At 67.3% G+C, this 230,686-nt stretch carries 182 protein-coding genes, 1 tRNA gene and 1 riboswitch (2 of these 184 only partly in view); of the genes, 104 read left to right on the top strand and 79 right to left on the bottom strand.

From position 1 onward, the window contains the following. The 6 genes from gltA to ABFD52_11040 form a co-directional block, all read right to left on the bottom strand. Nucleotides 1-1,164, bottom strand: partial view of an NADPH-dependent glutamate synthase gene (gene gltA, locus ABFD52_11065; protein MEN6561305.1) — the 5' portion only. Its footprint begins 210 nt before the window's first position; only the first 1,164 of its 1,374 coding nucleotides appear in the window; its start codon is at nucleotides 1,162-1,164; its stop codon lies beyond the left edge, outside the window. A gap of 125 nt (nucleotides 1,165-1,289) precedes the next feature. Next, complete coding sequence (locus ABFD52_11060) at nucleotides 1,290-2,120, bottom strand: sulfide/dihydroorotate dehydrogenase-like FAD/NAD-binding protein (protein MEN6561304.1); 831 nt, start codon at nucleotides 2,118-2,120, stop codon at nucleotides 1,290-1,292. Next, nucleotides 2,120-4,408, bottom strand: a complete 2,289-nt coding sequence (locus tag ABFD52_11055) for a molybdopterin-dependent oxidoreductase (protein MEN6561303.1) — start codon at nucleotides 4,406-4,408, stop codon at nucleotides 2,120-2,122. The genes ABFD52_11060 and ABFD52_11055 overlap by 1 nt, the downstream gene beginning before the upstream one ends. Further along, nucleotides 4,405-6,282, bottom strand: a complete 1,878-nt coding sequence (locus ABFD52_11050) for an NADH-quinone oxidoreductase subunit NuoF (GenBank protein MEN6561302.1) — start codon at nucleotides 6,280-6,282, stop codon at nucleotides 4,405-4,407. Before ABFD52_11050 ends, ABFD52_11055 begins: the two co-directional genes overlap by 4 nt. Continuing rightward, nucleotides 6,279-6,752, bottom strand: a complete 474-nt coding sequence (gene nuoE, locus ABFD52_11045) for an NADH-quinone oxidoreductase subunit NuoE (protein ID MEN6561301.1) — start codon at nucleotides 6,750-6,752, stop codon at nucleotides 6,279-6,281. The genes ABFD52_11050 and nuoE overlap by 4 nt, the downstream gene beginning before the upstream one ends. Nucleotides 6,753-6,803: 51 nt before the next feature. Next, a complete protein-coding gene (locus ABFD52_11040; protein MEN6561300.1) occupies nucleotides 6,804-8,216 on the bottom strand; it encodes a glutamine synthetase family protein in 1,413 nt (470 codons plus the stop codon). Nucleotides 8,217-8,370: 154 nt separating this feature from the next. Between ABFD52_11040 and ABFD52_11035 the strand changes: the two genes are divergently transcribed. The 4 genes from ABFD52_11035 (at nucleotide 8,371) to ABFD52_11020 (ending at nucleotide 12,429) form a co-directional block, all read left to right on the top strand. Then, on the top strand, nucleotides 8,371-8,814 hold the full coding sequence (locus ABFD52_11035; GenBank protein MEN6561299.1) for an Lrp/AsnC family transcriptional regulator: 444 nt from the start codon (nucleotides 8,371-8,373) through the stop codon (nucleotides 8,812-8,814). Nucleotides 8,815-8,895: 81 nt separating this feature from the next. Continuing rightward, a complete protein-coding gene (gene speD, locus ABFD52_11030) occupies nucleotides 8,896-9,351 on the top strand; it encodes an adenosylmethionine decarboxylase (protein ID MEN6561298.1) in 456 nt (151 codons plus the stop codon). A gap of 10 nt (nucleotides 9,352-9,361) precedes the next feature. Continuing rightward, nucleotides 9,362-9,667: an MTH1187 family thiamine-binding protein gene (locus tag ABFD52_11025; GenBank protein ID MEN6561297.1), complete on the top strand. Its 306-nt coding sequence runs from the start codon at nucleotides 9,362-9,364 to the stop codon at nucleotides 9,665-9,667. A gap of 167 nt (nucleotides 9,668-9,834) precedes the next feature. Then, nucleotides 9,835-12,429 carry a M1 family aminopeptidase gene (locus ABFD52_11020; GenBank protein ID MEN6561296.1) on the top strand — a complete coding sequence of 865 codons (2,595 nt, stop codon included), beginning with the start codon at nucleotides 9,835-9,837 and terminating at the stop codon, nucleotides 12,427-12,429. On the opposite strand, the gene ABFD52_11015 is transcribed toward ABFD52_11020, so the two are convergent. From ABFD52_11015 to ABFD52_11005, 3 genes are read right to left on the bottom strand one after another with little or no spacing between them, the layout of a single operon-like run. Then, entirely contained in the window at nucleotides 12,426-13,817 is a 1,392-nt protein-coding gene (locus ABFD52_11015) for a sigma-54 dependent transcriptional regulator (protein ID MEN6561295.1), read from the bottom strand. The genes ABFD52_11020 and ABFD52_11015 overlap by 4 nt on opposite strands. Further along, nucleotides 13,814-16,660 carry an ATP-binding protein gene (locus ABFD52_11010; protein ID MEN6561294.1) on the bottom strand — a complete coding sequence of 949 codons (2,847 nt, stop codon included), beginning with the start codon at nucleotides 16,658-16,660 and terminating at the stop codon, nucleotides 13,814-13,816. The genes ABFD52_11015 and ABFD52_11010 overlap by 4 nt, the downstream gene beginning before the upstream one ends. Nucleotides 16,661-16,701: 41 nt before the next feature. After that, a complete protein-coding gene (locus ABFD52_11005) occupies nucleotides 16,702-16,980 on the bottom strand; it encodes a hypothetical protein (GenBank protein MEN6561293.1) in 279 nt (92 codons plus the stop codon). 165 nt (nucleotides 16,981-17,145) lie between these two features. Here ABFD52_11005 and ABFD52_11000 point away from each other — a divergent pair, with 165 nt between their 5' ends. The 25 genes from ABFD52_11000 (at nucleotide 17,146) to tilS (ending at nucleotide 42,431) form a co-directional block, all read left to right on the top strand. After that, a complete protein-coding gene (locus ABFD52_11000; GenBank protein ID MEN6561292.1) occupies nucleotides 17,146-18,351 on the top strand; it encodes a type II secretion system F family protein in 1,206 nt (401 codons plus the stop codon). Between the two features lie 20 nt (nucleotides 18,352-18,371). Continuing rightward, nucleotides 18,372-19,973 carry a GspE/PulE family protein gene (locus tag ABFD52_10995; GenBank protein MEN6561291.1) on the top strand — a complete coding sequence of 534 codons (1,602 nt, stop codon included), beginning with the start codon at nucleotides 18,372-18,374 and terminating at the stop codon, nucleotides 19,971-19,973. A gap of 4 nt (nucleotides 19,974-19,977) precedes the next feature. Beyond that, nucleotides 19,978-20,907, top strand: a complete 930-nt coding sequence (locus tag ABFD52_10990) for a hypothetical protein (protein ID MEN6561290.1) — start codon at nucleotides 19,978-19,980, stop codon at nucleotides 20,905-20,907. Beyond that, nucleotides 20,904-21,470, top strand: coding sequence for a hypothetical protein (locus ABFD52_10985; protein ID MEN6561289.1), 567 nt, complete (start codon nucleotides 20,904-20,906; stop codon nucleotides 21,468-21,470). Before ABFD52_10990 ends, ABFD52_10985 begins: the two co-directional genes overlap by 4 nt. Then, a complete protein-coding gene (locus ABFD52_10980; GenBank protein ID MEN6561288.1) occupies nucleotides 21,454-22,014 on the top strand; it encodes a GspMb/PilO family protein in 561 nt (186 codons plus the stop codon). Before ABFD52_10985 ends, ABFD52_10980 begins: the two co-directional genes overlap by 17 nt. Next, on the top strand, nucleotides 22,004-22,471 hold the full coding sequence (locus tag ABFD52_10975) for a hypothetical protein (protein ID MEN6561287.1): 468 nt from the start codon (nucleotides 22,004-22,006) through the stop codon (nucleotides 22,469-22,471). Before ABFD52_10980 ends, ABFD52_10975 begins: the two co-directional genes overlap by 11 nt. After that, nucleotides 22,468-24,612 (top strand): secretin N-terminal domain-containing protein, encoded by a 2,145-nt coding sequence (locus tag ABFD52_10970; GenBank protein MEN6561286.1) that lies wholly within the window; start codon nucleotides 22,468-22,470, stop codon nucleotides 24,610-24,612. The genes ABFD52_10975 and ABFD52_10970 overlap by 4 nt, the downstream gene beginning before the upstream one ends. Before the next feature lie 46 nt (nucleotides 24,613-24,658). Beyond that, complete coding sequence (locus tag ABFD52_10965; GenBank protein ID MEN6561285.1) at nucleotides 24,659-25,183, top strand: nucleoside-triphosphatase; 525 nt, start codon at nucleotides 24,659-24,661, stop codon at nucleotides 25,181-25,183. Continuing rightward, nucleotides 25,180-25,449, top strand: coding sequence for a MoaD/ThiS family protein (locus ABFD52_10960; GenBank protein ID MEN6561284.1), 270 nt, complete (start codon nucleotides 25,180-25,182; stop codon nucleotides 25,447-25,449). Before ABFD52_10965 ends, ABFD52_10960 begins: the two co-directional genes overlap by 4 nt. 107 nt (nucleotides 25,450-25,556) lie before the next feature. Next, entirely contained in the window at nucleotides 25,557-27,413 is a 1,857-nt protein-coding gene (locus ABFD52_10955) for an aldehyde ferredoxin oxidoreductase family protein (protein MEN6561283.1), read from the top strand. Further along, a complete protein-coding gene (locus tag ABFD52_10950; protein ID MEN6561282.1) occupies nucleotides 27,410-28,732 on the top strand; it encodes a class II aldolase/adducin family protein in 1,323 nt (440 codons plus the stop codon). Before ABFD52_10955 ends, ABFD52_10950 begins: the two co-directional genes overlap by 4 nt. 168 nt (nucleotides 28,733-28,900) lie before the next feature. Continuing rightward, nucleotides 28,901-30,073 carry an HD domain-containing phosphohydrolase gene (locus tag ABFD52_10945; protein MEN6561281.1) on the top strand — a complete coding sequence of 391 codons (1,173 nt, stop codon included), beginning with the start codon at nucleotides 28,901-28,903 and terminating at the stop codon, nucleotides 30,071-30,073. A gap of 368 nt (nucleotides 30,074-30,441) precedes the next feature. Further along, nucleotides 30,442-31,341: a hypothetical protein gene (locus ABFD52_10940; protein ID MEN6561280.1), complete on the top strand. Its 900-nt coding sequence runs from the start codon at nucleotides 30,442-30,444 to the stop codon at nucleotides 31,339-31,341. A gap of 8 nt (nucleotides 31,342-31,349) precedes the next feature. Continuing rightward, nucleotides 31,350-32,126 carry a hypothetical protein gene (locus ABFD52_10935; protein ID MEN6561279.1) on the top strand — a complete coding sequence of 259 codons (777 nt, stop codon included), beginning with the start codon at nucleotides 31,350-31,352 and terminating at the stop codon, nucleotides 32,124-32,126. A 172-nt stretch (nucleotides 32,127-32,298) separates the two neighbouring features. Continuing rightward, complete coding sequence (locus ABFD52_10930; GenBank protein MEN6561278.1) at nucleotides 32,299-32,760, top strand: hypothetical protein; 462 nt, start codon at nucleotides 32,299-32,301, stop codon at nucleotides 32,758-32,760. A 482-nt stretch (nucleotides 32,761-33,242) separates the two neighbouring features. Beyond that, on the top strand, nucleotides 33,243-33,797 hold the full coding sequence (locus ABFD52_10925) for a hypothetical protein (protein ID MEN6561277.1): 555 nt from the start codon (nucleotides 33,243-33,245) through the stop codon (nucleotides 33,795-33,797). Continuing rightward, nucleotides 33,794-34,036: a hypothetical protein gene (locus ABFD52_10920; GenBank protein MEN6561276.1), complete on the top strand. Its 243-nt coding sequence runs from the start codon at nucleotides 33,794-33,796 to the stop codon at nucleotides 34,034-34,036. Before ABFD52_10925 ends, ABFD52_10920 begins: the two co-directional genes overlap by 4 nt. Nucleotides 34,037-34,051: 15 nt before the next feature. Continuing rightward, complete coding sequence (locus ABFD52_10915) at nucleotides 34,052-34,507, top strand: hypothetical protein (protein ID MEN6561275.1); 456 nt, start codon at nucleotides 34,052-34,054, stop codon at nucleotides 34,505-34,507. Between the two features lie 218 nt (nucleotides 34,508-34,725). Continuing rightward, the gene (locus tag ABFD52_10910) at nucleotides 34,726-35,427 is read left to right on the top strand and encodes a hypothetical protein (GenBank protein ID MEN6561274.1); all 702 of its coding nucleotides are present in this window, start codon (nucleotides 34,726-34,728) and stop codon (nucleotides 35,425-35,427) included. A gap of 220 nt (nucleotides 35,428-35,647) precedes the next feature. Further along, the gene (locus ABFD52_10905; protein ID MEN6561273.1) at nucleotides 35,648-35,788 is read left to right on the top strand and encodes a hypothetical protein; all 141 of its coding nucleotides are present in this window, start codon (nucleotides 35,648-35,650) and stop codon (nucleotides 35,786-35,788) included. A 109-nt stretch (nucleotides 35,789-35,897) separates the two neighbouring features. Then, nucleotides 35,898-36,518 (top strand): hypothetical protein, encoded by a 621-nt coding sequence (locus ABFD52_10900; GenBank protein ID MEN6561272.1) that lies wholly within the window; start codon nucleotides 35,898-35,900, stop codon nucleotides 36,516-36,518. Between the two features lie 51 nt (nucleotides 36,519-36,569). Continuing rightward, nucleotides 36,570-39,074 (top strand): M1 family aminopeptidase, encoded by a 2,505-nt coding sequence (locus tag ABFD52_10895; GenBank protein ID MEN6561271.1) that lies wholly within the window; start codon nucleotides 36,570-36,572, stop codon nucleotides 39,072-39,074. A gap of 117 nt (nucleotides 39,075-39,191) precedes the next feature. Further along, the gene (locus tag ABFD52_10890; GenBank protein MEN6561270.1) at nucleotides 39,192-40,022 is read left to right on the top strand and encodes an RHS repeat-associated core domain-containing protein; all 831 of its coding nucleotides are present in this window, start codon (nucleotides 39,192-39,194) and stop codon (nucleotides 40,020-40,022) included. Between the two features lie 788 nt (nucleotides 40,023-40,810). Beyond that, nucleotides 40,811-40,884 (top strand) — tRNA-Met (locus ABFD52_10885). 38 nt (nucleotides 40,885-40,922) lie between these two features. Further along, nucleotides 40,923-42,431: a tRNA lysidine(34) synthetase TilS gene (gene tilS / locus ABFD52_10880; GenBank protein ID MEN6561269.1), complete on the top strand. Its 1,509-nt coding sequence runs from the start codon at nucleotides 40,923-40,925 to the stop codon at nucleotides 42,429-42,431. Here tilS and ABFD52_10875 read toward each other — a convergent pair. Genes ABFD52_10875 through ABFD52_10860 form a run of 4 tightly spaced genes read right to left on the bottom strand, consistent with a single transcriptional unit; the run spans nucleotide 42,352 to nucleotide 45,733 of the window. Then, nucleotides 42,352-43,131 (bottom strand): A24 family peptidase, encoded by a 780-nt coding sequence (locus ABFD52_10875; protein ID MEN6561268.1) that lies wholly within the window; start codon nucleotides 43,129-43,131, stop codon nucleotides 42,352-42,354. The genes tilS and ABFD52_10875 overlap by 80 nt on opposite strands. Then, nucleotides 43,119-44,048 (bottom strand): hypothetical protein, encoded by a 930-nt coding sequence (locus tag ABFD52_10870; protein ID MEN6561267.1) that lies wholly within the window; start codon nucleotides 44,046-44,048, stop codon nucleotides 43,119-43,121. The genes ABFD52_10875 and ABFD52_10870 overlap by 13 nt, the downstream gene beginning before the upstream one ends. Before the next feature lie 6 nt (nucleotides 44,049-44,054). Further along, nucleotides 44,055-44,819 (bottom strand): ABC transporter permease, encoded by a 765-nt coding sequence (locus ABFD52_10865; protein MEN6561266.1) that lies wholly within the window; start codon nucleotides 44,817-44,819, stop codon nucleotides 44,055-44,057. Continuing rightward, nucleotides 44,816-45,733 carry an ABC transporter ATP-binding protein gene (locus ABFD52_10860; GenBank protein ID MEN6561265.1) on the bottom strand — a complete coding sequence of 306 codons (918 nt, stop codon included), beginning with the start codon at nucleotides 45,731-45,733 and terminating at the stop codon, nucleotides 44,816-44,818. Before ABFD52_10860 ends, ABFD52_10865 begins: the two co-directional genes overlap by 4 nt. A 424-nt stretch (nucleotides 45,734-46,157) precedes the next feature. Between ABFD52_10860 and speB the strand changes: the two genes are divergently transcribed. From speB to ABFD52_10815, 9 genes are all read left to right on the top strand, one after another. Continuing rightward, nucleotides 46,158-47,006, top strand: coding sequence for an agmatinase (gene speB / locus ABFD52_10855; GenBank protein MEN6561264.1), 849 nt, complete (start codon nucleotides 46,158-46,160; stop codon nucleotides 47,004-47,006). Nucleotides 47,007-47,017: 11 nt separating this feature from the next. After that, the gene (locus ABFD52_10850; protein MEN6561263.1) at nucleotides 47,018-48,490 is read left to right on the top strand and encodes a M64 family metallopeptidase; all 1,473 of its coding nucleotides are present in this window, start codon (nucleotides 47,018-47,020) and stop codon (nucleotides 48,488-48,490) included. 284 nt (nucleotides 48,491-48,774) lie between these two features. Beyond that, nucleotides 48,775-49,068: a DUF3467 domain-containing protein gene (locus tag ABFD52_10845; protein ID MEN6561262.1), complete on the top strand. Its 294-nt coding sequence runs from the start codon at nucleotides 48,775-48,777 to the stop codon at nucleotides 49,066-49,068. Nucleotides 49,069-49,211: 143 nt separating this feature from the next. Next, entirely contained in the window at nucleotides 49,212-49,409 is a 198-nt protein-coding gene (locus ABFD52_10840) for a hypothetical protein (protein ID MEN6561261.1), read from the top strand. A gap of 150 nt (nucleotides 49,410-49,559) precedes the next feature. Beyond that, nucleotides 49,560-50,561 (top strand): substrate-binding domain-containing protein, encoded by a 1,002-nt coding sequence (locus tag ABFD52_10835; protein MEN6561260.1) that lies wholly within the window; start codon nucleotides 49,560-49,562, stop codon nucleotides 50,559-50,561. Further along, a complete protein-coding gene (locus ABFD52_10830) occupies nucleotides 50,561-52,105 on the top strand; it encodes a sugar ABC transporter ATP-binding protein (GenBank protein MEN6561259.1) in 1,545 nt (514 codons plus the stop codon). Before ABFD52_10835 ends, ABFD52_10830 begins: the two co-directional genes overlap by 1 nt. Continuing rightward, entirely contained in the window at nucleotides 52,102-53,073 is a 972-nt protein-coding gene (locus tag ABFD52_10825) for an ABC transporter permease (GenBank protein MEN6561258.1), read from the top strand. Before ABFD52_10830 ends, ABFD52_10825 begins: the two co-directional genes overlap by 4 nt. A 243-nt stretch (nucleotides 53,074-53,316) precedes the next feature. Continuing rightward, a complete protein-coding gene (locus ABFD52_10820) occupies nucleotides 53,317-55,377 on the top strand; it encodes a DUF6600 domain-containing protein (protein MEN6561257.1) in 2,061 nt (686 codons plus the stop codon). Nucleotides 55,378-55,530: 153 nt separating this feature from the next. Further along, the gene (locus ABFD52_10815) at nucleotides 55,531-56,220 is read left to right on the top strand and encodes a hypothetical protein (GenBank protein ID MEN6561256.1); all 690 of its coding nucleotides are present in this window, start codon (nucleotides 55,531-55,533) and stop codon (nucleotides 56,218-56,220) included. A gap of 89 nt (nucleotides 56,221-56,309) precedes the next feature. Here the strand turns inward: ABFD52_10815 and ABFD52_10810 are convergent, their stop codons facing one another. Further along, complete coding sequence (locus ABFD52_10810) at nucleotides 56,310-58,007, bottom strand: glucose-6-phosphate isomerase (GenBank protein MEN6561255.1); 1,698 nt, start codon at nucleotides 58,005-58,007, stop codon at nucleotides 56,310-56,312. Nucleotides 58,008-58,140: 133 nt separating this feature from the next. Between ABFD52_10810 and ABFD52_10805 the strand changes: the two genes are divergently transcribed. Continuing rightward, nucleotides 58,141-59,475, top strand: coding sequence for an MFS transporter (locus ABFD52_10805; protein MEN6561254.1), 1,335 nt, complete (start codon nucleotides 58,141-58,143; stop codon nucleotides 59,473-59,475). A 112-nt stretch (nucleotides 59,476-59,587) separates the two neighbouring features. Here the strand turns inward: ABFD52_10805 and ABFD52_10800 are convergent, their stop codons facing one another. Next, nucleotides 59,588-59,752 carry a hypothetical protein gene (locus ABFD52_10800; GenBank protein ID MEN6561253.1) on the bottom strand — a complete coding sequence of 55 codons (165 nt, stop codon included), beginning with the start codon at nucleotides 59,750-59,752 and terminating at the stop codon, nucleotides 59,588-59,590. 184 nt (nucleotides 59,753-59,936) lie between these two features. On the opposite strand from ABFD52_10800, the gene ABFD52_10795 reads away from it, so the two are divergent. Further along, entirely contained in the window at nucleotides 59,937-60,545 is a 609-nt protein-coding gene (locus ABFD52_10795) for an HAD family phosphatase (GenBank protein MEN6561252.1), read from the top strand. On the opposite strand, the gene ABFD52_10790 is transcribed toward ABFD52_10795, so the two are convergent. Then, nucleotides 60,542-60,934 carry a secondary thiamine-phosphate synthase enzyme YjbQ gene (locus tag ABFD52_10790; protein MEN6561251.1) on the bottom strand — a complete coding sequence of 131 codons (393 nt, stop codon included), beginning with the start codon at nucleotides 60,932-60,934 and terminating at the stop codon, nucleotides 60,542-60,544. The genes ABFD52_10795 and ABFD52_10790 overlap by 4 nt on opposite strands. A 259-nt stretch (nucleotides 60,935-61,193) precedes the next feature. Between ABFD52_10790 and ABFD52_10785 the strand changes: the two genes are divergently transcribed. From ABFD52_10785 to ABFD52_10755, 7 genes are all read left to right on the top strand, one after another. Then, nucleotides 61,194-63,266 (top strand): ribonucleoside triphosphate reductase, encoded by a 2,073-nt coding sequence (locus tag ABFD52_10785; protein MEN6561250.1) that lies wholly within the window; start codon nucleotides 61,194-61,196, stop codon nucleotides 63,264-63,266. Nucleotides 63,267-63,298: 32 nt separating this feature from the next. Beyond that, nucleotides 63,299-63,565, top strand: a complete 267-nt coding sequence (locus tag ABFD52_10780) for a hypothetical protein (GenBank protein ID MEN6561249.1) — start codon at nucleotides 63,299-63,301, stop codon at nucleotides 63,563-63,565. Then, complete coding sequence (locus tag ABFD52_10775; GenBank protein MEN6561248.1) at nucleotides 63,544-64,242, top strand: anaerobic ribonucleoside-triphosphate reductase activating protein; 699 nt, start codon at nucleotides 63,544-63,546, stop codon at nucleotides 64,240-64,242. The genes ABFD52_10780 and ABFD52_10775 overlap by 22 nt, the downstream gene beginning before the upstream one ends. A gap of 10 nt (nucleotides 64,243-64,252) precedes the next feature. Beyond that, nucleotides 64,253-64,675, top strand: a complete 423-nt coding sequence (gene dut / locus ABFD52_10770) for a dUTP diphosphatase (protein MEN6561247.1) — start codon at nucleotides 64,253-64,255, stop codon at nucleotides 64,673-64,675. A gap of 100 nt (nucleotides 64,676-64,775) precedes the next feature. Beyond that, nucleotides 64,776-66,245, top strand: a complete 1,470-nt coding sequence (locus tag ABFD52_10765; protein ID MEN6561246.1) for an NAD(P)/FAD-dependent oxidoreductase — start codon at nucleotides 64,776-64,778, stop codon at nucleotides 66,243-66,245. A gap of 1 nt (nucleotide 66,246) precedes the next feature. Next, nucleotides 66,247-67,494 carry an FAD-dependent oxidoreductase gene (locus tag ABFD52_10760; GenBank protein MEN6561245.1) on the top strand — a complete coding sequence of 416 codons (1,248 nt, stop codon included), beginning with the start codon at nucleotides 66,247-66,249 and terminating at the stop codon, nucleotides 67,492-67,494. Continuing rightward, nucleotides 67,487-67,858, top strand: a complete 372-nt coding sequence (locus ABFD52_10755) for a DUF1667 domain-containing protein (protein ID MEN6561244.1) — start codon at nucleotides 67,487-67,489, stop codon at nucleotides 67,856-67,858. Before ABFD52_10760 ends, ABFD52_10755 begins: the two co-directional genes overlap by 8 nt. A 10-nt stretch (nucleotides 67,859-67,868) precedes the next feature. Here ABFD52_10755 and ABFD52_10750 read toward each other — a convergent pair whose 3' ends face one another. Then, a complete protein-coding gene (locus ABFD52_10750) occupies nucleotides 67,869-69,446 on the bottom strand; it encodes a twin-arginine translocation signal domain-containing protein (GenBank protein MEN6561243.1) in 1,578 nt (525 codons plus the stop codon). A 59-nt stretch (nucleotides 69,447-69,505) separates the two neighbouring features. Further along, complete coding sequence (rlmD, locus tag ABFD52_10745) at nucleotides 69,506-71,425, bottom strand: 23S rRNA (uracil(1939)-C(5))-methyltransferase RlmD (GenBank protein MEN6561242.1); 1,920 nt, start codon at nucleotides 71,423-71,425, stop codon at nucleotides 69,506-69,508. A 92-nt stretch (nucleotides 71,426-71,517) separates the two neighbouring features. On the opposite strand from rlmD, the gene ABFD52_10740 reads away from it, so the two are divergent. After that, nucleotides 71,518-72,432, top strand: coding sequence for an ROK family protein (locus ABFD52_10740; protein ID MEN6561241.1), 915 nt, complete (start codon nucleotides 71,518-71,520; stop codon nucleotides 72,430-72,432). A gap of 15 nt (nucleotides 72,433-72,447) precedes the next feature. On the opposite strand, the gene ABFD52_10735 is transcribed toward ABFD52_10740, so the two are convergent. The 3 genes from ABFD52_10735 to ABFD52_10725 form a co-directional block, all read right to left on the bottom strand. After that, entirely contained in the window at nucleotides 72,448-72,885 is a 438-nt protein-coding gene (locus tag ABFD52_10735) for a CBS domain-containing protein (protein MEN6561240.1), read from the bottom strand. An 84-nt stretch (nucleotides 72,886-72,969) separates the two neighbouring features. Further along, complete coding sequence (locus ABFD52_10730) at nucleotides 72,970-74,316, bottom strand: malic enzyme-like NAD(P)-binding protein (protein ID MEN6561239.1); 1,347 nt, start codon at nucleotides 74,314-74,316, stop codon at nucleotides 72,970-72,972. A 21-nt stretch (nucleotides 74,317-74,337) separates the two neighbouring features. Then, the gene (locus ABFD52_10725; protein ID MEN6561238.1) at nucleotides 74,338-74,922 is read right to left on the bottom strand and encodes a DUF2284 domain-containing protein; all 585 of its coding nucleotides are present in this window, start codon (nucleotides 74,920-74,922) and stop codon (nucleotides 74,338-74,340) included. A gap of 142 nt (nucleotides 74,923-75,064) precedes the next feature. On the opposite strand from ABFD52_10725, the gene ABFD52_10720 reads away from it, so the two are divergent. Together ABFD52_10720 and ABFD52_10715 are read left to right on the top strand one after the other, a co-directional pair. Further along, the gene (locus ABFD52_10720; protein ID MEN6561237.1) at nucleotides 75,065-75,814 is read left to right on the top strand and encodes an RNA methyltransferase; all 750 of its coding nucleotides are present in this window, start codon (nucleotides 75,065-75,067) and stop codon (nucleotides 75,812-75,814) included. After that, nucleotides 75,811-76,212 (top strand): OsmC family protein, encoded by a 402-nt coding sequence (locus ABFD52_10715; protein MEN6561236.1) that lies wholly within the window; start codon nucleotides 75,811-75,813, stop codon nucleotides 76,210-76,212. The genes ABFD52_10720 and ABFD52_10715 overlap by 4 nt, the downstream gene beginning before the upstream one ends. A gap of 12 nt (nucleotides 76,213-76,224) precedes the next feature. On the opposite strand, the gene sppA is transcribed toward ABFD52_10715, so the two are convergent. Together sppA and ABFD52_10705 are read right to left on the bottom strand one after the other, a co-directional pair. Next, the gene (gene sppA / locus ABFD52_10710; GenBank protein ID MEN6561235.1) at nucleotides 76,225-77,193 is read right to left on the bottom strand and encodes a signal peptide peptidase SppA; all 969 of its coding nucleotides are present in this window, start codon (nucleotides 77,191-77,193) and stop codon (nucleotides 76,225-76,227) included. Between the two features lie 10 nt (nucleotides 77,194-77,203). Further along, nucleotides 77,204-78,154: a diacylglycerol kinase family protein gene (locus ABFD52_10705; GenBank protein MEN6561234.1), complete on the bottom strand. Its 951-nt coding sequence runs from the start codon at nucleotides 78,152-78,154 to the stop codon at nucleotides 77,204-77,206. Between the two features lie 136 nt (nucleotides 78,155-78,290). Here ABFD52_10705 and ABFD52_10700 point away from each other — a divergent pair, with 136 nt between their 5' ends. The 12 genes from ABFD52_10700 to ABFD52_10645 all read left to right on the top strand — a co-directional run bounded on the left by ABFD52_10700 (nucleotide 78,291) and on the right by ABFD52_10645 (nucleotide 92,021). After that, the gene (locus ABFD52_10700) at nucleotides 78,291-78,998 is read left to right on the top strand and encodes an ABC transporter ATP-binding protein (GenBank protein ID MEN6561233.1); all 708 of its coding nucleotides are present in this window, start codon (nucleotides 78,291-78,293) and stop codon (nucleotides 78,996-78,998) included. Continuing rightward, the gene (locus tag ABFD52_10695) at nucleotides 78,995-80,353 is read left to right on the top strand and encodes an ABC transporter permease (GenBank protein MEN6561232.1); all 1,359 of its coding nucleotides are present in this window, start codon (nucleotides 78,995-78,997) and stop codon (nucleotides 80,351-80,353) included. Before ABFD52_10700 ends, ABFD52_10695 begins: the two co-directional genes overlap by 4 nt. Before the next feature lie 158 nt (nucleotides 80,354-80,511). After that, nucleotides 80,512-81,747, top strand: a complete 1,236-nt coding sequence (locus tag ABFD52_10690) for a dipeptidase (protein MEN6561231.1) — start codon at nucleotides 80,512-80,514, stop codon at nucleotides 81,745-81,747. Nucleotides 81,748-81,933: 186 nt separating this feature from the next. Beyond that, a complete protein-coding gene (locus ABFD52_10685; protein ID MEN6561230.1) occupies nucleotides 81,934-83,553 on the top strand; it encodes an ABC transporter substrate-binding protein in 1,620 nt (539 codons plus the stop codon). Then, complete coding sequence (locus ABFD52_10680) at nucleotides 83,550-85,007, top strand: ATP-binding protein (protein MEN6561229.1); 1,458 nt, start codon at nucleotides 83,550-83,552, stop codon at nucleotides 85,005-85,007. The genes ABFD52_10685 and ABFD52_10680 overlap by 4 nt, the downstream gene beginning before the upstream one ends. Further along, a complete protein-coding gene (locus tag ABFD52_10675) occupies nucleotides 85,004-86,350 on the top strand; it encodes a sigma-54 dependent transcriptional regulator (GenBank protein MEN6561228.1) in 1,347 nt (448 codons plus the stop codon). Before ABFD52_10680 ends, ABFD52_10675 begins: the two co-directional genes overlap by 4 nt. A gap of 155 nt (nucleotides 86,351-86,505) precedes the next feature. Continuing rightward, a complete protein-coding gene (locus tag ABFD52_10670) occupies nucleotides 86,506-86,892 on the top strand; it encodes a response regulator (GenBank protein MEN6561227.1) in 387 nt (128 codons plus the stop codon). A 266-nt stretch (nucleotides 86,893-87,158) separates the two neighbouring features. Continuing rightward, nucleotides 87,159-88,136 (top strand): aspartate carbamoyltransferase, encoded by a 978-nt coding sequence (gene pyrB, locus ABFD52_10665; protein MEN6561226.1) that lies wholly within the window; start codon nucleotides 87,159-87,161, stop codon nucleotides 88,134-88,136. Nucleotides 88,137-88,177: 41 nt separating this feature from the next. Then, complete coding sequence (locus ABFD52_10660; GenBank protein ID MEN6561225.1) at nucleotides 88,178-89,527, top strand: aminopeptidase P N-terminal domain-containing protein; 1,350 nt, start codon at nucleotides 88,178-88,180, stop codon at nucleotides 89,525-89,527. A 149-nt stretch (nucleotides 89,528-89,676) separates the two neighbouring features. Beyond that, entirely contained in the window at nucleotides 89,677-90,660 is a 984-nt protein-coding gene (trpS, locus tag ABFD52_10655) for a tryptophan--tRNA ligase (protein MEN6561224.1), read from the top strand. A 60-nt stretch (nucleotides 90,661-90,720) separates the two neighbouring features. Next, nucleotides 90,721-91,533: a DUF4097 family beta strand repeat-containing protein gene (locus ABFD52_10650; GenBank protein MEN6561223.1), complete on the top strand. Its 813-nt coding sequence runs from the start codon at nucleotides 90,721-90,723 to the stop codon at nucleotides 91,531-91,533. Between the two features lie 101 nt (nucleotides 91,534-91,634). Continuing rightward, nucleotides 91,635-92,021, top strand: a complete 387-nt coding sequence (locus ABFD52_10645) for an MGMT family protein (protein MEN6561222.1) — start codon at nucleotides 91,635-91,637, stop codon at nucleotides 92,019-92,021. 14 nt (nucleotides 92,022-92,035) lie between these two features. On the opposite strand, the gene ABFD52_10640 is transcribed toward ABFD52_10645, so the two are convergent. Continuing rightward, nucleotides 92,036-92,428 carry a hypothetical protein gene (locus ABFD52_10640; protein ID MEN6561221.1) on the bottom strand — a complete coding sequence of 131 codons (393 nt, stop codon included), beginning with the start codon at nucleotides 92,426-92,428 and terminating at the stop codon, nucleotides 92,036-92,038. A gap of 242 nt (nucleotides 92,429-92,670) precedes the next feature. On the opposite strand from ABFD52_10640, the gene ABFD52_10635 reads away from it, so the two are divergent. Further along, a complete protein-coding gene (locus tag ABFD52_10635) occupies nucleotides 92,671-93,771 on the top strand; it encodes a family 20 glycosylhydrolase (protein MEN6561220.1) in 1,101 nt (366 codons plus the stop codon). A 28-nt stretch (nucleotides 93,772-93,799) separates the two neighbouring features. On the opposite strand, the gene ABFD52_10630 is transcribed toward ABFD52_10635, so the two are convergent. Genes ABFD52_10630 through ABFD52_10620 form a run of 3 tightly spaced genes read right to left on the bottom strand, consistent with a single transcriptional unit; the run spans nucleotide 93,800 to nucleotide 99,999 of the window. Beyond that, nucleotides 93,800-96,517 (bottom strand): hypothetical protein, encoded by a 2,718-nt coding sequence (locus tag ABFD52_10630; protein ID MEN6561219.1) that lies wholly within the window; start codon nucleotides 96,515-96,517, stop codon nucleotides 93,800-93,802. 50 nt (nucleotides 96,518-96,567) lie between these two features. Further along, a complete protein-coding gene (locus ABFD52_10625) occupies nucleotides 96,568-98,361 on the bottom strand; it encodes a long-chain fatty acid--CoA ligase (protein MEN6561218.1) in 1,794 nt (597 codons plus the stop codon). Between the two features lie 60 nt (nucleotides 98,362-98,421). Then, a complete protein-coding gene (locus tag ABFD52_10620; protein MEN6561217.1) occupies nucleotides 98,422-99,999 on the bottom strand; it encodes a hypothetical protein in 1,578 nt (525 codons plus the stop codon). A 224-nt stretch (nucleotides 100,000-100,223) separates the two neighbouring features. Here ABFD52_10620 and ABFD52_10615 point away from each other — a divergent pair, with 224 nt between their 5' ends. Continuing rightward, a complete protein-coding gene (locus ABFD52_10615) occupies nucleotides 100,224-102,527 on the top strand; it encodes a DUF5916 domain-containing protein (protein ID MEN6561216.1) in 2,304 nt (767 codons plus the stop codon). 13 nt (nucleotides 102,528-102,540) lie between these two features. Here the strand turns inward: ABFD52_10615 and ABFD52_10610 are convergent, their stop codons facing one another. From ABFD52_10610 to ABFD52_10595, 4 genes are read right to left on the bottom strand one after another with little or no spacing between them, the layout of a single operon-like run. Beyond that, complete coding sequence (locus ABFD52_10610) at nucleotides 102,541-103,872, bottom strand: YaiO family outer membrane beta-barrel protein (GenBank protein ID MEN6561215.1); 1,332 nt, start codon at nucleotides 103,870-103,872, stop codon at nucleotides 102,541-102,543. Then, complete coding sequence (locus ABFD52_10605) at nucleotides 103,869-105,293, bottom strand: glycosyltransferase (GenBank protein MEN6561214.1); 1,425 nt, start codon at nucleotides 105,291-105,293, stop codon at nucleotides 103,869-103,871. Before ABFD52_10605 ends, ABFD52_10610 begins: the two co-directional genes overlap by 4 nt. After that, complete coding sequence (locus tag ABFD52_10600; GenBank protein ID MEN6561213.1) at nucleotides 105,293-106,351, bottom strand: HEAT repeat domain-containing protein; 1,059 nt, start codon at nucleotides 106,349-106,351, stop codon at nucleotides 105,293-105,295. The genes ABFD52_10605 and ABFD52_10600 overlap by 1 nt, the downstream gene beginning before the upstream one ends. Then, nucleotides 106,326-106,967, bottom strand: a complete 642-nt coding sequence (locus ABFD52_10595; GenBank protein MEN6561212.1) for a response regulator transcription factor — start codon at nucleotides 106,965-106,967, stop codon at nucleotides 106,326-106,328. The genes ABFD52_10600 and ABFD52_10595 overlap by 26 nt, the downstream gene beginning before the upstream one ends. A gap of 313 nt (nucleotides 106,968-107,280) precedes the next feature. Here ABFD52_10595 and ABFD52_10590 point away from each other — a divergent pair, with 313 nt between their 5' ends. From ABFD52_10590 to ABFD52_10575, 4 genes are all read left to right on the top strand, one after another. Further along, on the top strand, nucleotides 107,281-107,685 hold the full coding sequence (locus ABFD52_10590; protein MEN6561211.1) for a hypothetical protein: 405 nt from the start codon (nucleotides 107,281-107,283) through the stop codon (nucleotides 107,683-107,685). A 90-nt stretch (nucleotides 107,686-107,775) separates the two neighbouring features. After that, nucleotides 107,776-109,029 carry a tyrosine--tRNA ligase gene (gene tyrS / locus ABFD52_10585; GenBank protein MEN6561210.1) on the top strand — a complete coding sequence of 418 codons (1,254 nt, stop codon included), beginning with the start codon at nucleotides 107,776-107,778 and terminating at the stop codon, nucleotides 109,027-109,029. Between the two features lie 91 nt (nucleotides 109,030-109,120). Then, complete coding sequence (locus ABFD52_10580; GenBank protein MEN6561209.1) at nucleotides 109,121-110,149, top strand: peptidylprolyl isomerase; 1,029 nt, start codon at nucleotides 109,121-109,123, stop codon at nucleotides 110,147-110,149. A gap of 169 nt (nucleotides 110,150-110,318) precedes the next feature. Next, nucleotides 110,319-110,936: a porin family protein gene (locus tag ABFD52_10575; protein ID MEN6561208.1), complete on the top strand. Its 618-nt coding sequence runs from the start codon at nucleotides 110,319-110,321 to the stop codon at nucleotides 110,934-110,936. Nucleotides 110,937-110,975: 39 nt separating this feature from the next. On the opposite strand, the gene ABFD52_10570 is transcribed toward ABFD52_10575, so the two are convergent. Together ABFD52_10570 and ABFD52_10565 are read right to left on the bottom strand one after the other, a co-directional pair. Next, complete coding sequence (locus ABFD52_10570; protein MEN6561207.1) at nucleotides 110,976-111,842, bottom strand: class I SAM-dependent methyltransferase; 867 nt, start codon at nucleotides 111,840-111,842, stop codon at nucleotides 110,976-110,978. A gap of 8 nt (nucleotides 111,843-111,850) precedes the next feature. Continuing rightward, nucleotides 111,851-114,295: a sulfatase-like hydrolase/transferase gene (locus ABFD52_10565; GenBank protein MEN6561206.1), complete on the bottom strand. Its 2,445-nt coding sequence runs from the start codon at nucleotides 114,293-114,295 to the stop codon at nucleotides 111,851-111,853. Nucleotides 114,296-114,399: 104 nt separating this feature from the next. Here ABFD52_10565 and ABFD52_10560 point away from each other — a divergent pair, with 104 nt between their 5' ends. Together ABFD52_10560 and ABFD52_10555 are read left to right on the top strand one after the other, a co-directional pair. Continuing rightward, entirely contained in the window at nucleotides 114,400-116,601 is a 2,202-nt protein-coding gene (locus tag ABFD52_10560) for a carbohydrate binding family 9 domain-containing protein (protein MEN6561205.1), read from the top strand. Between the two features lie 124 nt (nucleotides 116,602-116,725). Further along, a complete protein-coding gene (locus ABFD52_10555) occupies nucleotides 116,726-117,691 on the top strand; it encodes a tetratricopeptide repeat protein (GenBank protein ID MEN6561204.1) in 966 nt (321 codons plus the stop codon). 384 nt (nucleotides 117,692-118,075) lie between these two features. Here ABFD52_10555 and ABFD52_10550 read toward each other — a convergent pair whose 3' ends face one another. Beyond that, nucleotides 118,076-121,261, bottom strand: coding sequence for a TonB-dependent receptor (locus ABFD52_10550; protein ID MEN6561203.1), 3,186 nt, complete (start codon nucleotides 121,259-121,261; stop codon nucleotides 118,076-118,078). 497 nt (nucleotides 121,262-121,758) lie between these two features. On the opposite strand from ABFD52_10550, the gene ABFD52_10545 reads away from it, so the two are divergent. The 5 genes from ABFD52_10545 (at nucleotide 121,759) to ABFD52_10525 (ending at nucleotide 125,906) form a co-directional block, all read left to right on the top strand. Next, nucleotides 121,759-122,409: a GWxTD domain-containing protein gene (locus tag ABFD52_10545; GenBank protein ID MEN6561202.1), complete on the top strand. Its 651-nt coding sequence runs from the start codon at nucleotides 121,759-121,761 to the stop codon at nucleotides 122,407-122,409. A gap of 124 nt (nucleotides 122,410-122,533) precedes the next feature. Continuing rightward, on the top strand, nucleotides 122,534-123,643 hold the full coding sequence (locus tag ABFD52_10540) for a Mur ligase family protein (protein ID MEN6561201.1): 1,110 nt from the start codon (nucleotides 122,534-122,536) through the stop codon (nucleotides 123,641-123,643). After that, the gene (gene pgsC / locus ABFD52_10535; GenBank protein MEN6561200.1) at nucleotides 123,633-124,067 is read left to right on the top strand and encodes a poly-gamma-glutamate biosynthesis protein PgsC; all 435 of its coding nucleotides are present in this window, start codon (nucleotides 123,633-123,635) and stop codon (nucleotides 124,065-124,067) included. The genes ABFD52_10540 and pgsC overlap by 11 nt, the downstream gene beginning before the upstream one ends. Beyond that, on the top strand, nucleotides 124,064-125,152 hold the full coding sequence (pgsW, locus tag ABFD52_10530) for a poly-gamma-glutamate system protein (protein ID MEN6561199.1): 1,089 nt from the start codon (nucleotides 124,064-124,066) through the stop codon (nucleotides 125,150-125,152). Before pgsC ends, pgsW begins: the two co-directional genes overlap by 4 nt. A 97-nt stretch (nucleotides 125,153-125,249) precedes the next feature. Further along, nucleotides 125,250-125,906: a hypothetical protein gene (locus ABFD52_10525; protein MEN6561198.1), complete on the top strand. Its 657-nt coding sequence runs from the start codon at nucleotides 125,250-125,252 to the stop codon at nucleotides 125,904-125,906. 21 nt (nucleotides 125,907-125,927) lie between these two features. On the opposite strand, the gene ABFD52_10520 is transcribed toward ABFD52_10525, so the two are convergent. From ABFD52_10520 to ABFD52_10505, 4 genes are read right to left on the bottom strand one after another with little or no spacing between them, the layout of a single operon-like run. Further along, nucleotides 125,928-127,079: a succinylglutamate desuccinylase gene (locus tag ABFD52_10520; GenBank protein MEN6561197.1), complete on the bottom strand. Its 1,152-nt coding sequence runs from the start codon at nucleotides 127,077-127,079 to the stop codon at nucleotides 125,928-125,930. Further along, the gene (locus ABFD52_10515; GenBank protein ID MEN6561196.1) at nucleotides 127,076-127,237 is read right to left on the bottom strand and encodes a hypothetical protein; all 162 of its coding nucleotides are present in this window, start codon (nucleotides 127,235-127,237) and stop codon (nucleotides 127,076-127,078) included. The genes ABFD52_10520 and ABFD52_10515 overlap by 4 nt, the downstream gene beginning before the upstream one ends. A 1-nt stretch (nucleotide 127,238) precedes the next feature. Further along, complete coding sequence (locus ABFD52_10510) at nucleotides 127,239-128,531, bottom strand: C4-dicarboxylate ABC transporter (protein ID MEN6561195.1); 1,293 nt, start codon at nucleotides 128,529-128,531, stop codon at nucleotides 127,239-127,241. Continuing rightward, nucleotides 128,528-129,100, bottom strand: a complete 573-nt coding sequence (locus tag ABFD52_10505) for a hypothetical protein (GenBank protein MEN6561194.1) — start codon at nucleotides 129,098-129,100, stop codon at nucleotides 128,528-128,530. Before ABFD52_10505 ends, ABFD52_10510 begins: the two co-directional genes overlap by 4 nt. A gap of 194 nt (nucleotides 129,101-129,294) precedes the next feature. Here ABFD52_10505 and ABFD52_10500 point away from each other — a divergent pair, with 194 nt between their 5' ends. Further along, nucleotides 129,295-131,382: a M28 family peptidase gene (locus tag ABFD52_10500; GenBank protein MEN6561193.1), complete on the top strand. Its 2,088-nt coding sequence runs from the start codon at nucleotides 129,295-129,297 to the stop codon at nucleotides 131,380-131,382. A gap of 165 nt (nucleotides 131,383-131,547) precedes the next feature. Here the strand turns inward: ABFD52_10500 and ABFD52_10495 are convergent, their stop codons facing one another. Next, nucleotides 131,548-132,147: a DUF6305 family protein gene (locus ABFD52_10495; GenBank protein MEN6561192.1), complete on the bottom strand. Its 600-nt coding sequence runs from the start codon at nucleotides 132,145-132,147 to the stop codon at nucleotides 131,548-131,550. 133 nt (nucleotides 132,148-132,280) lie between these two features. Here ABFD52_10495 and ABFD52_10490 point away from each other — a divergent pair, with 133 nt between their 5' ends. Together ABFD52_10490 and ABFD52_10485 are read left to right on the top strand one after the other, a co-directional pair. Further along, nucleotides 132,281-133,915 (top strand): M28 family peptidase, encoded by a 1,635-nt coding sequence (locus ABFD52_10490; GenBank protein MEN6561191.1) that lies wholly within the window; start codon nucleotides 132,281-132,283, stop codon nucleotides 133,913-133,915. A 55-nt stretch (nucleotides 133,916-133,970) separates the two neighbouring features. After that, complete coding sequence (locus ABFD52_10485) at nucleotides 133,971-134,789, top strand: PTS sugar transporter subunit IIA (GenBank protein ID MEN6561190.1); 819 nt, start codon at nucleotides 133,971-133,973, stop codon at nucleotides 134,787-134,789. Nucleotides 134,790-134,809: 20 nt separating this feature from the next. Here ABFD52_10485 and ABFD52_10480 read toward each other — a convergent pair whose 3' ends face one another. Then, nucleotides 134,810-136,594, bottom strand: coding sequence for a M14 family metallopeptidase (locus ABFD52_10480; protein ID MEN6561189.1), 1,785 nt, complete (start codon nucleotides 136,592-136,594; stop codon nucleotides 134,810-134,812). 115 nt (nucleotides 136,595-136,709) lie between these two features. On the opposite strand from ABFD52_10480, the gene ABFD52_10475 reads away from it, so the two are divergent. Further along, nucleotides 136,710-137,132, top strand: a complete 423-nt coding sequence (locus ABFD52_10475) for a peptide chain release factor-like protein (protein ID MEN6561188.1) — start codon at nucleotides 136,710-136,712, stop codon at nucleotides 137,130-137,132. A gap of 52 nt (nucleotides 137,133-137,184) precedes the next feature. Here ABFD52_10475 and ABFD52_10470 read toward each other — a convergent pair whose 3' ends face one another. From ABFD52_10470 to ABFD52_10425, 10 genes are all read right to left on the bottom strand, one after another. Then, nucleotides 137,185-137,679, bottom strand: coding sequence for a MogA/MoaB family molybdenum cofactor biosynthesis protein (locus tag ABFD52_10470; protein ID MEN6561187.1), 495 nt, complete (start codon nucleotides 137,677-137,679; stop codon nucleotides 137,185-137,187). Nucleotides 137,680-137,681: 2 nt separating this feature from the next. Further along, on the bottom strand, nucleotides 137,682-138,662 hold the full coding sequence (moaA, locus tag ABFD52_10465; protein MEN6561186.1) for a GTP 3',8-cyclase MoaA: 981 nt from the start codon (nucleotides 138,660-138,662) through the stop codon (nucleotides 137,682-137,684). Further along, the gene (locus ABFD52_10460; protein ID MEN6561185.1) at nucleotides 138,649-139,128 is read right to left on the bottom strand and encodes an MOSC domain-containing protein; all 480 of its coding nucleotides are present in this window, start codon (nucleotides 139,126-139,128) and stop codon (nucleotides 138,649-138,651) included. The genes moaA and ABFD52_10460 overlap by 14 nt, the downstream gene beginning before the upstream one ends. Next, complete coding sequence (moaC, locus tag ABFD52_10455; protein MEN6561184.1) at nucleotides 139,125-139,598, bottom strand: cyclic pyranopterin monophosphate synthase MoaC; 474 nt, start codon at nucleotides 139,596-139,598, stop codon at nucleotides 139,125-139,127. Before moaC ends, ABFD52_10460 begins: the two co-directional genes overlap by 4 nt. A gap of 2 nt (nucleotides 139,599-139,600) precedes the next feature. After that, the gene (gene glp, locus ABFD52_10450; protein MEN6561183.1) at nucleotides 139,601-140,830 is read right to left on the bottom strand and encodes a gephyrin-like molybdotransferase Glp; all 1,230 of its coding nucleotides are present in this window, start codon (nucleotides 140,828-140,830) and stop codon (nucleotides 139,601-139,603) included. Beyond that, nucleotides 140,827-141,894: an ATP-binding cassette domain-containing protein gene (locus ABFD52_10445; protein MEN6561182.1), complete on the bottom strand. Its 1,068-nt coding sequence runs from the start codon at nucleotides 141,892-141,894 to the stop codon at nucleotides 140,827-140,829. The genes glp and ABFD52_10445 overlap by 4 nt, the downstream gene beginning before the upstream one ends. A gap of 1 nt (nucleotide 141,895) precedes the next feature. Further along, nucleotides 141,896-142,549, bottom strand: a complete 654-nt coding sequence (locus tag ABFD52_10440; GenBank protein ID MEN6561181.1) for an ABC transporter permease — start codon at nucleotides 142,547-142,549, stop codon at nucleotides 141,896-141,898. Further along, nucleotides 142,546-143,460: a substrate-binding domain-containing protein gene (locus tag ABFD52_10435; GenBank protein MEN6561180.1), complete on the bottom strand. Its 915-nt coding sequence runs from the start codon at nucleotides 143,458-143,460 to the stop codon at nucleotides 142,546-142,548. Before ABFD52_10435 ends, ABFD52_10440 begins: the two co-directional genes overlap by 4 nt. Next, a riboswitch (molybdenum cofactor riboswitch) is annotated at nucleotides 143,450-143,571 on the bottom strand. (Overlaps the previous gene by 11 nt.) Before the next feature lie 40 nt (nucleotides 143,572-143,611). Beyond that, the gene (locus ABFD52_10430) at nucleotides 143,612-144,592 is read right to left on the bottom strand and encodes a tRNA-dihydrouridine synthase (GenBank protein ID MEN6561179.1); all 981 of its coding nucleotides are present in this window, start codon (nucleotides 144,590-144,592) and stop codon (nucleotides 143,612-143,614) included. Continuing rightward, complete coding sequence (locus ABFD52_10425) at nucleotides 144,593-145,435, bottom strand: hypothetical protein (GenBank protein ID MEN6561178.1); 843 nt, start codon at nucleotides 145,433-145,435, stop codon at nucleotides 144,593-144,595. A gap of 142 nt (nucleotides 145,436-145,577) precedes the next feature. Between ABFD52_10425 and ABFD52_10420 the strand changes: the two genes are divergently transcribed. Next, entirely contained in the window at nucleotides 145,578-146,759 is a 1,182-nt protein-coding gene (locus ABFD52_10420; protein MEN6561177.1) for a GEGP motif-containing diheme protein, read from the top strand. Here ABFD52_10420 and ABFD52_10415 read toward each other — a convergent pair. The 9 genes from ABFD52_10415 to ABFD52_10375 all read right to left on the bottom strand — a co-directional run bounded on the left by ABFD52_10415 (nucleotide 146,756) and on the right by ABFD52_10375 (nucleotide 155,438). Next, nucleotides 146,756-146,995: a M28 family peptidase gene (locus ABFD52_10415; GenBank protein MEN6561176.1), complete on the bottom strand. Its 240-nt coding sequence runs from the start codon at nucleotides 146,993-146,995 to the stop codon at nucleotides 146,756-146,758. The two genes, ABFD52_10420 and ABFD52_10415, sit on opposite strands and share 4 nt — an antisense overlap. Nucleotides 146,996-147,005: 10 nt before the next feature. Continuing rightward, nucleotides 147,006-148,232 carry a Zn-dependent hydrolase gene (locus tag ABFD52_10410; GenBank protein MEN6561175.1) on the bottom strand — a complete coding sequence of 409 codons (1,227 nt, stop codon included), beginning with the start codon at nucleotides 148,230-148,232 and terminating at the stop codon, nucleotides 147,006-147,008. 175 nt (nucleotides 148,233-148,407) lie between these two features. Continuing rightward, the gene (locus ABFD52_10405; GenBank protein MEN6561174.1) at nucleotides 148,408-149,118 is read right to left on the bottom strand and encodes a pyridoxine 5'-phosphate synthase; all 711 of its coding nucleotides are present in this window, start codon (nucleotides 149,116-149,118) and stop codon (nucleotides 148,408-148,410) included. Between the two features lies 1 nt (nucleotide 149,119). Then, nucleotides 149,120-150,469 (bottom strand): phosphoglucosamine mutase, encoded by a 1,350-nt coding sequence (glmM, locus tag ABFD52_10400; GenBank protein MEN6561173.1) that lies wholly within the window; start codon nucleotides 150,467-150,469, stop codon nucleotides 149,120-149,122. 4 nt (nucleotides 150,470-150,473) lie between these two features. Beyond that, nucleotides 150,474-151,181: a CdaR family protein gene (locus ABFD52_10395; GenBank protein MEN6561172.1), complete on the bottom strand. Its 708-nt coding sequence runs from the start codon at nucleotides 151,179-151,181 to the stop codon at nucleotides 150,474-150,476. Next, nucleotides 151,181-151,951, bottom strand: coding sequence for a diadenylate cyclase CdaA (cdaA, locus tag ABFD52_10390; GenBank protein MEN6561171.1), 771 nt, complete (start codon nucleotides 151,949-151,951; stop codon nucleotides 151,181-151,183). Before cdaA ends, ABFD52_10395 begins: the two co-directional genes overlap by 1 nt. Further along, nucleotides 151,941-152,852 carry a dihydropteroate synthase gene (gene folP, locus ABFD52_10385; GenBank protein ID MEN6561170.1) on the bottom strand — a complete coding sequence of 304 codons (912 nt, stop codon included), beginning with the start codon at nucleotides 152,850-152,852 and terminating at the stop codon, nucleotides 151,941-151,943. Before folP ends, cdaA begins: the two co-directional genes overlap by 11 nt. A gap of 19 nt (nucleotides 152,853-152,871) precedes the next feature. Next, entirely contained in the window at nucleotides 152,872-154,764 is a 1,893-nt protein-coding gene (gene ftsH / locus ABFD52_10380) for an ATP-dependent zinc metalloprotease FtsH (GenBank protein ID MEN6561169.1), read from the bottom strand. Nucleotides 154,765-154,898: 134 nt separating this feature from the next. Continuing rightward, nucleotides 154,899-155,438, bottom strand: coding sequence for a D-lyxose/D-mannose family sugar isomerase (locus tag ABFD52_10375; protein MEN6561168.1), 540 nt, complete (start codon nucleotides 155,436-155,438; stop codon nucleotides 154,899-154,901). A gap of 193 nt (nucleotides 155,439-155,631) precedes the next feature. Here ABFD52_10375 and ABFD52_10370 point away from each other — a divergent pair, with 193 nt between their 5' ends. Genes ABFD52_10370 through ABFD52_10360 form a run of 3 tightly spaced genes read left to right on the top strand, consistent with a single transcriptional unit; the run spans nucleotide 155,632 to nucleotide 160,123 of the window. After that, entirely contained in the window at nucleotides 155,632-157,719 is a 2,088-nt protein-coding gene (locus ABFD52_10370; protein MEN6561167.1) for a GWxTD domain-containing protein, read from the top strand. 18 nt (nucleotides 157,720-157,737) lie between these two features. Beyond that, on the top strand, nucleotides 157,738-158,733 hold the full coding sequence (locus ABFD52_10365; GenBank protein MEN6561166.1) for a tetratricopeptide repeat protein: 996 nt from the start codon (nucleotides 157,738-157,740) through the stop codon (nucleotides 158,731-158,733). A gap of 1 nt (nucleotide 158,734) precedes the next feature. Next, the gene (locus ABFD52_10360) at nucleotides 158,735-160,123 is read left to right on the top strand and encodes an aminopeptidase P family protein (protein ID MEN6561165.1); all 1,389 of its coding nucleotides are present in this window, start codon (nucleotides 158,735-158,737) and stop codon (nucleotides 160,121-160,123) included. Nucleotides 160,124-160,164: 41 nt separating this feature from the next. On the opposite strand, the gene ABFD52_10355 is transcribed toward ABFD52_10360, so the two are convergent. The 5 genes from ABFD52_10355 to ABFD52_10335 all read right to left on the bottom strand — a co-directional run bounded on the left by ABFD52_10355 (nucleotide 160,165) and on the right by ABFD52_10335 (nucleotide 166,550). Continuing rightward, nucleotides 160,165-162,222, bottom strand: coding sequence for a LamG domain-containing protein (locus tag ABFD52_10355; GenBank protein ID MEN6561164.1), 2,058 nt, complete (start codon nucleotides 162,220-162,222; stop codon nucleotides 160,165-160,167). 207 nt (nucleotides 162,223-162,429) lie between these two features. Beyond that, complete coding sequence (locus tag ABFD52_10350) at nucleotides 162,430-163,302, bottom strand: sulfite exporter TauE/SafE family protein (protein MEN6561163.1); 873 nt, start codon at nucleotides 163,300-163,302, stop codon at nucleotides 162,430-162,432. A gap of 47 nt (nucleotides 163,303-163,349) precedes the next feature. After that, on the bottom strand, nucleotides 163,350-163,766 hold the full coding sequence (gene rbsD, locus ABFD52_10345) for a D-ribose pyranase (protein MEN6561162.1): 417 nt from the start codon (nucleotides 163,764-163,766) through the stop codon (nucleotides 163,350-163,352). A 270-nt stretch (nucleotides 163,767-164,036) separates the two neighbouring features. Further along, nucleotides 164,037-165,593, bottom strand: a complete 1,557-nt coding sequence (locus tag ABFD52_10340) for an L-serine ammonia-lyase, iron-sulfur-dependent, subunit alpha (protein ID MEN6561161.1) — start codon at nucleotides 165,591-165,593, stop codon at nucleotides 164,037-164,039. 9 nt (nucleotides 165,594-165,602) lie between these two features. After that, nucleotides 165,603-166,550, bottom strand: a complete 948-nt coding sequence (locus ABFD52_10335) for a hypothetical protein (protein ID MEN6561160.1) — start codon at nucleotides 166,548-166,550, stop codon at nucleotides 165,603-165,605. Between the two features lie 185 nt (nucleotides 166,551-166,735). Between ABFD52_10335 and ABFD52_10330 the strand changes: the two genes are divergently transcribed. The 9 genes from ABFD52_10330 to ABFD52_10290 all read left to right on the top strand — a co-directional run bounded on the left by ABFD52_10330 (nucleotide 166,736) and on the right by ABFD52_10290 (nucleotide 184,646). Beyond that, nucleotides 166,736-168,007, top strand: a complete 1,272-nt coding sequence (locus tag ABFD52_10330) for an ROK family transcriptional regulator (GenBank protein ID MEN6561159.1) — start codon at nucleotides 166,736-166,738, stop codon at nucleotides 168,005-168,007. A gap of 220 nt (nucleotides 168,008-168,227) precedes the next feature. After that, entirely contained in the window at nucleotides 168,228-171,257 is a 3,030-nt protein-coding gene (locus ABFD52_10325) for a carboxypeptidase regulatory-like domain-containing protein (protein ID MEN6561158.1), read from the top strand. A 134-nt stretch (nucleotides 171,258-171,391) separates the two neighbouring features. Continuing rightward, nucleotides 171,392-173,017 carry a sodium:solute symporter gene (locus ABFD52_10320; protein MEN6561157.1) on the top strand — a complete coding sequence of 542 codons (1,626 nt, stop codon included), beginning with the start codon at nucleotides 171,392-171,394 and terminating at the stop codon, nucleotides 173,015-173,017. A 30-nt stretch (nucleotides 173,018-173,047) separates the two neighbouring features. Beyond that, complete coding sequence (locus tag ABFD52_10315; protein MEN6561156.1) at nucleotides 173,048-174,091, top strand: alcohol dehydrogenase catalytic domain-containing protein; 1,044 nt, start codon at nucleotides 173,048-173,050, stop codon at nucleotides 174,089-174,091. Continuing rightward, nucleotides 174,088-175,248, top strand: coding sequence for an iron-containing alcohol dehydrogenase (locus tag ABFD52_10310; protein ID MEN6561155.1), 1,161 nt, complete (start codon nucleotides 174,088-174,090; stop codon nucleotides 175,246-175,248). The genes ABFD52_10315 and ABFD52_10310 overlap by 4 nt, the downstream gene beginning before the upstream one ends. A gap of 32 nt (nucleotides 175,249-175,280) precedes the next feature. After that, nucleotides 175,281-177,764, top strand: a complete 2,484-nt coding sequence (locus tag ABFD52_10305) for a glycoside hydrolase N-terminal domain-containing protein (GenBank protein MEN6561154.1) — start codon at nucleotides 175,281-175,283, stop codon at nucleotides 177,762-177,764. Between the two features lie 272 nt (nucleotides 177,765-178,036). Further along, the gene (locus tag ABFD52_10300) at nucleotides 178,037-180,499 is read left to right on the top strand and encodes a glycoside hydrolase family 95 protein (GenBank protein ID MEN6561153.1); all 2,463 of its coding nucleotides are present in this window, start codon (nucleotides 178,037-178,039) and stop codon (nucleotides 180,497-180,499) included. A 16-nt stretch (nucleotides 180,500-180,515) separates the two neighbouring features. Next, nucleotides 180,516-182,285: a hypothetical protein gene (locus ABFD52_10295; protein ID MEN6561152.1), complete on the top strand. Its 1,770-nt coding sequence runs from the start codon at nucleotides 180,516-180,518 to the stop codon at nucleotides 182,283-182,285. An 84-nt stretch (nucleotides 182,286-182,369) separates the two neighbouring features. Next, on the top strand, nucleotides 182,370-184,646 hold the full coding sequence (locus ABFD52_10290; protein ID MEN6561151.1) for a S9 family peptidase: 2,277 nt from the start codon (nucleotides 182,370-182,372) through the stop codon (nucleotides 184,644-184,646). A gap of 112 nt (nucleotides 184,647-184,758) precedes the next feature. On the opposite strand, the gene ABFD52_10285 is transcribed toward ABFD52_10290, so the two are convergent. The 5 genes from ABFD52_10285 to ABFD52_10265 form a co-directional block, all read right to left on the bottom strand. After that, the gene (locus ABFD52_10285) at nucleotides 184,759-186,330 is read right to left on the bottom strand and encodes an arylsulfatase (GenBank protein MEN6561150.1); all 1,572 of its coding nucleotides are present in this window, start codon (nucleotides 186,328-186,330) and stop codon (nucleotides 184,759-184,761) included. Next, the gene (locus tag ABFD52_10280; GenBank protein ID MEN6561149.1) at nucleotides 186,320-187,534 is read right to left on the bottom strand and encodes a uroporphyrinogen decarboxylase family protein; all 1,215 of its coding nucleotides are present in this window, start codon (nucleotides 187,532-187,534) and stop codon (nucleotides 186,320-186,322) included. The genes ABFD52_10285 and ABFD52_10280 overlap by 11 nt, the downstream gene beginning before the upstream one ends. Nucleotides 187,535-187,645: 111 nt before the next feature. After that, a complete protein-coding gene (locus tag ABFD52_10275) occupies nucleotides 187,646-189,094 on the bottom strand; it encodes a sulfatase (GenBank protein MEN6561148.1) in 1,449 nt (482 codons plus the stop codon). 63 nt (nucleotides 189,095-189,157) lie between these two features. Continuing rightward, nucleotides 189,158-192,178, bottom strand: coding sequence for a glycosyl hydrolase (locus ABFD52_10270; GenBank protein MEN6561147.1), 3,021 nt, complete (start codon nucleotides 192,176-192,178; stop codon nucleotides 189,158-189,160). A 20-nt stretch (nucleotides 192,179-192,198) separates the two neighbouring features. Next, a complete protein-coding gene (locus tag ABFD52_10265; GenBank protein MEN6561146.1) occupies nucleotides 192,199-193,092 on the bottom strand; it encodes a carbohydrate kinase in 894 nt (297 codons plus the stop codon). A 66-nt stretch (nucleotides 193,093-193,158) separates the two neighbouring features. Here ABFD52_10265 and ABFD52_10260 point away from each other — a divergent pair, with 66 nt between their 5' ends. From ABFD52_10260 to ABFD52_10240, 5 genes are read left to right on the top strand one after another with little or no spacing between them, the layout of a single operon-like run. Then, nucleotides 193,159-196,458 (top strand): hypothetical protein, encoded by a 3,300-nt coding sequence (locus ABFD52_10260; GenBank protein MEN6561145.1) that lies wholly within the window; start codon nucleotides 193,159-193,161, stop codon nucleotides 196,456-196,458. Beyond that, entirely contained in the window at nucleotides 196,455-198,005 is a 1,551-nt protein-coding gene (locus ABFD52_10255; protein ID MEN6561144.1) for a sulfatase, read from the top strand. The genes ABFD52_10260 and ABFD52_10255 overlap by 4 nt, the downstream gene beginning before the upstream one ends. Before the next feature lie 23 nt (nucleotides 198,006-198,028). Continuing rightward, nucleotides 198,029-199,288: an anaerobic sulfatase maturase gene (locus ABFD52_10250; protein ID MEN6561143.1), complete on the top strand. Its 1,260-nt coding sequence runs from the start codon at nucleotides 198,029-198,031 to the stop codon at nucleotides 199,286-199,288. Nucleotides 199,289-199,336: 48 nt separating this feature from the next. Beyond that, nucleotides 199,337-202,177 (top strand): glycosyl hydrolase, encoded by a 2,841-nt coding sequence (locus ABFD52_10245; protein ID MEN6561142.1) that lies wholly within the window; start codon nucleotides 199,337-199,339, stop codon nucleotides 202,175-202,177. After that, nucleotides 202,174-204,462, top strand: a complete 2,289-nt coding sequence (locus ABFD52_10240; protein MEN6561141.1) for an alpha-N-acetylglucosaminidase — start codon at nucleotides 202,174-202,176, stop codon at nucleotides 204,460-204,462. Before ABFD52_10245 ends, ABFD52_10240 begins: the two co-directional genes overlap by 4 nt. Before the next feature lie 139 nt (nucleotides 204,463-204,601). Here ABFD52_10240 and ABFD52_10235 read toward each other — a convergent pair whose 3' ends face one another. The 4 genes from ABFD52_10235 to ABFD52_10220 form a co-directional block, all read right to left on the bottom strand. Beyond that, nucleotides 204,602-206,413, bottom strand: a complete 1,812-nt coding sequence (locus tag ABFD52_10235) for a trehalase family glycosidase (GenBank protein ID MEN6561140.1) — start codon at nucleotides 206,411-206,413, stop codon at nucleotides 204,602-204,604. A 169-nt stretch (nucleotides 206,414-206,582) separates the two neighbouring features. Continuing rightward, the gene (locus tag ABFD52_10230) at nucleotides 206,583-208,712 is read right to left on the bottom strand and encodes a M1 family metallopeptidase (GenBank protein ID MEN6561139.1); all 2,130 of its coding nucleotides are present in this window, start codon (nucleotides 208,710-208,712) and stop codon (nucleotides 206,583-206,585) included. Between the two features lie 13 nt (nucleotides 208,713-208,725). Continuing rightward, nucleotides 208,726-210,123: a Xaa-Pro peptidase family protein gene (locus tag ABFD52_10225; protein ID MEN6561138.1), complete on the bottom strand. Its 1,398-nt coding sequence runs from the start codon at nucleotides 210,121-210,123 to the stop codon at nucleotides 208,726-208,728. Beyond that, a complete protein-coding gene (locus ABFD52_10220) occupies nucleotides 210,120-212,276 on the bottom strand; it encodes a LamG domain-containing protein (protein ID MEN6561137.1) in 2,157 nt (718 codons plus the stop codon). Before ABFD52_10220 ends, ABFD52_10225 begins: the two co-directional genes overlap by 4 nt. Nucleotides 212,277-212,494: 218 nt before the next feature. On the opposite strand from ABFD52_10220, the gene ABFD52_10215 reads away from it, so the two are divergent. The 7 genes from ABFD52_10215 to ABFD52_10185 all read left to right on the top strand — a co-directional run bounded on the left by ABFD52_10215 (nucleotide 212,495) and on the right by ABFD52_10185 (nucleotide 224,337). Beyond that, nucleotides 212,495-214,150 (top strand): hypothetical protein, encoded by a 1,656-nt coding sequence (locus tag ABFD52_10215; protein ID MEN6561136.1) that lies wholly within the window; start codon nucleotides 212,495-212,497, stop codon nucleotides 214,148-214,150. A gap of 142 nt (nucleotides 214,151-214,292) precedes the next feature. Continuing rightward, nucleotides 214,293-215,519, top strand: a complete 1,227-nt coding sequence (locus ABFD52_10210) for a hypothetical protein (protein MEN6561135.1) — start codon at nucleotides 214,293-214,295, stop codon at nucleotides 215,517-215,519. A gap of 280 nt (nucleotides 215,520-215,799) precedes the next feature. Next, a complete protein-coding gene (locus ABFD52_10205) occupies nucleotides 215,800-216,288 on the top strand; it encodes a carboxypeptidase-like regulatory domain-containing protein (protein ID MEN6561134.1) in 489 nt (162 codons plus the stop codon). Between the two features lie 156 nt (nucleotides 216,289-216,444). Beyond that, on the top strand, nucleotides 216,445-218,967 hold the full coding sequence (locus tag ABFD52_10200) for a hypothetical protein (protein ID MEN6561133.1): 2,523 nt from the start codon (nucleotides 216,445-216,447) through the stop codon (nucleotides 218,965-218,967). 116 nt (nucleotides 218,968-219,083) lie between these two features. Beyond that, nucleotides 219,084-221,204, top strand: coding sequence for a sulfatase-like hydrolase/transferase (locus ABFD52_10195; GenBank protein MEN6561132.1), 2,121 nt, complete (start codon nucleotides 219,084-219,086; stop codon nucleotides 221,202-221,204). A gap of 57 nt (nucleotides 221,205-221,261) precedes the next feature. Beyond that, nucleotides 221,262-222,176, top strand: coding sequence for a tetratricopeptide repeat protein (locus ABFD52_10190; protein MEN6561131.1), 915 nt, complete (start codon nucleotides 221,262-221,264; stop codon nucleotides 222,174-222,176). A 13-nt stretch (nucleotides 222,177-222,189) separates the two neighbouring features. Beyond that, a complete protein-coding gene (locus ABFD52_10185; protein ID MEN6561130.1) occupies nucleotides 222,190-224,337 on the top strand; it encodes a GWxTD domain-containing protein in 2,148 nt (715 codons plus the stop codon). Between the two features lie 6 nt (nucleotides 224,338-224,343). On the opposite strand, the gene ABFD52_10180 is transcribed toward ABFD52_10185, so the two are convergent. The 6 genes from ABFD52_10180 to ABFD52_10155 form a co-directional block, all read right to left on the bottom strand. Then, nucleotides 224,344-225,387: an NAD-dependent epimerase/dehydratase family protein gene (locus ABFD52_10180; protein MEN6561129.1), complete on the bottom strand. Its 1,044-nt coding sequence runs from the start codon at nucleotides 225,385-225,387 to the stop codon at nucleotides 224,344-224,346. A gap of 131 nt (nucleotides 225,388-225,518) precedes the next feature. Next, nucleotides 225,519-226,406: a hypothetical protein gene (locus ABFD52_10175; protein ID MEN6561128.1), complete on the bottom strand. Its 888-nt coding sequence runs from the start codon at nucleotides 226,404-226,406 to the stop codon at nucleotides 225,519-225,521. 84 nt (nucleotides 226,407-226,490) lie between these two features. Then, the gene (locus ABFD52_10170; protein ID MEN6561127.1) at nucleotides 226,491-227,360 is read right to left on the bottom strand and encodes a hypothetical protein; all 870 of its coding nucleotides are present in this window, start codon (nucleotides 227,358-227,360) and stop codon (nucleotides 226,491-226,493) included. 170 nt (nucleotides 227,361-227,530) lie between these two features. Further along, nucleotides 227,531-228,289, bottom strand: a complete 759-nt coding sequence (locus ABFD52_10165) for a MerR family transcriptional regulator (protein MEN6561126.1) — start codon at nucleotides 228,287-228,289, stop codon at nucleotides 227,531-227,533. 124 nt (nucleotides 228,290-228,413) lie between these two features. Beyond that, nucleotides 228,414-230,510 carry a M28 family peptidase gene (locus ABFD52_10160; protein MEN6561125.1) on the bottom strand — a complete coding sequence of 699 codons (2,097 nt, stop codon included), beginning with the start codon at nucleotides 230,508-230,510 and terminating at the stop codon, nucleotides 228,414-228,416. A gap of 119 nt (nucleotides 230,511-230,629) precedes the next feature. After that, a protein-coding gene (locus ABFD52_10155; protein MEN6561124.1) for a nitroreductase family protein crosses the window boundary here: on the bottom strand, nucleotides 230,630-230,686 show its 3' end. The gene runs 459 nt beyond the window's last position; 57 of the gene's 516 nt are visible here — the last part of the coding sequence; its start codon lies off the right edge, out of view; it ends in the stop codon at nucleotides 230,630-230,632.

Here is a 230,686-nt window from a genome sequence, read left to right as displayed (position 1 = left end):
CGGGCTCTGGCCGCAGGCCACGACGACCAGGTCGACCTCGGTCCTGAACTCCGAGCCGGCCACGGGCACGGGCCTCCGGCGGCCGGACGCGTCCGGTTCGCCGAGCTCCATGCGCAGGCACTCCATGGCCTTCAGCCGGCCGCGCTCGTCGCCGATATAGCGCGTCGGCGCGGTCAGGAAGTGGAACTCGACGCCCTCCTCCTCGGCGTGATGGACCTCCTCGACGCGGGCCGGCATCTCGGCCCTCGACCGGCGGTAGATGATCAGGGCCTGCTCGGCCCCGAGGCGCTTGGCCGTCCGGACCGAATCGAGGGCCACGTTGCCGCCGCCGATGACGGCGGCCCGGCGGCCGGGGGACACGGGGGTGTCGTAGCGCGGGAAATCGTAGGCCCGCATCAAGTTGACGCGGGTCAGGTACTCGTTGGCTGAATAGACGCCGACCAGGTTCTCGCCGGGGATGTTCATGAAGTTGGGGAGCCCCGCTCCGCTGCCGACGAAAAAGGCCTCGTAGCCTTCGGCCCGGAGGTCGTCGATCGTGGCGGTCAGGCCGACCACGAAGTTCAGGCGGAACTCGACCCCCAGCCTCTTGAGATAAGCGACCTCGGCGACCAGGATGCCCTTGGGCAGGCGGAACTCGGGAATGCCGTAGACGAGGACGCCGCCCGCCTCGTGGAGAGCCTCGAAAACGGTCACCCGGTGCCCGGCCCGGGCCAGCTCGCCGGCCACGGTCAGCCCGGCCGGCCCGGCCCCGACAACGGCGGCCTTGCGCCCGGTCGGCGGCCCCAGCGGCGGCAGGACCGCCCCGCCCGAGGTCCGCTCCTGGTCGGAGACGAAGCGTTCGAGGCCGCCGATGCCGACCGCCGCGCCCGAGGCCTTCCGGAGGAGGCATTTCTCCTCGCACTGGGTCTCCTGCGGGCAGACCCGGCCGCAGACTGCCGGCAGGCTGTTGGATTCCCTGATCTTGGCCGCCGCGGCGGCGAAATCGCCCTTCTCGACGAGCTTGACGAAGGTCGGTATGTCGATGCCCACGGGACAGCCGCTGACGCAGCCGGGCTTGGCGCAATCGAGGCAGCGGCGGGCCTCCAGCACGGCCTCCCCGGCGCTGAGGCCCAGGTTGACCTCGGCGAAATCCCTGTTCCGTTCCGCCGCCGGGCGCTGCGGCATGGCCCGGCGGGAGATCCTCACGCGCTCCAAGACCGGCATGGACCGGCGCAGCTCCTTGCGCCAGTCCTTCTCGAACTCGGCCCGGACCTGGGCCGCCAGGGAGGTCGGGGTCCTGTCCTGCCCGCTCACGGGAAGCGCTCCTCTTCCCAGGCGCAGAGCGACCGGACCTCGTCCTCGAAGTAGGACTTCCGCCGGGCGTAGAGCTCGGCCCAATCGACGAGGTGGCCGTCGAAGTCGGGGCCGTCGACGCAGGCGAACCTGGTCCGGCCGTCCACGGTCACCCGGCAGGCGCCGCACATGCCCGTGCCGTCGACCATGATCGGGTTGAGGCTGACCATGGTCCTGACCCCGGCCGGCCGGCTGGCCTCCGCCACGCTGGACATGAAATAGGTGCAGCCGACGGCGACGATGCGGTCGATCCTCTCGCGCGCCAGGATGCCGCGGACATGGCCGGGGACGAATTCCGTCCCGCCGTAAAGGCCGTCCCGCGACGAGACGACGAGCTCGTCGGAGACAGCCTCGAGCCGGTCCCTCCAGTACAGGAGGTAATCGGCCTTGACGTCGACGAGCGCGACGACCCGGTTGCCGGCCTCCTTGAAGGCCCGGGCCAGCGGGTGGATGGCGGCGATGCCGAAGCAGCCGCCGGCGCAGAGGACCGTCCCGACGGAAGCGATCTCCGAGGGCCGGCCCAGCGGCCCGGCGAAGATGGGCACCGTGTCCCCGGCCCCGAGCAGGGCCAGCTTGCGCGTCGTCGTGCCGACGGCCATGAACACCGACGTGACCGTGCCGCGCTCCCGGTCCCAGTCGGCGATCGTCAGCGGGATCCGCTCGCCGCGCGCGTCGGGCATGACGATGACGAACTGGCCCGGCCGGCACCTGCGGGCGATCTCCGGGGCCTCGATCTCGAGCAGGTGGATGTTGGGGACCAGGCGCTCGCGGCGCACGACGCGGGGCATCAGAGAGGCCTCCTTGTCCGGGCGTACGCGCGGCTCCCGGCCGCGAGGTCGAAGCCGCGCAGGCCCTCGGCCGCGGCCCCGGCCGGCGCGGCGGCCCGCCTCGAACGTCCGGGCCGTCGCCGCGTCGGGGCGGCCACGGCGACGAGCCCGGGCGTCCCGGCCGGCGCCCCGGCCGGGAACCGCACTTCGCCGGTCATGGAGGGCCGATACCCTCTCAGGTCGGGGACCCGCTCGCAGATCTCCCGGAGCGCTGCGGCCCGGTCGGCGCCGGGGAAGCCGGGGCGGCCGAGGCGTTCGGCCAGGCCGGCCAGGATGGCGCCGTCGGGCCGGGCTTCGCCGCGGACCGGCAGGGCCGGCGGATACGTCCGGACGCGTCCCTCGGTGCTCACCCAGGTGCCTCCGGACTCGGCGAAGGCGGCGGCGGGCAGGACGACATCGGCCCGTTCGGCGTTCCGGCTCCAGTGCGTGTCCTGGCAGACCAGGAAGGGCGGCTTGTTCCCGCCCAGGTCCGGGATCGGACCGGCGAGGTAGAGCGCCTCGTACTGCCGGGATCCCAGGCCGGCCAGGACCCTGCCCAGGCCTTCGTCCGGAGCGGGGCGGCCGAGGGCGCGCGCCAGCGCGTGGACGCCGCGTTCGTTCGCGCCGCGGGCCAGGGGGAAGAGACGGGCCCCGGCGAGGACGGCGAGGTTCCAGAGCCAGGCCAGCGTTTCGCCGCCAGGCGGCCCTTCGACGGCGTCCGCGTCGAACAGGATCGCCGCCGGCCGGCCGGACGCCAGGAGGCCGGCCGCTTCGTCGAACCGCCGCCGGGCCGGCCGCGACGCGGGGCCGGCTTCGGCGACGGCCCGGCGGAGATCGTCGAGCCCGGGACCGTTAGGAAAGGACGTTCCCGGGACGCCCAGGATGGCCGAGGCCAGGCCGGCCGCCACGGCCGGACCGCCGGGGCCGAGATCGAGCGTGACGGCCGCCCGGACGATCGGGCTCGCCGGGGCCGGGCCGGCGGCAACGAAGCTGGCGCCGCGGCGCACGGTCCGGACGACGCTCAGCCAGGCGATCGGATGATCGTGGGGCAGGTCGACATTCCAGGCCATGATGGCGCCGCAAGCTTCGAGTCCCGCCAGGCGCCTTTCCGCCGGCGGATCGAAGCCGAGGCGGACGGCCAGGGTTTCGAGGGCCGCGTCGATGTCCCCGGCCGGGGCCGGCGCCGTCGTCTTCGCCCCGGCGAGCTCGCGGCCGAACCTGAGGAAGGCGTAGGCGTCCTCGAGCGGCGCTTGCGCCGGATAGACGAGGGCCGTCCGCCCGGCCCCGGCCGCGCGGAGCCCGGCGGCGGCGCGGTCGAGCGCGGCTTCGAAGGTCGCCGGCTCCAGCTTCCCGTCCTTCCGGACGCGCGGCCCGAGGATCCGTCCCGTCCCGGCGACCGCCCCGCGGACGAGGAACCGGCCTTTGACGCAGGCCTGGCCCCGGTTGGGCTCAGTCGCGGCCGGGGCCGCGTCGATGATCTCTTTGCCCCGGAGCCGGAGCGACAGGACGCAGCCCTGGCCGCAGAACGGACAGACGATGCCCGCCGCGAGCTCCGGCGCGGGCCGCGGCCGGACCGCCCGCTCGACCAGCGCCCCGGTCGGGCAGGCGTCGACGCAGGCGCCGCAGAACCGGCAGCCGGACTCGAGCAGGGGCCGGCCCAGGGCCGTGCCCACCTCGGTCCGGCCGCCCCGGTGGACGAACGAGAGGACGGCGGCGCCGCGGACCTCCTCGCAGACGCGGATGCAGCGGCCGCAGAGGATGCACAGGTTGTGATCGCGGTCGAAGAAGGGGTCTTCCTTGTGGACATCCAGGTTCCGGTAGGAGGCGGGAAGGTCGACCCGGACCAGGCCGACCTCGGCGGCGACCCGCTGGAGCTGGCAGCCGCCGTTCTCCGGGCAGAGGACGCAGCCGGTGACCTCGCCGGTCTTGCGGATGGTCGCCTTGAGGTCGTCGCAGGCCGCCTTCTCCGGGCAGACCAGGCAGGCATAGGGATGCTGGGCCAGGATGAGCTCCAGGACCTTGCGGCGGAGGGCCGCGATCTCCGGCGTCCGCGTCCGCACGACCTGGCCCTCCTCGGCCGGCGTGGCGCAGGCCGGCGCGTAGTCCTTGCGGCCGGCGATCTCGACGAGGCAGATGCGGCACCCGGCGAAAGGCTCGAGGCCGGGGTGATCGCAGAGCGAGGGGATGGCGATGCCGGCGCCTCGGGCGGCCTCGAGCAGGGTCGCCCCGTCCCGGCAGGCGATCTCCCGGCCGTCGATCGTCAGCTTCATCGTTCCCCGTCCTTCGGCCCCGGCGGCGCGACCCTGGCCGCCGCCGGCGGCCCGGAGGCCGCGGACCGGGCCGGGGTCGTCTTGCGGACGGCCCGGAACCTGTCCGGGCAGACCGTCAGGCAGACGCCGCACTTGATGCAGGCGGCCGGATCGATCGCCTGGGCCTTCTTCGGCTCCCCGGAGATGGCCCCGGCCGGGCAGGCCTTCCTGCAGAGCAGGCAGCCGACGCACCTCTCCGGATCGATGGAGAAGGCGATGAGGGCCTTGCAGACGAGGGCCGGGCAGCGCTTGTCGAGGACGTGGGCCTCGTACTCGTCCCGGAAATAGCGCAGCGTCGTCAGGACCGGATTGGGCGCGGTCTGCCCGAGGCCGCAGAGGGAGGCCCGCTTGACCGTATCGGCCAGGTCCTCGAGGCGGGCCAGGTCGTCGGCCGTGCCCTTACCGGCCGTGATCCCGGCCAGCAGCCGGGCCATGGCCGCGGTCCCGGACCGGCAGGGGGCGCACTTGCCGCAGGACTCATCCTCGGCGAACCGCAGGAAGTAGAGGGCGACGTCCACCATGCAGGTGTCCTCGTCCATTACGATCATGCCGCCGGAGCCCATCATGCTCCCGGCGGCCTTGAGGCTCTCGTAGTCGACGGCGATGTCGAAGGCCGAGGCCGGGATGCAGCCGCCAGAGGGCCCGCCGATCTGGACGGCCTTGACGGCCCGGCCGCCCGGGACGCCGCCGCCGATCTCCTCGATGATCTCCCGCAGGGTTATGCCCATGGGCACTTCGACCAGCCCGGTGTTGGAGATCTTGCCGACGAGCGAGAAGACCTTGGTGCCCTTGCTCGCCGGCGTCCCCAGGCCGGCGAACCAGTCCGCGCCGCGGAGGACGATGGGCGGGACGTTGGCCCAGGTCTCGACGTTGTTGATGACCGTCGGCAGGCCCCAGAGCCCCCGCTCGGCCGGGTAGGGCGGGCGCTGGCGCGGGTAGGCCCGCCGGCCCTCGATCGAGGCCAGCAGGGCCGTCTCCTCGCCGGAGACGAAGGCGCCGGCGCCGCGGACGATCTCGAGGTCGAAGTCGAAGCCCGTGCCCAGGATGTTCGTCCCGAGGAGGCCGTATTCCCGGGCCTGCTCCAGGGCCTTGCCGGCGCGGGCCACGGCCAGCGGGTACTCGTTGCGGATATAGAGGAAGCCCCTGGCCGCGCCGATCGCCCGGGCCCCGATGATCAGGCCCTCGATGACGGAGTGCGGGTCGGCCTCGAGGACCGACCGGTCCATGAAGGCGCCGGGATCGCCCTCGTCGCCGTTGCAGACGATGTACTTCGGCGAGCGCGGCTGGGCGGCGCAGGCGGCCCATTTGCGGCCGGTCGGATAGCCGGCGCCGCCGCGGCCGCGCAGCCCCGAAGCCGTGATCGCGGCGACGATGGACTCCGGCGTCATCTCCGACAGGGCCCTGGCCGCGGCGGCATAGCCGTCGCAGGCGATATAGTCGTCGATCCTCTCCGGGTCGATCCGGCCGCGGTTGCGCAGGACGAGGAGCCGCTGGCGCTTGAAGAACCCGATGTCCTTCATCAGCGGCGCCGGCGCCCGCCCCCGGGGCGGCACGTACATGAGGCCGCGGACCGGCCGGCCCTTGATCAGGTGCTCCTCGACGAGACGAGGTACGTCGGCCGGCTTGAGGCGCTGGTAGAAGACGCCGTCCGGCCAGACAAGGAGGATCGGGCCGCGCTCGCAGAACCCGTGGCATTCCGTGGCCGCGACCAGGACCTCGCGCTCGAGGCCCCGGCGGCGGATCTCCTCTTCGAGGGCCCGCCGGACCTCGAAGGCGCCGCGGGAGACGCAGCCCGTCCCGGCGCAGACGAGGAGACGCGTCCCGGGGGACGTCATGCCTTCTCGCCCTTCTCCGCCTCGGCCAGGACGGCCCCGACCTTGGCTTCGGTCATCTGGGGATAATAGCGGCCGTCCACGACGGCCAGGGGGGCCAGGGCGCAGGCGCCCAGGCAGTTGACCCGCTCGAGGGTGTAGGCGCCGTCGGCCGTGGTCCGGCCGGCCGGAACGCCGAGCCGGCGCTCGAACCCTTCCAGCACGGCCTCGCCGCCGCGGATGTGGCAGGCCGTCCCCAGGCAGACGGTGCAGACATGGCGGCCGCGCGGCTGGAGGCTGAACGACCTGTAGAAGGTGGCGACGCCGTAGACCTGGACGAGGGGGACGCCGAGGGCTTCGGCGACGTGCTCGAGGGCCTCGGGCGGCAGCCAGTGGAAGCGGTCCTGGATGTCCTGGAGGACCTGGATAAGGGCCCGGGGACGGCCCCTGTACTTCGCCGTCAGGGCATCGAGCTCGCTTCTTTCCGGACGCACCCGGGAATTATATGCAAAGGCCGGGCCCGGCGCAAAGCCGGCGTCGTCCGGTCAGAGGACCGGCAGATAGCGCCGGATCTCGTAGTCGCTGACCTGCTTGTCGAACTCGCCCGAAACGCTCCGGCCGTACTCCTCGACCTCCTTGAGCTTGTTGGCGACGAGCTTGGCGAAGATGTGCTCGCCGAGCGCCTCCCTGACGACGGCGCTCTTCTCCATGAGCCGCACCGCCTCCTCGAGGGTCCGGGGCAGGACCCGGATGTCGAACTTCTTCTGCCGGGTGCCGCTCATGCGGTAGATGTTCTCCTCGACCGGGTCGACCAGCTCGTATTTCCGCCGGACGCCCTCGGCCCCGGCGGCCAGCATGACGGCGAAGGTGAGATAGATGTTGCAGGCCGGATCGGCCGCCCGCAGCTCGATCCGCGTGGCCTTCTCCCTGCCCGGCTGGTATTCGGGGACCCGGATATAGGCCGACCGGTTCCGCTGGCCCCAGGCGATATAGACGGGGGCCTCGTAGCCCTCGATGAGGCGCTTGTAGGAGTTGACCCACTGGTTGAGGACGGCCGAGATCTCCCGGGCGTGGACCATCAGCCCGGCCATGTACCTCTGGGCCATGAGCGAGAGATGATAGGGCCCGTTCTTGTCGAAAAAGAGGTTCCGGCCGTCCCGCCACAGCGACTGGTGGACATGCATGCCGCTGCCGTTCTGGCCGTTGACGGGCTTGGGCATGAAGGTCGCGTGGAGTCCGTGCATGCGGCAGACCTTCTTGACCATGTAACGGAAGATCATGGCCGTGTCGGCCATGTCCACGGCGTCGAGATAGCGGAGGTCGATCTCGTGCTGGCCGTGGGCCGCCTCGTGGTGGTCGTACTCGGTGGCGACGCCCATGCGCTGGAGCAGGAGCTGGATCTCCTTGCGGACCTCGCCGTGCCGGCCGCCGAAGAAGTAGTCGCCGGCGTCGGAGTCGACGGGCGCCTGGCTCGACGGGAAGATGAAGAACTCGAGCTCCGGGCCGCACTTGAGGTCCTGGATGCCCATTTCCCGGCGGGCCCGGTCGAGGACCCGCTTCAGGGCGGCCCGGCTGTCCCCGGCGTAGACGGCGCCGTCCGGCGTCAGGATGTCGCCGAACATGACCGCCTCGCGCCAGCGGATGTCCGGGGAGAAGCCTTCGTAGGTCCAGGGCAGGACCCGGAAGGTCCGGGGATCGGGCTTGATGACCAGGTCGGACTCCTCGATGCGGACGAAGCCGGCGATCGACGAGCCGTCGAAGCCCTTGCCCTCCTTGAAGGCCGCGTCGAGCTCCGAGGCGGGGATGGTGAAGTCCATCTGCCGCCCCAGGATGTCGGGGAAGAACAGGCGGATGAAGCGGATCTCGCTCGCCTGGTCTTTCAGGACCGCCAGGACATCCTTCTCGTCGCGCGTGCCGAAAGCCTTGAACGCCGTCGTGGCCGGCCGGACCGGGGTCATGGGCTGCCTCCTGTGATCGGCCCGGGCCGCCCGGGCTGGAATTAACATGATGGATAATTAAGGCGATATCGGGTCATTTGTCAATATAATATCAATAAATATTTACATTTGAAATTATTCGTCGTAAAATTGCTCATAATTGGAGGCGCCGCCCATGATCGACGAGCTCGACCGCAAGATCATCCGGGTCCTCAACGCTAACGCCCGCCAGAGCTTCCGCGAGATCGCCAAGGAGGTCGGGACCTCGGCCACCGCCGTCATCCACACCGTCAAGAAGCTCGAGGCCGCCGGCGCGATCACCGGCTACGTCCCGGTCGTCGACCCGGAATACTTCGGCTTCGAGCTGGGGGCCATCGTCGCCGTCCGCATCTCCAAGGGCAAGCTGCTGGAGACCCAGAAGAGGATCGCCCAGGACCCCCATGTCGCGGCCGTCTACGACGTCACCGGCGACTGGGACTCGTTCATCGTCGGGCGGTTCCGCGGCCGCGAGGACCTCAACGGCTTCGTCAAGGGCCTGCTGGCCATCCCCCACGTCGACCGGACGGTCACCCACATCGTCCTGAACGTCGTCAAGGAGGAGCCGCGCCTGCCCGTCTAGGAAGCGCGCAGCGCGGCGTTCTTGACAGATTCCCATGTTGTGACATAATCGCTTTTTCGAGCGAGAGAAGGAGAAGGCCCGATGGTCAAGATCATGCATTCCCCGATCGGCCACCACTACATCGTCGAGGCGTCCGGCTGCGATCCGAAGATCATCGGCAGCGTCGAGCGGGTCCAGCAGATCCTCGTCCGGGCGGCCGAGATAGCCGGGGCACATGTCTGGTCCATTTCCTTCAGCAAGTTCCCGCCGGCGGGCGTCAGCGGGGTGGTCGTCATCTCCGAGTCCCACATCTCCACCCACACCTGGCCCGAGATGGGCTACGCCGCCCTGGACATCTACACCTGCGGCGCCAACACCAAGCCCGACAAGGCCGTCGTCTACGCCGTCGAGGAGTTCGGCGCGGAGACATCCCACATCACCGAGATAACCCGCGGCATCGACGAGGGCGACGCCGTCTTCTACCACAGCTTCATCACCTGGGAAGAGCACCTGAAGAAGGGGACCGCCAAGAAGGACCGCGAGAGGGACAAGGACTGAGGGGGGAGCGATGATCGTCGAGTTCAGCGTCGTCCCGATCGGCCGGGGCGAGGAGCTGGCCGGGCCCGTGGCCCGGATCCTGGACCTGATCGACCGGAGCGGGCTGCCATACCAGCTGACTGCCATGGGCACCCTCGTCGAAGGAGACTGGGACGAGGTCATGGGCCTGGTCCGCCGCTGCCACGAAGCCATGCGGGACGGGTCCGGCCGGGTCTATACCCACATCGCCATTGACGACCGTCCGGGGGCGTCCGGGCGGATCGCGGGCAAGGTCGGCGACGTCGAAAAGGTCCTGGGCCGCGCCCTCAGGAAATAGCGGCTTTCCGGCGTAAATTTTCTTAACATTCCGTAAACCGGCCCCTCATGTCCGAGCGAGGCCGGCAATCCGTTCTGACCGCGCCTTGGGGGGAGTCCGCCGCCTCCCTTGGCACAAAACCGGCTTTTATGAATTGCGGCGATTCTGATGCTATAATGAGAGCAGCCGTGAGAAAAGCGGTCCTTGGGGTCCTGCTCCTGTTTCTGCTCCTTTTGCCCGGGTTGACGTCCGGACAGGCGGTCGTGCCCGCCGGCCCATCCGAAACTCCCGCCGCGTTCGTGGGTCGTCTTCAGCAGATGCTGCGGACAGGGGCCGTCTCCAGATACCTTCAGGCCTTCCGGCCCGGCCTCCGGGCGGACGAAGAGGCCCGCATCGGCGTCTTCTTCGGCGACCTGGGGATGACCGGCGTGACGCTGCGCACGGCCGGCGTCCAGTCCCCCCCGTCCGGCCCGGCCCGCGTCTTCGTCCAGGCTTTTTTCGAGAACGAACAGTCGGCCGCCGTCGAGTCGTGGACGCTGACCCTGGATAGCGGCGGCGGCGCCTGGTCAGTCGCCGGCATCGATGTCGGCGGCTCCATAGCCCGGCTTTACAAGGTCCGGATCCCCGGCGAGCGGGCCGTGCGGGCCCGCCGCGTCGAGGTCGTCCACGCCGACATCCGCTTCACCTTCACCGACGCGGCCGTCTTCTACGACAACCTGCCCGGCGTCGAGACGGCCCTGGTGGTCGTCGGCCGGGGCCGGGTCGCCTTCACTCCCGGCGATCCCAGCGAGCGGCATCAGCTGGAGATCCATTATAAAAAGGACAGGATCGAGGACGGCATCGACAGCCTTTTCGTCCGCTGCTCCTCGGCCTTCTTCGCCTCGAACGTCGACATCGAGGCCGAGACGGCCGGACCCGCGGTCTCCGAGGCCGAGCGCGACAAGGCCGCGGCCGTCTTCGACCGCAACTACCCGCGCTCGTTCACCATCGAAAGCTCCCTCGACGGCCGCCTGCTGTCGTTCCTGCCACAGGGCGACGAGGCCTGCCTGGAGTTCCAGGGCCGCAAGCCCGGCGAAATGGTCTACATCTATTCCCCGTTCGTCTGTGATGAGGTCAGCCTCTACGACCGGGGCAAGGGGCGGATCGTCTGCCTCTACAGCCCTCAGGGGAAGGAGGAGCCGCCCCTGAAGCGGATGGCCCTGTCCTTCGAGGAGAAGTTCGACATCAGCGACTATGCGCTCGACCTCAGCCTGGCCCCGGCCACGTTCGAGCTGACGGGCCGGGCCCGCATCGAGGTCGTTCCCAAGGTCGATCTCCTGGAGAGCCTCAAGCTCCGCTTCAACCCGGCCCTGGAGATCCTCTCCCTCCGGGACGCGGACGGCCGCGACCTTTTCTACACCGTGGACCGCTTCCGCGAGTTCCTCTATATCTATTTCGTGACCCCGCCGGCGGCCGGGGCCCGGACGGCCATCGAGGTGTCATATCACGGCCGGATGCGGCCGGTGCCGCCGACGACGGACGCCATCGGCCAGCTCGGGCTCGACGAGTCGGTCCGCTTCCGGCCCCGTTATGATACCTTCTTCTACAGCCAGGCCGGGTCCTGGTATCCGTCGCCGCCGGAGGAGGACTACTTCCGGGCCCGGCTGACGGTCCGCGTCCCGGCTCAATACCAGTGCGTGGCGATGGGCGAGCTGGAATCCCGGAGCCAGGGCCGTCCCGGCGAAGCCGCCTATACCTTCGTCTCTCGCGCCCCGGTGAAATACCTGTCCTTCATCGTCGGCAAGTTCGACCAGAGGACGGAGAAGATCGGGCCGGTGCCCATCGAGGTCTCGGTTTCGGCCGAGATCATGGATTCGCGGTCGTCCCTGGCCGGCCAGGCGGCCGGCATCCTCGACTACTACGCCCGGGCCTTCGGCCTTTATCCCTACGACAGGCTGGGGCTCGTCCTCCGGCTCTGGCCGGTCCTCGGCGGCCACAGCCCGGCCTCGTTCATCGTCATCAACGACGTGCCCTGGCGCGAGGGCTTCGGCTTCCCGTCGCGGGACACCCCCGTCGACCTGTCGGCCTGGAACGATTACTTCCTGGCCCACGAGATCGCCCACCAATGGTGGGGCCACGGCGTTTCCGTGGCTTCCTATAAGGACCAGTGGCTGAGCGAGGGGCTGGCCCAGTTCGCCGCCGCCTCCTACCTCCGCGATAAGCACGGCCCGGACGACTTCGCCGCCATCCTGAGGAAGTTCGCCCGCTGGACCGAAAAGAAGTCCGGCCGGGGCCCGGTCCTCATGGGCTCGCGGCTGAGCTACTTCGACTTCCTGGCCTACCAGTCGATCGTCTACGACAAGGCCGCGCTGGCCCTGTTCATGCTCCAGGACCTCGTCGGCCGGGAGGCCTTCTCGGCCGGGCTGCGATCGTTCTTCGAGCTCCACAAGTTCCGGGCGGCCCGGACGGGAGAGTTCATCGCCGCCATGGAAAAGGCGGCGGGACGGAGCCTGAAGGACTTCTTCCAGGGCTGGTTCTCCTCCTGGGAGCTGCCGGTGGTCCGGACGACCTGGACCGAGACCGCCGTCGAGGGCGGCGTGCGCCTCGATTTCCGGGTGGCCCAGCTCAAGGGACGATTCGTCTTCCCCCTCTGGATCGAGTGGAGCCGCGGAACGGAGAAAGGCCGGACGCTCATCGTCGTAGACGAAGCGACCGAGACGGCCTCCCTGACCCTGCCCGCCAGGCCGGACCGGATCCGGGTCAACCCGGACAAGGCCGTGCCCGGGGCTTTCTCCTCGAACTAGGACGGGAAGTTCGTCGCGTCGATCCCCAGGCGCTTGATCATCTCGTTGAGCGTCGTCGGCTTGACCCCGAGAAGCTGGGCGGCCTTGTTCTGGACCCCCCTCGTCTTCCGGAGCGCGGCCAGGATGATCTTCTTCTGGAAGGCCTGGGTCCGGTCGCGCAGGTCAAGCGACTCCTCTGCGGCGATGAGGGCCTCGTCGTCGACGCCGTCCCGCTTCAGCAGGAACGGCGGCAGGGCGGACCGGGTGATGATCCTGGACCGGGACAGGACGATGGCCCGCTCGATCAGGTTCTCGAGCTCGCGGACGTTGCCGGGCCAGTTGTGGGCGTCGAGGATCTCCAGGACGTCCTCGCTCACGCCGTCCACCTCCTTGTGATTCTCCAGGGCGAAGGCCTCGACGAAGTGCTTGACCAGGAGGGGGATGTCCTCCTTGCGGGCCCGCAGGGGCGGGATCTCGATCTTGATGACGTTGAGGCGGTAAAAGAGGTCCTCGCGGAAGGCCTTCTGGGCGATGAGCTCCTCGATGTCGGTGTTGGTGGCCGCGAGGATGCGGACGTCGACCTTGATCGTCTGGGTCCCGCCCAGGCGCATGAACTCCTTTTCCTGCATGACGCGCAGGAGCTTGGCCTGGGTCTCGAGACTGATCGAGGAGATCTCGTCGAAGAAGATGGTCCCCTTGTCGGCGGCCTCGAACAGGCCTTTCTTCAGGGCGACGGCGCCGGTGAACGCGCCCTTGACATGGCCGAACAGGTGGCTCTCGAGCAGGTCCGGCGGCAGCGAGCCGCTGTTGACCGTGATGAAGGGAGCGTCGGCCCGGTTCGAGTTCAGATGGACGGCCCGGGCCACCAGCTCCTTGCCGGTGCCGCTCTCGCCCTGGAGGAGGATGGTGCTCCGGGTCGGGGCGGCCGCCTTGACCAGGTCGAAGACCCCCTGCATGGCCTGGCTCTTGCCGATGATGTTGGCGAAGCCGAAGCGCTGGCGGAGCTCATCCTTGAGCCGGAGGTTCTCGTCCTGGAGGCGCTTGTGGGCGACGGCCTTCTCCAGCACGAGCAGGAGGTCGTCGTGCTTGAACGGCTTCTGGACGTAGTCGAGGGCGCCGATCTTCATGGCCTCGATGGCCGACTCGACCGAGCCGTAGGCGGTGATGATGATGACCGCAGCCAGGGGGTCGAGGCGCTTGATCCGCCGCAGGACCTCGAGGCCGTCCAGGCCGGGCATGAGCAGGTCGAGGAGGACGACGTCGAAGGACTGGGAGGGGAACTTCTCCAAGGCCTCCTCGCCAGAGCTCGAGAGCTCGACCTCGTAGCCCTCTGAGGTCAGGAGCTGGGTCAGGACGTCGCGGATGACCGGCTCGTCGTCGATGATGTGGATGATGCCTTGGCTGCTCATGACGAGGCCCTCTTGTCCGCCGGGCCGGGCGACGGGACGCCGCCGCCCGCGGCCGGCAGGGTGATCGTGAACGTGGAGCCGCGGCCGAGCTCGCTCTGGACCTCGATGCGGCCGTTGTGCTCCTTGACGATGGCGTAGCTGATGGACAGTCCTAGCCCGGTCCCCTTGCCCACGCCCTTGGTCGTGAAGAACGGGTCGAAGATGCGGGAGCGGATCTCCGGCTTGATGCCCGTGCCCGTGTCGCTGATGCGGACGACCTCGTCCCCGTTCTCTAGGGCCAGGCCGATCCGCAGCTCGCCCCCGCCGGGCATGGCGTCGAGGGCGTTGAGGATGATGTTGATGAAGACCTGCTGCAGGCGCTCGCCCTGGGCGTAGATCGGCGGGACGGGGGCCAACTCGAGCACCAGGCGGATGTTCATGTTCTTGAGCTTGTAGTCGATGAGGGACAGGATCTCCTCGATGCTCTGCTTAAGGTCGACGCGCTGGAAGCCGGACTCGGCCGGGCTGCGGGCGAAGGCCAGGAGGTTCTTGATGATCCTGGCCACCCGGTCCGTCTGGGCCTCGACCTTCTCCAGGAGCTGGGCGTAGTGCGTGTCGGTCAGCTTCTTCTGGAGCATCTGGATATAGCTGGAGATGCCGGTCAGGGGCGTGTTGATCTCGTGGGCGACGCCGGCCGAGAGCAGGCCGATCGAGGCCAGCTTCTCCGAGGTCACCAGCTGCTGCTGGAGCTGGACCTTGTCGGTGATGTCCTCGAAGACGATGATCGTCCCGTAGGCCCGCAGGGCGTTGTCGAGCAGGGGGGTCCGGGCGATGTCGAAGACCTTCAGGCCGGCCGCCGTTTCCAGGGTGATCTCGCTGAGGAGGCGGAAGTCGGGCTGGCCCTCGTCCGGGAAGACGGTGCCGTACGCGGCCGGGCCGAGGACGTCCTGGAGCCGGTGGCCGAGGGCGGACTCCTTGCGCAGGCCGAGCTGGTCCTCGAGGACCCGGTTCCAGCCGATGACCAGGCCGGCCTCGTCGATGACCGAGACGCCCACGGTCAGGCTCTCGATGATGTTCTCGCTGTAGTCCTTGAGCCGCTGCATCTCCATGGCCCGGACGGTCTCGCGGCCGTAGAAGTCGGCGTTCTCCAGGGCCAGGGCGGCCGGCGCGGAGGCGGCCGCCAGCAGCTCCCAGTCCTCCCTCGAGAAATAGGACCCGTCCTGCTTCCGGCCCATGGCCAGGAAGCCGACGACCTTGTCCTCGACCCGGAGCGGCAGGACGTGGAAAAAGCCCGCGGCCGAGAGCTTCTCCATGGACGCCCGGGCGGGCTCCGATTCGGAGGCGGCGATGAAGCCGACCGAGTCCCTCTCCCGGAGCGCCCCGGCCAGCCAGTCGTCGATGACGATCCGGCCGCCGAGCTCGGCCCCCTCGCCCTTGGTCCGGAGGACCTTGAACGAGCGCCCGTCGCCTTCCTCGGCCAGGAAGAGGGCCAGGCGCCTGACGTTGAGGGCGTTGGCGATGGCCTCGACGAGCGATTGGGCCAGCTTGCCCAGGTCCCGCTCCCGGTTGAGATCGCGCGTGATCGACAGGAGCGTCTTGCGGTATTCGTAGCTCCTTTTATAGATGGCCCGGTCGAGGAGGGTCTGGAACATCCGCCTTAGCGGGGTGAACAGGGTCGCGCCCAGGACGATGGCCAGGGCGCCGAGGACGAGGGCGTTGAGCCGGTTCTCGGAGAACAGGCGCGTCCGCGAGCTGACGAAGACATAGAGGAAGGCGATGACGAAGAAGGAGAAGGTCAGCACGGCCGCCTTCTTGAGGAAGACCTCGATGTCGACCAGCCGGTAGCGCGAGATGGAGTACGAGAAGACGAGGGGTATGAAGGCCTGGAGCAGCACGGTCAGCTCGCTCCCCGTGGACGGCCGTCCGCCGAGGACGAAGGGGACCATGTAGAAGACCGTCGACGGGACGAGCCCGCAGCCCAGGCCGTAGACGATGATGCGGAGCTGCTTCTTGAGCAGGATGTTCGGGGCCCGGCGGGTGCTGTGGACGAGAACGAGCAGCGTGATCAGGCCGAAAACGACGAAATGGAGGAGCTCGAGGCGCTCGAGGGCGTCCTGGGCGCGGATGACCGCCCCTTCGCTCCAAAGCCGGGGGAAGGGGGAGTGCATCCGGACCCGGGCGAGCAGGAGCGCCGCGGCCGGGGCATAGAATGCCACGGCCAGGCCGGGGCGGTCCTTCAACAGGCGCTTGCGCAGCGGGAAGATCGTGAAGTAGTGCAGGAGGAGCGGCGGGAAAGCCAGGAAGCCGACCTTGTCGAGGGCGTAAAAGACCATGTCCAGGGGGGTCATCTCCCCGGTCGGCGAAAAGACCATGAAGGAGGCGAAGCTGAACACGAGCAGGTAGAAAAAGACGTAGGGGAGGGACATCAGGCCCCGGGAGCTCAAGTAGACGACGATGCCGATGACGAGCGTCGTGACCCCGACGAGGACGAGATAATAATAGATGGGGTTGGGGGACTTCCGCTGCGGGTAGAAGGTCGGGTAGATCTGCATCCCCTCTTTGTTGATCTCGTAGGAAACGCTCTGGTCCGTGGCCGCGGCCTGCCAAAGGGCCTTGAGGACGTCGCTCTTGGTCCTCACCGGGACCTTGTTGATGGCCGTCAGGACGTCGCCCTTGCGGATGCCGGCCCGCAGGAAGGCTTCGCTCTCGGGATCGACGCGGACGGCCCTCAGGCCGTTCTCGCCGGCCCTCCAGGTGACGCCGTCCGTGACGTCGCGCCACTCGGCCTTGCGCAGGACGTTCAGCGTGCCCAGGGTCAGGATGATCAGGGTGGGGACGAGGACGAAGACGAGCGTTTTCTTCATCGGCATCCAAAAAATTGAATCCGGATCATAAAAAAAAACCCCTAATCGAGGACGTGACGGGAACCGGAGCGGATGGCCCAGGCCACCGGGCCCTGCCCGAACATGCGCCGGGCCGCGGGATCGTCCTTGAGGCCGAGCGGGTGGGTGGTGCGGGACAGGAACCCGCTCATGTAGTCATAGCTGGGCTTCTGGACTTCCCGCGGGGGCGGCGTTTCCTGGCCCGGGGTCTGGGCGCCGGTCCTCATCACCCCGGGAACGAAAAGCAGCCCGAAAACGAGCCCGGCCGCCGCGCCCGCGAACACCCTCGTGGATCCTTTCACGGCCCCATAGTTATCCCTTATCCCAGGCTTTGTCAATACGCTGGAGAGGGCCGTCCTCCGAAATCCGGGCTTTTCCCGCTCCCGCCGGCGGCCCTGGCGCCGATTGACAATAATTGCGCCCTGGAATAGATTAGGAAAGAGTCTAAAGGGCTGATTTCTGCCAAAATGCCGTACTACCTCTGCCGCCTGGCCAGCGAGGATGGCCGCATCGAGAGCCGGTCCGTGCTGGCCGTGACCGCCCAGGAATGCCGTCAAACGTTCGAATCCGAGGGACTGCTGGTCCTTTCGGTCCGCCGGGACTGGAACAAGCTCGGCAACCTGGGCCTGACCCGTCGCAAGATCAAGGACCGGGACATCATCCTCTTCAACCAGGAGCTTGTGGCCATGCTCAAGGCGGGCTATCCGCTCCTCAAGAGCCTCGAATCCATCGCCGGCCGGATCAAGAGCGACCACCTCCGGGAGATCCTGAACGAGGTCGCCGGCGAGGTCCGCAAGGGCAAGGTCCTGTCCGAGGCGTTCCTGCCCTACGAGAAGATCTTCTCCCCGGTCTACACGGCCAGCCTGATGGCCGGCGAGAAGGGCGGCAACCTGCCGGCCTCGATCGGCCGCTACATCCAGTACACCAGGATGGTCAGCCAGACCCGGTCCCGGGTCAAGTCGGCCATGACCTATCCGACCATCCTCATCGTCTTCGCCTTCATCCTGATGGGCCTGCTGATGAACTTCGTCATCCCCAAGTTCGCGGAATTCTACAGCAGCTACCAGGCCGAGCTGCCCGGCATCACGCGCCTCATCATGGCCGTAGCCACGGCCCTGAGCCGGTCCTGGTACGTCATCGCGGCCGTGGTCGTGGCGGCGATCGCGGGGCTGGCCCGGCTGCGGCGTCGGCCCGATTTCCGCGAACGGTTCGACCGCTTCAAGCTGCGCCTGCCGTTCGGCAAGGGGATCTGGCGCGAGTCCGGGGTCAGCCTGTTCAGCCGGACCCTGGGCCTGCTCCTCGAGGCCGGCATCCCCCTGCTGGGATCGGTCGGCATCGCCATCCAGGCCATCCCCAACGCCTGGATGGTCCGGCAGCTTCGCGGCGTCCCCGACCATATCAAGAACGGCGAGGGCCTGTCCGACTCCGTGGCCCAGGCCGGCGCCTTCCCGGACCTGGCCCTGGACATGGTCCGCATCGGCGAGAGCTCGGCCAACCTGCCGGGCATGCTCGGCGACATGGCCGATTTCTACGACGACCGGGTTCGTGGTAAAATCGAGACGCTGGTCACCCTGATCGAGCCGGTGGTCATAATCGGCATGGGGCTGGTTGTGGCGACGATGCTCCTGTCGGTCTACGTGCCCATCTTCAATATCATCCGGGTCGCCCGGTGACCGGGCGGAAAGCGAGGAACGTGAGCAAGGATCGAACGGACGCCGGGACCGACCGGGACGTGCGGGCCCTGGCCGAGCGTTACCGCGTTCCCTACATCGACCTCGAGGCCGAGCACCTCGACCGGGACCTCATCCAGTCCTTCCCCGTAGAGTTCATCCACCGCCTCTCGTTCGTGCCCCTGGGCGAGGAGGACGGGGTCATGAAGATCGCCGTTTGCGACCCGTCGGACCTGGCCTCGATCGACGCCATCGAAGCCTTCCTCGGGCGGAAGGTCCGGGTCTTCGCGGCCTCGAAGCGGGCCATCCTCGAGGCCCTGCGCAAGAGCGAGACGGCCATGCAGGTCCTCCGCGACGCGACCGAGGGCTTCGTCACCCAGGTCGTCGAGCGCGACAGCGGCGAGGAAGAGGACGTCATCTCCATCGAGAAGCTGGCCGACCAGGACGGCTCGATCATCAAGCTCGTCAACACGATCATCTTCACCGCCGTCCAGAAGCGGGCCAGCGACATCCACATCGAGTCCAAGGACGAGGACGTCAAGATCAAGTTCCGCATCGACGGCGTCCTGGGCGAGGCCATGGAGGCGATCGACAAGAAGTTCCAGTCGCCGATCATCTCCCGGATCAAGGTCATGTCCGACCTCGACATCGCCGAGCGCCGGGTCCCCCAGGACGGCCGCTTCCGGCTGAAGATCAAGGACAAGACCATCGACTTCCGGGTCTCCATCATGCCCTGCATCTACGGCGAGGACGCGGTCATCCGCATCCTGGACAAGGAGATGATCACCCAGGCCATCCGCGAGCTGCGCCTGGACGTCCTGGGCTTCTCCGACGAGATCCTGAAGAAGTTCCGCAAGTACATCGCCCAGCCCTACGGCATGGTCCTCGTCACCGGCCCGACCGGCAGCGGCAAGACGACGTCCCTCTACGCCGCCCTGACCGAGATCAAGTCGCCCGAGGACAAGATCGTGACCATCGAGGACCCGGTCGAGTACCAGATCGACGGCATCACCCAGATCCCGGTCAACGAGAAGAAAGGGCTGACCTTCGCCCGCGGCCTGAGATCCATCCTCCGCCACGATCCGGACAAGATCATGGTCGGCGAGATCCGCGACCCGGAGACGGCCCAGATCGCCATCCAGTCGGCCCTGACCGGCCACCTCGTCTTCACCACCGTCCACGCCAACAACGTCTTCGACGTCATCGGGCGGTTCCTGCACATGCAGGTCGACCCCTACAGCTTCATCTCGGCCCTCAACTGCATCCTGGCCCAGCGGCTGGTGCGCGTCCTCTGCCCGCTCTGCAAGGTCCCGGTCCGCTACGGCGCGGCCGCCCTGGCCGAGTCGGGCCTCGACCCGGCGCGCCACGCCTCCACGGTCTTCTACGAGCCGAAGGGCTGCTCCGAGTGCAACTTCACCGGCTACCAGGGCCGGACGGCCATCGCCGAGATCCTCGAGCTGTCCGATCCCATCCGCGAGCTCGTCCTCGAGAAGCGGCCCCTGTCGGAGGTCAAGAAGCGGGCCAGGGCGGAGGGCATGGTCTTCCTGCGCCAGGTCGGCCTGGACAAGGTCCTGGCCGGCGTGACCAGCCTCAAGGACCTGAACAAAGTCACCTTCGTGGAGTGACCGCGTGACCACCGGCAGCCGGCTGAGGACTTATTTCACCGAGCGGCTCCTGCCGGAGGCCGTCTTCCAGATCGCCCCCGGCCATCTCAGCGGCATCCGGGTCAGCCGGGGCGACGGGTCGGTCAAGGGCGGCTTCGTCCAGCCCTTCCGGGAGCGGCCGGTCGTGCCGTCGTTCGACCGGCCCAACGTGACCGATCCGGCCGCCCTCGAGGAAGCCATCGCCCAGGGCCTGAAGAACCTGCGCCTGTCGTCCGGCACCGCCGCCCTGCTCATCCCCGAGCCGTCCGTGCGCGTCTTCGTCCTGGCCGTGGATTCGTTCCCTGGCCCCCGCAAGGAGCGGGAGACCTTCCTCCGCTGGCGCATCGCCAAGCAGATGCCGCTCATCCCCGAGGACGCCCGGCTGGACTACGCCGCGGCGCCCGGACGGGGGGCGCGCCAGGTCATCGCGGTCCTGGCCCGCCAGGTGGTCATCTGGGAATACGAGTCCCTGTTCGAGAAGGCCGGCCTGAAGCCGGTCCTGGTGACGGCCCCGTCCCTGGCCCTGGTCAACCTGGTCCGGAGAGACGGCCGGAAGAACGGCGTCCTCTTCAACATCGAGGACGAGACCCTGACGGCCATGGCCCTGGCGGACGGCGGCTGGACGATGTACCGGCAGAAGGACATCGGACGGCCCGGCGAAGCGCCCGAGCGGGAGCGCGAAGAGAACATCGTCCGGGAGGCCGGGAACACCGTCCGCTTCCTCGAGGACCGGGACAAGATCCGGGTCGAAGCCCTGTGGCTCCGCTGCGCCGCCGCGGCCGAGTTCGGGGCCATCCAGGCCCGGCTCCGCGAGCGGACCGCCCTGCCGGTCGAGGCCCTCGATTACCGGGCCCCGGAGGCCTGGACCGAGGCCCACAAGGCCGTCCTCGCCCCCCTGATCGGACAGATCCTATGATGAACGGAGCCCCGCTCAACCTGAACCTGGCCACCCGGCCGCTCCGCAACCGCCGGCTGTACCTGGCCGCGGTCCGGGGCCTGGCCGGCCTGCTCGCCGTCCTGGCCGGCCTGGCCGCGTTCGTCGTCGTCAAGCAAGGCGGAGAAGCTTCGCGGCTCAAGGCCGCGAACGCCGAGACCCGCCGGCTCCAGACCGAGGCCGTCCGCGAGGAGAAGCGCCTGACGGCCGACATCGACCGGGAAACGAAGCTCAGCCAGGGCCGGGTGGACCTGGCCAACAATCTCATCCGGCGCAAGATGTTCTCCTGGACCGGGCTTTTCACCGAGCTCGAGAAGGCCCTGCCCGGGCCGAGCTACATCACCGCCCTAACCCCGAGCTTCACGCCCGAGGGCGGGGTGGCCCTGCAGATGCGGGTGACCTCGCGCAACCTGGACGACCTGCTGGTTTTCCTCGACAATCTCGGCGCCGGCGGCTTCAAGGACGTCAGGGCCGGAGGCGACCAGCGGAGCGAGGACGGCCGTCTCGTGGCGGAGATCTCAGCGACCTATGAACGCCCTCTTTGACATGCTCGACGACAGGGAGCGCCGGACGCTCGCCCGGCTCGGTCTGGCCGCGGTCCTGGCCCTGGCCGTCCTGCTCGTCCTTTTCGTCCGTGTCCGGGGCGGCCTCGTCCGGGAGCGGGCGGCCTCGTTCCGCCTGAACGAGACGGCCCAGCGGACCTTCCAGGCCCGCGACAAGGCCAAGGCCGAATGGGCGCGCTGGGAGGACGCCGGGCGCGACCTGGCCGAGCTCCGGGCCAGCCTCTTCTACGAGGAGGGCGCCGGGTTCCCGGCCCTGCGCCGGGACCTAGAGCGCATCTTCGCCGAAGCCGGGACCTCCATCACCGACCTCAACTACGCGTATTCCGACATGGAGAAGGAGCAGGTCCGCAAGACGCTCATCACCTTCACCTACTCGGGGACCTACGCCGGGCTGAAAAAGCTCCTGGCCGTCCTGGAGTCCTTCCCCAAGTTCCTGGTCATCGAGAAGCTCGAGTTCCCGAGGACCGGATCGGGCGGCGAACGGCTGAACGCCAAACTGACGGTGGCGGGATATTATGGCATCTAGGATGATCCGCGCGGCCGCGCTCTTCGCCCTCGGCGGCGCCCTGGCCATGTTCGCGTCCCCGGCCGGCGAGGCGGCCAAGCCCCTGGTCCGCAAGGACCTGCTGGTCTTCGGCCCGGCCGAGCCGGCGGCGCCCCTGCGCGACATCTTCCGGCCCAAGTCCGCGGCCTCCGCGGCCGTCTCCCTCCGGCCGGCCCGGCCCGCGGCCCAGCCGTCCGGCGGCGGCCCGGCCGCCGCGGCGGCGCCGGCCTTCGACCTGAACATGAGCTACATCGGGGCCATCAAGTCCGGCGGGCAGACGATCGCCCTCGTCCTCCGCGGCGGCCAGACCATGTCGGTCAAGGAGGGCGAGGAGATCGCCCCCGGCTACAAGGTCATCAGCCTGTCGGCCGAGGCCATCGTCGTCCAGGGCCCCTCCGGCGAGACCAAGACGTTCCCGAGACAAGGAGACCGGCCATGAAGCGAAACGCCATCGTCCCGATCATGATCCTCCTCCTTGCGGCCGGCGCCTGCCAGACGCTCAGCCTCGACTACCGGCAGGGCGTCAAGGCCGAGATCAACCAGAACTACGAGGAGGCCGTCCGCCAGTACCAGAAGGCGGCCCTCGATCATCCGAACGACGCGACCTACCGGATCGCCCTCTTCCGGGCCCGGAACGCGGCCAGCCTCTTCTACCTCCAGGCCGCCCGGACCCTCGTCGAGCAGAACAAGAAGAAGGAAGCCGAGCTCAACTACCAGAAGGCCCTGTTCTTCGACCCGAAGAACTACCGGGCGGGGGCCGAGCTGAAGGCCCTGCTGGCCCCGCCGGAGAAGGCGGCCAGGAACGGCGAGAAGCTCGAGGGCCCGGTCCGGCTCAAGGGGGCCGGCCAGCCGCTCGACCTGAGCTTCCGCAACGAGGTCTCGCTGCGCTCGATCTTCCAGACCCTGGGGCGCGTGGCCGGCGTGAACTTCCTCTATGACGACACCTTCCGCGACACCAACCTGGCCATCGACCTGACCGGCAAGGACCTCCAGCAGGCCGTCAACTTCCTCTGCGTCGCCAGCAAGAATTTCTCGCGGGTCATCGACGAGCGGACGGTCATCATCGTCCCGGACAACGTCCAGAAGCGGATGCAGTACGAGCTGAACGCCATCAAGACGTTCTACCTGTCGAACATCGACGCGAACGACGTCCAGATGCGCCTGACTCAGATGGTCAAGACGATGTACAAGGTCCCGTCCGTCCAGGTCGACAAGAACCTCAACTCGGTCACTATCCGGGACACGCCGCAGGCCGTGGCCCTGGCCGAGAAGCTGCTCCGCCAGTGGGACAAGCCCAAGGCCGAGGTCCTGATCGACGTCGAGATAATGGAGGTCGACCGGGTCCGGGAGAAGAACTACGGCATCGACCTCACCAGCGGCAACCTGGCCCTTCAGTTCGTGCCCGGCACGGCCGACTCCAAGGGCTATTTCCCGATCAAGAACGCCGACGGGACCATGATCAACTTCGGCGACCTGGCCAACTACCAGATGACCGTGCCCACGGCCCTGGCCAACATCATCGCCGCCGATTCGGACACCAAGATCATCGCCCAGCCGAAGATCCGCGGCTTGGCCGGGGAGAAGATCGAGTACGTCGTCGGGCAGAAAGTGCCCTTCGTCAATTCCCAGTTCGCGGCCTACGCCGCCGGCGGCGTCTCGAACGTGCCCATCGTCAACTACACCATGACGGACATCGGCATCACCATCAAGATGACGCCCAAGGTCCACCTGGAAGGGGAGGTCACCCTGGAGATCGAGATCGCGATCTCCTCGATCGCCGGGACGGGGACGGCCGACATCCCGATCATCGCCAACCGCGAGGTCAAGAACACGGTCCGGCTCAGGGACGGCGAGACGAACCTGCTGGCCGGCCTGCTCCGGGACGAGGAGCGGGTCTCGGTCGGCGGCATCTCCTGGCTCAAGGACATCCCCCTGCTGGGCAACCTCTTCGCCGCGACCAAGAAGGAGATCCAGCAGACCGACGTCGTCCTGACCATCACCCCGCACATCATCCGCGAGCTCGCCGTCTCCGAGGAAGACGCCAAGCCCCTCTGGGTCGATCCCGACAACCTCTCCGGCGTCACCGGCGGGATCTCGGGCGTCGCCGCGTCCAATCCGCGCGAGGCGGCCGCGGCGGCCCGGGAAGAGCCGGCCGAGCCCGAGGACAAGGGCGCGAGCGGCGTCTACCTCTCGCCGGCCAGCTTCGAGGCCCCGCGCGAGCGGGAGTTCCGGATGAACGTCGAGCTCTCGAGCGACCAGGAGATCGGCAACGCCTCCCTGGTGCTGACGTTCGACCCGCGCATCCTCAAGCTCAAGGACGTCCTCGAGGGGGGCGGCCTGCGCCAGCTCGGCGAGAACGTTCCCTTCCTCAAGAGCATCAGCGGCGGGACCTGCACGATCGGCTTCTCCAGCCCTCCCGGCGGCCGCGGCTTCAAGGGCCGGGGCGTCCTGGCGGTGCTCGTGTTCACCTCGGTCAGCCAGGGCCAGGCCTCGCTGGGGTTCGCCAGCGCCTCGGCCGGGAGCCCCATGGGCCAGGCCATCGTCCTGGAGACCGGCGAGGCCACCGTCAACATCCGCTAGCCCGGACCATTCATGAAAACGCTCGTGAATGACCCGGCGTAGGCCGATGATCCTCGTTCTGACCGGGCCCGTCCACGGGGGCAAAACGACCTTGCTCGCAGGCTGTCTCGCGTCCTGGCGGGCGCGGGGCCTGGCCTGCGACGGGTTCCTCAGCCCGGCGGCAGCCGGAGGCGCGGGGACCGGCTACGATCTTCTCGAGATCGGCACGGGCCGGCGCCGGCCCTACCTGCGCCGGGACGTGGAAGCCGGGGCCGAACGCGTCGGTCCTTACATCTTCGTCCCGGAGGCGCTCGAACGGGCCCGGGCGATCCTCCGCGACGCCCGTCCCCAAGGCCTCCTGGTCGTCGACGAGGCGGGTCCCCTGGAGCTCGCGGGCGGCGGCCTGTGGGCGGCCCTGCGCGGCGCGCTCGCCGTCCGGAGCGGGAGTTCCCTCCTGGTCATCCGCGAGGACATCCTCGACGACTTCGCCGCCCTCCTGGCCCGCCCGGTTTCGGCGGTCGTCGACGTCCGGGACCCGGCCGCCCGGGCCAGCCTGGAACGCCGTCTATTCGGAGCCGCTCAGACCACATGACCCTCAAGATCAAGTTCTTCGCCTATTTCCGAGACCTCTTCGGCGCCCGCGAGCGGGGCCTCGTCCTCGACGAGGCCGCCACGGTCGGCGACGTCCTGGAAGTCTTGACCGACACGCAGGCCCGCCGGGCCGAGATCTTCGCCGGGGCCGAGCTCAAGCCGCACCTGGTCGTCCTGATCAACGGCGCGCCCCCCTCGCGCGGCCTGTCGACGCCGCTCGCCGACGGCGACACGCTGGCGATCTTCCCCATGCTCGGCGGGGGGTGAGCCCCGGGGCCGTCTTCGCCCGGCTCGAGGATCATTCGGGCCGTTCGGCCCGCCGACCCCGACGCATTTGCGGGCTGCCGGGCGATTTGATATCGTAGACGCCGACGATGTCCGACTATCCTATCTCCGGCTACTTCGGCCGGGTCCTCGTCGCCGACCTCAGCCGCGGCGAGGTCCGGACCGAGCCGCTCGACCCGGCCACGGCCCTGGACTATCTCGGCGGCCGGGGCCTGGCGACCCGGCTCCTCTACGACACGATCGACCCGGCCTGCGAGCCGCTGGGGCCGGACAACGCCTTCGTCATCGCCTCCTCGCCGCTCGTCGGCACGAGCGCCCCGACCGCCGGCCGGGGCCACATGGTCTTCAAGTCGCCGCTCACGGGCGTCATCGGCACGTCCAATTCCGGCGGGACCTGGGGCGCGGCCTTCAAGGCGGCCGGCTGGGACGCCCTGGTCGTCACGGGCGCCGCGGCTTTCCCGGTGATGATCGACATCGCCCCGGGCCGGGCTGAGATCCGGCCCGCGGACGACCTGTGGGGCAAGACGATCCACGAGACGAACGACCTCCTGGCCGCGGCCTCCGAGCCGGGGCGGCCGGCCCGCGTCCTCTGCATCGGTCCGGCGGGGGAGAACCTGGTCCGCTTCGCCGTCGTGGCCAACGACCGCAACCGCGTCTACGGCCGGTGCGGGGCGGGCGCCGTCTGGGGCGGCAAGAAGCTCAAGGCCGTCCGCGTCCGGGGGCGGGAGAAGATCGCCGTCGCCGACAAGGAGAAGTTCCAGTCCGGCCTGGACCAGGGCCTTTACCTCATGAAGCAGGCCCCGGTCACCAAGCGCCTCATGCGCGACCTGGGCACGGCCGGGCTGGTCGAGCTGATCAACCTCATCGCCATGCTGCCGCACCGGAACTTCCAGGACTGCACCCACCGCGACGAGGACGTCGATCGCGTCTCCGGGGAGACCCTGGCCAAGACCCTGCTCGAGAAGGCCGGCTCCTGCTACCTTTGCCCGATCGGCTGCCAGCGTCACACCCGCGTCGCCGGCCGCGACGGGCGCGAGGAGCGCGGCGAAGGGCCGGAGTACGAGACGATGGTCCTGATGGGCCCGCTCTGCGGCATCTACGACATGGCCGCCATCACCCGGGCCAACTACCGGGCCAACGAGCTCGGCCTGGACACCATGAGCTACGGCGGCACGGTGGCCTGCGCCATGGAGCTGGCCGGGCTCGGGCTCATCGACCCCGGCGAGACGGGAGGGATCGACCTTTCGTTCGGCGGCGCCGAGGCCCTCGAGGCGCTGGTCGGGATGACGGCCCGGCGCGAGGGGATCGGCGCGGCCCTGGCCGAAGGGGCCTACCGCCTGGCCGCCGGCCGCGGCCGTCCGGACCTGGCCATGACCGTCAAGAAGCTGGAGCTCCCGGCCTACGACCCGCGGGCCTCCTACACCCAGGCCCTCGGCTACATGACCTCGCCGTCCGGGGCCTGCCATCTCCGCGGCGGCTACGCCGTGTCGCTGGCCTTTTTCGGCGGGGCCAAGGAGATCCCGCGCTTCAGCCTGCTCCAGTCGCCCATCGCCATCCGCAACATGCAGAACCTCGGCATCCTCCAGGACAGCCTGGGAGTCTGCCGCTTCACCGGCTACGCCTTCTCGGCCGACCCCTGGGCCCGGATGGTCAGCGGCGTCACCGGCCGCGACTTCTCCGTGGCCCGGCTCGAGGAGATCGAGAACCGCGTGGCCGCGCTCGAGCGGCAGTTCAACATCGAGGCCGGCGCGACCGCGGACGACGACGCCCTGCCGGACCGCTTCGCCGACGCGCCCATCGTCATCGAGGGCCGGGAGCGCCGCGTCAGCCGGGACGACCAGGAGCGGATGAAGAGGGATTATTACGACGTCCGCGGCTGGGACCGGGACGGCCGTCCGACGCCCGGGCTCCTGCGGGCCCTGCGGATCGAGGAGAGCCGGCGATGAGCGGATCCAAGTGGCAGGCGGCGGGCGATCTTTTCCGGGAGTTCCAGGCCCTCGGCCGGGCCTCGCTCGCCTATGACATCCAGGACAGCCACAGCGGCAACATGGCCGTCCGCCGGACCGGCGCGGACGGCCGGGACGAGATCGTCATCACGGCCACCGGCTCGCAGAAGGGCGACCTCGAGCCGAGCCAGATCTGCTTCCTCTCGGCCACGGAGACCGACTACGGCTACTACAAGGCCTCCTCGGAGACCGATATCCACGCCCGCATCCTGGCCCTGCCGGGCGTCCGGGCCTCGATGCACGCCCATCTCAAGGACCTGGTCATGGCCACGCTCGACGACGCCCCCAAGCCGGAAAAGCCGCCGGACTTCGTCCCGGTCGACCCCCTGGCCCGCCACTGCCTTGGCCCGGCCATCCCCGTCGATTGGTTCGCCGTGCCCAGCGGCTCGCCCGAGCTGACCCGGACGATCCCCGAGCGGCTGGCCGACCATCCGCTGACCGTCATCTTCGGCCACGGGGCCATGGCCAAGGGCCGGAGCCTGCGCGAGGCCTTCTTCCGGCTCTGTGTCGGCAACTACGCCGGGGCCGTGGTCCGGAACCTACAGAGGATCCGTGTCGATGTCGACGCTATCCGCCGGGCCATGGCCGCCGATCCCGCCGGGACCCTGGCCGCGCCGCCGCCGGACTACGAGATCGAGGGCGACGACCGCTCGGACTTCCGCGAGGAGGAGGAGATCCTGCGGGAGTTCGTCAAGGCCGGCCATCGCATCTTCGAATCGCGGCTCTCGCCCTTCCACACGGGCTCGATGTCGGTCCGCGGCGTGGCCTCCATGCTCTACGCCCCCAAGGCCTCGATGCCGCGCGACGTCGGCGGCCCGCTCCTGAGCGTCCCCTTGGCCGCCGGCTTGGGCGACGACGCGGAGATCGCGCTCCACAAGGCCATCTACGCCGCGAGCGACTTCCAATCGGTCATGCACTGCCATGTCGCCGAGGCCGAAGCCTCGGCCTACTTCGCCTATCCCGGCGAGAATGCGCCGGCCGACCGCATCATCCCCATCGACGCCGAGGGCTCGTTCCTCTATCTCGTCATCCCCGTCCTGCCGCCGGACGTCTCCGCCGCCGCGCTCATCCGCGCCCTCCACGACTACAAGGTCGCCGTGGTCCGGGGCGGCGGCGTCTGGGCGGTCGGAGCCCAGTCGCTCTCGGAGGTCCTCCACCACCCGTCGTCGCTCCGCGAGATCTGCCATTACCGGATCGGGGCCGTCGAGCGCGGCCTGGACCTCAGGCGCATGGAGCCGGCCAAGGCCAAGCGCTGGTAACGCGCCCGGGGCCCGGGCCGGCCTCACCCCCTCTCCCCGCCGGGGGGGAAGGGGGACCCGGCAAAATCACCCCCAAAGGGCATTGTCTACCCTGGGAGCTGGGCTATCCTGGTGGCGAACGATCCAAGGATCACGACCGCAATGAGCCGTACCTCCCCGGACACAAGCTTGGCCGCCTTCGGGCCCCGCAAGCTGCGGACGCTGATGCTCCTCCTCTTCGGCCTGCTCATGGCGGCCTGCGTCGCCCTGTCCCAGATCCTGTACGGCCGGCGCGGCGCGACCCTCGTGGCCGGCCTGGCCATCTTCGTCCTCGGCGTCGGCCTGGTCGCCCTGATCAGCGGCCGGATCACCCGGCCCATCGTCCAGCTGACCCGGACGGCCGAGCGGCTGGCCGGAGGGGACCTCAGGCAGCGCGCCCGCGTCTTCGGCCGGGACGAGACCGGCGTGCTGGCCCGAACGTTCAACGGCATGCTCGACGGCCTGGAGAAGACCATCCGTGACCTTGAGAGCCGCAACCGTTCGCTCGGGGACGAAGCCTCCAGGCTGGCCGCCCAGATGGAGAAGGACGACGCGGAACGGGTCCGCATCGAGCGGGAGCTGCGGCTGGCCAGGGTCGAGATCGACCATCTCGTCGACAAGCGGACCGCGGAGCTGGCCCGGGCCAACGACGAGCTCCACGGCAAGGTCCTCGAGACGCGCCGTTCGGAGGACTACCTCCAGAATTCGCTCGACCGCCTGGAGCGGTCCCTGGAGGGGACCTTCCGGGCCATGTCCATGACCCTCGAGCTCCGGGATCCCTACATGGCCGGGCACCAGCACCGTGTCGCCGGCCTGGCCGTGGCCATCGCCCAGGAGATCAGCCTGCCCTGCGAGAAGATCGAGGGCCTGCACATGGCCGGCATCATCCACGACATAGGCAAGATCGCCGCGCCGGCGGAGATCATGGCCAAGCCCGGCCGCCTGACCAAGTCCGAGTTCCAGCTGATCAAGGACCATCCCCGGGTCGGCTTCGAGATGATCAAGGACATCGCTCTGCCCTGGCCCGTGGCCCACATCATCCTCCAGCACCATGAGCGGCTGGACGGGTCCGGCTATCCCGAGGGGCTCGCCGGCGACGCTATCCTGCCCGAAGCCCGCATCCTGGCTGTCGCCGACGTCGTCGAGGCCGTCTGTTCGCTGCGGCCCTACCGGCCGGCGCTGGGGATCGAGAAGGCACTCGAGGAGATCCGCAAGGGCCGGGGGATCCGCTACGACACCCGCGTCGTCGATGCCTGCATCCGCCTCTTCCGCGAGGGCCGCTTCTCCTTCAAGAAGGAGACCGAGGCCCCGATCTGGCAATAGCCGGCCGGCTGGCTTTCCCCTCCGGCGGCGCGTGCCATCTCTCTTTGCCGCTCCAGAGGGTTCTCAGCATCCCGGGCCTTCGGCTTTACGCCCTGGCCGGCGGGAGCGGGCGGCATTTCCACGGCCGGGCCAAGGGACTGAAGCGGTTATTCGAGCTTCAGGACCGGCCGCCGGTCCAGCCGGGACCATTCAATCCTTAGAATATAATTCAATAATTTGTTGATTTTCTTCTCCTCCGCACTTATTCTTAGTGGCGGGAACCTCATGATGCAGCGACAGGGGCTGCCTTCTGTTGCGCGTTTTCTTGCCCTCCCGCTAATCCGAGTCCATTCTTTATGTCTCGGGCCTGTAATACAAAGGGGGAAAGAATGTACAAGGGGTCAGCCAAGCGGCTTCTTCTGACGCTCGCCATCTTCATCGTTACAGTCGGCGCTCTCAGAGCCCAAAGCGGTGTTTTCGACAGGACTGGAAGCGTGGCCGGCCATGGGACCTATTCATCGGTTCCCATGGAGATCGTGGATCTCTTCACCGGAAATCTTATGCTGGCTTATAGGGACATATTCCTTCCCGGACCCGAAGGGCTCAACCTTGAGGTATGGCGTGTATATAACTCGAAGGTTCTCGGCGACGGCTCGCCCGGGCAGGGCAGCGTCCAAGCGTACCCGAAGTCCATGCTTGGCCTAGGTTGGTCGATGCACATGGGCATCCTTCACCAGGCAACTTCGAGCCTGCCCATCATCGAGTTCCCGGACGGCAGACGAGAGACGGCCTACCCAGACAACTATGGTGTCGGAAAGCATATCACGAAGGGATTCCTTAAGCTCAATAAAGGGATCCCTCCACTAATTGATCCAAGACTATATTTTCAGAACGGGGTCGTTTGGACCTTCTCACGCTCAGCGTCGGTACCGCTCGCGGGCGGGGGGGATGAGACCGTTTATTTTGTGACGAAGATCGAGGATGCCAAGGGAAATTCTATCCAAGTTGACTACGATCCGGCTGACAATTACCGGTCAATATCTTCTATCACCGACGCTTGCGGGCGCGTCATTACTTTCCATAAGGCTTATAATGGGAGCAATCCGGCGCGATTGACGTCCATCACGCTGAGCAATTTCGACGGAACGCACGACGTCACTTACAGCTATTCGGTCAGCGCCTTCGCCAATGGATATTACAGGCTGGATTCATTTACGCCGCCCTGCCCCAACCCCGCCACCTTCGAATATAACGACGGCGCCTCGGAGCGATTCCTTCGGACGGCTTGACGGTCGCCATGGATGACCGGACAGAGAAAACAACCGAGCCGAGAGTTGCGCCGAGCGACACGGAGGGCTTCTGCCCTCTCATCGACGACCGGCAGTTCATTTCCAAGCCCCGGGCCATGCGCCTGGAGCCCGAGACCGACGAGCCCAGCCGCTCGATCGCCAAGCAGATCTCCTTTCCGGCAAGGGTGCCGTTTGCCGTGAGCGCGGATCCTTTCGCAATTGCCGGGAATGCCGCTGGATCAACTGAGGCCTCAGTTAGCGGGCTCGAAATCGAAGCCTTGAGGAACGACGACAGGGAGAGATCGGTGACTCCCGGTCCTCGGCGCTCGCTGACATGGGAACCCCGGGAGAAGCGCACAGGACACTCGTCGTCGTCCGGCGATAGCGCCGGAGGTACGCAGCCGGCAAGCGGCGGCACGGCTAAGATGATGTCCGCCGCCCCCGCCGGCGGGTCCTTCTATATCTATTCGTTCGACGGGCGCCTCCTGGCAGAATATAATCTCTACGGCGAGTGCGTCAAGGATTATATCTACATGGGCGCTCAGCTAGTCCCGGAATACGGACCCTCGACCTCCCAGTATCTTTACTACGCGAGCGACCAGATCAATTCGACCCGAGTCGTTACGGACGATACGGGCACGGTGGTCTATTCAGCGGCGTTTGATCCCTACGGCGGTGTGCAGCAAACCTGGGTCAATTCCTTCGACCCTGCGCTCAAGTTCTCCGGCAAGGAGCGCGACGGGGGAGTCGGATCTCGATTAATTCGGGGCGAGGTATTACGATAAGTCGCAGTACAGGTTCATTTCAGTGGATCCGGCCATGACTCGGCTAGAATTCCTTATGGAACCCTATTCCTGGAACTTATATAGTTACTGCAATGACAACCCAATCACTTTATTTGACCAAACTGGAAAATGGCCGGCGGATTGGCACTATCGGACCACTTATTAGGCTATGATGCGCGCCTTTGCTGGATGGGAGCGTACTGCCGCGGAAATCCTGGCAAAGCTCGTAGCAAAGGCTTGCGCGAATGTGGATAGCGACCCCGAAACGACTTCCACGCCTTATTTTGTGTTTACAGGTGCTTATAACGCCTATGGTCCAATGGGCTACTGGGTATTTCCCTCAAAGGAGCAGAGAAAAGAGTGGCACTTCCCATCAGTTCAGGATTGGGATCGCGCTTGGGAGACTGCGACTACGACTCTGGATCCGGAAGAATTTGCCAAGGCGCTTCACGTTCTGCAGGACTTCTTTTGTCACGCCGGATATGATTCTAGTCACGCCGTAGATACATTACTCTCATGGCTAGGTATGGGTGAGGATCCGGATAATCCACTCCATTTTGGCAGTCTAGCCCTTGCGGCCGCCTACCTTACTATGGAACTCTGCGCAGCATTTGAACAGAGGCTGAGTCAATGAGAATAATACTAAGGATATTCCTGCTCCTAGCATATTTAGCTCTCTCCTTTGTCGCAATATGGTTCTTCAATAGCTTTGGCGAGCCGACTCCTTCGGCGATCATCTTGTCTTGGGGAGTCGCCTTGGCTAAGCTGTTTTGGGGAACGTTGTGGGGACTAATCGCCCTAAGCCTGCTTTATTACATGGCTCTCTTCTTAATAACGACGTGGATGGCGCCCAGATCAAAATTCGCTTTCCCTTTTGTGCCTGCGGCTATTCAAGGTCTCGGCTGCCTATTGGTATTGTTAACAAAGGGGTCGGGGCCCAAGTCCGATTACCCGTACGTTGGAGGATTCGGCTATTTAGCGGGAGCGGCCCTTGTGCTCTCGTATCTTTGGATCGATTGGGCAATGGCGAGGACGATGAAGAAAACGATTGCCTCTTCTCCTCCTTGATTCAGAGAGGGAACGGGAGACTTCAGCATCAGGTCTAAGGAACGCGGCATGAATAACCTCGACACCCTGAATCGACGCGACGGCATCATGATACTCGGGCGCAGGGTGCGGCCAGGAAGTCTTGCCATAGGGTACGCAGTCCTTTCTTTTTTCCTTATCTTTCTGGCCGGCATGGATATGGGGAGCGCGTGCTCCCTCCCTTCCGCGATCCTTTCTTCCTGGGCGGGCCTTCTGGCGCTCAGGCTAGATTCGCCGATAGAAGGGCTGATAGATCATTACGGGATGAATGAGAGGGTGGCAATGCCGATCATCATGGCCGTCCTCTTGATCGTTTTCATCTTCCTCTATCTTTTGGTCCTTTTCCGGATCATAAAAGGGGCCACGGCCTTTAGGCGTGTCGCGGGTCTCATTGTTCCGCTTCTTTTCCACTTCTTGGGAAGCTTCCTTGTCTTGACGCCGCATCCAAAATTGGATCTTTGGATGCTGGGGGGATTTAGGGAGGCGTTTTTTTATGCCATTTGCCTGGTTTCTTTCGCCCTCGTCGTGGGATATATCTTTCTTTCCTGGTTGATAGCAAAGAGGTCCGGAGCACGGCTAAGATGATGTCCGCCGCCCCCGCCGGCGGGTCCTTCTATATCTATTCGTTCGACGGGCGCCTTCTCGCGGAATATGATCTCTACGGCGAGTGCGTCAGGGATTATATCTACATGGGCGCGCAGCTTGTCGCGGAATACAGGCCCCCAACCTCCCAGTACTATTACTCCCAGGGGGACCAGATCAATTCGACCCGAGTCGTTACGGACGATACGGGCACGGCGGTCTATTCGGCGGCGCATCCTTGAAACCTTGGAGGGCGAATGCGAAGCAGAGTATTAAAAAGACTGTGCGGGAGAGGTTTAGCGCTATGGGTTATTATAATTGCCTTTCTGGCTTGGCTCGCGATTATTATTTCTTTTGAAGCCTTTTATAGAATCAAAATAGCCGATTTTGAAGACAAACTCTCTTCATTGAGAACAGGAATGACAGAAGCCGATGTAATTGCAGTCCTGGGTAAGCCCCAATTCATAAAGAAGGCATCTTATTATAAGCCAACAGATGAAGCTGTGCCTCCCGAGGAGGACATTGTGGAGTATTGCTATTCAAGAAAGTCTCTCCAATCATATGAAACCTGCGGGATATATATTGATGCGAAAAGGGGAGTAGTGGTTCGGGTACATCCTTATAGACAGCCCGTCTTTTTTCTGGGCTCGCCGATTGAGAACTCATATTTGCTATCTTTTATTGCCATCGTGGCAGCGACCGCGATTATGTGAAGCTTATCTGCTTAAGGGGAATTAGGGGGAAGGATCCAGCTCTGTAATCAACTGCGATAATGCCTTTTTGAAGGGTGTCCTATAATGCTGCTGGGCCATCGTAGTAAAACGTCTCCTCTCTTTCGGATTGCCGTTCGAAGAGAGTTTACGATGGCCTACCTCCTATGCCAAGTTGTGAACACCACCATACATCAGCTATTGGTATAAGGTGGTAGGGTATGCTGACTAGGAGGATTAAGCCAACTCTTTTGAGAACATTCCGGGAGGGGAAACCAATGCGTTATGATCGGCCAACGAAACTAGGCTCCTGCATCTTATTCTCATTGGGGCTCATATTCATCGTTCGATCAGATTTGAAGGCCCAGCAAAGGGCCGCGGACTGGGATTGGATTCTTAAGACAGCACAGGCGTACTTTTCCAGTCCCACTCCCGAAAATGCATATAAGCTATTCTTAGCTCTCCCTGAATCCTCGGTTCCGATAAAAGACAGGGATAACCAAGGGTTTTACAGGGCGGCCGGTTATCTCTATGACCATCTTCATGACCTCGAAAAGCCGATGCAGACGGACAAGGAAGCTATAGCAATTGCATTTCGCTTATTTAACGTTTCTGATGGTGGTTTTTCGGAGGAGCTCTATAATCTACTCGGTGATTTATCAGATACTAATCCGCGGCTGTTTCTGGCAGTTCTGAGATGTAATATTGAGCACCTTGATGTCATATGCTGTGGCAAGAGCATTGATCAGTTCTATATGGAGGGCAAAAAGAAGGAGCATGATGATTATCTCATTGGGCGTATAAGAATACTTAGGTCAGTGACCGACGAGAGCCTGATGCCCCTTATCGAGAAATGTGTCAATTGTATAAATGCATGCGTTCTCGAGAGGACAGGCCGCCAGTTACAGACCATAGTCGATTAGACTAATGAACATAGTTATGGCCAAAAAGCCTCTGACGACATTGATCTTGATAGTTTTCTGCGTTTTAAGCGCTCATTTCCTCCCCATATTCCCTCAGGATTCTTTCTATTCCGAGTCAGAGGCTTGGGATCGAGTTTCCGGCCTCCTTGGGCGTTTCCAGATCGATCCTACGGCGAATTTCCCTCTGATCAAAGAGATCGACCAATTGAGTTATTGGACGATGATCAACAACGAAATCAAAGGGACCAATTATCTCGCAGACCTCTTTTCCAAGCACTTCCCGGCCGCCGACGTCGACGCGGTCCAGCTCGACGTCCTCTTTCTTTTTGCTAAGAGCCTATACATCCCCTACGTCGTATGAGGCGCCAAAGCCGATCATATCCAGGATCATCGAGATCGCGAGGTCCAGGCCGGAATGGTTCGCACTAGAATTGCTGCGGAGGGAGGATTGGGGGGACCTAACACAACTCATGTTGCAGGCCGATATCGATAGCATTTCGGGAGAAAGGAAGGGGCTCAGGGAAATCTTATCAGGGCTCAAAGATCAAGAAGCCGAAAACAAGTTTCTTGGATTTTTCCGTGACCTTGATGGCGAAAAGCAGAATGAACTCGTGAAATTCGGCGAGTTCTTGAAAGATCCGGCGGGAAAATTGGATGAACTGAGAGACGTTTATAATCTATGTTCCACGATTGGCCGATATGATGACCTCCGTATCGACGAAACCAGGACCCTTCAGGAAAAGGACAACTCAATCCTGATCCTGGAAAAATGGATTAAGAAGGATATCGATAAAGGGAAAGTCAGGGTTTTGTTTTGCCTGGTGACTCATTGCGACAGCGCGTATCATAATGAAGTTATGGATGGCGTTGTCCAAGACGTCTTCCTGGAGCATTATCCCTTGTTCATTGCGGCATTAGAAAACGAGTCGAATTGGCGCAGCATCGTCTTTTCCTTAGGCTACGGCCTCCTTGAGCGGGAGAGATACGCCCATAAGACAGCCTCTATTCCGGGGAACACTCGCATAGAGATGAGAATCCGGGCTCAACTGGAATTCTTGAAAAAGATCGTTTATTATTCGAGGCAGAATTGAACCTACGCCAACGGAAATGAAGGCAGCGTCCGCCCCGTGGAGGAGATGCCGGTGGGCATCGGATCTCGTCCTCTAAGGATAGGCTCCCGGCTGTTACTTGTGGCAGGTTCGATCATTTTAACGTTATACGTTGAAGCGGTCCCGGCCGCCGCCGGGTCCGGGGCCGAGGTCTGGGAAGAACTGCTCGCGTGCCGCCCCCAGGAGAACGGAGTTCCCGTGGCCGGGGTCGTCCTCGTGCGCGACGCCTTCACCTTTCGTCTGGAGTCGGGGGCGTTCTTTCCGCTCACGGAGGTCTCTGGACGGATCGTGGGCGGGGTTTTCAGGGGCAAAGGCCGGTTCGAGCTCAAGCCTGCGACCGAAAGCGAGCGGTCATTCCTCGGCCGCCGGTTGGGGCAAAAGCGTCTCCCGGTTCTCACCGACGTGTTCGAGGAAGCCGTCTTTCTCTTTACGGATGGGAGCGGTGAGGAGCTCCTGCTGGCGGAACCATCGGCTCAGGGCCAGCTGGAGAAACTCGCTTCGATCTACAACGGCGCGCTCGAGAAAGCGGGTGAAGCACTTCACGTCGACCTCAGGTTAAGGCTTGTTCCGGATCTCGTGGAGGCCGCCCCTGCGGCTCAAGGGCTTTTCCTGGCTTGTTTCAACGGCCATAAACTCCCGCCATCTGTCGCGGCATTTTCACCGCGCGGCCTGCTTCGGGCTTGGCTCGAGACGGACAGCGGCCCGGAAACGACGTCTCTCATCGTTCTCCGCGGGAAAAAAGGCGGCATCTGGTACAGCGAACGCCCAATCGCGGCCCAGGCCTCCACACCGGCCCATCTTTCCGCCGACCTCGTCGCTCTGCATTACTCGATCGAAACGACCATCCGCAGGAATTTGGACATCGAAGGGCGGACGACGCTTCGGCTGCGCGCGACACGCGACGGCGTGCGAGTCATACCCCTCGACATTTTTGCCAAATTGAGGCTGTCGTCGATCCGGCTCAAGAGGCGGGACGGGCCGGCCGCGGATATTCCTTACATTCAGGGAGACGAGAAGAGCGCCGATCCCGTCCTCGTGGTTCTTGACCGGCCCCTCGCATTGGGGGAGGAGGCGGAACTCAGCGCTCAGTATCAGGGGGATGAAGTCCTTCACAAAGCGGGCGGGATCAACTTCTATGTCGGCGCCCGCCAGAACTGGTATCCGGCGCTGAACGGATTCCGGGATTGGGCCGATTATGACCTAGAGTACCGGGTCCCGAAGAATATCGCAAACAAGGCGGCCGAGAGGAATCTCGTCACCATCGTTTCAACAGGCCGGCCCGTCGATTCCGGCGAGGAAGGCGATTCCGCCGTCTTCCGCTACACGACCGAGGGGCCCGTCCGTGTTGCGGGTTTCAATTTTGGGATATTCCGGCTGATCAAAAATGATGATCCGGATTCAGGAGTCAAGATCCGGGTTTACCCTAATCCCAGCGCACCCTTTACTTTCTTAGACTTTCGCGAGATGGCGGCGTCAGGATCTATGGATGGCGGAGTTGCGCGCACCGCTCGCTACGACCCGGTATCCATGGCCGAGGACATTCTGGCCGATTGTATAAACACGGCTCGCGTGGGGACGCTTTATTTCGGCCCCCTTCCCCAGAACGACATCGCCGTGACGGAGCAGCCGGAATGGACGTTCGGGCAGAGCTGGCCGACGCTGATCTATATTCCCTTCGTCGCGTTCCTCGACTGGATGACGCGGGACATGGTCTGGATAACTATCGGCGAGGCCAAGTATTTTGCAGAAGAAGTGACGCCCCACGAATTCGCCCACCAGTGGTGGGGGCACGCCGTTGGCTCGGCGACCTACCGGGACGTCTGGCTCGAGGAGGGGCTGGCGGAATTCACGGTCGGGCTGGTCGTCGAAAAAGCCTTGGGACCGAAGGCGTCCATCAAATTCTGGGAGAGGGCAAGAAAGGACATTCTGGGCACATCATGGCATCCCCGGCGCGACACCTGGAAAACGGGCCCGATCTCCCTGGGGCCCCGCTTGATGGTCGGAGGGGGGCCAGGCGCGTCCGCCGACTATCAAGCGATCGTATATGATAAAGGGGCGTACGTCGTTCATATGCTCAGGAATTTATTCTGGGACGCGCAGAGCCCGAATCCCGAACAGCCGTTCATTGATACGATGAGGGATTTCGCCAAGACCTGGGCCGGGCGGAACCCGACGACGGCCGATTTCCAAAAGATCGTCGAGCGCCACGCTCCCGCGGCCTGCGGCGGGGACATGGGCTGGTTCTTCCGCGAATGGATAGAAGGAACGGCCATTCCAAAGGTCAAGGCGGCCGTGCGCGTCGAAGAAGCGGGAGGAGGGCGCTACCGGCTGGTCGGTGAGATCGCGCAATCCGAGGTTCCGGACGATTTCCGGAGCGTGCTCCCGGTCTACGTGGAATTCGAAAAGAACCGGCTCGAGAGATGCGCCCAGGTGAGCGTCACGGGGAACAAGACCCTTTCGATCCGGCAGGAGGTCTCTTTGTCGGAGAAACCCCTGCGCGTCCTGGTCGATCCGAACCACGAATGGCTAAGGCGCTGAGGCTGGGGGCTTGTGGTGGAATATAATCTCATCGGCGATTGCGTCAGGGACTACCTCTATATGGGAGCTCAGCTTGTCGCGGAATACAGGCCCTCGACCTCCCAGTACCTTTACTACATGAGCGACCAGATCAATTCGACCCGGATTGTGACGGACGATACGGGCACGGTGGTCTATTCCGCGGCCCATGATCCTTACGGCGGAATCCAGAGAACCTGGGTCAACACCTTCGACCCAGCGCTCAAGTTCTCCGGCAAGGAGCGCGACGGGGAGTCGGATCTCGATTACTTCGGGGCGAGGTATTACGATAAGTCGCAGTACAGGTTCATTTCCACAGACCCTCTAACGATACAAAGCGGGTTCCTAATTGAGCCGCACTCCAATAATCTCTATACCTATTGTGGCAATAGCCCGCTAATCAATATCGATCGAGCAGGGAAATGGAAATCGAAGGTCCATTATAACGTCACCTATAAGGCGATGCTAATGGCGTTTAAGGGCTGGGATCCCGGTTTTGCAGCCCGCCTTGCTGATACAGTTGCAGGTGCGTGTGCGGGAGTGGATTCAAGCCCGTCCACTACGAGCACACCATGGTGGTCGTTCATATTCATTGGCCAGACGATTATCCCCTGGCTAGAACTGCCAGATAAGCGACAACGGCAGACATGGCATTTCCCAACGTCAGCAGATCTTGATAATGCATTCGATGTCGCTAATTCAACGCTTGATCCGATAGAATTCGGCAAAGCTCTCCATGTTATCCAGGATTCGTTTGCACACGGAAAGTATGTCGAAACGGCCAGTCATGTATGGGAATGGTTTGAAAATATCTTCGGGGGAAGAGATCCAGATAATCCCCTGGATTTTTGGAGTCCTGCTCTTGCCATGGCCGAACTCACCCTGGATCTCTGCTACGGGTATGAACAGAGGCTAAAAGAAGCGATTTAAAGAGGAAGATCTGTCAGAGAGATAGGGACAAAGGCATGGCGACACTGCTAAGAAGGGCAGCCCTATTGGGCATGTACGGAATAGTCGCATTCGGAACCATCTGGCTTTTTGCCGGCGGGGGGGAGGGAAGCCCATTGCCGGTCAAGGTTTTTTCGTCATGGGCAATTCCCTTGGCCAAACTTATTTGGCCAGGTGGGGCAGGCGCCGTACTATTCATAGCCTTATATTATCTATTCCTGGTGAGCGTTAACACAATATTATCCCGCCGTGCTTTCGGCGCGTTGGCCGCTGTGATCGTCCATTTCGCGGGCGTCGCAGTAGTTATGTCTGGAAATAAGGAAGCAGCCTTTCTGCTCCCATCTTGGGTGATCTTTCTTTTAAGCGCGCTTATAGTCTTGCTCTACCTTTGGATCGATTGGCGGCTTGCAAAGACGCCGCATAGCCGCAAGCGATAAACCGCTCACAGAAGGACCATTTTAGATTACTTGACTACGATGCTAAATCCGGTGGAATTTGGTATGGCACTTAACGTTCTGCAGGATTTCTTTTGTCACGCCGGTTATGATTCCAGTCACGCTGTAGATGACCATCATGAATCCAAGCCCACCGCACGCAAGATGATAATTGAGGAGAGATTCCGGGCATCAGGTCTTAGGGGCGCGCATGAAGGGTCCCGATACCGTGAACCGGCAAGGAGGCATCATGATTACATTGTCATTTGCTGGCGGACTCTCGGCCGATCGGCGCGTTGACTTGGGGGGGCGATTCGGCTAGAATTTCTCCACCCTGGCGGCGTAGCTCAGTTGGTCAGAGCATGCGGCTCATATCCGCAGTGTCGGGGGTTCAAATCCCTCCGCCGCCATTTCTCGGGATCCTCCGCTCAATGATCCAAGCGCGCCGATGACAACCCGAAAGCCCCCGGACCCTGTCTTCGCCGCCTTCCGGGCGACGGCTGTCGGCGGGGGAATGATCGTTCCCGGCGACCGCGTCCTGGCCGCCGTCTCCGGCGGGCCCGACTCCGTGGCGCTCGTTGTACTCCTGCTCGAGCTCCGCGAGGAGATGCCTCTCGAGATCCGCCTGGCCCACTTCAACCACCGGCTGAGGGAAGAGGCGGACGCGGACGAGGCTTTCGTCCGGGACCTGGCCCGCCGCTGGGTCCTGCCCCTGGCCGTGGACGGGGCCGACATCCGGGCCTTCGCCGCCCGCCGCCGGCTCAACCTCGAGGAAGCCGGCCGCGACCTGCGCTACCGCTTCCTGCGCCGGGCCGCGGCCGACGGCGGGGCGACCAAGATCGCCACCGGCCACAACATGACCGACCAGGCCGAGACCGTGCTCATGCGCCTGATGAGGGGGACGGGCCTCTCCGGCCTGGCCGGGATCGCGCCGGTCGTCGCCGGCGCGCCCTGTCCCGTCGTCCGGCCGCTCCTGGCGATCGCCGGGCCCGACCTGCGGGCCTGGCTGGCCGCCCGTGGGCTCTCCTGGCGCGAGGACGCCACGAACCTCGACCGCCGCTACCTGCGCAACCGCATCAGGGCCGAACTCCTTCCGCTCGTCGCCCGCGACTATGAGCCCCGGATCGTCCAGCACCTGGCCCGCCTGGCCGGCATCGTCCGCGAGGACGACGAGCTCCTCCACGGCTTCGTCCGCGAGCTCCTCGATGAGTTCATCCTCCGCCGGGGCCGCGACCTGTCGCTGGACCTGAAGACCCTGCCCCTGCTGCTGCCGGCCCTGGCCCGGCGCGTCGCCCGGGAGTTCCTCCGCGAAGCCGCGGGGGGGCTGCGGGACATCTCCTTCGACGACGTGGCCGCCCTCCTGGCCCTCGGCGAGGGCAAGGAGCTGACGCTTCGCAAGGGCCTCACGCTGCGGCGGGAGTCCGGCCGGGTCGGGCTCAAGAAAATGGCCCCGACGCCGAGGCCCTACGAAACCTTGTGGGACGGGCGCGGCGATCTCCATCTGCCCGCCGCCGGCCTGGTCCTGCGAGGGCGCCTGCGCCGGGGCGACGGCCGCGGGACGGCCCGGCCGCTCCGCAAGGACGACCGGACCGGCGCCGACCTCGACGCGGATTCGCTCGCCTTTCCGCTGACGGTCCGGAGCCGGCGGCCGGGCGATCTCTACCGGCCGCTCGGCGCGCCGGGCCGGAAGAAGCTCAAGGAGGCCCTCCGGGCCAAGGGCGTCGCCGCGGCCGGGCGCGACCGCCTCCCGGTCCTCCTCTCGCGCGGCGAGATCGTCTGGGTCCCGGGCCTGCCGGTCGCGGAGCGGTGCAAGGTCACGGACTCCACGGCCTCGGTGCTCTCGATCCGGGTCCTGAAAAGGGCGGGCCGCCCGGCGTCTAGCGGGGGAGACGGCTCAGGTACCAGCTCACGATCGGCTGGCCCCAGATCATCGCCGCGAAGGCCGCCGGGGCGATGAACGTCCCGAAGGGCAGGGCGAACTGGAAGTCCTTGCCTTTCCGGGCGACGAGGTAGAGGCCGAAGATCGCCCCCGCGAGCGACGCCAGGATGAGGACGAGAAGCGTCCGGGCCGGCCCGAGGGCGGCACCGACCATGAGCATCATGGTCACGTCGCCCATGCCCAATCCTTCCTTCCTGCGGATGAGCCGGTAGGCGCCGTAAACGAGGAGCAGGAATCCGCCGCCGACGACGGCCCCGAGCAGGGCGCCGCGGAAGGTCAGGTCGTCGCGGAAGAAGGAGTAGGCCAGGGCCAGGACGAGGCCCGGCATGGTGATGGCGTCGGGCAGGATCTGGTGCTCGGCGTCGATGAAGCCGAGGACGATGAGGGCGCCGGTGAAGAGGCAGCCGGCGAAGAAGTCGAGGCCGATCTCCCGCCCGGCGTGGAAATAGACGAGGACGAAGCCGAGGGCCGTCAGGAGCTCGACGGCGGGGTAGACCGGGGAGATGCGGCGCCGGCAGCGCCGGCATTTGCCGCCGAGCAGGATATAGGACAGGACCGGGATGTTGTCGTAGGGCTTGATCCGCGCGCCGCAACCGGGGCAGGTCGAAGGCGGGCGCGACAGGTTCAGGCCGCGCGGCAGGCGGTAGATGACGACGTTGAAGAAGCTGCCGAACACCAGGCCGGCCACCGCGACCAGGACGAGAGTCATCGTCTCCATGGGCTGATCACCGTTTTCACCTTTCCTGTCGCCGGGTCGTAGATGTAATCCTTGCCGTCGAGGTCCTTGGGGACCTCCTTGAGAAGGCCGGCCCGGGCGAGGTCCGCGAGGCCGGCCGGCAGCCGGCCGAAACGCTCGCGGTATTTCGCCGCGGCCTCCTCGATGGCGGCCCCGTCGATCGTCGCCTTGACGTTGTAGAGGTGGTTCGAGGCGATCTTCCGGGTCCGCTCGTCGGGGGCTCGCTTATAGATGTCGAGCCACGTGTCCCACGAGGTCTTCAGGTCGCCTTTCCTGAAGATGGCGTTGGCCCGCAGCCGCTCGACGAACTCCGGGGCGCCCGGGATCTTCATGCACCGGGTGAAGTACGACTCGGCCAGGGCATAGTCCTTCAGGGTCATCAGGGCGATGTGGCCGGCCTCGAAGGGATAGATCCACTGGTCGGGGTTGTTGGCCGCGCCCCGGTCGAGGATGGCGAAGGCGGACCGGAGGAGCGAGCCGCCCATGGCCGGGATGTCCTTCTCGCGCCCGGCCCTGCGGGCGATCGAGGGGATGTCCCGGAGGCCGTCGACCGCGATCATGGCCCCGACCTCGTAGGGGTCCTGGTAGCGGGGATCGAGCTCGTTGACGATGGCGAAGACATGGTCGAGGTGGTCGAAGCGGTCGTCGATCGCCGGCGTCGAGTAATACTGGATGGCCCAGAGGTAGATCAGGTCGGCGGCCAGGCCGCGGTAGCCGAAGGTCGCGAACCTCAGGAACTTGCCCGAGGGGATGTAGATGATGGAAGAGCCGGGGAGCTTCCGGCGGACGGCCCGGTCCGTCGCCGCCTTGAAACCCACGATCCCGGCCGCGCCCGCCAGGAGCAGGAGAACGAGCAGGATGGTGGCCGAGCCCCTCCGGACCTTCGCGCGCGTTTTCATGAATGCTCAGATGAAGTCGCGGCGCCGGAAGATGAGCACGGCCAGGGTCAGGATGAAGGCCGTGTAGCAGACGCCGTAGAGGATCGACGAAAGGAAGATGCCCGGCGGGATGGGCAGGCCGTGGACGACCTCCGTCTTGAAGTTGAAGTTCTCGAGGTCCGGCAGGATCGCGTAGAGGGCCCGGACGAGCGTCCGGCCCGGGCCCGGGGACATCTTCCTGATGATGAGCTCGAGGCCCCAAGACAGGTGCCCGATGAGATAGAAAGCCAGGGCGAAGAGGGAGCTCAGGATGGGCGTCGAGAACGAGGAGAAGAGGATGGCCACGGCGGTGATGAGGATGAGCTCCAGGAAGATGTAGGCCACGGCCACCAGGAGGCCGCCCTCGATCTTCAGCGTGTGGGCGTAGACGATGGCCAGGAAGATCACGGTCATGGCCGCGGTCATGACGAAGAGCGTCAGGACCAGGCCGCAGAACTTGCCCAGGATGAACTCGGCGCGGTGGAGAGGCTTGGCCAGCAGCGTGAAGATGGTCTTCTTGTCTATCTCCTTGTAGACGAGGCCGGTGCCGATCAGGATGGCCATCAGGACGCCGAAGATCGAGATCGACGCCAGGCCGACGTCCTTGATGATCTTGACCCGGTCGCCGACCGTCAGGACGGCCAGGACCCGGGAGGCCAGGATGCCGACCGCGGCGAAGAAGAAGAGCAGGTAGAGGATGCGGTCGCGCTTGGCTTCCTTGAAGGTGATCCCGGCGATGGCCCCGATCTTCATGTCCGCGTCACCGTGTCGACGAAGATGTCCTCGAGGGTCTCGGTCCGCGGGCTGAGGGCGACGAGCCGGCCCTTGCGCTCGCGGACCAGGCCGACGATCTCGTCCACCCGGGCCTCGTCGTAGACCTTGAGGAAGACCCGGTCGCCCCGGCTGGTCACCCCCTCGCCGAATCCCGCGAAGGCCTGGGGCGGCAGGCCGGAAACGGTCACCTCGGTGAACAGGACCTTCTCCGAGACGAGATCGCGCAGGCCGCCCTCCTTGACGATGCGGCCGCCGACGATGATGGCCACGCGGTCGCAGATCATCTCGATGTCCTGGAGGATGTGCGAGGTGAAGAGGACGGTCTTGCCCTCGTCCCTGAAGCGGACGATGATGTCGCGGATCTCCTTGCGGCCGAGAGGGTCCATGCCGCCCAGGGGCTCGTCGAGGACGACGAGCTTCGGTTCGTTGATCAGGGCCTGGGCCAGGCCGGCCCGCTGGAGCATGCCCCGGGAATACTTGCGCAGCGGCAGGTCGGCGGCCCGCTCCAGGCCGACGAGCTTGAGCAGCCGGGCGATGCGCTCCTCCTTCTCGGCCCGGCCGAGCCCGAACAGGTCGGCAGTGAAGGACAGGAATTCCCGGGCCGTCAGGTAGTCGTAGAAATACGGGTTCTCAGGCAGGAACCCCAGGGCCTCGCGGGACCGGGGAGAGGACGCCGGGCGGCCGAAGATCGCGATCTCCCCGGCGTCGGGGTGGATGAGGTCGAGCAGGCACTTGATGGTCGTCGTCTTGCCTGCGCCGTTGGGGCCGAGGTAGCCGAAGGTCTCGCCTTCGCGGACGGAGAAGGTGATGCCCTTGAGGATCTGGCGGGACTTGGGGATGAAGCCGACCCGGAACGTTTTCCGGAGGTTCTCGATGCGGATCGCGTCGGCCATTGTTCTTATTCTATGGAACGGCGGTCCAAAGTCAACGGCCGCTAGCCCCGGGCCAGGCCCGCGATGCGCGGCGCCATGGCCGCCGGGCGGCCTCTCGGCTAGTCCTGGGGGGCGCGAAAGAGGCCCTTTTCTCACCCCCGCTTTCACCCGGTCGGGCGATTGACCCCCGGGGAAGGCCATGAGATTCTGGCCCCGGTCGCGGCCTTCAAGGGCGCGACGGCCTCGAAAGAGGCGGTGCCAAGGTTGTGAAAAGGGAGAAGGAGGATCCTTCTCCCCCTCTTTTTTTATCCCCCCGAATAGTATCGGCCGCCTCCCGCATTGGGAGAAAAAAGGCGCCGGACCAGCCAAAAACGACGATCATGGCGCTTGGGAGGGCCGGCCGAATCCGTTATAATCAAAGACACTGTTTTCCAGGAGGTCGACGATGTCCGATTTCGGCGGGGCGGCGAAGCCGCTCGAAGAGAATCCCGACTACAAGATGGCCATCCTGGGCGTCCCCTTCGACGAGAAGTCGAGCTACCTCCGGGGCGCCGCGGGCGGGCCGGCCGCGATCCGGGCCGTATCGACCGGCAAGTGCTACTGCGGCTGGACCGAGCTCGGGGTCAATCTCGAGGAGGACACGGTCCTGGTCGACGTCGGGGACGTCGACACGCGCGGCGACATGGACAAGACGTTCGGCCTCATCGAGAAAGGCGTCGGCAAGATCCTGGACCGGGGCGCCGTGCCCATCGTCCTGGGCGGCGATCACTCGATCACCTATCCCGTGCTCAAGGCCTTCGCCCGGCACCACAGGCCCCTCGACATCCTCCATTTCGACGCCCACCCGGACCTCTACGACGACCTCTACGGCGACCGCCTGTCGCACGCCTGCCCCTTCGCCCGGATCGTCGACGACGGCCTGGCGGCCGGCGTCGTCCAGGTCGGCGTCCGGGCCATCACCGCCTTCCACCGGGCCAAGGCCCTCAAGGGCGGCGTCCGCATGGTCGAGATGAAGGATATCGAGGGCCCGCTCCATCTCCGCTTCGCCAACCCGGTCTACGTGTCCTTCGACCTGGACGCGCTCGACCCGGCCTTTGCCCCGGGCGTGTCCCACCACGAGGCCGGCGGCCTGACCACGCGCCAGGCCCTTCAGGTCATCCAGTCGCTCAGGGGCCGCATCGTCGGCCTGGATGTCGTCGAGCTGAATCCCGGCCGGGACGCCTCGGGCATCACCGCCGCGGCCGCGTTCAAGATCATCAAGGAAACCGCCGGACGGATCGTCCGCCCGGACTGAGGGAGGGAGCCATGAAACGCCTGTTCGCCATCGCCGTCCTGGCCGCCGCCGTCGCCGGCTGCGCCAGCGCCCAGAAGGGCCCGGTCTTCGACGCCTGGTTCGTCGACAAGACCATGAGGGTCGATTATTTCCATACGGGCAGCGCGGCCGCGGAGTCGTTCGCCCTGGACCAGGTCTACGACCAGGGGATCTGGGCCGGTCCCCGGGCCCGCTTGATCGATCCCTTCGGCCTCGGCCGCTACGAGGTCAAGGTCTACGACGCCGCGAGCGGCACGCTCATCTTCAGCAAGGGCTTCGACAGCTACTTCGGCGAATACAAGACCTCCGACGCGGGCGTCAAGGGCGTCCTCCGGACCTACCACGAATCGGCCCTCCTGCCGTATCCGAAGAAGCCCGTCCGCTTCGCCCTCGAGGCCCGGGACCGCAAGAACGTCTCCCGCGAGGTCTTCAGCCAGACGATCGACCCGGCCGCCCTGACCATCATCCGCGAGGCGCTCATCCCCGGCGTCAAGGTCGTCCAGGCCCTCAGGTCCGGGGAGCCCCGCCGCAAGGTCGACGTGGCCGTCATCGCCGAGGGCTACACGGCCGCCGAGGAAGCCAAGTTCGAGGCCGACCTGGCCCGCTTCAGCGGCGTCTTCTTCAAACTCGAGCCCTACAAGTCCCACCGGGACGCGTTCAACATCCACGGCGTCTTCAAGGCCTCGGCCGAGAGCGGCTGCGACGAGCCGAGCCACGGGTCGTTCAAGTCGACCGTCCTCAACGCGACCTTCGACTCGCTCGGCTCCGAGCGCTACCTCCTGACCGAGGACAACAAGAGCCTCCGCGACATCGCCGCCCACGTCCCCTACGATGCCCTCTACATCATGGTCAACCACAAGCGCTACGGCGGCGGCGGCATCTACAACCTCTACTGCACCTTCACGACCGACAACCAGTGGTACGAATATCTCTTCCTCCACGAGTTCGGGCACTCCTTCGCCGGCCTGGCGGACGAGTACTACACCTCCGACGTGGCCTACAACGAATTCTATCCGGCGGGCGTCGAGCCGGCCGAGCCGAACATCACCGCCCTGCTCGATCCGGCCGGGCTCAAGTGGAAGGACCTCGTCAGCCCGGGCCTCGCGGTCCCGACGCCCTGGGAGAAGGCCGCCTTCGACGAGATGGACATGGCTTACCAGGAGATCCGCCGCGGGGTCAACGCGAACATCGCCCGGATGAAGAGGGAAGGGGCGCCCGCGGCCGACATCGCCCGCGCCGAAGACGAGTCCGAAAAGCTGTCGCGCGAGCAGGCCCTGAAGGTCGACGCCTTCCTGAGGGCCAGCAAGTTCTGGGGCAAGGTCGGCGTCTTCGAAGGCGCGGGATACGCCGCCAGGGGCCTCTACCGCCCGCAGCTCGACTGCCTCATGTTCACCAAGGGGACCAAGCCCTTCTGCAAGGTCTGCGAGGCGGCGGTCCTGCGCACGATCCTCTACTACACGGACTGACGGACCGGGCGCCCCTCTCCGCGAACAGATACATCACGCACCATCTCCGGTGTCCCGGAGAAGTGCGGGCTGTTGTCAGCAAAAGGGGGGTTGATGATGGGAACCAAAAAGGTGGGGGCTTTCTCCAGCCCGCGCAAGAAAGCCATCACCATTATAGCACCCGTCAACCGGATGTAAAGCATTTTTTTCGTTTTTGTCGATTTATTTTTTGAGCGCTTCAAACCCTTGATTTCCGGGGCGGTTCACCCCAGAATGAAGGGGATATTCCGGACCCGGGAGGACGCATGGACAAGAAACCCGACGGCAAGAAGGTCGAGATCAAGGTCGACGAAGCGGTCGCCCTCGGCCAATACGCCAGCCTGGCCGCCATCCGCCATTCGCGCGAGGAGTTCCTGTTCGACTTCGCCTTCCTCTTCCCCGACGGGCCTTACGGCAAGCTTGTCGCCCGGATCATCGTCAGCCCGGCCCACGCCAAGCGCTTCCTCGAAGCGCTGCAGGCCAACATCAAGCGCTATGAAGACGCCTTCGGCATTATCGTCCCTTCGGAACTGCCGCCGGCGGTCGATTTCATCCAGTGATGCCGGAGCCGCGCCGGCGGTCTTGACACCGGGGGAATTTTTCTTATATTAGTTGACCAAAGCCGAGATGAGGCATATCATTCCACCGGGAACGCGAAAGGGTCGTGCCAGGTAGCTCATAATTCCTCAGGGAGGTCATAGACATGGCTTATGAATTCAAGAACTCCAAGGGCGTCGGCTACTTCCTGCATTCGAAGGAAGTTCTTCTCAAGGGCGGCCGGAAGCAGATGATCTACTACTTCGCCCGCGACGTGCGGCCCGGGGCCATGGATGCGGTTCCCGCCGGCTACACCGTCCAGGAGACGGCCAAGACCGGGATGCCCATCCTGAAGAAGAAGTAAGCGGTTCCGTCCGGCGATCGGGCGCCGGGGGCCTTGTCCCCGGCCTGGAGGGGAACCACCTTCGTGGCTCGTCCCCGAAGGCGGTTCCCCTCTATTTTTGTGCCCCGCCGGTCCTTTGACCGGGCTTGGCCTTCTGAGTATACTGAGGCCATGAAACGCTTCGCTTCCCACGTCCTGATCATCGCGCTCGGCGCGGCCCTGACCGTTTCGTCCTGCGCCAGGAAGGGGTCCGAATCCTCCGCCCCCGCCGTCGCGAAGACCCTGCAGATCGCCGTCATCCCCAAGGGCACGACCCACGAGTTCTGGAAGTCCATCCACTCCGGCGCCGTCAAGGCCGGCCGCGAGCTCGGCGTCGACGTCATCTGGAAGGGACCGCAAAAAGAGGACGACCGGGCCCAGCAGATCACCGTCGTCGAGGACTTCATCAGCCGCGGCGTCGACGGCATCGTCCTGGCGCCCCTCGACGACCGGGCCCTCATGCGTCCGGTCCAGGACGCGGCCCGGGAGAAGATCCCCGTCGTCATCATCGATTCGGGGCTCCAGGGCAGCGACTACGTGAGCTACGTCGCCACCGATAACTACAAGGGCGGCGTCCTGGCGGCCCGCCGGCTGGGCGAGCTGCTCGGCGGCCGCGGCCGCATCTTCCTCATCCGCTACCAGGAAGGCTCGGCCAGCACCGTCCAGCGGGAGGCCGGCTTCTACGACACGGTCAGCAAGGACTTCCCCGGCCTCGAGATCCTGGTCAAGGACCAGTACGCCGGGGCGACGACCGAGACGGCCTACCAGCTGGCCGAGAACCTCATCAGCCGCTTCCCCGACGTCCAGGGCGTCTTCACGCCCAACGAATCCAGCACCTTCGGGACGCTCCGGGCCCTCCAGGAGTCCGGCCTGGCCGGCAAGATCGTGTTCGTCGGCTTCGACAGCTCGCCCAAGCTCGTCCAGGGCCTGCGCGACGGCGACGTCCAGGGCCTGGTCATCCAGAACCCGGCCCGCATGGGCTACCTCGGCGTCAGGACCGTCGTCGCCCACATCAAGGGCGAGCCGGTCGACAAGGTCGTCGATACCGGCGTCGCCCTGGCGACCAGGGACAACATGGACACGCCCGAGATCAAGGCCCTGCTCTCGCCCGACCTGTCCAACATCGCCGACTGATGAGCGATCATCCCGCCGCCGCCCCGATCCTGCGCATGTCCGGGGTGAGCAAGAGCTTCGGCGCCACCCGGGCCCTCGACGACGTCGGCTTCGAGCTCGGCCGCGGCGAGGTCCATGCCCTCATCGGCGAGAACGGCGCCGGCAAGAGCACGCTGATGAAGATCCTGAGCGGCGCGCTCGCGCCCGACGCCGGCCGCATGGAGATCGACGGCCGCCCCTACGCGCCGGGCGGCCCCGGGGACGGCATGCGAGGCGGCGTGTCCATGATCTACCAGGAGCTCAACCTGGCCCCGCACCTCACGGTCGCGGAGAACATCATGCTCGGCCGCGAGGCGGCCTCGGCGGGCTGGCTCGACCGCCAGGCCATGCGGCGCAAGGTCCGCGAGGTCCTCGATCTCGTCCGGCATCCCGAGATCTCGCCCGACGTCCCGGTCGGACGGCTGAGCGTCGGGGCCAAGCAGCTCGTCGAGATCGCCCGGGCCCTGCTCAACCGGTCCTGCATCCTGGTCATGGACGAGCCGACGAGCTCGCTGACCCAGGAGGACAGCCAGCGCCTGTTCGAGATCATCCGCGGGCTCAAGGGCCAGGACGTCGGCGTCGTCTACATCAGCCACTTCCTCGAGGAGGTCCAGAGCGTCGCCGACTCCTACACCGTCCTGCGCGACGGCCGGACCGTCGGATCCGGCTCCATGGCCGGGACGGCCCTCGACGATCTCATCCAGCTCATGGTCGGGCAGAAATTCACGCAGCTCTTCCCCCGCGTCGAGCACGCGATCGGCGGGCCGGTCCTGGCCCTGGACCGCCTGAAAGGCCGGCGGATGGCCGCTCCGGTCAGCCTGAGCCTGGCCAAAGGCGAGATCCTGGGCGTCGCCGGCCTCATCGGCTCGGGCCGCACGGAGATGCTGCGGGCCCTCTTCGGGCTCGACGAGATCGAGGGCGGCGTCATCGAGGTCTCCGGCGCCGGGCTGGCCGGGCGCCGTCCCTGGACCCGGATCCGTCTCGGCCTCGGCCTCCTCAGCGAGGACCGCCAGGGCGAAGGCCTGGCCCTGAACCTGTCGGTGGCCGACAATATGACCATGAGCCGGCTGGCCCCTTTCCGCCGCCGGGGGCTGCTGCGGCCAGCCAGCCAGCGCCGGGCCGTCGGCGGGTTCATCGATCGGCTCAAGATCAAGGCCAAGAGCCCCGGCCAGCCGGTCGGGGCCCTCTCGGGCGGCAACCAGCAGAAGGTGGCCCTGGCCCGGCTCCTGCACCAGGAAGCCTCGGTCCTGCTCCTCGACGAGCCGACGCGGGGCATCGACGTCGTCAGCAAGAGCCAGATCTACGAGTGGATCGGCGGCCTGGCCCGCGAGGGCAAGGCCGTCCTGTTCGTCAGCTCCTATCTCCCCGAGCTTCTCGGCATCTGCGACCGGATCGCCGTCTTCCACCGGGGGAACCTGGTGGAGGCCCGGCCGGCCGCGGCGTGGGACGCGGCCGGCCTGATGGCGGCGGCCACGGTGGGCCGGGCCCGGCGGGGAACGTCGGTCGAACAAAGGAACGCGGAATGAGCCGTCAGCATCGGTCCGGCGTCAGCCGGGCGCTCAACGTCTTCGGGCCCTTCCTCGGCCTGATCCTCGTCATCGCCCTGTTCGCCCTCATCCCCGAGGTCCAGGGCCGGTTCCTGCGGATGGCCAATTTCAAGAGCGTGGCCACCCAGTCGGTCATCGTCGCCCTGGGCGCGCTCGGCATGACCCTGGTCATCGTCAGCGGCGGCATCGACCTCTCCGCGGCCTCCAACATCGCCCTGGCCAGCGTCATCACGGCCTACGCCGTCAACGCCGGGGCCGCGCCGATCGCCGCCGTCCTGCTCGGCGTCCTCACCGGCGGCCTGGTCGGATTCGCCAACGGCGCCCTCGTGACCCGCCTGCGCCTCGTCCCGTTCATCGTCACCATGGGCATGATGGGCATCGCCCGGGGAGCGGCCAAGTGGATCGCCGGCAACCAGAAGATCGACGCGCCCATGACCTGGATCAACGAGCTCATGGCCAAGGCCCCCCGGCCCTCCTGGCTCCTCATGGCGCCCGGCATCTGGATCGTCATCCTGTTCGCCGTGGCCATGGCCGTCCTCCTCAAGTACACCGTCTTCGGCCGCCACATCTTCGCCGTCGGCTCGAACGAAGCGACGGCCCGGCTCTGCGGCATCCGGACGAACCGGATCAAGGTCCTGGTCTATGCCGTCTCGGGCCTGTTCTGCGGCCTGAGCGGCGTCATGGAGTTCTCCCGCCTGACCGTCGGCGACCCCACCGTCGCCGTGGGGCTCGAGCTGGACATCATCGCCGCCGTGGTCATCGGGGGAGGCAGCCTGAACGGCGGCGAAGGCAGCATCCTCGGCACGATGATCGGCGTGCTGATCATGTCCTTCCTCCGCAACGGCTGCACCATGATGGGCTGGCCCAACTATATCCAGGAGATCATCATCGGGGCCATCATCATCATCGCCGTGGCCATCGACCGCCTGCGGCACCGGAAAGACTGAGACGCGTCCCGGCGCGCCTCGTCCGCCCCTGGATCATCCTTCCGTCATGGCTCGCCGCGCCGGGACCGTTTCGGGCCGTTCGTCGCCGAAGGACGGCTCCCCGGCCCGTGCTGTCCCCCTTTCCTCCGCTCGCCCGCGGGCCTGTCCTCGTTACAGGACGGCCGGCCGTTTTTCCCCTGGGAAACAGGCTGGCATGATAGTTGCTATGGATGAGGTCGGCAGGAGAAAGAAAGGAGACAGACGATGAACAAGATGATGATCAAAGCGGCGCTCCTGGCGCTTGCCTTCATCGTTTCGATCCCCCTGGCCCTGGCGGCCCAGGACGAAGGATACTATCCCTACAGCTTCGCCCGTCTGACCTACGTCAACGGCTCGGTCTATGTCCAGCGGACGTCGGACCTGGGCTACGAGAAGGGCGAGGTCAATCTGGCCCTCGTCCAGGGCGACAAGCTCGGGACCGAGAGCGGACAGGCCGAGATCCATTTCGGCCGGCGCAACTACCTCCGCCTCGGCGACAACACCAAGGTCGAGTTCGCCATCCTGCCCAAGGAAGGGGAGGACCGGATCAAGCTCTTCCTGACCGAAGGCCAGGCCTATCTCCGGGTGAGCCAGCTCGCCCTCGAAAAGGGCGTCGAGGTCCACACCCCCGACGCGTCGTTCTACGTGCTCGAGGAAGGCTTGTACCGGTTCGACGTCCGGCCCGCCGAAACCCTGGCCGTCGCCCGCGACGGCAGCCTGGAGGCCGCGGCCGAGTCCGGCTCCGTCCTCGTCCGGAGCGGCGAGACGGTGACGGCCGCCGACGGCCGGCTGGCGAGCGATCCCGAATACGACTATGCCCGCGGCGACGCGTTCGACGACTGGAACGGCTCCCGCGACGATCTGCTCTCGGCCCGCAGCGAGCGGCAGTACCTGCCCTCCGACCTCTCGGAGTACGAGGAGGAGCTCGACGCGAACGGCCGCTGGGTCTATGAGCAGCCGTACGGCAACGTCTGGGTCCCCAGCGTGTACGCCTACGACGATTGGCGCCCCTATTATTACGGCCGCTGGGAATGGTACCCGGTCATCGGCTGGACCTGGATCTCCTCCGAGCCCTGGGGCTGGGCCTGCTACCACTACGGCCGCTGGAACTGGCGCTTCGGCCTCGGCTGGTACTGGATCCCGACCCGCCATTGGGGCCCGGCCTGGGTGCATTGGTGGAATGACAGCGATTATATCGGCTGGTGCCCGCTGACCTGGTACAACCGGCCCGGCTACCTCTTCAACGACCGCTTCTACGACCGCTCGAACGACAGGTACTTCTCGGCCCATAACCGGGCCATGACCGTCGTCCGGCGCGACCATCTCCAGTCGCCCGACATCGGCCGCCGTCACGTCGGCCAGGCCGACCTCGACCGCATCGGGCGGGTCGAGCTCCGGGCCCAGCAGCCCGGCATACGGCCGTCCGTCGACAACTCCCGGCCAGAGTCCGTCACGGCCCGGAGGGCGCTGGAAGACCGGGCCGGCGGGCGGGCGCGGGTCAGGAACGTAGCTCCTTCGAATAGCCTGGTCTCGCCGCGGCAGGGCGGTTTGAACCCGGGCCTCCGGCCCCGGGAAAGGGATGCCTCGGCGGCCGGCGGCGGCCGGCAGTCCATCGACCGGCCGGTTGTCCGCGGGCCCGAAAGCGGCGGGCGGGCCATCCGGTCCTATCCGAGCCGGCAGCCCTCGACGGGCCGCGAGTCCGGCGGGGCCGCCCGGGTGTCCCGGTCCCAGGACCGGTCCGCAGTCCGCTATCCTTCGACCTCCACCCGCCAGGGCTCGGCCGGGAAAGAGGAGCGGACGGCCCCGGCGCCGCGGTCGGTCCGGCCCGGGTCGGACCGGACCTCCCGCTCCGAGTCCGGGAGGTCTCAAAGTCGCACCTACAGCTCCAGCTCCTCGGTCAGCCGTCCGTCGTCGCGGCTGAGCTCTGCCCGGGCGTCCTCCCGCTCCGAGGCTCCGTCCTTTTCGCGCTCCGGGTCGTCCCGCACGCCGTCCTATGCCCGGCCCCGCTCGGGGGGCTCCTCGTCCCGTTCCCTGAGCTCCCCGAGACACTCGGGCTCGTCGTCGGGGCGGACCTACAGCGCTCCCCGGTCGAGCCGGAGTTCCTCCTCCGGGCGCTCTTTCAGCGCTCCCCGTTCGAGCGGCTCTTCCGGCCGTTCCTACAGCTCGCCCCGCTCCGGCGGCTCCTCGTCCGGCCGCTCGAGTTCCTCGGGCCGGTCGAGATCCGGCTCGTCCGGGTCCTCCGGATCGTCGTCCCGGTCCGGCGGCGGCGCCAGAAGGAAGGGCTGATCCCGGTCCCCCGGCTGCCTCCCGTTTTCCGACGGGGCCAGGCCTCCCTGGCCCATTATTTTCCTTTACTTTTATGGGGCGCGATGGTATAAATAAAAATCTGTCCGGGGAGGATATTCCCGGGCGCCCTTTCGACACATGGAGGTAGTTTCGATGAGTCCCATCAAGAAAACAGGCATTTTGTTCCTTAGCTTGGTCCTCGTGGCCGGGATCGCCGGCACCGTGGGCTGCCAGAAGAAGGCCGAGAAGCCCGCGGCCGAGGCCGTCAAGGCCGTCACCGAGTTCGAGGGGGCCGTTCGCGCCGCCCTTGGCCGGTACATGTACCTCTCGACCGCCCAGGGCTTCGACATCGTCCTGCCCGGCTTCGACGCCGCCTCGCTCATGGGCAAGACGATCAAGGTTAAGGGCAACCTGCTGCCCGATCATCCGCCGGTCTTCCTGGCCGACAGCGTCGAGAGCGGCGGCCAGACCGTTTACACCCGCAGCCAGGAATTCCAGGCCGAGGATTTCGTCGAGATGAAGGCCCGCGAGGCCGTCCCGGCCCTGGCCATCACCGGCATCAACAATTCCGAAACGTGGGAAGGCAAGGGGAAGGGCAAGGTCTTCGGCAAGCTCCAGAAGGGCGCCACGAATTACATCGTCATCTCCGACGCCAACGGCAAGGAGCAGGCCAAGATCATCGTCGATTCCATCAGCACCTATTCGAACTACTACATCCAGAAGCTGCGCCTGTTCGACGAATTCTGGTTCTACCTCACCATCAAGAACAGCGTCGACAAGAATCTCCGGCCGCGGGCCAAGGAGATCTTCCATGCCGACGTCATCGGCGTCGGCCTGTACTGATCGTTCCGCCGCATCGAGTCACACAGGGGACGGCCCCGCGGGGTCGTCCCCTTTTTTTTTTGCCGCGAGAGGGGACCTGCTCTTTCTTGTTATGAAAGGAACGAGGACAGGGCGGCCAGGGCCGGCTCGACCGGCCCGCTGATCTCGAGGGCCAGGAGCCGGCGCCCCTTGGCCGCAAGCGCCAGCGCGTCCCCGCCCGCCTGGGCCGCGAACAGCGCGCCGAAATCCGCCGCCGGCCGGACGATGCCCGGCACGGACGGGATAGGCACCAGCGGCAGTCCGGCCGCCGTGATCATCAGGAAGAGCCCCCGGTTCCCGTCGCCCTTGTGGAGCTGTCCGGTCGAATGGAGGTAACGGGGCCCGGCTCCGACCGTGACGGGCAGGCCGCTCTTGAGGCCCAGGCTGGACGCCAGCGCCGCAACGAGCCCGTCGACCGACCGGCTCGCGGGCAGGAAGGTGAGCACAGCCAGGTAATCCCCGTCGCGGCGCCCGGCCAGGAAACCGGCCAGGGCCGTCTCCGGAGGCTCCGCCGGATCGGGGCGGACGACGCGCAGGCCGCCGGAGCCGGGGATCCGGCCCGTCCCGGACGAGCCGGCGCCGTCGGGGGAGGCCAGCAGCTCGCGGGTCCTCTTCTTGGTCGATTCGACATCGGGCTGATCGAAGGGGTTGACCTTCAGCGAGCGTGCCGCGACCGCCGTGGCGAACTCCCAGAGGAAGAAATGCCCGGCCAGATCGTAGGGATCCTCCAGGGCCAGGCGGACCATGGGCGCCGCGGCGGCCGCGGTCCCGGGTGAGCCCGGCCTCGGCGCCGGCCCTGCCGGCGCCCCGATCTCGACCAGCAGGCGGTCCCGGCCGCGCCCGGCGGCCCCTGGCCTGTCCGCGATGACAGGCACGATGCCGCGGCCATCCTTGCCCGTGCTCTCGGCGACGAGCTGCTCGAGCCAGCCGCCGAGCGGCCGCAGCCGCGGCGGCAGGATCAAGGTCAGCTTGTCCCGGCCCTGGAGGGCGGCCGCGCCCAGGATCGCCCCGAGGCGGGCGCCCGGGTTCCCGGCGGCGGCCGGGACGCGGCAGGCCTCGGCCATGGCCCTGGCCGGGGCGAGGAGCCGTTCGAGGTCGAGGCCCTTGAGCGCCGCCGGCACGAGCCCGAACGCCGACAGCGCCGAGAACCGTCCGCCGATGTCCGGCCGGCCGTGGAAGACGCGGCGGAAGCGCAGATCGCGGGCCACGGTCTCGAGGGGCGTTCCCGGGTCGGTGATGGCGACGAAGCGGCTGCCGGCGTGCCCGGGGCCGAGAGCCGCGCGGGCCCGGTCGTAGAAGTAGGAGAGCAGGGCCGCCACTTCGGCGGTCGTCCCCGACTTCGAGGAGACCACGAACAGGGTGCTTTCGGGATCGAGCCGGGCCCCGGCCGCGGCCACGGCCCCCGGCTCGGTCGTGTCCAGGACCTCGAGCTCCAGCGCCCCGGGGGCCGTCCCGAAGAGCCGGGCGAAGACCTCGGGCGCCAGGCTCGAGCCTCCCATCCCCAGGACCGCCGCCCGGCGGAAGCCCACGTCCCTGACGGAGGCGGCGAAAGCCAGCAGGGCCGGGATGTCCCGGGTCGCCGTCGCCGGCGCGGAAAGCCAGCCGAGGCGGTTCGAGATCTCCCGGTCCTCGTCCTTCCAGACCGTCCAATCCAGGTCCCAGACGCGGCGGACGACGTCGTCCTTGTCGAGGGTCTCCAGGGCGGAGGCGAGCGCTGGCTCCAGCGTCCCCGGGTCGGCGAGGCGGATGCCGGCGGGCGAAGCGATCATGGGCGGGCCCCTTTCTGGCCCTGGGGATTATAGCAACTCCGCGCCGGCCGGACAAAGGCCTTGATTATTTCCCCGGGAAGCCGGAAGATAGGGGACTCGAAGGAACGCCCCGAGGCAGTCCGGAGGCCTGACCATGACCAACGTCGAAACGGCCGAACCCGCCGGCTTCTTCCATCCGACCCGGCCGTTCTTTCGCTTCGCCAACCTGCTGTTCATCTCGTCGCTGGCGTTCGGCAGCTACTTCGCCTACGACATCATCGGGGCCATCGCGCCGTCGATCATCGACGAACTCAAGGCCGCCCGGGCCACCGTCGGGACGATGAACACGATGTACAGCGTCGCCGCCATCCTGGTCGTTCTCTTCGGCGGCATGCTCATCGACAAGCTCGGCACGCGCAAGGCCAGCATCATCTTCTCCCTGCTGGTCCTGGCGGGAGCGGCCATCGTCTGGCAGGCCAGGAGCATCCCGCTCATCTTCCTGGGCCGGTTCATATTCGGGGCGGGCTCCGAGCCCCTCGTCGTGGCCCAGAGCGCCATGCTGGCCCGCTGGTTCAGGAACAAGGAGATGGCCATGGCCTTCGGCGTCCAGCTGACGGTCAGCCGCCTGGGATCGCTCTTCGCCTTCAATACCGGGGAGCTGTTCACCAAGAACTTCGGGACCTACCGGGCCGCGCTCTTGGCGGCGGTCTGCGCCTGCGGCCTGTCCCTCCTGGGCAACATCGGCTACATCATACTCGACAAGCGCGGCGAGAAGGCCCTCAACCTCCGCAACGAGAGCGCCGGGGACAAGATCGTCTTCAAGGACATCAGGGAATTCAGGCCGACGTTCTGGTTCATCACGGCCCTCTGCTTCACCTTCTACGCGGCCGTTTTCCCCTTCCAGACCCTGGCCACCGACTTCTTCCACACCAAGTGGGGCATCGCCCTGACGGCGCCGGCCACCGGGACTTTCCTGCACCAGGTCTTCAACAACCTGCTCCACATCTTCAGCACGGCCGGCGGCATCACCAGCATCATCATCTTCGCCTCGATGATCCTGGCCCCGTTCGCCGGCCGGCTCGTCGACCGGGTCGGCCAGCGGGCCCGGTTCATGATCGCCGGGGCACTGCTCCTCATCCCCTGCCACCTGGCCATGGGGCTGACGGGGATCTACCCGGTTTACCCGATGATCCTGCTCGGCTTCGCCTTCGTGCTGGTGCCGGCCGCGCTGTGGCCGTCGGTGCCCCTGATCGTGCGGCCGGAGCGGGTCGGGACAGCCTTCGGGCTGATGACGGCCATCCAGAACATCGGCCTGGGGCTGTTCCCGCTCCTCAACGGGCTGTTGCGCGACAAGACGGGGTCATATGTCGCCAGCCAGGTCATGTTCGCCGGGCTGGGCCTCGTCGGCCTGATCTTCGCCCTGTTGCTCGGCCGGGCCGACCGGCGCGAGGGCGGGGTGCTGGCGAAGCCGCAGAGGGCGAAGGCCTGAGCGCGCCCGGGCGGCCGTCGGCTGGGCGTTGGGGGGCCGGGGCGACGCAGACCGCGGCCCCGACGACCCTGTCGGGTCCGGCCGGCCCGGCCGAAACTGTGGTTGAAGCCGCCTAGACGGCCTTCTTGGCCGCGATCTCGGCCTTGCTCTTCCGCCGGATATCGGCGGCGTGGGCGCGCTTGTAGGTCTGGATGTCGACGAAACGTCCCTTGCTGTCCCGCACGGCGTAGAGCTTGGTCCCCTTGGAGCTGCGGTGGGTGGTCCTTCTCATCGGCATATGCCCTCCTTTTGCTTTGACGCTTTTCCCCTCGATGGCCTGAAGCCGGCTCGATCAAACCGGATGATGGCCTCAGGATAATCCAGCGATGGCGGGATGTCAACACGTGGCCGCGGTTTGCCCCGGCCGCGCCCATCTGCTATAAAGGCTATTCATTCCCCGCGACCGAAGGAGACCGAAGACCGTGATCCGCGCCGTCATCTCCGACCTGGGCAAGGTCGTGCTCTGGTTCGACAATGATATCTTCTTGCGCAAGCTGGCCGGCCGGGCCGGCCGGCCGTTCGGCGAGGTCAAGGCCGTCGTTCATGGGGACTCCGAGCTCCTGCAGCGCTTCGACGGAGGGGACGTCACGCCGGCCGGCTTCCGGGCCCGGATCCTCGAGCGGATCGGGGCGGACATCCCCTACGGCGAGTTCTACGAGATGTACAGCGACATCTTCACCCTGAACCCGGCCGCGGTCGACGTCCTGGCCCGGGTCAAGGCCGCGGGCGTCAAGGCGCTGCTGCTCTCCAACACGGACCCGGAGCGGTTCGGCTTCGTCCGCCGCCGCTTCCCCGAGGTCGCTCTCTTCGACGATTTCGTCCTGTCCTACGAGCTCAAGCTGCTCAAGCCCGACCCGGCCATCTACCTGGCCGCGGCCCGGATCGCCGGCTGCGCTCCCGGCGAATGCGTCTTCATAGACGACATGGAGGAGAACGTCGCCGGCGCGGCCGGGGCCGGCCTCGGGGCCATCCGCTACCTGCCGGGGACGGACCTGGCGGCGGAGCTCAAAAAGCTGGGGCTGCGGCTCTAACCGACGATCTGCACCCAGGCTTTGCGGGCCCGGGGCCCGTCGAACTCGCAGAAGAAGATCCCCTGCCAGGTCCCCAGGCGCAGCCGGCCGCCCTCGACGACGAGCGTCGCCGACGAGCCGACGAGCGCGGCCTTGACGTGGGCCGGCGAATTCCCCTCGCCGTGGGCGTAGGGGAGGGCCTCGGGCACGATCTTCCGCAGGACCATGGCCAGGTCGGCCCGCACGTCGGGGTCGGCGTTCTCGTTGACCGTGATCCCGGCCGTCGTATGCGGCGCCGTGACGACGCACAGCCCGCTCTCGACGCCCGACGCGGCCACGAGCCGTTCGACCTCGGCCGTCAGGTCGACGAATTCTTCACGCGACGCGGTCCGGATCTCGATGCTATTCATCGCCGCCTCAGCAACTTATAAATTTCTCGGAAAAGCCCTTGACAAGGCATTTTCCGGGGTGTAAATTCTCGGTCAGAAAATACAACATTTAGTATTTTTTAAGCAAGGGTTCCACAAGATATGGGATAAGAGGGGCAAGGCGTTGTGCTTTTGCCATGGTTTCGAGATATGCCGATTTTAGCACGTCGGCGAGCGAAATCCCAGGCTTGCGGTCCGGGCGGAGAAGGAAGAAGGAACGAGGGAGAAAGGGAGGGTATCCATGGTCAGCGCGGTAGGCAGGATCAAGAAGCGGGACGGATCGGTCGCGGACTTCAACCAGGACAAGATCACCAACGCCATCCACAAGGCCATGAAGTCCGAGGGCATCACGGACATGTCCGTGGCCAAGACCGCCTCGGACATCGTCTGCTTCATGATCGAGGAGAAGTTCGGCGGATACACCATCCCGTCCGTCGAGCAGATCCAGGACATCGTCGAGATGGTCCTCATGAAGCAGGGCTACCACGACGTGGCCAAGTCCTATATCCTCTACCGCGCAAAGCACAAGGGCATCCGCGAAGCCAAGAAGATTGGCATCAACCTCGAGCGGCTGGTCAAGGACTATCTCAGCAACGCCGACTGGAAGATCCGCGAGAACTCCAACGAAGGCGTCCAGAGCTTCGCCGGCCTCAACGCCCGCGTCTCCGGCGAGGTCCTGTCGAACTTCGCCCTCAACCATATCTACTCCGAGCGGGCCAAGAAGGCCCACGAAGAGGGCGAGTTCCACATCCACGACCTGAGCTACCCCATCGTCGGCTACTGCGCCGGATGGTCCCTCGAGAACCTCATCCGCAAGGGCTTCGGCCACGTCCCCAACCAGGTCCACTCCAACCCGGCCAAGCACCTCGACACCCTGACCCTGCACATGGTCAACTACATCGGCACGATGCAGGCCGAGTTCGCCGGGGCCCAGGCCTTTTCCAGCGTCGACACGCTCCTGGCTCCCTTCGTCCGCCACGACCGCCTCAGCTACGAGGACGTCAAGCAGGACATGCAGAAGCTCATCTTCGGCCTCAACGTGCCCTGCCGCTGGGGCTGGCAGACGCCCTTCTCCAACCTGACCTTCGACTGGACGATCCCCGAGGACATGAGGAACAAGAAGGCCGTCGTCGGCGGCGAGGAGCTCGAGACCTGCTACGGCGACTACCAGCGGGAGGTCGACTGGATCAACCAGGCCTTCCTCGAGATCATGATCGAGGGCGACCTCAAGGGCCGCGTCTTCACCTTCCCCATACCGACCTATAACCTCAGCAAGGACTTCGACTGGGATTCGCCCAAGGCCAACCTCCTCTTCGAGGCCACGGCCAAGTACGGCATCCCGTATTTCCAGAACTACATCGGGACGAACATGAACCCCGGCGACATCCGGGCCATGTGCTGCCGCCTCAACCTCGACCAGCGCGAGCTCATGCGCCGGCCGGGCAGCATGTGGGGGCCCGGCGACTCGACCGGCTCCATCGGCGTGGTCACGCTCAACCTCAACCGGGCCGCTTTCGAAGCCTCCTCGAAGGAGGATTTCTTCGCCAAGCTCAGGGAGCTCATGACCATCGCCAAGGGCACGCTCGAGGCCAAGCGCGAGATCGTCAACAACATGCTGGCCAAGGGCATGATGCCCTACACCAGGGTCTACCTCGGCCACTTCGAGAACCATTTCTCGACGATCGGCGTCTGCGGCATGCACGAGGCCTCGATGAACTTCCTGCACAAGGGCATCGGCACGCCCGAGGGCCGGGACTTCGCCGTCGAGACCCTCCAGTTCATGCGCGGCGTCCTGCGCGAGTTCCAGGAGGAGACGGGCAACCTCTACAATCTCGAGGCGACGCCCGCGGAGTCGACGGCCTACCGGCTGGCCCGGCTGGACCGCCAGAAGTATCCCCGCATCTACACCTCGGGCACCGAGAAGTTCCCCTACCTCACGAATTCGACCCAGCTCAACGTCGACGCCACCCGGGACATCTTCGAGGCCATCCAGCACCAGGGCGAGATCCAGCCCCTCTACACGGGCGGCACGATCTTCCACGCCTTCCTGCCCGAGGCCATCGACGGCGAGACCTGCAAGAAGCTCGTCCGGCGGATCGCCCAGACCAGGCTGCCGTACTTCTCGATCACCCCGACGTTCAGCGTCTGCATGAACCACGGCTACATCCGCGGCAAGCATTTTCAGTGCCCCGAGTGCGGCGACGAGACCGAGGTCTACAGCCGCATCGTCGGCTACATGAGGCCCGTCAGGACCTGGAACGACGGCAAGCAGCAGGAGTTCCAGGACCGGACGACCTACGACAAGATCGGCTGAGACCGGCGCGACATCCGACAAGGCGGTGAATCATGGACTTCCTGTTGTTCTCCTATCCCAATTGCCTCAAGTGCGATGCGCTTAAGAAACGGCTGACCGAAACCGAGACCCCCTACCAGGAATACGGCCTGACCTCGCCTCCGGGCAAGGCCAAGATCCGCGAGTTCATCAACGTCATCAAGCGGGACGAGTCCGGGGCCATCAAGCTGCCGACCCTGGTCGCCCATACCCAGGGCATCGTCCGGGCCGTGCTCAACTCGGCCGAGGAGTTCGACGGGTGGCTGAAATCAAGGGGATAGAGAAGTTCTCCAGCCGCGACTTCCCCGGCCACATCTCCTCGACGGTCTTCCTGGGCGGCTGCACCTTCCGCTGCCCCTACTGCCACAACGCGGACCTCGTCCTGCGGCCGGAGACCCTCCCGACCATGGCCGCGGACTATTTCCTCTCCTATCTCGACGGGCGCAAGGGCTGGCTCGAGGCCGTCTGCTTCTCGGGCGGGGAGCCCCTGCTCCACGAAGGCCTCGAGGACCTCATCCGGGTCGTCCGGGAACGGAACCTGCTGGTCAAGGTCGACACGAACGGCTCCTTCCCGGACCGGCTGGAGGCGCTCCTGGCCCTCGGCCTGCTCGACCAGGTGGCCATGGACATCAAGGCGCCTCTCGAGCGCTACCGTGAGGTGACCCGGTCCAACATCGACGTCGAGAAGATCGTCCGCAGCGCGGACGTCATCCGGGCCTCGGGCGTCAAGCACGCGTTCCGGACCACGGTCGTGCCGGGCCTCGTCGGCAGGGACGACGTCGTCCGGATCGGCGAATGGCTCGCGGGCGCGTCCCTCTACGTCATTCAGCAATTCGTCCCGCAGACGACGATCGATCCCGCCTATCTCGAGGTCAAGCCGTACGGGCGGGGCGAGATCGACGAGATCGCGGCGGCGGCCCGGCCGTACTTCGGCGAAGTCAGGATCGAGGCCCCGTAAGGAGAGCGGCATGGAACTGAAGGTCAAGCGCATCCACCCCGAGGCCAAGCTCCCGGTCTACGGCCACCCCGGCGACGCCGGCCTGGATCTCTTCTCGGTCGCCGATTTCGACCTCGCGCCGGGCGGCGTCCTCGCCGCGCCGACCGGCATCCAGATCGCGGTCCCGTCCGGCCACGTCGGCCTGATCTGGGACAAGAGCGGCATCTCGCTCAAGGGCGTCCACCGCCTGGCCGGGGTCGTCGACGCCGGCTACCGGGGCGAGGTCCAGGTCGTCCTGATCAATCTCGGCCCAGACCCCTTTGCCGTCCGCAAGGGCATGAAGATCGCCCAGCTCCTCGTCCAGCCGGTCGCTTCGGTCGAGGTGGCCGAGGCGGACTCGCTCGACGACACCTCGCGCGGCCGGGGCGGCTTCGGCTCGACCGGCCTTTATTAGGCCATGGCGCCTCCCGCCTTTCGCCCTCGCCGCCGCTCCCGCGCGCTGAACCCGGCGCTTGGAGAAAGCCTGTCACGTTTGATATCATGGCCCTCCGGCCATGAGCGGAGAGCGCGATCAGGTCTATGACGTCGCCGTCATCGGCGGCGGCGTGGTCGGCTGCGCCGTCCTCCGGGAGCTTGCGCGCTACGACCTGAAGCTCGTTCTCCTCGAGCGGGCCTCCGACCTGGCCGAGGGCGCGAGCAAGGGCAACAGCGGCGTCATCCACGCCGGCTTCAATGTCCCGTCGGGATCGCTCAAGGCCAGGATGAACGTCGCCGGGCTTGGGCTCGTTTACCGCCTGGCCGCCGAGCTCGGCGTGCCCCATCGCAGGACCGGCAAGCTCGTCGTCGCCCTGTCCGACGAGGACCGTCCGGCCCTCGAGAAGCTCAAGGCGGAGGGCGACCGGAGCGGCGTCCCCGGCCTCGAGATCGTCGACGAGGCGGCCATCCGCCGCCTCGAGCCCCTGGCCCGCGGCCGCTGGGCCCTCTATTCCCCGAACACCGGCATCGTCTCCCCCTACGAGCTGACCATCGCCCTGGCCGAGTCGGCCTGGCAAAACGGGGCCGAGGTCCGCCTCGAGACCCCGGTCACCGGGGTCGCCCGCGGCAAGGGCTTCTTCCGCCTCGCGACCCCGAGCGGTTCGTTCGCCGCCCGCCGGGTCGTCAACAGCGCCGGCCTCCAGGCCGACGAGGTGGCCCGCCTGGCCGGGAGCTCAGTCTTCAAGGTGTTCCCGTATCGCGGCGAATACCTCATCACCGACAGGGACTGCGGCCTCGGCCTCGGCTTGCCGGTCTATCCCGTGCCGCCGGCGGACGATCCGGGGCTGGGCATCCACGTCACGCCCACGCTCGAAGGGAACATCCTCCTCGGCCCGAGCGCCGAACCCGTCGCCGGCAAGGACGACCTGGCTTCGACGGGCGAGGTCATGGCCCGGCTGCAGGCCGAGGCGGCCCGGCTCATGCCCGGGCTGGCCGGCGTCTCCTTCATCCACAGCTACGCCGGCATCAGGCCCAAGCTGGTCGATCCCGCCGGCCCGGCCCGCTTCGCCGATTTCCTCATCGGGGAGAGCGGCGAGCGCCCCGGCTGGATCGATCTCGCCGGGATCGAATCGCCCGGGCTGACCGCCGCCCCGGCCATCGCCGAGATGGCGGCCGGGCTGATCGGCGAAGGCCTGGACCTGCGGCGGAAGCCCGGTTTCGTGCCGGGGCGGCCGGCGCGGGTCCGGTTCGCCCACGCTGACGACGGGGAGCGCGGGCGGCGCGTGGCCGGCGATCCCGGTTGGGGAGAGATGGTCTGCCGCTGCGAGCACGTCACCCGGGCCGAGGTCGAGGACGCCCTGCGGAACCCGTTCGGGGCCCGGACGCTCGACGCGGTCAAACGCCGGACCCGCTGCGGCATGGGCCGCTGCCAGGGCGGCTTCTGCACGCCGCGGATCGTCGATATCCTGCAGGCCGAGGGCGTCCCGGTCGAGCGGATCACCAAGCGCGGCGGCGGCTCGCGCCTGTTCGAGGGCCGGGTCAAAGACTAGCATGGATACGCGGACCGAGACCTGCGACGTGGCCGTCATCGGCGGCGGCCCGGCCGGCCTGGCCGCCGCCCTCGGCGCCCGCCGCGCCGGGGCGGGACGGGTCCTCCTGCTCGAGAGGGACCGGACGCTCGGCGGCATCCTCAACCAGTGCGTCCACGACGGCTTCGGCCTTTTCCTTTATAAAGAAACGATCAGCGGGCCCGAGTACGCCGAGCGGCTGGCCGAGGACGTCCTGCGCGGGTCGGTCCGGGTCGAGACCGGGGCCATGGTCCTCGACCTGAGCGCCGACCGGGTCCTGCGGATCAACGCCCGCGGCGGATACCGCCTCGTCGAGGCCGGGGCCGTGGTCCTGGCCATGGGCTGCCGCGAGCGGACCCGGGACATGGTCGGGATCCCCGGGACGCGGCCGGCCGGCGTCTTCACCGCGGGCCTGGCCCAGAACCTGGTCAACCTCAAGAACCTGCGCATCGGCCGCGAGGCCGTCATCCTCGGCTCGGGCGACATCGGCCTGATCATGGCCAGGCGCCTGACGTTCGAGGGCATCGCGGTCAAGGGCGTCTTCGAGATCATGCCCTGGGCCGGGGGGCTCGAAAGGAACGTCCGCCAGTGCCTGATGGACTTCGGCATCCCCCTCGAGCTCGGGTCCACGGTCGTCGAGATCCGCGGCCGCGACCGTGTCGAGAGCGTCGTCACGGCCCGGGTCGACGGGCGGCTGGCCCCGGTCGCCGGGACCGAGCGGGTCGTCCCCTGCGACACCCTGCTCCTTTCGGTCGGGCTCATCCCCGAGAACGAGCTGGCGAAGCGGGCCGGCGTCGAGCTCTCGCCGCTGACCGGCGGCGCGGTCGTCGACGAGCGGCTCATGACCTCGGTCCCCGGCGTCTTTTCCTGCGGCAACGTCCTCCACATCCACGACGTCGCCGACTGGGCCTCGTTCGAGGGACTGGCCGCCGGCGGGCAGGCCGCCCGCTATGCGTCCGGGGAGCGCCCGGCCGGCCGGACGCTCCGCGTCTCGCCGGGGGCCGACGTCAGGTACGCCCTGCCCCAGGTCGTGACCGCCGGGGCGGCGGGCGTCGAATGGAGCTTCCGGGTCGCCCGGCCGCTCCGGAACGTCCGGGTCGAGATCCGGGGCCGGTCCTCGGGCCGGGTCCTGGCCGCGAGGAAGCTCGGACGCATCCTGCCCTCCGAGCTCCAGAAGCTGAAGGTCAAGGCGTCGGTCGACGAGGACCTCGAGGTGTCATGCCATGAGTGAGCGCCCGGCCGTCGACCGCCTGACCTGCATCCTCTGCCCGGTCGGCTGCGATCTCGAAGTCGAGCGGGACGCGGCCGGCGGGGCCCGGGTCCGCGGCAATCAATGCGACAAGGGCGTGCCTTTCGCCGTCGAGGAGGTCCTGCGCCCGAAGCGGAACCTGGCCACTTCCGTTCCGGTCAAGGGCGCCGCGGCCAAGCTGGTCTCGGTCCGCCTGAGCCGTCCTGTGCCCCGGGAGATGATCTTTCCCATCCTGGCCGTGATCGCCGGCCTCCGGCCCGAGGCGCCGGTCCGCCGCGGCCAGGTCCTCGTTGCCGACGTCCTGGGCACGGGCGCCGACGTCATCGCCACCCGCACCGTCAGCTGAAAAAACGGGATCAGCCCAGAAAATCCCAGGCGATGCCGACGCGGCGCAGGGCGTAGGGCAGCTCCCGCGTGTAATCCCCGTAGGCCGTCATCCAATGGAAGCCGGGCATGCGCCTGGCCAGGGTCCGGTCGTCGCACTGGAAGCGGACGTCGATCTGGGAGCGGCAGATGGGCAGGAAGGGCGCGTCGACGATCTCGCCCCGCAGGCCCAGCCAGCGCTTGGCCGCGAAGTCCGGCGCGATGTTGGTCACGAGCCGGCCCTTGGCCATCTCGACCTTGGGGGCGGCGCCGTAGTCCGATTCGAAATGGGTCAGGATGCGGGCCGGCTCGGCCGTCCGGCCGTCCATCTTCCGCGGCGCCGTGCAGTGGGCCAGGGTGATGAGGCCGTCGTGGGGATAGGTCGGGTCGTTGAGGAACACGGGCCGGCCGGCGATGTTGGCCAGCAGCACGCCCGACGGGATGACGACGAAGTCGGACTCGCAGAAGGCCAGGTAGCCGTCGTCGTTGAGGGTGCTCAGGGTCAGGCAGGCCGAGGTCTCGGCCAGGGGCATGATCGTGCCCATGCAGCCGTTGATCGTCATGGCCCGGGTGCCGGCCTCCTTCATCAGGGCCCGGAAGACCTCGTCGAGCAGGAGGCCGTTCTCGACGAAGTACCGCTCCGTTTCGAGGACCGTCCGGGGCTGGCTAAGGTAGGCCTCGGCCCGCGTCCGGGCCCTCCGGACCGCCGCGGCGTCGGCCCGGGCCTGGCGGATGAGCCGGCCCAGGTCGTCGTAGGACACGGTGACGATGTCGAACTTCCAGATGTCCTTGACCAGCCCGGGCACGACGCCGGCCGGCTGGGCCCAGGCGTCCGGGCCGCCGACGGCCAGGATCTTGGTCCCCATCGTATTATGGAGCCCGGCCAGGGCCCTGAGGCGCCAGAGGATCCCGTCCTGGCTGTCGATGACGACGTCGTCCTCGTCGACGCCCTTGACCGCCAGCGCGTCGGTGTGCTGCCGCAGGTAGCGCGGGCTGATGATCTCGTACCACAGGTAGACCGGGCCGGACCTGTGGCGGCAGAAGAAGATGCGGTCCTTGCCGGTCTTGTCGAGGGCGGCGAAGATGTCCGTCCAGCCCCCGGCGGCGTAGACCAGGAGGACATGGGCGTCGGGGATGTCCCGCATCGCGGCGATCTCCGAGGCCTGGCGGATCGCGGAGACCGGCAGGAACTCGACGGGGAAATCGGCCTGCTTGGCCAGGGCGGCGAGCTCGCCTTCGATGCGCCCGGCCTCGGCCCGGGCGTCCGCCTCGGTGGCGATCCCTCCCCAGGACCGCCAGCTCGTTTTGGGCCGGCGCTGCGGGACCTCGTAGACAAGGATGGGCTTGACCTTGAGCCGCGCCCGCAGGGGGGCTTCCTCGAGGGCCGCCGCCCGCCCGGCGGAGATCGGCCAGGCCAGCCCGCCGGCGGCGACGCTGCCGAGCGCCGTCAGGCCGGCGCCCTTGAGGAAGTCGCGCCTGGTCACGGACGACGCGGCCGGACCCGGCTCACAGCCGTGGGGGCAGCAGCGGGGACGGGCTTCGAAGGGCGGGGCGGGCTTGGGATCGGTCATGGCTCTTGTCTCCTCGGCCGAGTTTTACTATGCCGCCGGAGTTATGTAAAGGGGCGCGCTCAGCGGGCGAGGACGGCCAGGGTCTCGAGGTGCGGCGTGTGGGGGAAGAAGTCGAAAGGCGAGAGCGAAACGACCCGGTAGCCCGCGTCGAGGAGGTCGCGCAGGTCGCGGGCGAGCGAGCGGGGATTGCAGGAGACGTAGACGAGCGTCGGAGCGCCGAGGGCGACGACCCGGCGCAAGGCCTTGCCCGTCAGCCCGACGCGGGGCGGATCGACGATGACGACGTCGGCCGGCTCGCGGCCCGGCCCGGCCAGCAGGGCCTCGACCGTGCCGGGAACGAAGTCGGCGTTCTCGACGCGGTTGAGGAGGGCGTTCTCGACGGCGTTGGCGATGTTGGCCGGCGAGGAATCGATGCCCGTCACCCGTCCCGCCCGTCCGGCCAGCGAGATCTCGATCGCGCCGCTGCCGCAGTAGAGCCCCAGGACCCGGCCCTTGCCCCCGAGCCCGGCCTCCTCGCCGATGCGCCGGTAGAGGAGCTCGGCCCCGGCCGTGTTCGTCTGGAAGAAGCTCGGCGGATAGATGCGGAAGGTCAGCCCGGCCAGCCGCTCCTCGATGAACGGGACGCCGGCGACGACGCGGGCCCGGTCGTACTCGACGAGGTCCGAGCCGCGCCGGCTGGTGACGTGGACGAAGCTCCGCAGCCCGGGGGCGGCCGCGCCCAGGCGCCCGGCCAGCGCGTCGAGCCCGCTCTCGCCGATCCCGGCCGTGGCCAGGACGACCATGAGCTCGCCCGTCCGCTTGGCCTGCCGGAGGACGAGATGGCGCAGCTGGCCCTTGCCCGTGGCCGGCTCGAAGCCCTCGAGCCCGTTCTCCCGGGCGAATTCGAGGACAACGGGGAAGACGCGCTCGACGATCGGGCCGAAGATCGGGCAGGTCCGGACCGGCAGGGTGCGCCGGTAGGTCTGGCGGCTCGTGGTCACCCTCTCCCGGAGGCCGAGGGCCAGCTCGCCGTGCTTCTCGCCGAAGGCGAACTCCATCTTGTTCCGGAAGCCGTAGAGGTCGGGGGAGGGCGTGACCGGCTTGACCGCGGCCGCCAGGCCCGGCCGCCCGCACTCCTCCAGGGTCTCCTTCAAGTATCGTTCCTTGATCTCGAGCTGGGCGCCGTAATCGACGTGCTGGAAGAGGCAGCCGCCGCACTGCCCGAAATGCGGGCAGCGCGGCTCGGCCCGCCGCGGCGAGGGGGACTCGACGCGGATCGTCTCGGCTATCCGGGCCGCCCCGCGCTCCCCGACGACCTGGACCAGGACGCGCTCTCCGGGGACCGCCCCCGGCACGAGCACCTGGCGGCCGTCCGCCCCGCGGGCCCGGCCCTCGCTCGCGGGGTAATCGAAGCCCTCGATCTCGACCGTGAAGGCCGGGGCCGCGAAACGGTCCAGGAGCCGCCGTACCTTCCCGACCGGGAAGCCGACGACGTTGTCGTAGTCGCCCTTCATCCGGGCGACGAAGGCGTCGCCGATCTCCTGGACGGCGTAGGCGCCGGCCTTGTCCAGGAAGGTGCCCTGGTCGAGGTAGCCCTCGATCATCGCGTCGGTCAGCTCGCGGAACGTGACATAGGTCAGGTCGTAGCCGGTGAGGAGCCGGTCCTCCGCCGCGGTGTAGAAGGCCAGCCCGGTGATGACCCGGTGGCGCCGGCCGGACAGGGCCCGCAGCATGGCCCGGGCGTCCTCCCGGCCGGCCGGCTTCCCCAGGATGCGCAGCCCCAGGGCGACGACCGTGTCGGCGCCGATGACGGCGGCCCGGGGAAAGGCCTCGGCCGCGCGCCTGGCCTTCAGGACCGCCGCGGCGACGGCGAACCGGAGCGGGTCCTTTTCCTCGATGGCGGACTCGTCGACGCCGGTCGGGAAGACGCGGAACTCCGGCGCAACCCGGGCCATGAGCTCCCGGCGGCGCGGCGAGGCCGAAGCGAGAACGATGTCCATCCGGGCTATTGTACCCGATTCCGGCCGTTCCGCCACGGCCGGCCGTTGCTTCGGTCCGCCGATGCGCTTAGAATATCGCGGGAGCGCGCGCCATGAGCCCTTACGCCGTCGGCATCGATCTCGGAGGAACGAAAGTCGAGGCCTGCCTGGTCGACGGGACGCGGCGGGTCCTGGCCCGCAAGCGCCGTCCCTCCGAGCCCGGGCTCGGCCGCGAGCGGGTCGTCGGGAACATCCTCGAGCTCGTCGCGGAGACGGCGGGAGGGGCCCGCTACGAGGCCGTCGGCCTGGGCACGCCCGGCACGTACAGCGCCGTGGACGACATCATGTACGGCGCGCCCCACACGCCGCTCTACGAGAAGCCGGGCCTCGTCAGCCTGCTCCGAACGAAGCTTGATGTCCCGCTCGTCGTCGAGAACGACGCCAACTGCCTGGCCCTGGCCGAGTTCTTCGCCCAATGCCACGGCCGCTTTTCGACGGTCATGGCCGTCATCCTGGGCACGGGCATGGGCTCGGGTCTCATACTGGGGAACAGGCTCCACCGCGGCCCTCACGGCAACGCCGGCGAGATCGGCCACACCTCGATCGCCATCGACGGCCGGCCCTGCGAATGCGGGCGCCGGGGCTGCGGCGAGGCCTACCTCTCCGGGCCGAGCCTGGGCCGCCGCTACGCCGAGCTCGGAGGCGAGGCCCTGACCCCGGACAGGATCTTCGCCCGGTACGAGGAAGGCGAGGCGCGGGCCCGCCGGGTCTTCGACGAATCCGTCAGGATCATGGGCGAGCTCTTCGCCAACTGCGTCAACGCCCTCGACCTGGAGGCCGTCGTCCTCGGCGGCGGCGTCTCGAACATCCCGATCTGGTACGAGCGCGTCCCGCCGGTCATGAACAAGGCGCTGTTCGGCACGCCCGGCCGGAATATCCCTATCCTGAAGGCGGTGCTGGGCGACTCGGCCGGGGTCCTCGGCGCGGCCTATCTCGCCCTGCGCGAGATGCGGCTCATGGATTTCTAGCGCCGGCGCGAGGGCCTATTGGTATTTGCCCATGATGTAGTTCCCGAGGTTCTCGATCTCGATCTTCTGGTCGGTGATGATGGCCTTGACCACGTCGCCGATGGAGATGACGCCGTCCAGCCGGCCGGCCTTGCGGACGGGCAGGTGGCGGATGCGCTTGTCCGTCATCAGGGCCATGCACTCCTCGGCGGTCGTGTCGTCGCGGACCCCGTAGACCTCCCGGGTCATGATGTCCCGGACGGGCGTGTCCTGGGACTGCCGGCCCATGAGGATGATCTTCCGGGCGTAATCCCTCTCGGAGATGATGCCGACGACTTCGTCCTTGTCGATCACGACCAGGGCGCCGATGTCCTTCTGGGCCATGAGCTCGAGCGCCTCGAAGACCTTGGCCTCCGGCCCGATCGTCCAGGCCTTGTGGCCCTTCTGGTCGAGGATGTCCTTGACGGTGATCATGGCGGTCCCTCCTTGCTGAGCGGATGGATGGCCGGTCTCCCCCCCCGGCGCCCGGTTCCTATATAGCGCCCCGGCGGGCCGTTGTCAATCGAAGTAGCCGGTCAGGTCGTCCCGGTTGAGCCCCTGGCACAGGGCGACCCGGGCCACCGCCCGGGCGACCGTCCGGTGCAGGGCCTTGTCGAGCGGGTCGGGGACGATCTGGCCGGGCTTGGCGAAGGCGGCAATGGCCTCGGCCGCGGCGATGAGCATCTCCCGGGTGATGCGCGGCACGTTGGCGTCGACCGCGCCGCGGAAGATGCCGGGAAAGCCGAGGACGTTGTTGACCGATTTGCCGTCTGCCGCGAAGGCCGCCCCCGCGGCCAGGGCCTTCTCGGGCTCGATCTCGGGGCTGGGATTGGACAGGGCCAGGATGATCTGGCCGCGGCGGACCAGGCCGGGCTTGATCAGCCCCGGCGCGCCGGTCGTGGCGATGACCACGTCGCAGCCGGCCATGACCCCCGCCAGGTCGGAGGGGACGCCGCCGGCCGCCTTCAGCCGGTCGAGGGCCGCCGGCGCGATGTCGGCGCCCCGGACCGGGCGCCCGAAACGGAACATCAGCATCTTGGCCAGGGCCAGGCCCGCGGCGCCCAGGCCGATGACGCCGATGGCGCTCCCGGCCAGGTCCCGCCCCGTCGCCTTGGCCGCGTTGAGGAGCGTGGCCGTGACGACGACCGCGGTGCCGTGCTGGTCGTCGTGCATGACCGGGACGTCGAGGCGGGCCTGGATCCTCTCCTCGATGGCGAAGCAGCGCGGGGCGGAGATGTCCTCGAGCTGGATGGCGGCGAAGGTCGGGGCGATGTGGACGACCGCCTCGACGATCTCGTCCGGGTCCTTCGTGTCGAGGAGGATGGGCATGCCGGACAGGCCGGTCAGGGTCTCGAGCAGGCTGGCCTTGCCCTCCATGACCGGCATGGCCGCCTTGGGGCCGATGTCGCCGAGGCCCAGGACGGCCGTGCCGTCGGTGACAATGGCGACGAAGTGGCGGATGGAGGTGTAGCGCCGGGCCAGGGACGGATCGTCCCGGATCTTCAGGCTGACCTCGGCCACGCCCGGCGTGTAGACCTTGCGCAGCGTGCTGAGCGAGTCGATCGCGTAACGGCTGCGGATGGCGATCTTGCCGCCCTGGTGCAGCTCCAGGACCTCGTCGCGGACCTCGAGCAGCTGGGCCCCTTCGGTCGCCTCGACGGTCCGGACGAGCCGGTCGACGTGCCGGACATCGTCGGCGAAGACGGTGATGTCGCGGTCGACGGCCGAGCCGCCCATGTGGATGGTCCGGATCTCGCCGATGAGCCCGCCCTGCTCGCCGATGGCCGAAAGCAGCCGGCCGAGCGCGCCGGGCTTCTGCTCCAGCCGGCAGCGGAACGTCCTCTGGATCTTGCCGTCCCACCACATGTCGGGCTCCTTTCCGCCTCCCTAGTCGAGGAGCAGGAAGGCGTAGCGGTTCATCTCCTGGCCGTAGTCCGAGAGGACCTCGATCGGATAGCCGATCCTCCGGACCGTGGTGAACACGTCGATGCCCAGGGCGTCCGGCGACGGCCGGGCCAGCTTGGGCTCTTTGCAGGCGGCCCGGGTCCCCGGGCATTCGAGGCAGATGCCGCAGCTGTCGAAGGGCAGCAGGAAGGCCTTCACGAAGCCGGACTTGAACAGCTCCTGTTCGAGATGCACGAGCTCCAGGTTGAGCTTGCGGCTCCAGGCGTGGCGCTCTTCCGGGCGCTCGACCTTCTTGGCGAAATGGAAGACCGCGCAGCGCCGGTACTCGCGGATGAAGCGCTCGCATTCCTCGATCGGGGGCGCATTGGGCGGGCAGCAGGCGTTCCGGCCGTACTCGCCGCAGCCGTAGAGGCATTTCATCCGGACCCATTCCGCGAGGACGATGTCCGCCGGGTCGATCCAGCGGACATCGGTGAAGCCGCGGGCGGCGAAGGCCTGGATCAGGGCGGCGTTGGCGGGGCGTCCTCGGCGCGGCGGACGCGCCGCCGTCGTTCTCATCATGGGCATGGCCGAACCTCCCGGCCGGCCGTCCCCGGCCGGCCCGCGCCCGGTTTATAACACCCGCTCCCGGCGATGTCAACGTCCGCGGGGGCGGGACCGGCGGGGAGGGGCTACCCTGCGCCGGCGGACTCGGCTATAATCGTCCCCCATGACCGATCTCTCCCGCTTCGCCGTCGTCCTGGTCCGGCCGGACAGCCCCGAGAATATCGGCCTGGCCGCGCGGGGCATGGCCAACACGGGCTTCGCCGACCTGCGCCTGGTCGGGCTGGAACGGCTCGAGCCGCCGGCCTGGCGCACGGCCATCCACGCCGACCATATCATCGAGCGGGCCCGTTTCTATCCCTCTCTGGCCGAGGCCGTGGCCGACCGGGAGATCGTCCTGGGCTCGACGGCCCGGGTCCGCCACGACTTCCCCCTGGTCCCGCTCGACGAGGCCGCGGCCCGCGTCGCCGAATATCCCGAGACCGTCCGGGCCGGGCTCGTCTTCGGCAACGAGCGGACGGGCCTGACCCAGGCCGAGCTGGGCCTGGCCAACATCCGTTTCCATATCCCCCAGGCGGCCCGCCAGCCATCCTACAACCTCGGCGTGGCCGTCACCCTGACCCTCCACGCCGTGGCCTTCCGGCCGGGCCCGCCGCCGGCGCTGCGCCGCCACCCGCCTCTCGATCATGCCGCCCAGGCCGAGGCCGGCCGCCGTTTCCGCGACCTGCTCGACCGCCTCGGCTTCATGCACGAGACCAACCGGGACTTCATCGCCGAGAAGGTCGAGGACATCTTTTTCCGCATGGCCCTGACGGCCAAGGACCGGGACATCATCCTGGCCATGTTCCGCAAGGCCCTCGAAGGCCCGCGGGAGCGCCGGCCGCGGCCGGCCCCGGACAAGAAGGAGAAGACATGAATCCCATCGAGCTCAAGGTCGTTTTCGGCGGCAACTACAAGATCGGCGTCGCGGCGAAGGGCTTCACGATCCTGACCGACCAGCCGGTCCGCGACGGCGGCGACGGCACGGCGCCGTCGCCATTCGATTATTTCCTGGCTTCGCTCGCGGCCTGCGCCGGCTACTACGCCCTGGCCTTCTGCAAGGAACGCCAGCTTTCGACCGAGGGGCTGGGCGTGGCCATGACGGCCGAGCGGGGCGAGGCGTCCAAGATGATCGACAAGGTCACGATCCACGTCGACCTGCCCTCGGGCTTCCCGGAGAAGTACCGCTTCGCCCTGACCAGGGCCGTCGATCACTGTACGGTCAAGGCCCACATCCTGCGGGCGCCGCAGTTCGAGATCGTCGTCCGGCCCTGAGGGCCGGCGGCGTCACGGCGCCTGGGGCAGCCAGAGGTAATAGAAACCCGTCTTCAGGGCGCCGGCGATCGACTCCAAGGCCTTCAGATCGACGGGCCAGCCTTCGCCCGGCCGGCCGGCGTAGATGTTCGTCTTCGTCTTGGGGAAATAGGTGTAGGACACGAGCCTGGCCCTCTCGATCCCGGCCAGGTCCCGGGCCTTGCCGAAGGCGTCCTCGAAGTAGCCGAGGCCGTCGACGAGGCCCAGCCTGAGGGCCTGGGCGGCCGTGTAGACCCGGCCGTCGGCGATCGTCCGCAGCTCGGCCTCCGCGATCTTGCCCTTGCGGCCCCTGGCCACGACCGCCAGGAAGCCCTCGTAATACTCGTCGATGATGCCCTGGTAGAGCTTCCTCTCGGTCTCGGTCATGGCCCGGAACGGCGAGCCCGCGTCCTTGACCGGCCCGGCCTTGACGATCTCGACCTTGACCCCGACCTTGGACATCAGGCCCTCGACGCTGGGGAAGACGCTGATGACGCCGATCGAGCCGGTCAGTGTCGACGGATGGGCGATGATGAGGTCGCAGGCCGAGGCGATGTAGTAGCCGCCGGACGCGGCGACGCTCATCATCAGCCCGACGACCGGCTTGCCCGTGCGCTCCTTGAAGCGCAGGATCTCGTGATAGACCATGTCGCTCGCCGTCACCTCGCCGCCCGGCGTGTCCAGCCTCAGGATGACCGCCTTGACCCGCGGGTCGCCGGCGGCCCGCTCGAGGCGCTCGAAGACGCGGGCCACGACGCTCTTCTCGCGCGACAGGAACCCGGTTTCGAGGGCGGCCGAGATCGTCCCGTCGACGTCGATCATCAGGACCTTGTCCCTGGCCGGGCCCGGCTGGAGGACGACCTCCTGCAGCTTGTCCTCGCCGAGCAGGTCGATCCGGATCTGGGGCGAGCAGGCGGCCAGGGCCAGGGCGAGGACGGGCGTCCACAGGACGGCTTTCTTCATGGGGGCCTCCTCAGGCGGAGCGCTTCTGGAAGTGCTTCCCGGCCTTCCGGGTGGGCGGAATGATCATCCGGATGGCCTTCGGCAGGATCCTGAACTCGAGGCGGTCCCGGTCGCCCAGGAACTCGCCGTTGAACTGGATCGGCAGGGCCCGGCCGCTGATGACGACCCGGCGGGCCTTGAAATGGCGCAGGCGGCGCTGATAGAGGCCGAAGTAGATGAGCGGGAAGAGGAAGGAATACTTGAGCGGCCCCATCTCGAACAGGGTGATGTCCAGGTAGCCGTCGTCGACCACGGCCTCGGGCGCGATGTTCCAGTTGTAGCCGAAATAGTTCGTCTTGGAGACGATGCAGTCGAAGAAGCTCGAGGTGATGGTCCTGGCGTCGAAGGGGCCGTCGTCGTCGTGGCCGTCGAAGAGCTCGACGGTCTTTTCGTCCCGCGGCGACTCGAACAGGAGGCGCCCGGCCAGGACGTGCCCCCACAGCCCCTGGACCCTGCCCCGGAGCTTCTCGCCGGTGACCAGGGCCGTGGCGCCGATGCTGGCAAAGGCGGCGATGCGGCCCTCGACCTCCATGAGGTCGATCGGCCGGGCCACGCCTTCGGCCAGATGGTCGATGGCCCGCCGGGGATCAAGGGGGATCTCGAAGGCCTTGCGGAAGGCGTTGCCGCTGCCGAAGGGGATGACGCCGAAGGCGACCTTGTCCTGGGCCCCGGCCTCGAAGATGCCCTGGAGCGTGTCGGCGACCGTGCCGTCCCCGCCCATGGCCACGATGACGTCGGCGCTGCGCGAGGCTATGGCGGCCTTCTCGATCGTCGTCTGGACGCCGCCGAGGTCGTCGTAGATGTCGCCGGGGAGCATCTTCTGGAGGTAGGCGCGCAGGAGCTTCCGTCTCATCCACCGGGAATTGGCCGCCCGGGGATTGATCAGGCAGGCTGTCTTGACGGTTCTCTTCGGTTCGGTCATCGCGTCGGCGGTTCCGTGCTCTCCCTGGAAAATCCTCCCCATTTTAGCGCATGTCCCCTGGCCCGTCAAAGAGCGGGACGGCAGGCGGCCGTTGAACGCCCGGCACCGATGGTCTAGAATATCGCCCGGGAGCGGCATGAAAGTCATCGAAAAGACCGTCGCCGTCCGGGCCCGGGCGCTGTCGCGGACCTACATCGCCGGCGGCGCCCCCGTCGCGGCCCTGTCCGACGTCAGCCTGGACATCGCCGAAGGGGCCTTCGCCGCCGTCACCGGGGCCTCCGGCTCGGGCAAGTCGACGCTGCTCAACCTCCTCGGCGGCCTGGACACGCCGACTTCCGGGACGATCGAGGTCGGGGGAGCCTTGATCTCGGCCATGGACCGCGAGGCCCTGGCCCGCTATCGCCGCTTCGGGGCGGGCATGATCTTCCAGTCCTTCAACCTCGTCGCCTCCCGGACGGCCCTGGAGAACGTCGAGCTGCCGCTCGTCTTCGCCGGCGTCGGGAAGCTGGAGCGGCGGCGCCGGGCGGCCGGGCTCCTCGACCAGGTCGGGCTCGGGGCCCGGGCCCGCCACCGGCCGGCCGAGCTCTCGGGCGGGGAGCAGCAGCGCGTGGCCGTCGCCCGGGCCCTGGCCAACGGGCCGCGGCTCCTGCTGGCCGACGAGCCGACCGGGAACCTCGACAGCGCGACCGCCCGGGAGATCGTCGGCCTGCTGGCCGGGCTCAACCGCGAGCGGCGCCTGACCATCGTCATGGTCTCTCACGAGGAGAGCCTTGTCCGCGAGTTCGCCCACTCGATCGTGCGCTTGCGGGACGGGCGCGTCGCGTCGAGGGAGGAGCGGCCATGAGGTTCGGCGACGCCGTCGAGTTCGCCTGGACCGGCCTGCTCAAGCGGAGGCTGCGGACGTTCCTCACCGTGGCCGGGGTGACGATCGGCATCGGCGCGCTCGTCGCGATGATCTCCTTCGGCAAGGGGCTGCAGAAGAACGTCACCCGGGCGTTCAAGAGCTCGGACCTGTTCACCACGGTCGTCGTCATGCCCGGCGGGGCGGAGCCCCCCGGGGGGGACCCGGACGAGCGCCGCCGTCCGGCGGAGCCGGCCCCCCGTCCGGACGCGGCCCTCGACGGCCGGGCCGTGGCCGCCATCTCCCGGCTGCCCGGCGTCCGGCAGGCCTACCCGGACATCAGCTTCCCGGCCGTCGTCGGGTTCGGGGGGGCCGAGGTCTTCCGCCTCGTCCGGGTCCTGCCGGCCTCGGCCCTCGGGGCCGGGTCCTCCGGAGTCAAGTGGGGTCGGCCCTATGCCTCCGACGCCGAGGAAGGCGTGGTCGTCAGCCGGTCCCTGCTTCGGCAGCTGGGCCGGACCGATCCGGCCGCGGCCGTCGGCCGGACGCTGCGCCTCGGCTCCGTCTACGTCGATATAGCCCGGCTGGCCTCGTTCGACATCGGCGCGATCCTGTCCGGCGGCGCCTCGCCGGTGAGCAGCGAATCGTACGAGTTCCCGATCGTCGGGGTCACGGACACGATGGAGTTCGGCGGCGGGGGCGGCCTGACCGAGGCCTCCGTCGTCATCCCGCCGGGCCCGGCCGGGCGGATCAAGCGGCTGCCGTTCACCAGCGTCTGGGACCTGTTCCGCATGAGGAACGGGAAGCCGGGCTATTCGGCCGTCACGGTCAAGATCGGCTCGCTGCGGGATCTCGAGGCCGTCCGGTCCGGGATCCGCGGCTTGGGCTTCGCCACCTTCGCCCTGGCCGACCAGTTCGCCGAGATCACCCGGGCCTTTTTCTTCATGGACATGATCCTGGCCGCCGTGGGCATGATCGCCATCGTCGTCGCCGCGCTGGGCATCGTCAACACCATGGTCATGTCCATCCTCGAGCGCTATCGCGAGATCGGGATCATGAAGGCGGTCGGGGCCGCGGACCGGGACATCCGGCGGATCTTCTTCTTCGAGTCCGGGGCCATCGGTCTCGCCGGCGGGGCGGCCGGGTGCGTCCTGGGCTGGGCGACGAGCCTGCTCGTCAACCGGATCGTCAATCTCTACCTGGCCGGGCAGGGCCTGCCCTTCGTCCGGTACTTCGCCTTCCCGGCCTGGATCTTCCTGGGCGCCGCGGGCTTCTCTCTTCTCGTCAGCCTCGTCTCGGGCGTCTATCCGGCCCGCCGCGCCGCCCGGGTCGATCCGGTCGTCGCCCTGCGGCACGACTAGCTTCGCGATAGCCCGCCGGTTCGCCGGTTTTCCCGGACGTGGACATGCCCCCCGGTAGATGTCCCCGGTTTCTGATATAATGCCCATCTTATGCGCGTTCGGATAAGCCGCTTTGCGGCAGGTGGGGCCATCGTCATCGGGGGGCCCGAGGAGCAGCCATGAGCAAATCCCGTGTTTCCGCCTTACTCTGCGTCGTCCTCGCCTTTGCCGCCTGCGCGGTCTCCAAGACGCCCGTGAGCGTCGAGGAGCATGCCCGCCGGCTGCACGCCGGGATGCTGACGGTCGACACCCACTGCGACACGGCCTTCAGCCTGCTGCGGACGGACTGGAAGATCGGCGAGCGCCACGATCCGGCCCTGCGGGCCAGCGGCAAGATCGACCTGCCGCGGATGAAGGAAGGCGGCCTCGACGCCGAGTTCTTCGCCGCCTTCGTCGGCCAGGGGCCGCTCAACGAGGCCGCTTACGGCAAGGCCAAGGACAGCGCCCTGCGGGCCGTCCAGGCCGTCCGCAAGATGACCGAGACCTGGGCACCGGTGATCGGACTGGCCGTCGACCCGGCCGGGGCCCGGCGCCTCAAGAAGGAAGGCCGGCTCACGGCCTTCATCGGCATGGAGAACGGCTACCCGCTCGGCCGGGACCTGTCCCTGGTCAAGTTCTTCTATGACCAGGGCGTCCGCTACATCACCCTGTGCCACTCGTCCGACAACGACATCTGCGACTCCTCGACCGACCGCCGCGATCCCGAGGACAGGGGGCTGAGCGAGTTCGGCCGGCAGGTCGTGGCCGAGTGCAACCGCCTGGGCATGATCGTCGACATCTCGCACGCCTCGGACAAGTCCTTCTATGACGTCCTGGCCGCGTCGAAGGCGCCGATCATCGCCTCGCACTCGAGCTGCCGGGCCGTCTGCGACAACCCCCGCAACCTGACCGATGACCAGATCCGGGCCCTGGCCCGGCGCGGCGGCGTCATCCAGATCTGCTTCCTCGGCGCCTATGTCAAGACCCCGCCCGTCATCCCCGAGCGCGAGCAGGCCATCCGGGAGATGGAGGCCAGGTACGGCAGCCTGCGCGACCTCAAGGACGAATCGCTCCGCCAGAAGGCCATGGCCGAGCGCGACGCCATCAACCAGAAGTATCCGCTGGCCCAGCCGACGGTCCAGGACCTCGTCGACCACATCGACCACGTCAGGAAGGTCGTGGGCATCGACCACGTCGGCATCGGGACCGATTTTGACGGCGGCGGCGGCGTCCTCGGCTGCAACGACGCGAGCGGCATGATCCACGTGACCGAGGAGCTCATCCGCCGCGGCTACACCGACCGGGAGATCGAGAAGATCTGGGGCGGCAATTTCTTCCGGGTCTTCGACAAGGTCATCGCCCTGGCCGGGAAATAGCCCCGTTGTCGCTCCCGGTTTGAAGCGGCCGTAAAGTAAATTTACGCCAGCGGCGCCGCGCCGGCCGGCGTTCGTTTGTTATCCGGGAGATACGTTAGCCCGCCCATGGCATGAACCTTGCTCTGTTCCTGGGCAGCAGGGTCAGGTGCATTTTCGGGCCGATTTCGCTATCATGAGGGCGCTCCCATGACCACCGCCAGCCGCGCGCGCCTGCTGTCCCGCTCGCTGTCCGCCCTCCTGGCGGCCGCCCTGCTCTCGGCCCGGCCGGCTCCGCCCCTTCCCCCGCAGGCGAAGGAAGTCCCCCGGGCCGGCGGAACGTTCCGCATCAAGGGCTTTTACACGCCGTTCAACCGGACCCTCGATCCGGCCAGCCCGGCCCACTATTTCGTCACCGAGCAGCTCTACGACGGGCTGGTCAAGTACGACGCCCGCTTCAACCCGATGCCGGCCCTGGCCGAATACTGGACGATCTCCGAAGGCGGGACGCGCATCGCCTTCCACCTCCGCCGGGGCGTCCGCTTCCACAATGGCCGAGAGCTCACGGCCGACGACGTGAAATTCTCTCTCGAGCGCCTGGTCCGGGACCGGCCCGCCGTGGCCCGGCTCTTCACCGGCAAGGTCGTCGGCGCGGAGGAGTACCGGGCGGGCAGGGCCGCGGAGGTCGCGGGCTTCCGGGCCGTCGATCCCGCGACCTTCGAGATCCGCTGGCTGAGGCCTTACGTCGCCGGGCTCTATCTCCTGGGCATGTACGCCTGCAAGATCCTGCCCCGGGACCTCGTCGAGGGCCAGGGCCAGAGCTTCTTCTACAAGCCCGTGGGCACCGGGCCGTTCAAGTTCGGCGAGTGGATCCGCAGCCCCCGGCTCGAGATCCTGGGCGTCCGGCTCGAGCGGAACCCCTATTATTACGAGGGCCCGCCCTACCTGTCCGCCCTCGAGTACAGCCCCTACTACACCGACGAGCAGTTCGCCTCCGGCGACGTCCATCTCATCTCGGTCACGTCCGAGCGGACGCTCCACGAGGACTGCCGCATCCTGGAGAACGGCACGCTCAAGACCTACTTCCTGGCTTTCAGCTGCGACACGCCGCCGCTCGACCGGCCCGAGGTCCGCCGGGCCCTGGCCCTGGGGCTGGACAAGACCCGCCTGGCCGAGGCCAGCGACACGCCGGGAACGCTCCACCAGGTCATGGACAATTACATCCCGCCCTTCCTGCCGGGGTTCTACCCCAAGACCGCCGGGCCGTTCGCCGACACGGACGCGGCCAGGCTCCTGCTCGACCGGCTCCTGCCCGACGGAGGCCGCAAGGCGCTGACGCTGACGCTCCTCTGCGACGGGCCGAAGACCGGCGAATCCACCGGGTTCGCCCGGGAGTTGGGACGCCAGCTCGGGGCCCTGGAGATCAAGCTGGACGTGCGCTACCTGCGCCGGCCGGAGGACGCCCGGACCGTCCGCGCGCCCTACGTCCGGTTCCTGGCGTACGCCATGGACTTCCCCGATCCCGAGAACATCATCGTCCCCCTGTTCTACTCGGGCTCCCCGGCCAACGCCATGAGCTCGCGCTACGACAATCCCCGCCTGGACGGGCTGCTCGAGCGCACCGCGGCCGAGACGAGCTGGGAGCGGCGGACGGCCCTCTTCCGTGACACGGAGAAGATCCTGTTCGAGGACGTGCCGGCCGTCCCCCTCTTCGCCGAGCGGATCCGCATCGCCATCCAGCCCCAGGTCCGGGGCCTCGAGCTGCCGGCCACGGGCTTCATCTTCCTCGATACCAGGAACATCTGGCTGGAGAGGGAGGCGACGCGGTGAGGCTCAAGGTCTCGATCTACACGCGCCTGCTCTTCTGGATCACACTGCTCGTCTTCCTGCTTTTCGGCGCGGTCCTGTTCGTCATCCAGATCCGCGAAGCCAAGAGCCTCCAGGCCGAGACCGCGGCCCGGGCCTCGCTGCAGGCCCGCTACATCGCCGACGCCAACCTCCAGTCGCTCACCCTGCAGGACTGGCAGGCCATCCAGAGATACGTCGACGCCCACAGCGCCGGCGACCTCGTCTATATCGTCGTCTACGACCGGGCAGGGCAGCCCGCGGTCTGGAACGACCCCGTCCGCGACCGCAGCGAGATCGTCTCCGAAAGCCTGCTCGAGGACGCCATGTCCCCGGACGAGACCGCGTCGCGGAACCGGCGGCTCGTCCTCCGCGGGGCGCCGGTCCGGGTGCTCGAGGTCGAGGCCTTCGCCTATTCCCCGGCCGCCGGGCGCTGGGGTTCGGTCAAGATCGGCTTGTCGCTCGAGCCCATGTACGCCCGGCTGAGGGACATCCAGAAGGTCCTCCTGCTCATCGGCGCGGCCTGCTTTCTCTTCGGCATCGGCGGCGCGGCCTTCCTGGCGCGGCGCATCACCCGGCCCCTCCACCGGCTCGTCGACGGGACGGTCCGCATCGCCCAGGGGGACTTCTCGCAGCCCATCATCGACAGCTCGCGGGACGAGATCGGCGACCTGGCCCGCAGCTTCAACGAGATGACCAGCCAGCTCGTCCAGACCCGGGAGCGCGCGGCCGACGCCAACCGCCGCCTCGTCCAGCAGGAGAAGCTGGCCTCGATCGGGCGCATGGCGGCCACCATCGCCCACGAGATCCGCAACCCCCTGACGTCGGTCAAGCTGAACATCCAGAAGGTGGCCGAGGAGGAGGGCCTCTCCGAGACGGTCCAGGCCCACCTCGGCCTGACGCTCGAGGGCATCGACCAGATCGAGCGGTTCATCAAGGAGCTGCTCAACTACACCCGGGTCCAGGAGCTCAGCCTGGAGCGCTGGCCTGTCGACCTGATCGTCGACGAATCCCTGAAGGTCCTCCGGGGCGTCCTGGCCCAAAAGCGCATCGCCGTCGAGAGGTCCTGCGCCTCCGGACTGCCGCCCATCCTGGCCGACGCCGACAAGCTGCGCCAGGTGTTCCTCAACGTCGTCCGCAATGCCTATGAGGCCCTGGAGCCGGGCGGGACCATCCGCATCGCTTGCGACGCGCTCGCCCGGGACGGGCGGACCATGGTCCGGGTGCGGATCGCCGACGACGGGCCGGGCATCCAGGAGAAGGACCGGCCGAACATCTTCGAGCCGTTCTACACGACCAAGCCCTCGGGCTTCGGGCTCGGCCTGGCCAACGCCCGCAAGATCGTCGAGCAGCATCACGGCGCTATCGCCGTCGGCGAGGCGGGCGGGCCGGGCTGCGAGTTCGCCATCCTCATCCCCGCCGCCGAGGAGGCCGCATGAGATCCATCCTGATCGTCGAGGACGACCCGCTCGTCCGCAAGACCCTGGCCTCCCAGCTGGCGAAGAAAGGCTTCGACATCGCCGCCGCCGAGACCGGGGAGGGCGGGGTGAAGGCCTTCGCCGAATCCGCGCCCGACCTGGTCCTGCTCGACGTCCGCCTGCCCGACATCGACGGGCTCGAGGTCCTGCGCCGGATCAGGGACCGCGACCGCCGGGCCGTCATCCTGGTCATGACGGCCTTCGACGACATGCGGACGACGGTCGAGGCGGTCAAGCTCGGCGCTTTCGAGTACCTGGTCAAGCCGCTCAACGCGACCGAGCTCGACCTGGCCATCGAGAAAGCTTTCCAGGTCCGGGCACTCGAAGAGCGGGTCAGCTACCTGGTCGAGGAGAAGCAGAAAGAGTACACCATCGACAACATCATCGGCCATTCGGCCGGGATGCGAACGGTCTTCAAGCTCATCGGCTCGGTGGCCAACACCCGGGCCAACGTCCTCATCCAGGGGGAGAGCGGCACGGGCAAGGAGCTCGTGGCCAAGGCCATCCACTACAGCAGCCCCTACCGGGACGAGCCCTTCATCGTAATCAACTGCTCAGCCATCCAGGACACCCTGCTCGAGAGCGAGCTCTTCGGGCACGTCAAGGGCGCCTTCACCGACGCCGTCAGCGAGACCAAGGGCAAGTTCGAGATCGCCGGCCGGGGCACCCTGTTCCTGGACGAGGTCGGGGACGTCTCGCCCAACCTGCAAAGCAAGCTGCTGCGGGTCATCGAGTCGCGGGACTTCATGAAGGTAGGCGGCGAGAAGGTGCTCAAGACCGAGGCCCGCATCATCGCCGCCACGAACCAGAACCTCAAGGTCCTGATCGAGAAGGGACGGTTCCGCGAGGACCTGTTCTACCGGCTCAAGGTCGTCGAGATCACCCTGCCGGCGCTGCGGGAGCGGCGCGAGGACATCCCCGACATGGTGGCCTATCTGCTCGAGAAGATCAACCGGGAGCTCCGCCGCAACGTCCGCAAGGTCCCGCCCGAGGTCATGAAGGTTCTGACGGAGATGCCCTGGCGGGGCAACGTCCGGGAGCTCGAGAACGCCCTGACCCGGGCGGTCATCCTGTCCCGCGGCGACGTGGTGCTCAAGGAGAACCTGCCCGTCGAGCCGGACGAGGGCCGGGCCTTCCCGGACGAGCTCGTATCGCTCGAAGAGGTCGAGAAGCGGTACATCCAGCACGTCCTGGCCGCGGTCAAGGGAAGCAAGACCCGGGCCAGCCAGGTCCTGCAGATCAGCCGGCCGACCCTGGACAAGAAGATCAAGGAATACGGCCTGGACCTGGGCGAGGCCCTCTGACCGGGCCGGTGTAAACCCCCCGGCCGGGCTGTAAAAGAACTTGGCCGCAGGGCCCGGAACGGCCCGCCGCGGCCCCGTTCTTCCCCTGTCGGAAAGCGCCCGGGTTGGCACAAAACGTGCTAATTATCGGACTGGCCGCAAGGAAGAGGCCGATCATGACGACCAAGAAGATCGTTCTCGTCGATGACGACGAAACCGTCCGCAAGACCTTCTCGCTCCTGCTCGGGAAGAAATACCGGGTCGAGTCCCTGAAGGATCCCCGGCAGGCCCTGAGCCGGCTCAAGAATTCGCCGGCCGACCTGGTCATCGCCGATTACCGGCTGCCGTACTTCAACGGCATGGAGCTCATCAAGCGGCTCCGGGAGAACGGCTTCGAGGGCGAGGCCATGCTCATCACCGCCCACCCCGACGACGTCAAGATAGACGACATGGGCCGCTTCGCCATCAGCCATTTTTTCGTCAAGCCGCTCGATCTCAACGACCTCAACGTGTCGATCGACCGTCTCCTCCAGCCGAAGAACCCCCTTCAAACCCCGGCCTGAGCCGGACCGCGATGTCAGCCGCCCGTAAGGAATTTTACGTTTTCCGGGCGCTCTTTTCCCTCTGTCAGGGGGCGAGGGCTGGCATGAAATCTGCATTTACATCCGAACGGATGCCAGATACCCTTCCTTAACCCTCCTTCTTTTATTCCGGGCGAGGGGCGCCGAGAAGGCTCCCCTCGCTCTCTTTTGCCCCGCCGGCCGGCGGATCCCTTCGTTGACTCCGTCTCCGCTGCTGGTGTAGCATGGGGCGCACAAGGAGAGACTCCATGCCCAGCCCCGCCAAGAATCCGCACCTGCCCTTCGGCGATCAGCGCTCGGCTCCCTGGTACGGCAAGGACATCATCTCGGTCAAGCAGTTCTCCCGGGCCGACCTGGAGTACATCTTCGGAGTCGCTCACGAGATGAGGGTCATGGTCGAGCGGGTCGGAACGTTCGACCTGCTCAAGGGCAAGATCCTGGCCAGCATCTTCTACGAGCCCTCGACCCGGACCTCGTCGTCGTTCATCGCGGCCATGGAGCGGCTCGGCGGCAACGTCATCAACATCAACGAGGTCCGCTTCTCCTCGGTGGCCAAGGGCGAGAGCCTGCCGGACACGATCCGGACGCTCGAGTGCTACGCCGACGTCATCGTCATCCGCCACCCCGAGCTCGGCTCGGCGGCCAAGGCGGCCGAGGCGGCCCGCAAGCCGGTCATCAACGCCGGGGACGGCGTCGGCGAGCACCCGACCCAGGCCCTGCTCGACGCCTTCACCATCCGCGAGGAGCTGGGCCGGATGGACGACCTGACGGTGACCATGCTCGGCGACCTCAAGTACGGCCGCACGGTCCACTCCCTGTCGAGACTGCTGTCGCTTTACAACGCCCGCTTCAATTATGTCTCGCCCGAGATCCTGCGCATGCCGCCGGAGATCATCGCCGAGCTCGAGGCCAAGGGCATGCGCCAGGCCGAGCACCGGACCATCGACGAGCCGCTGCCGGAGACCGACGTCCTCTATGTCACCCGCGTCCAGCGCGAGCGGTTCGAGAGCGAGGAGGTCTACAACTCCGTCAAGGACGCCTACGTCCTCAACAAGAGCGTCATGGCCGCGGCCAAGAGCAAGATGATCGTCATGCACCCACTGCCGCGCGTCACGGAGATCAACCCCGACTTCGACGACGATCCCCGGGCCGCCTACTTCCGGCAGATGGAATACGGGCTCTACGTCCGCATGGCCCTGCTGGCCATGGTGCTCGGCAAGGCCTGAGGCGGCCCCGTCGCGATCCGCCGGAGGCGAAGGAGACAACCATGCTGAGATCCGCCCGATCCCGAACCCTCGCCGCCCTGGCCGTCCTGGCCGGGCTCGCCGTCCCCGCGCTCCGGGCCCAGAGGACCGGCTACACCCCCGGGGAGTTCGTCCGCCGCCGGGCCGCCCTCATGGACCAGGTCAAGGACGGGGCGATCATCCTCTTCGGCGACGCCTCCGTTCCGCCGGGGACGCATTTCCGCCAGGACAACGACTTTTTCTATTTCACCGGGAACGAGGACCTCGGCGGCATCGTGGTCATGGTCCCGTTCGGGCGGCCGGGGGCCTATCTCTTCCTGCCCCAGCGCTCGGCCCGCGAGATCCAGTACGACGGGCCCGGCCTGCTCGAGGACGCGGCCGCCAGGACCAAGGCGGGATTCGTCGACGTCCTGGCCGTCGGCGACCTGGACGAGTTCCTGGCCCGCCTCGCCGGCCGGGGGGCCGGCAAGCTCTACGTCCGGCTCTCGCCCCGGGACACCCTCGACGACGCCCGTTCCGAGACGGCCCTGATGGACGGCCGCCGGGCCCGGAGCCACTACAACGATCAGCTCTCGATCGACCAGGACCGGATCGAGAAGCTCCGCCGGCGCTACCCGCAGATGGAACTCCGGGACGTCGCGCCGGCCATTGACGCCCTGCGGGCGATCAAGACGCCCGAGGAGATCGTCATCATGCGGCGCAACGGCGCCCTGTCGGCCGCGGCCGTCCGGCAGGCCATGCTGGCGACGCGCCCGGGCGTCCTCGAATACGAGGTCGAGGCCGCGGCCATGGCCGTCGTCCTCAAGGGCGGGGCCAAGGGCGCCGCCTACGCCCCGATCGTCGGCTCCGGCCCCAACTCCTGCATCTTACATTACGAGAAGAACGACCGCCGGGTCGCGGAGGGGGACGTCGTGCTGATGGACTTCGGGGCCGACCTTGACCACCTGGCCATGGACATCACCCGGACCTGGCCGGCCTCGGGCCGCTTCAGCCCCGACCAGCGGGAAGCCTACCGGACCGTCCTCGAGGTCGAAAAGGCGTGCCTCGAGGCCTACAGGCCGGGCGCGACGCCCCAGGACGTCCGCGACCACGTCGCCGCCGTGATGAAGGCCAAGGGCCTCGATCTCCGCGGCCAGCTCGGCGGCTTCGGCCACGGCGTCGGGCTGGCGGTCCACGACGTGCCGTTCGGAGGCGTCCTCAAGGAGGGCATGGTCTTCGCCATCGAACCCGCCCTCTATTATCCGGAGAAGGGCTTCGGCATCCGCATCGAGGACACCGTCCTCATCACCGGGACCGGCTGCGAGGTCCTGACGGCGGGCGTGCCCAAGGAGATCGACGAGGTCGAGAAGCTCCTGGCCGGCCGCGGCCGCTAGGACCGGGCAGCCGGTCTTATGGAGTCGAGCCTCAGACGGGGTCAAACCCGCTTTTTGCTCAAAAACGAGCAAAACGCAGGTTTGACCCCATCTTAGGTTGGATTTTTCGGGGCCAGACCGCTAGAATACGCCTGAAACGAGGTCCGGTCATGAGCCCACGCAAACGCGTCCTGAGCGGCATCCAGCCGAGCGGCACCATCCATATCGGCAACTATTTCGGTGCCGTCGAGAACTGGGTCCGGCTGATGCAGGATTATGATTGCTTCTTCACCATCGTCGACCTCCACGCCATCACGGTCGACTATGACCCCGGGCGGCTGCCGCAGCGGATCTGGGACGCCGTCCTGGACAACATGGCCGCCGGCCTCGACCCGGCCAGGTGCACGATCTTCATCCAGAGCCACGTTCCCGAACATACCGAGCTCTGCTGGCTCCTGACCTGCGTCACGCCCCTGGGCGAGCTTTACCGGATGACCCAGTTCAAGGAAAAGTCCGCGCGGGAAGGGGAGAACGTCAAGGCCGGACTGCTCTGCTACCCCATCCTGATGGCCGCCGACATCCTCCTCTACAGAGCCGACGCCGTGCCCGTCGGCGAGGATCAAGTCCAGCATCTCGAACTCACCCGCGAGGTGGCCCGCCGCTTCAACGGCCGCTTCGGGGCCTGTTTTCCCGAGCCGGCGCCCCTCATCGGCCGCGGCGCCCGGGTCATGGGCCTGGACGGCGCCTCCAAGATGAGCAAGTCCATGGACAACTTCATCGGCATCGGCGAAGAGCCGGAGGCCGTCTGGGAGAAGCTGCGGCCGGCCAAGACCGACGAGGCCCGCAAGCGCCGCAGCGATCCGGGCGAGCCCGGCCGCTGCAACATCTACAGCTACCACAAGCTCGTGACGCCCGAGGCCGGGCTGGCCGAGATCGCCCAGGGCTGCCGGACCGCGACGATCGGCTGCATCGACTGCAAGAAGATCTTCCACCGCAACCTGATGAAGGTCCTCGACCCGATCCGCGAGCGGCGGCGCGATCTGGCCCTTCACCCGGACCTCGTCCGGGACGCCCTGAGCGACGGGGAGCGCAAGGCCCGGGCCGTGGCCCGGGAGACCCTGGCCGGGGCCAAGAAGCTCATGGGCCTCCTCTAGGGAACCTTTCCGGCCCCTCCTTCGTCTTTCCTTTTGATCGTCGTTCTCCAGGAGGTTGCCGTGTCCAAGATCAAGGTCCTCATCGTCCTTTGCGTCACCGTCCTGCTCCTGTGCGTTTCCTGCATCGTCGCCGGGGAAAGGTACACGGAGGAGTTCTCCAAGACCCTGCCCCTGAAGGCGGGAGAGCGTTTCTCGCTCGAGAACGTCAACGGCGGGGTGGCTGTCGCCACCTGGAAGCAAAGCCAGGTCGAGATCAAGGCCGTCAAGACCGCCCGCGGCCGCCGGGAGGACCTGGACAAGGTCGAGATCCGGGTCGAGGAGGGCGCCGGCCGGGTCTCGGTCGAGGCCGTCTGGCCCAAGTTCCCCCGGCGGGCCAGCGTCTCCGTCGATTTCACCGTCATGGTCCCCGAAGGCGTCGAGCTCGACGGGGTCGGGACGGTCAACGGCGGGGTCGAGGTCCGCGGGCGCTTCGCCCGGGCCAAGGTCGGGACGACGAACGGCTCGATCACGGTCGAGGACGGGGCGGGCGAGCTCGAGGCCGGCACGACCAACGGCTCGATCCATGTCTCCCGGTTCGAGGGCCGTCTCCGGGCGGAGACGACCAACGGCCAGATCAGGCTCGAGGGCATCGCCGTCAAGGGCGGCCTCTCGGCGGAGACGACCAACGGCAGCATCACCATGGCCGTCGCCGCGCCGGAGGCGCTCAACGCCGACCTCCGGGCCGGCACGACGAACGGTCATGTCACGGTCGATTTCCCCATCACGCTCCAGAGCCTCCGCCAGTCGAAGCGCCGCATCGAGGGGCGGATCGGCCAGGGCGGGCCCGAGATCTCCCTGCGCACGACCAACGGCTCCATCAGCCTGACCCGATGATCTCGCGCGCTGGCGCGCTCCTATCCTCAGGGGGCCGGGTGCCAGACTCCCCGGCCCCTTTCTTTTTATCCGAGTCCGTCCTAAGATAGCCGCCGTCGGCCATGGACAGGCGCCCCGAAACCCCGTTCACCCGCGAGGTCAAGGCGGTCATCCGCGCCATCCCCAGGGGCCGGGTCGCGAGCTACTGCCAGGTCGCGGCGCTGGCGGGCAGGGAAGGGGCGGCCCGGGGCGTGGCCTGGATCCTACATTCCTCCTCGGCCGCGGCCGGGCTGCCCTGGCACCGGGTCATCGGCGGCCGGGGCGCGATCTCCCTGCCGCGTGGACCGGGTTTCCGGGAGCAGAAGAAGCTCCTGGCCGGTGAGGGCGTCGAGGTCGGGCGAAACGGCCGGATCGACCTGAAGCGCTTCCAATGGGAGCCGTCCTCAGGCGCCGCCGCCCGCTCCCGCGCCGCCCGGAAGTTCTTGCGCGAACTGACGAAGGGCCGTTAAGGGAGTCCCCCAAGTCAATGGCACTTCTGGCGCGGCCCGAGGGAAACTGTGACGATGGAGTACGATTCCCCCCTGACCTGACGTGTTAAAGTCTCTCCCGGCCTGAACCCGGCGGGCATCCAATCGAGGACGGTCCCCCCGCTTTCGAGGTAGTAGGGGCTCACGAGAAGATCCATGACCTCTCCGCGGACCACACGGAAATCTCCGACACGAAATTCTTTCTCTTCGTGAAGGTCGAACATCAGTTCCTCGAGGCCCGGAACCGGTTCGAACGGATAGAGGCCATCGAGGACCCAGGCTTTCTCTTCCTCGGGAATGACGTACTCCTCGACCGGCTTCCCCCCTTGGCCCGTCGTCCGCGTCGGGAACGGCAACCTCGGCAGGATAGGCTCTTGCTTATTGGGCATCCCTGACCTCCTCCATATGGATTGGGACTCTCATCGCTACATAAGACGCCCGGCGGGACCGCAGGAGTCTCAGGTGCTCTACAATTACTCGAGGAACCGAAGGAAGACCGAAAGGAAGCTGAAAAACGACCGGGCCAGGGACGCGCCCCCGCAGGACGCGGCCCCGACGGCCCGGGTTGCCAAGGCGGTCCGAGTGGGCTATCCTCGTGCATGTCCGGAGAATCCGTCGAGGAGGTTCCGCCATGAACCGATGCGTCCTCCGATCCATCCCGGCCCTCGCGGCTCTGGCCGGCCTGTTCGCCTTCTGCGCCCCCAAGCCGGCTGCCGTAGTCCCCGCGCCGAAGCGCCCGCTCGTCCTGGGCATGCACGCCATTTGCGAGACCGACGCGGACGCCCGGGCCCTGGCCGGCGAAGTCCCGGGGCTGGCCAGGCGCGGCGTCAACCTCCTCATCTGCGAAGTCGATTACTGGTACGCCTACGCTTCCCACCCGGAGCTGCGGCAGGAGAACGCCATCCGCAAGGAGACGATCAAGGCCCTCCTGGCCGCCTGCCGGGCCCGCGGCATCAGGCTCGTGCCGGAGTTCCAGAGCCTGGGCCATCAGTCCTGGGCCGAAAAGACCTTCCCGCTCCTGGTCAGATACCCCCAGCTCGACGAGACGCCCAACAAGTACCCGGGCAACAAGGGCACCGACCCCTGGGGCACCGAGTTCTACTGCCGGAGCTGGTGCCCGCTCCATCCCGGCGTACTGCCGATCGTCAACGACCTCTACGACGAGCTGATCGACGCCTTCGAGGCCGACGCCCTCCACGTCGGCATGGACGAGGTCTTCATCATCGCCGACGCCGACTGCCCGCGCTGCGGCGGCAAGCCCACGGCCGAGATCTTCGCCAGGGCGGTCAACGACGCCTACGACCACATCGTCCGCAAGCGGGGCAAGGAGATGATGATGTGGGCCGACCGCCTGCTCGACGGCCAGGCCACCGGCTACGGCCTGTGGGAAGCGTCCATGAACGGCACGGACAAGGCCGTCGACATGATCCCCAAGGACATCATCCTCTGCGATTGGCACTACGAGCCGAGATATCCCCTCCAGAAGACTCCGCGCTCGGCCTTCCCCTCGGTCAGGATCTTCGTCGACAAGGGCTTCCGGGTGCTGCCGACGAGCTTCCGGGACATCAGGGCCCTCGGCCGGCTCATCGACGAGTCCCTGGCCGTGCCCTCGGACAAGGTCCTCGGCCACGTCTGCACGGTCTGGCGCCCTGTCGGCCAGGGCCGCTACGCCAAGCTGCGCCAGCTCAAGGCCGCCTCGAAGAAGATCCGGAAGGCCTCGTCCGGACGCTGAGCGGCGCCCCGGCGCCGCCGGGTCCGGTTCACTTCGCCGTGGTGACGAGATTCCGCCGGCGCAGCTCCTCCAAGCCCTTCTCCCACGGGCCGGCCGCGGCCCACATGTAATAGGAGAAGTAGCGGACCGTCTTCTGGAAGATCGGCACCCAGGGCTGGAACTCGGCGTAATAGTGCGCTGACTCGCCGTTGGACGGATGGTTCATCCACATGTGCAGGAACTCGGGCTCGCTCACCGGATAGGCGCCCACGAACGAGACGTCCTCGGCCGTGTCGCGGCCGGCGTTCCAGCCCTCCTTGAGGAAGAAGGCCTCGCCGAAGTACTCCTCGGGCCGCATCCGGACCTCCCTGAGGCCCGACCTGGCCGGCACGACGAAGACGTCCTCGGTCCAGTGCTTCTCGCCCAGGGACAGGATGGGCTGGGGCCCGAGCATGTTCAGCTCGGGGTTGTGGAAGTCGAGGGCGAAGCGGACCTCGAGGAGCGGCGAGCCGCCGTCGAGGGTGAAGATCTTCTCCAGCCTGTTGCCGTAGTAGTCGGCGGTCATCCGGACCGACGCCGACGTCCCGCCGGCCTTGATGATCTCGGCGTCGTAGACCTTATGCGTCTCGATCGAGGCCTGGCCAAGGAAGTCCTCGAACCCGCCGTAGGGATAGAAGCCGCGCTCGCGGAAGGGCCGCCGGTCCGAGTATTCCTTCTCGGGCCAGAGCTTGAAGAAGACGTTGTCGTTCTTCTCCTTGACGATGTATTCGATGACCCGGGCCCCGACGGCCAGAAGCGTCGCGCGGACCTTGTCGTTCTCCAGCCGGTATTCCATGATCCCGTCGCCGTTGACGTCAACGGGCGTCACTGTCACCCGGCCCGCGGCCGCGCCGACACCGAGCTGGGTTTCGCCCGTGACTCCGAGGGCCGCGGCCCTGACCGTATAGCCGCCCGGCTTCAGAGGCAGGCGGAATTCGAGGGCCTGGTGTCCCCCCGCCGGCGCCGTCCCCGTCAGGGATCTCGTCAGGACCGGCTTCACCGGCCGGTCCTTGGCATAGACCTTGACCTCGACGGGGTAGCTCTTCAGGCCCAGGAAGTTGTGAACGGAGACCGGGTAGACGACCTCCGGCGCCTGGCCGTAAAGGAGCTTGTGGACCGAAACGGCCGGCGGCAGGTCGAGGACCGCCATGGTCCGCTTCGCCCCGCCCTTCCAACGAACCTCGACCAGGACGGGATTGGCCTTGCCCATGGCCGCCGCCGAGGGAGACAGCCGGAACGAGACCGCCTTCCCGCTTCCCGCGGCAAGCGCGATCTCCTTCGAGCGGGCGTCGACCGCCAGCTCCGGCGCGGGCCGGACCTCGATCGTCGCCTGGAGCGGCGCGCCGCCGAGATCGGCGACGCTGACGTTCAGGTCGTAATCCGCGATCGAGGCCTCGATGCGGACCCTGTCGGCGAAGAGGTTCTCGAGACGGACGCGGTCTAGGAGAAGCATCTGAAGGGCGCCGCGGAACGCGGCCGGGCCCATCATCCGCCCGAGCGGCAGGACGCCGACGGCCCGCCGGCCGAGGATGGCCTGCCACATCCCCTCCTGGTCCCAGGCCCGGCCTTTTTCCGAGAAAAGGACCATGCAGGCCGGCGCCTCGTCCTTGACCAGCCCCGTTTGGAGGACGAACGGGACATCCTCGGCGTCGATCTGCTTCTTGTTGCCGTCGACGGCGATCTGGCCGTCGTACTTATACTTGTCGCAATCGGGGGCGTAGACGGGCCGGAAGACATAGCCGCCCCGGTCCTTGACGAAACGGAGCCACGTCTCCTCGTTCGGCACGTCCTGGATCTTGAGCCCGTCATAGCTCCGCAGCCCGTAGGCGATCGTCCCGAGGCTGTGGGTGGAGGCGCCCGTGCCGACGTCGACGGGGATATCCAGCCCGACCTTCCCGAGCCAGCCCGGCAGCTGCTCCCGCATCAGGTAATCCATGTAGCCGCTGAACGTGAACCAGTCGTTGCCCTGGGCCAGACCCCTGCCGATGACCTCGAGCGGATGGCCGGGATGGCAGGTGACGCTGTGAAGGAGGGTCCCCGTCCCGAACCAGCCGCGATGGAGATCGTAGCGGCCGAGGACCTCGCGGACGCCCGCGAGCAGGTCCCTGAAGCGGCGGCGGCGATCGGCGCAGTCCGTGACGACGGCGAAGATGCGCCTTTTGCCGTCCGAGAGCGCGAAGGCGGAGACCTCGCGGTATCCCCTGGCCCAGGCCTGGTGCCCGGCCGGGCCGCCGCGCGTTCCCTCCGGATGCCCGGCCCGGTCGAGGAGGAACGCGCTCAACTCGGTCCCCGGCTTGGCCCAGACGAGGACGTCGCCTTGCCCGAGGGCGCCGGCGAGGGCCTTCAGGTCCGGGTCCGCGAGCTCCGTCGCTTCGGAAGCGAGCCAGCCGTCGAGGAAGCCTTCGTCGAGGACGAGACCGGGGAGGCCCAACTCCTCGGCGATATCGGCCTTGTTCTGAGCGATGGCCTGGGCCACGTCCGGCTGCCCGATGAGGAAGAGGTTGCCGTATTGTTCCCAGCGCCAGGCGATCGTCTGCCAATAGTTCGTGTAGCCGCTGAACCGGTCCCGGTATTCGACCGGCGCGGCCGGGGACGCCCCGGACGGGCCGGTCGATCTGACGAAGCCGGCCAGGGCTCCGGGGGCCGTCCTGTCCTGGGCCGGCGCCGTCGCCGCGAGCGCGGCCGTCAGCAGGATCGCCAGGGCGCAGCCGATGCGAACACGGTTCATGGATATCCTCCTGGATGAGGTCGCGCGGTTCATGGTCTTGCGGACCGGCTTCAAGCCTGGTAGAGCGAGTCGATGATGTCGGCGTACTTCCGCTCGACGAAGTTGCGCCGGACCTTCAGGGTCGGCGTCACCTCGCCGAGATCGAGCTCGAAATCGCGGTCGAGGACGGCGATCTTCTTGACCCGCTCGTAGGAGGCGAGGCCCGGGGTCAGCCGGTTGATCTCGCCGAGCAGGAACGCGGCGACCGCCGGCAGTCGGGAGAGCTTGGCCCGATCCGCGACGGCGATGCCGCACCTCTTGGCCCAGGCCTCGAGCTTCTCGAAATTCGGCACGACCAGGGCCGATATGAATTTGCGGCTGCTGCCGACGACGACGGCGTTGGCGATGAACGGGCTGCCCAGGATGAGGCTCTCGATCGGCTGCGGGGCGATGTTCTTGCCGCCCGAGGTGACGATGATGTCCTTCTTGCGGTCGGTGATGATGAGGTAGCCGTCCTCGTCGAGACGGCCGATGTCGCCGGTGTGGAGCCAGCCGTCCTTCAGGGCCTCCCGGGTGTCGGCCTCGTTCTTGTAGTAGCCCATCATGACGTTCGGGCCGCGGGCCAGGATCTCGCCGTCCTCGGCGATGCGCAGCTCGACCCTCGGGATGGCCTTGCCCGCGGTCCCCAGGCGGATCCGGCCCGGCGTGTTGCCCGTGAGCACGGGCGAGGTCTCGGTCAGCCCGTAGCCGGGAAAGACCAGGAGGCCCAGGGCCAGGAAGAAAGCGGTGATATCCTGCGACAGGGCCGCCCCGCCGCAGATCATGTAGCGGATGCGGCCGCCGGTCCTGGCCGTGATCTTGGAGAAGACGAGCCGGTTGGCGATGGCCCGCTTCAAGAACAGGTGGACGGGGATGGGCTGGCCGGCGATCATGCGGGCGGCGTGCTTCTTGCCGGTGGCCAGGGCCCAGAGGAAGATCGCCCGCTTGAGCCGGGAGCCGGCCATGACCTGGTCCATGACCCGGGCGTAGATCTTTTCAAAGAGCCTGGGCACGCTGATCATGACCGTCGGCCGGACCTCGGCCATGTTCGCGGCCACGGCCTCGACGCTCTCGGCGTAGGCGACGCTCGTCCCGACGTGGAAGAAGAGGAAGGTCGCCGTCCGCTCGAAGACGTGCGACAGGGGCAGGAAGGACAGGGCCGTGTCCGTTTCGCGGAAATCGATGACCTCGGTCAGCGAGTCGACGTTGGCGACGAAATTGGCGTGGCTGAGCATGACGCCCTTGGGCAGGCCGGTCGTCCCGGAGGTGTAGATTATGGAGGCCAGGTCCCCGGGCCGGACGGCCTCGATCGCCGCCTCGAAGCGTTCCTGTCCGCCGCCGGGCTCGACCCGCAGGCCCATCTCCTCGACGTCCGAGAGGGCCTGCGTTCCGGCCGGGGGATCGCCGTCCATGATGACGATCCGTTCGAGGGCCGGCAGGGCGTCCCGGACGGCCGCGACCTTGCGCCACATCTCGAGGTCCGAGCAGACGGCGATCTTCGCCCCGGAATCGGCGATGATAAAGCGCACCTGGTCGGGGAGGAGCGAGGTGTAGATCGGGACGGTGACCCCGCCGGCGCAGAGGACCGCGAAATCGGCCAGGACCCACTCCGGGCGGTTCTCGGAGAGGATGGCGACGCGGTCGCCGGGCTGCAGGCCGAGTTCGCGGAGGCCGAGCGACAGTCGCCGGACCGCCGCCTCGATCTCCCCGGTGGAGATCCGCGTCCAGATCTCGCCCTTTTTGACCAGCATCCGGTCGGGCTTCCGGAAAGCCCGGCAGGACCGCAGGAAAAGGCGGCTGATCGTCGTGACGGCATGATCGGGCATTAGCGGGTCCTAAAAGAGGCCATTATACACCATTTTGGGTCCGGCCGGCGCGGCCCTTGTTCAGCGGTCCTGGATGAGCTTGATGAGCGCCGAGGCTTTGTCCGCGAAAGCGGGGTGGGCGGCGGCCTGACGGGCCAGGTCGAGGGCCCGGTCGAACGAGCCGGCATTGTGGTATCCGGCCGCGCCGTTGTACTGGCAGGTCGCCTTGGTCGCCCGGACCGCGGCGATCTGGGCCTGTTTCCTGGCTGTCAGGCGCGCCTTCCGCTCCGCGGACATCCCGGAGGCGGCGATCTCTGCGATCCTGGCCTCCAGGCCCTTTTCCCTGTCCTCGAGGATCATCGCGGCCCCGGCGAAATAGACGCCCGAGTCGAGCCATTGCCTGCGGTCGGCATAAAGGCGTCCCAGGTGATAGGCCGCGTCGTTCTCGGACGGATCGAGGTCCAGGGCACGGCGCAGGTCCCTCTCGGCGTCGTTCAGCCGCCCCTGCTCGTAGGCGACGATCCCGGACAGGGTCTCGACGCCGGCCACGCCGACCAGGAAAACCCTGGCCGCTTCGATCGACCTGTGCGCCTCCTCGAGCCGGTCCAGCTGGCGCAGGTTCCAGGCCGTCCAGAAGTTCCCTTCGCCCATCTCGTACGTGCCGAGTTCCAGGAGGCGGCCGAGGGCCGCCAGCGCTTCTTCAGAGCGGCCGAGGCAGCCGAGCGCCAAGCCCTTGCCCAGGAGCGCGTCCCGGTAGGCCGGAAGCAGGGCCAGGGCCTTGTCGTTCCATTCGAGGCAGGTCTCGAACTCTTCCATCTGGAAGGAGACCTTGGCCAGGGAGATGAGGACGGACGGCGAATCGGGGATCGCCTCGAGGACGGCGCGGTAATGCTCCTCGGCCGCGAGGAGGCTGCCCGCCGCCAGGGCGTCCTCGCCCAGGTAATAATGGATCTCCGTGAACGCTGGGTCGAGGGCGAGCAGGGCCTCGAGCTCAACGGTCCGGGCCTTCGCGCCGACGGCGGCCTCGAAGGCCAGGAGCCGCGACCCCGGATGGAGGCTCCGGACGGCCGCGGCGTCGAGCTTGTCGGCGAACCCGAAGCCGAACTCGCGGCGCAGGGCCAGGCGCAGCGCGGCGGCCAGGTCGTCGGCCGGGGACGCGCTTTCGAGTTCCCGGTCGATCCCCGGCACGCGCTCGCGGATCCAATCGAGCTGGGCGTCGAGCGACCGGCCGCCGATCCGATCGATCCCCGAGTTGCCCTTGATCTTGCAGGGGAGGCCGGCCAGGAGCTCGAGCCACGGCGCGTAGCGGGCCAGTCCCGGCTCCGCCGCGATCAGGGTCCCGAATTCGGGGACGGGATCCGCGTCGAGGACGCCCAGGTCCTTCTTGCGCAGGCCCAAAGCGATGGAGGTCCGGACATACCGTTCGGCGACCCCCGCGCGCGGGGCGGACGAGGCCAGGGCCTCGACGCAGATCGCGCGGGCCTCGGCCAGGGCCTCATAGCGGCCGGCGGCGTAGAGCCTGTCGGCGGCGGCGAGCCTGGCCGCCAAGTCGACGGGCTGCGGCGCCTGTCCGACAGCGGCCCGTCGAGCGGGCGCGGCGCAGGCGGCGGCCAGGACGAGGGCGCAGGAGACGAGGCCGGCTGTCCCGATGCGCATCATGCTTCTGCCTTCGGCGAAGGGTCCTATCCCTCGCTCCTCTCCACCCGAGATTTCGTCCGGGTTCGCGTTATCGTTTAGCCCGTCCTTTCCTGGAAGTCCCTTTCGGAATATTATAGGCCTCATCAAGGCGGCGGAGAAATTCCCGGGGAGGCGCCGGGACCATCAACCTTTTTCGCCTGGCCGCAGTATTCCTGAATGAGGTCCCTTTTCCGCAAGGAGCGCAGATGAACCGAAACCGCCGTCCGCGCCTCATCGTCCCCGCCGTGACCGTCGCCCTTGGCGCCCTCTTGTCCGCCCCCGCCCTCGAGTCGAGGACGGCGGCCGGGCCGGCGCGCGTCACCCCGGCCCGTTTCGATATCGCCCAGGCCTCCGACCCGATCAGGATCGACGGCGTCCTCGACGAGGCGTCCTGGTCGGCGGCCCCGGCGATCCCCCTGCCCTTCGAATGGCAGCCCGGGGACAACATTCCCGCGCCGGTGAAGACCGAGTGCCTCGTGACCTACGACGCCCGCCATCTCTATGTCGGCTTCCGCTGCTTCGATCCCGAGCCGCGGAAGATCCGGGCCCACCTGATGGACCGCGACGACTCCGACACGCTCATCCTGGACGACCACGTCAGCTTCATGGTCGATTCCTTCGACGACGAGCGCCGGGCCTTCCAGTTCCGGGTCAATCCCCGGGGCGTCCAGGCCGACGCCAATTTCAGCGAGTCGGAGGGCTACGAGGACTTCTCCTGGGACGCCATCTGGAGCGCGGCGGCCCGGATCACCGACTGGGGTTGGGCCGTCGAGGTGGCCATCCCGCTCAGCCAGCTCCGCTTCCGCAGCTCCGGGGGGCCGCAGACCTGGGGATTCGAGGCCGAGCGGTCCTGGCCGCGGGACACCCGGCACCGCTTGATCTCCCACCCGCGCTCGCGCGATGTCAACTGCATCCTCTGCCAATTCAACAAGCTGACCGGCTTCGCCGGGGTCACGGCCGGCCGGAACATCGAGATCGATCCGACCGTCACGGCCAGCCGGACCGACGCCATGCCCCTGGCCGAGTACCCGGACGGCCGGCTGGCCCGGGGGCGGATCGACGACCAGTACGGCCTGACGGCCAAGTGGGGCGTGACCCCGAACCTGATCCTCAACGCCGCGGCCAACCCCGACTTCTCGCAGGTCGAAGCCGACGTCGCCCAGCTCCGGATCAACCGCCGCTTCGCCCTGTTCTATCCCGAGAAGAGGACCTTCTTCCTCGAGGGCGCCGACTTCTTCCTGACGCCCGTCCAGGCAGTCTTCACCCGGACCGTGGTCGATCCCCTCTGGGGAGCCAAGCTGACGGGCAAGACCGGCCGGACGGCCATGGGCTTTTTCGCCTCCCAGGACGAAACGCCGAACCTCATCTTCCCCTCCAACCAGGGCTCGGCCTCGGGCACGCTCGACGAGGACGTCTACGGCGGCGTCTTCCGCGTCCGCCAGGACGTCGGCAAGTCCTCGACCCTGGGCGTCATCTACACGGGCCGGGCGGGAAGCGGCTATTTCAATCATGTCGCCGGGACGGACGGTTTCTTCCGCCTCGACCGGAAGAACTCGATCACCTTCCAGCTCCTCCACTCGGAGACGGATTATCCCGACGCCCTGGCCGGCTTGTACGGCCAGCGCCAGGACCGGTTCGGGGGCAACGCTTTGAGCCTGGCCTTCGAGCACGCGTCGCGGTCCTGGATCGCCGAGTTGGCTTATGCTGACCTGTCGCCGGGGTTCCGGGCCGACTCCGGCTTCGTCCCCCGTGTCGACACGAGGCAGGCCGAGGCCATGCTCTTTCGCCAGTTCTGGGGCCGGGAGAAGAGCTGGTACCATTACATCCGCGTCGGCGCGGCTGGCGAGTTCGTCTACGATCACGACGGGAACCTGACCGACCGCAGCCTGACCCTGGGCCTCCTCGTCCAGGGGGACCTCGATACCCAACTGAACGTCCACGGCATCTTCGCGCGGACGCTCTACCAGGGCCGGTATTTTGACACCGCCTCGGCGACAGCCGCTTTCCGCGTCCGCCCCTTCAGCGGCTCGGAGGTCGGCGTCCAGGGAGAGGCCGGGCAGGGCATCGATTACTCCGGCCTGCGCCTGGCCGATGTCCTGTCGATCGGGCCGTACGGCTCATTCAGCCTGCTCGGCCATCTCAACCTGGTCCTCAGCCACGCCTTTGAGCGGCTCTCGCTCGGCGGGCGGACGATCTACACGGCCAACCTCAGCCAGGCCAAGATGGTCTGGAACTTCAACGTCCGGTCCTTCGTGCGGGCCATCCTCCAGTACCAGGACGTCGAGCAGAACCCGGCGATGTCCGCCGACCCGGTCGATACGCGCAGCCGCGGCCTGTTCACCCAGTTCCTGTTCTCCTACAAGCTCAATCCGCGGACGGTCCTGTTCCTGGGCTATTCGGACAACGCCATGGGAGGGGTCTTCGACAGCTGGCTCGGGCCCGGTCGCGTCGGCCTTGTCCGGACCGACCGGACGTTCTTCCTGAAGATCGGCTACGCCTGGCAGATCTGAGCGGCGGGAGCCTTCAGAAGCGGTAGCCCACGACGAGCGACGCGGCCGTGCTCGACGGCCCTCCGGCCTCCTTGCGGAAGGAGAGGTAGCCCCGGAGCTTGATGTCCCGGAGGACATACAGATCGAATCCCGCCTCGGCGAACCAGGCCGGCGCGAGGAGGATCTCCTCGGCCGGGCCGGTCTCGAGCGACCGGGCGCCGCGGCCCGCGCCTGCCCAGAGATAGCTGGCGCCGGCGAGGTAGCGGCGGAGGCCGGCCGTCCACGTGATCTCGCTTCCGCCTGGCAGGCCGGCCCGGCTGACCCGCACGTTCGGATACCAGGGCCCCGCGTAGATCGCCGCCGAGGAGACCAGAACGGTCACTCCATCGTGGCCGCCGCCGAAGCTCATCCGCCGGGCGCCGAGCGAGGCTTCGAACCTCTTCAGGAAGGACTGGTAGATCTCGAGATGGACCGAGGACGAGGCCGTGATCGCCGCCTTCGGGGCCAAGCTCAGATCGCAATAGCCGTAGGCGCCTTTCCAAAGCTGGGGATAGGCCTCGAGGCCGATCCGGTCGTCGTGCCGGCCCGCCCGCCAGAGGCGTCCGGCCTTGACCACGAGGCGGGCCCGGTCGCGGAAGACGCTGAAAAGGCCGGCGACGCCGAGGTCCGTATAGTCGCCGCGCCCGTCGCTCCAGTGCTCGTTCCGGCCGTCGAGCCAGACCTCCGCCCGGCGGGCGAAGACCGGGGCGGCGGCGGCCAGGGCCCGGGCAAAGTCCCCGTTCCGGGGCTCGAGCTCGGCCGCCCGGGCGAGGTAGCCCCGGGCCCGGCCGTAATCGCCCTGCCAGAGGAGGACCGAGCCGGTGCGGAACAGGGCCTGAGCGTGGTCGGCGTCGAGTTCGAGCGCCCGGCGCGCGTAGACGAGCGCCCCGTCGCGGTCCCCCCGCCAAGCGGCCAGGTCGGCCAGCCCGGCCAGGGCGTCGGCCGAGCGCGGCTGCAGCTCCAGGGCCCTCCGGAACGTCCGTTCGGCCCCGTCGAGGTCCCGGCGCCAGGAGAGGAGCCGGGCCTTGAAGACGAGCAGGTCCGCGTCGGCCGGGTGCTCGGCCAGGAGCCGGTCGAGCGAGGCCTCCGCCTCGTCCCTTCGGCCCGCGTAGGCATAGGCCCGGGCGAGAAGGAAACGTACCTCGGCGTCGGAGGGATCGGCGCGAAGGGCGTCGAGGGCGAGATCGATGGCCTTGCCGTAGGCCCCAGAGACGAGCGCGCCGCGGACCTCGTCGCGGCCCTGGGCCAGGCCCGCCGGGACGGCCGCGAGGAGCAGGACGGCGCCGACGACGGCCGCCGGGAAGCGGGAAGGTTTCGATTTTTTCATGGCGTCTGCCCTGCCTTGGCGAATCCTTTCTTCTCCATCGCGCCCCACTCGTTCTTGCCCTGGATATAGTCGATGACGCTCCAGGCCCTGACGACGGACAGATACTGCCGGTAAAAAAGGTTCTCGAGGATCCCCGACGCGGCCAGGATGAGGATGGCGAAGGGCCTGGGATAGCGGTACGAGGAAAGCTCCTCGAGGAGGATGGCGACGAGGGAGACGAACGTCCCGTAGAAGACGGCCACGAAGAAGAACATGATGGCAAAAGGATAGTTGACCTGGCCGAGAAAGACGTGGCCGAGGAACACGGCGTAGCCGAGGACCTCGATGAACGGCCCGGCCATCTCGAAGATCGCGTAGAAGGGCATGGCGAACATCCCGGCCACGCCGTAGCGCGGGTTGAAGATCATGCCCCGATGATGGACCAGGGTCTGGATGAGGCCCCGGTGCCAGCGGCTCCTCTGCCGGGCCAGGACCCGCAGCTTGTCCGGCGCCTCCGTCCAGCAGATGGGGTCGGGGATGAAGGGCAGGCGGTAGGGCTTCTTCTGGTCGTGCATGTGCTTCTGCATGCGGATGACCAGGTCCATGTCCTCGGTGATGGAGGCCGCGCGATAGCCGCCGCAGGCCATGGCGATGTCCTTGCGGAAGATGCCGAAGGCGCCGGAGACGATCAGCGTGCTCCGCATCATGCTCATGCCCAGCCGGCCGCCGAGGAAGGCCCGGAGGTATTCCAGGATCTGGAAGCGGGCGATCCAGTTGCGGGGGATGCCGACGCGGACGACCTGGCCCTCGCGGACGTCGCAGCCGTTGCTCAGCCGGATGATGCCGCCGGCGCCGATCGTCCGCTCCGGGTCTTCGAGGAAGGGCCGGACGACCTTGAGCAGGGCGTCCTTTTCCAGGACCGAGTCGCCGTCCACGGCGCAGAACAGGGGATAGCGCGAGATGTTCAGCCCGGCGTTCATGGCGTCGGCCTTCTTGCCGTTGACCTTGTCGACGACGACCAGCCTGGGTTGGACCGCGGACCTGTAGATCTCCCGGACGGGGAGAGTCCGGAGGGTCCTGCGGAAGACGGTCCGCGACGGCCGCAGGTCGAAGGCCTCGGTCAGCCGGGCCAGGGTCTCGTCGGTCGACCCGTCGTTGACGACGATGACCTCGAAGACGGGATAGCGGAGGGACAGGAGCGAGCGGACGCTGTCGACGATGCCGGGGCCTTCGTTGAAGGCGGGAACGATGACCGAGACGGGCTTGACGATCGGCATGCGGAAGATCTCGCCGAAGCGGACGAACGTGATCATGCGGCGGTAGCGGAGGATGCCGGCGAGCGAGAGCAGGTTGAACAGGAAATAGAAGGTGTTGATGAGCAGGAAATAGGCCAGGATGAGGCGCTCTGCCCCGGCGTCGAACAGCCGCAGCAGCCCGGTCATCAGGCGCCTCCCGCCAGGATGACGGTGTCGAGGACCATGGCGGCCATGTCGGCGGCGAAGCGGTCCTTCCGTTGGCGAGAGATGTTCTGGAGCTCGAGGACGCCGACGAGGCCGAAGGCCGCCAGGGCGTAGCCGGCGTTGAAGCGGACGTGCCAGCTCGGCGAATAGAGGCCCCTGGCGACCATGGGCAGGGTCTTCCAGTCCTGGAGGTTGCCCAGGCTGCGGAAGGCCTGGGCCTGGACCTCCCAGGCCGGATCGGCCGCCAGCGCGCAGAGCGTCGGGGCCGAGGCCGGGACGAGCAGGCGCCCCAGGGTCCGGGCCGTCCGGATCCTGAGCTCCTTGTCGGCGTGCCCGGCGAAGGGGACGACGTCCCGGTAGAGGCCGCGGAAGACCAGCCTCCCGGCCATCTCGACGAGCAGGGCCAGCTTCCCGGCCGGCAGCGGCTTCCGCAGGGAGGCCCGGAGGTACGGCTCGATCCTCTGGCCGAGGTTGTTGAAGATGTTCGAATAAGCGTAGAAGTTCGGCCGGGGGTCCTTCTCGAACAGGTCGAAGATGATGGCCAGGGTGTCCGGCGAGGCGATGCCGGTCAGGGCGTTGAGCGCGGCCAGGCGGACGACGGGCTTGTCGTGCAGGAGCTTGACCAGATGGACGGCCTCCTCCGGCGTCGAGAAGTCGACGAAGAGCCGGACGTTCTGGAGACGCGTCGCCAGCCGGGGCGATCGGAGCTCGCGCAGGCAGCGGTCGCGGATGGTCCGCTCGAAGATCGTCCGGAGCGGCTCGAGCGCCCGGCCGCTGAGGGCCTCGCGGTAAGCCACGAGCAGCCGCTTGAGGATCCGCGGCCGGGCCCGGTATTCCCGGGCGAAGGCCCGGGCCGCGGCCCCGTGACCGGCGGCGGAGGTCAGGACCTCGAGCAGGTCCTTCTCCATGGCCTCGTAGGCCGCCCCGTCCTTCCGTTCGCGGCGCTGGACGAAAAGGCGCCGGACGAGGATGAAGAAGAAGAGCGACCCCGAAACGGCGAGGAGGAAGGCGAAGCTATAGAGAACGGCGGTCGACAGCATGGTCGCCGGCCTCCTTCAGGATCATCTTGATCTTGGCTACCAGGATCCGGGGCGAGAAGGGCTTGATGATGTAATCGGCCCCTGCGTCGAGGCTCCGGACGATGGCCTCCTCGTCGTCGAGCGACGAGAGGATCAGGACCGGAAGGCGGCGGGTCTCGGGATCCTGCTTCAGCCGGGCCAGGAGCTCGAAGCCGGTCAGGCCGGGCGCGGCGGCGTCGACGACCAGCAGGTCGGGCCGGCCGGACCTGGCCCGGGCCAGGCCGTCGCCGCCGTCGGCGGCCTTGATGACGACGAAATCCTCCTTCTGCAGGAAATGGGCGATCAGGTTCCGGGTCGTCGGGTCGTCGTCGATGATCAGGACCTTGCGGGCCTCTGCCGGCCCGTCCCGGCCCGGGGCCGCGGACCGGGCGAGCAGGAGCGAGGCCTGGCGGAGCTGGGCTTCGCTTTCCGGGAGCGCCGTATCCTCCGGCAGCGTCGCGCCGGTCTTAGCGACGAGCTCCCGGAGCTCGCGGAGCGTCTGGGATTGAACGGCCATGAGCTCGGCCAGCATGGTCCGGTGGCGCTCGACGCGGCGGAGGGCGTCTTCGATCTTCAGCTGGGCGACCGGCCGTTCCATGTTCGTATCCGGGCGCGGCGGTCTCCGGCCGCGCTGGTTTCGCCCCCGCGCGGACAGGTCTCTCACGCGCCGGGCCTATCATATCGGCCGGGGGGCGTCCGGGGGTATCGCTCATCCTGGGGAAGAAGCGGGTGATTTTCCGGGCGGGGGGGCCGTCGCGGGAGGGGAGGGAGACTCACCCCGGGCGGGGCGGGAGACGCGCGCCCCCCGGAAAGGAACCCGGGTACGGATCCCTGCGTCAGTATGGTTATAGACACCGGAGGCCGGCTTCGGGTACATTGGTCCCGAGCTGGAGCGAGAAAGGAGCCCGATCATGAAGAGATCCCTGCTGGTCCCGATCGTCGTCTTGACCGCCCTGTCCTTCCCGGCGGGCGCCGCCCGGGCCCAGGTCCCGGCGAAACCCGCGATCGCCGGGACCTGGATCGGCGCCGCCGTCGTCGGCGGCGGTGGCGAACAGATCGAGATCACCGTGGTCCTGGCCGAGTCCGGGGCCGGCTACGCCGGCAAGATAAGCGACGCCAGCGGCATCGTTCCGGAGACGGAGCTGCGGCAGATCGTCCTCAAGGAAAACAAGCTCTCCTTCGAGCTCGACCTGGACACCGGCTCGGGCCCGACGCTCATCAAGATCGAGCTGACGGTCGACGGCGGGACGATGAAGGGCGCCTGGTCCGATCCCGGCGGGGATTCCGGGGCCATCGAGCTGGCTCTGAAGAAGTAGGCCGGGCCCAGGCCGCCGCCGGCCCTCCAGGCAGGGCCGGGCTTGGACAAGCTCCCTCTCCCATGGTATAACTGCCGGCGAGGAAGGACCATGAGCGGAAACGTCTACGACGAGATCAAGGAGCGCGGCTTCGTGGCTCAGGTCTCCGACGAGGAGGCCGTGCGCAGGATGCTCGGCACGGAGAGGGTCACGTTCTACGTCGGGTTCGACAGCACCGCGACCAGCCTCCATGCCGGCAGCCTCGTCCCGATCATGGCCATGGTCCACCTCCGGCGGGCCGGCCATCGGGTCGTCGCCGTCGTCGGCAGCGGGACGACCATGGTCGGCGATCCCAGCGGCAAGACCGAGATGCGCCCGATGCTCGAGGAAGGGACGATCCGGGCCCAGGGCCAGGCCATCCACCTCCAGCTGGCCCGCTATCTCCATTTCGACGGCCAGAACGCCATCGCCGTGGACAACGCGGACTGGCTGATGCCGCTCCAGTACATCCCCTTCCTCCGGGACATCGGCCGGCACTTCAGCGTCAACCGGATGCTGGCCGCCGAGGCCTACAAGCTCCGCCTGGAGAGGGGGCTGTCCTTCATCGAGTTCAATTACCAGATCCTGCAGGCTTACGACTACCTGACCCTCTACCGGAAGTTCGGCTGCACGCTGCAGATGGGCGGCGACGACCAGTGGGGGAACATCCTGGCCGGGGTCGACCTCATCCGCCGCGTCGACGGCGGGACGGCCCAGGCCCTGACCTTCCCGCTCCTGACCACGGCCACGGGCGCCAAGATGGGCAAGACCGCCCAGGGCGCCGTCTGGCTGGACGGCGGGCTCTTCAGCCCCTACGACTTCTACCAGTACTGGGTCAACTGCGACGACCGCGACGTCGGGCGCTTCCTGCGCCTATTCACGCTGCTGCCGCTCGACGAGATCCGGCGGCTCGAGTCGCTCAAGGACAGCGGCATCAACGAGGCCAAGCGCGCGCTGGCCTTCGAGGCGACCAAGATCACCCACGGCGAGCTCGAGGCCGAGAAGGCCCGGCAGGCGGCGGCCGCCGCGTTCGGTGCGGGCGGCGGGCCCGCCGCGGCCGAGGGCGGCCTCAATTCCCTGCCGACCACGGCCGTCCCCCGCTCGCGCCTGGAGGCCGGCATCGCCCCGGCCGGGCTCTTCACCGAGGTCGGCCTGACCCCCTCGCGCAAGGAAGCCAAGCGGATGATCGAGCAGGGCGGCCTCTACGTCAACGACGAGCGCCTCGAATCAGTCGAGCGGCTGATCACCCTGGCCGATCTCAGCCCCGACGGAGGCCTGCTGCTCAAGGCCGGCAAGAAGAAGATCCATCGCATCGTCCCGGAGTGAGCGCTCCCGCCGCGCCGCCCCCGTTTGCGCCGGCCGGACATTTATGGTTAACTAGTTGGATGTCCCCCGCGCCCGCAAGGAGAGTCTTATCATGAAGAATGCGTTGACCCTTATCCTGGTCTCGGCGCTGGCCCTGTCCGCCTGCGGCCCGAAGGCCGGGACGTTCGCCCTCAAGCAGGGCACGCCCGCTTACGCGCTGGCCCTGGAGCTGGCCAAGATCAGCCCGGCCCTGGCCCCCGACAAGACGACCGTCCTCGTCGAGACCAGGAAGTTCAAGATAACGGCCGCCGAGGTCGTCCAGTCGGCCCGTGACCTGATGGGAACGCGGTCCGACCAGCTCAAGAGCTTCGACGCCGGACAGCTGAAGCAGATCTTCGACCAGAACGCCGAGTCCATGGCCGAGCGCAGGCTCATCGTGGCCGCGGCGGCCGCGGCCAAGACGATCGTCACGCCCGACGAGCTCCAGCAGGTCCTGCAATCCCAATACGCGCAGGCCGGCGGCGAGCAGGCCTTCCTCGAGGCCCTGAAGAAGGCCGAGGTTTCGATCGACCAGGTCAAGGCCAGCGTCCAGGACTCCCTGCTGATCAACAAGTTCCTCGGCGGGGTGGCCGAGAAGGGCGCCGCCGTGACCGCGGAGGAACTGCAGAAGGCCTACGCCGGGGAAACGGCCGGCGACAAGACCGCCTCGGTCCGGCACATCCTCCTGATGACCCAGGGCAAGACCGACCAGGAGAAGGCCGCGGCCAAGGCCAAGATCGAGGACCTGCTGGCCAAGGCCAAGGCCGGGGCGGATTTCGCCGAGCTGGCCAAGACCTGTTCCGAGGACCCCGGCTCCAAGGACAACGGCGGCCTTTACGAGAACTTCCCCCGCGGCCAGATGGTCAAGCCTTTCGAGGACGCCGCGTTTTCCGTTCCCGTGGGCCAGCTCAGCGGGGTCATCGAGACCGAGTACGGCTACCACATCCTCAAGGTCGTCGACCGCAAGAAGGAGACCCGGTCCTTCGAAGAGGCCCGGGCCGAGATCGAGGCCCGGCTCAAGAAGGACAAGGGGCCGGCCGTGGTCAAGGACTACGTCCAGGGGCTCAAGGACAAGGCCCAGTTCAAGCTGATCGGCCTCTGAGGGTCCCCGGCCGGGCGATGAGGGGGCGGCCGTCCCATCATCGCCGGCGGGGGGAGCCGGGGGTCCCGTCGATTCCTCTCTTCCGGGGATGGCCAACGGGCCTCCCGGCCGTCACAATGGAGGAGGACGCGGGGACCGCGTCCGGATCCAGTCCGCTCGAGGAGGAACGATGAAAAAATTCTTATCGGTTCTCGCGATCGGGGCTTTCGCCGGCTTCCTGGCCCTGCCGCGGCCCGCCGAGGCCGGCGTCCGGTTCGGCCTCAAGGCCGGCGCCAACATGGCCAAGCCCACCGGCGCCGACGCCCAGGATCCCCTGGCCGCCCTGAAGAACAAGGTCGGCTTCCAGGGCGGCCTCTTCCTGGCCCTCGACTTCGGCCGGGTCGTGGCGGTCCAATGGGAGGTCCTCTACACCATGAAGGGCGCCTCCTACACGGCCCTGGATGATTCCTACACCGACAAGCTCTACGCCGACTACGTCGAGGTGCCCCTCCTGCTGAAGCTCAGGATCCCGATGCCGGGCATCCAGCCCTTCGTCTTCGCCGGCCCGTCCGTCGGCTTCAAGCTCCGCGAAAAGTGGGAACAGAACGGCGTCCCCATGACCGAGAAGCTCCTTAAGAACAACGACTACGGCGCCATCTTCGGCGCCGGCCTGGAATTCGGCCGGAGCCTGGCGCTCGACGTCCGCTACAGCCTGGGCCTGCAGAAGGTCGTCTCGACGGTCGAGGGCGAAACCGCGCCCGATTTCAAGAACGGCGTCTGGTCGGCGAGCATCGGCATCGCCTTTTAGCCTGTCCGGTTTTTTCGCGGCGGCGCGGGAAGACGGGATTCAGCGGACGTAGAGATAGATGAGGTGCTTCTCCCCGTTCTCGTCGTCCATCGTCTCGGACTTGACCTGCTTCGATTCCCAGCCGGGGATGGTGTAGTTGTGGCAGACGACCCGGCTCCCGGGCCGGAGCTGGGCCTCGAGCAGGGGCCGCATCAGGGCGTTCGATTCGGGCAGGAGATAGAGGCTGACCACCGTCGCCTCTGAGAAGTCGGCCTTCGTGGCGTCCATGCCGACGAACCGGACCTGGCGCTCGACGCCCGCGGCCGCCGCGTTCCGGTCCGAGGCCTCGATCTGGGCCGGGTCGATGTCGATCCCGACGCCCCGGGTCCCGTAGCGGCGCGCGGCCGTGATGACGATGCGGCCGTCGCCGCAGCCTATGTCGTACAGGACGTCCTTGTCCGTCACCCCGGCCAGCTCGAGCATGCGGTCGACGATCGGCTGGGGTGTCGGGACCCAGGGAGCCAGGTCGGCGGCGTCGGTGCGGCCGTGGGAGCCGAGGAAGAGATCGATAGTCTCGCCCTCGTCGTAGCGGAAGGAATACGGGCTGCCGGGATCGAGCGCGTAGGTGGCGTCCTTCTTGCCGGTGTTGAACTCGATCTCCAGGGCGCCGGCCGCCGGGAACCGGTCGACGGCGCCGGGAGCGATCTCCCGCGATTCCGCGGCCTCGGGACGCCCGGACGGGTAGATCCGGTAGCCGATCGCGTGGGCGGTGACGTTGCGGACCGTCGTTTCCTTGAGCCGCAGGCTTTCGGCCCCGGCCCCGGCCGCGGCGGAGGCCGGCGCCTCGGCCTGGCGGCGGGCGCAGGCCGCGGCGGCCACGAAGATGACGGCCAGGCAGGCCAGGATGGCCCCGGATCGTTGTCTCATGTCGGACCTCACCGAAGCTCGGCGATGAGCCGGTCGATCTCGTCACGGTCGGAGGCGGCCAGCCGCGGCCCGAGCCGTTCCTTGCAGCTCTCCAGGTAGCGCCGGGCCTCGGCATTTCGCCCCTGTTCCCTCAAAGCGATGCTGATGTTGATATAGGCGTCGAGCAGGCCGGGATCGAGCTTGATGGCCCGCTCGTAATCGCGGACGGCGTTAGCCGCCCGGCCCTGGCTCAGGCGGACGGAGGCGCGGCCGTTCCAGGCCACGGCCAGTTCGGGCGCGAGGGCGATGGCCTTGTCGAAATCGGCCAGGGCCGTGTCGGCCGAACCCGCGGCGTTCCCGGCCACCAGGTTCATCAGATGGACCTGGCCGATGTTGCTCCAGCCGAGGGCGAAGCCCGGGTCGAGGCCCACGGACTTCTCGAAGTTCTCCAGGGCAGCCGGATAATCCCCGAGGGCGAAATAAGCGCCGCCGAGGTTGAGCCAGACCGCCGGGCTCCGCGGGCTCAGGGCGGTCGCCTTGCGGAAGACGCCGAGCCCCTCGTCCGTCCGTCCCGCGGCCAGGAGCGAGTGGCCGAGGCCCGACATGGCCTCCTGGAAGTCCGTCGAGATCACGACGTCCGGCCGGGATTCGAGCCCTTCGAGGATCCCCTGGGCCTTGGCCAGATCGCCCTTCTTGATCCAGATCGCGGCGATCTTGGAGCGCAGGGCCGGATTCTGGGGTTCGAGGGCGGCCGCCCGCTCGTAGCTCGACAGGGCCGCGTCGGGCTGGCCGAGCAGGTCCTGGGCGTCGCCGAGCAGAACGTGGGCCGCGGCGACGTCGGGGTTCTCGGCCGCGAAACGCCGGCCGTAGTCGCCGGCCTCGGCGATCCGTCCGCTCTCGATCAGGTCCACGCCCAGGAAGACCTTGAAGGACTCCCGCTCCGGGAACCGGTCGATGGCCCGGCGCAGGACGGCCAGGGCCTCGTCGGTCCGGCCCCTGGCCTTGAGCAGCCGGTAGCGGGCCTCGTCGAGGTCCGCGAGCTCCACGCCCGGATGGCGGGCCTCGAGGTCCGCCAGCCGCTTGTCGGCCGCCGGGTAATCCCCCTTGGCGACGAGGTCCTTGAGGCCCATGACGTCGGCGTAGAGGTCTATGCCGCTCTTCGGGTCGGTCGCGGCCCCGGCCTTGGGACCGAAGCTCGAGACGTAGCCGAGCGAGGTCAGGGCCTTGACGTCGGCCGCGCTGAGCTGGCGCCGGCTGGGGCCGGCGGCCGCGGCCATGCTCTGGACGAAGGCCGCCAGCTTCCGGTCGATGGCCACGGCCGCGTCGCGGCGGCCGCCGATCAGGTTTTCCTTCTCGGGCCGGTCGGAATCGACGTCGTAGAGCTCGGGCTCGGGCAGGGAGATGTATTTAAGGGGGCCGTCCAGGAGCCCCGTCAGGGGCGCCCAGTGGAACTCCTCGCTCCCGTACATGCTCTCGAAGTAGATCTCGCGCCGTTCGCTCTCCCGGCCCCCGACCAGCGGCCAGAAGCTCCGGCCCTGGATGGCGGCCGGGGCCGGCGCCCGGAAGAGCTCGAGCAGCCCGGGCATGACGTCGACCAGGCTGACGCGCCCGGCCACGGCTTTGGGCGTTCGGAAGAGCCGCGGATTGTGGAGGATCAGGGGCACGCGCAGGCTCTCCTCGTAACAGAAGATGCCGTGGCCGTGCTCCTTGTGCTCGCCGAACGCCTCGCCGTGGTCGCCGACGATGACGAGAACCGTGTTCTCGTAGAGCCCCTTGTCCTTCAGGGCCTGGACGATCTTGCCGACGTGGGCGTCGACGTAGCGGACCTCCCCTTCGTAGAGGCTCCAGGCGGAGCCGTCGCCGGCCGGGCCGTCCGGATGGGGGACATAGGGCGAATGGGCGTCGTAGAAATGGACCCAGCCGAAGAACCTGCGCCCGGACCGGCCGTCGAGCCAGCGGGCGAACTTGGCGTAAACCCGGTCGGCCGGGATCTCGGCCGCATAGTTGACGATCGGCTGGCCGGTCTCGAGATCTTCATCGTAGGTGTCGAAGCCCCGGGCCAGGCCGAACTTGCCGCTGACGGTGAACGAGGCGACGAAGGCGGCCGTGTCGTAACCCCGCTCCTTGAAGACGGCGGCCAGGGTCTTTTCCGAGGCCGGGAGCGCATAGGTGCCGTTGTTCCTGACCTGGTGGCCGACGGGATAGCGGCCGGTGAAAAGCGAGCAATGGGCCGGCAGGGTCAGGGGCACCGGGGTATAGCAGTTCTCGAAGACGATCCCGGCCCGGCCCAGCTCGTCGATCCGGGGCGTGACTCCGTGCCGGTTCCCGTACAGGCCGACCGCGTCGGCGCGGGTCGTATCCAGGGTGATGACCAGGAGGTTCAGCCCCGCCGCGTCGGCCGGAGCCTTGCCGGAGGAACAGGCGGAGACGAGGACGAGCGCCGCGAGGAGGGCCGCCGCGCACGCTCGTTTCATAATTACCTAATTATAGCAGAATCCCCGGAGGCCGGAAATCGGGGCCGGCCCCGGCCGGGCTTGTTGACGGTGCTCCGGAAATCCCCTAGAGTAGAAAAACCTCGATGAGAACGCGGCGAACGATCAGGCCCGCCTTCGCCCTTGCCGTCGCGCTCGCCTTCGGCCCGGCCGCGTTCGCGTCGGGCGGGGAAGGGGCCTTCTTCCGGCCGGCGAGGGCGGCGACGCCGCCGGCGATCGACGGGCGTCTCGACGAGCCCCTCTGGTCGGAGGCCCCGTCGGTCGTCCTGGCCAAGACCTTCATCCCCGACTTCGGGCGGGAGGCCAGCGAGCGGACGGTCGCCTTCATGGCCTACGACGCCGAGAACCTCTACTTCGCCTTCAAGTGCTACGACCGGGAGCCGGACAGGATCAAGGCCGCCCTGGCCGACCGGGACACCATCCGTTCCGACGACTTCATCTGCATCAACCTCGACAGCTTCAACGACCGCCAGTCGCTCTACGCGTTCTACGTCAATCCGCTCGGCATCCAGACCGACAGCCGCTACGCCAGCGGCAACGAGGATTTCAGCGCCGACTTCGTCTGGTCGAGCGCGGGACGGCTGGACGCCGACGGCTACAGCGTCGAGATGGCCGTGCCCTTCAAGAGCATCCGCTACGCCGGGACGAAGCGGGTGGAGATGTCCATCTTCTTCGAACGCCGGGTCTCGCGGCGCTCCGAGCATTCCTCCTATCCGGCCCTCGACCCGGCCCGGGGCTACTTCTTCCTGACCCAGATGATGCCGCTCGAGCTCGAGGACATCAAGTCCTACACCCTGCTCGAGGTCCTGCCGGCCTACACCTACCGCGACACGGCGGAGCGCGGCGAGGGGGTCCTGGCCGGCGGCCGGGGCGTTCACGGCGCCCACCTGACGGCCAAGCTGGGGGTCACGCCGCGGCTCGTCCTCGACGGGACCTGGAACCCGGATTTCAGCCAGATCGAGGCCGACGCCGGCCAGGTCGACGTCAACCTCCGGTCCGAACTCTACTTCCCGGAGAAGCAGCCCTTCTTCCTCGAAGGCGCCGAGATGTTCCAGATGGCCGGGGCCGCGGACGGCGACCCGCTCGAAGCCGTCGTCCACACCCGGACGATCGTCGATCCCCGGCTCGGCTTCAAGCTCACGGGCAAGGTCGGGCGCATGGACACCGTGGCCTCCATCTTCGCCCTGGACGAGTCGCCGCCGGGCGGCGCCCCCGCTGAGGCGGCCGGCGACAAGTACGCCTGGTTCGGCATCCTCCGCTACAAGCGGACCATCGCCAGCGACGGCTTCCTGGGCGCCTTCTGCACTGGCCGCGAGCACGGCGGAGGCTCGAACCAGGTGGCCGGCTTCGACGGCCAGGTCCGTCTGACGAAAGCGAGCCAGGTCGGCTTCCACGGCTTCGGCTCGTGGACCCGGCCCGCGGCCGGCGGCGGCGCGGAGGGAGGTGCCGCGGCGGGCTCGGCCTTCGGCCTCGCCTATCTCTACGACACCCGGGACCTCGGCGTAACTCTCTCATTTTACGACATATCAATGGACTTCGAGACCGCGGCCGGCTATCTGACCCGTCCCGGCGTGGCTGGTCTCCTGGGCTCCGTCTCGCCCCGGCTTTATCCCAAGAGCCGCTTCTTCCGCAAGCTCGTACCCACGCTCTCGGCGGCCGCGGTCCGGGACCTGCCGAGCGGGCTCTACGAGACCGATTACTCGCTTGGCCTGACCGTGCTCCTGCCCGGCAACACGTCCGTCCTGCTCCTCGGCCGGTACGCGACCGAGGTCTTTATCGGGCGGCGGTTCGGGACGGGCGGCGGGCAGGTCCAGGTCTCGAGCCAGGTCACGAAGTCGTTCTCCCTTCGGGCGCTCTTCTGGCGGGGCGGCCTGGTCCGCTACGTCGCCGACCCTTACCAGGGCGACGGCAGCCGGGTCACGGCCAGCCTGGTCTTCAAGCCGTCGGAGCAGTTCGACCTGACGGCCGGCCTGACTTTCGCCGATTTTACCCGGCGTTCGACCGGCCAGCGGGAATACGATTACGCCATCTGGCGGGGGCGGCTGACCTATCAGATGAACCGGCACCTTTTCTTCCGCGGCGTCGTCGAATACAACTCCTTCCGCCGGCAGATGCTGACGGACCTGCTGGCCTCCTTCACCTACATCCCCGGCACGGTCGTCCAGCTCGGCTACGGGTCGCTCTACGAGAAGACGGCCTGGGTCGACGGCGAATACCGGGAGGCGGGACGCTTCCTGGAGATGAAGAGGGGCCTGTTCTTCAAGGCCTCCTACCTTTGGCGGCTCTGAGCCGCGGCCTTGAAAAAGGCCGGGCGAACCCCCATAATAGAGACGACCCACGTAATTTCGGGCCTGTTCCGGAGCCTGGCGAAGCCGAGCGACGGCGTCCGGCGGCCCACCACAGGAGGCATCGATGGATCATCGGCTCTCAACCAAGCTTGCGGCCGGCGCCGCGATCATTCTGCTCGTTTCCGGACTCGCCCTGGCCCAGGCCGGCCGGGGCACGGGCCGGATGAACGGCACCGTCCTGGATCCGGCGGGCAAGCCTGTCCCCGGGGCCAAGGTGACGGCCGTCTACACCCAGTCCGGCGGCAGCTCCTTCGAGACGAAGACCGACAAGAAGGGCGAGTTCACGTTCATGGGCGTCGGGACCGGCAACTGGGACGTCACCGTCATCGCCGAAGGCTATCTGCCCGTCACCCAGCGGCTCTACACTTCCCAGCTCAACAAGAACCCCAAGTACACCATCCAGCTGCAGAAGAAGGCCGAAGGGACGGGCATCGTCCAGGACGAAGCCACCTTCAAGACCCTCGAGGAGGGCAACAACTTCTTCAAGGACGGCAAGTACGATACGGCGCTCATGATGTACGAGGAATTCCTGGGCAAGAACCCCGGCGCCTATCAGGTCCTCCTGAACATCGGGGACTGCTACCGCGAGAAGGGCGAGTTCGACAAGGCCATCGAGAGCTACAACAAGCTCATCCAGCAGTCCGGCACCGATACGGCCATGGGCAAGGCCATGGGGGCCAAGGGGCTGGCGGCGATCGGCCTCTGCTACCTGAAGCAGAACGACATGACCCAGGCCCAGGAATACTTCAAGAAGTCCATCGAGATGGCGCCCCAGGACGAGAACCTGCCCTACAACGTCGCCGAGATCTGCTTCTCCAACTCGCAGATCGACGACGCCATAAAATATTTCGAGATGGCCAGCCAGATCAAGCCCGAGTGGCCCGACCCGTACCTCCGCGTGGCCTACGCCTACCTGAACAAGGGTGACAGCGCCAAGGCCGCCGAGAACCTGGACAAGTTCATGAAGCTCGAACCCGAAACCGAGCGGACGGCCCAGGCCAAGGCCATCCTCGACGCCATCAAGAAGTAGTATCCCCCCGAGAAGCAGGATCCCCCGAGCCCCGGTTCGCGGCCGCGAATCGGGGCTTTTTTATTGCCTTGGCTAACGCAACATACAGATACTAATAATGTTAGTCCAAAAAAGGGCCCGGAATATGCCTTATTCCGGTGTTCCCTTGCCGGAAAAGCGCTTACGAGAAAACGGATTATTCCATACCGGCCTGAGACCAAAGGGCCTGATGGTCGCTTCGAGGACTCCGGCCCCTGCCGTACGCCCAACGCCGCCGCAAGAGGGAATCACGCGACCGGGAGATGAACCAAAAAAAAGGCCCGCCCCCGGTCGGGGGCGGGCCTTCGTGCTTCTGCTTGTGCTGTTTCTGCTTCTGCTTCTACTGCTGCTTCTGCGGCGAACTGCTTAGAACGTGAACCGGGCGCCGACGCGGGCGGACCAGGTGCCGAACGCGGTGTCGTAGCCCTTGCCGGAGAGGCTCTGAGCCGTCTCGGAGCCGATGAAGGAAATGTCAGGGCGATAATACTGCATCCGGTCGACCCAGTAATAGGTCCGGCCCAGGGAATCCACGGCCGTGGTGTCCGGGTTGATGACCTCGCCGTTGAGGATGAGCTCGTCCGGGATGGACATGTTGTTCCGGTTGGGCTGGTACCTAGCCTGCTGCCAGGTCTTGGTGTTGGTGACGTTGCTGATCTGGACGTTGAAAGCGAGCGTGTAACGGCCGGCGACCTTGAGGGCCCACTCGGCGAACACGTCGGCCCACGCGGTGAACGGGAGGTTGCCGAGGTCACCGTACCCGTTGGGGTAGATGTAGGCGTTGTTGAAGGCGACCCGCGTGGAGATCGGGTTCCCGCTGCGGCCGTAGGCGGCGAAGCCGAGGGTCAGGCCCATCGGGAAGGTGTAGGAGCCGTAGGCCTTGATGTAGTGGGTCCGGTCCTGGGGCAGGCGGCCGTTGATGGCCGTGCCGTCGATCTCATACTGCATGAACCACATGTCGAACGAGCGCTCGACGTTCGGGGAGTTGCGGCCGAACTCGTCGGTGGAGGACAGGCCGCCGTAGTTGCCCTTGGTCAAGCTCAGGGTGTAGTTGATGGAACCCTGCCAATTGTGGCTGAAGCGCTTCTCGAGGTTCAGGTTCAGGCCGTAGTACTCGCGCTTGGCCTTCACCTGCGGCCAGTAGTCGAGGCCGGACGGCTCGTTCTGGAGGGTCTCGAAGAGGTTGACGATCCAGTCGCTGCCGGGGTTGCCCTGATAGTACATCTCGCCGTCGGGGGTGATGATGCCGATGTCTTCGATCGTCCGGATCAGGTGCTTCCAGACGCCGCGGGCCGAGAACGAGAGGTCTTCAGTGATCTTCTTCTCGGCGCCGAGGGAGATCTCGCGCTGGGCGACGGGCTTCATGTCGGGCTGGAGCGTGTCGAACGAGGGGATGCGCCAGTCGATGGTGCCCAGGTAGGTGCCGCCGGCGGCCTGGCTGAGGGCCGCGTCGCCGGTTTCGCCCGAACCGGTGGTGTTGCTGACCAGGCCGTTGGCCGCGATCAGCCGGTAGTCGGGATTGTCAAGCGTATAGTAGTCGGTCTGCCACTTGAAGCCGCCGAAGGAACCTTCGGCCATGTACAGCTTCATGACGTCATAGTAGATGCCAAAGCTGCCGAAGACCTTCAGGGAGGAATCGCCGAAGACGTCGTAGACGACGCCGAAGCGGGGAGCCAGCTTGTCGGCGAATCCGAACTTGATGGGTTTCTTGTACTGGTCCGGAACGTTCGGGTTGAACGTCGGGATGTACTCGCTCTCGGTCCGGAGGCCGGCGTTGATGGTCAGCTTGCCGTTGATCGTCCAGGAATCCTGGAGGTACATGGCGTAGGTGTTCCGGGCGATGTCCCAGGCGTAGCCGTAGGGCAGCCGCCAGCTGCCGCGGATGTTATAGTAGCCGTAATCGCCTTGCGTCGAGGGGACGCCGTAGGGTTCGAGCTGCGTGCAGGGCTGGTCCCACACGAGGTTGACCATCGGGCTGACGGGCCCGTTGAGGACGTCTTCCATGTCGCGGATGACCTGGAAGCCGGCCTTCCAGGCGTGCTCGCCGGCCAGGCTGACGAAGTAGGACAGGTCGAGGTTGCCGGAGAGCTTCTCGAGCTTGTAGCGGTCCTGGACCGAGCGGGAGCCGCCGTAGTTGACGGCGCCGGCGATGTGGACCAGGCCCGGGTTGGAGACGTAGAACGGGTCGCTCGCGAACATCGTGTTCGGCTCTTCGAAGTAATAGGTCGTGAACCGGTTGGCGATCTGCTGGTGGTTGGTGTTCTGGAGGTGGTAGCCGCCGCGGAGGCTGACCAGGAAATTGTTGCTGGCGCTGTAGTCGGCCAGGAAAGCGGCGGACCAGTTGGGATAATCATACCCCTGGTTGCCCCAGGCGTAGTTCTTGGTGCTCGATCCCAGGATGCTGGGGATGGAGCCGCGGTAGTTGGACCAGTTGTTGACGAAGCTGGCCGACACGCGGAGACCCCTCATGGGGGCGGCGGTCAACTTGATCTGGCCGTTAAAGGCCTTGTTCTTGTTGAAGTACCAGTTCCAGGGAGCCTGGTTGCCGGTGATGTTGGGGTCGTCGTCGCTGTTGAAGAAGCGCTGGCCCCAGGTCCGGGAATAGACCGGGTTGAACGAGGAGAAGAACCAGAGCTTGTCCTTGAGGATGTAGCCGCCGAGGGTGAAAACGGCCTCGTAGCGCTTGTAGTCGTCGCGGCCGCGTCCGCCCTGCCAATACAGGTCGTCGTCGTTGACGTACTCGGCGACGTTGCTGTCGTTCGGGTTCCAGCGGAAGTAGTCGCGGGACTTGCCCTGCATCATCTGGGTGTTGTCGTTGTAATAGAAGCTGACATCACCGTGGTAGGCGTTGCCGCCGGAGCGGGTGATGACGTTGACGACGCCGCCCATCGAGCCGCCGAACTCGGCGTTGTAGCCCGAAGCTGTGACCTTGACCTCGTCGACGAGCTCCATGACCGCGCCCTGGGCGCTGACGCCGGTGTGGACCTGGGTGATGTCCGCGCCGTCCATGTACCACATATTCTCGGTGCCGGTGGCGCCGTCGACCGAGAGGCCGCCCGTGCGGTTGTCATACTGGACGCCGGGGACGGTGCTGATCAGGCCGTCGAAGTTCCGGGTGCGGGGCAGGCTCATGAACACTTCCTTGGTCATGGTCTGGCCCTTGACCGTGCTCTTGACGTCGATCAACGGGCTCTGCCCGATGACCGTGACCTGCTCTTCGAGAGCGGCCTGCTCGAGCGTGACGTTCAGCGTCAGGGTCTGGGACAGCTGAACGACGATGTCCTTCCGGATCAGGGTCTTGAAACCCTGAAGGGTGAAGGTCACCTCATAGATGCCCGAAGGCAGAGAGAACAGACGATAGGTGCCGTCGCCGTCCGTGACCGCCGTCGCCTTGCCGACCAGCCGGGGGCTCGTCGCTTCGACCGAAACGCCGGGAAGCGGAGCGCCCGTCGCGTCCAGGACCTTGCCTTCCATTTTGGAGGTCGGGACGAGCTGGGCAAAGGCGGTGCCGGCCATGAAGATGGCGAGGACCGCAACAATCAGCTTTTTAGTCATAAAAGAAAATCCTCCTAGATGTCGAAAACCTCAGTCCCAAAGGCCGCCCGCAGCGCGCCCGCCGGTTGCCCGGCCGCGGCCGCGAGCGTCCCGGAACAAGAACGCGGGGTTCTTGCCCCTTCCTTAAGCCTCATGCCTGAGCCTGCTCCGGTTATCACCTCCTCGCTTGAAAGAACGCTTAAATTCGTCATGTTCGTTAGGTCTCTCTTTAGCAAGGTTCATGCCAAGGTCCGGTCATTCGTATCGGGCCTGATATCAGCCGGATGCGGAGACGGCTGGTCCTTCGCCGATACGGTTTTTTGAACAAATCCATTAAAATGGATTAATCCTGATTTCGAGCCGAGGCCTTCGGGCCGCAGGACCGCCGGCGGGCCCGCCCGGAGGCCGGGGCGGGACCTTGGGCCGCCGCCGCGGCCGCCGAGCGGATCTTGGGTTGACGGGCCCGGCCGGGCGATCTATACTGGCACCGTAAAATCCGTCTTCCCGGAGGATCGGCCATGACGAACGATCGTGCTCGGATCCGGCTTCTGATTCTCGCGACGAGCGCGCTGGCCCTGGCCGCGGCCGGGGCCCGGGCCTCCGCCGCCATCCCCAAGAAGGACGCCTGGTACACCCAGCACTACGTGATCATGCAGGACTTCGAGCGCAAGCTCTATCGGGACCTGTCCGAGGAAGGCCGCAAGGCCTTCCAGGAGATCTTCTGGGCCCACCGCACGGCCGAGGCCCGGGGCAAGTTCCTGGGCCGCATGGACTTCGTCATGAAGAACTTCAAGCAGGAGAACCGGAGCCAGCCGTGGAACACCGACCGGGGCCGGGTCTACCTCCTCAACGGGGCGCCGGCCTCCGTCGACTACGATCAGAACGTCAGCTTCAATACGGCCTTGCTGCCCGGGCAGACGAGCGACGGCATCAGCCGCAGCTCGGAGGACGTCGCGGCCAACCGGGCCGAGGTCTGGATCTATCCCTATGACCAGTACTTCATCAAATACACCTTCGCCTTCGTCCAGCCCAGCCAGTGGAGGATCACCCAGACCACGGGCAACCGCTACCTGGGCGAGCTCGAGAGCTTCAACAAGACGGTGACCTTCGGCGCCGTCGACGAGGCGGCCTACAAACAGGCCCTGGACGGGCTGGACCGGAAGAAGTAGCGCCGGCGGCGGACGAGAGGAGAGACCGGCCCTGCGCGAGCTTCTCGTCCTGACCGCCTGCCTGGGAGCCTTCCTTCTCTACCTCGGCGCCGAACGTGTGCGGCTCGGCCGGGCGCTCCGGCGGGTGCCGCGCCGGATCGCGGTCACCGGGACGCGGGGCAAATCCGGCGTGACCCGCCTCGTCGCGGCCGGCCTGCGGGCCTCCGGCGCCCGGGTCCTGGCCAAGACCACGGGCTCCAAGCCAGTTCTCATCTTCCCGGACGGTACGGAACGGGAGATCCGGCGGGCGGGGCCGGCCTCGATCCGCGAGCAGGTCCGCCTCGTGGCCCTGGCGGCCTCGATCGGGGCGGATGCCCTGGTCGCCGAGATGATGAGCATCGGCGGCGAGTGCCTGGCCGCGGAGTCCCGGTCCATCCTGCGGCCGGGAACGCTGGCGGTGACCAACGTCCGGCTCGACCACCTGGACGCGATGGGACGGGACAGGGCCGCCGTCGCCCGGACGCTGGCCTCGGCCGTCGCCGGCCGGGCCGAGGTCTTCATCCCGGAGGAAGAGACCGACCCGGCCTTCGCCGCGGCCGCGGCCCGGCGCGGAGCGACGCTCCGCGCCGTCGTCCGGGACGCGGACCGGGACGGGGCGGAGGCCCGGCTGCCGCTCGGCGAGTTCGAACCCAACCGGCGGCTGGCCCTGGCGGTCCTGGAGTCCCTCGGGATCGACCGCCGCGCGGGCGAGGCGGGGATGTCCGCGGCCGCGCCCGACCCGGGCAGCCTGCGCCTCTGGCGCGGCGACTTCGGCGCGCCGCCGCGCCCGGCCGTGTGCGTCAACCTTTTCGCCGCCAACGAGCCGGCCTCGTCGGCCGAATCGCTCCGCGCGGTCGAGGCGAGTCTGTCGTTCGCCGGACGGCCCCTCATCGGCCTCCTGAGCCTGCGCGAGGACCGCGGCGACCGGACGCTCCAATGGATCCGGGCGGCGCGGGAGGGCTTCTTCCTCGGCTTCGCGGCGGTGGCCCTGGTCGGGTCCGCCGCGCGGCCGGCCCGGCGGGGGTTCGGCCGCGCTTCCGGCGCGGATGGCCCGGCCTTCACGCCGGTCGGCGGCCGCACGCCGGCCGAGATCATGGACCGGGTGATGGCCCTGGCGCCGGGCGATCCCGTGGTCGTCGGGCTCGGGAACTTCGTCGGCCCCGGGGAGGACTTGGTCCGCTTCTGGGAGCGAAAGGGGACCGCCGATGCCGGTTGAGACCCTGCTCATCGGACTCCTCCTGGCCGTCCTCTGGGCCGAGCTGACCGATGTTTCGCCCGGCGGCCTCATCGTGCCGGGCTATTGCGCCCTCTACCTCGGCCAGCCGCTCCGGATCGCCGTGACTCTCGGCCTGGCCCTCCTGACCTGGGCCGTCTACCGGCTCCTGGCCCGCCTTCTCATCCTATACGGACGACGGCGCTTCGTCCTGACCGTGCTGGCCGGCGCGGTCCTGGCCCAGGCCTGGAGTCTCGTCCTGCCGTCGCTCTTCAGCGCCCCGGCCGGGCTGCGGGCCATCGGCTTGATCGTCCCCGGCATCCTGGCCTCGAGCCTGGCCAGACAGAAGCCCCTGCCGACCCTGGCTTCGCTGGCCGCGGTCTCGACCCTGACCTATGCCGTGACCGCTCTGGCGGCGCTGCTGTGAAACGCGATCGGGTGACGCCGCGGCCGGCGCTGATCTACGGCGCGGCGGCCCTCAGCCTGGCCTACCTGATGGCGGTCCGGTTCCTTCCGTCCCCGACGCCGCCGCCGGCCGTCCGGGCCGAGGCGCTCGAGGCTTCGCGGCTGATGGCCCGGACCTCCGTCGCGCTGCGGGATTGCCGGGCCCGCCGCGGGCCGGCCCTCGATCCGTCCGCCGACCCCAACGGGACCGGGTTCATCGGCGAGGAAAGGTCCGTCATCACGACCTCGGCCGGCCGCCTCGAGGCGAAGAGGACGACCACCAATCCCGCGTTCGCCGGCCTCGTCGTCTCGCTCCTTCACGAGGCCGGGGTCCGGCGCGGCGACGCCGTCGCCGTCGGGGCCTCGAGCTCCTTTCCGGCCCTCATCGTGGCCACGCTCGCGGCGGCCCGGGCCATGGGAGTCGAGCCGCTGGTCATCTCCTCGCTCGGCGCCTCCGAGTGGGGCGGCAACATCCCCGGTTTCTCCTGGCTGGACATGGAGGATTGCCTTCGCGACAAGGGCGTCCTCGACGTCCGGCCGATCGCCCGGGCCGTCGGCGGCGAGGAGGACGTCGGGCGCGACCTGAGCCCGGAGGGCCGGGCCCTGCTCGCCGCGCGCATCCGGGCCGCCGGCGCGCCGTTCCTCGAGGAGCCCGACCTCGAGCGCAACGTCGCCCGGCGCCTGGCCCTCTACCGGGAGGCCGCGGCCGGGCGTCCGATCAAGGCCTTCGTCAACATCGGCGGCAGCTGGGCCAACATGGGCACGGACGCGGAGGTGCTGAAGGTCGCGCCCGGCCTGGCCGGACGCGTGCCGATCCCGCCGCCGGGCCGCCGCGGCGTTCTCCAGGCCATGGCCGCCGCGGGGGTGCCCGTCATCCATCTGCTGAACGTCAGGGGCCTGTGCGAGCGCTACGGCCTGCCCTGGGACCCCCGGCCCCTGCCCGGGCCGGGCGAAGGACCGGCTTCCCGGCCCGCGGGCTCCCGGGCCCGGACGCTTCTCGCGGCCGCCTATCTGCTGGCAATGGCCACATTACTGGCCATCCGGGGTCGTCGCCAACCGCTCCTTTGACGGGCGCGAAGGGAAACTTCGCCGTTTTTTCAGTTGACAAACGGCCGGTCCGGGCCGAAGATATGCCCAACCGCAAGTATTCACCGAGGGAGGAGTCATGTCCAAGAAAACCCTGGCTGTCCTGACCCTGATCGTGGCCGCCGTCTTCCTGGCGACGTCCGTCGGATGCGTGACCAAGAAGCGCTACCGGACGCTCGAGCAGCAGGACGCCCAGAAGCTGGCCCAGGCCAGCGGCACGATCAACGATCTGCAGCAGAAGAACAGCGCCCTGGACAAGAGCCTGAACGACGTCCAGGCGGCCCTGGCCGGCGCCCAGGATCAGAACAGGCAGCTGGCCGCGGGCGCGGCTTCCCTCAAGGAGCAGGTCGCGGCCCTGGAGACCCAGAAGGCCGAGCTGGACAAGGCCGTGGCCGCCGGGAAAGAGACCGAAGCGTCCCTGACCAAGAAGGTCCGCGGCCTCAACGGCGCCATCGCCGGGCTGAAGAAGAAAGCGGCCGAGATGGAAGCGGCCATCGCCGCCAAGGACGGCGAGATCGCGTCGCTGCAGCAGAGCGTGGCCTCGCTCAAGGCGGCGGCCGATGAGCAGTCCAAGGCCATGGCCGCCCTGAACGCCGACAAGACCGCCCTGCAGGCCACCCTGGACAAGACGGTCTCCGCCAAGAAATCGACCACGCTGATCCTGGGGGTCCTGCTGGCCCTGGCCGTCATCCTGGCCATCGTCGGATTCGCCCGGGGCAAAAAGACGGCGGCCTGACGGATCCCGCCGTTCCGCCGGCTACTCGTAGAAGAGCCGGGAGGGATCGACCGGCCTGGGGTCCTTGAGGAAGACGCCCGTGCCCTTCTCGATGACCTCGCCGTAGCGGGGCACGCCCGTAAGGGCGACGGCCCGGTCCGGATGGTCGCCCGACCAGATCTCGAGCAACTGCAGGACGGTCGAGGTGTGACGTCCGACCCGGACGTCGATGGGCCAGCCCTTTTCGTCGATCTTCTCGAACAGCAGGCCGCGCCGGCCTGCCCGGACGACGAACTGATCCTGGCCGGTGAGCAGGAGCCGGCGGTCCGTCCGGCCCCGCGTCGCGTCGAGGAACGGCTCCGGCGCCTCGAGCAGGAGCGAGATGGCGCCGGTCGCGTCGCCGATCTCGCGGTGCGAGAGGCCCCGCAGGGCCTTGGGCGAGTTCTCGACACCGATGGCGAATCCCTCCAGGCTGCTGATGAACATCGCCGCGGCGGCGGCCAGCTCCGCCCCCTTCTCGTGGGCCACGATCGTGCTGATGACGGGATACTGGAGCTCGGCCTCGTGGAAGTCGATCTCGATGTCGACCTTCTCCCGCCGGATGAGCTCGCAGATGGCGTAGCAGGTTTGCTCGGTCAGGGTGCCGTTCGGCCGGCCGGGGAAGCTCCGGTTGAGGTTGCGGATGTCGACGTAGGCCAGCTGCTGGCGAGACGGGTAGTGCAGGTAGACTTCCGGGTCGGGCCACTGGTCGAGCGGGTTCGACCAGCGGTCGCCCATGCGGAACTTCTGGCCGCCCCACGCGGTCGGGATGGTGAAGTCGGGCGGGTAGGCGCCGCCGACGCGGGTCCCCGTCGTGGCGCTCCGGTTGGCCGACAGGATGACCAGGAGCCGCCCGCGCTCGAGGGCGGCGTTCTCCGTGAAGATCCAGGCGGCCAGGCGCCCGGCCGGCTCCTCCGGGTGGGTGCCGCCGAGGAGCAGGACCGTGCCGCCGGGCTCCTTCCCCTCGAGGACGTAAACGTTGGCGTCGTTGACCGTGCCCTTGATCGGCGGGAAATAGTCCCCCAGCCTGGCCACCCGGGCCAGGGCCGGGCCGGGCACGACAGGCTCGCGCAGGTGCCGGCTCCGGTAGAAGCTCAGCCCGGCGAAGAACGCCAGGGCTGTCCCGACGGCGACGGATACGAGCTTGCGGATCATTTGAGCCTCAGGAGACGCAGGACGAAGGGTATGAGGACGATCATATAGAGGAGCTCCTCCTGCCAGTTCTTCCTCTTGAGGAAGTTCCAGACGAGGAGGAGGGCGACATAGGCGGTCAGGACATAATAAAGAACGGTCACGATCGTATTCATGTTCATGTCAGAACACCGTCAGGAAGGCCAATTTCTTGCTGAAGACCACCATGAGCGTCCCGACGACGGCGATGAGGATCCCCGGCACGATGCAGTATCTCAGGAACCGGCCATAGGGCTCCTTCATGCCGACGGTCGTAGTCGTCAGCCGGCCGATGATGGCCGTCGGGGGGATGGCGTCGCCGAGCGGCCAGATGACGGTCATCCCGGCCAGGGCGACGACCGGGTTGAGGCCGATGGTGTTGAAGAGCAGGACCAGCGGCACGCCGAGAACGGGGGCCGCCCCCCACATCAGCACGGCCTCGGAGACCGGCAGCGTCAGGGCCAGCGTGCCGATGACCACGGCCACCGGCAGCGTGACCGCGGTGATGGCGATGAGGCCGCGGACCCCGGTCAGGGCCATGATCTCGACCAGGATCCCGGCGCAGGTCAGCGTCCCGATGAGCGGCAGGAGTTGGTGAACGGTCTCCCGCGAGGTCCTGAGGACGTCGATCCGGACCGGGGAGAGCAGGAGCGCCGCCAGGGCCGCCGCCGCGAACATCAGCGGCAGGCCGAGGACGGGCAGGCTGAAGGGGAAGACGCGGCCGGCGAGGACGAGGGCGAAGAAGACCAGGAACGGCGTCCCGACCCGGACCCAGTTCATGCGGGGCGGGGCCTCGGGCAGCTCGGCCAGCGCCTTGGCCAGGTCGACGGGCTTGGACTTGGCCCCGAGGATGAAGATGGTCAGCAGGGCCAGCAGGACGCAGGGCACGAGCAGCGGCAGGAAGAAGCCGACGTAGGGCATGTTGACCCCGGCCGCCGCCAGCATGGCCCAGAGGTTGACCGGCGGCGCGGCCGCGCTCAGCCCGGCGATGATGAAGATGATGGCCGCCACCTTGGGCCTGGGGATGTCCATGGTGCCGAGGACGGTGGCCGCCATGCCGCCCATGATCAGGACGGTGACGCTGCCCGCCCCGGTCAGGGCCCCGGGCACGAGCAGGAGCAAGGCCAGCAGGACGAAGAGCATGGCCTTGTGCCGGTGGAAGCGCCGCAGGATGGCCCGGACGACGAACACGGCCGCGCCCGAGTCCTTGAGCAGGTTCATGAACAGCGTGGCCGTGACGAAGATGAGGACGATGTCGAAGTAGGTGAAGGCCCCCTCCACCAGGGCCCGGGCCGGCACGCCGTTGCCCCCGGCCAGCGCCCCGGCCAGGGCGGCGGCGAAAAGGGCCAGCTCGGTCGAGACCTTGAACAGCTTGGCGGCGACAAAGGCCGCGACCATGACGGCCAGGATCAGGGCCGCGGATGTCGTGGCGCTCATCGGGCGGTGACCGTGATCCGGGCGATGCAGGTGAAGGTCTGGGCCGAGCCCAAGTCCCGGCAGATGCCGCGCTCGAGCAGCAGCACGCCCCCCTCGTAATCGTCCCAGCGGAACTTGTCGGCGTCCATGGAGTGGCCGGTCGCGGCGGCGAGCTCGGGGACGCCGGCGGCGACGGGCGGCAGGCCGAGATACTCGAGGACGACGTTGACCGGCCGGATGTCCTTGATGGCCATGTGCTTGCCGCCGCTCATCATGACCAGGGAGAGCGGCGGCCCGGGATCCTGAAAGACAAAGGTCGTGGTCGGCCGGCCGTCGACGTAGCCTTCCCGCCGGTCAAAGGAGTAGTCCCGGGCCCGGACCGGGAACAGCTCCTCCTTGACGGCCTGGAAGGACAGCTTCTCGAGCTTGGTGTGACCGACGTAGTAGAGCGCCAGCCCGAGCAGGGCGGCGACGATGAGGGCCCGGATGATCGTCTGCATGTCGTTCCGGACGATGATGACGACGATCCACAGGATGGACAGGCCGAACAGGATAAGGACGACCGTCTTAGCGGTTTCCGTTGCGACCATGGACCGGACCTCCTTCGGCCCCGTCTTCCTCCCCGTCCCGCGCGGATTGTATCACAGTCGCGCCCCGCCGGGGAATCCTTTTTGGGGGCCGGGCCCGGGGATCGGCGCGCCGTTTTTTCGCCGGGAAGGCGCAACCTTTGCTTTTCGCGCCGCGTCCGGTAGAATGTCCGTCCATCCCGGTCCAGGAGGTCAGCATGAAACGCATCCCGTCCGCCGCCGTCATGGCCATGGCCGCCGGCCTCGTCCTTCTCGGAGCCGTCTCCGCCCAGGACACCCCGCCCCGGCCCGCCCCGAGCGCGCCGCAGGTCCTTCAAGCCGTCGTCAACGAGGCGTCCGGCGAGCTAGCGCTCCAGAGCGAGATCTCGCTCGCCGGGTTCGTCCGGAACCGCAAGGCCGAGGAATACCGGACCGGCTACTTCGAATCCGCCTTCGTCCTCGCGAAGCTGCGGGAGTACGGCCTCGACGAGGCCTTCACGGTCGACCTGCCGGTGCGGGGCCGGACAACCTGGGACGCCGAATCGGCCGAGCTCTGGATGGTCGAACCCGAGCGGCGCAAGATCACCGACCTCGACGCGGTCCCCGCCTGCCTCTGTTCCGGGAGCGAGTCGACGGACACGACGGCCGAGCTCGTCTATGTCGGGCCGGGCAACCGCGAGGAGTGCTACAAGGACAAGGACGTCGAAGGCAAGATCCTGCTGGTCAACGGCTCTCCCGAAATGGCCCGCCGGATCGGGGTCCTGAAGCACGGCGCCGCCGGGCTCGTCGGCTGGTCCTCGAGCCACCCGGAGTTCGACCGGGACGAGGTCGGCTGGAGCGGCCTGCGGCCGGCCGAAAAGGACCGGGCCGCGTTCGGCTTCATGATCTCCGAGCGGCAGGGCCAGGAGCTCCGGGACAGCCTCGAGCGGGGCGAACGCGTCGTCCTCCGGGCCGTGGCCAGGACCCAGCTCGTCGAGGGCTACAAGGACCAGCTGACGGTCGGCCTGATCAAGGGCGCGGAGCGCCCGGACGAGGAGCTCGTCTTCACGGCCCATCTATACGAGGGCTGGGCCAAGCAGGGGGCCAACGACAACGCCTCCGGCGCGGCGGCCATCCTGGAGACGGCGCGCGTCCTGAAGAAGCTGGTGAGCGAGGGCCGGATCCCGCCGCTCAAGCGGTCCGTGCGCTTCCTCTTCGTCCCGGAGATCTCCGGGACAGCGGCCTACCTGCGGCTGAATCCCGACATCCGCAAGCGGATCTTCGCCGACATCAACCTGGACATGGTCGGCGAGGGCCTGGTCAGGAACCAGAGCTACTTCCGCCTCAATCAGACGCCCTGGTCCCTGCCGACCTACCTCAACGACGTCATGGCTTCCTATATCGAGTGGATGGGCGATTCCCAGCGGGACGCCCAGGAGGCCAACTGGACGACGGGCGGCGTGCTGGCCCCGACCGGCTCTCGGGACCCGTTCTATTTCCTCGTCGAGCGCTATTCGGGCGGCAGCGACCACGACGTCTTCGTCGACGGCGGCATCCGCATCCCCGCCGTGCTGATGATCGTCTGGCCGGACCAGTGGTACCACACCAGCGGCGATACGCCGGACAAGTCCGACGCGACCCAGCTCAAGCGGGTGGTCGCGATCTCGGCCGCCGCGGCCGAGTTCCTGGCCAACGCCGGCCCGGCCGAGGCGTCGCGGATCATGGCCGAGATCTCGGCCCGGCAGGGCGGCCGGCTGGGGGAGGACCGGGCCCGGGCCGAGCGCCTGCTCCTGGCGGCCGGCGCGAAGTCGGTCCACGAAGCGGCCAGGGAGGCTCGCGTTCTGGTCAACCAGGGCGCGGCGCGGGAAAAGAAGGCCCTGGCGTCGGTCCGCTATTTCATCCGGGCCGACGCCGGGACGGAGGCCGTGCTCGGCGGCCGGCTGGCCCGGCTCGACGCGGTCCGGGCCGCCGGCCTCAAGGACATCGATGACCTCTACGCGTCCCGCTGCCGGGCGCTCGGGGTCAAGGCCGTGAAGGCGGCCCCGACCGGGGACGAGACGCGGCTGGCCGGACTCGTTCCCGTCCGCGCCGAGAGGGCGGAGGCGACGATGGGCCTGCGGGACGAGATGCGCAAGCTCAACTACCAGCCGCCCCTGTCCATCATGAGGGCCGAGCGGGAGCTCAGGAACTTCATCGACGGCGAACGGTCGATCCTCGACATCCGCGACGCCGCATCGGCCGAATTCGAGCCCCTCGACCTCCTCGAGGTCGAGAAATGGGTCGGGATCCAGGAGAAGCTCGGGCTGGTGACGATCAGGAAAAAGTAGCGGCCGACTTATGCTCTTTGGGCGAGACGCCCTCCGGCTTGGCTCAGGGTATCGCCTCTAGCTCCCCTCCCTGCCGTACATCCCTGGCCGTCTCGAGAGGTTTCCCGGAAATGGGAGAAGAACCAAGAAATAACGCCGCCGGGGCCGTCCCGCCGGTCCTTCGAGCTACTTGGCGAACAGCTTCTCGAGCGTCGGGATCAGGTCGATCGTCTTTTCGAACTCGACGAGCGGGATCTTTTTGGCCTGCGAGATGACCGTGAAGCGGCCGTCGGAGTTCCCTTCCTTGTAGACGAGGAGGATGTTCGAGTTCGGGGCCACGGCGTCGATCGACTGCTCGTCGGTCGTGTCTCCGGCCGCCGCGCCCTGCGAGCGCCGCTTCATGCCCTCGATGTGGGCGCCGATGATCTTGACGCCCTGCTTGCGGGCCTCGGCGATCAGGGCGGCTGTCCGGGCCAGCTCGTCCTCGATCTGGATGCCGGCCGCGCCCATGCCCTTGAGGCTGGCGCCCATGGTGACGATGAGCGTCTTGTAGGGCTTGGCCTTGAGCGTCTCGGGCGTGGCCAGGGGCTCGATGTCATAGGCCAGCTTCAGCCGCTGCAGGACGATCTTGATCGTCGTCGGCCCGTTGCTCTGGCCGCAGGACGTGACGAGGACGGGCAGCTCGGCCCTGGCCTCCGTCGTCTGGGCGGCCAGCGCGAGGGGCAGCAGGGCGGAGACGAGAGCGGCGGCGGCGAGGGCCGCGGCGGATCCATGGAGTTTCGGCATGTCGGGCTCCTTTCTTCGGCCACGGCGGCCGCGAGAGGTCATGTTAGGCCAAAGCGCCCCACCGGTCAACCCGCGCCGCCTCGTTTTGTGCTATAGTCCAGTCCTGATGGCCAGGTCCGGCGCTGGAGGACGCATGAACAACGAGACGATCCGGAAGATCGTTCTGGCCGGGGCGGCGGCGATCCTTGTCGCGTCGCTCTGGTCCTGCCAGGGGGCCCGGAACCGGCAGGAGCCGGTCACGATCGACGAGCTGGCCGCTCATATCCGCGACCTCTCGGCCGACCAGCTCGAGGGCCGGGCCGTGGGCACGCGCGGCATCGAGCTCGCGGCCCGCTACCACGAGGACTATTTCCGGGCCATGGGGCTGGAGCCACCGTTCGCCGGGAGCTACCGGCAATCGTTCCCGCTCGTCGGCACGACGCCCGACCCGCAGGCCTCCCTCGAGATCACCGGCCCGGCCGTGACCCTGGCGCCCGCCCTCCGGGACGAGTTCGTCGTCCTGACCGAGCGCGAGGACGCCCCGCCCGAGGCCGCGGGGGAGCTCGTCTACGGCGGCTATCTCGTCCAGGCCCCCGAGCGGAATTGGGACGACATCAAGGGGATGGACCTCGCGGGCAAGATCCTGCTCGTCGAGGTCAACGAGCCGGGCAATCGGCCCGGCGGCGTCTTCGACGGCGAGGCCATGACCTATTACGGCCGCTGGCCTTATAAATTCGAGAAGGCCGACGAGCTCGGCGCCGCCGGCGTCCTTATCATCCACGACGCCAAGGGCGCGGCCTACGGCTGGGACGTGCTGCGGGCCTCGTGGGGCAGCGAGAACTTCTTCCTGCCGGACCGCCGGCCGCGCCTCCTGTTCGAGGGCTGGATCGCCGGCGAGACGGCGGACCGCGTCCTGGCCGCGGCCAAGCTCGACCGCAAGGCCCTCCGGGAGAAGGCCGAGACGCCGGACTTCGCGCCCGTGCCCCTGGGGCTGACGGCCAAGGTCCGGCAGCGCCAGGCCTTTCGCACGGTCGAGGGCGTCAACGTGGCCGGGATCGTCCGGGCCAAGGCCCCGGCCGCGACGAAGCGGACCATCGTCCTGTCGGCCCACTACGATCATTTCGGCCGGGACAAGACCCTGGCGGGCGACCAGATCTTCAACGGGGCGGTCGACAACTGCTCGGCCTCGGCCGCGCTGCTGGCCCTGGCCGGCTACTACGCCCAGCGGCCGGAGAAGCTCAAGGACGATCTGTGCTTCGTCGCCGTTACGGCCGAGGAGCAGCTGCTCCTCGGCTCGGACTTCTTCGCCCGCAACCTGCCGTTCGACCGGAAGAGCGCCGTCGCGGACATCAACCTCGAGATGGTCAACGTCTGGGGCGAGACCGAGGACGTCTTCGCCGTCGGGGCCGACCAGTCCGACCTCGACGGCGTCTGCCGCGAGGCCGCGGAGAAGCTGGGCCTCCGCTACACCTCCGAACGGAACCGGGAGCTCGGCTTTTTCTATCGCTCCGACCAGCTCAGCTTCGTCCGGGCCGGCATCCCCGGCGTCTGGCTCAGCCAGGGGATCGTGGCCAAGGGCCCGGACAAGGGCCTGGTCCAGAGGAAGTTCGGGGACTACCGGGCGACCAGGTACCACAAGGTGACCGACGAGGTCCAGCCCGACTGGGACCTCCGGGGGGCGCTCCAGATCGTCGGCTGGGCCCAGGGGATCGTCGACCTGCTCCAGGACCGCGAGGCGCTGCCGCAGTTCTCGCCGCTGAGCCCGTTCAAGCGCGCTGACGCCAAGTGACGGCCCCCCCCGGGCCATTGGCTTTTTCGGCCGGCTGTGCTAGACTTCTAAGAGCATGGATAAACCCGCTTTGCACATTTCCCGCTTCTCCGATTATCTCAAACCCAACCAGGTCGTTTTCGACCTGAAAAGCAAGGACAAGGTCGAGGCCATCGAAGAGCTTCTCGACGTGCTGGCCAGGCAGAAGCTCATCGACAACAAGAAGCTCGTTTTGACCCGCATCATCGACCGCGAGAACCTCGTCTCCACGGCCATCGGCTACGGCGTCGCCCTGCCGCACGCCCGCGTGGACTCCGAGGGCCAGATCGCGGTCGCGGTCGGCCGGTCGGATAAGGGCATCGACTTCGACGCCCACGACGGCCAGAAGGTCCACCTGATCATCCTCGTCGTCTGGAACCCGACCCTGCCCGGGCTGTTCAACCACCTTTTCGCCGGCCTGGCCCGCTTCCTCATCCGGCCGGAGAACCGCAGCCGGATCATGACGGCCAGGGACAAGGCCGAGCTCTACGACATCCTGTCGGGGATCGAGTTCCGCTTCATCCACGAGGAGAAGATCGTCAGCCGGGCCCGCCTGCTCAAGAAGCTCCAGGAGATCGAGCTCAAGAGGAAGAAGGCGACCAAGGAGCAGCAGAAGGAGCTCCAGAAGCAGGCGGCCATGATCCGGGAGGAGTTCGACAAGGACGTCCTGTCCCGCTTCGACCGGCTGATGGAGCGCTACGGGTTCGCCGTGGCCGACGCCCTCGACGGGGTTTGCCAGAGCTGCAACATCAACATCTCGACGCAGATGTACTCGGCCATGGAAGAGTCCAACGACATCTACGTCTGCGAGAACTGCGGCAAGTACCTCGTCTCGGCGAAGAAGAAAAAGAAGTAAGGCTCTTTCCGGAGCGCGTACTAATCGATCCCTTCTGACGGCAGGTTCACCGGCGCGCAAAGCTTGTACACGGGGTAGGTCTGCGGGCTGCGGCCCCACTGGGCGACGATGTCACGGTCGAAGAAGTTCCAGAGGAGCAGTCCGTCGTCGCTCTCCGGCTCGAGGAGGCAGGCGGCCAGCCGGCCGAGCGGCTGGGCCGTCCGGACGAGCAGCGTGCCCTTGGGGAAGTCCCGCTTCTCGACGGCATAGTCTCCCTTGACCGAGTCGGTCCGGTGGCCCTGGTAGAGGCGCTCCGCTCCCTTGACCTCCTTGATGCGGAAGGCCTCGGCCTCGAGGGCCGCCGGCTCGGTCAGACGCTCGACGGCGACGCCGTGCTGGCGCAGCTTGCCGAGGACCTCCGTACCCCCGGCCGTTATCAGGTAGGCGAAGGGCAGCCGAACGGAGCGCTTGGGCTCGAAGTCGGCGTAATAAGGCATGGTGTAGGTCTTGGACCTGTCGGTCGGCCGCAGGCGCGGGAAGGGTCCGGCGGGTGATCCTTCGGCGGGCGCGGCCGGGGCTTCCATCTCGTAGCCGAGGATCGAGATCGTGCCGGGCAGGGGCCGGACCTCGATGTCGAGCCCGAACGCGCCGGCCTCGGCCGGGGCCAGGCCGGCCTGGATCGTCCGGGCGTCGGCGTCGGCCACGAGCTTCTGGATCTCGGCGGCGTTGGCGCCGCAGTAGTCGAGCAGGGCCTGGAGCATGTGGTAGTTTCCGGCGACCCGGGTCCTGAAGTCGGCGTAATTGTAGTTCTCGATCAGGACGGAGAGGCGGCCGCGCAGGCCGATGTAATTGGTCATGTAGCGGGGCTCGGGGCCGAAGGTCCGCCAGCCCTTGCCCATGTCCCGGAAGTCCATGGGGTCGCCGTAGGGGACCGCGAGGGTGCCGTATTTCTTCTCGAGCGCGGCGTCGACGGCCGGCAGCATCCTGTCGCGGGCGTACTTCAGTACCGCGGCGTCGCCGTTCGGGCAGAGCGGCCAGGAGTAGGTGACCGGCTCCTGGTGGAAGGAGCCGTCGGTCGTGTGGCAGTCGACGAGAAGGGCCGGGTCCCAGCGCAGCAGGACGTTGCGGACGAGGCCCCGCATCTCCGGGCTCTCGAGCTTCATGGCGTCGCGGTTGAGATCGAGGTTCTGGCCGTTGTGGCGGACGCCCGAGCCCTTCTCCGGGCCGACCTGGCCGTAGCGGTTGCGGGGGTCCATCTTGTCGTTGCCGTCGGCGTTGAAGATCGGCGCGACGAGCAGGACGATCCGGTCGAGGTAGGGCAGCTTGGGATCGAGGAGGATGTCGCGGACGAGCATCAGGGCCGATTCCTTGCCCTCGACCTCGCCGGCGTGGATGTTGGCCTGGATATAGACGACGATCCGCTTGTCATAGCGCAGGGCCAGCGGGTCGCGGGGGACCGGCTTGCCGATGACCAGGAGCGGGATGTCCCGCCCTTCGGTCGACGCGGCGATCGTCTCGACCCGGACGAGGGGGGAAAGCTCCTGGAGGCCGCGGATGAAGGCCATGACCTCGGCGTAGGTCGAGGTCGCGGCGTAAGCGGAGGCTTCGGCCGTCGTCACCGGGCCGGAAGCCGGCGGCGCGGGCGGCGGCGGAACCGGGGGGACCGGCGGCAGCGGAAAAGGCTCGCCCTGCGGGCCCTGGCCCTGGGCTCCGCTAGGGGTCTGCGGCTTGGCCGGAGGCGTCTGGGCGGACGCGGCTGGCGGGACGAGCGAGGCGGCGAGGGCGAAAAGGGCTAGAGAGCCAAGGATCCGGGCGGTCTTCTTCATAGGAACCTCCATGGTTTGGACGACCGGGGGCCGAGTTTATTCCAAGAAAAGCGGGAACGCAACGCTCCGAAGACTCCGCTTCCCGCCGGTCCCCGATTTGGGTTAGCATAGGGGCATGGCCACATTCGGCGTCGGACCCGAAAAAGAGCAGGCCCTGGCGGAGCGGATGGCCCGGCTCGGCATCCGCGAGGACGACCTGGTCGAAAAGTTCATCCGCTCGGGTGGCCACGGCGGCCAGAACGTCAACAAGGTCGCGACCTGCGTCTATCTCAAGCACCTGCCGACCGGCACCGAGGTCAAGTGCCAGCAGGAGCGCTCCCAGGCCCTCAACCGGTTCCTGGCCCGCCGCATCCTGGCCGACAAGATCGAGTCGGCTATCCTCGGGAAAGAGAGCGAAGAGGAGCAGCGGATCGCCAGGATCCGCCGCCAGAAGAGGAAGCGCTCCAAGCGGGCCAAGGAGAAGATGCTGGCCGACAAGCGCCGCGTCGCCGAGAAGAAGAAGGGCCGCGGCTTCAAGCCCGACCTGGCCGGCGACTGACGGCCTCCGCGCCCCCCCGCCAGCGGCGGGATATCCGCCAGCCTTCAGCGGCTCAGTGACGGCGCGTTGACCCGCACTCCGAGACCGCGCCCTTGAGGACGTCGATCCCGTGGGGCAGGGCCGGCAGGATCGCGGCCAGGCTTTCCCGCACGGCCTTCTCGCTCCCCGGCAGGTTGACGATGAGCGTCGAGCCGCGGATGCCGGCCGCCGCCCGGCTGAGCATGGCCGCCGGCGTCTTCTCCGCCCCGGCCCGGCGCATGGCTTCCGGCAGGCCCGGGGTTTCGCGCTCGATGACGGCCCTGGTGGCCTCGGGCGTCCGGTCGCGCGGGCTGAAGCCCGTGCCGCCGGTCGTCAAAACGAGGTCCAGGCCCTCGTCCGACCAGGCGACGAGCGCCGCCCGGATGTCGTCGGGCTCGTCGGCCACGATCTTCGTCCGGACGACCTGGCCGCCCGCGGCCTCGATCATCTCGCGGATGGCCGGGCCGCTCTTGTCCTCGCGCTCGCCCCGCGCGCCCTTGTCGCTCACGGTGAGAATGCCGACCTTCATCGTCAGCCTCCGATCCTGAACATGTCGCTCGACAGGCTCTCGATCGCGCCGCGCTCCCAAGTCGTCTTGGCCTCGAACGCCGCCCGGAACAGGGCCTCCAGCTCCGCCGGCCCGGCCTTGTCCCGGCGCAGGGCTTGCCGCAGGTCGAGGCCGCCGCGGTCGAACAGGCAGATCCTCAACCGGCCGTCCGGGCCGAGCCGCAGCCTCTCGCAGCCGCGGCAGAAAGGCTCGGAGATGGGGGTGATGAAGCCGAGCCGGGCCCGGACGCCGGGCCGGTCGAGCCGACAGACTTGCGCCACGCCGCCCCCGCCCGGGAGCTTTTCGAGCGGCCCGAAAGCCTCTTCGATCCGGGCCCGGACCTCCTCGCCCTTGACGAAGAGGGCCGGCCGCCAGGCGCCCAGCTCCTTGCAGTCGGAGGTCAGGCCGCTCGTCGGCATGAGCTCGATGAAGCGGAGCTCCAGGCCCTGCCGGTCCGCGAACCGGACGAAATCGGGGATCTCGTCGTCGTTGACGCCGCGGATGACGACCGTGTTGACCTTGACCGGGGCCAGGCCGGCCGCGCGGGCCGCCTCGATCCCGGCCAGGATGCGGTCGAGCCCTGTCCGCCGGGTGATGGCTTCGAACCGGTCCGGCCGGAGCGTGTCCAGGCTGACCGTGACCCGCCGCAGCCCGGCCTCCCGGAGCTCGCCGGCGTGCTCGGCCAGGCGCAGGCCGTTGGTCGTCAGCGCCAGGTCGTCGGGCCCGAGCCCGGCCAGCAGCCGGACCAGCGCCGCGAGGCCGCGCCGGGCCAGCGGCTCGCCCCCGGTCAGCCGGAAGCGCCGCACTCCCGCCGCCATGGCCGCCCGGGCGATGACCGCGATCTCTTCGTAGCTCAGCATGTCGCCCATGGGGACGAGCGGCACGCCTGCCTCCGGCATGCAGTAGACGCAGCGCAGGTCGCAGCGGTCCGTGACCGAGATGCGCAGGACCTTAGGCCCGCTCAATCGCGTCTCCCGCCCGGACGGCGCCGCCGCTCAGGACCTCGCAGAAGATGCCGCGGGCCGGCATGATGCAGTCGCCGACCAGTCGATATACGGCGCACCTGGCGTGGCAATCCTTGCCGATCTGGCTGACTCTCAGCCGGACCGTGCCGGCGACGACGAGCTCGTCGCCGACGCGGAGCGACGCGAGGTCGAGGCCGCGCGTCGTCAGGTTCTCGGCGAAGGCGCCCGGACCGATCTCGATCCCGGCCGCCCCGGCTCCGGCCAGCGCCTTCTGGGCCTCGATGTCCTCGATGGCCAGGAGCGAGACCTGGCGTCGCCCGAAATCCCGGTGGGCGTCGCCCTCGATGCCGCGCCCGGCCGTGATCTCCACGGACGCGACCGGACGCTTCATCTGCCCCTTCTTCGGGCTCGTGTTGACGGCGACGATCGTGCCCGACGTCCCCGCCCCGCCGGCGGCCGGGCTCATGTCCGTCTCCGGTAGACCCCGGTCTTGCCGCCGCTCTTGGAGTCGAGTCGCAGCCGGACGATCTCGGCCCCGCGCTCGACGGCCTTGACCATGTCGTAAACCGTCAGGGCGGCGACGGCGGCGCCGGTCAGGGCCTCCATCTCGGCGCCCGTTTTGGCCTCGAGCGAGACGCGGCAACGGACGCGCAGGCCGGTCTTCTCGAGGTCCAGCTCGACGGCGACGTTGTCGAGCGGCAGGGGATGGGTCAGGGGGATCAGCTCGGCGGTCCGCTTGGCCGCCTGGATGCCGGCCAGCCGGGCCGTGCTGAGGACGTCGCCCTTGGCCAGGCCGTTGGCCCGCACCAGCCGGAGCGTCTCCGGGCCGAGCTTGACGAAGGCCGAGGCCTCCGCCTCGCGCCGGGTGACGGGCTTCTCCCCGATATCCACCATCCGGGCCCGGCCCTTGCGGTCTAGGTGGCTGAGCTGGGCCATGGCTACCGTCCGTCCGTGTAGAGGATCTCGACCTCGCTGCCGGCCTCGAGCCGGGCCGCGTCGGCCGGGACGACGATTAGGACGCGGCCGTGGACCATGGACCGCAGCACGCCGCTGCGCTGGTCCTCGTAGGGCGTGACCTTGAGGACCGGGCCCCGGCCGGCCAGCCGGCCCCGCAGGAACTGCATCCGGCCGGGCTTGGCCGCGATGGCCGCGTCGAGGACGGCCGTCGCCCTCTCCGGCCCCGCCGCGGCGCGGCCGAGGAGGCGGTCGAGGGCCGGCCGGACGAAGAGCAGGAACGTCACCAGGGAGCTGGTCGGGTTGCCGGGCAGGCCGAAGACCAGCTGCCGGCCCCGGACGCCGAAGAAAACGGGCTTGCCCGGCTTGATTCGGACCTTCCAGAAGACGGGCTTGACGCCGGAGGCCTCGAGCTCGGCCTTGACCAGGTCGTAGTCGCCGACCGAGACGCCGCCCGACAGGACGACGACGTCGGCGCCCCTGGTCCGGGCCAGCCGGGCCGCGAGCGAGGCGTTGCGGTCGCGGGCGATGCCGAGGTAGGCCGCGTCGGCGCCGGCCTGCCGGGCCATGGCCGTCAGGGCCGGGCCGTTGGAGTTTCGTATCTGGCCCGCGCGCTTGCGCTCGCCGGGCTCGACGATCTCGTCGCCCGTGGCGATGACCGCCAGCCGGGGCTGCCGGACGACCGGCACGCGGGCCCGGCCGGCCGCGGCCAGCAGGCCGATCTCGGCCGGGCCGATGAGCGTCCCCCGGGCCAGCACGAGATCGCCTTTCCCCAGGTCCTCGCCGGCCAGGCCGACGTTGTCGCCGGGCTTGACCCCGCGCCGCACCTGGACCGTGAGGCCGGAGGCCTCGGTATCCTCGACCATGACGACGGCGTCGGCGCCGCGGGGCAGGGGCGCGCCGGTCATGATGCGCACGGCCTGGCCGGGGCCGACGATCCTGCGGGAGGTCCGGCCGGCCGGCAGGTCCTCGAGGACGTCGAGCGAGACGGCGCCCCGGGCCCCGGCCTCGGGCCCGCCCGCGGCCGGGCGCGTGTCCTCGGCCCGGACGGCGTAGCCGTCCATGGCCGCCTTGGTGAACGGCGGCACGGGCTCGGGGGCCCTGATGTCCCGGGCCAGGGTGCGGCCCAGGGCCGCGGCCAGAGGGACGGCCTCCGCCGGCAGGGATCTGGCCGCGGCGATGACCAGGGCGCGGGCATCGGCGTATTCGATCATTGGGGCTCCTGGGCCTCTCCGGGCCGTTCCCCGAAGACCCGGACGGAGGCCGGATCAAATGTTAGCAGAACGTCCCGGGAAAGAGAAATTCCGTCGCGCTCGATCTCGGCCAGGGGAACCGCTGCCCGGAAGACGGCCTCGCCGCTGATCCGGACCAGGGCCGTGGCGGCATCGGTCGTCTCCAGGCGGCTGACCCGGCCGCGGAAGACGTTGGGCGCCGCGGCGCCGCCGTCGCCCGCGGCGGTCACCCGGATCGCGGCCGGGTCGATGACGCAGGTGACCCGGCCCTGGGCCCGGCCGGCGAAGACGATCCGGAGGCCGGGCTTGATCTCGATCCAGCTCGTCCGGCCGTCGGTCGCGGCCGTGCCGCTGAAGCAGTTCTCGTGGCTGAACTCGACCCGCCGTCCTTCCGAGAGGTAGAGGATGCGGTCGGCCAGGCGCGAGGCCTGCGAGAAGTCGTGGGTCGAGAGAACGGCGGTCGTTCCCCAGGCCCGGCCGGCGTCGCGCAGGACGGCTTCCATGCGCAGGCCGAGCGAGGCGTCGAGGTTGGCCGTCGGCTCGTCGAGGAGGAGGGCCCGGGGCCGCAGGGCCAGGGCCCGGGCCAGGGCCACGCGCTGGGCCTGCCCGGCGCTGAGCCCGGAGACCGGCTTGCGCTCCCAGCCGTCGAGCTCGACGAGCGACAGGGCTTCGCTCCGCCGGGCGGCGGTTTCGGCCTCGGGGAGCCGGCGCAGGCGGAGGCCGAAGGCGACGTTGTCGGCGACCGTGCCCTTGAAGAGATAAGGATGATGGCTCACCAGGACCGCGTCGCGGCGGGCCGCGCCGGCGCCGTCGGACGCCGCCCAGGGCGCCAGCCCCCGGAACTCGAGCCGGCCGCGGGCCGGCCGGACGAGGAAAGCCAGGAGCAGCAGCAGCGTCGTCTTGCCGGCGCCGTTCGGGCCGACCAGGGCCAGTATCTCGCCCTCGGGGATCTCGAGGCGGTCGATCTCCAACGAGAACGCCGCGCGTCCGGGCCCGGACGGGTAGGCGTAGGCGACGTCCTCAAGCCGGTAAACGGGTCCGCCCATCTCAGGACTCCCCGTCGCGCCCGCGCAGGCCCGCCTGGACGAGGACGTTGATGCCCAGGGTGATGACCAGGAGCAGGGCGCCGAGGATGACGCCGTTGCGGAACTCGCCCTTGGCCGTCTCGAGGGCGATCGAGGTCGTGATGTTGCGGGTGGCGCCGCGGATGTTGCCGCCCAGCATCATGGCGATGCCGACCTCGGAGACGGCCCGGGCGAAGCCGGCCAGGACGGCCACGAGAAGCGGGAAGCGGGCCTCGCGGAGGACGATCCAGCCGGCCTGGCGGCCGCTGGCGCCGAGGGTCAGCGCGGTCTGGCGGGCCCGGCGATCGACCTGCCGCAGGGCGGTGTACGAGAATCCGGTGACGAGCGGCAGGACGAGGAAGATCTGGCCGACGGTCATGGCCGTTTGCGTGTAGAGAAGGCCGAGCCCGCCCAGGGGCCCGCTGCGGCTGAGCAGCGAATAGAAGAGCAGGCCGATGACGACCGTGGGGGCGGCCATCCAGGTCTGGTTGACGACGAGGACGAGCTTCTTGCCGCGGAAATCGCGGCCGGCCAGGAAGAGCGCGAACGGCACGGCGAGGGCGCTGGCTATCAGGGCGGCCAGCCCGCTCGTCTTGAGCGAGATCCAGATCGCCAGGGCCAGCTCGCGGACGATCATTTGACCAGGTCCACCCCGGCGACGCCGGCCAGCGGCTCGAACAGCGGGCGGCCGGCCCGGCCCCGGAACTCGCCGATGATCTTCTGGCCGCGGGGCGAGGTCAGGAAGGCGATGAAGGCCATGGCTTCGCCGTAACGGGCCGCCGGGACGCGGACCGGATCGACGGCGATCACGGCGTAGATGTTCTCGAGCTCGGGGGCGTCCCCGAAGACGAGGCGGAGCCCTTCGAGGCCCTTCGAGGCGTAGAAGGTCGCGCTGTCGGTCAGGGTGTAGGCCCGCCGCTCGGCGGCGACGCGGAGGGTCTCGGCCATGCCCTGGCCCGTCTCGAGATAGCCCGCGCCGGGCTGGCCGCCGGCCAGGGCCCAGAGCTCGAGCTCCCGGGCGTGCGTCCCGGACTTGTCGCCGCGGCTGACGAAGGCGGCGCCCTTCGCCCGGATGCGGCCGAGGGCCTCGGCGACGGAGGGGGCGCCGGCGACGCCGGCCGGGTCGCCGGGCGGGCCGACGAGCATGAAGTAGTTCCGGGCGAAGACCCGGCGGTTGACCCCGAAGCCGTCGCGGAGGAATTCATCCTCGAGCTTGCGGGCGTGGACGATGACGACGTCGGCGTTGCCGTCGCGGGCCTGCTTGAGGGCCGCGCCCGTGCCCACGGCGATCCATCTGAGCGCTATGCCCGAATCCCGCTTGAAGGCGTCGGCCAGGACGTCGAGAAGCCCGGTGGCGTCGACGCTCGTCGTCGTGGCCAGCATCAAAGCCCGCGCGGGCTGACGGGGCTGATCCCGAGGGGGGCCGTTCGTCTCGGCGAGAGGCGCGATCCCGGGGCCGGCGGCCGCGGCGGCGGCGAGCAGCCATCCCCCGGCGACGCAGGCCAGGACGCACCCGGACAGGCGGTGGAACTTGAGCGAGCGGCGCACGTTGTCTCCTTTTCGCGGGCGGAAGGAGAGGCCGTTTCCCGCCCCTCCCTGTCGGCCGAAGGGCCTGGCCTGACCGGCTGTAGCGCCTTCGGCTCGGAGCACCGATGTGATAGCACAACCGGGGCGGGCTGTAAAGAAGCCAGGGGGGCGATCAGCCGCCGCGGTAGAACGCGTCGATGACGGCCCGCCAGTGGGCCTCGGTCCGCGCCGGGACCAGGGCGTTGCGGAGCTCGGTCCGGCGGGGGTGCATCTTGGCGTACTGGAGGCTGAAGTGGCGCAGGATCTTGAGGCCGCGCTGCGGGTCGTAGGCCTCGCAGGCGAGCCGGTAGTGCCGGTAGATCACCTCGCGCTGCTCGGCGAGGGCCGGGCGCCGGGCCTCCCGTCCGGCGGCCAGATCTCGGGCCTGGGCGAAGAACCAGGGGTTGCCTATGGCCCCGCGGGCGGCCAGGACGCCGTCGATGCCCGTCTCGGCGATCAGGCGAAGGGCCTCCGCCGGGGAGGTCACGTCGCCCGAGCCGAGGACGATCCGGTCCGGGAAGGCGCGCTTGACCTCGGCCAGGAAGCCCCAGTCGGCGCGGCCGGTGTATTTCTGCTCGACGCTCCGGGCGTGGACGGCGATGGCCGCCGCGCCCGCCTCGAAAGCGCCGCGGGCGATCGTCCAGAAGGCCTCGCGGGAGGCGTCGGCGCTGCGGAACGAGCTGCGCAGCTTGAGCGTCACGGGGCGGCCCGGCACCGCCGCAATGACGGCCCGGACCGTCGCCAGGGCCCGGCCGGGATCATTCATGAGCGCCCCGCCGCGCTTGTGGGCCACGACCTTGCGGACGGGGCAGGCGAAGTTGAGATCGACGATGTCGAAGCCCATCCGGTCGAGGGCGGCGGCGGCCTCGGCCATGGTCTCCGGCTCGACGCCCATGATCTGGCCGGCGACGGGGTGGTCGGCCGGGTCGAGCCGGACCAGGCGCTTGCGCATCTTGCCTTCGAGCAGGACTTGCCGATCGAGCATGGCCTCGGTCAGGCAGTAGGGCGCGCCGAGGGAGCGGCAGATCAGCCGGTAGGGCAGGTCGCTGTAGCCGGCCAAGGCGCCGAGGCCGACCTCGAAATCGACAGGGACCGCTCCGATCCGGAGGGGCATCTACCGGGCGTCCGCCAGCCGAACGTCGATGTCGAGCTTGTACTTCTTCGTCGTCTCGGAGGGGCGGGACATCGAGTCGAAGGAATCCAGGAACTCCTGGCCCCACGTGCGCCCGGTGCCGGACATGTAGCCGCTTCTGGAATCGGGGGATTCCCGGCTGGACCGGGTGGACAGGTTGGTTTCGATCCGGCCGCCCCACTCGAGCGTCACGCGGACCGCCGCGCCGGGCTTGCCGTCGATGGCCCCGGGCACGAGAGCGGGCGAGGCCAGGGGCACGCGGTACTCGTAGATCGCGCCGTCCCCGGACGAGGCGAAATCCGGGGGATTTGTCCCCGGCTGGCGGCGAAGCGGCCCGTACGAGCTGCCCTTGGCCTCGACGGCGAAGGCCACATGGACGGGGTGCCGGGGGGTCCTGCGCAGCTCGGCCTTCTCGGCCTCGGTCATGACCGCGCCCTGGCTCTCGCGCCAGAAGATGAGGCCGTCGGGCGTGATCTGCCGGGTCTGGAGGCGGACCCCCCTGGCCGGCTTCCGGCCGCCGGCCGGGCGGCCGAGGATGGTCAAGCCCGTGGCCTCGATGGCCCTCATGGCCTCGGGGGTCCGGGCGACCAGCAGGATGTAGAGATCGCGGCCGTCGTTCTGGAAAGCCGCCTCGATTCCGGACTTGGCGTCGACGAAACGGTCGGCCGCCGTCCATTCGTCCATCCTGCCGTCCAGGGACAGAGGCGCCGCGGCCCGCGAGCTCGAGACGGCCGGGACGGCGCCTGCCCCGGCGGCGGCCGCGATGGCCGCCAGGCCGAAGAGAAGCGCGAACCGGACGGGAACGGCTCGGGATCTCTGGCTCATGGGGGATTTCATGCTCCCTCACAATATTTTACCACAACGGCGCCGTTGCCGGATATGGCCGGCGCGGCCAGGCCGGCCCGATCTCCTCCCGCTATTGCCCGCGGCGGCCGGTTCGGCTAAGATTGCCCTTTCCGGAGGACACATGAGCATCAGCGCCAGATCGATCGGGATCATGGTATTGACGGCGGCGGTCGCGGGATCGGCCGTCTGGCTCCTCGGCGCCGGCGGCGGCCAGGAGGCCGTGAGATCGCGGGCCTACGCCGGCCACGAGAAAGACGCCGACATGCAGGGCTTCATCACGCGGTATCCCGCGGCGGCCGGGACGCGCCTGGACGATTGCCAGACCTGTCACAGGGGCGGCATCAAGGGGACCGACACGGAGCGGGAGTACAGCCCCTGCAGCTACTGCCATCTCCTCGTCTACCCGAATCCGCGGTACCGGACCGGCGTCCCCGGGACGGCAGCCGACACCCTCAACGCGTACGGGGCGGCCTACGAGAAGGCGGGCCGTAACCCGGGCGCGTTCGCGGCCATCGCCGGCCAGGACTCCGACGGCGACGGCTCGCCCAACGGCGCCGAGATCGCCGACCTGCGCCTTCCCGGCGACGCCGCCAGCCGGCCCGGCCTGCCCCAGGCCGGGACGATCGTTTTCGGCTGGGACGAGATCCACAAGCTCCCCCGGCACAGCGAGTTCCTGCTGATGAACACGACCAAGGAGCCCACCGACGATTACGTGACCTTCACGGGCGTCCGGATCATCGACCTGCTCTCGGCCGCCAAGGTCTTCCTGACCGGCGTCACCGGCATCACCGTCTTCGCCCCGGACGGCTACAGCGTCGATTACAGCCTCGAGGACATCCGGGAGCCCTTCCCTCGCGGCCGCTTCTGCGCCGGCCCGGGCTCGCTCCAAGGCGCAGGGGCGGCCTTCGTCAAGTATCCTCCGGAGCTGCCGGACGGGGTCCGGGACGGGCGGAAGATCCACGGCCAGCCCTGGCTGATGCTGGCCTTCGAGCGGAACGGCCGGCCCCTCGATCCCTCGACCTACGAGAAGGGCAGCGGCCGGCTCGCGGGCGAAGGCCCGTACCGGCTGATCAGGCCCCAGCGGCAGCCGGGCCGGCCCGACCGGTCGCAGAAGGACAAGACTTACGGCGACGGCTGGGATTTCGGGCCCATGATGGACCACAACGCGGGCGCCTGCGTCCGCGGCGCCTGCGTCATCAGGGTCAACCCCATGCCCGCGGGCACCGAGGAGTACGACTGGAAGAACGGCTGGCCGCTCATCGGAGACCGGACGATCGTCATCTACGGCGACGGCATCCGCTAGAACGCGGCCGGCTTGAGCTGGCGGAGGAGCCACAGGAAATCCGCCCCGAGCGAGGCCATGTCGCCGACGTCGCCGTTGCCGACCATGTCGAGGTTGATGTTGGCGATGGTCTTCTCCATCGGGAAGACGGGCTTCCGGCCGTAATAGGCGGACCTCCACAGGCCCTCTTCCTCGCCGTCCCAGAGGGCGAAGACGATGGTCCGCTTGGGCCGGGCCCTCGAGAAGGCCGGGATCATCCGCTTCTGATCACCGCGCGAGCCGCAGGATCGCCGCCAGGAGCAGGTTGGCGCCCTTCTCCAGGTCGCCCCAGTCGACCCGCTCCTCCGGCGTGTGGCTGGCGCCGTCGGGCGAGGGGATGAAGATCATCCCGGCGTCGCATCCGGAAGCGATGATCTGGGCGTCGTGGCCGGCGCCGCTCGTTACCCGCATCGACGGGTAGCCGAGCGACCGGCACTCCGCCTCGATCGCGGCGGCGATCCGGGGGGCGACCGCGACGGGGGCCGTCCGGTCGACGATCTTGGAGAGGAAGGTCAGCCCACGGGTCGCGGCGATGTCCTCGGCCAGGGCGAAAACGTCCCGTTCGATCGCGGCCAGGGTCTCGGGCGAGGCGCTGCGGAATTCGAGCGTGAAGTCGGCCCGGCCGGGGATGACGCTGAACAGGCCGGGATGAAGGACCGCCCGGCCGACCGTCAGCACGCTGCCGTAATATCGCGTGGCCACCAGCTGGGTCGCCCGGAGGGCGAGATCGGCCAGCCCGAGGAAGGCGTCGTGACGCAGCTCGAGCGGCGTCGTCCCGGCGTGGCCCGATTCGCCGACGTAGGCGCATCGCCGGTAGTGCTTGCCGGCGATCCGCTCGACGATCCCGATCGGCACCCCTTCGTCCTCGAGGACGGGCCCCTGCTCGATGTGCAGCTCGAGGTAGGCCTCGAGCTCCGGCCTGTCCCGATGGGCGCCGAGGATGCCCTCGGCCGTGAAGCCGGCCTTCTTCAGGACCTCGGCAAAGGGCAGGCCGAAGGACGTCCGGCCGCCCCGGACCTCGTTCTCGTCGAGGAGGCCCATGAAGGCCCGGCTGCCCAGGAAATCCCCGACCAGGTTGCCTTCCTCGTCGGTGAAGGACGCCACCTCGAGCGATCTGGCCAGCGCGGCCTTCTCCTCGATGATGCGCCGGGCCGCCTCGAGGGCCGCCAGCACGCCGGCCGCGCCGTCGAACATGCCGCCGCTCGGCACCGTGTCGATGTGCGAGCCGGCCATGACGGTCTTCCCGCCGCATTCGAGGCGGCCGAACTGGTTGCCGGCGCCGTCCTGGCGATAGCCGAGGCCGGCCTCCTCGATCTTTTTCCGAAGCCAGGCCCGGGCCTCGAGGTCGGCCGCGCTGAACGACGGCCGGGTGATCCCGCCGCGGTCGTCCCGGCCGATGCGGCCGAGCTCCTCGAGGTCGCGCTTAAGGCGTTCGATGTTGATGCGGATGTCCATGTCATCCCCCAAAACAAGAAAATCGGCGACACGATGCCATGTCCCTCTTTCCTTACAGCCCTGAGGCACGTCACATCGTGCCCAATCGAAAGGGGGACATGATTCCATGTCCCCCTTTCGTCCGGCGCTATCGGCGCTTCTCACTAAATGAGGGACATGGTATCGTGTCCCCGATTTATCCCAACAACGCCAGCATATCGAGCACGGCCCGCTCGATGCCGACCACGGCCGCCCGGGCCACGATAGCGAAGCCGATGCTGAGCTCGGCGATCTCGGGCAGGGCGACGATGGGCCCGACGTTCCGGTAGTCGAGGCCGTGCCCGCCGTGGACCTCGAGGCCGATCCCTTGTCCGTAGGCCGCTGCCTCCCGGACGGCCGCGAGCGCCCGGTCCCGTTCCGGCCCTTCCTTCAGGTCGGCGTACTTGCCGGTATTGATCTCGACGAGGTCGGCGCCGATCTCCCGGGCCGCCTTGATCTCGTCGAGCGACGTGTCGATGAAGATGCTCGTCCGGATGCCCGCCTTCCGCAGCGCCTCGACGTGGGGCCCGAGGGCCTTCCGGTTGGCGACGACCTTCAGGCCGCCCTCGGTCGTCAGCTCCTCCGGCCGCTCCGGCACGAGCGAGACGACGTCGGGCCGGACGTCGAGGGCGACGGCTTTCATCTCTTCCGTCGCGGCCATCTCGACGTTGAGCCTGGTCTTGACGACCTCGCGGAGCACCCGCAGGTCCCGCTCCTTGATGTGCCGCCGGTCATGACGGATGTGGCAGACGATGCCGTGGGCCCCGGCCTGCTCGGCCAGCAGTGCGGCCAGCGCCGGCTCGGGCTCGGCGGCCCGGCGGGCCTCCCGCAGCGTCGCGAAGTGGTCGATGTTGACTGCGAGTCTCATGTCATTCCTCCCCGATGTGCTTGCGGACCGCCTCGGCGACCAGCGTGGCGCAGGACTCGACCGTGGCCCGGTCGCGGGCCTCGACCATGATCCGGGCCAGCGGCTCGGTCCCCGAGTAGCGCAGGTCGATGCGGCCGTCGCGGCCGACGTGCCGGCGGACGACCTCGACCGCGGCCAGGACCTCCGGCAGCTCCGCGAAGTCGGGCTTCCGCCGGACCCTGACGTTGACCAGCGTCTGCGGGTACTCCTCCAGGCCCTCGACGAGCGCGGCCATCGGTCCGCCGCGCCCGGCCAGGACCTCGAGCATGCGCAGCGAGGTCAGGATCCCGTCCCCCGTGGGCAGGTCATCGAGGAAGATCGTATGGCCGGACTGCTCCCCGCCGAGGTTCGCGCCGCGGGCGACCATCTCCTCGTGGACGTACTTGTCGCCGACCTTGGTCCGCACCAGGCCGAGGCCGCGGGCCTCGAGGGCCCGCTCGAGGCCCATGTTGCTCATCGTCGTGGCCACGACGTCGCTCGTCCGCAGCCGCCCCGCGTCCTTCATGTGCAGGGCCTGGACGAAGAGCGTGTGATCGCCGTTGAGCAGGCGGCCGGTCCCGTCAACCCAGACGGCCCGGTCCGCGTCCCCGTCGAAGGCGATGCCCAGGGCCGCGCCCTCCTCCCGGACCCGGGCCGCCAGGGCCTCGGGATGGAGCGAGCCGCAGCCGGCGTTGATGTTCCGGCCGTCCGGCGCGGCGTTGATGGCCTCGACCTCGAAGCCCAAGCCCCGGAGGATCCGCGGCGCCAGGACGAAGGAGGCCCCGTTGGCGCAATCGACGACGACCTTCAGGCCCGCCGCGGCCGCGGCTCCCGGCCGGACGCGCCCGGCCAGGTAGGCGGCGTAATCGCCGGCCAGCTTGCCGTTCACATCGACGTCCGCTTCGTGCCCGGTGAGCCGGCCGCGGCCTTCGAGGACGGCCGTTTCGATCTCGAGCTCCCACTCGTCCGGGATCTTGACCCCGAGGGGAGAGAAGACCTTGATGCCGTTGTCCGCGAAGGGATTGTGCGAAGCCGAGATGACCGCGCCGGCCGCGAAGCCGTGCGTTTTCGTCAGGTAGGAGACGGCCGAGGTCGGGATGACGCCCGCCGAAACGGCCTCGCCGCCGGCGGCGCGGACGCCCCGGGCCAGGGCCCGCTCCATCCACGGGCCCGATTCCCGGGTGTCCCGGCCGATGAGGATGCCCGCGCCGAGCCCCTTGGCATCGAGCAGTTCCACCAGGGCCTGCCCCAGCCGCGCGATGGTCGGCGGGTCGAGCGGGAAGCGCCCCGCGATCCCCCTGACCCCGTCAGTCCCGAAGAGCTTCTTTTTCACGGGATCAGGGTCCCTTCTTTGTCCTGGCCCCCGGCCGGGCGGCCGGCTTGTCGGGCTCGATGCGGACCGTGACCCGGGCGTCCGTCTGGGCGTCCGCGAACCGGAGCTCGGGCCGGGGCAGGATGATGTCGGCGTCGAAGACCGTGGACTCGGACAGGCCCGAGATGTCGACGGGCGCCGTCGCCGCCGCCCCGGCGGTCTTGATCCGGCTCTCCGGCCCCTGGACGGCGACGCCCGAGGGATCGACCTCGAGCCCGACGACGTGGAAGCCGGGAGCGGTCTTGCCGCGGATGGTGGCCCGGACCTCGAGCGTCGCTTCGGCCGTGCGCTCGAGCTTGATCGTCACCTTGGAGGGCGAGACCTTGACCACGTCCGCGCCCGGCGGCACGGCGACCATCGAGGCCTTCAGCGGGTACTCCTGCTGCAGCACGGTGGCCCGGTCGAGGTCGAGCCGGGCCACGAGGGCCGAGGGCCCGATCTCGTCGAGCAGGCGATTGGGGGCCCGGAGCGTGATGTCGACCGTGGCCGGCGGCCGGGCGACGATCTCCAGGCCCGCGGGGACGTTGCGGGTCTCGAGCGGGATGGTCAGGGACTTCTCCGAGGAGACCTTCTCGTACGGGACGAGGAATAGCCAGACGACGAGGGCCAGGACGAGCGAGACGAGCTTCAGCGGCCAATCCCGGAAGAACGAGCGGGCCATCTGATGTCGCATCAGTTCCTCAGATAACCGAGCAGGCGCTTCTGCATGGCGTCGTTGTCGTCGAACCGCTCGAGCTGGCCCTTGATGGCCAGGGAGACGGTCCCCGTCTCCTCGGAGATGACGATGACCGCGGCGTCGGTCTCGCCGGACAGTCCGATCGCGGCCAGGTGCCGGGTCCGGGTCTGGAACGGGCTCCTCAGCCGGTGGGCGGCCGGCAGCGGCAGGAGGCAGGCGGCCGCGACGATCCGGTCGCCCTTGACGATGGCCGCCCCGTCGTGGAGGGGCGAGTGGGGGAAGAAGATCGAGACCAGCAGGTTCTTGGACAGGACGGCGTCGACCTCCGCGCCGCGGTCGGCGTAGGTCGACAGCGAGATCTCCTTCTCGATGGCGATCAGGGCCCCGATCCTCTTCTGGGACAGGAAGTCGATGGCCTGGAAGAGGTCCTCGATCTTCTCCTGGAACGAGCGCAGGGCCAGGGGCTTGCGGAAGGTCCGCGAGCCGATCTCCGTCAGGAAGCGGCGGATCTCGGCCTGGAAGAGGACGATGATGCCGATGATAAGGTAGTTGACGAAGGACCGGATGATGCGGTTGGAGACTCCGAGATGGCCCCACATGGTCAGGAGGTAGATGGCGCCGATCAGGGCCAGCCCGGCCGCGGCCTGGTAGGCCTTGGTGTCGCGGATGAGCAGGAGGACGTAATAGATCATGAAGCCGATGAGCAGGATGTCGAGAACGTCGAGGAAAGTGACGTGGCGGAGGAGCGTCCAGGCCTCAGCGAACATGGCCGGCCCCTCCCCCCGGCGCCGCCGGATCGCCGGGGCCGCCGTTCCCGCCGCCAAGGTTCAGGACGGCCTCGGTCGAGCGCACGGCCCGGGCCACCGCCCCGACGTCGTGGACGCGGAGGATGTGGGCGCCGCGCTCGACCGACAGGACCGCCGCGGCGATCGTGCCCTCCAGGCGCCCGGCCGGGGGCCGGTCGAGGATGGCGCCCAGGAAGGCCTTGCGCGAAAAACCCAGGAGCAGCGGCCGGCCGAGCTCGAGGAACTCGCCCTGGCGCCGCAGGAGCTCGAGGTTGTGCTCGACGGTCTTGCCGAAGCCGATGCCCGGGTCGACGATCAGCTGCTCCCGGGGGATGCCCGCGGCCTCGGCGGCCCGGAGCCGCTCGGCCAGGAAGCCGCGGACCTCGCCGACGAGGTCGTCGTAGCGGGGAGCGTCCTGCATGGTCAGCGGCAGCCCCTGCATGTGCATCAGGACTGCGGCGGCGCCGGCCCGGGCCACCACGCCGGCCATGTCCGGGTCGGCGCGGAAGGCGCTGGTGTCGTTGACGATGTCGGCCCCGGCGTCGAGGGCGGCCCGGGCCACGGCGGCCTTGGTCGTGTCGATGGAGATGAACGATGCCGTTTTTTTCCGCAGAGCCCGGATGACGGGCAGGACGCGGCCGATCTCCTCGGCTTCGGGGACCGGCCGCGAGCCGGGCCGGGTGCTCTCGCCGCCGACGTCGATGATGTCCGCCCCCTCGAAGGCCAGCTCCAGGCCGTGGCCGACGGCCCGGTCCGGATCGAGATACCGGCCGCCGTCGGAGAACGAGTCCGGCGTGACGTTGAGGACCCCCATGAGCCAGACGTGCGGGCCGAGGTCGAACCGCTGCCCCCGGATCCTCAGGGGGAGCGTGGCTCGGCTCATGGTCTCCGCCGGCCTTCCCTCAGCTTTTTTCCGGGGCTTCGCCGGCCGGAGCGGCGGGCGCAGCCAGGGCTGACGGCGCGGGGGCCGCAGGGGCGGCCGGGCCGGCCGGGGCCGCCTTCTTGCCGTCGATGACGGCGTTGATCTCCTCGGAGCCGATGGCCTCCTTCTCGAGAAGCAGCTCGGCGATCCGGACGAGATCCTCCCGGTGGGCTTCGAGCAGCTCCCGGGTGCGGTTGACGCAGCGCATGATGATCTTCTTGACCTCGTCGTCGATCCGCTCGGAGGTCTTCTCGCTGAAGTTCTTGTTCACGGCCAGGTCGCGGCCGAGGAAGATGAGGTCGTCGCGCTCGCCGAAGGTCAGCGGTCCGAGGTCGGACATGCCCCACTGGCAGACCATCTTGCGGGCGATCTCGGTGGCCTTTTCGAAGTCGTTGGCCGCGCCGGTCGTCGTCTTGTTGAGGAACATGTTCTCGGCGATGCGGCCGGCCATGAGCACGGACAGCTGCGCCTCGAGGTATTCCTTGGTATAGGTATAGCGGTCGTCGAGGGGCAGCTGCTGGGTCAGGCCCAGGGCCAGGCCTCTGGGGATGATGCTGACCTTGTGGATGGGATCGGCCTCGGGGATGAGCGCGGCGGTAAGGGCGTGGCCGGCCTCGTGGAAGGCCGTGTTCTTCTTCTCCTCGTCGCTGATGATCATGCTCTTGCGCTCGACGCCCATGAGGACCTTGTCCTTGGCCGATTCGAGGTCCTTCATCGTGACCTTGTCCTGGCCCTGGCGAGCCCCGAGGAGGGCGGCCTCGTTGACCATGTTGGCCAGGTCGGCCCCGCTGAAGCCCGGGGTCGAGCGGGCCAGGACCTTGAGGTCGGCGTCGGGGTCCAGGGGGACCTTGCGGACGTGGACCTTGAGGATCTCCTCGCGGCCCTTGACGTCGGGCATGTTGACGATGATCTGGCGGTCGAAGCGCCCGGGCCGGAGGAGGGCGCTGTCGAGGATGTCGGGGCGGTTGGTGGCGGCGATGAGGATGATGCCCTCGTTGGAGTCGAAGCCGTCCATCTCGACGAGGAGCTGGTTGAGCGTCTGCTCGCGCTCGTCGTGGCCGCCGCCGAGGCCGGCCCCGCGCTGGCGGCCGACGGCGTCGATCTCGTCGATGAAGATGAGGCAGGGGGCGTGCTTCTTGCCCTGGTCGAAGAGGTCGCGGACGCGCGAGGCGCCGACGCCGACGAACATCTCGACGAAGTCCGAGCCGCTGATCGAGAAGAAGGGCACGTCGGCCTCTCCGGCCACGGCCCGGGCCAGAAGGGTCTTGCCCGTGCCGGGCGCGCCGACCAGGAGGACGCCCTTGGGGATGCGGCCGCCGAGGCGCTGGAACTTGCGGGGCTCCTTGAGGAAGTCGATGATCTCGCCGAGCTCGTATTCGGCCTCCTCGACGCCGGCGACGTCCTTGAACGTCACCTTCTTCTGCTGGCCGGAGAAGAGCTTGGCCCGGCTCTTGCCGAAGGCCATGGCCTTGTTGCCGCCCGACTGCATCTGGCGCATGAAGAAGATCCAGAAGACGATGAGCAAGAGGAGCGGGAACCAGCTCATGAGGATGGTGAAGACCGGGCTGCGGGAGGTGTCCTTGACGACGATATTGACCTTGTTGTCGCGGAGGATCCTGATGAGGTCGTTGTAGCCGGCGGGCAGGACCGTCTTGAAGGTCTGGCCGTCGGTGAACTTGCCGCGGAGCTGGTTGTCCTGGATCGTCACTTCCTCGACCTTCCCCTGTTCGGCCTCGGACATGAACTGGGAGAAGGTGACCTCCTTTTTGGCCATGGCCGGGGACTGGAGCAGGCTCCAGGCGAGAATGAGGATGATCCCGGCCGAGATCCAGAAAAGCAGGCTGCGCATCGGTCTATTGGTCGTCTTAGGCATAACTCTGCGTCCTTTTGAGCCCTTATTTTAGCACGATTCCCGCCGCCGCGGTAGGGGGCGCGTCCCGGCCGCGGCCGAAGCCACGTTGGAGCGAAACTCGGTCCGGCTCCCGGCCGCCCGCGCTGACGCCGGGCTCAGGACGAAGCGACCCGGCGGATCCGCGGATCGGAAAAGACGTCGTTCGCGTCCGTGCTCGTCGACGAGAACTCCGAGACCACGGCCCCCTTGTCGCCGGCCTGGAGCCAATGGAGGGAGTTCGGCGGCAGGGTGTACTGGTCGCCGGGCCGCAGCACGATCTCGCGCCAGACGGTCAGGAACGGCTTGTATTTCCGCGGCACGCGGGCCTTCGGCCGGGGCGTGCGCTCGCCGGCGACATAGAGATAGACCTCCCCGTGGCGGCAGCGGAAGGTCTCTTTCTTTCCCAGGTTCCGGCCGTTGACGCGCGGGTGGCGGTGCTCCGGGCAGATCTGGCGGGGGAGGAGGATGAGCTCCTTGGCGCAGTAGCGGTCGTTGTTCTCGTAAACGATGACCTCGAGCCCGACGCGCTTGATGTCGCCGAGGCCGAGGTCGGCGACCTCCATGGCCTCGAGTTCGTCGCGGGTGACGACGACGCGGGCCTTGCGCAGCAGGGCCGCGGCCGCGGCCCGAACCTGGGCGGTGTCTTTGGCTTTCATGGGCCCCTCCGCGGCGATTATAACCCAAATGGAGGCGCTTTCGCATAACGAAGGGCCGTCCTGCCGCCGACGCTTCCTGGGGTCCGCGGCCGGATGCGGGCCCAGCCCCCGACGCGTTGCTGAACCGTTCTGGACAATCCCCCCAGACTTTGTTATATTATGAAACTATGTTTGGAGTAAGGAAGGAGACTCGTTGGGAAAGATAAGGGCCCTGCATGTCCTGTCACGCGCCTGGCCCCTCCTGCTCGCCTTGTCCATCCTCGCCGGCCCCCTCCAGGCTGACCAGAAGGCCGCCAAGCCGAAGCTCCCAGAAACCTATCGCAAGTGGCTCGAGGAGGAGGTCTGCTATATCAGCACCCGGACGGAGCGCGAGGTCTTCCTGAGCCTACGCTCCGATCGAGAGCGGGACCTCTTTGTTGAAGCTTTCTGGAAGCAGCGCGATCCGACGCCGGGAACGCCCGAGAACGAAGCCAAGACCGAACACTATCGCCGCATCACCTACGCCAACCGCTACCTCGGCCGGGGCTCGTCCCGTCCAGGGTGGCAAACGGACCGCGGCCGCATCTATATTATCTTGGGTGAGCCGCAGGATACGCAGAAGTTCGAAGGCAAGACCTCGACCTATGATACCGAGGTCTGGTTCTACCAGGGCAAGACGGACCTTGGCCTGCCGCCGGCGTTCAACCTGGTCTTCTTCAAGGAGGACGGGAGCGGCGAGCACAGGCTTTACAGCCCGATCGCCGACGGCCCCCAAGCCCTCCTGACGGGCTATTACGGGGGCCAGGATTACACGGCGGCCTATGAGAAGCTCCGGGAGGCCGAGCCGACCCTGGCCGAGGTGTCGCTGTGCCTCGTGCCCGGTGAAGCGGGGACGGTCTACGGAAGGCCGTCGCTCGCCTCGGACCTGCTCATCCAGCGCGTCGAGACGGCCGCGGCCCGGAGCGTCGAGGTCCGGTACGCCCAGAAGTTCCTCTCGTACAAGGACATCGTCGAAGTCGAGTACACGGCCAATTACATCGACAACGACAGCCTGATCAAGGTCTTCCGCGACCCGTCGGGCCCGTACTTCGTCCATTACGCCATCCAGCCCAGGCGGCTGTCCTTCCACCAGCGGGGAAATGCCTATTTGACGAACCTCAAGGTGATCGGCCGGGTGTCCACGGCCGACGGACGGCTCGTTCATCAGTTCGACAAGACCGTCGCCCTGAACCTGAACGGGGAACAGATGGACGAGGCGAACCGGGTCCCGTTCGACTTCCAGGACCTATTTCCACTGGTCGGCGGCGATTACAGCCTGTCTGTCCTGATCAAGAACGAGATCTCCAAGGAATTCACGTCCGTCGAACAGGGCTTGCGCATCCCCCCGGCGGGCCCGGCCGTCCAGATGACCCAGCCGCTCCTCGGCTACAAGGCCGTCCGGCTCGAGCCCGGCGCGCGGCGGATGAAGGCTTTCCGGATCGGGGCCTGCCAGGTCCTCTGCCAGCCGGACAGGACGTTCGCCCGTCCGGAAACGCTGGCCGTCGCCTTTCAGGTCCATAACCTGAGCCCTGACCTCGCCGCCGCGGCCGAGATCCGGCTCGAGATCAGCAAGGACGGCCAACCTTTCCGGACGATCGTCAGGAAGCCGTCCGATTATCCCGATCTGCCCGATATCCTCGAGGAGATCCCCCTGTCGGATTTCCCCCCTGCCCATTATGCCCTCCGGGCCTCGGCCTGGTCGGGCGGCGCTGAGATCGTCTCGGCCGCGGAGGAGTTCGACGTGACCTTCGCCGAGAGACTGCCGCGGCCGTGGGTGTACTCGCGCATCCTTCCCGACGCCGGGGATCCCGCCTATCAGGGGATCCTGGGGATCCAGCTCTTCAACCTCGGCCGGCACGAAGAGGCCCTGGCTTTGCTCGAGCGGGCTTTTGCCCGGCTGCCGGAGTCGGAGGACGCCGCGCATTCCCTGGCCCGGGCCTACATGGCCCTCGACCGCGCGCCGGCAGCGGCTCGGACGCTCGCCTCCTTCGTTCAGCCCGGCAGGAAGGCTGGATACGATACGTACGTCGTGGCCGCCCAAGCCCTCCGCCGCGCCGGACAGCCCGGCCAGGCCATCGAGGTCACGGATCGGGCCGTCGAACGCTACGGCGTCAACGCCGTTCTCATGAACATGATGGGAGAATGCTGGGCGGACCTGGGCAAGATCCCCGAGGCGCTGGCGGCCTTCAACAAATCGCTCGAGCTCAGTCCCGAACAGCCCGGCGTCCGATCGAGGATCGACGAGCTCAAGAAACAGAAATAATCCTGTATGGAGATGACGATGAGATCCTGCCGGACCGTTATAGTGACCTTGCTGGGGCTGGCCTTGGCCCTTTCGGCCCAAGATGACCGCGGACGGGGCCGGATCAGCGGGAACGTCATCGATGAAACCGGAGCCGCAATCCAGGGCGCCACCGTTCTCGCCGAAAGCTCAGGCAGCGGCACCCGCATCGACGGCAAGACCGACAAGAAGGGCCATTTCGCCCTCATGGGCCTGGGCACAGGGGCCTGGCGGGTCACCGCTTCCAAGGACGGCTTCATCGCCGCCGGCACCGAGATCCAGGTCAGCCAGATCAAGACCAACCCCCCGGTGGCCTTGACGCTCAAGAACGCGTCGGGGCTGGACGCCTTGAAGGCGGACGACGCGGGCCGTGAGCTTCTCGAGCGCGGCGGCGGGATGCTCATGGCGGGGCGGTACGACGATGCCCTGGCGGCTTTCGAGGAATTCGCCCGGAAATACCCCGATCTGTATGCCGTCCGCCTCAACATCGGGGCCGTCCATGCCGAGCGCGGGGACCTGGACAAGGCGGAAGCCGAATTCCGCGGCGTCCTCGACAAGGACGCCCGGTCGCCGGAAGGCCTGAAGGCGCACAAGGAGACGGCCCTCCGGGCCCTGTCTGGACTGGGTGAAACGGCTTTGAAACGCGGGGATCTCGCGGCGGCCCAGGACAACTTCCGCAGGATCCTGGAGATCTCTCCGGAGGACCAGGCGGCGGCCTATAATGTCGCCGAGATCTTCTTTTCGAACCAGAGGATCGACGAGGCCATCGCGTATTTCGAGCAGGCGGCCAGGATCAAGAAGGACTGGCCGAGGATCTATCACCGGCTGGGCCTGGCCTATTTGAACAAGGGCGACCTTGACAGGGCCGCTGAGAACCTCAAGAAGTTCCTCGATCTCGATCCCCGGAATCCCGAGGCGGCGAATGTCGCGGCGGCGCTCGCCGCGATCGAAAAGGCCAAGGGCGAGAAGCGCTTGCCGTTGCCAGGGGAGGACTGAGATGTTCGATCGAGACGTGTATTGCTCGCGAAGGGCCCGGCTGAGGATGCTGCTGGGACAGGGTCTCGCCCTCTTCCTTGGGAACGACGAGAGCCCGATGAACTATGCGGACAACGCCTACCGCTTCCGCCAGGACAGCTCGTTCCTGTACTATTTCGGCCTGGATACCCCCGGCCTCGCCGCGGTCATCGACCTCGACGAAGGCACGGAGACGGTTTTCGGCGGCGACCCGACGATAGAGGACTTCGTCTGGACCGGACCCCTGCCGTCCCTGCGGGAGCGGGCCGCCGGCGCGGGGGTGGAGCGCACGGCGGCGCCGTCCCGGCTGGGAGATGCGCTGGCTGCGGCCAGGTCTGCCGGGCGCAAGGTCCATTTCCTGCCTCCGTATCGTCCGGAGAACGAGCTGAAGCTGCTGGCCTGGCTCGGGGTCCCGCCCGAACGGGCCAGGGACGAGGCCTCCGTCCCGTTCATCCGGGCCGCGGTCGAGCAGCGGTCGGTCAAAAGCCCCGAAGAGATCGCGGAGATCGAAAAGGCCGTCAACGTGTCCCTCGATATGCACCTCGCGGCCCTGCGCCTGGCCCGGCCCGGAGTCACGGAGGCGCGGATCGCCGCGGCCGTCCGCGAGGTCGCCCTGGCCGCCGGCGGGGACCTTTCGTTCCCGACCATCGCGACGGTCCACGGCGAGGTCCTGCACCAGCACGCCCAGGTCGATATCCTCCGGAGCGGGAGGATGTTCCTTCTCGACGCCGGGGCCGAGACGGCCCTCCATTATGCCGGCGACCTCTCGACCACGATGCCCGTCGATCCCGCATTCACCGAACGCCAGAAGGACGTCTTCCGCGTCGTCCTGGCCGCCCATGAAACGGCCAAGGCGGCCCTCAGGCCCGGCGTCCCTCATCTGGACGTCCACCTGGCGGCCTGCCGCAAGATCGCGGAGGGGCTCAAGGACCTCGGCCTCATGAAGGGGGATCTCGACGAAGCCGTGCGCCAGGGGGCCCACGCCCTTTTCTTCCCCTGCGGCGAGGGCCACATGATGGGGCTCGACGTCCACGACATGGAGGACCTCGGCGAGGTCCATGTCGGCTATGAGGGACGGCCCAAGAGCACGCAGTTCGGCCTGAAGTCGCTGCGCCTGGCCCGGCCTCTCCGGCCCGGATTCGTGGTGACCGTCGAGCCCGGCGTATATTTCATCCCCCAGCTCATTGACCAGTGGCGGGCCGAGAACCGTTTCCCGGATTTCCTGGCCTACGACCGCATCGAGGCCTACAAGGATTTCGGCGGCATCCGCAACGAGGAGGATGTGGTCATCACCGCCGGCGGCCATCGCGTCCTGGGGCGCAGGAAGCCGCTGACCATCGAGGAGATCGAGGCGGCGGTCGGCCGGGGCTGAGCCGCGTTCCGCTCGGCGGCTGGCCCTGTCCTCGTTGCCAGTCAGTCGGGAACGATCCGGACCGTGACCGGGGACTTGGCCTCAATCGGCAAGAAGACGATCAACTGATCGCCTTCGAGCCGCCGGTCCAGCCCGACGCGGGCCTCCAGGCATTCCCGCCCGTCCACCAGGACCCGGGGCCTCTCTCCGTTCCAGCCCTGAACGCGAAAGACGGGATGGACCGCCGGCACCGAGGCCCCGGCCATCAGGCGGACCTCGAAGGCCTTGGGCCGGCCCGTCGCGTTGACGAGTTGATAGCAGCGCTGGCCGCGGTCATAGCCTTCGGACCGGACGTCGGGATCCTTGAGGACGAGCTCGGACGGGTAGGCCCAGGACCGGCCGAAGGCGACCACCCTGGGGACGGTCCAGTCCGTCATGCCGTAGAGGCCGGCCCAGTACTCCCGGCCGTCCTTTTCGTGGATGACGGGGTCGGAGATGGGGAAGCTCGAGCAATGCGAGGGCCGGTCGGACGTCATGGTCGTCCGGCCGTCGCAGCGGGCCTGGCCCACCGGGAAATGGTTGCAGCCGGCGGCCCGATGATAAGCGTCGAGCCGCTCGAAGCGGAGGAACATCCGGTTGCCCGGCTCGAAGCAGATGAACGGCTTGTTCAGCGACTTGAACTGGTACTGTTGAACCGTGTACGGTTGGGGGGCGTCCCAGCTGAACGGGCCGTACGGCGGGACATCGGGATCATCGATGTACGACAGCTTGGCTGTCTTTCCGGCATAGTCGGCGACGACCGCGAAGTCCTTTTCCAGTAGATCGGACACGATCTGGCCGGGGTGGAGCAGGGCCAGCGTTTCCTGGAACTGCCTGAGATCGCCGAGCGTCCCTGTCTTCCAGGAGACTTTGCGGACGGCGCTGGTGTCCGGATAGATGGTGTAGTATTCGTCGATCCAGCACTCCCAGCCGGTCTTGGGATCGGCGTTCCAGGTGTGGTCGTAGGCGCTGACCGGGGCGTAGCGCCAGTGGATGACGACGCGCGCCTCGGTGTTCTCGATGATGCGGACGTGGGAGAAGCGGCAGTGCCGGTCCTGCATGTGCTCGTAGCAGCCCTCGGGGTCGCGGGCCGCGGCGCTCTCCCAGGTCTCCACGCTCTGGTCGGTCATCCAGTTCTCGTTCTCGGAGACCCAGGAGGCCCCATAGCGGGTGCCTCGCCAGAAGACCAACCTGACCGCGGACCCGGGGAAGCAGACGACGATATCGGGGTCCTGGTCGACGGGCCAGAGGCGGTCCCAGGCGGGGTAGTATTTCAGCTTCGTGTAGTATGCGCCGAACCGACCGGGATTCCTCTCGATCGTGGGCAGGCGCCGGGGAGCGATATCCGGCTTCAGGCCGTTGCCCAGCGCGGCTCGTTCTTTGATGGCAGCGGCCGTCAGGGCGCGGTCGTAGATGCGGACCTCGTCCAGGATGCCGTCCAAGCCGAAATAGGCCGCCACCGTGCCCCGGACCCTGTGGATGTCGGAGGGCTTGGCCGGCCGGGCGACCATGCCCAGGAGGTAGCCGGCCCGGGCTTGGGTAATGGCCCCGGAGATCTTGTTCGACGCGACCAGCGTCCCGTTGATATAAAGGGACATCTCGGACTTGGCCCGGTAGACGCCGACGATATGCATCCAGGTCCGCAGCGGGATCGAGTCCCTCTCGCTGGTGCAGGCCAGCCACTGGCCGCCGACGGCGCACTCCAGCGAGGCCTGTCCGAGAGGACCGATCATCAGCCGATAGCCTTTCACCTCGTCCGATTCGGAGGTCAGGATCGGGCACCAGTTCCAGGGATATTCGCCGAGCGCGATCCAGGCCTCCACGGTTATCTCGGCCCCGGTCACGACGCGGCCCGGGCCGGAGCTCCTGACGCAGGCCGTGAACCCGTCGAGACGCAACCCGCTGCCTTCGATCCCGGGCGCCTTCTCAGCGCAGCCCTCGACGGCGTCTGCGTTCCCGCTGACGGATTCCGGCGTGCGGCCGCCGGCCAGCGTTTCGAACGCCCAATGGGCCTTTGGCGCCTGGGCGGCGGCCTCGACCGCGCAGACCGCCAGGATGACCGCCGCGAGCTTCGCTTTCATGGCTTGACCTCCTCGATCAGGGCTGATGCTTGTCCCGCGTTCCCTCGGTTCCGGGATCCGTCATTTTCCCTGCCCGGGCGGCTCGTGCCGGACCTGGGAGGGGATGCCGTCCGGGCCCAGAACCTGGACGGATATGCAGAGGGCCGAGGTCCCGCTCCAGGTGACGGCTTTGTGAACATAGGCTCTCTTTCTCGGGACCGGCCGGGATCATTTCCGGCCGAAGGGGCTGCGCGCCGAGGCGAACATCACGGCCGAGGTGTACAGCACGATGCCCAACACAGCCCATTTCATCGCGTCGAGGGGCAGGGACTTCACGACATAGGCGGCCAGAAGAACGCCGAGGACCCCGAAGATCGTGAGCCCCAGCGCGGCCTTCGGATCATATGCTTTTTCCTTGACGAAACGGGCGCTCCCGGCGGCCATAAGCATGGCCGTGGCAGTCATCATGATGGGAAAGGCGGTCTTGGGGTGCATCCCGAGCGCGAAGACCGTGGCCATGCAAGGCGCATAGAAGCCGACGCCGATCGTCTGGAGGGCGCCGCAGACGAGGCTGACGGCCGCGGCCACGGCGAGCTTCCAGCCCTCCAGGCCGATGGCCTCACCGCCGACGGGCAGCCAGCCGAGCCGGTCGGCGAGCATGACGAAGGCGACGGCCAGCAGGCCGAAGCCCATGCTCCGCCGGATCTTCCGGCGGCTCATCTTGGACACGAGGCCCGCCCCGAGGACCGCCCCGGCCGGAGCGGCGACGGCCATCGCGCCCAGGGTCAGGGGGTCGACCGGAACGACGGACATGAAGATGAAGGCCTGGGCTGCCGTCGGGATCGTGTTGCCGACGTTCATCGTGCCGGGGATGACCCGATCGTCCACCAGCTTGAAGAACTTGAAGACGGCCGTCTGCTGGGCGAAGCTGCCGACACCCAGGGTGTCGAGCATGTTGGTCACGAAGCCCGTCCCGAACAGCCAGGCCCAGGGAGTTTGGGAGAAGGCGCTCCTGGTCCTGCACGCGTCGGTCACGAAATAGATCCCGAACGGCAAGGTCAGGGCGCCGAGGACGATCCTCAGGATGCCGGTGATCTCCATTGGGGCTCACGAAGCAACGGGCGACGCGGCCTTTCCCGCCGCGCCCGTCACTTCTCCGTTTTCCAGCCGGCGCCGGAGCCGGAAACCAGGAGGACGTTGCCCCAGGACGTGAAATCGCCCGTGCGGACGATCGTCTTGACCGAATGGCTGCGCGATTTCATCTCGGCATGGGGGATCACTTCGATCTCGACGCCCTCGCCGAAGGCCGCTGCGGCCTTCCGGACATGGGAAGGATTGTGCTCCTGGGTCTCGCGGGCGACGACGACCTTCTCCACCGAATGCACCGCCGCGATCTCGGTCAACACCTCCAGAACGGAAGGCTTTCCGGGGGTCAGGGCGATGTCGATCAGTTCCACGTCGTCCGGGCAGGGGAAGCCGGCGTCGACCACCATGAGCCAGTCCATGTGTCCTTGACGGTTCAGGGCCGAGTCGATCTCCCGGTTGATGAGGCCAGCTTTCTTCATGACGATGTTCCTCGCTTGATTTGATTCCGCGGCCGCCTCTCCGGCGGCCGGCCGACGAGCGACGGACAGGCCCTTCACGGACCGGGCTTGCGCGCCGGCTGTCACGGTTGGTTTTATATCTCGTTTCACGCTATAAATAAGGAATAGAAATAAGCTAGATTATTGCATGCCAAAAATATTCTCTAAACATAAGAGAATATATGTATCACATATAATTAAGAAATGAAAGAAAGCGCCCGAAATATAACCCTTCCGGCGGCCCTGAGCCGGTCAGCGTCGACTCCGCCGGCGCAGAGAACGTCCGGACGACGTGGCCGCGATCCCGCCCAAGGCCGTGCAGCGCAGTTCGGCGGGGAGCATCCTCCCCGAGGCGTAGGACGCGTCGATCGTCTCGTCGAGAGGGATCGGATTCAGGTACCCGCCGAGGACGAGGTCGGCGCAGACGAAGGCCGACGCGGCGGCCGCGGCGTTCCGGGTATGGCAAGGGATCTCGCAGATGCCCTGGACCAGGTCGCAGACGGACCCCATCGTGTTCTGCAGGGCCACGGCCGCGGCGTCGGCCGCCTGAGCGGCGCTTCCGCCGGCAGCTTCAACGACCGCTGCGGCGGCCATTGCCCCGGCGACCCCGATCTCGACCTGGCAGCCGGCGACCTCCGCGGCGAACGTCGCCCGCCTGGCGACGAGGAGGCCGACCGCTGACGCAGCCAGGAGGGCCAGGGCCGTTTTCTCGCCGTCGAGCGCCTTCTCTTCGGCCAGGGTGACGGCCACTCCGGGCAAAACGCCGGCCGAGCCTCCCGTAGGGGCGGCGCAGACGATGCCCATGCTGTTGGAAACATGGAGGGCGGCCATGGCCCTGGCCGCCGCCCGCGCGTGCAGGCCGCCCGCGGCGAGCTTTTTCCCGGCCTCCGCGCGAAGGACCCGTCCGGCCGAGGGGGCGAGCAGCTGCATGCGCAGGCCGCGGCCGTCCAGGCCGCGATCGACGGAATCCTTCATGATCCCGTATCGCCTTTCGATCTCCGCCAGGACCTCCGCCGGCGAAAGGCCGAGGAGCCGGCTTTCGTATTCCAGGGCTGTCCGGCCGAGCGACCAGCCGCGCCGGCGGGCCAGCGAAACCATCTGTTTTCCGGTCAGGAACAGCGGCGCGCCCTTTTGGATGAAGAAGAGGGGAGCGACGGTCCGGACCTTCCGAACGCCATCCAGCGCGGCCAGCCGGGACGCGGCCTCCGCGCCGAGGGGCTTCCGGCGCCTGAAGGTCAGCAGGACCGTCCCGTCCCGCTCGGTTCTCTCCGGCGTCCCGGATGACGGAGCGTCGCCCAGGAGGAGCTTCTCGACGGTCCGGGCCCGGTTCGCCGTCGTCCAGGCCAGGACCGCATGGCTCTTCCCGTCGAGATCGACAGGCCAGCCGTCGACCTCGCTCACGACGATCATGCCGCCGCCGACCGATCGGGCCGTGACCCGGAGCCGTTCCCGCCCCTTCGAAAGGAGGTCGATGACCACCGTGTTCGGGTGATCCGCTCCGGCGATCGGCGCGACCCGGAACCTGGGCCGGAAGCCCGAGCGGGGCGCGGCCGTCAGGGCGCGGGGGAAGCGGGGATCGGTGATCGGCCAGCCGAGCAGTCCGGCGGTGAGGGCCAGGTCGACGCCCTGCTGCCGGTAGGTCCGGGCATAGGAACCGTCCGGGTCGAAGGTGAACGCCGCCCGGGCCGGCTCGTCGCCGAGCAGCGAGCGGACAAGCCGGCCGATATGATAGGAGCCGGCCGTGTGAGAGCTCGAGGGGCCGCGCATGACCGGTCCGAGCACATCGTTCAGGACGCTGATGAATTCCATTTTCAGCCCTCAGCCGATGACCAGGTCGGCGACGGCCAGGTCCTGGACGGCCGATCCCACGGACTTGAAGACGGTGATCTCGTCTTCGGAGCGCCGACCCGGCTTGAGCCCGGCCAGGACCTCGCCGATCTCGGCGCGGATGGCGGCCTCGGTTATGAGGCCCTCGCTGATCGGAATGAGCAGATCGCCGGTCTCCGCGAGGCAGGCCGTCCGGTCATCGACGTAGATCCCGGCCCGGGCCATCGTTTCGCCGGGGATCTCCCGGACGTGGGGTTTGTAGGAACCGAAGGCGTTGATGTGAACGCCAGGCTTGAGATCCTCGTCCCGGAAGACCGGCGTGCTCGAGGTCGTCGCGGTCGAAACGATGTCCGCCTCGCGAAGGGACTCGGGCGACGACGCCGGCTCGACCTCGATCGAGAGCTTCCGGCCCATCTCCCCGGCGAAGGCGGCGGCCGCCTGCGCGTTGATGTCGAAGATCAGGGCCTTGCGGAGCGGCCGGACGGCGGCCAGGGCCTCGAGCTGGGTCCGGCCCTGGACGCCGGCGCCGAAGACGGCGGCTACTCGGGCGTCCCGGCGGGCCAGGGCCGCCGTGGCCGCGCCCGCCGCGGCTCCGGTGCGGACGGCCGTGGGATATCCCCCGTCCATAACGGCCAGGGGGACGCCGGTCTCGGCGTCCATGATGACCGTCACCGCATGAGCCAATGGCAGTCCCCTGGCCGGATTATCGTCGCAGAGAGAGATGAGCTTGAGACCGGCCCGCCTGGACTCCGGAAGATAGGCCGACATGGCCAGGACCGTCGTCCGGTATTCGGGGATCTCGAGGCTGGTCCGAGGCGGGACCAGGGCCCGGCCGGACGACAGCTGGATGAAGGCCTTTCGAACGGCCTCGACGGCCTCGGGCATCCTCAATGCCTGCTTAGTTTCTTCATTAGTAAAGTATCTTGTGGAAGTTGACATGTTCATGAGTCACCTTGACCGGCATTCTATCAGATAACCGGTCCGGATGAGAATATAGCCCCAATAATCGGGACGATCGACCCTCGGAAACGAGGTCCTTTTGCGGCCCAAAAAAAATACTTGCTTTTCTCAATTCAATGGATTAGTTTATTATTTCATGAAAATAAGCCGAACGTGATCCTTAAATGAAGAACAGCGAGATCACCCACCGCAAGTCCGAGACCAGAGCGGGAAACGCGAAGCTCATCTGTGAGCTCAACAAGGTCAAGATCACCAATCTCGTCAGGGATAGCGACGGCGTTTCGCGGGCCGACTTGGCCAAGAGCAGCGGCCTGAGCGCCCCGACCATTTCCCGGATCATCGAGGGCCTCATCAGCGATGGCCTGGTCATCGAGGTCGGCGCCGGCATTTCCAAGGGCGGCCGCAAGCCGACCCTGCTTCGTTTCTCGGGCGTGGACAGCTTCATCATCGGCATCGATCTCGGCACGACGAACATCCATGGCGTTCTGACCGACCTCGACGCCAACGTCGTGGCGGAGATCAAGACGCCGACCCGTGTCGAGGGAGGATTCGCCCGGGTCATGGAGCGGACCTCGGAGGTCGTCGGCGAGCTGCGCGGCCACCTCGGCAGCCGGAAGAGCAGGATCTGCGGGATCGGCATGGCCATCGCCGGCCTCATCAACAGGGACAGGGAGATCGTCGAGTTCTCGCCCGATTTCCATTGGCATAACGTCGACGTGAGAGCCGCCCTGCAGCGGGATCATGAGATCCCGGTCATCTTCGATAACGTCACCCGGGTCATGGCCCTCGGCGAGATCTGGTACGGCGCGGGACGGCAATATCAGAACTTCGTCATGGTCAATATCGGCTACGGCATAGGCGGCGGCATCATCATCCGCGGCGCCCCGCTCTATGGACAGAAGGGAATGGCGGGCGAGATCGGCCATTTTACCCTGGACAAGGATTCCGATATCCAGTGCGAATGCGGGAATTTCGGCTGCCTCGAAGCCCTCGCCTCCGGAAACGCGATCGCCAAGGCCGCGAGGAAAGAGGTCGAGCGGGGGGCCGCATCCGGACTCCTCGAAGGCTGCGGCGGGGATCCATCGCGGCTGACGGCCGAGATCGTGGCGGACTACGCCAAGCGGGGCGACGCGACGGCTTGGAGGATCTTCGACCGGGCGGCGGAGTACGTCGGAATCGGGATCGCGGGGCTCATCAACATGTTCAATCCCGAAGCCGTCTTCATCGGCGGAGGCGTCGCCCAGGCCGGGGACATCCTGTTCGACAAGGTCCGCAAGACCGTTCACGCCCGGGCCCTGAACAAGTCCTCCGGGAACGTCGCCATCCTGCCGGCGACGTTCGGCACGAAGTCGGCGGTCATGGGAGCCGTCTCCCTGATCCTCAGCGGGATCGTCAACCAGGATCATGAGCATATCAATCATCAGAATTCGCGATAATCAGGACGGCGTTTTGCCGTCGACGGACTGATTTCATCGATAAATGAGAGGCTGATCAGATGTCTGAAAGTTTTAGAAAAGATAGTTGCTTAATGTCAGAAAGCAAAGAATATCCCCTTTAAGAGTGATTCATTTGGAGGTGATACAGGAATAGATTATAATGATTATTTTGGGAAGCAGGGTGATCAACGTAAAGGACAAGAAAAAAGGAGAAAACGGCATGAAGCGAACAAGAATTCTAGCGCTCGTCTCCTCGCTCCTTTTCCTGGCGTCGCTATCCGTGGCCCAGGAACTGCAATCCGGCTCGATCCGCGGCCGGGTCGTCGATGACACCGGGCAGGCCCTGCCGGGCGTTTCCATCACGATCTCCGGACCCGCCTTGATGGGCAAGGTCACGGCCGTGACCAACGCGGACGGGATGTTCAGGGCGCCCAGCGTGACGCCGGGAAGCGGATACGAGATCAAGGCCGAATTGAGCGGCTTTGAGACGACCGTTCAGGCGGGGATCATCGTCAACCTCAACAAGACGATCACGATCGAGATCACGATGAAGCCCTCGACCATTCAGCAGGAAGTGACGATCACGGCGGCGACGCCCACGGTCGACGTCGTGAAATCCTCGACGTCGCAGACCATCACGAGCGACGTCCTGGCGTCGCTGCCCCTGTCGCGCTCCGTCGGCGCGGTCATCGCCATGGCCCCGGGGGCCGTCGGCGGCAGCGTCCACGGCGACGGGCGGGGAGAGGTCGGAGCCGTCATGGATGGCATCCAGATGACCGAACCTGACGTGGGCGGCGTCGCCCTCGGCGGCGACGTCGGGATCGCGTGGGACATGGTGGAGGAAGCCGAGGTCGTGACGGCCGGGGCCACCGCTCAATACTTCAACAGCACCAGCGGCCTGACCAACGTCCTCATGAAGTCGGGTGGCAACAAGTTCTCGGGAGAAGCATCCGTCTATTACACGGACGACAACCTGTCCCAGATCCACATCCCCGAGGCGGACCTCCAGGCCCTCAACCTGGCCAAACCCTCTATCCCGGTCTACTCGCTGGACGCCTCCTTCGCTCTCGGCGGTCCGGTCATCAAGGACAAGGTCTGGTTCATGACCGAGTTCCGGATGATCAACAGCAAGTACACCGGCGATTTTCGTCCCACGGTCATCAACGGGAAGGCCTATGACAACTACGACCGCACCTTCCCGAACTATGTCGGATTCCTGAAGCTCTCGGCCCAGCTGTCCAAGAACGTCCGCGCCTCGGCCATGGGCCACTATTCGGTGCAGGACGTTCCTTATTATTACAGCGGCTGGGGCCTCACCAACGAGGCCAACAAGAACAACAAGCCGATTCGCTTCAACTACGCCGCGACGGTTTCCTGGACGATCAACAGCAGCACGATCCTCGACCTCCGGGCCGGCGGCCTCTATTTCAAGTGGAATGGCAACAACACGGCCGAGGCCAATCCGGACGGGCCCCATTTCTATGACGACTTCACGGGCTACAGCTGGGGCAACACCGGCGCCACCGAATACACCTACAAGCCGAAGGCCAACGTCTCGCTGACGGCCACGAAGTTCATGGACAACGTTCTCGGCGGCACGCATGAGATCAAGGCCGGCCTGGAATGGGAACGGAACCGCGGCGAATGGGGCTTCTATATGAAGCAGCCCCTCTTCTGGACGTACTATGACGGCAGCCCGTATTATTGGGCGGCCCAGAACGGCGGCGAGACCGACCCGGTCTACGGGGACGGCCTGCTCGAATACGCCGTCATGGGCGGGACCGAAGGGTCCGGCGCCGAGATCGGCATCACCTCGCGGATCGGCGGCTTCATCCAGGACTCGTTCTCCATCAAGCGCCTGACCGTCAATGTCGGCCTGCGCGCGGACCACATGAAGGCCTGGAGCCCGGGCCGGTCCAAGGGAGCCACCACGGATCCGGTCGCGTTGGCCATCGGGGAGACCTACTTCGAACCGATCTACGGCATGAATCCGTATGACGAGGTCTCCTACGCGAACTGGGACAACGCCTTCCCCTATGGATTGTTCCTGTCCCCGCGCGTCGGCCTGACCTATGACCTTTTCGGCAAGGGCAAGACGGCCCTGAAGGCCTCGTTCTCCCGCCAGCCCGAGAGCTTCCCCACGGGGACGTTCTCTTCCATGTACCCCCTGACCTGGCGCTCATTCAGCTGGAACTGGTGGGACAACAACCACAACGGCACGCCGGACCTCCCCGGCATCGATGAGTACCAGGAAGCCTGGGGCGACACGCCCCTGGCCATGGTCTCCACGGCCTACCTGGACGCCATCGACCCCGATGTCAAGGTGCCCTACGTCGACGAGATCACGGTCGGCCTCGAACACGAGCTGGTCAAGAACCTGCGCGTCAGCGCCCGTTATATCCACAAGAACCGACAGAACATCCTGGGCAGCGTCCTCTGGGACAAGGCCTCCGACCGGTACTGGTACAGCCATGACCTGGCCCCCGAATGGTGGGTCCCGTTCACGACGACCGTTCCGGCCACCGGCTCCTATCCGGCCCAGGACGTCACGATGTATTTCCTGTCCAACGATGCGCCGGACCAGTTCCACCGCCTGACCAACATCCCCGAAGCCGTCTTCAAGTACGACACCGTGGAGATCAGCTTCGACAAGAGACTGGCCCAGAACTGGCAGCTCGGCGGTTCGGTCAACTTTACGAAGAGCAAGGGGAACTATCCCATGAGCTATGCTTCCTGGGGCTCGCAGGGCGTCTTCTCCAGCGCGAACGCTTTTGTCAACTCGTACGGCGACATGCCCTACGGCCGGCCCCTCGTGATCAAGCTCTACGGCACGTTCATCCTTCCCTACGATTTCATGTTCTCCTTCTTCTATACCCATTCCGACGGTTCGCCCTGGGGACGGACGGTCACCGTCCAGCCTCCGGCTGCCTGGGCCGCGGCTCATAATGTCAGCCGGACGGGCTATTCGATCTACGTCAACTCCCCCGGCACCTACTGGAACGAAGCGAGCGACAACATCGACCTCAGGCTCGGGAAGGACCTGCGCCTCGGCCCCGGATCGCTCGGAGCCTATGTGAATATTTTCAACCTTCTCGGCGCGTACACCCTGACGGTCGCCAAGAACCCCGGCGGGACCTGGCGCCCGGCTGACGAGAACGCGACTGACGGGACCTACACGGCGGGCTCGACCGGCCTCCGCGGCTTCTCCGGTTCCCGTCAATTCCGGTTCTCTCTGTCCTATAAGTTCTAGAACCGGAAAACGCATGTCTAACGGAGCCGGGGGAGAGCCCATCGGGCTCTCCCCCGGCCTTCCTGACGATCACCATGTCGTCCGGTTTGTCCGGCGGCCGACCGGCGCCATGAGGCCATAACCAGGAGAGAATAATGACCCAAGCGACGCTCGGGATCCCCGTGCTCGATCTCGTGATCATCATCGTCTACATGCTGGGCATCCTCGCCATCGGAGTGCTCTCGGCCCGCGGCATCAAGCGGACCGCCAGCGGCTACTTCCTGGCCGACCGGTCGCTTCGCTGGGGCGTCGTCGGCTCGGCCATGTTCGCCGCCAACATCTCGACCATTCACCTGGTGGGGCTGGCCGCCTCGGGCTATTCCGAAGGGCTTGTCTGGGGCAATTTTGAATGGATGGCGGCCTTCAGCCTTATCCTCCTGGCCCTGGTCTTCGCGCCATTCTATTTCCGGAGCCGCATCTCCACGCTGCCCGAGTTCCTCGAGAAGCGGTTCGGGCCTGGTGCCAGGATCATGCTGGCTTTCATGGCCATCCTGGCGGCGCTGTTCATCCACATCGGCATGAGCTTGTACGCCGGAGCGGCGGTCTTCCGCCAGTTCTTCGGCATCGATGTCCTCACCTCGATAATCCTCATTTCGATCGTGACCGGCATCTATACGCTGCTCGGCGGGCTCAAGGCGGTCGTGGTCACGGAGTCGATCCAGGCGGTCATACTGATCCTGGGCGCCGCCCTGGTCACGATCTTCGCCGTGCTGGCGCTGCCTTCGCACGGCATCGCCTCCCTGGCCGCGTTCAAGGCCGCCGTCAAGCCCGGCCAGCTCAGCATGCTGCAGACCCACAGCTCGGCCGGCCTGAACTGGTACGCCGTCTTCCTCGGCTATCCCATCCTCGGCATCTGGTACTGGTGCACCGACCAGACGATCGTCCAGCGCGTCCTCGGCTCCCGGACGGAGAAGGATGCCCAAAGAGGGGCCCTCTTCGCCGGCCTGCTCAAGATCCTCCCCGTTTTCATCCTCGTCCTGCCCGGCGTCGTCGGCTATGTCCTCTTCCGCGACGTCATCGGGGCCGACGCCAATCAGACCCTGCCGGTCCTCCTGGTCCGGCTCATCCCGACGGGGCTCAAGGGGGTCATCGCAGCCGGACTCCTGGCGGCGTTGATGAGCACGATCGCCGCCGCCCTCAACAGCACCGCCACGCTGGTCGCCGTCGACATCGTTAAAAGGATCAGGCCGGAGTCTTCGGACAAGGCCCAGGTACGGATCGGCCAGGCCTGCACGGTGGCCGTCATGCTCCTGGCCATGGCCTGGTCGACGCAGGGCGGACGCTACTCGAGCATCTTCGAGGCCATCAACACCATCGGCAGCTATCTGGCGCCGCCGATCACGACCGTCTTCCTCTGGGGCGTCTTCTGGAAGCGCGGCACGAAACAGGCGGCGCTGACGACCCTCGTGGGCGGGTTCCTTCTCGGGCTCGCCTCCTTCCTGATCGACTTCCCCGTTTTCGGCGCCGAAAAGGTCATTACCCAGGGATTGGGCATCCCGTTCATGATGCAGGCCTGGTGGATGTTCTGCATCTGCAGCGTGGTTTTCGTGGCGGTCAGCCTGCTGACCCCAAAACCGGACCTCGAAAAGATCCGCGACCTGACATGGAGCAGCCCGAAGGCCGTTCTTTCCCGGGGCCGGATCCAGGGATGGAGCGATCCGCGGGTTCTGGCCGGGGGACTCCTGGCGCTGCTGGTCGTCCTCTACTACGTCTTCCGCTGAGGCCGCCCGCCGCGGCCAAGGAGTCTTCGCATGAAACAAGCCGTCATGACCAGTCCGGGCGCGATCGAGTTCCGCGATGTCCCGGCGCCGAAACCCGGGCCGAAGGAAGTCCTGATCCGGGTCCGCATGATCGGCATCTGCGGATCAGACATCCACGTCCGCCACGGACGCCATCCCTTCACGTCCTACCCGGTCGTGCAGGGGCATGAATTCTCCGGCGTCGTGGAGGCCGTCGGTCGGCGCGTCGAGAGCGTGCGGCCGGGGGAGAAGGTCACGGCCACGCCCCAGCTCGTCTGCGGCCGCTGCGCCCCCTGCCGGCGGGGGGACTACCACATCTGCGACGTCCTCCGGGTCCAGGGATTTCAAGCCCCCGGCTGCGCCCAGGAGTTCTTTCTGACCCGGGAGGAACGGATAGTCCCGCTTCCGGCCTCCTTCACCTTCGAACAGGGCGCGCTGGTCGAGCCCGCGGCCGTCGGCGTCCATGCCGCGTCCCGCGCCGGGGCGCTGGCCGGGGCCAACGTCGCCGTGCTCGGGGCCGGCCCCATCGGCAACCTCGTCGCCCAGGCGGCCCGGGCCGCCGGCGCCAGGGTCCTCATCACGGATGTCAGCGAATTCCGGCTGGACATCGCCCGGAGGTGCGGCCTGAAGCACGTCGGCCGGGCCGGGCGCGAGAGCCTGAAGGAAGCGTCGGCCCGCGTCTTCGGCGCCAAGGGTTTCGATAAGGCTTTCGATTGCGCCGCGGCCGAGGTTGCGCTGAACGAGGCGATCGGCGCCATCCAAAAGGGCGGAACGATCGTCGCCGTCGGCGTCTACGGCGACCGGCCCCGCGTCGACATGGGCCTCGTCCAGGACCGGGAGCTGACCCTGACGGGCACGCTCATGTACCGGCGCCAGGACTTCGTCAAGGCGGTCCGCCTCATCCGGTCGGGCGGGCTGGTCACCAGGCCGCTGGAGACCCGCCATTTCCCGTTCGAGCAGTACCGGAACGCCTACGATTACATCGAGCAGGAGGGGGAGAGGTCGATGAAGATCTTTGTCGACCTTGATTCCATACAACAGGAGAGCTTGTCATGAAAGAATTCCGTTATTTTCACCCCACGGAGATCCGTTTCGGCAGGGGGCGCCTGGCCGAGGTCGGCCAAGTCGCCGCCAGTTTCGGGAGCCGGGCCGTCCTGGTCACCGTCCCCGATGAACCCTGCTTTCATGGGATGTTCACGCGGGCCAAGGGCCTGCTGACCGAGGCCGGCCTGGCTGTGGCCCGCTTCGACGGGGTCATCGCCAATCCGACCACCGAGGTCGTCGCCCGGGGCGCCCGGCTGGCCCGGGAGTTCAAGGCGGACGTCCTCGTCGCCGTGGGGGGAGGATCGACCATGGACACGGCCAAGGCCATCGCGGTCGAGGCCACCCATCGGGGCGGCGCTTGGGATTACCTCTTCTTCCGGGACAAGCAGCCCACGGCCAAGACCCTGCCCGTCATCGCCGTGACGACGACGTCGGGGACGGGCTCCAACGTGACCCAGGTCGCCGTCGTGACTAACCCGGCCGAGAGGAACAAGTCGGCCCTGGCCCATCCGCTCCTCTACCCCCGCGTCTCACTGGTCGATCCCGAGCTCATGGTCTCGCTGCCCGATAAGGTCACCGCCTCCACGGGATTCGACGTCTTCGCCCACGCTTTCGAGAGCTTGATCAATCCCGGCGGATCGCCCTATACCGACATGATGGCCATGGAGGCCATCGGCCTGACGGTCAAGTCGCTCCCGGCCGCCCTCAAGGACGGCCGGAACCTCGAGGCCCGGGAACGCATGGCCTGGGCCGACACGCTGGGCGGCCTCTGCATCGCCAACGCCGGCGTGACCCTGCCGCACGGCATCGGCATGGCCATCAGCGGCTTCTACCCGCACGTGGCCCACGGCCAGGCCCTGGCCGTCGTCTATCCGGCCATCCTCGATTACACCTGCAAAACCGTGCCGGCCAAGTTCGCGGCGGTCGGCAGGATCATCGATCCCCGGCTCGCGGCGGAGAAGGGCGCCAGGGCCGCCGAAGGCGCCTGCGCCGCGATCAAGAGGTTCATCAAAAAGATCGGGATGGACTTCCGGCTCCGCGATTTCGACGTTCCGGAAGAGGAGATCGAGGCTTTGGCCCGTCAATCCCTGGTGCTGCCCGATTACAGGAACCACCCGCGTCTGGCGACGCCGGCCGACGTTCTGGAGATCCTCGGCAGCAGCTATTGAGGGCGGTCGCCCCGCCCGCAAAGGAGGTTGACATGATGAGCCGGATCCGCCGCTCCGGAACGCCGGCCGTACTGGTCCTGGGCGCCGTCCTGATCAACGCGATCCCCGGACTCGGCGCCTCGCCGAGTCCCTCTTCGCCGGCCGCCGCCCAGGCCTCGGGGATCCTGGCGCCGCCCGCGCGCGGGTTCGTCAGCTCCGAGCCCGGGGCGACCTGGGAACAGGGCCTCCTCAGCGGGAACGGGACCGTCGGGGCCAGCGTCCTCGGACGGCCTCTCGACGAGATCATCGTCTTCAGCCACAAGAGGATGTTCGTGCCCGAGCGCGACCCGCTCCTGCCGCCGGCTGTCGCGACGCGCCTCTTCGAGGTCCGCCGCCTCATCGACAGCGGCCTCCATGACCAGGCCGGCCGGCTGGCCGTCGATGCGTCGATACAGAAGGAGTTCCTTTACCCCGACGCCCTCATGCCCGCGTTCGACCTGAGGATCAGGATGGCGGCGGACGGCGGGGTCTCCGGCTACGCGCGCGCGACCGATTTCGCGACCGGCGAAACGATCGTCCATTGGGCCGACCGCCGCGGCCCGTTCGAGCGGCGCCTGTTCGTCTCCCGGGCCGACGGCGTCGCTGTCCTGAGGATCACGGGCCCGGGACCCGGCGCCGTAAGCTGCCGCCTCGAGCTCTCGCCCCGGGAGCCCGGCAACCGGCGGTTCCGGGCCGATGTCGGCAACCTCGCCGTGACCGCCGACACGTCGACCCTGACCTTCCGTCACGGCTTCACCCATGCCTACCCCGGCAGCATCCAGGGCCTTGAAGGCGTGGCCCGGGTCGCGGCCCGCAACGGCGCGGCGGCCGCTGAGGGACAGGGCCTGACGCTAAGCGGCGCGGACGAGGTCCTGGTGTTCGTGGATATCAAGGTCCTCGACGACTTCGAGAAGTCCCTGATAGAACGGACCAAGAAGGATCTGGCGGCCCTGCCCGCCGACTACGCCGCGCTGCTGGGCCCGCACGCGAGGATCCACGGCGGGATCTTCGGCCGCATGCGGCTCGATCTCGGCGGGGGGGCCGACCGGGGCCTGACGTCGGAAGAACTCCTGGCCACAACGACGGACGAGGAGCCCTCCCGGGCCCTCATCGAGAAGGTCTTCGACGCCGGCCGGTACAACATCCTCTCCAGCGTGAGCGACCTGCCGCCCACCCTCCAGGGCGTCTGGGCCGGGACCTACAGCCCGCCCTGGGCGAGCGATTTCACCCACAACGGGAATGTCCCCTCGGCCATCGCCTCGCTGCTCATGGGGAACATGCCCGAGCTCATGCCGGCCTACACATCCTATATAGAGGGACTGGTCCCATATCTCGAGGTCAACGCCAAGATGACCTTCGGGGCGCGGGGGATCGTCCTGCCCTCGCGGTCGACGACCAACGGCTACAACAACGCCTTCGAGGCGGATTTCCCCGGCCAGTTCTGGGTCGCCGGCGCGGCCTGGGCGGCCCATTTCTTCTATGACTACTGGCTCTACACGGACGACCGGGAGTTCCTGGCCCGCCACGCCCTGCCGTTCATGGAAAAGGCGGCCCTGTTCTTCGAGGACTATCTCTATGAGGGTCCGGACGGGCGCTACCTGTTCAGCCCGACCCAGTCGCCGGAGAACGCGCCCTCGAACACCAGGTCACAGGTGACGTTCAACGCCACGATGGACGTCGCCGCGGCCAAGGAGCTGCTCTCCAACGCCATCGCAGCCTCCCGGGCGCTCGGCCTCAACCGGGACAAGGTCCAGGTCTGGGAAAAGATGCTGGCCAAGATGCCGCCCTATCTCGTCAACGAGGACGGAGCGGTCAAGGAGTGGCTGACGCCCCGCCTGGCCGACAACTATAACCACCGGCACAGCTCCCAGCTCTACGCCCTTTATGACGGGATGCCGGAGGAGATCGCCGGTGACCCGCGGCTCCGGGCCGCCTTCAGGAAGCTCATCGAGATCAAGCTCGATCGCCACTGGTCGAACTGGCGGAAACAGGGCGGGTTCATGTCCTTCGGCCTGGTCCAGCTGGGACAGGCTTCGGCCAGCCTGGGCGAGGCCGACCTGGCCTACCGCTGCCTGGTGCCGCTCCTCAACCGCTACTGGCTCCACAACCTGGCGTCCATGCACAACGCCAAACAGCTGTTCAATATGGACATCAGCGGGGGCCTGCCCGCCGTGCTCATCAAGATGCTCGTCTCCTCCGACCCGGGGATCGTGCGACTGCTGCCGGCCTGTCCTGCGGCCTGGCCGTCAGGGACGATCGAGGGCGTTCTCTGCCGCGGCCGGATCGAAGCCAGGCGGCTGACCTGGAACGGCAAGACCATCGAGGTCGTGCTCAAGAGCGGCAAGGCCCAGGAGATCACGCTTCTCGCGCCCGGGGACATCGCCTTCCTGGCCGTTCGCGGAGGCGGGGCCGCCGTCCGGAGCGCCGGGAACGCCCGCAGCCGCCGGCTGTCGCTTCCGGCCTGCCGGGAGCTAACGGTCGAGATCGGATTGAAATGACGGTGTCCTCCAGGCGCTCCGCAGCCAGGCTCGACCCGGTCAGGGCAGGCGGCCGGGTCGTCCCGGCCGGCCCGTTCCTCGGCGGGGCCGGGGGTGTAAGATGGGAAGGGGAGGATACCGGCCCTGTCAAGTTCGGCGTCGATCATGGGACGTGGACCCTCGCCGGTTGCGGCGCTCCGCCGATCGCCCAGCCCCGCGGGCAGGATGGAGACAAGGGCCATCGGGGGACGACGCCCGCGGCCGGAAGAGTCTATCTCTGAAAGGAATTCCCTATGAGGACTAGCGGAAAAAGGATCCGCGGCTCAGCCGCCGCGGCGGTCCTGCTTCTCGCCGGCACGCTGGCCGTTCCGGTCGGGGGGGCGGACAGGCTTTCCTTCGATCCCTCGACGATCCTCTGGTACGCCCATCCCGCCGATAAATGGGAGAACGCCCTGCCTGTCGGGAACGGCCGGCTGGGGGCCGTGGTCTTCGGCCGGACGGACGAGGAGCGGATCCAGATCAACGAGGAGACCTATTGGTCGGGCGGCCCGTATTCCACCGTCGTGAAGGGCGGCGCCAGGGCCCTGCCGGAGATCCAGAAGCTCGTCTTCGAGGGAAACTACAAGATGGCCCACATCCTGTTCGGGCGCCATCTGATGGGATACCCCGTCGAGCAGATGAAATACCAGTCCCTCGGCGATCTCGTCCTTGAGTTCGGCGCGAAAGGGGCCGTCACGGATTACCGGCGCGAGCTCGACCTGGACACGGCCGTTGTCACGACGCGCTACACGCAGGACGGCGTCCGCTTTCAGAGGGAGGTCTTCGTCAGCCCGGTGGACCAGGTCATCGTCGTCCGGCTTTCGGCCGACAAGCCGGGCCGGATCTCGTTCAAGGCCCAGCTCCGCGGCGAGCGGAATTCGGCCCACTCGAACTACGCGACCGATTATTTCCGGATGGACGGCCTGCCGCCCGACGGCCTGGTCGTGCGCGGCAAATCGGCCGACTACATGGGCGTGACCGGGGCCCTGCGCTACGAATCCGTCCTCAAGGCCCTGCCCGAGGGCGGGACGATGAGCCTGGACTGGGACGAGCTCCGGATCGCCCAAGCCGACGCCGTCACGCTGCTCGTCGCGGCGGCCACGAACTTCGTTAACTATAAGGATTGCAGCGCCGACGAGCAGGCCCGTGCCGGAGCCGTGATGTCGGCCGCGGCCGGCAAGCCTTTCGACAGGCTGAAGGCCGCCCACCTCGGCGAGCACCGGCGGCTGTTCCGCCGCGTCGACCTGCGCCTGCCCGCGACGCCGAACTCGGCCCTGCCGACCGACGAGCGCCTGGCGGCCTGCGACGGCGACAACGATCCCGCCCTGGCCGCCCTCGTCTTCCAGTTCGGGCGCTACCTCCTGATCTCGTCGTCCCGGCCCGGCACGCAGCCGGCCAACCTCCAGGGCATTTGGAACAAGGACATGAACCCGATGTGGGATTCCAAATACACGACGAACATCAACACCGAGATGAACTACTGGCCCGCCGAGGTCGGCAACCTGAGCGAATGCGCCGAGCCCCTCTTCAAGATGATCGAGGAATTGACGGACCAGGGCGCCCAGGTCGCCCGGGAGAACTACGGCGCCCGCGGCTGGGTCTTCCATCAGAACACCGATCTCTGGCGGGTGGCCGCGCCCATGGACGGCCCGAGCTGGGGAGCGTTCACGACCGGGGGGGCCTGGCTGGCCACGCACCTCTGGGAGCACTACCTGTTCACGGGGGACAAGGAGTTCCTGAGGCGATATTACCCGGTCCTCAAGGGCAGCGCCGAGTTCTTCCTGGATTTCCTCGTTCCGCATCCCAAGTACGGCTGGCTCGTGACCAACCCCTCGACGTCGCCCGAGAATTTCCCGGACATCCCGGGCCAAACCCGCTTCTTCGACGAGATCACGACGTTCAAGACGACGACGTCCATCTGCGCCGGCTCGACGATCGACATGCAGATCCTCGCCGACCTGTTCGGGTACGTCGCCGGGGCGGCCGACGTCCTCGGCGTGGACGCCGATCTCAAGGCGCGCGTCCTCGCCGCCAGAGCCAGGCTGGCGCCCCTGCAGATCGGGAAGCGGGGCAACCTCCAGGAATGGCTCGAGGATTGGGGAGAGACGGAAGCGAGCCACCGGCACATCTCCGGGCTCTGGGGCCTGTTCCCCGGGCATCAGATCTCCGCCCGAAAGACGCCGAAATTAGCCGAGGCGAGCCGGGTCGTCCTCGAACAGCGCGGCCTTCCCGGGAACGGCTGGTCCTCGGCCTGGAAGGCCGCCTGCTGGGCGCGCCTCGGCAACGGCGCCAAGGCCATGGAGAACATGGCCTACGCCATGCACAAGTACACTACGCAAAGCCTCTTTTCGATCTGCTCGAGCGCGATGCAGGTCGACGGCTCGTTCGGCATGTCCGCTGCGGTGGCGGAGCTTCTCCTCCAGTCCCACGAGGGCGAGCTGGCGCTCCTGCCGGCCCTGCCGGGCTCGTGGACGGACGGAGAGGTCCGCGGGCTCGTCGCCCGCGGCGGATTCGAAGTCGGAATGAAATGGAAAGGCGGGCGGCTCGAGGGCGCGACCCTGCTTTCGAAGATCGGGAATGCCTGCCGGATCCGCTCGGCCGTTCCGCTGAGGGTCTTCGTCAGGGGGAAGTCCGTCCCTGTCGTAAAGGCCGGTCCGGGCCTCATCGAATTCCAGACGTCGCCGGCCGCGACCTATGTCCTGTCGGTTGCGAGGTAGAGGAAAAGGAAAGATCATGAGAAGCAGAACATCCATTGCCGTCCTGGTCCTGACCGCTGGCTGCCTCGCGGGCTGCGCCTCTCCGGTCAGAGAAGCGAATGTCCCTTACGCCTCGCAGCCGTGGCCGCCCCGCGTCAGGGCCTCCGAAGTGCCCCCCGGCTGCCCGTTCGAGCGCTCGAAGGACATCGTGGCCGTGGCCTTCACCCGCAACTCGGTCGCCTACACCGACGCCGACACCTGGTATCCCTCCTGGGCCCAGGACGGGAACATGTACAGCGGCTGGACGGACGGGGAGATCGGAGAGGAAGGCTGCCACTCGAACGGCCGGAACGCCAGGACCGGCAACGCCCTGATCGAGGGCGCCGATCCCCTGAACCTGACCGTCACGTCCCTGGGCACGGAAGCCGCCTCGGCCGAACCGTATGGCGGCCGCTACCCCAGCGCCAACCTCGTCCATGACGGGATCTGGTACTACGGGACCTATGCCGTCGATTTCGACTTCACGAAGCCGGAAAACCCGGATCTGTACAGCTGGGCCATCTGCGGCCCCCTGCCGGGCTTCCGCATTTCCAGGGACTACGGCAGGACTTGGATCCCGAGCCCGCTCTCGCCCGGGAAGCCCCTATTCCCGGAATCGGGCAAGGGCGGCCGGCAGGTCAAGATGGGGACGCCGCATTTCGTCGATTTCGGACGGAACATGGAGCATTCCCCGGACGGGAAGGCCTACCTCGTCGGGCACGGCGCCCTCGACGGCGACACGGCGCCGCGGATCGCCGGAAACAGCTGGATCGCCGGCGACGCCGTCTATCTGGCCCGGGTGACCCCGAGCCCGGAGACGATCAACGATCCTGCGAGCTACGAGTTTTACGCCGGCCGCGGGCAGGACGGGCGCCCCGTCTGGTCGAAGGACTTCGCGGCCATTCGGCCCCTCGCCTCATGGAACAACCGCATGGGATGCACGACCATCGCCTACGACGCGCCCCTCCGCAAATACCTGATGTGCGTCACGGACGGCTGGCCGGGCGTCGAGGATATGAACTCCTACATCCTTGAGGCCGACGAGATCACGGGTCCCTATCGCCTGATCGCCTTCATGGAAAAGTTCGGGCGTCAGGGTTATTTCCTGAACTTCCCGTCGAAGTTCATCGGGGCCGACGGCCGGAGCGCCTGGCTCAGCTATTCGGCCAACTTCCATAAAAAGTACTTCGGCAACCGGACCGTGGCCGATCCCATGGGCGGCCGCTACGCCTGGACGCTGCAGGAGGTCCGCCTGCTCGACGCGGCGGGGCTGGCCGGGCTGACCGAAGCCGCGGGCCGGGCGCCCGAGGACCGGCTCAAGAGCGAGTCCAACATCGCCCTCCGGGCCAGGGTCAACGTCTCATCGGTCCATAAGAAGAACAAGCCCTTCACCGAGCTCATCGAGTACTTCGGGGAAGGGGCCGTCGACGGCGTCGTCGATCTTGACGAGGCCATCAACCGCCGCGAGTGGGTGAGCCGCGGCGAAAGGCAGACGGCGATGATCCGCCTCAGCTGGGATTCGCCCCAGGAGGTCCGGCGAGTCTGGCTCTTCGACCGGCCGAACCCGAAAGACCACATCATCTCGGGCGCGCTGCTGTTCAGCGACGGCAGCTCCGTCAAGGTCGGGGAATTGCCGAACGACGCCCGCTCGGCCCGGGAGATCGTCTTCCCGGCCAAGAGGGTTTCCTGGGTTGTGTTCGCGGCGGACACGGTGTCCCCGGAGACATCCAACGCCGGGTTGGCGGAGTTCGCGGTCTTCAAGGACTAGAGAGGCGGCGGCCGTCCGGCTCCCGCCGCCCGCTGGATACGATCGGACCGGTTTGGTATCCTGACAGGAACAAGGAGAGAAGAGATGCTCAAAAGAACGGCCCTCCGCCCCATGATCGCCCTGATCGCGGTCCTGGCGCTGGTCGCGGTCCTGCCCGCCCAGGAGACCCCTTCCGGAGCCGGGCTGCTGACTCTGGACCGCATATTCGCCTCACCCGAATTCTCCCAGGAACGGTTCGGCCCGGCGCGCTGGATGAGCGACGGCGAATCCTACACGACCCTGGAGCCGAGCGCCGAGGCCAAGTCCGGCCGTGACCTCATCCTCTATCGGGCAGCCACGGGCCGCCGGGAGGTCCTGGTCGCGGCGGCCAAGCTCGTCCCGCCCGGCTCGGACCAGCCTTTGTCGATCGAGAACTACGCCTGGTCGCCAGACGGCAAGGTCCTGATCGTCTTTACCAACTCGAAACGGGTCTGGCGGCAGAACACCCGGGGCGATTTCTGGACCTATGAGCTCCAGTCCGGCCGCCTGCGCCGGCTCGGGGCTGGCTTTGAGCCCTCCAGCCTGATGTTCGCCAAGCTCTCGCCGGACGGCCTCAAGGCCGCCTATGTCGTCAAGAACAACCTCTATGCCGAGGACCTGGCCTCGGGCCGGACGACGCAGCTGACCTTCGACGGAAGCGAGGATATCGTCAACGGGACCGCCGATTGGGTCAACGAAGAGGAGTTCTCGATCCGGGACGGTTTCCGCTGGTCGCCCGACAGCGCCTCCATCGCCTTCTGGCAATTCAATACGCGCAACGTGCCGGTCTTCACGATGATCGACAACACCGGATCGTTCTATCCCAAGGTCCAGACCTTCAAGTACCCCAAGACGGGGCAGACGAATTCCGCCGTCAGGGCCGGCGTCGTCCCCGTTTCGGGCGGAGCGCCCGTCTGGATCAAGACGCCTGGCGACCCGAGCAACACCTACATCGCCAGGCTCGAATGGGCCGGCAATTCGCGCCAGGTCATCCTCCAGCACCTCAACAGACTGCAGAACACGCTGACCGTTCTCCTCGGCGACGCGGCGACCGGCGAGGCCCGGAGCCTTTTCGTCGACAAGGACGAGACCTGGGTGGAGATCATGGACGACTTCGTCTGGCTCGACGGCGGCCGGAGCCTGCTCTGGCTGAGCGAGCGCGACGGCTGGCGGCACGCCTACCGCGTGTCGCGCGACGGCCGCGAGGTCAAGCTGCTGACGCCGGGCGATTACGACGTCGTCAGCGTGGACGCCGTGGACGAGCGCGGCAACTGGCTCTACGTCACGGCCTCACCGGGGGACGCCACGAAGCGGTTCCTCTTCCGCGTCCGCGCGGACGGCAAGAGCGCCCCGTCGCTCGTCGGCCCGGCCGGCCAGACCGGCGTGCATAGCTACGACATCTCCCCTTCGGCCCGCTGGGCTTTCCACACCTGCGGGACCATCGATACCCCGCCGGCGACCGAGCTCGTCCGGCTGCCCGAGGGGAAGCCCGTCCGTACGCTGGCGGCCAACAAGGAGCTGAGGGCCCGGGTCGAAGGCCTGTCCAGGAAGAAGGCCGAGTTCTTCAAGCTCGACATCGGCGACGGCGTCCAGGTCGACGGCTGGCGCATCCTGCCCCCCGATTTCGACCCGGCCAAGAAATACCCGCTCTTCGTCTATGTCTACGGCGAGCCGGCCGGCCAGACCGTCCAGGACAACTGGGGCGGCAACGGCTACCTCTGGCACCTCATGCTGGCCCAGCAGGGCTATGTTGTCGCCAGCTTCGACAACCGCGGCACGCCCGCGCCCCGCGGCCGGGCCTGGCGCAAGAGCATCTATCGCCAGATCGGCATCCTGGCCTCGAGGGACCAGGCCGCGGCAGTGCGGGCCGCCATCGCCGCCTGGCCGTACATCGACGCCGAACGCGTCGGGGTCTGGGGGTGGAGCGGCGGGGGCTCGATGACATTGAACGCCATGTTCCGCCACCCCGATCTTTACAGGACCGGGATCTCCGTCGCTTCGATCTCCAACCAGCGGATCTACGACACGATCTACCAGGAGCGCTACATGGGCCTGCCCGAGGACAACGCGGACGGCTACAAGAACGGCTCGCCCATCACGTTCGCCAAGGATCTCAAGGGGAACCTGCTCATCGTTCACGGCACCGGCGACGACAATTGCCACTACCAGGGATTCGAGATGCTGGTCGACGAGCTCGTGGCCAACAACAAGGCCTTCACGATGATGTCCTATCCCAATCGCTCTCACGGCATTTACGAAGGGAAGGGCACGACTCTCCACCTCTATACGCTGTTCACCCGGTTCCTCAACGAGAACCTGCCGCCGGGCGGCCGGGCGCGCTGAGGACGCGGGGGAGGGGATCCGCCGAGAACCGTAGCGGCCCGAGCCGATCGCGTACACGCAGCTGCCGGCCTCCAGGCCGCGCAAAGAGACACCTTCGGACGAATCCTCAGAGTCAGAAGGACCGGGGCTCCTTTCCTCTTTTTGGCCGGCTGAAGCCCTGGCTTCGGTATTGACCCAACAAGGCCGAAAGCGCCGCCACGATCGGTGGATTCTCGGCTGCGAGGTCTCGCGTCTCACCCGGGTCCGCATCCAGATCATAGAGCTGGCCCCTCCCCCCCTCTTGTTCCGCGGCGATATACTTCCATCGTCCCTGGCGGATCGCCAGGGCGCCGTTCCCCGCCTGGAAGATGAGAGCTTCATGAAGGGGTTTGCCCTTTGACTTTCCGAGGAGCGCCGGGAGGACGCTCCAGCTATCCTCGGCGCCGTTGTCCGGAAGCGGCGCGCCGACCAGGTCGGCGAACGTCGCGCACATGTCGCCCAAGCTGACGAGTTCGCCGGATACCGCGCCCGGCTTGACCTTCCCCGGCCAGCGGACGATGAACGGCACCCGGTGCCCTCCCTCCCAAATATCGCCCTTATATCCGCGGAAGCCCATCGCGGATCGATGCCCGTTCGCGCCTTTCTGGCCTCCGTTGTCGCTCGTGACGATGAGGAGCGTCTTATCGGAGATCCCGCGCTTCTTGAGGTGGGCATCGACCTCCCCGACCACCCAATCGAACAAGGCGACGAGGTCTCCGCGCGGGCCCTCCTTGCTCTTGCTTTTCATGAATTCCGGCACGAGCCATGGGACATGGGGGGAATTGGGTGAAACGATGAGGAAAAAGGGATCGTTCGGTCTTTGCCCAAGATGGCGGTCGATGGCCGCCTGGGCCTTGCCGGCAAGGATGATATCGATGTCCTCCTCCGACCAGCCGTCGGCCATCGGTCCCGGCAGGAATCCCGGGAGTCCCCGCCATTCCTCCCTGCTCATTCGGGTCGGCACCGCGACCAACCGATCGTCCTCGATGAAGACGTACGGCGGATCATTGCTGGGGCAGCCGGCGTTCCCGTAGAAATGATCGAATCCGAGACGGGTGGGCCCGCCGCCGACCGGTTGGCTGAAATCGACGCTCCATTGCAGCGTCTCATCCGTCTGGAACACCTTGTCCTGACTATAGTAATCTCCGGCCTTGCTTCCGTCCTTCGTTTTCCATTCGAGCCCGAGATGCCATTTCCCGACGTACGCCGTCCCGTAGCCGCGGCTCCGGAGGAGCGAAGCGAGGGTCAGGCGCGAGGGTTCGATCAGGGGAGGCCAGTACGGCATCAGGACGCCCTTCTTGAGCCGGGTTCTCCATGGATATCGCCCCGTGAGGAGGCTGTAGCGCGTCGGCGAGCACATCGACGCGGGGGCGTGCGCGTCCGTGAACCTCGTGCCTTCGGCCGCAACCCGATCCATATGGGGCGTCGGGATCAGGGATGCGGGGTTATAGCATCCGGGATCCCCGAGTCCCATGTCGTCGGCCATGATGATGACGATATGCGGCAGCTTTTCCGGCGGCGCAAATTCTCCCCTTACGTTTATCGCGAGAGGGAAGGCCAGAGCAGGCGCGCCAAGGCCGATAGATTTCAAAAAATCCCGTCGATCCATAACTCTCACCTCACAAGAGAATATATTGTCACGCGGGGAACGCGGATCATGTCCCATGATAACGACCGTACTGCATCAGCGTCTCCCACCAGGCAATGATATTCTCCGGCGGGACTCCCGCCTGGATCACGTGGATCGGCGCGAAGACGAATCCGCCGCCGGGGGCCAGGTCTTCGATGCGACGGCGCGTTTCATCGCGCACTTGCCGGGGCGTGCCGAACGGCAAGACGGCCTGGGTATCACAGCTTCCGCCCCAGATGGTCAGGTCCCTGCCGAACTCCCGTTTGAAGCGCCGGGTGTCGTCCATCCCCTTGCAGTTGACCTGCCAGGGATTGAGGATGTCGACGCCGGCCTCGATCAGGAGCGGGACGAAATCCCAGATCGCTCCGTCGCAGTGGAAGAAGATGAAGATTTCGGTCCGGGCCCGGCTCTTGAGGAACTGGAATAGCTGGCGGTGGTACGGCCAGATCAGGTCCCTGTACATCCCCACGGAGACCAGCGGGCCGGATTGCGTGCCCAGATCGTCGGCCGTCGAGAGGACCAAGGTGTGCCTGTCGAGGAGGTCGAGCGCCCGGCCCCAATAGGCCGTCTTGACCTCGAGCTCCTTCGACATGATGGCGTGGACGAGCGCGGGCTCCGTGACCATTTCCATGAAGAACTGCTCATACCCCCGCATCCACATGGCATGTTCCCACATGCCCGCATGCATGCGCTCGACGACAACGCCGCGGCGCTCCTGCTCGACCACCTGATCGACGCGCGGCTTGAGGCCTTCGAAACGGGCCGGATCGAGCGCGTCGGGCCAGGGGTAGCGTTCGATGTCGGCCACGGTCCGGCACTCCGCCAGGGGGCTGAAGCAGAGGTCATAGTAATGCCCCCCGTGCCTAGGCATCTGCCAGCCTATGCCGAACTCGTCGATCAAGCGGTCGTGATCGCCGACCCAGCCGAGGTCCCGGGCCAGCCCGGCCCGGCCCGGGGCGTTCGGCCGGACGCTTCGCACATCCACCCTCAGGAGATCGCGCACATCGTCCCCGGTCTCGGCCATCTGCGTGACCCGATCGAGGACCCGGGCTTCGCCGGGCAACCCGAGCACTTGGCGCAGCGCCGTCAGGGCGCGGACGTTGATGCCGGTGACCATCGAGCCGCCGAGGTCGAACGGAACACGGTCCGGCTCCCGATGATGCAGTGCCGTGACCAGCCGCCGGTAGCTCGTCCATTCTTCGGTGTTGGAGACCAGCCGGGAGTCTTCATGAGCCGTCATCTTAATCCTCCTTCATGTCGGGCGACGGGAGAGAGCGTCCGCGACGGGTGGATCGCTGCGCCAGGCGCTGTAATTCGAGAATCCGGGCGCGAGCTGCATCGTCGACGAGGATCAGGCCGCCTTTGAGGGACGATTTCGGGCGTCTCGGGGCTCCTTGAACTTGGCCTGGCCGTCGAGCAGGGCTTTGATCGTCCGGCCGCAGCGCTCCCGCAGATCGGCCAGGACGCGGGCCCGGCCGGGGTCGCCGGCCAGGTTCCTTTTCTCGTCGGGATCGGCCGCCAGATCGAACAGCTCGACGTATTCCGGATGGCCGGGATATTGGATGTATTTCCAGCGCTCGGTCCGGACGCACTCACTGCGCGGGATCTCGGGATGGTCCCACAGCTCTTCGCAGAAGACTTCGGTCCGCCAGTCCGTCTTCTTACGGCCGAGGAGGGGTCTCAAGCTGCGGCCCTGGGCCTGGGACGGGACGGCGGCCCCGGCCAGGTCCAGGAGCGTCGGTCCGAGGTCGACGTTCAGGACCAGGTCCCGCTTGACCAGTCCCCGGCGCTCGCGCGGCGCCCGCGGATCGAACACGACGAGCGGGACCCTGATCGACGGCTCGTACATCAGCCATTTGTCGGCGTAACCGCGCTCGCCGAGGAAATAGCCGTTGTCCGAGGTGTAGACGATGACGGTGTTCCCGTCGAGGCCGAGGCGGGCGAGCTCGTCCCGGATCCGGCCGAGGACCATGTCGACGCCGCTGATCATCCGGTAGTAGCCCTTGACCATGGCCTGGTATTTTTCCGGCGTGTCGAACCGCCAACTCCAGCGCGTCCGGCTCATCGTGTTCTTCAGGAAGGCGGGCTGGGCTTCGTAGTATTCCGGCGCCGCCATCTCGGGGACGGGGATATCGACGTCCCGATACAGGCCGTCAACGGCCGGCGGCCAGAAATATTGCCTGGGATCTCCGTCGTCGGCGTGCGGGGCCCAGGGGCACCAGACCATGCAGAAGGGCTGCCCGGGCCCGACGCCGCGGAGGAAATCGATGACCTGATCGCCTTCGACCTCGGTCATGTGGCGTTCGACCCCGCCGATCGTCTGGATGTGGGGGAGGCCGTCCAAATGCGTGACGTCGAACATCGCGGCGGGGACGTCCTTGTCCACGGCCACGCCGAACTTGCCGACGAAACCGGTCCGGTACCCCGCCCGCCGGAGCCGCACCGGGTAGCTGATGTCGATCAGAGCCGGGGCCAGAGGCGGCTTGGTGAAGGTGTATGTATGCGTCCGTTCATACGTTCCGGTCAGGATGCTGGCCCGGCTGGCGGCGCAGATCGGCGTCGTCACGAAAGCCCGGTCGAACCGGATCCCTTCGGCCGCGAGCCGGTCGACGTTCGGCGTCCGGATGATCGGGTTGCCGGCGCAGCCGAGCGTGTCGAAACGCTGATCGTCGGTCACCACGAACAGGAAGTTGGGCCGGCCCGGCGTCCCCGTCCGGGGCGCGCAGCCCCGGCCGAGCGCCAGGGCCCCCAGCCCGGCGGCGGATGTGCCGAGGAATTCCCGGCGGGTCAGCTTGGACATGTCGTTCCCCCGTGAGCCGCTTATGCTCGGGTCCGGGTGAACAGGCCGTTTCACCATGGGGTCTCAAGGCTGGATCGGGGACTCGCGGGGGGCGATGATCTGGACCGGTCCGAACAGGCCCGATCTCATCAACGGCGGTATCTCCGTGTAGACGGGACGCGTCTTCCCGCGCGGGACCCGGCCGTAGGAGCTGTCCGATGTCGGGTCCGTCTGGATCCGGTCGAGGTTGCTTCGGGTGAAGCGTTCCGACTCGGGCCTCAACGAATCGGCATTCAGCCGGTTGGCCCAGAGATTGGCGACCCGGATCTCCAGCCGGTTCGATCCGCTTCGAACGGCCCCGGAGATCTCGACCCGATAGGGCGGCAGCCAGACCACTCCCAGGTCTTTCCCGTTGACGGTCACCTCGGCGATCTCGGTCAGGTCGCCCAACTGGAGGAACAACCGGCGCTTCGAGGCCAGAGCGGCCGACAGTTCGAACGTCGTCCGATAGGTCGCGATCCCCGAGAAGGCCCGGATCCCCGGGTCGCTCGACTCGGTCCAGCCCTGAAGCCGTTCGAATGTCGCCGTTCGCGGCGCTCCCCAGCCTTCGGGGAACTCGACCTGCCAGGGCCCGTCGATGGTCAGGGCCGCGGGATCGGCCGACGGCAGGAACGTGTCGCGGGCCAGCGGATCGAGCTTCGGACTCTCGGACGGCTCGGCCGTCCGGAACACGACGAAGACCGATCCCAGGGGCCCGAGCTCCACGCGAAGCTCGGTCCGGCCCGTCCCGACGGTCGTCCAGTCCCGGCAGGCGCTGCGAAGTCCTGAATCCGGCCACCAGAATTCGGGAGCCAGACCTCGGGCCTCCGCGGCGACCCTGAACCGGCAGGTCAGGCCCTGCGGCTCCTTCGTGGCATTGCGGAGGAAATAGAATTCCTCATCCGCGGTCCGCCGATGGACGAAGTCGAGCGGGCCCAGGTCCCCGTCGGGACGCCCGGCGATCTCGAGGTCGGGAGCGACGCCGACCGCCCTGAGCGCCGCGCTCTTTCCGCCGGCGATGACGAAGCGTCCCCGGCCGATGGGCCGGACCCGGACCTCCTCGCCGCCCGGCCGGTCCGACGCCTCGCCTCCGCCCCAAAGCTCGTCGGCGAGCCGCTCAACCTCCCGGTCCTTCTCTTCCCGGCCACGCAGGCCCGGAGAGCGGGTCGGCCTTTGGTGGCCGATGACCGTCGCCCCTTCGGCGACAAGCGCTCGGATCCTTTTCAGGACCTCCGGGGGGATACGGTCCTGCTCCGGGAGCGTGAGGGCCGCGTAGCTCGTCCCGTCCGGCAGCACGATCCGCCCCTTTTCCACCCGCATGCGCCGGAGGATCACGTCCGACGAACACGCGTCGTAGTCGTTCGACCGATCGAGGCCCGCCAAGAGAGGCTTTTCGGGCACGTTGCACAGAGGCGGATAGAAGTTCGGCGCCTGATCGCCGTAGAAATGGCACACGTCGGCGACGAACCAGCCCTGGCGCAGCATGTAGGAGCACCGCGCCAGGTAGTCCATCAGGCCCCGGGCCATCGGCCACCAGGTCGCCGCGGGGTTGATATCCGTGCCCGCGTGATAGGCCCAGCCCGGAAGCCCCGCCTCCGGCGGCGAACTCGCGAACGCGTGCAGGGAGAAGGAATTCAGGCCCTCGCACAGCGCCCGGTCGGCGATCTCCTTGTAATCCAGGGGGCCGTCGACCCAGCGGCGCCAGGTGGTGAAGGACTCCGCGTCGACAAGGCGCTTGTCGTAAACGTGCGCAGCCGAGGCGATCTCCTTGACCAGGAAGATGCCGCGGTGCCGGATCCAGAACTCCCCGCGGGGGATATCGACGGCCCCGAGCGCCGTGATCCCGTCCACCGGATTGGAATCCCAGATCGGAGGCCCCGGCCCGCCGGCTTCTGCGATGAGCTCCACTCCATAGGAATGGAGGAACCTCCGGCCGGCCTCGTAATGAGATTCGATCAGCCGGTCGCTCACTGTCTTCCGCCAATCGTACAGGAACCGTTCCTGGGCCCCCGGATCGGCGAGCTTCCAGCCCGCCAGAAGCGGCAGGAACCGGATCACCGCATAGCCCGTCCGGCGCTCGAACTCGCCGGCCATGGATCCGTTCCAGGGCGTGAACCCGTCGAGCTCCATGCTGTCGAATTCCATCGCCCGGAAGCTGGTGCCCTCGAACGAGTCCCGGCCCAGCTCCTTCAGGATGGCGGTGACGATATGACGAAGATGGAATTCGGTGGCCCGGGGATCGAAGAAGTCGATCATGGGACCGCCCGAAATCGGGCTGGGCACGATCAGCTGCTGCCCGTGATTCGCGCAGACGAAGCGGAGGATCGTCCATTCACCGGCGGGGACGTCCCAACGCACCAGGCCGGCGGCGTCGACCCGGTTCGAGAGGTCGACGACCCGGTCCACGCCGGCGATGGTCATCGATCCGTCATGAGGAACGGCCAACACCGCCACTTCCTGCAGAAAGCGGGGCCGGCCGTGCTCGTCGCGCGGACATTGCTCCGGCAGATCGGGCAAGGGCAATCCCTCATGAAAGCGTTTCGGGCCCGTGACGGTGGTCGCGGAATGATAGAGGCCCTTCCCGGCGTGTTCCGGCGGGATCCAGCTCCCTCCCGCGTTCCAGCCGCTCGAAGCCACCAGGCCGATCCTCAATCCGAGCCGGCCCGCCTCGCGGATCGCATGGGCGATCAGATGCACGGATTCAGGGCCGAGGAACTCCGGGCCGGCAGGCACCCGTCCGTCGGGATCGGCGGCCGCCGCCACGTCCCAGATTTCGCCGCCGCGCAGGCCGCCCCGGCCCATCGCCTCCAGGTCGCGGGTGATCTGCTCTTCGGTGATCGATCCGTTGAGCCAAGCCCAAAAGCACCCGGGCCGGGCCTCGACGGGGGGATCGGCGAATGCGCAGGGCGAAAGCCGGTCTTCGCTCCGGGACGGCCTTTGAAGCTCGCGAGAGAAGCCCCTCGCGGAGGGGACTGCCGACGCGAGCCCGCTGGACGGCCAGTCTCCGCTTTGCAGCATGATCGCCGCGAGCAAGATCCGCCCGATCCGGCGGGCCGGCTTGGACATGTCGTTGCTCTGTGAGCCCCTCATGGTTGGGCCCGATCGGCCAGCTCGGCCGGCAGCTCCGGCCAGGCCCCTTTGCGGGAACAGACGTAGGCGGCGACCCGGTTGGCCCGTTCGCCGATCTCCGCCCAGCCCCGATGCCTCAACATCCCCATGACCAGGGCCGCCGTGAAGGCGTCGCCCGCTCCGACCGTGTCGGCCGTCTCGACGGGACGGCCGGGCGTGCTGAGATCGACGCCGCGGCCGAAAAGGCGGCTTCCCGACGGGCCCTTCGTGATGGCGATCAGGGTGAGGGGATAAGCCTCGAGCAGTCCGGCGAGGACACGGTCTTCGGGACCTGGAAGCGACAGCATCCCGGCGACCGTCGTGAGCTCCTCGTCGTTCAGCTTCAGCACGGCGGCTCGTTCGAGAAGGCTGCGCACGGTCTCCCGGCTGAAATACGATTGCCTCAAGTTGAGGTCGAGGACCCGCAGGCAGTCCGGCCTCGTCGCGTCCAGGAAGGCTCCGATCGTGGCCCGGCTGACCGGGGACCGTTGGGCCAGCGAACCGAAGCAGACGGCGTCGGCCCGGGCCGCGAGCCCGGCGATCCCTGCCGTCCAAGGGATGACGTCCCAGGCCACCCCTTCGTGGATGGTGTACCGAGGGATCCCGCCGGCGTCCAGCGCGACCGTGACCGTTCCGGTCGGGACACCGCTCACCACCGCGATGCCGCTCCTGTCGAGCCCGCGGCGGCCGAGCTCTTCGAGGATCTCCCGCCCGGGCCGGTCGTCGCCGGCGGCGCTGACGATCACGCTCGACGCGCCCAGCGCCCGGGCGTGGACGGCGAAATTGGCCGGGGCCCCGCCCATCTGCCGGCCGTCCGGAAGGAGGTCCCAGAGTATCTCCCCGATGCCGACGACGATAGGCGGCGCGCTCATGCGGATGTCATTCTCTGGAGTTTCTCTGGGATTTATTCTATAATCATTTCTTATTTAAGGCAAGAAATGAAGACTTTTTCCATACGAGTCCTGGTCGCGGTTCTCCTGATCGCCTTCCTTTCGAGGGGCGGAGCCGTTTTGCCGCGGGCAGCCGCGGCCGGCGCTTGCCTGTCTTTAGAGAACGGTGCGCTGGCCCTGGTCATGACCGGAACGGACCGCTTCCGGCTGACCAACAAGCTCAGCGGCCGGTCCTATGATGTTCTCGCCGCCCCGTTCGAGTTCCTTTTCGAGATCGGGGGGCGGACGTTCCCCGCCGTCTCGGGCGATTTCGTCCGGTCCTCCGTCCACAGGCCCTCTCCGGACCTCCTGCGGATCCGTTTCGATGGACAGGGGGATCTCGCGGGGCTGGCCGTCGAAGCGGATTACCGTTTGGCGCCCCGGAGCTGGTATGTCCGCAAACTCCTCAGGGTCCTCAACGGCCGGACCGTTCCGATCATCGTCCGGGACGCCACCGTCGACGCCATACGGATCAAGGACGTCCCCTTGCCCAAAAAGCCGGAGAATCCGGTCTTCCTGGACGGCCAGCTCTTCTGGGGCCTGGAGTGGCCGATCGCCGAAGCGGGCGTGCGCGACGGGCGCTTCGCTCTCGGCCATTTCCCCGCGGCGGAGGTTCCGCCCCGCGGGACCTGGACGAGCAAGACCAGCGGCTTCGGCGTTTCCGCGGCGGGGCTGATCGATGAGGCCTTCGGCCGGTATATCCAGGACATCCGGGCGAACCGCGCGGACTTCATTACGTTCTATTTCGACTGGCTCTGTCACGACAACTCCGGACCTCGGGAGTCCGAAGTGTTGGCCAACTTCGCGGCCCTGCGGCGGCTCAAGGAGCTCTACGGCCTGCGTTTCGACATCTACAATTCGGACGCCGGCCTGGTCGAATCGCAGGGAACGTATTATCCCCAATTCATGTCCAACTTCCTGTCGCGGTTCCCGGCCGGACTGAGGCCCCTGGCCGAGGGGTCGAAGGCGCTCGGCATGCGCCTCGGGCTCTGGCTCGGTCCGGACGGCTTCGGCGAGAAGCCTGGGGAGATGGCCGCCCGGAGGGAACAGCTCCGGTCCTGGGTCAGGGACTTCAACGTCGGCCTGTTCAAAATGGACACCGTCGTCTCGGAGCTTGACCACCCGGATAAATACGTCCTGGAGAAGAAATATCAGAGCCTGGCCGACGCCTTGTCCGAGGCCCGACGCATCGACCCCGGATTCATCGCGATCAATCACCGCATCAACAACTCGCCCTATATGCTGACCATCACGGACTGTCTCCTCTGGCGCGGCGAGGAGACCTATATCGACGTCCACATCAGCAACGAGACGGCCGGCCTCTCCAACCGCGACTGCTCGATCGGCCGCGAGCTGAGCTCCGAGTTCTTCGGGACGCCCTTCCGGCAGTTCGAGGACCACGGCATCTGCTTCAACAGCTGCCTCGAGAAGTGGGAGGACGACCTGGTGGCGCAGGCCTTCGGCCGCGCTTCGGTGCTCTCGCCCGAGATGTACGGGACGTTCTTCTTCCTCGCAGACGAGGACTATCCGCGCCTGGCCCGCCTGATCCAGCTCCACGAACAGCTCGAACCGCTGCTCAAGAACGCTTACCCGCTGCCGGGCGGGGACATCGCCCACGCCGACGGTTCGTCGTCCCTCGTGCTCGTACGCAACATGACCTGGGAGCCGGTGCTGAAGTCGATCCCCCTCGACGCATCGATCGGCCTTGCGGCGGCGCCCGGCGCGCTCCTGACCGTACGGCAGCGCCATCCCTGGGAGATGCTGATGAAGCGGGCGGGCGATGGGGCCGTCGCCGGCGGGACGCTCCAGGTCGAGCTGGACCCCTTCAGCCTGAAGCTCATCCAAGTCGATGCGGCGCCGCCCGCCGAGCCGCTCGTGGCCGGAGTCCCCTACGAGATCGTGCCCGGGCCCGACGCCCGGAGCTTTGGCATCAAGCTTCTCGGAACGCCGGGGCAAGAGGCCGAAGTGTCATTCCTCGATTTCGGGGATCGCACCGTGCGGACGGACTCCGGCAAGCCGGTTCCGACCGGGGACAGGCCTTGGCGGATCGCCTTCCCTGGGACATCGCCGGCCGGACCGTCCTTCGCCCGGCTGGGCGATTTCGAGGACGATCCCGCCGCGGCCTCGGACGGGGCCCGGCTGGCGGAGTTGGCCAAGTTCAGCATCGACGACGACGCTCTCGAGATCCGGGAGATGGTCCGTTTGAAGAGGGAGCCGTCGAAGCTGCCCGAGATCGAGGCCTGCCGGGCCTATATGTGGGACAAGGTCGCGGCCGCCGAGGGGACCTTTCTCAATGCCTTCGACGGCGATCCCGGGACGCGCTGGAGCGACGGATTCCCGCGCCGCAGCCCGTTCACGGGCAGCCCGGCCGCCTATCGGAGCGAGACGTCCCTCTGGCGCATCGACCTTGGCCAGCCGACCGATCTGGCGAAGCTCGAGTTGCGCGTCGTCCGCCGGACGGACGCGGCCTTTCTCGAGGCCGTCGAAACGTCCCCCGATCTGAGGACCTGGCGGAGGGCGGACGGTCTGAGCCTGGCCGCGGCCGAGAGCATCCCGGCCGCCGCTTCGCTCAAACAGCGCGGCCGAACGATCAGGATCTTCGATGTCGATGCGGGCGACCAGAGGCCCGTCGCGATCGCCGTCCCGCTTTCGGGCGGTCCTTGCCGCTACGTCCGGATCCGGGGCCGCGACTTCGGCGTCTCGGAGATCCTGGGCTGCGACCGGGCGGGGCGGCCCCTGGACCGGAGCGGCTGGCGGGCCACCAACTTCTTGGGAGAGACGGCCCTCCCGCGCCGCGTCCTGTCCGCGGTCCACGTCCCGGCCGACGCAACCCCCGGGCGCGAGTACGCCGTCGCCGTCACGGCCGGTCCGGCGAAGTTCGATCCGGTCGACGGCGTCTACGTCGTGGCCCTCGTCGACGGCCGCCCCGTCGTCCCGCGGCACCGGGTCCCGAGCTATCCCTATCACAACTACGAATGGAACTCGGGGGCGCCGAAGCTCGCCGGCATGACCTTCCGGCTCCCGATCGACGGGGCCTGGACAGGCAGGACCGTTGAATTCCGGATCATGATGTTCGGCGAGGGCGCCGAGGGGGCGAGGGCCGAGCTCCGCCTCGTGACGCCGAAACCGGTGTTCGTTCCCCTGACGCTCCGTACCGGACACGCCTCGGATCCCGGGCCGATGGGGACCGGTGTTGACCAGCGAAGGGAGATCCATATGCCTCCTTTTACGCTTCTCGATCGCGGCCGGACCCGGAGTTTGACCCGCTCGCGGGCCCTGTGCTATAAGCCCGAGGGAGGGCGCGGATGAAAAGGCGGGAGTTCGTCAGATCCGTCGGCTGGGCCTCGCTGGCCGGTCCCCTCGGCCGGTATCGGTCCTTGCTCGAGAAGACCCCTTCGCCCCCCCCGCCCAACATCGTTTTCATCATGGCGGACGACCACGCCTCGCAGGCCGTCGGCTGTTATGGCGGCCGCCTCAACCGGACCCCGCACATCGACCGGATTGCCCGGGAAGGCGCGCGGTTCGACAGATGCTTCTGCACCAACGGGATATGCGCGCCCAGCCGGGCCGCCATCCTCACGGGAAGATACGGCCATCTCAACGGGGTCCGCGACAATGCCCGCGTTTTCGACGGGTCGCAGGCGACCTTCCCCAAGCTCCTTCAGGCGGCGGGATATGAGACGGCCCTCTTGGGCAAGTGGCATCTAGAGAGCGATCCGACGGGTTTCGATCATTGGTGCATCCTTCCCGGCCAGGGCGATTACTACAATCCAGACCTGATCGAGATGGGCGCGAAAACGCGCCGCCCCGGCTATGTCACGGATATCCTAACGGACCTCGCGATCGATTTTATCGAAGCGCGCAGGAACTCATCACGGCCGTTCCTTTTGATGCTCCATCATAAGGCCCCGCACCGGAACTGGCAACCGGCCGTTCGCCACATGGCGCTCTATGACGACGCGGAGATCCCCGAACCGCCGACGCTGTTCGACGATTACGCGACACGATCCCGGGCCGCCGCGGAACAGGAAATGACCATCCGGGACCACATGACCCTCGAATCCGACCTCAAGCTCGGGCCGCCGCCGGAGAGGCTGGACGCGGACCAGAAAAAGGCATGGGAGGCGGCCTACGGCCCGAAGCGCGAGGCGTTCCGCAAGGCCGGGCTCTCGGGAGACGCGCTCGTCCGGTGGAAATATCGGCGCTACCTTCAGGACTATCTCGGCTGCGTGGCTGCGGTCGACGAAAGCGTCGGCCGGGTCCTCGACGGGCTCGACCGGACCGGCCTCGCCCCGAGGACCCTTGTCATATACACCTCCGACCAAGGGTTCTTCCTGGGAGAACACGGCTGGTTCGACAAGCGCTTCATGTACGAGGAAGCGCTCCGGATGCCGCTCGTCATGCGCCTGCCCGGCCGCATCCCGGCCGGTTCCGTGAGGGACGAGATGCTCACCAACGTGGATCTCGCGCCCACCTGCCTCGATGCCGCCGGAATAAAGCGACCGGCCGCCATGCAGGGGATGTCGTTCCTGCCGCTGGCCGAGGCCCGGCCGGTCCCCGGCTGGCCCAAGTCGATCTTCTACCACTATTGCGAATACCCGGCCGTTCACATGGTCAAGCGCCACTATGGCGTCCGCACCGAGCGCTACAAGCTCATCCGCTTCTACTATGACATCGACGCCTGGGAGCTTTATGACCTCGAGCGAGATCCACGGGAGCTCCGAAACGTCTACGCCGACCCGGCCTATGCCGGTGTCCGGCGCGACCTCACGAGCGAGCTTCTCAGGCTCCAGAAGCTCTACGGGGACTCCGAGGAGCTGGCCCTCCGTTTCGTCAAGGCCGACCTCAAGAAGTGACACCCGGACCCGCCTTCCACATCATGGCCAAGCCCGCGGGGGCTCAGTGCAATTGCCGCTGCGACTACTGCTTCTACCTGACGAAGGAACGGCTTTACCCCGGTTCGAGCTCCCGGATGCCGGACCGGGTCATGGAATCCTACATCCGCCAAGCCCTGTCCATCCATCCCGCCTCCGAGGTCCCGATCGCCTGGCAGGGCGGAGAGCCCACGCTCATGGGCCTCGACTTCTTCCGGAGGGCGGTCGAGGCGGGACGGAGACATGCCCGGCCCGGGCAGCGGGCGGCCCACGCCATCCAGACGAACGGGGTGCTCCTCGACGGAGCCTGGTGCCGGTTCTTCCACGAGCACGGGTTCCTCGTCGGCCTGAGCCTCGACGGTCCGCGAACGCTCCACGACGCCTTCCGCCGTGACAGGGGAGGCGATTCGGTCTTCGCGAAGGTCGTCCGGGCGGCGCGCCTGATGCAGGCGCATCGGGTCGAATTCAATATCCTCTGCACCGTCAACGCAGCCAACGCTCATCATGCGCTGGACGTCTACAGGTTCTTCCGGGACGAGATCGGGGCCCGCTATGTCCAGTTCATTCCCGTCGTCGAGCCGACGGCGGGAGCCGCCGGCCGCAAGGGCCCGAGGGTGACCGGCCGCTCCGTGGGCGGGTCCGATTTCGGGCTCTTCCTATCGACGATCTTCGATGAGTGGGTCCGGCGGGACGTGGGGGTCGTGTTCGTCCCCTTTTTCGACGCCGTGCTGGCGTCGTATCTCTGCGGGGAGTCCACCCTCTGCGTCCTGCGCCCGACTTGCGGCCAGGCCCTGGCCTTGGAACACAACGGCGACCTCTATGCCTGCGACCATTACGTCGACCCGGCCCATCTTCTGGGGAATATCCTGGAGACGCCCCTCGGAGAGCTGCTGTCCTCGGAGAGACAGAGGGCCTTCGGACTGGCCAAGTCGGCGACCCTGCCGAGCGACTGCCGCGAATGCCGATTCCTCTTCACATGTCACGGCGAGTGCCCTAAGAACAGGGTCCTCGAGACGCGCCGCGGCGAACCCGGGTTGAATTGGCTCTGCGAGGGCCTGAAGGCGTTCTTCGCCCACACGGAGCGGCCCATGCGGCTCATGGCCGGCCTGATCGGCCGGGGCCGGCCGGCCGCGGACATCATGAGGGCCACCTCCGGCGAGGAAGGCCGCCGGCCGCCGGCGCCGGGCGGCGAGAGGCCCGGCAGGAACGATCCCTGTCCCTGCGGCAGCGGCCTGAAATTCAAGAAGTGCCACGGCCGGGCGTGAGCCCGGAACGCTCCGGCGGATACGGATGGAGAGACGAGGAGATTGAAGATGAGCCCATCACGGAAGATCCCCCCCATGGTCCTCGGCGCGGCCATCCTGGCAATCGGGGCCTGCGGGCCGGGGGCGTCGATCGGGTCCCGGCCGGGCCCTGACGGCGGCGCGATTTCCGAGCGCCTCTTCTTGGATCCTCCCCTCGCGGCCCGGCCGGGCGTCCTCTGGCCGTGGCTCAACGGCTTCGTCGACCGCAACGAGCTGACCCGCGAACTGGAGGAGCTGAAGGCCAAGGGCTTCGGCGGGGCCATCATCTGGGACGTGGGCAGCCTGGCCGACCCGAACAAGATCATTCCGGCCGGGCCCGCCTTCCTCGGACCGGAGTCCGTGGCCAGCATTTCCCACGCCATCGACCAGGCGGATCGCCTCGGCCTCGAGCTCGGCCTGTTCGCCTCGAGCAGCTGGAACGCGGGCGGCGCGTGGATCAAGCCCGAGAACGCCAGCCGGCAGCTGCTCTGCCGCCAGGTCGAGGTCCGGGGACCGGGCCGCGTGCGGACGACGGTCCCTCTCCCGGACGGCGCGACCGCCTATTGGCGGGACGTCGCGGTCCTGGCGGTCCCGGCGGGCGGCGCCGCCATCGATATCTCGGAGCGCATGGACCCCCAGGGCCGCCTGGACTGGGAGGCCCCGCCCGGCCCGTCGCGGATCATGCGCATCGTCGCCGGCAATACCGGGCAGACCCTCGAATGCCCGAGCCCGAACTCCAACGGCCTGATCATCGACCACTTGAGCCGCGAGGCCGCCACGGTCGACATGACCTATATCCTCGACCGGCTCTTGAGCGTCCGGAAAAGCCTCGGCGCGCTGAAGACCTTCATGCTCGACAGCTATGAGGTCCGGGAAGCGGTCGATTGGACGGACGACTTCATCGACGCTTTCCGGGCCCGGCACGGCTACGATCCCGTGCCCTACCTGCCCGCGCTGTTCGACCCGGCCGCCCTGGACGCCGGGCTGGCCGGGCGCTTCCTCTACGATTACCGCAAGACCGTCAGCGACCTGATCATCGAGAACCATTTCCGCACGGTCCGCGACGTGCTGGCCAAGTCCGGCGTCCGCCTCCTGGCCGAAGCGGGGCACGGCGGCTCGGCCCGCGTGGACGCCTTGAAAGCGCTTGGCTCGGCCGACATCCCGATGGGGGAGTTCTGGAACCACCAGCGGTTCTGGGTGGTCAAGGAGGCCGCCAGCGCCGCCCACATCTATGGCCGGCCCATCGTCGACGCCGAGGCCTTGACGGGTTGGCGGAACTGGCAGGAGGGGCCGGCGGAATACAAGCGACGGTTCGACATCGCCCTTTGCGCCGGGCTGAATCATCCCACGTTCCACACCTTCACCCACAATCCGCCGGCCGCGGGCCGGCCGGGCTTCGTCTATCACGCCGGCGAGCATTTCAACGTCAACGCCACCTGGTGGGACCAGGCCGGGCCGCTCATCGAGTACATGGCCCGGTGCGACTACCTCCTCCAGCAGGGTTTGTTCGTAGCCGACGTCGCCTTCTATTACGGCGACCAGGCGCCGAACCTCGTGCCCTCGCGGCGGATCGATCCCGACATCCAGCCCATCTATCCGGACACGGCTTGCCCGCACTGCGGCCAGCCCCGGCCGATCCAGACCTCCTCGCTGGACAAAGGGTATGATTACGACTACATCAACTCCGAAGCGATCCTGGAGAGGATACGGGTCTCGGGCGGACGGATCGTGCTGCCCGACGGTCTGAGCTATGCCCTCCTGGTCCTTCCGGACCGCGACGACATGCCCCTCGCCGTCCTGACGAAGATCGGCGAGCTGGCCAAGGCGGGGGCGACGGTCGTCGGCCGGAAGCCCGCCCGGGCCCCCGGCCTGGCCGGATATCCGGCGTGCGACGGGGAGGTCAAGGCCCTGGCCGACAAGATATGGGGGGCCTGCGACGGCGCCGCGGTCAAGGAGCGCGCCTACGGGAAAGGCCGGATCGTCTGGGGCATCCCACTGAACGATCTCCTGAGCCGGAAGGGGCTCGGGCCCGACTTCCGGCCGCTCGGCGTCCCCAACGCCGATCAGCACATCGACTTCATCCATCGCGCCACCGCTCGCGACGACATCTACTTCGTCTCCAACAGCGCCAAGGCCGGGGAGGCCTTCGAGGCCGTCTTCCGGGCGGGGGAGGGCCGGACGCCCGAGTTCTGGCGTCCCGACACAGGAAGGATCGTCCCGTGCCGGTCGTACGCCCGGATTGAAGGCGGCTGCCGTCTGACGCTGGAGCTGCCGGCGTACGGCTCCGTGTTCGTCGTCTTCCGTGAGACGCCAACGAAGGCGGCCTTCCTCGCTCCCGAGCCCCCGGAACCCGAGGACCGGGCGGTGGTCACCGTCAGCGGCCCCTGGACGCTCCGCTTCCCGCCGGGCTGGGGCGCGCCGGCGGCCGTCCTCTGGAAGGACCTGGGCAGCTGGACCGGATCGCAGGATCCCGGCATCCGGTATTTCTCCGGGACGGCGGCCTATACCGCGGAATTCGAGGTCGACGAGGCGCTCCTCGGCGGGGGCCGGAGCCTGGTTCTCGACCTCGGCTCTCTGCGGGAAGTCGCCGAGGTGACCCTCAACGGCCGGAACCTCGGCATCCTTTGGAAGGAGCCTTTTCAGACGGATATCACGGGCGCTCTGCGGGCGGGCCGGAACATCCTTGAGGTCAAGGTCACAAACCTTTGGAACAATCGTCTCGTGGGCGACTTACTTGAGCCGGGCCAAAGACCGTTCGCCCGGACCAACATGGCCCTGAAGCAGCGAGACCTCATCCCGTCCGGCCTGCTCGGCCCCGTGACCCTGCGCCGCGCCGCTCCCGGCGCCGCCGGCGCGAGGAGGGGGAGATGACCACCGTGAACAGAGCGCTCTGGCTCGTCCTCGTCCTCGCGGTTCTTGGGGCGGCCTGCGCTCCCGATCAAGCGCCGCCGGAGCCGCGCACGCCGGCCGAGGCGGCCGCCCGTGCCCTGGCCGGGCGCCTCCTGCCGGACCACGCGGAGAGCTTCGTCTTCGAGGAGATCGCTCCCCAGGACGGCCGAGATGTCTTCGAGGTCGAGAGCCGGGGCGGCCGGATCGTCGTCCGGGGCTCCAACGGCGTGGCCATGGCCTCGGGCCTGAACTGGTACCTCAAGAACGTGTGCCGGTGCCTCGTTTCCGTGGCCGGCGACCAGCTCGCCGTTCCGACCCCCCTGCCTCCGATCCGCGAGAAGGTCCGCATACGGACGCCCTACAAGGACCGCTACTTCTTCAACTACTGCACCTTTTCCTACACGATGGCCTGGTGGGATTGGCCCCGCTGGGAGCGCCTGATCGACTGGCTCGCTCTGAACGGCATCAACATGCCGCTGGCCGTGACCGGCCAGGAAGCCGTCTGGGTCGAGGTCCTGAGAGATCTCGGTTTCGACGCCGGCGAGATCGGCGACTTCCTGGTCGGCCCCGCCTATCTGCCCTGGGGCTGGATGGGGAATATCGACGGCCTGGGCGGGCCGCTGCCCGAGTCCTGGATCCGGAGCCATGCGGAGCTCGAGCGGAAGATCCTGGCCCGGGAACGGGAGCTGGGCATGGCGCCCGTGCTCCAGGGATTCACGGGACATGTCCCGCCGGCGCTGCAGAACCGTTACCCGGGCGCTCGCATCAGGAGGACGGGCGACTGGTCGGCGGGATTCTCCGGGACGTACTTCCTCGATCCCACGGACTCCCTGTTCCGCCGGATCGGCCGGCTCTTCATCGAGAAACAGACGGCCCTCTTCGGCACGGACCACCTCTACGCCGCCGACACCTTCAACGAGATGGATCCGCCGTCGGGCGATCCGAACTTCCTCCGGAGCGTCAGCGCCGCGATCTACGGAGCGATGGCCGAGGCCGACCCCCGGGCCGTTTGGGTCCTCCAGGGCTGGTTCCTCTACTACTCGCCGGCCAAGTTCTGGACCGAGGCCAGAAGCCGGGCCTTCCTCGGCGCGGTCCCGGACGACCGGATGATCGTCCTGGACCTGTTCGGCGACCAGCACCCCATCTGGGACAAGTTCCAGGCTTTTTACGGGAAGCCGTGGATCTGGAACGTCGTCCACAATTTCGGAGGCAAAACCAGCCTCAACGGCGATCTCCCGAAGATGGCCGCCAACCTCGCCGCCGCGATCGGGAGCCCCGAGCGGGGCCGGTTCGCCGGCATCGGCATGATGATGGAAGGCTTCGGCGACAATCCCGTCGTCCAGGAGCTCATCATGGACATGGTCTGGCGGCCGGAAGTCCCCCCGCTCGGTCCCTGGATCCGGGATTTCGCCCGTCGCCGCTACGGCAGCGAGGACCCCGCGATCGCCGAAGTCTGGGACGCGCTCCTCGACACGGTCTACAAGACGCCCGTCCAGAGCGGCTCCCTCGTCCGCGACCGTCCCGGCCTCTACGATCCGAAACGGGCCTACCGGAGCGAACCGACCGTTCCCTATGACCCGCGGGCCCTCGCCGGAGCCTGTCGCAAGTTCCTGTCGCTCGCTGGCCGGCTCGGGAACGTCGATACCTACCGCCTGGACGCGGTGAACCTGACCCGCCAGGTCCTCAGCAATGTATCGAACTCCCTCGTCAAGAACGTCGACGGCGCCTACAGGAGAGGCGATCTCGGCGGACTGCGGGCCGCGGGCCGGAGGCTGCTGGGGCTGATCGAGGACCTCGACGCACTCCTCGGCACGCGGGAGGAGTTCCTGCTCGGGCGATGGCTCGCCGACGCGAAGCGTTGGGCGGCCGACGAGGCCGAAAGCCGGCTCCTCGAATGGAACGCCCGCAACCTCATCACGCTCTGGGGGCCTCAATGCACGGAAGGAATGTTCGACGACCTCAACGGCTACGCCCAGAAGCAGTGGTCCGGGCTGTTCAGGGGCTATGACCTCCCCCGGTGGAAGGCTTTCCTCGAAGCCCTGGAAAGCTGTCTCCGGAGCGGCCGTCCCTTCGAGCGGGCCAACTACGTCCGGGAGACGTGCTCCTGGGAGCAGGCCTGGTCGCGGGGCCGGGAGATCTATCCGGCCGCTCCGGGCGGTGATCCGCTGGGACTTGCGACGGCGCTCTTGAAGAAATACGAGCCGGACATCTTCGGCGAGGCGGGCGGGCCCGCCGAGGCCGAGCGAAAGAAGAAACGACGTGACTGACCGACGTCCGATCGGAGCTTTGACCCTGCGCCTGTCCTGCGCCGCCGGCGCCGCCCCGCGGCGACCTCCGCTACAAGGCCCTCCGCTTCACGACCAAGGGCAACGTCCTCTACGCCACGGCCCTCGGCTGGCCCGCCGCTCAGGGCTCTTTGGGCTGAGCTTGAAGCGGAAGCTCTGGAGACGGCACATACCCTTTGTCCATAAGGCGGATGAAACCCAGCAGGGCTCCCCAATGGTAGAATTCGTCGCTCCAGCTCCCGGCGTCGTCTCCCCGCCCGGTTTCGGCATTGTAGTTTTCATAAACATGGCGTTCGCCGAGCCAGGATCTTAAAAGGAGCGTTTCAGACCTCTCGGCCAGGTCTTTCCGGGCCTCGGGCAGTTCGTAGTTCCTGAGCCCCAGGTAAACCAAGAAGTTCATCGGCGCCCAGATCCTCCCTCTCCAATAGTGATTGTCCTTGAAAGCCGGGTCGTCCCGGGCGATGGAAGGCATGATGAATTCGCCCCAGAATTCCCGAGGGTTGTAAAAATGCTCTTTGATCATCCTCTCGGCCTGTTCCTGATCCGGAACCTTGGCCAGCAGGGGGTAGAAAAGAGTCGGCGAAAGCCGTCGGCTGGATTCTCCCGTCAGGAGGTCCCTGTTCAAATAAAGGCCGGCTCCCGCATCCCAGAGCGTTCCAAGCATCCTGGAGTACTCCGCGGCCCGCTCATCCAGCTCCCGGACCGCCTCCGTTCTTCCCAGGACCGCGGCGATCTCGGACAGGCTCCGGCAGTCGTTGACGTAGAGGCTGATGAGGCCGACATCGGCCAGCAGCATCTGACGGGAGACCCGGTCGTAGACGGCCTCGTCGTACATCGGGGAGTTATCCAACCCCGACTCCCACTTGGCCCCCTTGAGGTTCCCGATGCCTCGGTCCGGAGGGGCAGAGGTCTTTCCATGATCATAAGGATCGGAGCCATAGGAAAGATAGCCGTCGATCTCGCGATTGGCGGCCCACCACCGGTTCCAGCTCAACAGGCTGTCGAAGACCTCGTCGAGGAACCATTGGTCTGGATATCTTCGGTAGATTTCCCTGATCACAAAAGCGCCCACCGGAGGCTGTGAGCGGTCCAGGCTTTTAATCCCCGGCTGGCTGTTGTTCGGGACAAATCCCCTATCCGTGATCTCGCTGGTGATGGCGATCGCGTTGGCGTAGGCCAGTTCTTTGCAGTCCACCGAAAGCATGTAAGCCGCGAAATAGGTGTCCCACTCGAACAAGACCCAACCGCCGGCGCTCCAGGCGCGGCTGACCGGTGAAATGACCCGGTCGTTGCCGGGATCGTAGATCGTGTTCCAGGCCAGCACCGTTCGCAGGGCCTCGTAAGCGTCGGGCGCCTCGGGGTACTTGGACTTGCGCTCCGCACATTGAGCCTCGGCCCTGTCGATGATCTCCCCGATCTCCGCCGCCGTCTTGGAGCGATCGGTCGTGACCGCGATGGGCTCAGCCAACGAAAACTCCAGATGTTGATCCGTCGCCAGGTACTGGCCCGCGGCGACGGCCACCTCCGTCGGGCCGGAGGGCGTGTCAGCACGGATCGTCCCGCCCTTTATCATGATCTTCCCCGGCCTGCCCCATAGCATCTGAGGGTCCATTAAGAGGGCGTCGCCGGGCGATTGCCGGTGGGGGATGATCTGCAGGAAGAACCCGTTGCCGACGGCGGCGCTCCGGACGCCGATGCGGATGCCCTGCCATTCGACCACGACCTCGGTATAGGAACCGTCCCAGGCGTGAGGCCCGGGGATGACCCGCTCCGTGCCGTCTTCGCCTCTGGCCGGCAAAGCCTCCTTCAGCGTATCGCCCGTCCGATGGTTGACCAATCGGAGGTTGACCGAGAACCCCTCGGGCAACAGGACATGCGACAGAACGCTCCGGGTGTCCCAGGTATTCCAGCCCCTGGAAAGCCGGGCCTTCATCGCCGCCCATTCCCTTTTCGCCCGCGCCTCCCGCCCGGATGGTTGTTCACCGGCGCATGACGCAACGAAGGGCATCAGGGACAGGATCAAGAAGAGGGATCTTGCTTTTTTCACATGGCTCACTTCAATTCGATCTCAGGGATGTCTTCGATCCTCCACCACCGCGGCCCTATTTCCCAAGCTGCTTGATGGCCTCTTCGGCTGCTCGCCTGATCATGTTCTGATGGGACGCGATTGCGGCGGACGAGCGGAGGAACGGGACGAGCGAGGCGTCGCCGGTCAGGCCCAGGGCGCGGAGGGCCTCGGCCCGGACGAGGACGCTGCGGTCTTTCTGAAAGAGGTCCTTGTAGAAGGCTGCCAGGCGCCCGTCCTTGCCGGCGCCGAGGGCCTGGACGGCCGCGGCCCGGACCGAAGAATGCGGGTCCCGGCAGGCCGTTTTCAAGATGGCCTGGACATCGGCCGCCGGCCGCTTCGCCAGCGCCTCGACGGCGGACCGGCGGACCGCCCAGAAAGGATCGCTCCGGGCGCTCCAGGACAGCCCCGCGACAACGCCGGCCCGGTCCTGGACGGCCGCCAGCTCCCCGGCGGCGGTCATCCGGCCGATGACGTCGTCGTTCTTGAGCTGGTAAAGGAGCTCGGCCGTCTCCTTGGGAAACGTCGTCTCCTTGATCAGCTCGTTCGCCGCGTCGAACCTGACCAGCAGGGGCTTTGTCTCGGCCGGGAATTCAAAGGTCTCCTCCCGCTCCTGGATCCAGATCCTGTGGACCTTCGACTGGCCGGCCGTGACGACCTTGACGGTGACAGGGACGCGGAAGACGGGCACGCCCTTGGCGAAGTCCTGGACCTGGGCGACCTTGAGCCGGACGACCTTCCCGGCCGCGTCCCATTCGCTCCGGAGATCGAAGACAGGGTGGCCGGGCTTGAACAGCCACTGGTCGAAGAACCAGTCGAGGTTGCGGCCGGTGACCGTCTTGACCGAACGGATGAAATCGGCGGTGTCGGCCGAGTCGAAAGCGCAGCGGTGGAGGAAGTGGCTGAGGGTCTTGAAAAAGATCTCGTCGCCGAGGATCGACCTGAGCATGTGCAGGACGATGGCGCCCTTTGGATAGCTGTGCGAGTCGAACATGTCCCCCGGCTTGTCATAGCGGTCGGAGACGATCGGGCGGATGTAGCGGGTGTGCGCCTCCCGCAGGTACGCGGCCAGCTTGTTCTGGAGGTTGACCGCCGCCTCGTCGTCGCCCATGGCGTGGCGAAAATACAGGTAGTCCGAGTACGTGCCGAAGCTCTCGTTCAGCCAGGCGTGGCCCCAGCTGCGGAGGGTGATGAGATCGCCCCACCACTGGTGGGCCAGCTCGTGGGAGACGATGCCGATCGCGGAGAAATCAGGCTCGTCCTCCTCCGAGACCATGATCCGCGAGGTCATGGCCGTCGCCGACGTGCTCTCGGCGCCGCCGCCGAGGGGAACCGAGATCTGGTCGTATTTCTGCCAGGGGTAATCGAAATCGAAGGTCTTGTTGAAGAAGGCGATCATCTCGGATGTCCTCCCATAGGTCGGGCGGGCCTTGGCCTCGTCCCCCGGATAGACCCAATAGTTCACAGGCAGGTTCCGGTATGAGTCCCGGACGACGACGTAGGGCGCGGCGGCCAGGAAGATGAGGTAGGTCGAGTGGGGGAGCTCCTGGGACCAGTGGTAGGTGACCGTCCCCGCCGCGGCGTCCTCGAAGACGCCGACGAGCCGGCCGTTTGACGCGGCCTTGAGACCGGACCTGACCGTGGCCACGATCTCGCTGGTGGCCTTGTCGTTCGGATAATCGAAGCAGGGAAACCAATGGTGGACGTTGTCGGGCCAGGAGTCCGACCAGACCATTTGGGGATTGTCGGGGGACTGGTCGACGAACGTGAGACCTTTCCGCGGCTCCCGGCCGCTGTAGGCGCACGTGAAGGTCAGGATCTCGCCGAACTTCGCCGGCCGGGGGAGGAAGACCTTCAGCTCCTTGTCCGACTGCTCGAACCTCAGGGGCGCCCCATATTCGTCGATGACCGAAGAAACGGCGAACTCCTCGGCATCGAGGACGCAGCTCTCGAGACCCTCCACGAACGAGGATGCGGTGACGGTGGCCGCTCCCGCGAACGATTTCCGGTCGAGGTCGAGCCTGATCTTGACCAGGTAGTGCAGCGCGTCGTAGCTCCGGCTGCGTTCGGACTGGAGCGGCTTTTTAGAGTAGTCGACCGTCTGGCCGGGCAAGGCCTGGACGAGCGCGAGGATGACGACGGCGATGGCCGCGAGCGTTCTTCTCATGTCCGTTCTCTCCTTAGATAAGCGCTTTTTTCCTGAGGGTTTGGAGGATCCCGTCCTGCTTCATCAGGGCTTCGATCTCGGCGGCCGTCCGGGGGAGCCCGGAGGACAGGTTCTCGCAGCCGCTCTCCGTGACGGCGATCGTGTCCTCGATCCGGATCCCGATCTCCTCTTCCAGGCGGAACAGCTGGATGTCGCAGGCGAAGACCATCCCCGGCGCCAGGACCTCGTCCGGGCCGGCGAACCGGCCGGTGACGTCATGCGTCGCCAGGCCGATCATGTGGTTGTAGCCGCCGTAGCGGACGATCCCGGCGAAATCCTTGGCATAGGCATCCAAGCCCTTCTCCTTGATCGCCGCCGCGACCTTCTCGCCGACCTGCTTGAATGAGATCCCCGGGCGGTAGTTCTCCAGGCAGGCGTCATGGACGGCCAGGGCGATCTCATAGAGCTCTTTTTGGCGGGCCGAGAACGTCCCGGAGGCCGGGAAAGAGGTCGAGATGTCGACGTGATAATCGGCACAATCGGGGCCGGCGTCGAGGATGACGAAATCGCCTGCCTTCAGGACGCGGTCGTAGGCGTGGTAGTGACCGTAGGCGTGGTTCTTCCCCGACATGATGATCGGGCTGTAGGCCTGGCCCGCCGCGCCCTCGAGGCCGCAGACGAACTCGAACACGGCGGCAAGCGACTTCTCCGGCACGCCGGGCCGTGTCGATCGGATCAGGGCCCGGTGGGCCTTGACGCCGGCGGCGGCGGCCCGGCGGAGGACGCCGATCTCCGCTGCCGACTTGATCTTGCGCAATTCCCAGAGCAGGGCCGAGCAGTCCTTGACCTCGACCTGGGGGAAGCGGTCGCGGATCTGCCGCACGAACTGGAGCTCGCGGGTGAGACGCCCGTCCCAGGCGTTCAGGGTCATCGTTCGTTGGAGGGTGTTGAACTTCTCGTTGGAGTTCTCGGGGCCGAGCTCCTCGCACCTGAACATGGCGTAGAGGGTCTTTGTTCGCTGGCAAAGGCCGGCCAGAAAAGGGCCGAGCTGATCGGCCGGGAGGATCCGCTCGACCCCCGTGAAGGCCTTGGGGTCCCGGACGAAATCACGCGGTATGCCCTCGGCCTCGGCGTCCTTTTCCGTCATCGTGAAGAACAGGACGCTCTCCTTCCTGAGAGCGTCGACGATGAGACAGGCGTTCGGGACGGGGGCCCCGGCAAGATACGCGAAATCGTGGCCTTGCCGGAAGGCGACGTCCGAGGCCGGCGTCGAGGCGCCCAGGATGACGGCCGCGCCGTCGGGGATCTTCTCCATGAATCGGGCGCGCCGGGCGGCGTATTCGCCGGCCTCGAAGGTCAGCGCGGCCGTCAGGGGTCCGGCCAGCGCCAGCAATCCGGCCGCCCAACCCGCGAGCAGCAGCCGCCGTTTCATCGGGACGCTGCTTTCCCGGTCCCGGCGGCCGGAGCGATCGAGATGCGGACGGGCGACGTCCATTCGCCCCGGACCCAGAGGACCAGGTCGTCGCCCTCGAGCCCGGGAATCAAGCCGGCCCGGACGTCCTTGCCGGCCGCGGCCGGCTGTCCCCCGATCTCGACGCGGGGGAGGGCCTCGTCCCAGCGCCGGACCCGGAGGACCGGATTGACGACGGGCGACTCCGCGGACGCCCTGAGCGTGACCGTGATCCGGCCCGGGCCGGCCGGCCCGGTCCGGGCCAGGACGAAGGCCCGTTCGGCGGGATCGAATCCTTCGCCGCGGAACCCCTCGCCGTCGACGTCCATGCGGGGCGGCGACAGCCAGGACTTGGCCAGAGGGACGAGGGCTTCGGCCGGCTTATCGGTCAGGCCGTTCAGCATGAGCATGGTCACGCCGTCCGCCGTCTCCTCGTAGGGCCGCCAGGATTGGATGTGGGCCAGGGAGCTGTGAGAAACCCGGTCGGGAGCAAGGGCCCAGCGGCCGTTCGAGCGGATCTGCTGCGAGACGGGCCAATGGTTCCACCACGGGAAGACCGATCGCTCCCGGATGATCTCTCCGGCGTAGCAGTCAATGGCCACATTCCTTGGATCGACGATGACATAGGGGCTGTATCGGGCCTTCAGGTTGACCCGGAGGATGTTGCCGCCAGGCGGCTGGGCCAGCCAGCGATGGCCGCCGGTGTCCAGGTCGCTGATCCGATGGAGCACGGCCAGCGTCTCGGCGTCGAAACCGGCCTTCCCGCCGGGCGGCCCGTCGGCCCAGGAGTAGGTGTGGGCCTCGCCTTTCATGTTGGCCAGCGTCAGGGCCTCGGTCCGGATGTTGTCCTCGGGGCGCGTGCCGGGAGGGTTGATGATGATGGCCTCATGGTACTGCCGGAAATTATTCCAGGCCCCGCCCTCGGCCGGATCGACCCGCGGCTTGGACGACCAGACCCTGATCTTGCGGACGCAGGAGCCGTCGGGGTAGACCGTGTAGGTCTCCTCGACCCAATCCCCCCACCCCGTCAGCGGGTCGACGTTGACAAGGTCGTAGTTGACGCTGACGGGGGCGTACCGCCAGAGGACGACGACCCGGGCCTCGCTGCTTTCCAGGATCCGGGCGTGCGAGTATCGGGCCTGCTTGTCGGCCATGGGCTCCGTGCTCGTCGGCATCTCCGGCGTCTGCATTTCGTAGAACTCGTTGGTGTACCAGATGCCGTTCTCCGTGACCCAGGCGGGGATGTAGCTTGTGCCGCGCCAGAAGACGAGCCGGTTGGGGGTCTCGTCGAAGCGGACCACCACGTCGGCGGCGTCACCGACACGCCATGGATTCTCCCATTCCTCGGCGTAGCGGAGCCGCGTGTAATAGGCCCCGAATCGGCCCGGGCCTTTCGGCCCGGCGGGCAGGGCCGGCGGCCGGAGAGGCGGCGGCCCGGACGGCCTCAGGCGTGACGACGCGGCCCCGGCCTCGGCCGGGCTGAGGGCGGCGTCGTAGATCCTGAGTTCGTCGATGATCCCGTCGAACGAAAAGGCCACGGGCGCGACGACGCGGACCTCCTCGCTGAGCCCCAGGGACGTTTGGTTGCGGCCGATCCAGACATCGACTTCGGGGGAGAACCGCGGCAATCCGGCCGTCGCTGTCTCGCCGACGAGCTTCCCATTCAGATAAAGCCTGAGGCCGCCGGCCGGGTCGAACGTGCCGAGCAGATGGTTCCAGGAGTAAAGGGGGAGACAGGCATCCGAACGGCATTCCTGCCAGCGTCCGTCGACGGCGACATGAAGCCCGAACCGCCCCTCCGGATCGATCCCGAAGAAGTATCCGGCCTGGCGGGCCTTTTCCTGATTGACGACGGCGCACCAGGTCCAGGGATAGGTCTGGAGGGCGACCCAGGCTTCGACCGAAAAGGCGCCGCCGAGGCGCGGCGCTCTCCCCGCGGCCCGGATCAGGACCGTGGTCTGCCCGTCGAAACGGAGGCCGTCGCCGTTCGCGCCGGCGACGAATCTATGGAAGCCCCGGATCTCGTCGGTTGCCCCGTCCCGGTTGAACGGCCAGTATGCGACTGGATGCCGCTCCGCCGCGTACGCGGTCCCCGCGAGAAGGATGCACAGGATCAGGATCGTGAATTTCCGCATCTGTCCTCCATTAATTACATAGGTTACCAAAGTACCACGAGCCCGGTCCTTATTCAATCAATAATTAGTTTCTCTATAGCCCCCTTGAAATGGAGTTTATTTATTAAAAAAATTGACAATTTGACGTATCTAGAGGAATAATGAAATCTTAATAATATTGTATTCTTAAGTGTCTGGGCCCGAGCCTATCGCAGCCTCGCCCCGGTAAAAGGAGAACGATGAAGATCTCAAAGCCGACCCTCATCATCCCCGCCCTTCTGTCCCTCCTGCTGGCCGGGCTGAGCCTCCCGGCGAGCGGCCCGCAGGAAGCCCGGCCGGGCCAGGTCGCGCTCAGCGACAGCGGCTTGCATGGCTACATCAGCTTCGATGCGACCCGGCCGCCCGCCCGGTCCGAGTACAGCGCGGGCATGGGCTTCTATGCGGCGGTCTGGCCCCTCATCGGCGAGCCTCTCGCCCAGTTCCAGATCGGCCTGCCGAGCGCCTGGATCACCCCGGACAACTCCGACGACAAGGAGACGCCGCTCGCTCCCGTGGGGACCCTGGCCCGGGACCATTGGCCCGACCGCGGGCCGACCTACGGATCCGTTTTTCAGACGGTCGAAGGCGGGCTCGGGTATTGGGCCGGCAACCACTTCCGGTACGGCCCGCCCAAGTTCAGCATGAACGCGACGCCGCAGTGCTATGACTACGAGGTCGGATCGCCGGGCTGGTCCTTTTTCTATGACAATGAGGCCCTGCCGGACGAGCGGCTGGGAATCGCCCAGCTCAGCAACCGGCTGCTCATCCCGCCGGACGCCCTGCCTTTCCAGGGGAATCCCAACGGCGAGTTCCTGGGCTACTCGTACATGGCTCTGCCGTTCACCGAACCCGTCGCCGGCGAGCCGCCCACAGGCGATCAGGCCTGGACGTGCTTCCTGAGCGCGGCCAATTTCAAAGGGCCGATAGCCTATTACATCCCGGAAACCTGGAGCAAGATCGGCAAGCTGTTCAACTATCCCTTCATCTACGGCCGGGGGCTCGATTCCCGGCCCGGGATCATGGGCGGCGGGGCCATGGAGATCAATACCGTCCCCTGTTTCCAGTCGAGGGACGCCGCGGGCAACATCTATTCGAAGTTGCCTGATCTCCGGTTCCCGGTCGACGAGAAAGGCCGGACCCTGCTCGTTCAGGATGTGACTTACTATTCCAGGGCGGCCCTCTACGACGCCTTCAAAGCCTGGCGCGACGGCGGGCCGGCCTGCTCCGGCGCGTTCGATCGGAAAGGCGCCTGGAACTCTACCCTGACGACCAGGACGACCCGCTTCGATCAGGAGGGCAAGAGGATCAGGGGCGTCGAAAAGATCTTCGACACCAGGATCTTCGAGGGCAACGTCTGGGGGCTCGAATGGTTCGACGGGACGAAGAGCGCCATGGGCCATTTCCCTGCATACTTCCGGCATGCCGGCGAGGAGCGTGAAGTTGTCGCCGCCGCGAACGTGCCCGCGGAAACGCGTCTCCAGAGCCAGGAGTTCGGGCGGGCCGAGCAAGGGCCGCCGTACACGTCGCCGGCCGGCGGAGCCTGGGGCACGCCGGGCCCGGCCAGGGGTCCCTTCCGGGTCCGGCTGTCCGACGGATCGCTCGTGACCTATTACTGGTATCGCTTCGTCGACCAGCCGTCCTTCCAGCAATACGCCTGGAGCGCGGAGAAGAAGGCGAGGCTGCAGGCCTTGGTCGAGAAGATCCACGCGGCCTGGTCGATCGACAGGGATTACATGGCGCCGCTTCGCTTCGGCAAGCTGGTCACGCTCGATCCGGCCCTCCTTGTGACGCCTCCCAAAGGGATGGAAGTCGGATATGTGCCCGTCGTCACCAGGCAGGAGGCGGCCGGCTATTAGACCTTCCGCCTCGTGGAACTGCGACCAGGCCCGGGGCCCTGGAATAAGGAGACTGGGAAATTTGGCATAAAAAGCGCAAAATATAGAATATAATTAGATAAATCGTCCTGCGCAGGGGGCCTGGGCCCAAGGGAGGTCTGCCATGAACGCAAAGCGAGTTTGTTTCTTCACGCTGATCCCGGCCCTGACGCTCCTGGCGCTCGGGTTCCCGCCCCCGGCCGAACCACAGGGATCGGCCCCTTCGCCCGTGACCGTCGCCGTTCGCGTCTTCGATGCCGGGCGGTTCGTCGACGGCCTGTCCTTGTCGGATTTCGCGATCACCGAGAACGGGGCGCCGCAGCGGCTCCAGGCCCTCTGCCAGTTCCAAAAGAACGCGGTTGTCCGCCAGGAAGGGGAGGCGGCCGCCGGCCCCGCCGCGGCCCGGAAGTTCTATCTCCTCTTTCAGATGTATGATTTCGATCCCAAGATCTCCCAGGCGCTCGGGTACTTCTTCAGCGAGGTCCTCCTTCCCGGCGATTTCCTGGAGATCCAGACGCCGGTGACCAGCTATGCGCTCTCCCCCCAGGCCTTCGCCCGCAAGCCCAAGGACAGCCTGGCCCGGGAAACGACGGACATGGTCCGCAAGGACATCAACAAGGGCAACTTCGTCTACAAGAGCCTGCTCAAGGACCTGCGCCGTCTCATCCACGGCATCCAGGGGACGAACCCGATCGGCCCCGGCGACGACGCCGAAGGAGGCATGGTCTCGGCCTTCTCCATGGAGCAGATGCTCGACCAGTACCGCGACTCCCTCAACAAGCTGGAGTCCCAGCAGAGCCTGGACTCGGCCAAGATCGCCGGGTTCGCCAGGGCCCTGAAGACGCAGCCGGGCCGGAAGTTCGTCGTCCTCTTCTACCAGCAGGAGTACCGCCCGGAGATCACCCCGCAGGCGCTTCATCAGCTCATCGACAACAACCAGGACAACCAGAGCGTCCTGGCCGATCTCCACGAGCTTTTCCAGGTCTATCATCGCGCCCTTTCGACCGACACGGACGGGATCGTCCGGGCCTATTGCGATTCCGGGGCCGACGTCAGCTTCCTCTTCCTGAAGCGGACCCCGGAGAAGCTCGGCGGCGTGGCCATGCGCGAGCAGTCCGAGGATGTCTTCAAGCTCTTCACCCGGATCGCAGAAGCCACGGGCGGCTTCGCCGGGACCACCCAGAACGCCATGGCCGGGCTGCAGGAAGCGGCCGTAATGATGGAAGCTTATTACCTGATCACTTATGCGCCGGCCGGGGCCGCCGGTGACGGGTCTTTCAGGGAGATCTCCGTCACGGTCAAGGGAAAGCCCTATAAGATCCTGCACGGGAAGGGCTATTCCGCCGGATAGAAGTTTCGTTCGAATAATTGAATTCTATCCAAAAAACTGGACCAGCCATTGGTCCAAACCGGTCCTGCCATATGTTCTTGCATATTTAATTTATTCTTTATCAGCAATATATCCTGAAATATAAGAAATCCCTCCCCTGGCATGCTTATTGCATTTTGACCGGTCAACTGCAGAAAGAAAAGAGGTGAGAATGAACGGGTGTGTCTTGCAGATCAATGGAACAGGCAGGAGTGGGCTACCACTCCAAAGTTAGGAAAGCATCCATAAAATAGGAGGGAAATTGAAGAAGAGTCTGGTATTGCTTTCCGTCCTTCTCCTGTCCGTGGCGGCCGTGGCCCAGGTTCGGACCGGCAGCATCTACGGCACGGTCTCGGACGCCCAGGGCGGGCCTTTGCCCGGCGTCTCCGTGACCCTGACCTCGCCCTACGGCGCCCCCTACACCGTGGTCACCGACGATCTGGGCAAGTTCCGGTTCCCGAGCCTCACGCCGAGCTCCGGATACGCCCTGACGGCGGAACTCCAGGGTTTTAAGAAGCAGGAGAAGACGGGCATCGTCGTCGTCCTCGGCCAGCAGTCCAAGATCGACCTGGCCCTGGAACAGGGCACGCTCGACGAACAGGTGACCGTCGTCGCCGTAACGCCGACCATCGACGCCAAGAAGACCTCGGTCGGCAAGAACGTGACCCAGGAGATCCTGCAGTCCCTGCCGTCCTCGCGCGACCCCTGGAACGTCATGCAGATGGCGCCCGGCGTCATCATGGACCGCTAGAACGTCGGCGGAACGGAGTCCGGCCAGCAGGCCAGCTACATCGCCAAGGGCGGCGATTCCAACCAGGGCGTCTGGGCCGTTGACGGCGTCGTCGTCACCGACCCGGCGGCCATCGGCGCGTCGCCCATCTACTGGGACTTCGATTCGTTCGACGAGATGAACGTCGTCACCGGCGGCGCGGACGTTTCCGTCCAGACCGGCGGCGTCGCGCTGAACATGGTCACCCGCCGCGGCGGCAACAAGGTCAGCTTCGGCGGCCGGTTCTACCTGACCGACAGCAAGTTCCAGGCGACCTACTCCGCCGAGAAGCTGGCCGGCTACGGCCTGACCGCCTACAACAAGATCAACAACATCAAGGACTACGGCTTCAACGTCGGCGGCCCGATCGTCAAGGACAAGGCCTGGCTGTGGGGCTCCTACGGCGTCCAGGACATCAGCACCCTGGCCGTCACCGGCACCCTGGTCAAGCCGCTCATCACCGATTACAACTTCAAGCTGAACCTGCAGCTCGTCCCGTCGAACCGCTTCGAGGCCATGCTGATCGCTGGCGCCAAGCAGTTCCTCGGGCGGTCCGCCTCCCAGTCCTTCCCCGAAGGCTACGATCAGGACAGCCCGTACCACTTCGGCGATCCCATCCTCAAGATCCAGGACGAGCAGATGTTCGGCAACAACCTGCTCGTGTCCGGCAAGTTCGCCTGGATGGACGCCTCGTTCCAGCTCATCCCCCACAGCGACCCGGACAGCAATCACCTGGTCATCCAGGACTCGGCGAACGATATCCGCTACGACAACTGGTACTACATCACGACGCGGCCGATGTACGACTACAACCTGGCCGCCCAGTACTACAACGACAAGCTGTTCGGCGTCAGCCACGAGATCAAGATGGGCGTCGAATATTCGAGCCGCCGCGTCACCACCGACTCCTCCGCCCCCGGGAACCTCATGAAGTACGTCAACCTGAACTGGGCGGACATCGACCGGACGGGCTCGGGCAACCCCGTCTATACGACGGACATGACCTACTGGCTGCTCTACGCCCAGTACAACCTGGACTACAGCGTCAAGCAGATGTCGGCCTTCCTGCAGGACACGATCAGCGCCGGCCGCTTCAACATCATGGTCGGCCTGCGCTACGACCACCAGACGCCGCAGATCAACGAGAGCACCTGCACGACGGTCAACGACAACGCCGTCTGGAGCCAGTACGTCGCCTCCGACGTCCAGGCCGCCCTGCGGACCTTCATGCCCGGCATGACCACGCCCAACATCAAGCCCGAGTACCGGTGGAACGTCTTCTCGCCGCGCCTCGGCATCACCTACGATCTCTTCGGCACGGGCAAGACCATCCTCAAATTGAGCGGGGCCATCTACGGCGACTTCATGGGCACCGGCTCGGCCTCGTACCTCTTCACCCCCTACGGCGTCTTCGGCGCCTCCATGAACTGGTACTGGCTGGATGGTTGGGACGGGACGAGCTATGACGGATCCGGGAATCCCGTCATCGGCGCCACGGACGGCATCCTCCAGGCGCCCGAGATGTTCGTCACCGACCCGGCGACCTCGCTTCCGGTCGCGCTGTTCACCGGCAGCGGCTCGAGCCTGGCCGTCAATCCGTACATCGTCAACAACTACAACGGCAACTGGTACTCCGGATTCGAAGCGGGCAGCTCGACGCCCGGCCCCTCGCGCTACATCCGCGTCGATTCCAACGCCGCTTCCAACCGGACCTCGGAGCTGCTGCTGACCCTCGACCATGAGCTGCTGCAGGACTTCAGCGTCGGCCTGAGCGCCACCTACCGGAAGTACGACCACTTCACCTGGAACCCCTATATCTATGCCGACGGGGCTTATGGGGACTATTCGATCGAAGGCGAAAGCGTGCTGCGGGATTATAACCTGTATTCCGTGGCCGGCCAGATCCCGAGTTCGATCGAAGGCGTCGATCTCGGCGAGGGAGCCGGAAAGGATTATTACCTCCTGACCCCCGGCTACGGCTACACCCCTTACCGGGCCCACGTCCGCAACACCAACTACGAGACCTTCTGGGGCCTCGACCTGATCTTCAACAAGCGGCTCTCCAACAAGTGGATGATGGACGGCTCCATCTCCTACATGGACCAGAAGTACTACTACGGGGACGGCTACGAGAACCCGTCCAACCTCTGGGCTCAGGACGGCAAGCTCTATGCCCCGGCCCTCGGCAGCGCTTCGGGCAAGATCAACCAGTACCTGTTCTCTCACTGGATGCTCAAGCTCGAAGGCCTTTACCAGCTGCCGTATGACTTCAACGTCTCCTTCACCTTCAACGCCCGCGCCGGCCACATCATCCCCCATTACATGGCCATCACGAACCGCCAGTGGGGCAACTCCTACAGCCGCAGCGTCACCTCCTACCTCGACGTTTTCGGCTCCAGCAAGCTGCCCAACTTCTACCAGCTGAACCTCCGCCTGGAGAAGATGATCAAGCTCGGCGATACCGGCAAGATCTATCTCATGGCGGACATCTTCAACGTGTTCAACAGCTCCATCGTCAACCGCCGGTACGACATGAACGAAGGGACGTATTACATCAACGCCAACGGCACCACCACCTTCTCCTCGTACGCGAACAACAACATGGTCAACGAGATCCTGAACCCCCGCGTCATGCGCCTCGGCGTCCGGTTCCAGTTCTAAGCTCAAGCAGTCACGAAGCAGATGCTCGAAGCCCCTCCCCCCGGCGGGGGGAGGGGCTTTCCTTATCCCGGCCAGGTCCGGCGTGCTAGAATGATGCGCTGAGGAGAGACGATCGCATGAGCCTCTCTGTTATCCGCCCGGCCGCGCGGGCCGTCGTGGCCGCGCTGGCGTTCCTGGCCGGCCTGCCTCTGGCCGCCGCCCCGGCCCCCCGGCCGAACCTGCTCCTGATCACCGTCGATACGCTGCGGCCGGACCGCCTGGGCTGCTACGGCTCGCCCTATCTCAAGACCCCGGCCATCGACCGGCTGGCGGGTTCGGGCGTCGTCTTCGGCCGGGCTTTCGCCCACACGCCCCTGACGCTTCCGTCCCACGCCTCGATCCTTCTCGGCACAACGCCGCTTTCTCACGGCGTCCACGACAACGGCAACTTCAAGGTGCCGGAGGACCTCCCCAGCCTGGCGACGTTCCTGAAGGGCCAGGGCTATGCGACGGGCGCCTTCGTCGGGGCCTTCCCCCTGGACGCCCGCTTCGGCCTGGACCGCGGCTTCGACGTCTACGACGAGAGCTACGGCTCCGGCACCGGCCTCGATTTCCAGTTCGTCGAGCGGAAGGCCGAGGCCGTCGTGGCCGCCGCCCTGGCCTGGCTCGACGGCCGCGCCGGGCCCTGGTTCGCCTGGATCCATGTTTTCGACCCCCACCAGCCGTACGAGCCGCCGGCGCCGTACGCGGACAGGTTCAAGGACGATCCCTACAGCGGCGAGGTCGCCTATGTCGACGCCTCCCTGGCCCGGCTTTTCACGTACCTCGACGGCTCCCGCCAGGCGGCCTCGACCGTGGTCGTCCTGACCGGCGACCACGGCCAGTCGCTCGGCGAGCACGGCGAGACGACCCACGGCTATTTCGCCTACAATTCGACCCTCTGGGTGCCGCTGATCATGGCCGGGCCGGGCCTCAGGCCGGGCCGCGTCGACGGGAACGTCTGTCACGTCGATATCTTCCCGACCGCCTGCGATCTCCTGGGCCTGCCGAAGCCGGCCTTCCTGCAGGGGCTCTCGCTCCTTCCCGCGACGAAGGGCAAGGACCTGGGAGACCTGGCCGCCCGGCCGATCTATTTCGAATCGCTCTACGCCTACTACCGGCGGGGCTGGGCCCCCCTGCGCGGTTACATCGAGGGCCCGAAAAAGTTCATCGACCTGCCCGTCGCCGAGGCCTACGACCTCGGATCGGATTTCGCGGAGGCCCGGAACCTGGCCGGCCCGGACGTCGCCCGCGAGCGGGCCAAGGTGGCCGCGATGGTCAGGGCCGGGTCCGGGCCGGAGGCCGCCGCCAGGCCCCAGCTCGGCGCGGCCGCCCGGGAGCGGCTTCAGAGCCTGGGCTATGTCGGCGGCTACCAGCCGCCGGCCAAGGTCTATTTCGGGCCCGGGGACGACCTGAAGACGCTCCTGCCCTTCAACCGCAAGTTCGAGCAGGCCCAGGACCTCTATTTCCGCGGCCAGGCCGAACAGAGCATCGCCCTGCTCCGCGAGCTCGTCCGGGACCGTCCCGACTTCGACAATCCCTATCTCTTCCTGGTGACCGTTTACGAGAAGCAGGGCCGGCCGGCCGAAGCGGAGATCCTGTTGCGGAAGGGCACGGCGGCCAACCCCCGCAACTACAAGCTGGCCATCGAGCAGGGCATCGTTCTGGCCGAGCTCGGGCGGAACGACGAAGCCATCGCCGTGCTCGACCGGGCCGCGGCCATGATCGACTGGGACCCCGAGCTCTGGAACTACCAGGGCGTGGCCTACTGGAACAAGGGCGACCTCGACAATGCCGTCGCGGCCTACGAGCGGGCCCTGGCGCTCGACCCCAGGTACGGCGCCGTGCTCTCCAACCTGGGCACGGCCCAGGCTGCGCAGGCCATGAAGACCCGGGATGCCGCCAAGCTCCGCCAGGCCATGGATTCCTTCAAGCGGGCCCTCGAAGCCGACCCGCGGGATGCCTCCGCCTACAACGGACTTGGCGCCGCCTACCGCCTGCTGGGTGACGTGGCCGCCGCCATCTCGTGCTTCGAGCAGGCCCTGGCCGCCTCTCCCGGGCACAAGTTCGCCCTCTACAACCTGGGCACGGCCTATTTCGACAAGGGCGAGAAGGCCAAGGCCCTGGCCGCCCTGACCAGGTACAGGGACCTCTACGGCAAGACCCTGCCGGCCAGGGAGAGAGAGACCCTCGAGGCCCTGATGGAACAGTGCCGCTAGGTCTTCGAATCGGCGTATGCTAAGATGTCTGGCAAGTGCGTCATCCGGAGGATGGAGATGAAAAAAACCCTCGTTGTTTCGATCTGCGTCCTGATGGCCGCGTCCGCCCTTTGCGCCCAGGAGTGGAAGGGGCAGGGGCGGATCCCCGGGATCGTCGTCGATGATCAAGGCAACCCCGTCGAGGGGGTCCGGGTCAAGTTCTTCTGCCCGAAGTTCGACGGCGGCTTCGAGGCCAAGAGCGGCAAGGACGGCAAATGGCTCGGCGCCTGGATGCGCAGCGGGCTGTGGAACATCGACTTCGACAAGATCGGGTATTCCTCGGTCCACAAATCGCTGCAAATGAACCAGTTCGAGAAGTACAAAGAGATGAGGGTGGTCATGCGCAAGGTCGAGGGCCTGGTCGTCAGCGACGACATGAGAAAGGACCTGACGGCGGCCAACGACATCTATGACAAGAAGGATTACGCCGGGGCCGTCGAGGCCTACAAGGCCTTCCTGGCCAAGTTCCCCGACGCCTACTTCGTCTGGCGGAACGTCGGCAACAGCTACTTCGTCCAGGAGAAGTACGACGAGGCCGAGGCGGCCTACAAGGAGGTCCTGGCCAAGAACCCGGCCGACGCGGAGGCCACGATCGGCATCGGCAACTGCTATGCCAATCGCGGCAACACCGACGCGGCCCTGGAATGGTACAACAAGGTTCCCCTCGACAAGATCGAAGACCCCAACCTCCTCTGCTCGATCGGCATTGCCTTCTTCAAGACGCAGAAACTGGCCGAGGCCGCGGCCTATTTCGAGAAGGCCGTCGCCCTCGACGAGAACCAGCTCGACGCCCTCTATCAGCTGGGCATCACCTACACGGCCCTTCAGGAGAAGGCCAAGGCCATCGACGCCTTCGAGAAGTATCTCAAGGTCGATCCCGATACGGAACGGGCCGCGCAGGTCCGGAGTTTCTTGGATTATCTCAAGAAATAGCGGGTTCGAGGCCATGAACAGACGCATCCCGATCCTGAGCCCGGCCCTGGCCCTGGTCCTGGTGCTGGGGCTGGCCCAGGCCGTCCCTCCGCTTCTCGCGGCGCGCCAGGACAAGCCCCGGCCGGTCCAGTCCAAGACGGAGAAGGCGCGGCCGGCCAAAGACGGCCGGGACCTCGATCCCGTCTACCAGGACTTCCTCAAGCTCACGGCCTACATCATCAGCCCCAAGGAGCGCGAGGTCTTCCTGGATCTCACGGACAACCGCGACCGCGACATCTTCGTCACCGACTTCTGGAAGATCCGCGACCCGACCCCGGGGACGCCGGAGAACGAGTACAAGGACGAGATCCAGAAGCGTTTCGACTACGCCAACAAGTATTTCCCGGCCGGCCGGCCGGGCTGGATGACCGACCGCGGCCGGGTCTGGATGATCCTGGGCGAACCGCGCAGCTACGACCGCTTCCCGGGCACGACGGGCATCGTTCCCTGCGAGGTCTGGTATTATTACACCGACGGGACGAAGAACCTGCCGACGCATTTCGGCCTGGTCTTCTTCCAGAAGAAGGGCTTCGGCGAGATGAAGCTCTACGACCCGTTCATCGACGGGCCCAAGTCCCTCCTCGAGCCCCTGGCCAGCCTCAGGACCATCGACCAGGACGACTACGAAACGATCTTCGATACCATCCGGAACTTCGCCCCGACCCTGGCCTCGATGGCCATGTCGCTCATCCCCGGGGAGTACGGGTACAACTATCAGCCCACGGCCCGGAGCACGGAGCTCCTGGCCAACCTCACTGAATACCCCTACAAGGGGCTCAACCCGACCTACGCCACGCATTTCTTCGATTTCAAGGGTCTGGTCAGCACCGAGTACATGACCAACTATGTCGAGAACGAGGGCCTGGCGGCGGTCATCCGCGACCCCCGCCTCGACCTGCCCTTCGTCCATTTCAGCGTCGTGCCCCTGAAGCTGTCCGTGGACTACTACGAACCCAAGGACCAGTACTTCGCCAACTTCAAGGTCGACGTCAGTCTGCGCCGCGGCGAGGACATCGTCTTCCAAAACTCCAAGGAGTACGCCCTCTATTTCCCGGCCGCCGACATCGACCGCATCCGCCAGAACGGCGTCTCCCTGGAGGACGCCTTCCCGGTCTGCGAGGGGACGTACAAGCTGACCGTGCTCGTCCAGAACTCCGTGGCCAAGGAGTTCACGGTCTTCGAGCGCACGGTCACCGTGCCCCGGTCGGGGGGTGCGCCGGCGCTCAACGGCCCGTTCCTCGGCTACCAGCTGAAGGCCTTCTCGGCCGACGTGCTGATCCCCTTCAAGACCGGCGAGCGCAAGCTCGTCGTCGATCCCAAGATGAGCTTCGGCTCGTCCGACGAGCTGGACGTCCTCGTTTCCGTGACCGACGTCACGCAGGAGCTGTGGCAGGCCGGGTCGGTCGAGCTGGGCCTGAAGGGCCTGACCAACGTCCAGACCGTGCGGACCGTGTCCCTGCGGCTGGCCGACGGACCCTGCCGCCCGGTCATCAGCCTGACACCCAACCTGTCCACGGCGGGCCTGCCCCCGGACTATTACGAGCTGACCGTCCGCCTGCTCGGGCCGGACAAGACAGTCCTCGACGAGAAGAAGGCCCAGTTCGTCCTGTCGTCCGAGCGGGCGCTGGCCCACCCCATCGCCAATTCGCGCGGCTTTTCCCTGGCCAACGAGTTCTACATCGACTACCAGCTGGCCCGCCAGTACGACAAGCTCGGCGTGCCGGACAAGGCGGAGGCCTTTTTTGCCAGGGGACTGGCCAGGAACCCGGGCTACAAGGAAGGCGTCAGCGACTATGCCCGCTTCCTGGTCAAGAGGGGCAAGTTCGAGGAGGCCCTGACCGTGGTCGAGGGCCTGGCCGGGGTGGAGAAGGGCCGCTTCGACTATCATACGGTCCGGGGCCTGGCCCTGATGGGCCGGGAGCGCTATGACGCCGCTCTTGCCGATCTGCTCGAGGCCAACAAGATCTACAACAGCGATACGTCCGTGCTCAACGCTTTGGGCACGTGCTTCCTGAAGCTGGGACAGAAGGACCGGGCCCTGGCGGCCTTCAAGGCCTCGCTGACGATCGACGGCGGCCAGGAAAGCATCGGCAAGATCGTCGCCGGCCTGGAAAAGAAGTAGGGCCGGCTAGAGGACGACCTTTCGCCCCGTCTTGCGCAGGGCGTACTGCTCCGCGATCCAGGCGTATGTCTTGGCCAGGCCCTCGCGCAGCGGCGTCGAGGGCTCCCACCCCAGGACCCGGCGGATCATCGTGTTGTCGGAGTTCCGCCCGCCGACGCCGAGCGGCTGGGTCAGGTCGTAGCGGCGCTCGACCTTGAACCCGGCGATGTCCTCGATCAGGCCGAGCAGGTCGTTGACCGAAACGAGCTCGTGCGAACCCAGGTTGATGGGCGTGGCGATGAGCTCGTCGCAGTGCATGATCATGTCGATGCCGTTGACGCAGTCCCCGATCCACATGAAGCTGCGGGTCCGGGTGCCGTCGCCCCAGATCTCGACCGCGAAAGTGCCGTTGTCCCGGGCCTCGACGACCTTGCGCGAGAGCGCCGCCGGCGCTTTCTCGCGGCCGCCGTCCCAGGTCCCGAACGGCCCGTAGACGTTGTGGAAGCGGGCGATGGCCGTCTTGAGGCCGCGCTCGGCCCGGTACTCCTGGCAGACCATCTCGGAGAAGAGCTTCTCCCAGCCGTAGCCGCGCTCGGCGTTGGCCGGGTAGGCGTCGGACTCCCTGAGGGCCCGGGACCGGGTGTCCTTCTGGAGGTCGACGTTGTAGGCGCAGGCCGACGAGGAGAAGAAGTAGCGGTCGGCCCCGGCCTTCTGGGCGGCCTCGATCATGTGGGTGTTGATGAGGACGCTGCGCAGGCATTCGATCCGGTAGCGCTCGATGAAGCCCATGCCGCCCATGTCGGCGGCCAGGTTGTAGACCTCGACGGCCCCGTCGCAGGCCCTGGCGCAGTTGTCCGGGACGCTGACATCGAGGACCAGGTCCTCGACCCCGGGCGTGCGCTGGTACCATTCGGCCAGGGGCTTCTTGTCGACGGCCCGGATCCGGGCAAAGCCCTTGTCATGAAAATAGCGGACGAGCGAGCCGGCGATGAAGCCGCCGGCCCCGGTGACGACCAGCAGGTCGTCCTTTTTGCGGAAATCCTCGATCCGTTTGGGCGTCTTCTCGGGCATGGCCTCTCCTGTCTCAGCGAATGGACCGCAATTCAGGGACGGCCGCCGCGCAGCCGGGCAACCAGGCGACCGGACCGCCGGACAGCCATCCCTGACGATTTAGTCGGACGAGGGGCCGGCGGGGGGACGGGTCATGACTTGCCGGCCAGCGTGATCTCGCTCTTGGACGTCTGGCTCATCGGGATGGTCATGCCCGCGCCGGAGACGTCGATGGAGATCTCGGATGTCGTTTCGTCGGCCGACTTGACGAATATCCCTTCCTTGACCGCGAAATACCAGACGGTCTTGCCCTTGCTGGTGCCGGACATGGTCAGGTCCATGCCCATCTGGTTCCCGGTGCCGGTCACGGTCCCGGTGACCTGCGAGGAGATCCGGGCGCATTCCATCCCGTCGACCGTCTCGAGGCCCTCGAACGTGTTGACGTACTGGCTGTCGGCGCGGACGCTCATGGCGGCCGATTTCTGCTCGAGGCTGGCGCTCGAAGGCCAGGTGTCGCCGACCTTGACCGGCTTGCCCGGCAGGTCGGGGAAGAAGGCCTTGAACTGGGCGCTGACATCGCGCGTCTCGGCGGCCGTGCTGAAGGTGATGGCCTCGGCGCCGGAGACGTCCACTTCCGAGCCGAGCGGGGAGAGGACCATGTCGAAAGACTTGCCCTTGACCTGGCTGAAGTCAGGGGACATGTCGCCCTGCATGCTGTTGGTCACGGTCGAGGCCATTTCGTCGATGGTCACGCCCAGGAGCAGGTTCTTGTCCTTCATTCCCTTGGACTTGAAGGTGACGGTGTTCGTGCTGGCGATCTTGGTGTCCATCGCCTGGCCCTGGACCTCCATGACCTGGGTCTGAGCCGACTGGAGCTTATAGGTCAGGCTGCGGCCGGCCGGCATCTTGTATTCGAGGACGACGGCCCGGCCGGGCTTGGCCTGGGGCCCTGCGGCGGCCGCGGGCACGGCGGCGGCCAGGACGAGCGTGGCGGCGGCCGCCAGGGCCGTCCGCGCGATCGGTGCGATTCTGGCATTCATCGATAAACCTCCTCGGAACGTTCGAACGATTCTACCACGGATGGAGCCGTTGTGCAGCTTTTCGCGGCGCGAACGGCGCGGCGGTCACTTCCTGCCGGTCAGCCTGGTCTCGCCCTTGCTCGTCTGGGTCGCGGGGATGGTCAGGCCGGCGGCCGGGACGTCGATCGACATCTGGGTCGTCGTCTCGGAGGTCGCCTGGACGTAGATCCCTTCCTTGACGGCGAAGTACCAGACGTCGCGGCCCTTGATGACGCCCGTGAAGCTCAGGTCCATGCCCATCTGGCTCCCGGACCCCGTGAGGGTGCCGGTCACCTGGGTGGCGACCCGGGCGCAGTTCATCCCCTCGACGGTCTCGAAGCCCTCGAGCGTGTTGACGTTCTGGACCTCGACCTTGATCTTGATCGAGCCCGCGGTCTCTTCGACCGAGGCGCTCGACGGCCAGGTCTCGCCGATCCGGGCCGGCTTGCCGGAAACGTCGGGGAAGAACGTCTTGAATCCCGAGGCCATGGTGTGGGTCTCCCCGGAGATGGCGTAGGTGATGGCCTCGGCCCCGGCCACGTCCACCTCGGAACCGAGCGGCGAGAGGACCATGTCGAAGGACTTGCCCTTGACCGCGCTCATGTCCGGCGACATGTCGCCCTGGAGGCTGTTGGCGACGGTCACGGCGGCGCTGTCGAGGGTCACGCCGAGCAGGAAGTTCTTATCCTTCAGGCTCTTCGACTTGACGGTGAAAACGCTGCTGCTGGACATCCGGGTGTCGTTCGACTGGCCCATGATCTCCATGACCTGCGACTGTTCCGTCTTGGCCTCGTAGGTCAGGACCCGGCCCGCCGGCATCCGGTACTCGAGGATGTTCCGGGCCGGCTCGGTCTTGACGGCGCAGCCGGCCAGGACGAGGACGGCGCCGGCGGCGGCGGCCAGGGCGGACCGGCGGGCGCACGCGTTCTTTTTCATCGGATGCACCTCCTGCCTGATCATACGGACTCGTCCCGGACGGGGTTCTGGCCGCCGGGGGCGTTCTTTCGATGGGAGGATGATAAACCGGAGGGAGAGGGAAAGTAAAGCCGGCCGGGGAGGCCGGGCCGGCCCGTCAAGACCGGACCGGCCTCCCCGGAGGCGTTCGATCAGGACTTCCTGGCCCCGGCCGCTGCTTGGACCTTCTTGATGAAGCCCCAGACCTCCGGGCCGATCATGTTGTCCTCCTTCGGGATGGCCCCGGCGCCGTAGGCCTGGCCGATCCGGGCCTTGAGCTCGGGGTGGCCTTCGTAGGCCTCGTCGAGGAGCGTTTTCCAGCGCCGCCCGAGGTCCTGGGCCTTGTCGCCCGCGGGATCGAGCCCCAGGTTAGCCTTGACCTCGGCGATGAGCGCCGCCCAGCGATTCTGGTAGGCGTCCATGTCCTCCGGGGTGTACTGCTTGCCGATCTCGGCGAACTCCTTCATCTCGGCCTCGGTGAAGAACTTCTCGTGCCAGCCCTTCTTGACGTCTTCGCCCATTTGAATGACCTCCATGATCCTGATGAGTTTTTCCCTGTGGATGCGGCCGTCCTTCTCGAGGCGGGCCAGGACCTGGTCGATCGCCCGCGAGGCCTCGCGAAGACGCGCGATCTCGTCCCTGACGGCCTCGGCCTGGACCTTGAGGGACTTGACGGCCTGATAGCCCCGGCTCGCGAGAAGGCGGCCGATCTCGTCGAGAGAGAAGCCCATGAACTTCAGGGTGACGATCTGCTGAAGCCTGAGCAGGTCGGCGTCGGTGTAGACCCGGTAGCCGTTCGGCCGCTCGAAGCTCGGCTTGAGCAGGCCGATCTGGTCGTAGTAGTGGAGCGTCCGGACCGTCACCCGGGTCAGCCTGGCGAACTCCCTGATGAGATAGCCTTTGGTCTTCACGGCCTTGTCCACGTCCCCATTGTGCACTATGACGTAACGTCAGAGTCAAGAGGGCGGGGGCACTTTTTTTTGGAGATGTTTTCGTCCGTCCAGGCGGGGGCCCGCCCCCCTATGGCGGAGCCCTCTAAAAGGCGACCAGGCCGGCGCGCTTGAGGAGCTCGAGGTGGGCGACGACGGCCTCGAGCGGCGTCTCCTCGCGGAACTGGGCATCGACCATCTTCTTGATGTCCAGGGCGCTGTGGCGGCCGTCGCAGAGAAGCTGGATCTCGGCGGCGACGCGGGAGAAGGCCCGGGACGGCGCCTTGTCGCCCAGGCGCTCGTATTCCTCATCGAGGACTTCCCGGTAGCGCCCGTAGCCGCCGGCCTTCACCACGGGATCGGTCCGCGGGACAAGGGCGGCGGCTCTTTTCTCGGCCGCCGACAGCCTGAGCACGACCGGCTTCAGGGCGAGGCCGGCGGCCTGAAGGCGCATGGCCTGGTCGAGCGTCCGCAGCTGGGCCGCTTCGAGGCCGTCGACCGACCGCCGGAGCTCGGCGAGATAGGCGACGAAGCCGGGCTTGTCGGCCGCGAGCTCGCGGACCGTGTCGAGCGTTTCGCGCTCGTTCCGGGCCGAGGCCTCGATGGAACCGCGGGCCCGCTTGTAGGCGCCGGGGAAGGCGGCCGCAGCCGCGCGTCCCATCTCCTCGAGGCCGCGGGCGGCCTGGTGGCCGATCCGGCCCGAGGCGTTGGCCACGATCTCGGCGGCGATCCGGGCCGCCAGCGGCTGACCGGCCGAGGCGACGGTGTACGCCGCCGCCGCCGTGACTATGACCGCCCGCTTAAGCTGGGTCGGGTCGAGCTTGTCGGGCCGGTCTTCGGAGGTGTGCATCCACTTGTCGGGCCAGGTATTGAGGATGACGCCTGGGATACCGATCGCCCAATCGTTGAAGACCTCGTGGTCCGACGCGCCCATGTGCGTCCCGACATAGTAGTACATCGGGTCCTCGCTGCCGGTCGGGGCGACGATGCGCCGGTTCGGGTCCCCGCTCATGATGTTGACAACGTAGGCCTTGGTCGCCTCCCCGACGTAGCGCAGCGAGCTTTCGACGACGTCGTTGACGTAGTGGGGATTGCCGTAGGTCGTGCGCATGACGGTGAAGAACGACCGGCTCTCGGCCAGGGCCAGGCCGACCATGTCCAGGTTGATGTTGCAGAGCGTCCGCGGCAGCCGGTCTTTGCCGTCGACCGCCGTGTAGACCGAGGCCGCGCCGAACTCGGGACCCCAGAGGAAGCGGACGGTCCGCTTCGGCCGCGGCAGGCGTCCTTCGTCGATGAGGGCCTTCAGGGTCCGGGCGGTCTCGAGCAGGGCCGAGGAGCCGGAGGAGTTGTCGCTGGCCCCGAACATGGTGAAGCCCTCGAAGAGATGGGCCGTCAGGATGATCTCCTGGGCGTCCTTGTCCGTGCCGGGGATCGAAGCCAGGACCATCTGATTCTGGTAGGGCTCGAGCTTGGATTCGACGACGGCGTGGACCGTGATCTTCTCGCCGCCCAGGAGGCGGTCGCGGAGGAGGGCCCCTTCGCGCGGCGGCAGAAGGAACGCGAAGCGGGTGACCTCGTTCCGGGCGGACAGGCGCGCCCAGGGGATGATCAGCGGGTCGAAATAAGGCCGCGGCGAGTTGAACGAGATGACCCCGGCGGCGCCCTTCTCCCCGCAGCCGATGGCATGGACGGCGCCGGCCGGCCCTGACGTGACCAGGATCTTGCCCCTGACGTCGAGCCCGGCGAAGTCCTTTTCCGCGCCTTCCCCGACCCAGACGAGATCAGCCGTGACGTCGGCGGGCTGGCTGGCGAAGGCCAGCATGGCCGTCAGGTCGGTGTAGGAGGCCAGCTTCTGGCGCCGCGGCTTGACCTCCCAGAGCTCGCCCTTGACGCCGTCCCAGGTCGAGGCGCTGCCGTAGCGTTCGATGGCGGCGTCGGCGAAGCCGTAGTCCTTGAGGCGGTCGAAGACGTACTGCGCCTCGGCGAACGTGCCGGCGTACTCGGCCGGCTTGCGGTCGCGCGGGACGCCGCACATGGCCATGACATGGCGGAGGGCCGTTTCGCCGGAGGATTCGCCGACGATCTCGTCCATCTGCGGGGCGGGCAGGAGGCTCCACTGCAGCCAGGGGGTCATCTGGGCCCAGGCCGAAAGGCCCAGGAGGGCGACGAGCGGGAGGATGAAGAGGACGGGTTTGCGGCTCATGGCGTTTCTCCGATCAGCGTTCGCGGCGCGGCATTCCGGCCCAGTCTACTCCAGCGGAGATGGCGCTTCAACGATTTTGCGAACGGCGGCGCGGGCGGGCTGCGGCGCGGGCGGGAGGCCTACTTCGCGCCGGCGCGGCGGACGAGCTCGTCGAGGGGCCGGCGCTTCTTCGTCCC

The organism is Acidobacteriota bacterium, from assembly GCA_039683095.1.
In the GTDB taxonomy this organism is placed as follows: Bacteria; Acidobacteriota; Aminicenantia; order Aminicenantales; family Saccharicenantaceae; genus RBG-16-66-30.
The sequence above is the reverse complement of the archived record's forward strand: the minus strand, read 5'-3'. Positions and strand labels throughout refer to the sequence as shown.

What these genes read in the sequence shown, in the direction of transcription:
- ABFD52_11000 (MEN6561292.1), top strand. Translation starts at nt 17,146, where the DNA reads ATGCCGTACTACCTCTGCCGCCTGGCCAGCGAGGATGGCCGCATCGAG.
- ABFD52_10860 (MEN6561265.1), bottom strand. Translation starts at nt 45,733, where the DNA reads ATGGCCGACGCGATCCGCATCGAGAACCTCCGGAAAACGTTCCGGGTC.
- ABFD52_10255 (MEN6561144.1), top strand. Translation starts at nt 196,455, where the DNA reads ATGAAAAGGCGGGAGTTCGTCAGATCCGTCGGCTGGGCCTCGCTGGCC.
- ABFD52_10820 (MEN6561257.1), top strand. Translation starts at nt 53,317, where the DNA reads ATGAACAAGATGATGATCAAAGCGGCGCTCCTGGCGCTTGCCTTCATC.
- ABFD52_11060 (MEN6561304.1), bottom strand. Translation starts at nt 2,120, where the DNA reads ATGCCCCGCGTCGTGCGCCGCGAGCGCCTGGTCCCCAACATCCACCTG.
- ABFD52_10285 (MEN6561150.1), bottom strand. Translation starts at nt 186,330, where the DNA reads ATGGGACATGATCCGCGTTCCCCGCGTGACAATATATTCTCTTGTGAG.
- ABFD52_10705 (MEN6561234.1), bottom strand. Translation starts at nt 78,154, where the DNA reads ATGACCGAACCGAAGAGAACCGTCAAGACAGCCTGCCTGATCAATCCC.
- ABFD52_10420 (MEN6561177.1), top strand. Translation starts at nt 145,578, where the DNA reads ATGAGCATCAGCGCCAGATCGATCGGGATCATGGTATTGACGGCGGCG.
- ABFD52_10630 (MEN6561219.1), bottom strand. Translation starts at nt 96,517, where the DNA reads ATGAACCGTGTTCGCATCGGCTGCGCCCTGGCGATCCTGCTGACGGCC.
- ABFD52_10690 (MEN6561231.1), top strand. Translation starts at nt 80,512, where the DNA reads ATGAGCAAATCCCGTGTTTCCGCCTTACTCTGCGTCGTCCTCGCCTTT.
- ABFD52_10260 (MEN6561145.1), top strand. Translation starts at nt 193,159, where the DNA reads ATGAAGACTTTTTCCATACGAGTCCTGGTCGCGGTTCTCCTGATCGCC.
- ABFD52_10290 (MEN6561151.1), top strand. Translation starts at nt 182,370, where the DNA reads ATGCTCAAAAGAACGGCCCTCCGCCCCATGATCGCCCTGATCGCGGTC.
- ABFD52_10765 (MEN6561246.1), top strand. Translation starts at nt 64,776, where the DNA reads ATGAGCGGAGAGCGCGATCAGGTCTATGACGTCGCCGTCATCGGCGGC.
- cdaA (MEN6561171.1), bottom strand. Translation starts at nt 151,951, where the DNA reads ATGTTCGCTGAGGCCTGGACGCTCCTCCGCCACGTCACTTTCCTCGAC.
- ABFD52_10180 (MEN6561129.1), bottom strand. Translation starts at nt 225,387, where the DNA reads ATGCCCGAGAAGACGCCCAAACGGATCGAGGATTTCCGCAAAAAGGAC.
- ABFD52_10935 (MEN6561279.1), top strand. Translation starts at nt 31,350, where the DNA reads ATGGATGACCGGACAGAGAAAACAACCGAGCCGAGAGTTGCGCCGAGC.
- ABFD52_10305 (MEN6561154.1), top strand. Translation starts at nt 175,281, where the DNA reads ATGATGAGCCGGATCCGCCGCTCCGGAACGCCGGCCGTACTGGTCCTG.
- ABFD52_10645 (MEN6561222.1), top strand. Translation starts at nt 91,635, where the DNA reads ATGGACAGGCGCCCCGAAACCCCGTTCACCCGCGAGGTCAAGGCGGTC.
- ABFD52_10810 (MEN6561255.1), bottom strand. Translation starts at nt 58,007, where the DNA reads ATGATCGCTTCGCCCGCCGGCATCCGCCTCGCCGACCCGGGGACGCTG.
- ABFD52_10315 (MEN6561156.1), top strand. Translation starts at nt 173,048, where the DNA reads ATGAAACAAGCCGTCATGACCAGTCCGGGCGCGATCGAGTTCCGCGAT.
- ABFD52_10555 (MEN6561204.1), top strand. Translation starts at nt 116,726, where the DNA reads ATGGATCATCGGCTCTCAACCAAGCTTGCGGCCGGCGCCGCGATCATT.
- ABFD52_10355 (MEN6561164.1), bottom strand. Translation starts at nt 162,222, where the DNA reads ATGAAAGCGAAGCTCGCGGCGGTCATCCTGGCGGTCTGCGCGGTCGAG.
- ABFD52_10830 (MEN6561259.1), top strand. Translation starts at nt 50,561, where the DNA reads ATGAGCGATCATCCCGCCGCCGCCCCGATCCTGCGCATGTCCGGGGTG.
- folP (MEN6561170.1), bottom strand. Translation starts at nt 152,852, where the DNA reads ATGAGCCGAGCCACGCTCCCCCTGAGGATCCGGGGGCAGCGGTTCGAC.
- ABFD52_10755 (MEN6561244.1), top strand. Translation starts at nt 67,487, where the DNA reads ATGAGTGAGCGCCCGGCCGTCGACCGCCTGACCTGCATCCTCTGCCCG.
- dut (MEN6561247.1), top strand. Translation starts at nt 64,253, where the DNA reads ATGGAACTGAAGGTCAAGCGCATCCACCCCGAGGCCAAGCTCCCGGTC.
- ABFD52_10850 (MEN6561263.1), top strand. Translation starts at nt 47,018, where the DNA reads ATGAAACGCCTGTTCGCCATCGCCGTCCTGGCCGCCGCCGTCGCCGGC.
- ABFD52_10225 (MEN6561138.1), bottom strand. Translation starts at nt 210,123, where the DNA reads ATGAAACGGCGGCTGCTGCTCGCGGGTTGGGCGGCCGGATTGCTGGCG.
- ABFD52_10425 (MEN6561178.1), bottom strand. Translation starts at nt 145,435, where the DNA reads ATGAGCCAGAGATCCCGAGCCGTTCCCGTCCGGTTCGCGCTTCTCTTC.
- pyrB (MEN6561226.1), top strand. Translation starts at nt 87,159, where the DNA reads ATGCCCAGCCCCGCCAAGAATCCGCACCTGCCCTTCGGCGATCAGCGC.
- ABFD52_10640 (MEN6561221.1), bottom strand. Translation starts at nt 92,428, where the DNA reads ATGCCCAATAAGCAAGAGCCTATCCTGCCGAGGTTGCCGTTCCCGACG.
- ABFD52_11015 (MEN6561295.1), bottom strand. Translation starts at nt 13,817, where the DNA reads ATGAGCAGCCAAGGCATCATCCACATCATCGACGACGAGCCGGTCATC.
- ABFD52_11010 (MEN6561294.1), bottom strand. Translation starts at nt 16,660, where the DNA reads ATGAAGAAAACGCTCGTCTTCGTCCTCGTCCCCACCCTGATCATCCTG.
- ABFD52_10570 (MEN6561207.1), bottom strand. Translation starts at nt 111,842, where the DNA reads ATGAGACAACGATCCGGGGCCATCCTGGCCTGCCTGGCCGTCATCTTC.
- ABFD52_10875 (MEN6561268.1), bottom strand. Translation starts at nt 43,131, where the DNA reads ATGGAGACGATGACTCTCGTCCTGGTCGCGGTGGCCGGCCTGGTGTTC.
- tilS (MEN6561269.1), top strand. Translation starts at nt 40,923, where the DNA reads ATGACAACCCGAAAGCCCCCGGACCCTGTCTTCGCCGCCTTCCGGGCG.
- ABFD52_10275 (MEN6561148.1), bottom strand. Translation starts at nt 189,094, where the DNA reads ATGTCCAAGCTGACCCGCCGGGAATTCCTCGGCACATCCGCCGCCGGG.
- ABFD52_10230 (MEN6561139.1), bottom strand. Translation starts at nt 208,712, where the DNA reads ATGAGAAGAACGCTCGCGGCCATCGCCGTCGTCATCCTCGCGCTCGTC.
- ABFD52_10550 (MEN6561203.1), bottom strand. Translation starts at nt 121,261, where the DNA reads ATGACTAAAAAGCTGATTGTTGCGGTCCTCGCCATCTTCATGGCCGGC.
- ABFD52_10760 (MEN6561245.1), top strand. Translation starts at nt 66,247, where the DNA reads ATGGATACGCGGACCGAGACCTGCGACGTGGCCGTCATCGGCGGCGGC.
- ABFD52_10965 (MEN6561285.1), top strand. Translation starts at nt 24,659, where the DNA reads ATGATCCTCGTTCTGACCGGGCCCGTCCACGGGGGCAAAACGACCTTG.
- ABFD52_10445 (MEN6561182.1), bottom strand. Translation starts at nt 141,894, where the DNA reads ATGGGCGGACCCGTTTACCGGCTTGAGGACGTCGCCTACGCCTACCCG.
- speB (MEN6561264.1), top strand. Translation starts at nt 46,158, where the DNA reads ATGTCCGATTTCGGCGGGGCGGCGAAGCCGCTCGAAGAGAATCCCGAC.
- ABFD52_11055 (MEN6561303.1), bottom strand. Translation starts at nt 4,408, where the DNA reads ATGAAGCTGACGATCGACGGCCGGGAGATCGCCTGCCGGGACGGGGCG.
- ABFD52_10840 (MEN6561261.1), top strand. Translation starts at nt 49,212, where the DNA reads ATGGCTTATGAATTCAAGAACTCCAAGGGCGTCGGCTACTTCCTGCAT.
- ABFD52_10720 (MEN6561237.1), top strand. Translation starts at nt 75,065, where the DNA reads ATGACCGATCTCTCCCGCTTCGCCGTCGTCCTGGTCCGGCCGGACAGC.
- ABFD52_10190 (MEN6561131.1), top strand. Translation starts at nt 221,262, where the DNA reads ATGAAAAAAACCCTCGTTGTTTCGATCTGCGTCCTGATGGCCGCGTCC.
- ABFD52_10785 (MEN6561250.1), top strand. Translation starts at nt 61,194, where the DNA reads ATGGTCAGCGCGGTAGGCAGGATCAAGAAGCGGGACGGATCGGTCGCG.
- ABFD52_10955 (MEN6561283.1), top strand. Translation starts at nt 25,557, where the DNA reads ATGTCCGACTATCCTATCTCCGGCTACTTCGGCCGGGTCCTCGTCGCC.
- sppA (MEN6561235.1), bottom strand. Translation starts at nt 77,193, where the DNA reads ATGAAGAAAGCCGTCCTGTGGACGCCCGTCCTCGCCCTGGCCCTGGCC.
- glp (MEN6561183.1), bottom strand. Translation starts at nt 140,830, where the DNA reads ATGATCGAATACGCCGATGCCCGCGCCCTGGTCATCGCCGCGGCCAGA.
- ABFD52_10835 (MEN6561260.1), top strand. Translation starts at nt 49,560, where the DNA reads ATGAAACGCTTCGCTTCCCACGTCCTGATCATCGCGCTCGGCGCGGCC.
- ABFD52_10410 (MEN6561175.1), bottom strand. Translation starts at nt 148,232, where the DNA reads ATGGACATCCGCATCAACATCGAACGCCTTAAGCGCGACCTCGAGGAG.
- ABFD52_10910 (MEN6561274.1), top strand. Translation starts at nt 34,726, where the DNA reads ATGCTGACTAGGAGGATTAAGCCAACTCTTTTGAGAACATTCCGGGAG.
- ABFD52_10415 (MEN6561176.1), bottom strand. Translation starts at nt 146,995, where the DNA reads ATGATCCCGGCCTTCTCGAGGGCCCGGCCCAAGCGGACCATCGTCTTC.
- ABFD52_10870 (MEN6561267.1), bottom strand. Translation starts at nt 44,048, where the DNA reads ATGAAAACGCGCGCGAAGGTCCGGAGGGGCTCGGCCACCATCCTGCTC.
- ABFD52_10675 (MEN6561228.1), top strand. Translation starts at nt 85,004, where the DNA reads ATGAGATCCATCCTGATCGTCGAGGACGACCCGCTCGTCCGCAAGACC.
- ABFD52_10590 (MEN6561211.1), top strand. Translation starts at nt 107,281, where the DNA reads ATGAAGAGATCCCTGCTGGTCCCGATCGTCGTCTTGACCGCCCTGTCC.
- ABFD52_10700 (MEN6561233.1), top strand. Translation starts at nt 78,291, where the DNA reads ATGAAAGTCATCGAAAAGACCGTCGCCGTCCGGGCCCGGGCGCTGTCG.
- ABFD52_10500 (MEN6561193.1), top strand. Translation starts at nt 129,295, where the DNA reads ATGAAACGCATCCCGTCCGCCGCCGTCATGGCCATGGCCGCCGGCCTC.
- ABFD52_10300 (MEN6561153.1), top strand. Translation starts at nt 178,037, where the DNA reads ATGAGGACTAGCGGAAAAAGGATCCGCGGCTCAGCCGCCGCGGCGGTC.
- rbsD (MEN6561162.1), bottom strand. Translation starts at nt 163,766, where the DNA reads ATGAAGAAAGCTGGCCTCATCAACCGGGAGATCGACTCGGCCCTGAAC.
- ABFD52_10185 (MEN6561130.1), top strand. Translation starts at nt 222,190, where the DNA reads ATGAACAGACGCATCCCGATCCTGAGCCCGGCCCTGGCCCTGGTCCTG.
- ABFD52_10170 (MEN6561127.1), bottom strand. Translation starts at nt 227,360, where the DNA reads ATGAAAAAGAACGCGTGCGCCCGCCGGTCCGCCCTGGCCGCCGCCGCC.
- ABFD52_10460 (MEN6561185.1), bottom strand. Translation starts at nt 139,128, where the DNA reads ATGAGCCCGGCCGCCGGCGGGGCGGGGACGTCGGGCACGATCGTCGCC.
- ABFD52_10395 (MEN6561172.1), bottom strand. Translation starts at nt 151,181, where the DNA reads ATGCGACATCAGATGGCCCGCTCGTTCTTCCGGGATTGGCCGCTGAAG.
- ABFD52_10265 (MEN6561146.1), bottom strand. Translation starts at nt 193,092, where the DNA reads ATGAGCGCGCCGCCTATCGTCGTCGGCATCGGGGAGATACTCTGGGAC.
- ftsH (MEN6561169.1), bottom strand. Translation starts at nt 154,764, where the DNA reads ATGCCTAAGACGACCAATAGACCGATGCGCAGCCTGCTTTTCTGGATC.
- rlmD (MEN6561242.1), bottom strand. Translation starts at nt 71,425, where the DNA reads ATGGACATCGTTCTCGCTTCGGCCTCGCCGCGCCGCCGGGAGCTCATG.
- ABFD52_10215 (MEN6561136.1), top strand. Translation starts at nt 212,495, where the DNA reads ATGAAGATCTCAAAGCCGACCCTCATCATCCCCGCCCTTCTGTCCCTC.
- ABFD52_10375 (MEN6561168.1), bottom strand. Translation starts at nt 155,438, where the DNA reads ATGAAAGCCAAAGACACCGCCCAGGTTCGGGCCGCGGCCGCGGCCCTG.
- ABFD52_10515 (MEN6561196.1), bottom strand. Translation starts at nt 127,237, where the DNA reads ATGAACATGAATACGATCGTGACCGTTCTTTATTATGTCCTGACCGCC.
- ABFD52_10595 (MEN6561212.1), bottom strand. Translation starts at nt 106,967, where the DNA reads ATGGAACGGCCGGTCGCCCAGCTGAAGATCGAAGACGCCCTCCGCCGC.
- ABFD52_10335 (MEN6561160.1), bottom strand. Translation starts at nt 166,550, where the DNA reads ATGTCAACTTCCACAAGATACTTTACTAATGAAGAAACTAAGCAGGCA.
- trpS (MEN6561224.1), top strand. Translation starts at nt 89,677, where the DNA reads ATGAGCCCACGCAAACGCGTCCTGAGCGGCATCCAGCCGAGCGGCACC.
- ABFD52_10510 (MEN6561195.1), bottom strand. Translation starts at nt 128,531, where the DNA reads ATGAGCGCCACGACATCCGCGGCCCTGATCCTGGCCGTCATGGTCGCG.
- ABFD52_10240 (MEN6561141.1), top strand. Translation starts at nt 202,174, where the DNA reads ATGACCACCGTGAACAGAGCGCTCTGGCTCGTCCTCGTCCTCGCGGTT.
- ABFD52_10525 (MEN6561198.1), top strand. Translation starts at nt 125,250, where the DNA reads ATGTCCAAGAAAACCCTGGCTGTCCTGACCCTGATCGTGGCCGCCGTC.
- ABFD52_10250 (MEN6561143.1), top strand. Translation starts at nt 198,029, where the DNA reads ATGGCCAAGCCCGCGGGGGCTCAGTGCAATTGCCGCTGCGACTACTGC.
- ABFD52_10890 (MEN6561270.1), top strand. Translation starts at nt 39,192, where the DNA reads ATGAGCGACCAGATCAATTCGACCCGGATTGTGACGGACGATACGGGC.
- ABFD52_10365 (MEN6561166.1), top strand. Translation starts at nt 157,738, where the DNA reads ATGAGATCCTGCCGGACCGTTATAGTGACCTTGCTGGGGCTGGCCTTG.
- ABFD52_10740 (MEN6561241.1), top strand. Translation starts at nt 71,518, where the DNA reads ATGAGCCCTTACGCCGTCGGCATCGATCTCGGAGGAACGAAAGTCGAG.
- ABFD52_10480 (MEN6561189.1), bottom strand. Translation starts at nt 136,594, where the DNA reads ATGAAGAAGACCGCCCGGATCCTTGGCTCTCTAGCCCTTTTCGCCCTC.
- ABFD52_10780 (MEN6561249.1), top strand. Translation starts at nt 63,299, where the DNA reads ATGGACTTCCTGTTGTTCTCCTATCCCAATTGCCTCAAGTGCGATGCG.
- ABFD52_10440 (MEN6561181.1), bottom strand. Translation starts at nt 142,549, where the DNA reads ATGATCGTCCGCGAGCTGGCCCTGGCGATCTGGATCTCGCTCAAGACG.
- speD (MEN6561298.1), top strand. Translation starts at nt 8,896, where the DNA reads ATGGTCAAGATCATGCATTCCCCGATCGGCCACCACTACATCGTCGAG.
- ABFD52_10825 (MEN6561258.1), top strand. Translation starts at nt 52,102, where the DNA reads ATGAGCCGTCAGCATCGGTCCGGCGTCAGCCGGGCGCTCAACGTCTTC.
- ABFD52_10235 (MEN6561140.1), bottom strand. Translation starts at nt 206,413, where the DNA reads ATGAAGGCCCGGCTTTCCAGGGGCTGGAATACCTGGGACACCCGGAGC.
- ABFD52_10600 (MEN6561213.1), bottom strand. Translation starts at nt 106,351, where the DNA reads ATGCTGTCGACCGCCGTTCTCTATAGCTTCGCCTTCCTCCTCGCCGTT.
- ABFD52_10865 (MEN6561266.1), bottom strand. Translation starts at nt 44,819, where the DNA reads ATGAAGATCGGGGCCATCGCCGGGATCACCTTCAAGGAAGCCAAGCGC.
- ABFD52_10845 (MEN6561262.1), top strand. Translation starts at nt 48,775, where the DNA reads ATGGACAAGAAACCCGACGGCAAGAAGGTCGAGATCAAGGTCGACGAA.
- ABFD52_10490 (MEN6561191.1), top strand. Translation starts at nt 132,281, where the DNA reads ATGAACAACGAGACGATCCGGAAGATCGTTCTGGCCGGGGCGGCGGCG.
- ABFD52_10960 (MEN6561284.1), top strand. Translation starts at nt 25,180, where the DNA reads ATGACCCTCAAGATCAAGTTCTTCGCCTATTTCCGAGACCTCTTCGGC.
- ABFD52_10160 (MEN6561125.1), bottom strand. Translation starts at nt 230,510, where the DNA reads ATGAGCCGCAAACCCGTCCTCTTCATCCTCCCGCTCGTCGCCCTCCTG.
- ABFD52_10625 (MEN6561218.1), bottom strand. Translation starts at nt 98,361, where the DNA reads ATGCCCGATCATGCCGTCACGACGATCAGCCGCCTTTTCCTGCGGTCC.
- ABFD52_10575 (MEN6561208.1), top strand. Translation starts at nt 110,319, where the DNA reads ATGAAAAAATTCTTATCGGTTCTCGCGATCGGGGCTTTCGCCGGCTTC.
- ABFD52_10295 (MEN6561152.1), top strand. Translation starts at nt 180,516, where the DNA reads ATGAGAAGCAGAACATCCATTGCCGTCCTGGTCCTGACCGCTGGCTGC.
- ABFD52_10975 (MEN6561287.1), top strand. Translation starts at nt 22,004, where the DNA reads ATGGCATCTAGGATGATCCGCGCGGCCGCGCTCTTCGCCCTCGGCGGC.
- ABFD52_10750 (MEN6561243.1), bottom strand. Translation starts at nt 69,446, where the DNA reads ATGACCGATCCCAAGCCCGCCCCGCCCTTCGAAGCCCGTCCCCGCTGC.
- ABFD52_10970 (MEN6561286.1), top strand. Translation starts at nt 22,468, where the DNA reads ATGAAGCGAAACGCCATCGTCCCGATCATGATCCTCCTCCTTGCGGCC.
- ABFD52_10620 (MEN6561217.1), bottom strand. Translation starts at nt 99,999, where the DNA reads ATGATGCGCATCGGGACAGCCGGCCTCGTCTCCTGCGCCCTCGTCCTG.
- ABFD52_10685 (MEN6561230.1), top strand. Translation starts at nt 81,934, where the DNA reads ATGACCACCGCCAGCCGCGCGCGCCTGCTGTCCCGCTCGCTGTCCGCC.
- ABFD52_10560 (MEN6561205.1), top strand. Translation starts at nt 114,400, where the DNA reads ATGAGAACGCGGCGAACGATCAGGCCCGCCTTCGCCCTTGCCGTCGCG.
- ABFD52_10350 (MEN6561163.1), bottom strand. Translation starts at nt 163,302, where the DNA reads ATGGAGATCACCGGCATCCTGAGGATCGTCCTCGGCGCCCTGACCTTG.
- ABFD52_11035 (MEN6561299.1), top strand. Translation starts at nt 8,371, where the DNA reads ATGATCGACGAGCTCGACCGCAAGATCATCCGGGTCCTCAACGCTAAC.
- ABFD52_10925 (MEN6561277.1), top strand. Translation starts at nt 33,243, where the DNA reads ATGAATAACCTCGACACCCTGAATCGACGCGACGGCATCATGATACTC.
- ABFD52_11050 (MEN6561302.1), bottom strand. Translation starts at nt 6,282, where the DNA reads ATGACGTCCCCCGGGACGCGTCTCCTCGTCTGCGCCGGGACGGGCTGC.
- ABFD52_10980 (MEN6561288.1), top strand. Translation starts at nt 21,454, where the DNA reads ATGAACGCCCTCTTTGACATGCTCGACGACAGGGAGCGCCGGACGCTC.
- ABFD52_10635 (MEN6561220.1), top strand. Translation starts at nt 92,671, where the DNA reads ATGAACCGATGCGTCCTCCGATCCATCCCGGCCCTCGCGGCTCTGGCC.
- ABFD52_10930 (MEN6561278.1), top strand. Translation starts at nt 32,299, where the DNA reads ATGCGCGCCTTTGCTGGATGGGAGCGTACTGCCGCGGAAATCCTGGCA.
- moaC (MEN6561184.1), bottom strand. Translation starts at nt 139,598, where the DNA reads ATGGCCCAGCTCAGCCACCTAGACCGCAAGGGCCGGGCCCGGATGGTG.
- ABFD52_10670 (MEN6561227.1), top strand. Translation starts at nt 86,506, where the DNA reads ATGACGACCAAGAAGATCGTTCTCGTCGATGACGACGAAACCGTCCGC.
- ABFD52_10615 (MEN6561216.1), top strand. Translation starts at nt 100,224, where the DNA reads ATGAACCGAAACCGCCGTCCGCGCCTCATCGTCCCCGCCGTGACCGTC.
- ABFD52_10805 (MEN6561254.1), top strand. Translation starts at nt 58,141, where the DNA reads ATGACCAACGTCGAAACGGCCGAACCCGCCGGCTTCTTCCATCCGACC.
- ABFD52_10325 (MEN6561158.1), top strand. Translation starts at nt 168,228, where the DNA reads ATGAAGCGAACAAGAATTCTAGCGCTCGTCTCCTCGCTCCTTTTCCTG.
- ABFD52_10220 (MEN6561137.1), bottom strand. Translation starts at nt 212,276, where the DNA reads ATGCGGAAATTCACGATCCTGATCCTGTGCATCCTTCTCGCGGGGACC.
- ABFD52_10495 (MEN6561192.1), bottom strand. Translation starts at nt 132,147, where the DNA reads ATGCCGAAACTCCATGGATCCGCCGCGGCCCTCGCCGCCGCCGCTCTC.
- ABFD52_10340 (MEN6561161.1), bottom strand. Translation starts at nt 165,593, where the DNA reads ATGGAATTCATCAGCGTCCTGAACGATGTGCTCGGACCGGTCATGCGC.
- ABFD52_10915 (MEN6561275.1), top strand. Translation starts at nt 34,052, where the DNA reads ATGCGAAGCAGAGTATTAAAAAGACTGTGCGGGAGAGGTTTAGCGCTA.
- ABFD52_10195 (MEN6561132.1), top strand. Translation starts at nt 219,084, where the DNA reads ATGAGCCTCTCTGTTATCCGCCCGGCCGCGCGGGCCGTCGTGGCCGCG.
- ABFD52_10950 (MEN6561282.1), top strand. Translation starts at nt 27,410, where the DNA reads ATGAGCGGATCCAAGTGGCAGGCGGCGGGCGATCTTTTCCGGGAGTTC.
- ABFD52_10360 (MEN6561165.1), top strand. Translation starts at nt 158,735, where the DNA reads ATGTTCGATCGAGACGTGTATTGCTCGCGAAGGGCCCGGCTGAGGATG.
- tyrS (MEN6561210.1), top strand. Translation starts at nt 107,776, where the DNA reads ATGAGCGGAAACGTCTACGACGAGATCAAGGAGCGCGGCTTCGTGGCT.
- ABFD52_10900 (MEN6561272.1), top strand. Translation starts at nt 35,898, where the DNA reads ATGTTGCAGGCCGATATCGATAGCATTTCGGGAGAAAGGAAGGGGCTC.
- ABFD52_10815 (MEN6561256.1), top strand. Translation starts at nt 55,531, where the DNA reads ATGAGTCCCATCAAGAAAACAGGCATTTTGTTCCTTAGCTTGGTCCTC.
- ABFD52_10715 (MEN6561236.1), top strand. Translation starts at nt 75,811, where the DNA reads ATGAATCCCATCGAGCTCAAGGTCGTTTTCGGCGGCAACTACAAGATC.
- ABFD52_10790 (MEN6561251.1), bottom strand. Translation starts at nt 60,934, where the DNA reads ATGAATAGCATCGAGATCCGGACCGCGTCGCGTGAAGAATTCGTCGAC.
- ABFD52_10565 (MEN6561206.1), bottom strand. Translation starts at nt 114,295, where the DNA reads ATGAAACGAGCGTGCGCGGCGGCCCTCCTCGCGGCGCTCGTCCTCGTC.
- ABFD52_11040 (MEN6561300.1), bottom strand. Translation starts at nt 8,216, where the DNA reads ATGACCCCGGTCCGGCCGGCCACGACGGCGTTCAAGGCTTTCGGCACG.
- ABFD52_10330 (MEN6561159.1), top strand. Translation starts at nt 166,736, where the DNA reads ATGAAGAACAGCGAGATCACCCACCGCAAGTCCGAGACCAGAGCGGGA.
- ABFD52_10270 (MEN6561147.1), bottom strand. Translation starts at nt 192,178, where the DNA reads ATGTCCAAGCCGGCCCGCCGGATCGGGCGGATCTTGCTCGCGGCGATC.
- ABFD52_10200 (MEN6561133.1), top strand. Translation starts at nt 216,445, where the DNA reads ATGAACGTCGTCACCGGCGGCGCGGACGTTTCCGTCCAGACCGGCGGC.
- ABFD52_10470 (MEN6561187.1), bottom strand. Translation starts at nt 137,679, where the DNA reads ATGAAGGTCGGCATTCTCACCGTGAGCGACAAGGGCGCGCGGGGCGAG.
- ABFD52_10280 (MEN6561149.1), bottom strand. Translation starts at nt 187,534, where the DNA reads ATGACGGCTCATGAAGACTCCCGGCTGGTCTCCAACACCGAAGAATGG.
- ABFD52_10405 (MEN6561174.1), bottom strand. Translation starts at nt 149,118, where the DNA reads ATGAGACTCGCAGTCAACATCGACCACTTCGCGACGCTGCGGGAGGCC.
- ABFD52_10210 (MEN6561135.1), top strand. Translation starts at nt 214,293, where the DNA reads ATGAACGCAAAGCGAGTTTGTTTCTTCACGCTGATCCCGGCCCTGACG.
- ABFD52_10725 (MEN6561238.1), bottom strand. Translation starts at nt 74,922, where the DNA reads ATGCCCATGATGAGAACGACGGCGGCGCGTCCGCCGCGCCGAGGACGC.
- ABFD52_10605 (MEN6561214.1), bottom strand. Translation starts at nt 105,293, where the DNA reads ATGACCGGGCTGCTGCGGCTGTTCGACGCCGGGGCAGAGCGCCTCATC.
- ABFD52_10610 (MEN6561215.1), bottom strand. Translation starts at nt 103,872, where the DNA reads ATGAAAAAATCGAAACCTTCCCGCTTCCCGGCGGCCGTCGTCGGCGCC.
- ABFD52_10985 (MEN6561289.1), top strand. Translation starts at nt 20,904, where the DNA reads ATGATGAACGGAGCCCCGCTCAACCTGAACCTGGCCACCCGGCCGCTC.
- ABFD52_10505 (MEN6561194.1), bottom strand. Translation starts at nt 129,100, where the DNA reads ATGGTCGCAACGGAAACCGCTAAGACGGTCGTCCTTATCCTGTTCGGC.
- ABFD52_11025 (MEN6561297.1), top strand. Translation starts at nt 9,362, where the DNA reads ATGATCGTCGAGTTCAGCGTCGTCCCGATCGGCCGGGGCGAGGAGCTG.
- ABFD52_10545 (MEN6561202.1), top strand. Translation starts at nt 121,759, where the DNA reads ATGACGAACGATCGTGCTCGGATCCGGCTTCTGATTCTCGCGACGAGC.
- ABFD52_10520 (MEN6561197.1), bottom strand. Translation starts at nt 127,079, where the DNA reads ATGATCCGCAAGCTCGTATCCGTCGCCGTCGGGACAGCCCTGGCGTTC.
- ABFD52_10475 (MEN6561188.1), top strand. Translation starts at nt 136,710, where the DNA reads ATGGCCACATTCGGCGTCGGACCCGAAAAAGAGCAGGCCCTGGCGGAG.
- ABFD52_10695 (MEN6561232.1), top strand. Translation starts at nt 78,995, where the DNA reads ATGAGGTTCGGCGACGCCGTCGAGTTCGCCTGGACCGGCCTGCTCAAG.
- ABFD52_10580 (MEN6561209.1), top strand. Translation starts at nt 109,121, where the DNA reads ATGAAGAATGCGTTGACCCTTATCCTGGTCTCGGCGCTGGCCCTGTCC.
- ABFD52_10800 (MEN6561253.1), bottom strand. Translation starts at nt 59,752, where the DNA reads ATGCCGATGAGAAGGACCACCCACCGCAGCTCCAAGGGGACCAAGCTC.
- ABFD52_10735 (MEN6561240.1), bottom strand. Translation starts at nt 72,885, where the DNA reads ATGATCACCGTCAAGGACATCCTCGACCAGAAGGGCCACAAGGCCTGG.
- ABFD52_10920 (MEN6561276.1), top strand. Translation starts at nt 33,794, where the DNA reads ATGATGTCCGCCGCCCCCGCCGGCGGGTCCTTCTATATCTATTCGTTC.
- ABFD52_10175 (MEN6561128.1), bottom strand. Translation starts at nt 226,406, where the DNA reads ATGAATGCCAGAATCGCACCGATCGCGCGGACGGCCCTGGCGGCCGCC.
- ABFD52_10320 (MEN6561157.1), top strand. Translation starts at nt 171,392, where the DNA reads ATGACCCAAGCGACGCTCGGGATCCCCGTGCTCGATCTCGTGATCATC.
- ABFD52_10430 (MEN6561179.1), bottom strand. Translation starts at nt 144,592, where the DNA reads ATGCCCCTCCGGATCGGAGCGGTCCCTGTCGATTTCGAGGTCGGCCTC.
- ABFD52_10905 (MEN6561273.1), top strand. Translation starts at nt 35,648, where the DNA reads ATGATCAACAACGAAATCAAAGGGACCAATTATCTCGCAGACCTCTTT.
- ABFD52_10485 (MEN6561190.1), top strand. Translation starts at nt 133,971, where the DNA reads ATGGATAAACCCGCTTTGCACATTTCCCGCTTCTCCGATTATCTCAAA.
- ABFD52_10245 (MEN6561142.1), top strand. Translation starts at nt 199,337, where the DNA reads ATGAGCCCATCACGGAAGATCCCCCCCATGGTCCTCGGCGCGGCCATC.
- pgsC (MEN6561200.1), top strand. Translation starts at nt 123,633, where the DNA reads ATGCCGGTTGAGACCCTGCTCATCGGACTCCTCCTGGCCGTCCTCTGG.
- ABFD52_10730 (MEN6561239.1), bottom strand. Translation starts at nt 74,316, where the DNA reads ATGTGGTGGGACGGCAAGATCCAGAGGACGTTCCGCTGCCGGCTGGAG.
- ABFD52_10660 (MEN6561225.1), top strand. Translation starts at nt 88,178, where the DNA reads ATGCTGAGATCCGCCCGATCCCGAACCCTCGCCGCCCTGGCCGTCCTG.
- ABFD52_10940 (MEN6561280.1), top strand. Translation starts at nt 30,442, where the DNA reads ATGTACAAGGGGTCAGCCAAGCGGCTTCTTCTGACGCTCGCCATCTTC.
- ABFD52_10310 (MEN6561155.1), top strand. Translation starts at nt 174,088, where the DNA reads ATGAAAGAATTCCGTTATTTTCACCCCACGGAGATCCGTTTCGGCAGG.